Below are 226,773 nucleotides of genomic sequence, written 5' to 3' on the forward strand. Positions count from 1 at the left end.
GGCGAAGGCGCCGCCGCCCTCACTGGCCGCGTAGTACTCCTCCACACAGGTGCCCCACCACTCGATCATCGCCCGCTTGACGTGGTCGGGGCAGGGCGCGGCGCCGTGGATGGCGTGCCGCATCGAGGAGACGTCGTAGGCCTCCCGGGTCTCCTGCGGGAGCGCGAGGAGGCGGTGGAACTGGGTCGGGACCATGTGGGTGTGCGTGCACCCGTGGGTGTCGATCAGGCGCAGCATCTCCGCCGGGGTCCACTTGTCCATCAGGACCAGCGGATGCCCGATGTGCAGGGAAGCGCCCGCGAACTGGAGCACGGCGGTGTGGTACAGCGGCGAGCAGACCAGGTGGACGTTGCCCTCGAAGGGGCGGATGCCGAAGATGCCGAGGAACCCGCCGAGGTAGGTCTCCTCCGGGAGCTTGCCGGGCAGCGGGCGGCGGATGCCGCGCGGGCGGCCGGTGGTGCCGGAGGTGTAGTTCATGACCCAGCCGAGGGTCCGGTCCGCGGGGACGGTAGCGGGCTGACCGTCGAGGAGTTCGCCGTACGGACGGAAACCCGCGACCGCCCCGACGGCGTAGCGGTGGCTCGCGGGGAGCCCGGCCTCGTCGGCCGCGGCGCCGGCGGCGCCCGCGAAGCGCTCGTGGGCGAGGAGGACCTTGGCGCCGGAGTCGGAGACGATCCAGGCGATCTCGGGCCCGACGAGGTGGTGGTTGACCGGGACCAGGTAGAAACCGGCCTGGGAGGCGGCGAGGTAGGCGATGAGGAACTCGACGCCGTTGGGGAGGACGACGGCGAGGGCGTCGCCCCGCTCCATCCCGGCGGCGCGCAGCCCGTGCACGAGGCGGTTGACGTCGGCGTGCAGATGGCCGGCGCTCCACTCCTCGCCGTCGGGCGCGATCAGTACGGTGCGGCCGGGGTCGGCGGTGGCCTGCGCCCAGAAGCCGTTGGGGGTCCGCTGGTTGTCGGACCGCACGCTCGCGTTCTCGCTCACACTCACTCCTCAGGCCCGGCCGGCGATGCGGTTGACGCGGTCGATGGCGCGCTCGAAGCCGCCGGTGAGGTCGTCGAAGACGGCCTGGACGCTGCGTTCGGAGTTCATCCGGCCGACGATCTGGCCGACGGGGGTGCCGAGCAGCGGCTGGACCTCGTACTTCTGGATCCGGGAGACGGCTTCGGCGACGAGCAGCCCCTGGAGCGGCATGGGCAGTGCGCCGGGGCCGTCCGGGTCGTCCCAGGCGTCGGTCCACTCGGTGCGCAGCTGGCGGGCGGGCTTGCCGGTGAGGGCGCGGGAGCGGACGGTGTCGCCGGATCCGGCGGCGAGGAGCTTCTCGGTGAGGGCGCGGGAGTGCAGGTCGGCTTCGGTGGTGGTGAGCCAGAGGGAGCCGAGCCAGGCGCCCTGGGCGCCGAGGGCGAGCCCGGCGGCGATCTGCTCGCCGCTGCCGATGCCGCCGGCGGCGAGGACGGGGAGCGGGGCGACGGCCTCGGCGATCTCGGGGACCAGGACCATGGTGGCGATGTCGCCGGTGTGGCCGCCTGCCTCGTAGCCCTGGGCGACGACGATGTCGATGCCGGCCTCGGCGTGGCGGCGGGCGTGCTTGGCGCTGCCGGCGAGGGCGGCGACGAGGACGCCGTGGTCGTGGGCGCGCGCGATGACATCGGCGGGCGGGGAACCGAGGGCGTTCGCCAGGAGTTTGATGGGGTAGTCGAAGGCGACGTCGAGCTGGCCGCGGGCGACCTGCTCCATCCAGCCGGTGATCCGCCAGCCGGAGGCCTCGCCGTCGGCCAGTTCGGGTACGTGGTGCTTGGCGAGGGTGTCGCGGACGAACTCGCGGTGCCCGGCCGGGATCATCGCCTCGATGTCGGCCTCGCTGACGCCGTCGACGGCCTTCTTGGCGGGCATGACCACGTCGAGGCCGTACGGCTTGCCGTCGGTGTGCTCCTGCATCCAGTCGAGGTCGCGTTTGAGGTCGTCGGGGGCGGTGTAGCGGACCGCGCCGAGCACTCCGAAGCCACCCGCGCGGGTGATGGCGGCGGCGACCGCCGGGAAGGGCGTGAAGCCGAAGATGGCGTGCTCGACTCCCAGTTTCTTGCTCAGCTCCGTCTCCATGGGGCGCAGGATGCCGCAGCGCGGCGGCCGAGGGAAGAGATTTTCTGATGCTGTGTCAGATTCTTTGACGGCCGGTCGGTGCGGAGGGTGCGGAGCGGGCGGGCAGATACTTCGAGAGGGCGCGACAGCGGACGGGAGACCGGTATGGACGGGGTCACGGGGGCAGTCGGGAACGGTGCGGCATCCGCCGGTACGGGCACGCGCGGCGCGGCATCCGCCGGTGCGGCATCCGCCGGTACGGGCACGCGCGGCGCGGCATCCGCCGGTGCGGGGACGGGCGCGGGCGCTGCCGGTTCGCGCGGGGGCGGGTTGAGCCGGCGCTGGCTCGGGGCGCGGCTGCTCGCGCTCGGCGGGGTGCTCGTCCTGCACGCCGCGCTACCCGGCTCGGCCGGGGCCGCCGGGGGTCCCGCCGAGCGGCGCGCCCTCCAGGGCCTGCGGCTGCGCTACGGCTCCGCCCGCCAGGCGGGGCTGCTCGACGCCCACCTGGAAGGAGCGGCGGAGGAGGCGCGGCGGTTCCTCGGCCCCTCCCCCGAACATCCTTACTACGCGGGGGCCGTGGTGCTCGCCGGGCGGGGCCGTACCATCGCGCTGCACCGGGCCATGGGGCACGCGGTCCGCTACGCGGAGTACGACGGGCGGACCGACCGGGTCCGGGAGTTCCCGGAGTCGGAGCGCATCGCGATGGCCGAGGACACGGTGTTCGACCTGGCCTCGCTGACCAAGCTGTTCACCTCGATCCTGGCGGTGCAGCAGATGGAGCGGGGCAGGCTGGAGCTGGAGGCTCCGGTGTTCCGGTACCTGCCGGAGTTCACCGGCGGCGGCAAGGAGGCGGTCACGGTCCGCCAGCTGCTGACGCACACCTCGGGGCTGCGCTCCTGGGCGCCCTTCTACCAGCAGCCGACCCGGGAGGGTCAGCTGAGACTGTTGTGGTCGGTGCGGCCGCAGGACACTCCCGGGACGGTGTACCGGTACTCGGACCTGAACCTGATCTCGCTCCAGCTGCTCCTGGAACGGATCACCGGCCGCACTTTGGATGTACTGCTCCACGACGAGATCACCGCTCCGCTCGGGATGCACCGCACTCGTTACAACCCACCGCTCTCCTGGCGCCGGGTCACCGCCGCCACCGAGGTGCAGCGGCCGCCCTGGTCAGGCCTGGACCGCGGGCTGGTCTGGGGCGAGGTCCACGACGAGAACGCGTACGCCCTCGGCGGCGTCGCCGGGCACGCGGGCGTCTTCGGCACCGCCTGGGACCTGGCCGTCCTCGCGCGCGCCCTGCTCGACGGCGGCGTCTACGCCGGCCGGCGCATCCTGCGCCCCGCCTCCGTGGAACTGCTCTTCACCGACTACAACACCGCGTTCCCGGGCGACGACCACGGTCTCGGCTTCGAGCTCTACCAGCACTGGTACATGGGCGCGATGGCCACCCCGCACTCCGCCGGCCACACCGGGTTCACCGGGACCTCGATCGTCCTGGACCCCTCCACCGACACCTTCCTGATCCTGCTGGGCAATTCCGTCCACCCCGTACGGACCTGGCGCGCCGGCAGCGCCCCCCGGGTGGCGGTCGGCAACCGGTTCGCCCGCGCCGTCCCGGTCCGTACCCGGCACGGCGGCCCGGCCTGGTTCTCCGGGATCGCCCCGGGCGGCTCGGGGACCCTCACCCTGCCGCCGCTCACCCCGGCCACGGGCACGGCACGGCTGCGCTGCGCCGTGTGGTGGGACACCGTCCCCGGCGAGGGCGCCTTCCACCTGGAGGCCTCCGCCGACGGCGAGACCTGGGAGCCGCTGCCGTTCAGCACGCTGCGGTCCACCGGCGGAACCCCCGAGCAGTGGCCGGCCGGCTCCGCGAGCGGCTGGTCGGGCCGCATCTGGCACCGCCTCGAAGCCCCGCTCACCGCCTGGGCGGGGCGCGAGGTGCGGCTGCGCTTCCGGCACTCCGCGACCGGCCGTTACGTCGGGCGGGGGGTCTACGTGGACGTCGTAAGGGTGGCGGAACCGGCACGCCTGCTCTTCGCCGAGGACCGCCCGCGCGACGCGGCCCTCATCGAGGCCGTCGGCTGGACCAGGTCGGCCGACTAGCCGGGAGCCGGCCGAGGACGAGGCACCGGGACGAGGCGCCCGGACGCGGGGTCCGGGCCGGGTCCGAGGAGGTCCGAGACGGCCCGGTCACAGCCCTAGGGCCTGCCTTTCGGATCAGGCCGGATCAGGGAGCGGGCCCTAGCCGCGGCCGCGGGGCTTGCCGCGGCGGGCGCCTGCGCCCTTGCCGCCGCCCTTCGCGCCCTTGGCGCCGCCGGAGCCGCCGCGGGGGTTCTTGCCCGGCGCGGGCTTGCGCCGCGCCCCGCCGCCCGTGTCGGGCCGCTTGGCCTTCGGCTGCGCGGCCGGCGTCGCTGCCGGCGGCTTGCCGCGCCCCCGGGAGCTGTTGACGGTCCGCCCCCGGACGATCCCGATGAACTCCTCCACCAGGTCGGTGGTCTCGTCCTCCGGCCAGGACAGCGCGACGCGCGACTCCGGCGCGTCCGAGACGGTCCGGTAGGTGAGGTCCTTGCGGTGGTGCAGGCGCGCCAGGGACTGCGGGACGACGAGCACGCCGATCCCGGCCGCGACCAGCTCGATGGCGTCCGCCGTCGTCGCGGGGCGCTCGATCGCGGGCTTGCCCGGCAGCCGCTCCCAGTCCAGGGTGTCGTCCATCGGGTGCAGCACGATCTCGTCGGCCAGGTCCTCGACGGAGATCTCCTCGACGGCCGCCACGAGGTGGTCCTTCGGGACCACGACCACCGTCACCTCGGTGTAGAGCGGGATCGCGCTGAGCGCCGTCCGGTCGATCGGCAGCCGTACGAACCCGGCGTCGGCACCGCGGGCCCGCAGGACGTCGGGCGCCCCGACGGGGTCCACCGGGACGAGGGTCAGCGGGACGTCGGGCAGTCGCTCGTTCCAGATCCGCACCCACTTGCTGGGCGTCACCCCGGGAACGTAGGCGAGCCGGAACGAAGGAGGTACTTCCGAGCCTGTCACCCGCCCAGATTACCGGTCGTGGTCGGAGGTATCGCACACGCTCGCTACTCTTGACACCATGACGTCGCACCAGACCTCCCAGACGATGAAGCCCGCGACCGCGGCGAAGAAGCTGGGTGTGTACCTCGAAGCCACACCCGCAGAGTTCCAGGAGGGTGTCGTTTCGCGCACCGAGTTGAGTGCGCTGCAGGCCGATCCGCCCCAGTGGCTGCAGGATCTGCGACGGGGCGGCCCCCACCCCCGGCCCGTGGTCGCGGCCAAGCTCGGCGTCTCCATCGCCGGCCTCGCCCGCGGCGGGATCACCGACCCGCTGACCACGGACGAGATCGACGCCCTGAAGACCGAGAACCCCGAGTGGCTCCAGAAGGAGCGCGCCACCCAGGCCGAGGTCCGCAAGGAGGCCGTCCGCATCAAGGAGAAGCAGGCCGAGAAGGCGGAGCGCGCGCAGAAGCAGCAGCCGAACGCCTGATCTGCTGATCTGCCCGATCCCCGGCCCACCGCGGCCACCCGTCACACCCCGTCACCCCGTGTGACGACCCAGAGGTCCCCGGCGACGTGATCGCCGGGGACCTCTGCGCTGCCCGCCCGTCACCCGCCCGGCCCGCGTGCGCTCCCCCGGACGCGGCATACAACCGTGCCCGCCCGTGTTGGAACTCGTTGTTGAGGTTCGTTGACAGTTCAACACCGAAGGCAGGCACAGCGATATGACAGACATCGACTGGGACCACCCGAACGACCCGAAGACGGGCTGGGCCCTGGACCACGTCAAGCAGTACGTCAGCTCGAACGGCGCCGAGGGCCAGCACTGGAACGGCACCCAGACGCTGCTGCTCACCACGGTGGGACGGGTCTCCGGCAACCCCGTGCGGACCCCGCTCATCTACGGCGAGGACGACGGCCGCTACTTCATCGTCGCCTCGTACGGCGGCGCCCCCGATCACCCGCTCTGGTACAAGAACCTCACGGCCCACCCCGAGGTCCGCATCCAGGTCGGCCCGAAGGTCATGCAGGGGACGGCCCGTACGGCCACGCCCGAGGAGCGCACCGCGTACTGGCCGCTGATGGTGAAGCACTGGCCCTCGTACGACGAGTACCAGGCCAAGACCGACCGGGTGATCCCGATCGTGGTGATCGAGCCGAAGGACGCCTAGCCGGGCCGTCCCGGGCCCGTTCCAGGCCCGGCCTAGGTCCGTTCCAGGACCGCCATGGCCGCGTTGTGGCCGGGGACCCCGCTGACCCCGCCGCCGCGGACCGCGCCCGCCCCGCACAGCAGCACGTTCGGGTGGGTCGTCTCCACTCCCCACCGGGACCCGTCCGTCCCGTCCCCGTACGGCCAGGACAGGTCCCGGTGGAAGATGTGGCCGCCGGGCAGCCGCAGTTCGCGCTCCAGGTCCAGCGGGGTCTTGGCCTCGATGCAGGGCCGGCCGTCGGCGTCGAGCGCGAGGCATTCGGTGATGGGCTCGGCGAGGTGGGCGTCGAGCTGCGCGAGGGTGCCGGTGAGCAGGACCTCGCGCACCCCCTGGTTGTCCTTCTCGAACAGCCGGGCCGGGGTGTGCAGGCCGAACAGCGTGAGGGTCTGGTAGCCCCGCTCCACCAGATCCGGCCCGAGGATCGACGGGTCGGTCAGCGAGTGGCAGTAGATCTCCGAGGGCGGTACGGAGGGCAGCTCGCCGGAGGCCGCCTCGGCGTGGGCCCGGCGCAGTTCCTCGTACCCCTCGGCGATGTGGAAGGTGCCGCCGAAGGCCTCGCGCGGGTCCACCGAGGTGTCCCGCAGCCGGGGCAGCCGCCGCAGCAGCATGTTGACCTTGAGCTGCGCGCCCTCGGCGGGGGCCGGGGCGCTCTCGCCGAGCAGTCCGGCCAGGGCCTGCGGCGAGGCGTTGACCAGTACGTTCCGTCCGACGACCCGGCCCTCCCCGGTGGCGGTGCGGAAGGTCACCTCGGCCGGAGCCGTCCCGTCCGTGTCGATCCGGAGCGCCTCGTGCCCGGTGGCGATCTCCGCTCCGGCGGCCCGCGCGGCCGTGGCCAGGGCGTCGGTGAGGGCGCCCATCCCGCCGACCGGGACGTCCCAGTCGCCGGTGCCGCCGCCGATGACGTGGTAGAGGAAGCAGCGGTTCTGCGCGAGCGAGGGGTCGTGGGCGTCCGCGAAGGTGCCGATCAGGCCGTCCGTGAGGACCACGCCGCGGACCAGGTCGTCGGCGAAGTTCCGCTCCACGGCCTGCCCGAGCGGCTCCTCGAAGAGCATCCGCCAGGCGGCCTCGTCGTCGACGCGGGCCCGCAGCTCCGCCCGTGTCGGCAGCGGTTCGGTCAGCGTCGGGAACACCTTCCGGGCGACCTGCCCGGTCGTCCCGTAGAAGGCGCGCCAGTTCTCGTACTCCCGGTCCGAGCCGGTCAGCCGGGCGAAGGACTCCCTGGTGCGGGCCTCGTCGCCGCCGACGAGCAGCCCGCCGGGCCGTCCGTCGCGCTCGGCGGGGGTGTACGAGGAGACCGAGCGCCGCCGCACCTCGAAGCGGAGTCCGAGCTCGCGGACGATCTTCGGCGGGAGCAGCGAGACCAGGTAGGAGTAGCGCGACAGCCGGGCGTCCAGGCCGGCGAACGGGCGGGTGGAGATCGCGGCCCCGCCGGTGTGCCCGAGGCGCTCCAGGACCAGGACGGACTTCCCCGCCCGGGCCAGGTAGGCGGCGGCGACCAGGCCGTTGTGCCCGCCCCCCACGATCACCGCGTCGTATACGTCAGATCCGAACACGTCCGTCGTCATGGCTCTTGGTAACACACCTGGCCCAGCCGCTCCAGACAGTGTGCCTCGTCGGCGTGGGCCGCGACGGTCTCGGGATGTTCGTCGCCGAGGGATCGTTCGCGGATGCCGGAGAGTTCCCGGTACACGGGGAGCGCCTCGTGCCAGCGGCCGAGCCGGCCGAGCCCGACGGCCAGTTCACGGCGGCTGACCAGGGTGTCCGGGTGCTCTGCGCCGAGCTCCGCCGCGCGCGCCGCGGCGACCTGGCGGGCCTCGGTCACGGCTTCCTCCCAGCGCTCCAGGCGGCCCAGGTTGACGCCGAGGACGTGCCGGGCGCGGAGCGTCTCGGGGTCGGTGGCGCCGTAGGCCCGGGTGCGGTCGCGGACCAGGCCCCGGAACAGGTCGAGGGCCTCGGCGGCGCGGCCGGTGCGGCCGAGGGCGATGCCGATCTCGTAGCGGGCGGCGAGGGCGTCGGGGTGGTCCCGGCCGAGCACCCGGTCGCGTACGGCGGCCACCTCGCGGAACGCGGCCAGTGCCTCGTCCCAGCGGCCGAGCCGGCCCAGGGCGTAGGCCACCTCGTACCGGGTCAGCAGGGTGTCGGCGTGCTCGGGGCCCAGGACGGCGGCCCGGTCGGCGGCCACGTCGGCGGCGGTGCGCAGGGCGTCCTCGTACCGGCCGAGGGCGCCCATGGCGCAGGCCAGGTTGTGGCGGCAGCGCAGGGTGTCGGGGTGGCGCGGGCCCATGGTCCGGGCGCGGGCGGCCAGTACCGCCCCGTAGATCTCGTACGCCTCGCGGTGGCGGCCGAGCCGGCCCTGCTCGTACGCCTCCTCCTGGCGGGCGGCGAGGGTGTCCGGGTGGTCGGGGCCGAGCACCCGGGCGCGCCCGGCGGCCACCGTCGCGTACACGGCGAGGGCTTCCTCGGGGCGGCCGGCGCGGCTGAGGGTGAACGCGCGGGTGTGCCCGGCGGCGAGCGCGTCGGGGTGGTCGGGGTCGGCCGGTCCGGGGCCGGCGGGCCGCGGCAGCCCGTAGGCGGCGGTCAGCCGCGGGTCCTCGGCGGCCGCGGGCCGCAGGATCCGCTGGGCACCGCTGACGCGCGGCGCGCCATCGGCCGGGGCGGCGGTGCGGGCGGCGGTCCAGGAGCCGGTGAGGACGGCCCATTCGCCGCTGGCGGGGCGGGCGTCGATGCCCGCCTTGCGGCCCGCGGTCATGCCCTGGGCCCACACGGGCAGCGGGGCGTGATGAGCGGTGTGCGGGCCGCCGGGCAGGCCGCCGGGGCCGAGGCGGGCCTCGACGAGCGTGCGGTGCAGGTGGCGGGCGTCGCCGGGGCGGTCCTCGGGGCGCTTGGCGAGCAGGTCCAGGACGGCCCGCTCGATGTACTCGGGCAGTTCGGGGCGGTGTTCGCGCAGCGGTACGGGGATGTTGTCGCGGTGCCCGACCAGCACGGACCAGGAGTCGCCGAGGTCGAAGGGCGGGGCGCCGGTGGCGATCTCGTACAGCACGCAGCCGAGGGAGTAGAGGTCGCTGCGGTGGTCGACCTCGCCGCCGGCGATCTGCTCGGGCGACATGTAGTGCGGGGTGCCCATGGCCATGCCGCCGCCGGTGAGCTTGGCGGTGAAGCCGATGTCGTGGGCGAGGCGGGCGATGCCGAAGTCGCAGATCTTCACGGTGCCGTCGGTGAGCCGCATGATGTTGGCGGGCTTCAGGTCGCGGTGGACCACGCCCTGGTCATGGGTGTAGCCGAGGGCGGCGGCCAGCTGCTCGGCGATGTCGACGACGACGTCCACGGGCAGCGGGCGCGCCTCGTTCTCCTCCATGAGCTGGCTGAGGTTGCGGCCTTCGAGGAGTTCCATGACGAGGTAGAGGGGGCCGCCCGCGGCGCTGTCGTCGCCGAAGTCGTGGACGACGGTCACGCCCCGGTGCTGGAGGGACGCGGCGACGCGCGCCTCACGGCGGAACCGCTCGCGCAGCACCTGGGTGAAGTGGGCGTCCTGCTCGGGCCCGATCGGCTTGAGGCACTTCACGGCGACCTGCCGGCCCAGCGATTCGTCCCGGGCCCGCCACACCTCGCCCATGCCGCCGCGCCCGATCAGATCGAGCGACCGGTACCGGCCCTGGATCAGTCTGGACTCCGCCATGTCTTGAAGCCGCCCCCGTCGTCTGCCGCGTCCTGTGCGCCCTGTGCGTCCTGTGCCCTCCCCGGCCGGTCCAGTATGGAGGCTGATGTACGCAGTGTGTACGGGGAGGGGCGACTGCCGGGGCCCATGCGGCGCATCGCCTTCAAGATGTGACCTGGAGGCAGCTGCCAGCGCAGACCTGCGGGAACGGAGCGCAGCAGGTGGCCCGTGAGGCGCAGGCGCCGGGTGATGGTGCGCGGGGGCGGCGCGGGTCTCCCGTACAGCTCGTGCGCCCAGCCGGGGAGGGATCCGTACGCGAGGCCGGCGAGCGGCCGCCACAACAGGTTTCGGCCAGGGACGAGCAGCGGGTGGACGGGCGGGGCGCTCAGGAATTCGTCCACCTCGCGGGCGTCGGCGCCGGCGGCGAGCTCGGGCCGGACCTTCTCGAAGTAGGCGGCCAACTGGGCGGTGTCGGCGGGGACCCCGCCCGGGTCGAGCCCGACGAGGCGGGCGTTGACCCGGTTCTCGTCCACGTAGCGGTCGGCCTGGGCGGGGGTGAGGGGCACGCCGGAGCGGCGCAGGACGTGGAGGAAGCTGTCGATCTGCGCGCAGTGCACCCAGAGCAGCAGCGCGGGATCGTCGACGGGGAAGCGCTCCTTGGTGACGGGGTCGGTGGCGGACAGCGTCCGGTGGATCCGCCGGACGCGGGCCCCGGCCCGCTCGGCGGCGTCGGTGGTGCCGTAGGTGAGCGTGCCGACGAAGTCGGCGGTCCGCAGCAGCCGCCCCCAGGCGTCCGCCCGGAAGTCGGAGTTCTCCATGACCCCCCGGACGGCGCGCGGATGCAGGGCTTGCAGGTACAGCGCCCGCACGCCGGCGATCCACATCACCGGATCCCCGTGGCACTGCCAGGTCACGGACCCCGGCCCGTACAGCCCGGGATCGCCCCCGGCATCCGGTCGCACCGCAGCCGTGCTGTGCCGCATGACGCACCTCCCGCGACGAGGGATCACCCGTTGCGACGCGATCGTTCGCGACCTCGGCCGGCTGTCGGTGGCCGCCCGTATTCTCACCGCCATGATGTCTCCTTCCCCGGACGCGGGTGATCCGATCCTCCGGGCGTTACGCACGCTGCCGCGGGACCGCAGGAACACCGCGCCCGAGACGCGAGCCCGCTTCGAGTACCAGGACGAGTGCATCGCCCTTCTGCTGCTGGAGCATCTGGCCGACGATCTCCACGGGGTGCTGGTGGAGCATTCGACGGACGTCATCCTGATCCCTCGCGAGGGACTTCCGGAGTTGGTGTCCGTCAAACACCGCGAGCCCCATCACCGGGCGGAGCCGGGGTGGACCTGGGCGGCTCTGCAGAAGGACCGCGTCCTCGCCGACCTGCACGCCGCGTGGGTGGCGGCGGGGAGGGCGTGCACGGTGGCCTTCCACAGCAACGCGGGCTTCAGCGGTCCCGCGGGCGTCCTGCGCAACGCGACCGCACCGGGTGACCCGTCCGCCGTGCGGGAAGCGGTCGCCGCACTGTCCCGGCGCCTGGGAGTGACGGCCGAGGAGGCCACGGCCTTCCTCGCCGCGCTCAGCTTCCCGCGGCACCCCCTGCCCCGGCGGAACGAGATCACCGACGTCGGCGTGGGGCGCACGGCGGACTGGCTGGTGGCCCGGGGCCGTTCCGCCGTCCACGCCCCGGCGTGCTGGGAAGCGCTGCTGACGCGCATCGCCGCGGCGAGCACCGACCGGCCCGTGTCACGCCGGCCCGGTGCGGCGCATGTCGCGGCCACGATCCGCGAGTCCCTGGACGCCGCGGCCCTGCGCACCGTCGCACAGCGGTTCGTCTCGGCGGAAGAGACCCGAGACCTGCTGCTCGCCCAGGCCGACCAGCCGGACGCAGCCGCCGCCCCCGCACCCGCCCCCGCACCCGCACCCGCCCGGCAGCAGCAGCAGCAGTGGGAGCCCGACCCCTTGTTCGTCGGCAGAGAGGCCGAACTCCGCCGGCTGACAGCGCTCTTGGAACCGGGAGCGGAGCAACCCGTCACCCCGGTCGTCATCCACGGACTGACCGGCACCGGAAAGACCAGCCTCGCCCTTCAGTTCGCCGCGCTGCACTCGGGCAGGCTGCACCCGGTGCTCGTCGACGGCAGCAACCGGGCCGCTCTGCGCTTCGATCTGAGCGAACTGGCCGACGAGGCGGACCGGCCCGGCCGGCCCCGCCGGTCCATCGACCTGTCCGGACCGGTCGCGGCGTCCCTCCCCGGGGGCTTCGACACGCTCCTCATCGTGGACGGCGTCACCGATCCGGCCACGGTCCAGGGGCTCGTCCCGCGCCGGTCCGCGTGCCGGGTCATCATCACCACGACCACGGGGCACATCGACGAGTACCAGCACGTCGCGCTCGGCTCCTGGTCCACCGACGAGACGCTCGCGTTCGTGTCGCAGGTGCTGCCCGCCACCCCTCCCGCCGAAGCCGAGCGCCTGGCCGTCCACCTCGGTGGCCTCCCGCTGGCCGTCAACCAGGCGGTGAACTACTGCCGAACCGTGGAACTCGACGTCCCCCGCTACCTCGACCGCCTCCACAAGGCGGCGACGAGCGTGCTGAGCAAGGGGGCCGCGAGCGGCCACCCCGTAACGGTGGCGGCCGCGGTGCAGCTGGCCTTGCAGGCCGTGGAAGAACGGAATCCGCTCGCGCGCCGGCTGCTCGTCCTGCTGTCCCATCTGGGCGTCGAGGCGGTCGACACGGCTCTGTTCGACGAAGAGCCGGTCCGGCCGTTCGTCATCGCGGCGCCCTCCGTCCCCCCTGCCCGGCGCGGCTGGCGCCGTCTGCTCCGCAGCGGCTCGCCCCCGCCGCTCCGGGGCGACTGCCTCACACTGAGCGACGAGGGCTGGCAGGCCAGATCCGACCTCCACGACGACGTCCAGCGGGACGAGGCCCTCGCCTGTCTGCGCGCGTTCTCACTCGTCGCCCTGGACGGCGGCCGGGTCTCCGTTCACCCGCTGATCAGCCTGCTGATCGCCGAGGGCACGGAGGACTCGGCCACCTGGACCGAGACCGCCTTCGGTCTGTTCACCTCTCAGCTCCAGGCCGCCACGGCAGGCAGCCCTCATGTCCTCGATCGTCACGTCGGCCACATCACCAAGATCGTGGATGTCGCCCTCCGGCACGACATGCACGGACCCGCGGTCCTGGCCGTGGGACACGCACTCGTCGGACGGCTCTGCGCGCTGGGGGACGAGGAGCTCGCGGTGCGGCTCGGCGGCGAACTCCTCAAGGTGGCCGAACGCCTTCCCCACGACTATCCGGCCCGCCACCACATGGTGTTCGGGATGCGCACCGCCCTTGTGCAGGCGTACGTACACAGCGGGAACCCGCAGACGGCTCTGGAACTGGCGATGTCCAACCTCACGTTCGCCCAGACCGTCCGCGACGCGCACGCCGTCACCCGGGCCTACCTCCAGCTGGGCTCCGCGGCGGTGTACCTCGGCCGCCGCGATGTCGCCGAATCCGTACTCGGCCACATCCCCGGCATGGCGGAGATCGAGCGACTGAAGGACTCTGGCCAGCCGGCGAGAGCGCTGACCGTGGCCCATGTGCGCTGGCGGCTGCTCGATCTGACGAACCGGCTGGAAGAGGGCGCCGAGGCGGTGGCCTGGTCGCTCGCCTGCGTACGGGAGCTCGGCGACCGGCTCCCGGGCGATCTCGTGCGCGTCGTCCACGCGGACGCCGCCATGGTGGGCCGGCTCAGCCGTGATCCCGACCTCCCTCCCGCCTACCGCTACGGCGACCTGCGCGAGGAGCCGGGGCACCAGGCCGAACGCACCGACCGGATGCACTTCAAGATGCGGCTCGACCGAGCGGATGTGGCGATCGGGCAGGACGACTTGCGGCTGGCCCGGGAGCTCCTGGAAGCCGTCGAAGCCCCGCTGACCGCACAGTTCGGCGTCCCGAGCATGATGTACGCGACCTTCCTCGGCATCCGCGGACGCCTGCGGCTGCACGAGGCGATGGCGGGCCGCGTCCCGCCGGATGCCGCGGTCCTCGACCTCACCGCGGCCGTCGAAGAGCTCCGGGGCACCACGGGCCCCGAACGCCGCGGCAACCTGCCCGCGGCCCTGATCAACCTGGCGCAGGCGTACGCGCTCCGGGGCGCCCTCGACGAGGCGGAAACCGCCGCGCGCGAGGCGTACGAAGAAGACCTCCGCACCTACGGCCCCGACCACCCGGAGACCCAGACCGACCTGGACATGCTGACCGCACTGCGCACCCCACCGCACCGCCCCACACCCCCCTGACCCGGACGGGCGCGGTGTGACCACAGCCGGTAGGTGTCACTGGCGCATTGCACTGACCTGCAGTTTTGCCAACTGGCTTCAGCGCCCTGCTGGGTCATCTACCGAGTTTTCTTGGCACATTGGTACAGGGAACTCCCGCGAAACCGGCCCTGTGGCCCCATCCAGGGGATGATCAGTGAGGGCTCGGCAGGGTGTCGCGGCGTCTGCCGCAGGCCGCACCACTGGGTTCCCCGCGCCTTGAGACGCCTTACGGACAGCCGGAAGACCCGTGCGATGATCTTCGAAATCCCACCGCACTCTTGGCATGTAAGGCGAAAACGTGGCTCCCCAGCCCCTGCTGCTCAATCACGCCCCCGTTGACGCAGCGAGCGCCGCCGACCCCTGGTCAGACACATCGACCCTGCACGACCTCGCCCGAATGCATTCCATCTCGGCTGATGCCGTCGGCCAACTCGTCACGACGCCGGGTTGGACCGCTCGTTGGACCACAGCGTGGCGTTTCGGACGTACGTTGGTCGGCTGCGCCGTTAGGGACCTGGGCGAGATCGACTTGCTCTCGACTGTTCCAGTGCGCCGTTTCACTTGGCGTACTGATCAGTGGCATCGTCCCGGCCTTGGATATTTGGTCAGTACCGAACGCCACCATGGCTTCGAGAGCTTCGAGGAGGAACTCCTCCTTCTGGCAGCGGACTTCTCAGGATCACTTGTGGAGGCTCTGGCTCAGCCGTTCCGTCTGCGCTTCCAGACCGTCAACGGGAGTGTCGAGCACACGCCTGACTATCTCCTGCTGACCGACGGCACACCGTGGCTCATCGACGTGCGGCCAGCGAAGCGGGTCGCGCCCGAGGACGAGGTCAAATTCGCCGCGGCGGCCGAGGTTGCCCTGGCTGCCGGGTGGAACTACGCGGTGGTTTCCGGCTGGCACGACCAGGCAGTAGGTCTCATCGACACCTTCTCGGCGGGGCGAAGGCACTTGACCGATCCACTGCAACTACAGGAACAGTTGCTTCTGGCCGCCGAAGACGGACCGCAGCCATTCGGTGCCCTCGTGGGACGCTGCAGCCTGGAAGCCGTTGCCCGGGCGCACGCAGTCCATCTGCTGTGGCATCGCCGGTTGGGCGTGCGGATCTCAGGCCCTCTGACTGATGCCAGCACGATCCGGTTGTCCCCCGTTCTCAGCGCCGTGACCGGGGGGTGGTGACGGTGACCGCTGCAGTTGCCTGGGACCTGTCGCCCGGGAACGAGTTCGTCGTGAACGGCGCGCCGTGGACCGTAGAGGCGTTCGAGCCCCAAGTGGGGAAAGTGGTGCTGGTCCGGCCCGAGCATGAGCCGTGGAAGACGTCGGTGCGGCAGCTGATGCATCACCCGAGCATCCGGCCGTCGACACGGACGAGGAAGGACCTTCCGGCCGCCAGCCGCGGAAGGCAGCCAAAGGGCGTTCTCGACCTGCCGCCGGGAAAGCGTGCTCTGGTGATGCTGCGAGTGGACCACCTGCGGGAGGTGGAGACCGGGTTCCGCAGCGGTGACCCACTTCACGCCCTGCCCGGAGAGCCGAAGCCGCGCTACGACCCGCAGTCCACCACGTTGACAGAGCGCCGTCATGCCAAGGTGAGGGAGCTGCGACAGGAGTCGGTGCGCAACCCGGATCTGGCCGCCGCCCACTGCCTGGACAAGGTCAGCTACCGAACTCTGATCCGTTGGGATCTGGGCCGCCGCCGCTTCGGTCCTGTGGGGTGTGCTGACGACCGGTGGCTGCGAGAGGCGACCGGCCGTCACATCTCAACCGCGGTACGTGAGGCCATTTTTGCCGTACGTCATGAGACTTTGCACCGCTCCAAGTTGACGGCGAAGGACCGTGAACGGCTGATCCATCAGTACGTGCGCGAGGAGTTCGGGGAGGACGAACCCGTACCCAGTTACGAGACTCTCCGGGTGGTGTGGAAGGAGTGGTTCGGACCGTCCGGAGCGCGTCAGCGCTATGCCGTTTCAGCCGCTCGCGCTCAGGCAGTGGCGACGGGGCGTCACGTGGTGGTGAGCCGGCCCGGCCAAGTGGTGGCACTCGATACGACGGTGCTCCCTGTCAAGGTCCGTGAGCAGGTCTTCGGCGATCCGGTCTCAGTGCATCTCACGCTGGCTCTGGACGTATATACGCATTCGATCGTCGCTTTCCGGCTCACGCTGGTGTCGGACACCTCGATCGACGTCGCCATGATCTTGCGGGACGTCATGATGCCGTTGCCCATGCGGCCGGACTGGGGCGAGGAGATGGAGTGGGCCTATCCCGGAGTTCCCGGCACCGTGATCGCGGGGTTCAGCGGCGGCAAGGTCGCCGGGCTGCCGTTCTTTGCTCCCGAGACCGTCACCACCGACCATGGGTCGGTTTACAAGAATCACCACCTGATCGAGGTGCAGCGGGTGATCGGCGCGACGATCCGGCCAAGTCGGGTGCTGCGGCCGACCGACAAGCAGGCGGTGGAGCGGGCTTTCGGCGCGGTCCAGTCACTGCTGTTCCGGATTCTTCCCGGATATCAGGGCATCGACAGCTCGGATCGCGGCATCGATCCAGAGGGTGACGCGTGCCTCACGGTGGCGGAGATGGAGCACTTGATTGCCACCTGGGTTGTCAAGATCTGGCAGAACCGCAGGTTCGGTTCTTACGCGCCCAGTTGGGATCCTGCTGGCGATCACAGTCCGAATACTCTGTTCGCCGCATCCATGGCGCAGGGCGGTTTCGCGCTGCAGATTCCACCGGCGGAGTTGTACTACCAACTGCTTCCTACCCATCGGGTGATGATTCACGGTCGGCGCGGCGTGAAGATCAAGAACCTCTGGTACGACGGGGAGGCGCTGGACGAGTGGCGTTTCCGTCTTTCAGGCCGTGGCGGGGAGGCGAAGGACAAGTATGTGTTTCACCGGGATCCGCGCGACCCGTGTTTCGTCTTCTTTCAGGACCCGCTCACCCATGAATGGCATCAGTTGCGTTGGGTGGGGCTTCCGGACGAGGGCAGGATGCCCGCGTTCAGTGACGCCCGTGTGCGGCAGGTGATGCGTGAGCTGCGCAACCGGGGCCTGAAGCCGAAGTCCGACAAGGATCTGTTGCCGATCTTGCTGGACCTCATCGGAGGCAGTGTCCCCGTGGATCAGTGGCCGACTCGCCTGACGAAGGCACAGCGGACGGAGCACGCCCGCGAAGAGGCCCGGGTCTCGGCAGCGGCAGCCGACCGGCCAAAGCCGCCTCCTGCCGCCGCCTGCTCCGACGAGGTGGCATCGTCTGTGCCCCGCCTGGGCGGTGACGTGGACAATGTCGTCGCGCTGCGGTGGCGCGAGCGGGCTGAGCAGGGCCAGGCCGCGATTGATGGTGAGCGCCGGCGCCGGCGTGAGGCGGTTGTCGAGGAAGCGGCCGCGCCGTCCGCCCTCGGCCAGCGGTTGCGGAGGCCCAGCCTGATGGACTTGCTCGACGATGAGCAGGAATGCGCCGATGAGCCTGGAGGCCACCTGTGAGCAAGCCGACGCAGCCTGCCGGCGGTGCAGTTCCTTCGTTCCTGCCCGGGCCGCCCATCGACCGGACTCGGGTGGAGGGCTGGCAGCGTTGGGTCCGAACCCGCAAGCTTTTCGTGCCGGCGCCCGTATTGAGCCTTGAGAACTACTTGCAGTTGGCGCCTCGTCGGCGCCGGATTCACGACCTGCATCGTCTGGCCACCCACAGCAGTCTGCCGGTGCAGTCCACGCCGATGGGCGAGGCCGTGGTGTGGCTGGTGAACGCACGCATCGAGGACGGTGCCTACAGCCACAAGGCCGGGATCCGTACCGGGGTCATGGTCAACGGCGGGGGTGCCCAGGGGAAGACCGAGACGGTCTGCGCGGCGCTGGCGGAGTTCGAGGAGGAGTGGCTGGAGGTGAACGAGTACATGAATCCGGAGGCCATGGCCGGCACCAGGGACCTCCTGGCTCCCGTCGCGTATGTGCGCTGCCCGGTCAAGGCGACTCCTGTCTCCACCTGCCAGCGCATCCTCGACTTCTATGGCGAGGACTACAAGAACATGCGCCAGGAAGATCTGATCCGGACGGTGAACGCCGCCATCACCGCACACGCCACTAAAGCACTCGTGATTGACGACATCACCCGTCTCAAACTCCACCGCGAGAGCGACCAGGACGTCTTGGACCTTCTCTTGGAGGTGATGAGTATGTCCGTCACGCTCATTCTGGTCGGGGTCGGCATCCCCACTTCAGGGCTGTTGCGCCGCGGTCAGTTCGATCCAGTCGCCAAGCAGTGGGTCGTCCCTCCGGTCAAGGACCGGGGGCGCAGTCCCAATCCGGATGCTGCGGCCCAGCATGAGCGACGCTTCGAGATGATCGATCTACAGCCGTTCGGCTACGACACTCCCGGGCAGATCAGGGCCTGGGTTGACCACCTGGCGAATCTGGAGAAGAGCTTGCGGCTCCTGCACGACACCGACGGCATGCTCACGTCCGGATCCATGCCGGAGTATCTGTTCCAGCGGACCAACGGGGTGGTTGGACTCCTCGAAAAGTTGGTCCAGCGGGGCTGTCGGGTGGCGATCGAGGGAGGCAGTGAGCGTCTGAGCAAGGAGTTGCTGAACCGTTGTGCCGTCAGCCTGACTGATCTTCCCGGCCTGGACGCCGATTCCGGGGAACAGCCGCTGATCCCGCCGGTCGATTCGCGTCCGAGGAAGAAGTCGAAGAGCAGGAACACCGTCTACGACGACGCGGGTCCGGCAGCAGAGTCCGCCGGATGAACCAACCTGCTCTCCGTCCGCTCGCGCGCAGCCTTGATCCGCTGCCCGGCGAATCCCTGGCCGGATTCCTCTTGCGCCTGGCCTATCGAATGGGATCCACTCCCCACCGCGTGGCGTCCCTGTGCGGTCTGACCTGCCGCAGCGACAGCATCCCCCAGGAGCAGCTTCGCGGGCTGAGCCCGGATGCCATCGAACATCTGGCCCGGGCCGCGCACCTGACCGTGCCCGAGGTTCAGGCTCTGACCCTGCAAAGTCTCACTAGAACCTACCCACCACTCGCCAGGCTTCGTGCTGGTCAGGCAAACATCGGGTCCAAGCTCAACATCAACTGGGCCGTGAATCCCGACAGCCGTTACTGCCCCCACTGCCTGCGCGGGAACGGCAGTCCCGTGCAGGAAGCCTTCGGTGGTGCCTGGCAACTGCGCTGGCATCTGCCCGTCGTATTCGCTTGCACGCAGCACTTGTGCCTCCTGGAAAACACCTGTCCCCGGTGCACCCAGCCGCTCAGCGGACGCGTCATCAGGCGATACAGTCTTGTCCAGATTCCCCACGTCTCCGGACTACACCCGGGCCAGTGCCGCAACCGTGCTCCCGGACCACCGCCCAAGCCGTGGGCCCGCGCCGTGCCATGCGGCGCACGATTGGACGCCCCGAGGGACGTTGCTGCTGCACTGTCGCCACTGGACATGCAGCACGTCCTTGACCTCCAGCACAACCTGAACCTGCGGCTGGCCCCAGGCCGACTGGGCGGTACTGCCGACGGTCAGACACCGCACACCTACTTTCCCGACCTGATCACAACCGCGCGCCTGATCACGCTCAGTTGGCCACAGGGCGCCTCGCTCCTGCCCTCCACCACGCTGGCAGACCTCGTGGACGAGTACGCCACGGCTTACGTGCATAACCCATCCCAACGCAGACCGCAGATCCGGCGCAGCGCCCCCGGTAGCACGGCGCAGACCTCGGCTCTGCTGCTCGCAGCCGCGACTGCACTCGGCGATCGGGATCTTGTCCCCCTGCGCGAGCGGATCGAGCCGCTTGCGCGCGAGCTGTACCGCCGGTCCACCTCCAGCGGCAGTAAGCTCTTCAAGGACAGCGATGTCTCATCCACCTTGTTGCGCGCCACCGCACAGCGCATCTACGGGTTCCAGAACCGCTCCACGTTGCGCATCGTCCCGAATTCGTATCGATTCGTCACCGACGAAATCCCTCCCCTCCTTCCAAGAGAGTGGTTCGACGCCTACTTCCAGCCTCTCCTACACCGCCTGCCCCAGCTGACCCCGATCTTGGAACGCCACCTGCGCTGGGCCGGCTCATTGAGGCTCGCCGAATTGGTCTGCGGTCAGAAATGGCAGGCTTGTGCAGAATCCCTCGGGATTCCTGAGAACAGCGCCCTCCGGACGATGAATGTACTGGGCAAGCAGTTGACTGATCCTGGTCTTTGGCCCATGTTCGAGGATGCGGTCGACCTGGTCGCACATAATTTGCATGGACAGGACCATCGCGTTGACTACGCCCACCGTCGCCGCTCAACAGCAGAGTGGCGTCTTTCACTCGCGGATTGGAAGGCGTTGTGCGACGGGATCCCCGGCCTTGAGCAGCGTCAGGCGACTGGAGACCCTCGAGTCGGCGAGGCCGTCATCTGGAGCATGGTCAACCAGGCAAGCTACCTTCACAGCCCGACCTTGACGCACCGCCGCTCCACCGCAGATTCTCCCCGCCGGGTAACCGAACAGACCGCGTTGTTCGCGAACAGCAGGCAACGCAGGCCGTCTTACGTGATTCTGAGAACTCGGCTCGCGGCCGGCGCTGCCCATCTCGCCCGAGCCTGCGACGAAGGATCTGACCTGCGAATCGAAGTGCCGAACTGGGCCTCCACCACTGCCGTGCAGCAAAAGGATCACGTCCGTTGACGACACGCCCGCTGGCGCGAAGCCTCGCCCCGCTGCCGGAAGAGTCCCTGCCAGGTCTTCTCCTGCGGCTGGCCTACCGGCTGGATCGCTCACCGGCGAGGATCGCCGCGCTGTGCGGGCTGAGCAGTCATCAACACCGGTTGCCTGTTGAATACTTGCTCAGCCTGCCTGCGGAGTTCACGGTGGCTCTTGAGGTCGCTGCTTCCCTACGCAAGGGTGAAGCCGATGCGCTCACTCTGTCAGCCATGGCCGCCTCCTATCCGCCGCTGGCCACCATGCGTCTGGCCGGCAGCCGCAACATGGCCTCCGCCCGGCGCACCTGGGCTCTCAACCTTTCCAGCCGCTACTGCCCCAACTGCCTCGCCGGGGACGGAAGCGACATCCAGAACTCATATGGCGGGCCGTGGAGACTGCGCTGGCACATCCCGGTCTCCTTCGCGTGCACAGCCCACGGCCGCCTCCTGGAGCTTGGATGTCCGCAGTGCGGAGGCCTCCCGAACCAGCCCTCGAACACCGAGCGCCAAGGGCTCATCACACAGCGCACCATCGGTGGACTACACCCAGCCCAGTGCCGGCACCACCTCACTGACGGCACTGTCAGCACCGACATCCGAACACCTTTGTGTGCAGCGCGACTCGACCGGAAGACCTGTGTAGCCGAGCAGCCAGACAGCGAACTTGTCAAAATGCTCGCCCTACAGAGGCGCATCGACCGGCATCTGACGCCCACCGAGCAATCGCCCGCGACCAGCGACAAACACTCAAACCCAGAACAGCACTTCTTCTCCGATCTGATCGCCGCCGCGCAACTCATCCGGCTCAGCTGGCCTGACAGTGCACGTTTCGCCTCCTCCACCGCCGTCTCCGACCTGATCGCCCGCCACGTCACCGCTTGGAACGGCTTCCATAACAACCGCAACCCGGGCAGGCGCGTCCGGGATGCATGGGCCGCCCCCCAAGACCCCGCCGAGTGCGGAGCACTATTGTTGGCCGCCGATGCCCTGCTCGGCGACCGCGGCCAGGACGGTCCGGCCCTCCGCGAGCGGATCCAGCCGCTCGCCGCCGCCGCGTTCATGCGCAACGACGCCAACACCGGTGCCGCCTTCCGACGGATGAAAGTATCGTCAGACCTGGCGCAAGCCCTGATCCAGCGGCCCCTTGGCTTCACCCGTGCTGGTGGCCATCACCACGTCAGGCAGCACATTCCCGCACGCCGGTGCCGTTTCGGGGTCGACCATGTCCCCGCGCTCTTGCCGGAGGCTTGGAGCGCCGCGCACTTTGGCGACTTGACGTCCCGATGGAGCCCCGGGGATACCTGGAAACCACGCCATCTACGCCGAGTAGCTTCCCTCAGGCTCGTCGAAATGGCCGGCGGTGGAACCTGGCCACAAAGCGCTGCGATCCTGGGAATACCGTGGACCACCGCCCAACGCAGCCTGACCGTACTCAAGCGAAGCCTGCTGCCCGACGGCCTGTGGCCGCTGTTCGACACCGCCGTCGAGATGGTCGCACGGGGGTTGGACCATGACACACGGCATGTGGATTTCGCCGCACGCCGTCGATCGCTGAGTACGTGGCAGATCCCTGCCGACGACCTTGCTGCCCTCACAGCGGACCTGGTCCGTCTTGCCAACGCAGAGTCCCCCCTGACCCGGGCTGCGGTGACCGCGCTCGTATGGGCTCGAGTCACCCAGGGCGACCACCTTCACAGCCCGGCGGTCGAAGCTCTTCGCACAACTCAGCAAGGTACCAAGCCCTTGGTCGCTGCGATCGGGCAGTTGCAGACCCCCGGCAACCGCAAAGGGGCCAGACTCCGCTTCCTACAGCGCATCAACGACTACGCCGACGACCTCGCCCGGGTCTGCAATGAAGCTCCGCCACCTCTACGGTAGCCGCCAGCCACTCCCCGCGAGCAGCCTCCAGCCGATCGGACGCCGGCCATCCTGGCCCACCGCACGGTCGAGGCTGCGACGGGGGCTTACCGTGGACGTGAGGTACTCCTCGGCACCTGGGCACAGTCATGGCACGGCCACCCGGACTGGCTGTGACCAGCTCACGTCCTGCATGTCCAATGTGACCGACCACGACGTGGCCACTCCCTTCCTGTGCAGTGCGCGCAGCACGTGCGGGAACGACACTGCCGGCATCGCGCAACAGCGGGCCAGCTTCTCGAGCTCGGCATCCCCCGCCTTCGCCCCGGGCGGCACATGAGCCGCCAGTACGAGCAGGAGGAGCTCTTCCGATGCGGACGCACCCAGATGCCGTGCTCTCGCCGTCGTTCGCAAAGCCCAGTCGGCGGAGCGCGCACGGTCGGCCCTCCCCGGACTCTGCAGGAGTGCCACGCCATCGAGTACTTGCGCCTCCACCGCAGAGCTGCAGCTGCTCGCAGGCTGGTACCCGGCCCGTCGCAGCCACCCCTCGAATTCGAGCTCCCGCCACGGGCTCACGCGGTGCACACCCATTCCGCGCAGGAGACCTGCGGGAAGTCGGACGCCGCCCGCCCGCGAAGCACGCAACGCGCATTGAACCGCCAGTAGTCGCGCATGGGCTCCCACAGCTGGATCAAGCGCCGATGCAAGGTAGTTGAGTAGGTAGGCCACCCGCCTCCGCTGGGCGTCACCGTGGCGGTAGCCGAGCGGAGGCGAGACGCCGGGGGCGAGCGTGCGCCGGTCCGCCTGAACGGTCGAGGGGATGACCGCAGCCTGTTCCGTCGCCCGGGCACACGCCAGGCATGCCTCCACCAGCGTCCAGCGGCGCCCGCCCTCGCTCCTGACGAGGACGAGTTCGAGCGTTCCGTGGCACCGACCGCGGCCACGGTGCCAGCGGCAACCCTGCTCGGAGCATCGGCAGACCCGCAGATGCTGCGGCAGGGCCTCGCGCCGGGCGTGCTCCGCCAGATGCCCGAAGGCCGCGGACCGCACATCCCGGCTACTGCCGCTCACGCGACCGCAGCTCTGGCAGCTGACGACCGGACCGTAGTCGCCGGGCCGGATGGCCACGGACCAAACCTGCTTCATCACACTTCTCCTCGTCCCAGAGCCGCACACCGGCGTCCACGCCGGCAGAGCGGCCCGCAGCGACATCACGGTTGCGCGGATACTGCCAAATAGGGCAGAGGTCTGCACTGACAGAAGTGGGGTCGGAACCGTGCGATAGCCAAGTGACGATCTTTCCGCCGGACCCGAACCTCGAGGCCCTCCGCTTGGAGCTGTCTCGCCTCCGGGCAGCGCGCGGATGGACCTACGACCAGTTGGCCGAGCGCAGCGGTCTGGCGCGCCGCACCCTGATCGAGATCGAGCAGGGACGGACCGTCGGCAGTCTGGGCACCTGGCATGCCATCGCACACGCGCTCGGCACACCCCTCGGCGACATCCTGGGTTTGATGTGCCAGGGGCACGCGCCACCTCTCCCCCCGACCCCGTAGCAGGCCGACCGGCACTCTGGTTTCCGCTTCAACCCTGACGGGTGAACAGATGCGTACACGCTTTCGCATGCCGCATCACAGCTCGACTCTGGTCGGCCATGCGGGGGTACACCTCAAGCACTGCTGCGGCACTTCTTGCGCAGGGTGCCAAGGTCGCGGCATGCGCACGCATATCTCTCCGCAATCCCGGCCGACGGCTCAGCCGACCTGGCACCTCTCGTCCACCGACGTCCGCTCAGTCGACTGCCCCACCTGCGACGCGTCCAAGGGCCAGCCCTGCCTGAGCTTGCGCGGCCATCCCTTGAACGTTCTCCACCGCGGCCGTTCGTCCCGCTACCTCAATGTTCGCTTCGGCCTCCGCGCAACGCGGCCCAAAAGGGGCGGACCCGAGGCAACTGCGCCGTCGTTCACCGGCCCGGGGCTGCGAGCCGTTCCAGTGCCGCACAACGAACCCTGGCGACTTCCTCGGAACGAGCTCGCCGACCTCATCACCTTCAGCTTCCTGGACCACGCCAAGGTGGTGGTCGCAGAGGCATGTGGAGTCGAGCGCTCAGGGCTGACCGAACTCCTCTACGACGCCGATCGGCTGTCCGCTTCCATCGACGCCTTGACATATGCACAGCACGACCTGCAGATCCGGCGCGAGGAACGATGCCTCGTTATCGGCCGGTGGGACGAAGAAGCGCAACACCTCGACTGGCAGTACACGGCCGTCGCGCAGCGCGCGCAGGAGGCCCGGCGGGAGTTTCAGCGACGTCGTACGGAGGAGCTCACTGCCGCAGGGGTTCTTCCCGGTTCGCCGGGCACGGATGATCCGCGAGAGCAGACGCTCCTGTGGCTCGCTCAGCACCTCGAACCGCACTTCCATGCCCTGTTCACCGAGTACGCGGCGGCCGCCGGCCTGCCGCCGGAGGCATCAGCGCCCGTCCGGACCAGACATGGCGCCATCGAGCGGGCCACAACACGCGGCCTACTGCACGCTCCCCTTCGTGGGGACGCCCTGCACGTCCACGGCATGAACGAGAACGAGTTCCGGCTCCGGGTGCTTCAAGACGCCAGTACGCAAGCCGATCGCGCTGACGCGCTATCCCATCCGCTCCTCCTGCACCGCTGGCGCCAGCACCTGAAGCAGCTCCAGACCGAGGTGGCACCGGGAGCTCTCAGCCCCTCCGCCCAAAGCCTCGTCCCCCTGGCCTGGGAGGACCTGCGCCCACAGTCGCTCCGCGAAGTCAGGGAACTGACGGGACGACGGCGCCTGCTCGGGAATCTGCTCCAGCGGTACGGCGAGAACCGGCGTCTGCGGTACGCCGTGCACGATGCCATCAGCATCGCCGAGCACGCACATCCTGACAAACCTCTGCTCACCGCGGCGGCTCGGAAGGCCCGGGAGGAACTCGGCCGTCGCCACCCCGACCTCTACAGACGTATGCGGGATGTGCTCGAACCACACCTGACGCGGTACGGACGGCTGCGACTACGGTCCGCTCAGGACAGGCAGAAGGTTCGCGATGAGGTCATGCTGGCCCTCCAAGAGCCGGGCACAGCGACAGCTCCGCCTCGGCAGATGCGACGCTGAGTGTCCGGCGGTCGGCGTCCGGCAACTCCGGCCGGCCATTGGTGGCCGCACTCAGGATGACGCCCCCACGCTCCTACTGGCTGCCGCCTGCGCAGCCTCAAAAGTCTTTGAGGCTGCGGCGCTCGAGCAGGATGACGTCGCGCCAGCGGCCGTGGTGGCGGCCGATGCGTTCGCGGGTGCCGAGGATGCGGAAGCCTGCGCGCTGGTGGAGGGCGAGGCTGGCGGTGTTCTCAGGGAAGACGCCGGACTGGATGGTCCAGATGCCGGCGGCTTCGGTCGAGGTGATCAGGGCGTCGAGGAGGGCGCGGGCGACTCCTCGGCCGCGGGCGGCTGGGTGGACGTACACCGAGTGCTCGACCACGCCGGCGTACGCGCAGCGGTCGGAGACCCCGCTCGCCGCGACCCAGCCGAGGACCTTCTCGTCGCCGTCGTCGGTGGCGACGAACCGGTGCGAGGGGAGCTTGGCCGAGTCGAAGGTCCGCCAGTCCGGTGCTTCGGTTTCGAAGGTGGCGTTCCCCTCGCCGATGCCCGCCCGGTAGATGACCAGGACCTGCTCGCCGTGGTCGGCGGTCATCGGGATGATCCTCATGGGCGCCCCAGGATCGCGCGTACGGCGGCGGGGAAGCAGTCCAGGCACGCCGTGTTGACCTCGTAGCGGGTGCTGGTGCCGTGCCGCTCGGCGAGGACGAAGCGGACCTCCGCCAGGGTTTTCAGGTGGTGGGAGACGGTCGACTGCCCGATGGGCAGGTGCTCGGTGATCTCGCCGACGGTCATGGGGCGCAGTTCGCCGGCGAGGAGGTGCAGCAGCCGGACGCGCATCGGATCGGCCAGGGCCTTGAACCAGCCCGCGTACGTGGCAGCGTCTTCGTCGGTCAGGCGGGCAGCGGTCAAAGGAACTCCCTTTCATCGACTATCGACGATAGTCGATGAAAGGGAGAAGTGAAAGAGCCTTGTTTTGATCGATCTCTATGTTGACGTTTGTCGATGTGAGGTCCATCGTTGACTCCATAAGCCTCGAAGTGGTGGATAAAGGAGCGCGCCATGAGTGATCAGGCTGATCTTCGCGAAGCGGTCCGTGTCGGCTACGCGGCGGCAGCGCTCCAGGTCTCCGGGGGCGGTACGGCCTGTTGCGGGTCCGGAAGCGTCGAGATCGACGAAAAATTCGGGTCCGGGCTGTACGAGGAGACGGAGCGCGACGCCTTGCCGGCCGAGGCGGTGGCCGCGTCGCTCGGCTGTGGGAACCCCCTGGCCGTCGCCGAGCTGCGCGAGGGCGAGCGAGTGCTGGACCTGGGGTCCGGCGGAGGCATCGACGTACTGCTGTCGGCCCGGCGGGTCGGGGTGAGCGGCAAGGCGTACGGGCTGGACATGACCGAGGAGATGCTCGCGCTGGCCCTGGCGAACCAGAGGAAGGCGGGCACGACCAACGTGGAGTTCCTCAAGGGCACGATCGAGGCGATCCCCCTTCCCGCGCAGACCATCGACGTGGTCATCTCCAACTGCGTGATCAACCTGTCCGTCGACAAGCCGGCCGTCTTCGCGGAGATGTACCGGGTCCTCGTGTCGGGCGGGCGTATCGGGATCTCGGACGTTGTCGCCGAGGACCGCCTCACGCCCGCCGAGCGGGCGGAGCGCGGAGATTACGTCGGATGCATCGCCGGAGCGTTGTCCTTCGGCGAGTACCGCGAAGGGCTGAAGGCCGCCGGCTTTGCCGACGTGGAGATCACGCCGACCCACGCGGTGGCCGACGGCATGCACTCCGCCATTGTCCGCGCAGTCAAGCCGACGACGGTGAGCGGCGAGTTGCCGCTGGTCGGCCAGGAGGGGGCAGTACCGAGTGGGACATCCTGCTGCGGCTGACCGGCGGGTGGCTGTGCTTCTGGGAGCAGATGGGCGTCGGCGGGACCGCCGACGCCCCCGGGCTGGTCAGCCGAACTGGGCGGTGATGCGCTGGAGCGGGACGAACTTGAAGTTCTGGTTGCCGCTGGCGCCGGGGGCACCGTTGGAGCCGTCCTGGCAGATGAACACGCCTTGTGGGAAGGCGGGTCCGAGGTTGGCGGCGGTGGCGTCGATGCCGTCGGTGTCCTCGCAGTCGTCGGCCGCGGTGCCGTTCGCGACGGAGAAGCGGCCGAGGTAGGCGCGGGTGGTGCGGTCGTAGACGGTGAAGTCGTTGCTGCCCTGGGAGGAGACGTAAATCCGGTTGCCGGCGGCGGTGATGCCCTCGGTGTCGGCGGTGATGTGGCCGCCGGAGCCGGTGGAGTCGAGCTTGGTGCGGCTGGCGCCGGCGGTGGGCTCGGCGCCGTAGATCCAGACGCCGACGTCCTCCTCGCCGAGGTAGAGCTTGCCGGTGGTCTCGTCGGCGTAGCAGCCCTCGACGGCGGAGCCCGCGTCCCACAGGCGGACGGAGGTCGCGGTCACCGAGTCGCCGTTGACGGCGAGCTCCCACTGCTCGACGCGGCCGGAGGTGGAGTTGGGGAAGGCGTACAGCTTCCCGGAGGCCGGTGAGGTGTAGAGGCAGATTCCGTGTGCGGTGACCTCGGTGGGGACGTCCTTCAGCCACGTGAGCTTCCGGGTCGCGGGGTCGATGCGGTAGATGTGCATGGCACCGTTGCCGCTGGCGGCCTCGTCGTCCGCCGAGACCACGATGTTGCCGCGCAGGTCGACGTTGTTGCCGTAGTCGCCGCTGATCCGCTGGATCCGGGCGCCGGTCATATCGTAGACCTCCAGCGCGCCCTTCTTGTCCGTACCGACGACCACCGACTTCGCGGGATCCGTCGGGTGGACCCAGATCGCGGGGTCGTCTGCGGCGTCGCCACTGTGCGAGACCGGAGCGGTCTCCACGGTCGCGGTGACGGATACGGCCGCCGCGTGTGCGGGGGCGGCCGGCAGGGCCAGGACTGCCAGGACGGCGGCGGGCAGTGCGGCGGCGCGGACTGAGACGGTGAAGGACACCGGGTTCCCCTCGGTCGGTTGATGGACAGGAGGAGGCTAGGGAGGCCCGGCGAGCGCGGCGTGAACGGCAGTTGAACCGGTTGAGGCCCTCTGCCCCGGGCTGCGCGGGTGCAGCCCGGGACAGGGATTTCAGTGCCGGTTCTTCCAGACCGAGACGACGGACGGGCGCGGGATGCTGCCCGGGCCGTCCGGCCAGACCGAGGCCGGGTTCTCGGTGGTGGAGCCGTCGGCCTCGCCCGGGTGCTGGGCGGCGATGAGGATGCGGTCCTCGGTGATGATCGGACCGCAGGTCTCCGCCGCCTTCGGGACGGTGAGGAACTGCTTGACGTGGCCGCGCTCGGGGCCCTTGACCGGTACGGCGAAGAGGCCGTCGTTGGAGCCGAGGGCGCTGCCGTCGGTGGCGAGCCAGAGGTTGCCGTGCTCGTCGAAGGCGATGTTGTCCGGGCAGGAGATGGGGCTGACCTTCGACTTGTCGTAGCCCGCGAAGTAGGTGGAGGGGTCGGCGGGGTCGCCGCAGACCAGCATCAGGCGCCACTGGAAGGTGCGGGCGGCGGCGTCGGAGCGGTGCTCGTCGAGCTCCAGGATGTGGCCGTGCTTGTTGCCCTTGCGGGGGTTGGCCTCGTCGACGCCGGGCTTGCCGGTGGCGCCGCGGTCCTTGTTGTTGGTCAGCGCGACGTACAGGCGGCCGGTCTGGGGGTGCGGCTCGACGTCCTCGGGGCGGTCCATCTTGGTGGCGCCGGCCTTGTCGGCGGCCAAGCGCGTGAAGACGTACACCTCAGCGGCGGTCATGCCTTCGATGTGGGAGACGTTGCCGGTGGCGAGTGGGATCCACTCGCCGGAGCCGTCGAAGGCGCCGTCGGCGGGGAGCTTGCCGGTGCCGTCGATCTCGGCGGCCGGGCTGTCGCCGGTGAAGCGGGCGACGTAGAGGGTGCCTTCGTCGAGCAGGCGCAGGTTGTGCTCGCGGGCCGAGCGGCTGTCGCCCTTCCGGAAGGCGTTCGTCGAGACGTACTTGTAGAGGTAGTCGAAGCGCTCGTCGTCGCCCATGTAAAGGGCGACGCGGCCGTCGCGGGTCAGGCGGGGCTCGGCGGCCTCGTGCTTGAAGCGGCCCAGCGCGGTGCGCTTGCGCGGGGTGGACGTCGGGTCGTACGGGTCGATCTCGACGATCCAGCCGTGCCGGTTCGGCTCATCGGGGGCCTTGGCGATGTCGAAACGGTCGTCGAACCGCTCCCAGCCGCGCTGGCTGGCGCCGGCGGGCAGGCCGTAGCGGGCCAGGCGCTGCTTGGCGAGCGGGTCGGTGACGGCCGCGGCGTTGGCGAAGTACTGGTTGAAGTTCTCCTCGCCGGACAGGACGGTGCCCCAGGGGGTGATGCCGCCGCCGCAGTTGTTGAGGGTGCCCAGGACCGTGCGGCCGGTGGGGTCGGCGGCGGTCTTGAGGAGGTCGCTGCCGGCGGCCGGGCCGGTGAAGCGGAACGGGGTGGTGGCGGTGATGCGGCGGTTGATGCTGTCGCCGGGGACCGGCCACAGGCGGCCCGATCGTCGGTCGGCCCGGACCAGGAGGACGGTCAGGCCGTGGGCGGCCCAGGCGGTCTCCACCTGTTCCCGGGTGGGGTTGGCCGGGTCGTAGCCGAAGAACATGATCTCTTCGTTGGTGTACTCGTGGTTGACCACGAGCAGCTTGTGGTCGCGGCCGCGCGGGGCGTCGAGCAGGGCCATGTAGTCGCAGTTGTAGCCGAACTGGAGGGCTTGGGCCTTCGCGCTCTGGTTGCGGGCGTCGAAGCGCGGGGCGCGGGCCAGGACCGGGTCGCCCCAGCGGATGACGACCTGCTGGGCGTAGCCCTCGGGGACGGTCACGGCGTCGGCGGTGTTCGGCAGGACGGGCTCGAAGTCCAGGCCGCGGGGCGGGCGGCCCGACCGGGCGGGCACTGTGGCTGCGGCGGGCGTGGCGACCAGCCCGGCCGCGCTCGCGCCGACCGCGAGGACCGTGGCTCCCTTGAGGATGCCTCTGCGGGAGAGGGCGCGCTGTACCACGTCACCGAAGTACGCGTTCAAGGAGCGGTTGGGGGCCTCGTGGGAACAGGCGTTGCCGCACCGGTACTGGCAGGTCAGGGCCGACCTGGCCGTGTTGTGGCTGGCGAGCAGGGGAAGTTCGGCACCTCTGTGCTCGCCGGGCTGATCGGACACGCTATTCCTCCACACAGTCGGTTGACTTCTGCAGCCACCTTGCATAGGTGACTTTCGATCCACGACGCTAGGCGGATTCCGGCCGCGCCCAGCCAGCCGGACGGTGAACAGCGGTCGAACTCTGGCGCCGATCGGGAGGCGCACGACCCGTGAGGCGCGACCCTGCGCCGGGTGCGCGAGGCCGACGTCACGAAGATCATCGAACCGAACGCAGGCGGTCACATTTGATCAAGATCCATCTATATAGATGACCGGCTATCGTTCATTCATGTAGACCCCGTCGTACACCCGCCGTTCATATAGGCGAGCTTCGATCCAAGTGTCCGAAACGGAGCGCCCAGGCGCCCTGATCCAGATCGCCGGCACGCCCGGCAGACACGAGGGTCGAGAGTCGTGAACATTTCCTCTTCGCTGCGCAGGGCCACGGTGCCCGCAGCCCTGACGGCCGCCGTCATGCTGGTTGCTACCGCGTGCGGCGGGGCCGACGCGGGTTCCAGCGGGGCCGGTGGCGACACCAAGGACAAGCTGGCCGGAACGGTCAAGGTCGACGGCTCCAGCACGGTGGCGCCGCTGTCCACGGTGGCGGCGCAGCTCTTCCAGGGCAAGAACCCCGGGGTCAAGGTCACGGTCGGCACGTCCGGTACCGGTGGCGGCTTCGAGAAGTTCTGCCGCGGTGACATCGACATCTCCGACGCCTCCCGTCCGATCAAGGACGCCGAGAAGGCGGCCTGCGACGCCAAGGGCATCAAGTTCGAGGAGTTCATGGTCGCCAACGACGGTCTGTCCGTCGTGGTCAACAAGGACAACGACTTCGTCGAGTGCCTGACCGTCGAGCAGTTGAAGAAGATCTGGGAGCCCGGCTCCAAGGTCAACAACTGGAACCAGGTCGACCCGAAGTTCCCGGACGAGAAGCTCGTCCTCTTCGGCGCCGGCACCGACTCGGGCACCTTCGACTACTTCACCGAGGCAGTCAACGGCAAGAGCAAGGCCTCGCGTACCGACTACAGCCCGAGCGAGGACGACAACGTCACCGTGCAGGGCGTCTCGGGCTCCAAGGGTGGCATGGGCTACTTCGGCCTGTCCTACTTCGAGGAGAACAAGGACAAGCTCAAGGCCCTGAAGATCGACGGCGGCAAGGGCTGCGTCGAGCCGTCGGTGAAGACGGTCCAGGACGGCACCTACGCGCCGCTCGGCCGCCCGCTGTTCATCTACCCCAACGCCGCCTCCCTCGCCAAGAAGGAGGTCGAAGGGTTCGTCGAGTACTACGTCGAGAACCACGCGGAGATCGCCAAGAAGGCCCAGTTCGTGCCGCTCAACGCGGAGCAGGAGACCAAGCTGAAGGCCGCCCTCGACAAGCTGAAGGCCGCCCACAAGTGAGTTCCTCCCTCTCCGGGCAGCGGTCCGCTTCAGGAAGCCCCGGCTTCCTGAAGCGGTCCCAGCCCCGCTACGGCGAGAAGGCCATCAAGGTCCTCCTGGTGGCCGCCTCCCTGGTCTCGGTGCTGACCACGGTCGGCATCGTCGTCGCCCTGATCCCGCCCGCCGGCGAGTTCTTCGGCGAGGTCGGATTCGGTGAGTTCATCACCGGCACCAACTGGGCGCCGCTCTTCGAGCCGCCCTCGTTCGGTGTGCTGCCGCTGGTCGGCGGCACCCTCATGGTCACGGCGATCGCCCTGCTGGTCGCCGTACCGCTCGGGCTGGGCTCGGCCGTCTACCTGAGCGAGTACGCCAACCGCCGGGTCCGCAACATCCTCAAGCCGGTGCTGGAGGTCCTCGCGGGCATCCCCACGGTCGTCTACGGCTTCTTCGCCCTCAAGGCGATCACCCCGCTGCTCCAGGACATCTGGCCGGCGGGCGACGGGCCGCAGGTCTTCAACGCGCTCGCGGCCGGGTTCGTCATGGGCATCATGATCATCCCGACGATCGCCTCCATGGCCGAGGACTCCATGTCCGCGGTGCCCCGCGCGCTCCGCGACGGGGCCTTCGGCCTGGGCTCCTCCCGGATGCAGGTCTCCACACGGGTCGTGTTCCCCGCCGCCCTCTCCGGGATCGTCGCGGCCGTCGTCCTGGGAATCTCCCGGGCCCTGGGCGAGACGATGATCGTCGCCCTCGCCGCGGGCGGACAGCCCAACCTGTCCTTCAACCCGCTCGAAGGCATGCAGACCATGACCGCCTTCATCGCGGCCGCCGGCATCGGTGACCAGCCCACCGGCTCCACCGGCTACCAGACCATCTTCGCCGTGGGCTCGCTGCTGTTCGTCATGACCCTCGTGATGAACCTGGTCAGCATCCGTCTGGTGCGCAAGTACCGCGAGGTGTACGAATGAGTTCCAACGTCCTCGACCGCGGCACGTCCGTCTCGGACCACCCGGGCGCACCCCGCTTCAAGGGGCGCGGCACCCCGTGGCGGGAGCGGTTCTTCCACCTGAGCCTGCTGGCCTCGCTGGCCGTAGGCGTCGTCTTCCTCATCGGGCTCCTCGCCTACGTCGTCGCCGAGGGCTGGCCGCGGCTGGACTCGCGGCTGTGGACGAACTTTCCCGACATGATCGACCCCACCCAGGGCGGCGCGCAGTCGGCGATCATGGGCACCCTGTGGGTCATCGGCTTCACTGCCGTGTACTGCCTGCCCACAGGCGTCCTGACCGCGATCTACCTGGAGGAGTACGCCGATCCGGACCGCTGGTGGAACAGGGCGATCGAGATCAACATCCAGAACCTCGCCGCCGTCCCCTCCATCGTCTACGGCATCCTCGGCCTCGGCGTCATCTCCCGCGGCCTGGGCTTCGGCCAGACCGTCCTGACCGCGTCGCTCACGCTGTCGCTCCTGGTTCTGCCCGTCGTGATCATCTCCTCCCGCGAGGCGATCCGCGCGGTCCCGCAGTCCATCCGCCAGGCGTCGTTGGCGCTGGGTGCCACGCAGTGGCAGACCATCCGCCGCCAGGTCCTGCCCGCTGCCGTGCCCGGAATGGCGACCGGTGCGATCCTCGCCCTGTCCCGCGCGATCGGCGAGGCGGCCCCGCTGCTGCTGCTCGGCGGGCTGACGTTCATCACGTTCAACCCGACCGGCGTGCAGAGCCCGTTCACGGTCCTGCCCATCCAGATCTTCAACTGGATCAGCCAGTCCCGGGCCGAGTTCGTCGCCCTCGCCTCGGCCGCGATCGTGATCCTCCTGGTGATCCTGCTGGCCATGAACTCCGTGGCCATCTGGCTCCGCAACCGCTACTCCCGCACCTGGTGACGCCATGACCGCACAGCTCGATCCGCCCGTCGACTCTCCGCAGGAGACCGCCATGACCCCTCCGCCCGACGCCCCCGGCGGCACCAGGACTCCCCGCGTCGCCTTCCGCGAGGCACCCTCGCTCGCCAGCCCGGTCTTCGAGGTCGGCAGCCTGTCCGTCTTCTACGGCGACCACGAGGCAGTGCGCGATGTGAACCTGAACATCGGGCACCGCCAGATCACCGCGATGATCGGCCCCTCGGGCTGCGGCAAGTCCACCGTGCTGCGCTGCTTCAACCGCATGAACGACCTCGTGCCCTCCGCCCGCGTGGCCGGCAAGGTCCTGTATCACAACGAGGACCTCTACGGCCGCGACGTCGACCCCATCGAGGTCCGCCGCCGTATCGGCATGGTCTTCCAGAAGCCCAACCCCTTCCCGAAGTCGATCTACGACAACATCGCCTACGGACCCCGGGTCGGCGGCTTCAAGGGCAACCTCGACGACCTCGTCGAGGAAACCCTCACCCACGCCGCGCTGTGGGACGAGGTCAAGGACAAGCTCAAGACCTCGGCGCTCGCCCTGTCCGGCGGCCAGCAGCAGCGCCTGTGCATCGCCCGCACCATCGCGGTCAAGCCCGAGGTGATCCTGATGGACGAGCCCTGCTCGGCCCTCGACCCGATCGCCACGGCCAAGATCGAGGACCTCATGGAGCACCTGGCCCAGGAGTTCACGATCATCGTCGTCACGCACAACATGCAGCAGGCCGCTCGCGTTTCGCACCGCACGGCCTTCTTCACGGCCGACGTCGACGACAAGGGCGTACGCCACGGCCGGCTCGTCGAGTACGACGAGACGGCTCGTCTCTTCTCCAACCCCTCCGACCAGCGCACCGAGGACTACATCTCCGGCCGCTTCGGCTGAGCGATCCAGCTCCGCCGGCCTTTGCGCGCATCACGTGAAGGAGTACCCGGGTGACACCCGACGCACGGCGGTCACCGGCATCCAAAGCCGGCGCCCGTAACGACAGCAACGCCCCCGACCTGCTGCTGGCCGAGCCCGACGAAGCGCTGGCCGCTACGGCAGAAGCCCGCTTCGCGAAGTCGGGGGTGCAGACCGTCGTCTGTCACGACGGCGCGGAAGCCCTCCTCCAGCTGGGAGTGCACCACCCGCGCGCCGTGCTGCTCGGTGCCCCGCTGCCCGTGGTGGGGGCTGCGGCGGTCACCGAACTGATCGCCCGGCTCCATCCGGTTCCCGTCATCGTCGGTGCGGGAGCGGAGGGAGCCGACGAGGCCACGGCGGCGGTGGCCGCAGGCGCGGTCGCCTTCGTCGCCCGCCCCTACCGGGCCGAGGAGATCCTGCCGCTGCTGATGTTCCCCCGGCTGGGGCGGCAGTCCGAGGAAACTCTGGTTGTCGGTGACATCGAGCTTGATCCCGCCGGGTTTCACGTCTACGTACGCGGGCGCTCGCTCCAGTTGCCGGTACGTGAATTCATGCTGCTGCGCTACCTGATGGAGAACGCGAACCGGCTGGTCACCCGTGCCGAGCTGACGCGGGCGCTGTGGGGTGTGGAGGCGTTGGACAGCAACAGCCTCACGGTCCACGTGCGCCGGGTCCGCAACCGGCTCAAGGAAGGCTCCGGCACCTGCTGCACGATCGACGCGATCCGCGGCATGGGCTACCGGCTCGAGTGCAAGCCGACGCCGTCAACGGGCTCGTCCCTGTCTCTGCCCTTGCAGCCGAGCCCGACCGTGTAGAGCCGCAAAGTCAGGCGCCTCCTCGTGAGGTGGCGCCCCACAAACACCGGCCGGCGGGCTGCTTGGCGGTGCCCCGCCGGCCGGCTCGCGTTGCGCCACCCCTGGGCACCGCCATCTCGACTCAAGCCTGTAGTCAGCCGTGGCGTGCGACCTTGACCGCCGAGATCAGCAGGATGACCGCGAGTGCGGGGATGAGGACGAGGTCGGGGATCACTCCGAGCAGGAGGCCGCCGAGGAGCGCGCCGACGATCGAACCCGTTGCCATGAGAGCGGCGAAGCGCAGGTTGGCGCCGAGGACGGCGAAGCTGCCGTCGCGGCTGTAGCGGGCGAACGCGACGAGCATGGTGGGCAGGGACACCAGCAGGGACAGGCTTCCCGCCAGCTTGATGTCGGCGCCGTACAGCAGCACGATTGTGGGGATCAGCAGCTCTCCACCCGCGACTCCCATGATCGCGGCGACCACACCGATCCCGAAGCCGGCGATCACTCCGGCCACCAACTGCACGGGAACCGGCAGTTCGAGCGAGCCGACCGCGGTGGTGTGGGTGAGGACGAGGGCGGCGGCCATGCCGACCATGAGGACCGCGAGGACCTTGTAGAGGGTGGCGGAGCGCATCTTCACCGCCCACGATGCCCCCGCCCACGCTCCCAGGAGGCTTCCTGCGAGCAGGTTGACGGCGATCGCCCAGTGGGCGCCGAGTTCGCCGAATGACACGGCTGCCAGGCGGGCGGGCAGGGCGGTGATCACGACGACCAGGCTCATCGCCTTGTTCAGGATGACCGCCGACAGCGCCGCAAACCCGAACATGCCGATCAGCATCGGGAGGCGGAACTCGGCGCCGCCCAGGCCGATCATCCCGCCCAGCACGCCGACCGAGGCGCCGGCGGCCAACACCAGCGGCACCGATTGCACCCGTGCGGCTCTGGCCAGACTCTTGTCCGGTGCCACGTCGATCACGCCGTTCCCCCGCGCACGCGGCCCGTGACCGACTGTTCTCGCAGCTCGGTGGGGATCCCGTGGCCGAAGCCAACGGAGTCGATGCGGTTCACGCGTTCACCTCTTGTCCGGCGCCACTGAGCGTGTATCCGCCCAGCCGGCGCAACTGGGCACTCACCCGAGGCGAGCACCACACCTGCAACAACGTCGACATGCCCGGGTGTTCGACATACCGCCGGTCGACCCACAGCTGCACGACGTGCTCCTCCCAGGGGGAGAAGTCCAAACCGACCGAGGCCGCGGCGGCTGCCGTGGTCACCCCGGCCGCAACCTGCCCAGCCAGGGTCATCCGCGCCGACGCCAGATGCCCCGAGACCACCGGTCCCGCGACCCGGTCCAATGCCCCGGCCTCCGCGAGGGCGCGACGGAAGGCCTGCTCGGATCCGGCCCCGGCATCGCGGTGGGCCACCGGGACACGCCCGGCACCGACATCTGCCAGCCCCGGCGCACTCCCGCCAAAGGCCAGGCCGACGGGCCAGCGGGCCAGCTCCCACCGCGCCACGCTCTCCGGCACCGGTGGCAGAGAGTCCGCCGGGCCGTGAACGACAGCGGCGTGCGCCCGCCCGGCCGCGAGCGCGGTCAGCGACCGGCCCGAGGAGGCATGCACCACCACCAGCCGACCGGCGCCACGGCCCGGAGCAGCTGCGGCGGCCATGCCGAGGGCGGGCTCACACCCGGCTACAACGAACCCATCCACCGACGCACCGTCCAGCAGCTGCGGGCCCCGTTCCGACCAGACCGCGTCCGCCAACGCGAAACCGTGCCCGTCCGCCTCACCCAGAGGCGCCCACACCTGAGTGTCACCGACCCGGGCCACGGCGAGGGGCGTGCCCACCGCGGGCCGGCCCTCATCGGCCAGCACGGAAGCGAACACATCCCCGCCGGCAGGGGCGAACAGCTCCTCAACCGTGCAGCCAAGAGCCGCTGCAAGCCCGATCGCGGCCGTCACCGAAGGAACCTGCCGCCCGGACTCCACCGCAGCGACCGACTGCCGCGACACACCGGCAGCATCCGCCAGCTCCTCCTGCGACCAGCGCAGCGCCCGCCGCCGCTCCCGTACTCGTTCAGTCATGCCAGGAAGGTAGAGGCATGCCACTATCCGGGCGCAAGAGGACGGCCCGATGTTCATTCACACCCACGGAACCACCACGGGTGCGGGGCGAAAGATTGGGAGAAAGCCACAGAGGCAGGCGGACAGGGCCGTTCCGAGCAGGGCGGATAGCTCTGGGCGATGCACCCGGCAATGCCTGAGACGGCCAGAAGCATCCGCCGACTACCTGTTGCAGGCAATGGCGAACACCGGCCCCGCAGGGAATCAGGTCTTCCAGTCGGCCTGGGTGAGCTCGAGGGCCAGCGTGTGGATGCGTCCAACGAGCGCGTCGCGTACCGACCGGGCGCTCTCGATGTCCAGGCCGGCGAGCTCGGGCAGGTCCCAGTCCAGATAGCGGCGGCCGGGCAGCACGGGACAGGCGTCGCCGCAGCCCAGCGTCACCACGACGTCCGCGGCGTCGACGATCTCGTCGGTCAGCGGCTTGGGGAATTCCTCGCCCGCGTCGAGGTCCAGTTCGGCCAGCAGCCGCAGGACGATGGGCGAGATGTCCGCAGCCGGCTCCGAGCCGGCGGTCAGCACCCGCACCGCCTCACCTGCGCGATGCCGTAGGAGTGCGGCTGCCAGCTGCGAGCGGCCTGCGTTCTCGGTACAGACGAAGAGCACCTCGGGCACCGGTTTGGGGGTGAGACCCGCGCCCCGCGCCAGAGCGGACAGCCGCTGGTCGGCGAAGCGCTCGACGAGGACGGGCAGGTGCTGGGGCAGGCGGGCCCGCCTGGCGAGGAGGACGGCGCACTCCTCGACGTACCGCTCGACCGTCGGGCGGGAGAAGCTCCGGGCGTGGCGGACGGCCAGCCGACGGGTGATGCGTCCCAGCACGGAACGGAGGTCCCGCAGCGGGGGCGTGGAGGGGCCGAGGCCGTTCTGATTGTTCATGGGCAGCTCTCTCGACACGGGGCGCCGACCACCCCCTGCCATTAAGAATAGGCGTCCGTCTATGTTCTGGATAGGCTGCAGAAAAAGTGAACTGTAGGTGAACACGTGTTCCAGCGGGCCTTATGGGCCCGGGAAGCGGCAGGGGTCCCGCTTATGGTGGATAGATGAGTATCACTGCATACGGCACCCCGAACGCGGTGGGGGAAGAGGCCGAGGCGGACACCTGCAGCCCGGGCCTGGCCTGCCTCCTCATCGACCGTGAAGAGGCCGAACGTCTGGCGGGGATGCTCAAGGCCATCGCCGACCCGACCCGGCTGCAGATCTTCCGCCTGATCGAGCGGGCGCCGACGGGTGAGGCGTGTGTGTGCGACCTCGCCGAGTGCCTCGGCTTCCGGCAGCCGACTGTGAGTCATCACCTCAAGCTCATGACGGACGCTGGTCTGCTCAACAAAGAACGCCGCGGTACCTGGTCCTGGTACTCGGTGAACCACAGCGGGCTTCGCAAGCTGCGGGACATACTCGAGCCGTCGGCTCACTGAACCACCACGCCGTACGGCTCCGCTCTGGCCACCGACGCCGCGCGCGGAGCGGGCCCCGGGTCAGGACAGTGTCTCGATGGCCTGCCGGACCTTGGTGAGGATGACCGGAGGCAGCCGGGAGTAATGGGCATCGGCGAGGACGGCCTGCCCCTTCTCGCTGGCGGTGTAGGTGAGGAAGGACTTCAGGGCAGGCAGGGTCTCGGGCTTGTTCCCCTTGTTGCACACGATCTCGTAGGTGATCAGGACGATCGGGTACGCCCCATCGTTCTTGGTCGCGTAGTCGAGCTTCAGGGTCAGGTCCCCGGCTTCACCGACCAGCTCTGCTGTGGCGATGCCGGCCGTTGCGGTCTCCACGCTGGCCGGGACGGGCTGCGGTGCGCCCGTGGCGATCTTGACCGTGTGCATCTTGCGCGCTGTGGCGAACGAGAGCTCGAAGTAGCCGATCGCGCCGTCCGTCGACTGGACCTGGTTGGCGAGGTTCTCCGAACCGCTCGCCCCGCTCCCGCCCTGACCCTTCCACTCGTTCTCCGGGGTGTACGGCCACTGTTTCGGGGCGGCCCCGGCCAGGTATGCGGCGAAGTTCTTGGTGGTGCCGGAGCCGTCGGTCCGGTGAACCGCGTTGATCGGAAGGGCCGGCAGTGCCGCCCCCGGGTTCAGGGCCTGGATGGCCGGGTCGTTCCACGTGGTGATCTTCGCGTCGAAGATCTTGGCGAGCGTCGGGGCGTCCAGAACGAGGTCGGGCACGTTCGACAGGTTGTAGCCGATCGCGATCGGCCCGCCCAGCATCGGCAGGTCGATGGCACGACCCCCGGGGCAGACCTGCTGGGACTGCTCGACGTGCGAAGGCTTGAGCGGGCTGTCCGAGCCGCCGAACGCGGTGTTCCCGAGAAGGAACTTGGACACGCCTGCGGTGGATCCCTGGGCCCAGTAGGCGACTTGTACCGGCTTGCACGCGTCCTGGTACGTCTTGGTCCAGAGCTTCATCGCGTTCTGCTGCGCGGTCGAACCCGCGCCCAGCACCTTGCCCTTTTCCGCGCACTCGATGTTCGCCCGGACGGCACCCGTCTCCTGGGCCGAGCCGGTGCCGTCGTCGCCGCCGAGGAGCGAGCAGGCGCTGAGCAGGAGGGTGCCAGCGGCGAGGGTGGCCGCCATGGCCAGGGAACGCTGTCTGAGTCGGCGTCGGAATTCCACGTTCGTTTCGTCCTTCCATGCACACCGGGGGAATGGATAGATGCTTGCCGATGAAGGCGGCCGTGCAGGGGAATGGAAGGAGAACAACAGCTGTCTTGCGGGGGTTCAACGGCGATGCCCCCTACGGCCGGTTGGGGCGCAGGGGGCATCGTGGAAAGCCCGTCAGACGGTGAGGAACTCGCCGAGTTCGCGTTCGAGGGCCGCCTTGGGCTTGGCGCCGACGATGGTCTTGGTGACCTTGCCGCCCACGTAGACGTTCATCGTCGGGATGGACATGACGCCGTACGCGGCGGCCGTCTCCGGGTTCTCGTCGATGTTCAGCTTGACGATCTCGATCTTCTCGCCGTGCTCGGCGGCGATGGCCTCGAGCGAGGGGGTCAGCTGGCGGCACGGGCCGCACCAGGCCGCCCAGAAGTCGACGAGCACGGGCTTGCCGCTCTGGAGGACGTCCTCCAGGAAGGATGCGTCGGTCACGCTCTTGAGGGCCATGATGCGGCCTCCTCTCAGGTGGTCGGGATTACCGGGCGTCGGCGAGTGCCGCGAGGTAGCGCTCGGCGTCGAGGGCTGCCTGGCAGCCGCTGCCGGCAGCGGTGATCGCCTGGCGGTAGGTGTGGTCGACGACGTCGCCGGCGGCGAAGACGCCGGGGATGTTCGTCCGGGTGGAGGGGGACTGCACCTTCAGGTAGCCCTCGCCGTCCAGGTCGAGCTGGCCGGTGAAGAGCTCGCTGCGCGGGTCGTGGCCGATCGCGATGAACAGGCCGGTCACGTCGAGGTGACGGACCTCTTCGGTGAGTACGTTGCGGAGGGAGAGGCCGGCGAGCTTGCCGTCCTTCTCCTCCAGCTCGGTGATCTCGCTGTCGAAGAGGAAGGAGATCTTGTCGTCGGTGAACGCGCGGTTCTGCATGACCTGGGAGGCCCGCAGCGTGGAGCGCCGGTGGACGATGGTGACCGAGCGGGCGAAGCGGGTGAGGAACGTGGCCTCTTCCATGGCGGTGTCGCCACCACCGACCACGACGATGTCGCGGTCGCGGAAGAAGAAGCCGTCACAGGTCGCGCACCAGGACACGCCCCGGCCGGAGAGTTCCTCCTCCTTGGGCAGGCCCAGCTTGCGGTAGCCGGAGCCGGTGGCGATGATCACGGACTTGGCCCGGTGGACAGTGCCCTCGGAGTCGGTGACGGTCTTGATCTCGCCGGTCAGGTCGACGGCGACGATGTCGTCGTCGATCATTTCGGCGCCGAAGCGCTCGGCCTGGGCCCGCATGTTCTCCATCAGGACCGGGCCGTCGACGCCCTCCGGGAAGCCGGGGAAGTTTTCGACTTCGGTGGTCGTCGTCAGCGAGCCGCCGACGAAGATCGCACCGCCGAAGACGAGCGGCTGGAGGTTCGCGCGCGCCGTGTAGAGGGCGGCGGTGTATCCGGCGGGGCCGGATCCGATGACGATGACGTTGCGTATCCCCGCGGTGTCGGTGGGCTCGCTCACGCCGCCGGCTCCGGGGCGATCTCCGCGATCAGGCCCTCGATGAGCTTCTTGATCTCGTCGCGGATCGGGCGGACGGACTCGACGCCCTGGCCGGCCGGGTCTTCGAGCTTCCAGTCGAGGTAGCGCTTGCCCGGGAAGACGGGGCAGGTGTCGCCGCAGCCCATGGTGATGCACACGTCCGACGCCTTGACCGCGTCGATCGTGAGGATCTTGGGGGTCTCGGCGGACATGTCGATGCCGACCTCACGCATCGCCTCGACGGCGGCCGGGTTGACCGAGTCGGCGGGGGCGGAACCGGCCGAGCGGACCTCGACGCGGTCGCCTGCCAGGTGGGACAGCCAGGCTGCAGCCATCTGGGAGCGGCCGGCGTTGTGGACGCATACGAACAGGACAGAGGGCTTGCCGGACTGCTCGGACATCAGACGTCTCTCTCGATCTCAAAAAGGTAGGAGCCGCAAAAGATCAGCACCTGGTGGTGTCAGCCACCACTGATGTGAGAGTATCAGCCCATGATGACGTCAGTCGACAATGAACTGATCCGGGTACTGGCCGACCCGCTCAGGCTCCAGATCGTGACCCTCCTCGCCAAGGAGACGCTCTGCACCACCCATCTCGTGGAGGAGACGGGTGCCAAACAGACGAACCTCTCCAACCACCTGAAGGTGCTGCGCGAGGCCGGGGTCGTGGAAACGGAGCCATGCGGACGGTTCATCTACTACCGCCTGCGCCCGGATGTCATCGCTCAGCTCGCCGGTCAGTTCGCCGACCTCGCCGAGACCGCGCGCGTCACCGCCGAAGCGAACCTCAAGCGGTCCTGCCCATAACCCGCTTTTCCCCGCACCTGCCCGAGGAGAACCTGCCTTGACCGCCACCGAGCCCGTCGGCACCGCACCCGCAGCGGAGTCCGTCATAGCCGCCGACGTGCCCCAGCCCGCACCTGGCGCCACCCCGCCCCGCACCCCGCTGATCGCCCGTGCCGCTGCCGAGTTGGTCGGCACCGCCGCCCTGGTCGCGGTCGTGGTCGGCTCCGGCATCCAGGCCACCGAGCTGACCCAGGACGTGGGGCTCCAGCTGCTGGCGAACTCCACGGCCACCGTCTTCGGCCTCGGCGTCCTCATCGCCCTCCTCGGCCCGGTCTCGGGCGCCCACTTCAACCCGGCGGTCACCCTGGCCGAGTGGTGGACGGCCCGCCGCGGTGGTGCGGGCGTCAACGCGCGTGAGCTGGCGGTGTACGTCCCCTCGCAGATCGTGGGCGCGATCGCGGGCGCGATCCTGGCGGACGCGATGTTCGGCGAGCCCCTGGTGAAGTGGTCCACGCACGATCGCTCCGCCGGGAACCTGCTGCTGGCCGAGGTCGTCGCCACCGCCGGTCTGATCATGCTGATCTTCGGCCTGGCGAAGACCGACCGCCTCCGCTTCGCCCCCGTCGCAGTGGCCTCGTACATCGGCGCCGCGTACTGGTTCACCTCCTCCACCTCCTTCGCCAACCCGGCCGTGACCATCGGCCGCGCCTTCACCGACACCTTTGCGGGCATCGCCCCCGCCTCGGTACCCGGTTTCATCGGTGCGCAGCTGGCCGGCGTGGTGGTCGGTCTGGCCTTGGTGGCGGTCATCTTCATGCAGGGCAAGAAGGACAGCGGGCAGCCTTCCGCATGACGCGACGTACGGATGTGGTGGTGATCGGCGGCGGCCAGTCCGGGCTCGCCGCCGGTTACCACCTGCGCCGCCTGGGCATCGAATTCGTAATCCTCGACGCCCAGGAGGCGCCCGGCGGTGCCTGGCAGCACACCTGGGACTCCCTGCGCCTGTTCTCCCCGGCCGCATACTCCTCGTTGCCCGGTCGGCTCATGCCGCCGCAGCCCGGCGAGGTCTACCCCGACGCGCAGCACGTCGTCTCGTACCTCGCCGACTACGAGAAGCGGTACGAGCTGCCGGTCGAGCGTGGCGTGTCGGTCGGTGCGGTCCAGTGTGACGGCTCGTTCTTGCAGGTCGAGACCGACTGCGGAGCCTGGCAGGCCCGCGCGGTCATCAGCGCGACCGGCACCTGGACCCGCCCGTTCCTGCCCGCCGTACCCGGACGGCGCGAGTTCCAAGGGCGTCAGCTCCACACCGTTCAGTACCGCAACCCCGAAGAACTTGCCGGACAGCGCGTCGTCGTGGTGGGCGGAGGCAACTCCGGGGCTCAGATCGCGGCAGACCTCGCCGGAAACGTGGACCTGACCTGGGTCACCCAGCGCCCGCCCCGCTACCTCGCCGACGACATCGACGGTCGCGCCCTCTTCGACGCCGCGACCGCCCGCCGTCGCGCCCTCGACGCCGGCCGTACCGACAACGGCGGCGTCGCCTCGCTCGGCGACATCGTCGCCGTACCGCCCGTGCGCGAAGCCCGGGACGTCGGACTTCTCACCGCGAGGCCGATGTTCGACCGCCTCACCGAGGACGGCGTCGCCTGGCCCGACGGCACGAGCGCTCCGGCCGACACGATCATCTGGTGCACCGGCTTCCGCCCGGCACTGGCCCACTTCGCCGGCCTGCGCCTGCGTGGTACCCGCGGCCACATCGCCACGATCGGCACCCGCTCCATCGACGAGCCGAGGCTCCACCTGCTGGGCTACGGCGACTGGACCGGCCCGGCCTCGGCCACCCTCATCGGCGTCGGCCGCCCTGCCCGGGAAGCCGCCCGCGAGATCGCCGGCCTCATCAGGTCCTGACGCCACCGGGTGAGGCCGTGCGCCCTGCCGTCGTCGGCCGCACGGCCCCCGGTGAGAGCGAGTGGTCAGCCGGTGTGTACTGCGGCGCACGTGAAGCAGTGCACTGTCCGGGCGGCGGTCTCCACCGGCGGCGCCAGCAGCGGCCTGCGCCGGACCTCACGTTGGATCACACGCGCGTGGTTGGCGCAGACAGCGGCGCCGCAGCCGCGGCAGACACCGACAGCAGGGCTCGTGGTTCCAGCCGTGTTGCAGTCGAGGCAGAGCATCAGCGGGCCTCTCCGGAGGTGGCCAGTTCGGTCGCCGTGAACTTCCCGCGCCAGGCCAGCGACACGTAGACCAGGGCGATCAGGACCGGTACCTCGATCAGCGGGCCGACGACGCCGGAGAGGGCCTGGCCACTGGTGACGCCGAAGGTCGCGATGGCGACCGCGATCGCCAGCTCGAAGTTGTTGCCCGCAGCGGTGAAGGCGAGGGTGGCCGTGCGGTCGTAGGCAAAGCCGATGACCTTGCCGAGAGCGAAGGTGCCGAACCACATCACCGCGAAATACACGAGGAGCGGCACCGCGATGCGGGCCACGTCCAGCGGTTGCGAGGTGATCGTCTTCCCCTGGAGGGCGAAGAGGATGACGATGGTGAAGAGCAGCCCGTAGAGCGCCCACGGGCCGATCTTCGGCAGGAACTTCGCCTCGTAGTCGGCACGCCCGAGCTTCTTCTCGCCGATGCGGCGGGTGAGGTAGCCCGCGAGGAGCGGGATACCGAGGAAGACGATCACGTTCAAGGCAATGTGCCAGACGGGTACGTCCAGCCCTTGCCCGTCGCCGAGGCCGAGCCAGCGGGGCAGCAGGTCGAGGTAGAACCATCCCAGGACGCCGAAGGCGAAAACCTGGAAGACGGAGTTGAGTGCGACCAGGACGGCGGCGGCTTCGCGGTCGCCGCAGGCGAGGTCGTTCCAGATGATCACCATGGCGATGCATCGGGCGAGACCCACGATGATCAGCCCGGTGCGGTACTCGGGAAGGTCGGGCAGGAAGATCCAGGCCAGCGCGAACATCAGTGCCGGACCGACGATCCAGTTGATGAACAGCGACGACAACATCAGCTTCCGGTCACCGGTCACCGAGTCGAGTCGGTCGTAACGGACCTTGGCGAGCACCGGGTACATCATCACCAGCAGGCCGATGCCGATGGGCAGGGAAATCCCGCCGACCTCGACCTTGGCCAGGGCGTCGTTCATTCCTGGCACGAGGCGGCCGAGACTGAGACCGAGTCCCATCGCCAGGAGGATCCACACCGCCAGGAAGCGGTCGAGGGTGGACAGCCTGGCGACGATCGAAGCGTCTCCGGTGGCTGGCGGCTGCGAGCTGGGACCGGGTTTGGTCGCGGTCATCAACAGACTCTCTTTCGTCCAAATCGGGGCGAGCTTGGCTCAGGGTGTTGCCTCGTGAGCAGGCCGTACACAGCGATCACATCAGGGAATGCTGACGTCAGCCATCACTGATGTTCCCACATCAGTTCACCCTGATGCCATTTGAAGCTGACATCAGCCTCGAATGGCCTAATGTTGGGGTTGCCGGCTTTCGCGGCTGAGCCTGGGTCGCCTGCGCGCGGGCCAAGCCGCAGGCGGCTGAACGCGACCTCGGTCGATGGGAGGGCGTGCCTGAGCGGGCATCATGGTGACGAGCCGAGTGGGAGCGATGAAGGTCGGCGCTCCATGGCAAACCTGGATCCGACGGACCGGCAGGCCGTCTATGACGAGCACGAGGGCGCCCGCCAGACCTTTCACGGTTCCTCAGCGCCGCCTCGAAGGATGACCTTGAACGACCTTCCCGCGGCACGAAATGAACCAACGAGCAGCTGCTGTGGCACATGCTCTTCGGCTACATGGTCGTCTGGGCGCTGCGCGTCCTGGCGCTCACCTTCGGGCGGCTCCCGCGTCGGCCGAGCAAGATTTTCGCGCGGTTTTGAATGCCGACACGGCGGCTTTCAACCTGGTCAATTACCTGGAGCCGCGCGGGGCGGTGAACATGTACGGGCCGCACCGTATGGGTGCCGCACTCGACGGCGTTGTCGACTCGCTACGCCGCCACCTGGCCCGCGACCGCTACCCGACCCAGCACTTCGACTTCCACCGCCTCGGCTCACTCTCGACGGCGGCGGGAAGAGGCTCGGTCACCTCTGAGGCATCGGGGGGGGGCCGCGCTCGGATCAGGCTCCCTTTGCGGCACCAGTCAGCAGGGCGCCCATGGCGGCGATGACCGAGGGTTCCACCCGGTAGTACACCCAGGTGCCGCGCCGCTCGGAGGAGAGCAGCCCGGCCTCCTTGAGCTTCTTCAGGTGGTGGGAGACGGTCGGCTGGGAGACCCCGACGTCGGAGATGTCGCAGACGCACGCCTCGCCGCCCTCGTGCGAGGCGACGGCCGAGAAGAGCCGCAGCCGCACCGGGTCGCCCAGGGCCTTGAACATCACGGCTGTGCGCTCGGCCTCGTCCGCGGTCAGCGGGCGCTCGGTCAGTGGCGGGCAGCACGGCACGACGGCATCCGGCTCCAGCAGCGGCAGCACGCTCACGTTCGACATACGTCTATGTTGACACATGTCGAACCAGTCGGGCCAGGGTGCGTTCAGCGGCGGAGGGCGCGGGCCAGCCGGCCGGCTATCCGCCGGGCGTCGCGGCCGACCCCCCGTAGGGAGTTCGACGACAGGCTTCGCTGGCCTTCCAGTCCGACGAAGGCCAGCCGGTCGTGCGCAAGCGACATGCCCTCCCTGTGCTGAGGCCGCCCGTGGTCGCCCATGACGCTCAGGCGCTCCAGGTAGGGCAGGTTCGGTCGGTAGCCGGTCGCCAGCACGATCGCGTCCACCTCTTCCGTCGCGCCGTCCGACCAGGTAACCTTCCGGCCGTCCATGCGGTCGAACAAAGGGCGCCAGTTCGGCTCCCCGGACCGGACTGCGGTCCGGTAGCGGCCGAGGTCGAAGACCGGCTGGGTGGGCGGGGTGCGCAGGAAGCGCCCGACCGGGGCGGCGTCCACGCCGGAATGAACCAGCCAGAAGTGCATGTCGCGGCCGAGAATGCGCTGGGGGGCGAATCTCACGGGCTGTCGACTGGTGAGCGACACCGTCGCTACGTCGGCCAGCTCGACGGCGATCTGCACCGCGGAGTTGCCGGCCCCGACCACGACCACCCGTCGCCCGGTGAACTGCTCGGGGCTGCGATAGTCGGCGGCGTGCAGCACCGTCCCCTCGAAGCAGTCCATGCCCGGCAGGGCGGGGAGGTGAGGGTGCCCGAAGGTGCCGGAGGCGGCTACCACCGCCCGCGCCGAGAACCGTTCGCCGCCCGTGAGGCTGACGGTGAAGCCCTTCCCCTTGGTATCGGCATCGACGGTGGCTGCATGCGCGCCGGTGCGGATCTCGGCATCCAGGCGCCCTGCGTAACGGGTCAGGTAGGCGACGACTTCATCCCGGTGCGGGTACCGCTCGGGGTCGCCTCCGAACGGCAGTCCGGGCAGTGAGCTGTACCGGGCGGGCGAGAACAGCGTGAGGCTGTCGTAGTACCGCGGCCAGGATCCCGCCGTCCGGTCCGAAGCCTCCAGTACCACCGGCCGCAGGCCCTGCTGCGTCAGGGCGTGGGCCGTTGCCAGACCGGCCTGACCGCCCCCGATCACCGCCACGTCGATGCGTTCCATGAAAATCCCTCCGATTCGACGAATGTCTATGTTGACGCTCATCGAATCAGGTGTCATGCTGACAACGCAAGCCATCGACAGATATCGAAACACCGAGGAGTCGACCGTGAACGCGCCTGCCACCACCGATCTGCCCGTCGTCGTCATCGGAGCCGGCCCCGCGGGCCTGGCCGCCGCCGCGCACCTCGTCGAGCGCGGCATCGAACCGCTGGTCCTGGAGGCCGGCCCGGCTGCCGGAGCCGCGGTGCGCGAGTGGGCGCACGTACGCCTCTTCTCCACCTGGGGCGAGGTCACCGACCCGGCCGCCGAGAAGCTCCTGGCCCCCACCGGCTGGACCAAGCCCGATGCCGCCACCTACCCGTCCGGCGGCGACTGGGCCGAGCAGTACCTCCAGCCGCTCGCGGACGCCCTCGGAGACCGCGTCCGCTACGGCGCCAAGGTCACCGGCGTCTCCCGCACCGGCCGCGACCGCATCGTCGACGCCGACCGCGACACCCAGCCCTTCGTCCTGCACCTGACCACCGCCGACGGCGGCGAGGAACGCCTCTTCGCCCGCGCCGTCATCGACGCCTCGGGCACCTGGACCACCCCCAGCCCGGCCGGAGCCAGCGGACTGCCCGCGCTCGGCGAGAAGAGTGCGGCCGACCGCGTCACCTACCGCGTCCCCGACTTCAAGGACCCGGCCGTCCGCGCCCGCTACGCCGGCAAGCGCACCGCCGTCATCGGCTCCGGAGCCTCGGCCTTCACCGCCCTCGCCTACCTGGCCGACCTCGCCAAGGCCGAGGACGGCAGCGGCACGCACGCCCTGTGGATCCTGCGCCGCGGCATCTCCGGCTCCACCTTCGGTGGCGGAAACGCCGACCAGCTCCCCGCCCGCGGCGCCCTCGGCCTCGCCGCCAAGGCCGCCGTCGACAGCGGCCACGCGGACGCCGTCACCGGCTTCCGTACCGAAGCCATCGAGCGCGACTCCGACAGCCGTCTGGTTCTCGTCGGCGAGGACGGCCGCCGCCTCGACCCGGTGGACGAGGTCATCGTCCTCACCGGCTTCCGCCCCGACCTGGCATTCCTGTCCGAGATCCGGCTCGGCCTCGACGAGCGCCTCCAGGCCCCGCTCGAGCTCGCACCGCTGATCGACCCCAACCAGCACTCCTGCGGCACCGTCTACCCCCACGGCCACCGCGAACTGTCCCACCCCGAACAGGGCGTCTACCTCGCGGGCATGAAGTCCTACGGCCGTGCCCCCACCTTCCTCGCCCTGACCGGCTACGAGCAGGTCCGCTCCATCGCCGCCGCCCTCGCCGGTGACACCGACTCCGCCGACCGCGTCGAGCTCACGCTCCCCGAGACCGGAGTCTGCGGCGGCGCCGGCCTCTTCGACCAGCCCGAGGCCGCCGAGGAGACCGGTGGCGGCTGCTGCGCCGCCCCGGCCACCCTCACCATCGGCGCTCCCGCCTCCTCCGGCGGCTGCTAACCGAGGTGACCAACACCCAGGCCAGCGTGGCCGCGACCGGAACGGGGGCCCGGTCGCGGCCACGCGCCGTACTGCCCGCCCTCTGCGCCACGCAGATCACCGGCTGGGGCATCGTCTACTACGCCTTCCCGGTCCTGCTCCCGCGCCTGACGGCCGACACCGGCTGGTCCACGAACGCGGCCACGGCCGCCTTCTCCCTCGCCCTGCTCGTCTCCGCCGTCGCCGGAATCCCGCTCGGCCGCATCCTCGACCGCCGAGGCCCCAGAGCCGTGATGACCGCAGGCTCCGTCCTCGGAGTACTCGCGATCCTGCTCATCGCCGCCGCCCCCAACCTGGCCGTCTTCACCCTCGGCTGGCTGCTCGCCGGAGTCACGATGGCAGCCACCTTCTACCCGCCCGCGTTCGCCGCCATCACCCGCTGGTGGGGACCCGACCGCGTCCGCGCCCTGACGATCGTCACCCTCGCCGGGGGCCTCGCGTCCACCGTCTTCGCCCCGCTCACCGCCGCCCTCGCCGAACACCTCACCTGGCGCCAGACGTACGCCGTCCTGGCCGTGATCCTGGCCGCCGTCACCATTCCCGCCCACGCGCTCGCCCTACGGGCCCCCTGGCCGACGGCCCCACCCACCGCACCGACCAACGACCGCACCCCGATCGCCCGCAGCCGCCCCTTCCTCCTGCTGGCCGCCTCCTTCACCCTCTCCAGCTTCGCCATGTACGCCGTCGTCATGGGCCTGATCCCGCTCCTCACCGAACGCGGCGCCAGTCCGTCCACGGCAGCCTGGGCTCTGGGGCTCGGTGGGGCGGGTCAGACCCTTGGCCGCACTCTGTATGCAAGCCTGTCCGCCCGTACATCCGTCACGAGGCGCACGGCCACGCTCATCGCCCTCGGCGGTGCTACGACAGCAGCCCTGGCCCTCATTCCGGGACCCATTCCGCTCCTTGTCATCGTCGCGGTCCTGGCGGGAGTCGTTCGAGGAAACCTCACACTCCTTCAGGCCACCGCAGTCACCGACCGTTGGGGCACCACCCACTACGGACGCCTCTCCGGACTCCTCGGCGCCCCCGGTCACATCGCCGCAGCACTCGCCCCTTGGGCCGGAGCCGCCCTCGCTGGACCGCTTGGCGGCTACGGGCATCTCTTCGCCGGCCTGGCCGCGCTCTCCCTCATCGCGACGATTCTTGCGGTCATATGCCCAATGAAGGTGCAGACAGCGCGTAACTGGGGATAACCAGGGCGAGACGAAGGGAGTACTGATGAATGAGAAGTCTCTGAAACAACTCCTCGAAGAGGCCCGCCATCAGATCCAGGTCAACGACGACGAGCTCGCCGAAGCGAAACGACGAAGACAGCTCCTGGCCAACGCACTTGGACGTGCCTTCCCCGGATCGACCATCTACTTCAACGGCAGCGTCGCCCACGGTGACGCCAACACGCCTCTGACCGATGTCGACCTCGGCGCCAAGCTGAGCCCGGACGACGCTGAGGGATTCGGCCCCGACGGCGACGATGCGCTCCCTCTGATGGAGCGCGCCCGCGATGCGATCCGGGAGGATCTGGCCGACGAGTTCCCCAAGCTCACGGTAGAGGTAGCCGGGCGCCGGCGTGCCGTCCTCGTACGGTTCGGCGACCCGGTGACCGCAAGCCAGCCGGACTTCACAGCCGACGTGATGACGGCGATCCCGCACCCTTCTGGCAATGGCCTGTTCATCCCCAACATGGAGGTCGCCGACAAGTGGGACCGGGCTGACCCGATCACACACACCGAGATGGTGCTGGACGCCATCGACAAGACGGAGAACACGTTCGCCCGGACGGTGCGGCTGCTGAAGCACTGGAACTGCACCCACAGCAAGCCTCTGTGCTCGTGGAACATCAAAGCTCTCGCGCTGCAGTGCATCACGACGCCCATGCCGCTGGCCGAGGCCATCCAAGCCTTCTTCGCGCACGCGGCCCAGGAGTTCGAATCTGGGCAAACGGACGACCCGGCCGGTGTCGCCGGCCTCATCCCCCTCAACCTGCCGATCGGCGAAGTGCGCAAACGCCTCGATACAGCACGGGCCTACATCGACCTCGCAATCGAGCACGAGGCGGAGGGCCGCCCGCTGAGTGCTCAGCACGTCCTCAACAAGGTCCTTCCCGAGATCGTGCCCGACGCGGACGCCAGTGCAGAGGAGGCCGCCCGGCTCCGCAGGGCCGCCATCCTCTCCGGGAGCGCAGCGTCCGGACTGGGGCTCGTGGGTCCCGGCGTCACCCGAACCCGGGCTTGGACCCCGTAGGAATGGGAATCTGGTACGGGGTTCAGCCAGTCTGGTGGGCCCCACTCGAACGGGAAGCACGGCATCGCTTCGGCGAAGACCTGTGGCATTCCTACGGCGAAGGCCGATTGACGTATCGGCTGAGCGGGCTCGACGTGATCGGCGAGCCAGTTCCAGTACCGGTCACCGTCTGCTTCTACGACGAGCCGCGCTATCCCACCTTCGGGCAACGCCCCCGCGACTGCCCGCGCGTCTACGCGAAGCCCGGCGCCGCGTCAAAGCACCGGTACAGCACGGACGGCGCCTTGTGCATCTGGCAGCCGTACGATCCTGAGGAACACCGGTGGACGAGTTCGAAGGGCCTCCTCGACCTGTTCGAGATCGTCCGGACGCACCTGTTCATGGAGCACTGGTGGCGCCTCACCGGCGGGGACGCCGGCGGCGAATGGCTCATCGAGGACGCACCACACGGCCTGCCGGGGAGTAGCACGTGGGCACCGTCGTCATCATCTCGGCCGCGCCGCAGGCGAGCGGCTGGACATGGGCCCAGACCACCGCTCTGATCGTTCCTGTCATCGCGCTCGTCGGCGTCTACGTCACCTACACCCTCAATCAGCGTGCAGTACGGCGTGAACGCCGCTCCAGGACGTTCGCCGAAGCCCTGACAGCGGTCGAGGAGTATCTGGAGATGCCGTACCGCATCCGCCGACGGCCGCCCTCCCCGGATGTCCGACGGGAGCTCACCGACGAGGCCAGCTCCCTTCTCGCCCGCATGGCCTTTCACCACGCTTGGCTCCAGATCGAAGCCTCCGCCGTCGCCGAACCGTACGCCGCGCTCGTCGCTGCGGCGCGGTCCGAAGCGGGCGTCCACATGAGCGAGGCATGGCAGCAGCCCCCGATCGACACGGACAGCGGCATGAGCCTCGGCACCGCCTACCCCCGCGACCGCTCGAACACGGCACGCGCTGCCTGCATCCAGGCGATGCGCCGGCACCTCTGACACTGAGTCCGCATCAGTCCTCACCGCACGGGAATTCGGTGCCAACTAGCCTCGGTATGTGCCAACTATCGTCTGTCGTCACACGCGGTCAGCGGCGGACGCGGGGCATGCCCAGGCCGATCCAGGAGATGATCTCGCGCTGGATCTCGTTGTTGCCGCCGCCGAAGGTGAAGATGACCGCGCTGCGGTAGCCGCGTTCGAGTTCGCCGTGCAGGACCGCGCCGGCGGAGCCGTCCTTGAGGGAGCCGGCCGCGCCGACCACTTCCATGAGCCAGGCGTACGCGTCGCGGCGGGCCTCCGAGCCGTAGACCTTGACCGCGGAGGCGTCCTGCGGGGTGAGGGAGCCGGCCTGGACGGCGCCCACCATCTGCCAGTTGAGGAGCTTCATCGCGTCGAGGCGGGCGTGGGTGCGGGCGAGGCGGCCGCGGACCCAGGAGAGGTCGATGACGCGGCGGCCGTCGGCGAGCTTGGTGTCGGCGGCCCAGCGCTGGACGTCGTGCAGGGCGCGGATGGCCATGGTGCCGTGGGCGGCGAGGGTGACGCGCTCGTGGTTGAGCTGGTTGGTGATCAGGCGCCAGCCCTTGTTCTCCTGGCCCACGCGGCGGTTCGCCGGGACGCGGATGTTCTCGTAGTGGCTGGCGGTGGTGTCGTGCGAGGCGAGGGTGTTGATGAGGGTGCAGGAGTAGCCGGGGTCCGAGGTCGGGACCAGGAGCATGGTGATGCCCTTGTGGGCGGGGGCGTCCGGGTCGGTGCGGACGGCGAGCCAGACCCAGTCGGCGGTGTCGCCGTTGGTGGTCCAGATCTTCTGCCCGTTGACGACGTAGGTGCCGCTCTCCTCGTCGCCCTCGCGGACGGCCTTGCACTTGAGCGCGGCGAGGTCGGTGCCGGCGTCGGGCTCGCTGTAGCCGATGGCGAAGTCGATCTCGCCGGCGAGGATGCGCGGGAGGAAGTACGCCTTCTGCTCGTCGGTGCCGAACTGCATGATCGTCGGGCCGACGGTGTTCAGGGCCATCAGCGGCAGCGGGACGACGGCCTGCGCGGCCTCGTCGAAGAAGATGAACTGGTCCATGGGCGACATGCCGCGCCCGCCGTACTCCTCGGGCCAGCCGACCCCGAGCCAGCCGTCGGCGCCGAGGCGGCGGATGGTCTCGCGGTAGAAGCGCTTCTGGGCGGCCGGGTCCTCGTAGCGGGCGTAGACGTCCTCGGGCACCAGCTCGGCGAAGTAGGCGCGCAGCTCGGTGCGCAACCGCTGCTGCTCAGGCGTGTATTCGAGGTGCACGGCCCCTCCGGGAGTCTCGCGGTCCGTCGTCGCTGGCGGAGGGCAGAGTAGAACCTGTTACAAGAATCCGGAAGGGTCGGCGGCCCGGGATCTTCCCGGCCGGGCCCGAGGTCCCGGCCGGGCCCGAGGTCCCGGCCGGGCCGGGCCGGGCCGGGCAGGTCCGGCCGGTGACCGCGGTCAGCGCAGGAAGACCGCCGAGTACTCGAACTCCCCCACCGCCGCGTGCGCGGAGCCGGGGACGGCGACGAGGAGGGCGAGGGCGCCGGCGGTGGCGAACGCGGCGCCGATCGGAGGGGGCGCCGCGTCCGGATCGTGGACGCGGCGCGCCCGGCGGTCAGTTCAGGGCTCTGATCATCGCCTCGGCCGTCGCCGCCATGGCCGTGCGGGCCGCGGTCAGGTACGGGCGCGGGTCCGCCGGGGTGAGGTGGGCGCGGATGGCGCCGGTCATGGCCACGTTCAAGGCCGTGCCGATGTTGACCTTGCGGATGCCTCCCGCGACGGCCGCCGCGAGTTCCTTGTCCGGCAGTCCCGACGAGCCGTGCAGGACCAGCGGGACGTCCACGGCCTTGGCCAGCCGGGCCAGCAGGGCGTGGTCCAGCGAGGCCGTGCGGCTGGTCATGGCGTGGCTGCTGCCGACGGCCACGGCCAGCGCGTCCACGCCGGAGTCGGCGACGAACCGCCGCGCCTCGTCCGGATCGGTACGGGCGCCGGGCGCGTGCGGGTCCAGCGGCGCGGCGCCGCCCTTGCCGCCGACCTCCCCCAACTCGGCCTCGATCCAGAGCCCGTTGGCGTGTGCCCAGTCGGCCGCGGAGCGGGTCGCCTCCAGGTTCTCCGCGTAGGGAAGCTGCGCGGCGTCGTACATCACCGAGCCGAATCCCGCGTCGACCGCCTGCCGGAGCAGTTCGGAGCTCTTGACGTGGTCCAGGTGCAGCCCGACCGGGACGGCGGCCGCCTCGGCGCAGGCGGCGGCCGCGCGGGAGATGGGCAGCAGCTGCCCGCCCCTGAACTTCACGGCGTTCTCGCTCAGTTGCAGGATGACGGGCAGCCCGGCGGCCTCCGCTCCCGCGACGACGGCCTCGGCGTGCTCCAAGGTGATGATGTTGAACGCGGCGACGGCGCGGCCCGCGACGGCCGCCTCCAGGACGAGCGCTCCGGCGGGGGCGATGCTCATCGGACCGCCTCCTCGCCCGAGTTGAGGATCACCGACCGGGTCAGATGGCGCGGCGCGTCCGGGTCCAGCCCCTGGTGGGCGGCGACGGCGACGGCCAGCCGGTGCACCCGTACCAGCTCGGCGAGCGGGTCGAGCCGCCCGGCCACCCACTGGGCGCCGGTCCCGAGCACCTGCTCGGCGATCCCCTCGGGCGCCTCGCCGAGGGACCAGGTGACGGTGCCGGGCCCGGTGACGCTGACGGGCCCGTGCCGGTACTCCATCGCCGGGTAGGACTCGGCCCACGACAGCGAGGCCTCCCGCATCTTCAGCGCGGCCTCGTGCGCGAGCCCCACGCTCCAGCCGCGCCCCAGGAAGGTGAACTGCCCCCGGCTGACGAGCTCTTCGGGCACGGGCGCCGCGAGGGCCGTCCGGGCGTCGGCGACCGCGCCCGGGGTGTGGCGGCCGACGTGGGCGCGCAGCAGGGTCAGCGCGGTGGTGGCGAACCGGGTCTGGACGACGGACCGCTCGTCGGCGAAGTCCAGTACGACGAACCCGTCCGCGAGCGTCATCACCGGGGTCGCCGGGTCGCCGGTGACGGCCGTGGTGGGCACGCCCGACTCCCGCAGCGCGGCCAGCAGGTCCAGCACCTCGGTGGTGGTCCCCGACCGGGTGAGCGCGACGACCCGGTCGTAGCGGCGGTGGCGCGGGAACTCGGAGGCGGGGAAGGCGTCGGTCTCGCCCTGGCCGGCCTCCTCGCGCAGCGCGGCGGCCGCCTGCGCCATGTAGTACGAGGTCCCGCACCCGACGATCGCGGTCCGCTCCCCCGGCCTCGGCAGCACCGTCCGGTGGGACGGGGCCAGTTCGGCGGCCCGTTCCCAGCACTCGGGTTGTGTGCCCAACTCGTACGCGACGTGGCTCATGGCGGCTCCCTAGCGCGTTGGCTGCGATGCCTGCGTTTTCCTGCAAGGTATCGGCCTGTTTCGCGCAACTTCAAGCATTTGCCCCTTGAGTGCCTGGGTTAGTGTCGGCGGGTAGGCCGAGAGAGCACCCGGAGCAGCCGGGAAGACACCGAAGGGGGCGGGCCCGGATGACCCGCAAGGAGCGCTGGCAGACGCTGCTGGATCTGCTGGTGGAGCGGGGCGAGCTGGAGGTGGAGCCCGCCGCGGAGGCCCTCGGGGTGTCGGCGGCGACCGTGCGCCGCGACCTCGACCAGCTGGCCGAGCAGCAACTGCTGGTCCGCACGCGCGGCGGGGCGGTGCCGCACGGGGTCTCGTACGAACTCCCCCTGCGCTACCGGACCTCGCGCCGGGCCGCCGAGAAGCGGCGGATCAGCGAGGCGGTGGCGGCGCTGATCGTGCCGGGCGAGGTGATCGGCCTGACGGGCGGCACCACCACGACGGAGGTCGCGCGCACCCTCGCCGGCCGGGCCGACCTGGCGGCCCCGGCCGGACCGGCCGCCGGCTCGCCCGCGCTGACGGTGGTCACCAACGCCCTCAACATCGCGGGCGAGCTCGTCATCAGACCGCAGTTCAAGATCGTGCTGACGGGTGGGGTGGCCCGCCCCCAGTCGTACGAGCTGACCGGCCCGCTGGCCCAGGGCCTCCTCGGGCAGCTCACCGTGGACACGGCGGTGGTCGGCGTCGACGCCTTCGACCCGGCCGACGGGGCGGCCACCCGCCACGAGGACGAGGCGGCGATGAACCGCCTGCTCTGCGAGCGCGCCCGCCGCGTGATCATCGCGGCCGACTCCAGCAAGCTCGGCGTCCGCGCCTTCGCCCGGATCTGCGCGACCTCCGCGGTGGACGTCCTGGTCACGGACACGGGGCTCTCGGACGCGGGCGCGGAGCCGTTCGAGTCGGCGGGCGTGGAGGTCGTACGGGTGTAGCCGCGGCCGCCGTCAGTGCTCCGGCAGGCGTTCCGCCTCGCGGGACAGGGCGGCCAGGACCGGGGCGATCAGCGGGTGGGACTCGGCGCCGCGGCGGGTCGCGGCGAAGACGCGGCGGGTGGCCGCCGGGCCGGCGACGGGGCGCACCTGGACCTCCTTGAGGTCCATGCCGCGCAGCGCGGACCGCGGTACCAGGGCCACCCCGGCCCCCGCGCCCACCAGCGCCGTCACGGCCCGGAAGTCATCGGAGGAGTGCGCGAACCGGGGCTGGAACCCTGCGAGTTCGCACGCCAGCAGGGTCACGTCGTGGCACGGGTTCCCCGGGTACTGGCCCACCCAGTCGGAGTCCGACAGGTCCCCCAGCGCCACCGCCGGGAGGTCGGCGAGCGGGTGCCCCGAGGGCAGCACCGCGTCGAAGGGCTCCGCGTACAGCGGCAGGACGGACAGCCGGCCGTCGTCGGCGCCCGGGGCGCCCCGGTACTCGACCGCGAGCGCGACGTCGGCCTCGCCGTCCAGCAGCAGCGGCAGGCTCTGGTCGCCCTCCGCGTCGCGCACGCGCAGCCGGATCCCCGGGTGCTCCCGGCCGAGCCGGGAGATGGCCGGGGCGAGCACCTCGGCGATACCGGTCGCGAAGGCGGCCACCGTCACCTCGCCCGCCGAGCCGCCCGCGTACGCCGCGAGTTCCGCCTCCGCGCGCTCCAGCTGGGCCAGCACCTCGTGGGCGTGCCCGAGCAGGATCTCGCCGGCCGCGGTGAGCCGTACCCCGCGGCCGCTGCGGGTCAGCAGCGCGTGCCCCGTCTCCTGCTCCAGCGCGGCGAGCTGCTGGGAGACGGCGGAGGGGGTGAGGTACAGGGCTGCGGCCGCGGCGGTCACCGTACGGTGATCCGCCACGGCCCGCAGGATGCGCAGCCGGCGGGGGTCGATCACACCGCCATTGTCTCAGGGCTCAGGGGTCTCCCCGGTCCCTCAGGCCCCAGCGGTCGCGAGCGCCGCGCGGGCGTCCACGAAGGCCGCCACGGCGCGCTCCACGTCGGCCGTGGAGTGGGCCGCCGAGAGCTGGACGCGGATCCGGGCCGCGCCCATCGGAACCACCGGGTACGAGAACCCGATCACGTACACGCCGCGCTCCAGCAGCAGCTCGGCCATCCGGGCCGCCTCGGCCGCGTCGCCGATCATCACCGGGGCGATGGCGTGGTCGCCGGGCAGGATCTCGAAGCCGGCCCCGGTCATCTTCGAGCGGAACAGCGCCGTGTTCGCGGCGAGCTGCTCGCGCAGGTCACCGGCGGACTCCAGCAGGTCGAGGACCTTCAGCGAGGCCGCCGCGATCACCGGGGCGAGCGAGTTCGAGAAGAGGTACGGGCGCGAGCGCTGGCGCAGCAGCGCCACGATCTCGGCGCGGGCGGCGACGTAGCCGCCGGAGGCGCCGCCGAGCGCCTTGCCGAGGGTGCCGGTGATGATGTCGACGCGGTCCATGACCCCGTGCAGCTCCGGGGTGCCGCGGCCGCCGGGGCCGACGAAGCCGACGGCGTGGGAGTCGTCGACCATGACCATCGCGTCGTAGCGGTCGGCGAGGTCGCAGATCTCCTGGAGGGGGGCGACGTAGCCGTCCATGGAGAAGACGCCGTCGGTGACGATCAGCTTGCGGCGGGCGCCGCCTGCGGCCGCCTCCTTGAGCTGGTGCTCCAGGTCGGCCATGTCGCGGTTGGCGTAGCGGAAGCGGCGGGCCTTCGACAGGCGGATGCCGTCGATGATCGAGGCGTGGTTGAGGGCGTCGGAGATCACCGCGTCCTCGGCGCCGAGGAGGGTCTCGAAGACACCGCCGTTGGCGTCGAAGCAGGAGGAGTAGAGGATCGTGTCCTCCTGGCCGAGGAACGCCGAGAGCCGCGCCTCCAGCTCCTTGTGCACCTCCTGCGTGCCGCAGATGAAGCGGACCGAGGCCATGCCGTAGCCCCAGCGGTCCAGGGCGTCCTTGGCGGCGGCGACCACCTCGGGGTGGTCGGCCAGGCCCAGGTAGTTGTTGGCGCAGAAGTTGAGGACCTCGCCGGGGGCGCCGCCGGAGGTGACGGCGACGGAGGCGCTCTGCGGGGTGCCGATGACGCGCTCGGGCTTGTGCAGTCCGGCGGAACGGATCTCGTCGAGGGTGGTACGGAGGTCCTCGCGGACGGTCTCGAACATGTGCGGTGCTCTCTTTCTCCTGTGTGCGGCGGCGGAGGGAGGGGGCCGGGCCCCGCCGGAGGGGGGAGGGTGGGCGGGGCCCGGCCGGAGGGAAATGGTCTGTGGGAGCGGCTGGTACCGGAACCGGGCGGAGCCGGTGGGCACGGAACGGAACGCCGGGAGCGCCACCGCCCGCGCGGGGCTGTGAACGACCAGGCACCCGCGAGCGCCCCAGGGCCGTTGCCGCCTCGACGCTACCGGCAGCCGGGGCAGCCTCGGCGACCCCAGCCACCGACGGCGCGGGGCCACTGCCGGCCTGACGCCACCGACGGCCCGGGGCAGTCTCGGTGACCCCGGCCATCGGCTGCCCCGGCGCCACCGGCGGCCCGGGGCTGTTGCCGGCCCGGCGGCGCCGACGGGCTCGGGGCCCCGCGCACGGGGGCGTGAGTACCCCCGGCCCCATCGGCAGCCGGGGCGGTCCCCGGCGGCCCGGTGCCATCGGCCCCGTCCGGCCGTTACCGACGGGCCCGTGCCCTGGGCGCGGGGCAACTTGCCCGGGGCACCGGCGGCCCGGTGCCATCGCCGTGCCGCCCGGGGCGGGCCGGGCTGCGCCGGGCCGGCCCGTACGGCCCGTACGGCGCGGCCGGCGCGTCGGCGGTCCGGTTATGCGGTCCAGTCGAGGATGATCTTGCCGCTGCGGGCGGTCGACGCCTCGTCGAACGCGGCCTCGAACTCCGTGTGCGCGTACCGGCCGGTGATGACGGGGCTGAGGTCCAGCCCGCCCTCCAGCAGCACCGTCATCGCGTACCAGGTCTCGAACATCTCGCGGCCGTAGATGCCCTTGATGGTGAGCATCGAGGTGACGACCTTGGCCCAGTCGACCGGGAAGCCCTGCGCGGGCAGGCCCAGCATCGCGATCCGGCCGCCGTGCGTCATGTTCGCGATCATGTCCTGCATCGCCTCGGCGCGGCCCGACATCTCCAGGCCGATGTCGAAGCCCTCGCGCAGCCCCAGCCGCGCCTGCGCGTCGGCGATCGTGGTGTTGCGGACGTCCACCGCGAGCGTGGCGCCCGCCTTGCGGGCGATCTCCAGCCGCTCGGGGCTGACGTCGGTGATGACGACGTTGCGCGCACCGGCGTGCTTGGCCACGGCCGCCGCCATGATCCCGATCGGGCCCGCGCCGGTGATCAGCACGTCCTCGCCGACCAGCGGGAACGACAGCGCGGTGTGCACGGCGTTGCCGAACGGGTCGAAGATCGCCGCCACGTCCAGGTCCACGGCGGTCCGGTGCACCCACACGTTCTGCGCGGGCAGGACCACGTACTCGGCGAAGGCGCCGTCGCGCCCGACGCCGAGCCCGATCGTGCTGCGGCACAGGTGACGGCGTCCGGCCAGGCAGTTGCGGCACTTGCCGCACACCAGGTGCCCCTCGCCGCTGACCAGCGCGCCGATCTCGATGTCCTGGACGTCCGCGCCGAGCGCCGCGACCTCGCCGACGAACTCGTGGCCGAGGACGAGCGGGGTCTTGACCGCGCCCTGCGCCCAGCCGTCCCAGGCGCGGATGTGGAGGTCGGTTCCGCAGATGCCGGTGCGGAGCACCTTGATCAGCACGTCGCCGGCGCCGTACTCGGGCTCGGGGACGTCCATGAGCCACAGCCCGGGCTCGGCCTTGTGCTTGACGAGTGCCTTCATGGGGGTGGCTCCAGGCATGCGGAAGGGTGCACCGCGGGCGTCGTGCGCGAGCGGTACGGGTGACGGGCACCAATCTGCCGACCGGGCCCTTGATCAGTCCATCGAGACTTTCTTAAGCGGGTCGACAGCGCAGCTTCACGCCTATGCTCCTCAGGTGACGGGGCGGGGGTCCCGGCAGTGTCCGGGGCAGGGGAACGGGGAGGTGGGGGGCGTGCCGAGTCTGCGCGGAAGGGCGCTTTCGGCCGCGCTGACGGCGGCGGGACGGCGAAGACGGTTCGCGAGCGCGGAGGCGGTCCGGACCCGGGTGGCGCGGGCGGCGCGCCGGCCCGCGTCGCACCTGCCGCCGCGCTCGCTGGGCCGGGTCGCCGAGGTGTCGCGGACCTTCGTGGGGGCCTGGCCGGTGTACGACTTCTCCCCGCTCGGGGGCGAACCCGCCGCGCAGGTGCTGTACGTGCACGGCGGCGGGTACGTCAACGAGCTGGTCCGGCCGCACTGGGCGCTGGTGCGGACCCTGGTGACCCGGGCCCGGGCGCAGGTCGTCGTACCGGCGTACATCCTGGCCCCGCGCGGCAGCGCCGACCGGACGGTGCCGGTCGCCGCCGATCTGCTGAGCGGCATGATCGCGAGCGCCGGCGCGGGCGGGACGGTGCTCGTCGGGGACTGCGCCGGGGCCGGGCTGGCGCTGGCCGCCGCGCAGCGGCTGCGGGAGCGCACCGTGGCGCAGCCGTCCCGGATCGTGCTGATCTCGCCCTGGCTGGACGTGAGCATGAGCCATCCGGACCAGCCGGCGATCGAGGCGGCGGATCCGGTACTGGCCCGGCCGGGACTGCTGGAGGCCGGCCGGCTGTACGCGGGCAACCTCGCCGCCGACGACCCCCGGGTGAGTCCGCTGCACGGGTCGTTCGCGGGTCTGGCGCCCCTGACCGTGTTCACGGGCACCCGGGACGTGCTGATCACCGACAGCCGGGAGCTGCTGCGCCGGGCCAGGGCGGTCGGCACCGAGGTGGAGTTCCACGAGGAGCCGGGGATGCCGCACGGCTACCCGCTGCTGCCGGTGCCGGAGGGGCGGGCGGCCCGCGACCGGATCGTGGAGCTGGTCAGGACGGCGGCCGGCCCGTGACGGCTCGCCCTCCGTCCCGCTCCGCCCGCCCTCCGTCCCGCTCCGCCCCCGCACCGGCCTGAACACCCGCCCGGGCCCCGGCCCGTGGCCCCGCCGCGCTACGCCGTGCACGTCATCAGCGAGCTGACCGGCCAGGCGCGGTACGCCGTCCAGTACGCCTCGTCCCGCACCGCGTCGGCCGGCGGGGGCCGGCCCGGCTGCCAGCCGACGGTGGAGAAGCCCGCCTCCACGGCCGCTTCGGCGAAGTCGGAGTGCGTCCACTCCCGGTACTCGAAGTGCTGCGGCGGTTCGGTGAGGAACTGCGCCTTCAGCAGCGGTGCGTCCCCGTCCGCGACCCGGTCCAGGATCCGCACCCCGTACGGCGACCAGTCCACCTCCGGGAACGCCCCGGCGTTGGGGACGATGGCCAGCAGCCGGCCGCCGGCCCGCAGGTTGGCGCGGATGGAGCGGAACATGGCGTGCAGCGCCGTCCGGTCGGGCGCGTGGTTGAAGAGGTACACGGCGGTGGCGAGGTCGAAGGGGCCGAGCTGTGGCATGCCGACCGCGTCGGCGACGACGTACTCGACGGCGGAGGACCCCTCGGGGTGCTCCGCCCGCGCCCGGCGGATGCGTTCGGGGCAGCTGTCGACGCCGACGGTGCGCCGGGCGCCGCCGCTCGCCAGCAGCCGGACGATGCCGCCGTGGCCGCAGGCCAGGTCGAGGGTGTCGAGGCCGTGGACCCCGCCGAGGGCGTCGAGCGCGGTGCACAGGGTGAAACCGTCCGCCACCGAGAAAGCCGTCGGGATCGTTGACGTGTCATACGGCTGTTGCATGTCCGCAAGCCTCCCCGGCCCGGCGAGGGGGACCGCCCCCGCACCGGGACCGTCCCCCGGACGGGGGAGGCGTTCGGGTCAGTGCGTACGGCGTACGGGGCGCCGCGCGCCCGGCGTCAGTGCGCGGCCGGGCGCGCGGTGAGCAGCTCCCGGGCGCAGCCGCGCAGCCAGGCGTGCGCCGGGTCGGCGTCGTGGCGGGGGTGCCAGGCCATGCCGAAGGGCAGGGCCGGCAGATCGAGCGGGATCCGGAAGGTCTCCAGTCCGAGGCCGGCGGCGAGCGGCGCGGCCTGGGTGGTGAGCAGCCCGACGAGGTCGCTCTCGCGCAGGACGAACAGGGAGGCGGGGAAGGTTCCGACGCTGCCGACCACCCGCCGGGTCAGGCCGAGTTCGGCGAGCGCGGTGTCGACGGGGCCTTCGAGGCGGCCGCGCCGGGAGGCGATCAGGTGGTCGGCGGCGGCGAACCGGCGGGCGGTGAGCCGTCCCCCCAGCAGCGGGTGCCCGGGGCGTACGACGCCCACCATGAGCTCGTCGGAGAGGTGCTCGACGCGTACCTCGGGGGAGCGGGTGTCGACGACGCCGAGTTCGAGGTCGGCCATGCCCTCGCGCAGGGCGGGCACGTCGACGTGGCTCTCCGACAGGAAGCGCAGCCGCACCCCGGGGGCCTCGCGCGCGATCCGGGTGAACAGGGTGGCCCCGGACACGGCGGTGAAGGCCTCGTTGGCCAGCACGGTGAAGGTGCGGGTCAGGGTGGCCAGGTCCACCTGGCCGCCGGTCAGGAAGAGCGCGCGGGCCCGCTCGACGACGGCCTTGACCTCGCACTGGACGGCGAGGGCGTGCGGGGTGGGGACCATGGTCCGGCCGGCGCGGACCAGCACGGGGTCACCGAGGGCCTTGCGGATGCGGCCGAGGGTGCGGCTCATGGCGGGCTCGGACAGGTGCAGGCGGGCCGCCGCCCTGGAGACGCTCGACTCCTCCAGGAGGACGTCCAGGGCGACCAGCAGGTTCAGGTCCATCCCGGATTGCGTCACGCGCATTCATCCCTTGCAGAACTTGCACTGGAAAGCAGGTCAGCCCAACCCTACGGTGAGCGGCGGGACATGAGTCCCCCGCCCGAGCCCGATCCTGACTCCGAGGAGGAGCCTTGCTCCGCCATGCCGACATACAGGACCGGGCCGTGCCCGGGCCGGCTCCCACGCTGACCCGCGCCACCCTGCTGGTGCTGTGCGCCTGCGTCCTCGTCGCGCAGGCGATGGTGGCGGCCGTCAACCTGCTGATCCCGCAGCTCGCCGCCTCCACCCTGCACCCCACGCCCGGCCAGCTGCTCTGGGCCGTCGACGCGTACGTCATCGTCTTCGCCGCGCTGCTGATCCCGGCCGGGGCGCTCGGCGACCGCTACGGCCGCAAGGGCGCCCTGATGTCCGGGCTCGGCCTGTTCGCGGCGGGCGGCGCGGTCAGCGCGCTCGCCACCACCCCGGCCGTGCTGATCGCCGGGCGCGGCCTGTGCGGGGCCGGGGCGGCGCTGATCATGCCGGCCACGATGTCCGTCCTGGTCCACCTGAGCCCGCCCGAGCGGCGCGCCCAGGCCCTGGCCACCTGGACGCTGACCATCGGCCTCGGGGGCCTGACGGGCAACATCGGCGGCGGCCTGGCCGGCCAGTACCTGACCTGGCGGGCGCTGTTCTGGGCCGTCGTCCCGCTCGGCGGGCTGCTCGCACTGATCGTGGCCCGCGCGGTCCCCCGTACTCCCTCGCGGCCCGACGCGTCCGTCGACCCCCTGGGCGCGGCGCTGCTCGCGGGCGCGCTGCTCGCCGTGGTCTACGGGATCATCGAGGGCCCGGGCTTCGGCTGGGGTTCGGTGCGCGTGCTGAGCGCCTTCGGCGCCGGTGCGGCGCTGCTCGCCGCCTTCACCCTGTACGCGCTGCGCGCCGCGGCCCCGCTGCTGGACCCGCGGATCTTCCGGTCCCCGAAGCTGCGGGCCGGGACGCTCGGCATCGGTACGGGCTTCTTCGGGCTGTTCGCGCTCTTCTACGTGAACCCCCAGTACCTCCAGTACGCCAAGGGCTTCTCCCCCGCGATGGCCGGGCTGGCGATCATCCCGGTGACCACGGGCCTGGCCGTGATGCCCAAGCTGGGCGCCCGGCTGGCGCAGCGGACCGGGCCGAGGCTGCCGATCGGCGTAGGTCTCGCCATGGTCGGCGCGGGGCTGCTGCTGCTCTCCACGGTCGACAAGGACACCCCGTACCTCGTGTACGCCGTCTACCTGCTGGTGATGTCCGCCGGGGCCGGGCTGAGCGCGCCCTCGCTGACCCTGACCGTGGTCGCCGAGCTGCCGGCCCACCAGGCGGGCCTGGGCTCCGGGCTGAACACCGCCGCCCGCGAGATCGGCGCCGCGCTGGGCGTGGCGGTGTTCGGCACCGTGCTGGCCTCCCGCTTCCACGGGGACCCTCGGGACCCGGCGCAGGTCACCGCGTTCACCGATGCCATGGGGGTGGCGCTGGGCACGGTGGGCGTGGTGGCGCTGCTGGCCGCGGCCACCGTGACGATGGGCTACCGGGAGCGGGCCGCCGCGAGCTGACCCCCCGGGGCCCCGGGGCCTCCCGGGGCCTCGCAGGGGCCCGGGGCCTCGCAGGGGCCCGGGGCCTCGCCTGGGCCTCCCGGACCTCCCGGGGCCTCCCGGACCTCCCGGGGCCTCGCAGGGCCTCCCGGGCCTCCCGGTGGCCGCGCCGCCGGCTCCCGGCGTGCGGGTGCGCCGCGCGGGCCCCAGGGCGCATCCTGGCTGTGTGACGGCGAGACCGGACAGCGGCGGCGGCCCCGCCCCCGACCCCACGACCCAGGTGCTCGCACGGGCCGTGGTGGATGCGGTGGAAGCCGTCGGCGGGTACGCGGGCGGGGTGTACCTGCGCTCCGGCACCCAGGGCCTGCTGCGGATCGCTGTGATCGCGGGGCTGCCCGGGCGGCTGTTCCGGCCGTGGTGGCGGCTCCACGTGAACCGCCCGTACCCGGCCGGCGAGGCGTACCGGTCGGGCCAGTCGGTGCTGCTGCCCGACGCGGAGACGTCCATGCGGAGGTTCCCGCAGCTGGTGGCCGGGCTGCCGTTCCCGTTCGCCTCGCTGTACGAGCCGGTCGTCGCCGGGCCGGAGCGGCTGGGCGTGCTGTTCGTCCTGCGCGACGCGACCCCGGGCATCGCCATCTCGGCCCACGACCGGGAGGCGTTGCGGGCCATCTCCGAGCGCCTGGCCGGGGAGCTTTCGGCGCTCGCCGCGGACGGGGCGCCGCTGGTGTGGGAAGGCGACCCGGTGTACGCCCCGTCGCCGCCCCGGGACAACGACGCCCGCGAGGCCGTGGACCGGCTCACGCAGGCGGTGCTGTCGCTGGACCGGCAGGGCAGGATCCGCTACGTCAGCGCCCCCGCGCGGGAGCTGCTCGGCCCCGATGGGGCGGGGCTGAGCGGGCGGCTCCTGTGGGAGGCGCTCCCCTGGCTCGGCCACCCCGCGTACGAGGACCACTTCCGGGCCGTGTTCCTGGCCCACGCGCCCGTGCTCTTCCCGGCCCGGCGCGGCCGGCTGCCCTCCGGGGAGTGGCTCTCGATCGGCCTGTACCCCGGGCGGGACGGGGTGACCGTGACCATCGCGTCCACCGATCCGCCCGCCTACGCGCCCTCGTCGATGGTCCGGCCGGGCGCCGGGCTGGGTTCGCCGGCCGACCGGGCGTCCGCCATGTACCGGCCGGTGGCCCTCGCCATCGCGCTCACCGAGGCGGTGACGGCCCGCCAGGTCTCGGCGGTGGTCACGGAGGAGCTGCTGCCGGCCTTCGGCGGCCGCCAGTTGGCGATCTACCTGCTCAACGAGCGCCATCTGTACCTGGCGTGGGAGACCGGGTTCCCGCAGGGCTTCCTCGACCGGTTCGACGGGGTGGCGCTCGACGTGCGGCTGCCGGGGGTGGAGACCCTCACCACCGGCCGGCCGATGTTCTTCGAGTCGATGCAGCACCTGGCCGCGGCCTATCCGGGGATCCCGCTGGACTCCCACGTCGGGGCGCGCGCCTTCCTTCCGCTGATCGCCTCGGGCCGGCCGGTCGGTTCGTGCATCCTCGGGTTCGACTCCCCGCGCGGCTTCAGCCCCGAGGAGCGTACGGTGCTGACCGCGCTGGCCGGCCTGATCGCGCAGGCCCTGGAGCGGGCCCAGCGCTACGACACCGAGGCCGCGCTGGCCCGGGGGCTCCAGGCGGCGCTGCTGCCGAACCGGCTGCCGGTATTCGAGGACGTGGTCACGGTGGGCCGGTACCTGCCCGGCACCGTCGGCATGGACGTGGGCGGCGACTGGTACGACGTCATCGAGACGGGCCCGGGCATGCTGGCCCTGGTCATCGGGGACGTCCAGGGACACGGGGTGGCGGCCGCCGCGACCATGGGCCAACTGCGCAGCGCGGTACGGGCCTTCGCGCTCAGCGGCAACACCCCGGAGCAGATCGTGCGCGGCACCAACCGGCTGCTGATCGACTTGGACCCCGGCCAGTTCGCGAGTTGCTGCTACGTGTCGCTCGACCGGGAGTCGGGCCGCGCGTGCGCCGTCCGGGCCGGGCACCCCCAGCCGCTGCTGCGGCACCCCGACGGGCGGACGCGGGTGCTGGACCTGCCGGGCGGGGTGGTGCTCGGCGTCGACGCGGACGCCGCGTACCCGGTGACGGAGCTGATGCTGGAGCCGGGTGCGGTGCTCGCCCTGTACACCGACGGGCTGGTGGAGATGCCGGGCACGGACATCGACGACGGGGTGGAGCGGCTGCGGGCCTCGCTGGCCGCGGCCGCTCCCGTCCCGCTCACGGAGACGGCCGACCGGCTGATCAGCGAAGCGGGAGACTCCGCCGACCGGCCGGACGACATCGCGCTGCTGCTGGCCGCCCGCATCCCCGATCCGGCGTAGGCACCGGCGGCGCGGGGACCAACGCCTCGGGGTCCGGCGTCGCAGGGGCTAACGCGGGGCCGTCAGCCGCGCGTCCAGTGACCCGGGCAGTCCCCGCGGGGCGGCCTGGCGGCCGGTCGCCGGCGCGCTCGTACCGCACAGGGCCTGTTCGCGCAGGCGGTCGATGGCCGCGTCGATCGGGTGCGGCACCGGTGCGCCGTTCGCGTCGGCGCGCTGGTACCCCGACAGGTTGTACCCGGCGGCGAACTGCCGCTCGCCGTCCGCGCTGGACATGGCCTGGGTGCTCGCCCCGAAGACACCGCCGTCATGGCCCCAGGCGGGGCCGCACGGCGTGTCCGTGCTGTAGATGCCGAGGCCGTAGCGGATCACCACGGCTCCGTCGGGGCCCTTGACCGGCACCGTGGTGCGCATCTCGCGCAGCTGGGCGGCGGGCAGCAGGTCTCCCTGGAGCAGCGCCCGGTAGAAGGCGTTGAGGTCCTGGGTGGTCGAGATCAGGGCCCCGGCGGTGCCGGCCATGGTCATGTTGTACTCGCTGTAGTCGCGCGGCGGGTCGATCAGCCCGCGCAGGTTCTCGTACATCCGGGAGTGCGGTCCCCTGATGACCGGGTCCGTCCCCGGGAAGTAGGTGTGGCGCAGCCCCGCCGCGCGGATCACGTCGCGGGTGATGACGCGCTCGGGGTCCTCGCCGGTGACCTTCCGCAGCAGCTCGCCGAGCAGCAGGTAGTTGGTGTTCGAGTAGGACCAGTCCGTGCCGGGTTCGAAGAGCTGCGGCAGGTTCACCCCGTACCCGATCAGGGTGGCGGGCCGCAGGGTGCGGTAGCGGAAGTCGTCCAGGCTCTTCGGGGAGTTCTCCTTCAGCGACGGGAACGCCTCGATGACGTAGTCGTCGATGCCGCTGGTGTGGTTCAGCAGCATCCGCACGGTGATCTTGCGGCCGCGCTCCCCCGGGACGAGGCCGGGCAGGTAGTCGCCGACCGGCCGGTCGAGCCCGATGCGGCCGCGGGCGCTCTGCTGGAGCACGGCCGTGGCGGTGAAGGTCTTGGTGATGCTGCCGACCCGGTGCCGCATGTCGGGGGTGGCGGGCCGCCGCGTATCGACGTCGGCGAAGCCGGTGGCCCCGGTCCACCGGGCGCGGCCGTCGCGGACGCTGCCGTACGCCCCGTACATGCCGGCCTCGTGGACGGCGTCCAGCCGCCGCTGGAGGGCCTCGCGGTCCAGCCCCCCGGCCGTCGGGGACGGGGAGGCGGTGGCCGTCCCGGCCCCGGAGCCGGTGGCGGCGCTCGCGGCCGGGGCGACCCCGGCCAGCAGGGACAGTACGACGGCGGCGGCCGCCCCGGTGGTGCGTAACGCGGGTCCTCGGCCTCGGCGCGTGAGGCGCATGGGTGTCTCCCCCCGGTCGACGCCCCGTGCGGGGCGTCCGGACGATCTTCGGTCGCCTCCGATTCTTGTCCCCGGCGGCCGCGCCCCCATCGGCCGCCGGGACGATCCCGGCGCGCGCCGCGTAAGACCCGGGTAGCAGACGCGCCTCCCCCGTTCGGGTCTCTTGACACCATCGAGTCGGCAAAGCGGAGGGAAATTTACCCGCGGGCAGCTGCGGTTCCCGCACCCCGCGTCGGTGCAGCGTTTACACGGCCTTAACACCGAGAACAGGGGTCTCACGGGGGGCAGAGCGATGGAATCCGCACATGAACAGCTATTGACCTGCGGATCTCGCGGAGATTCCATATCGGCCCGGGAGCCGCTCACACACTTGCTCACCACCGCCTCGGAGGCGATACCGCTCCCGCGCTCATTCACCGCATCTGCCGATCGGAACCACGTACCGATGTCTGACACGATCAGCGCACCACAGGCCCTCGCTCCCGCCACCGGGCCCACCCCGCAGAAGCTCAAGCGTTCCATCGGGGTCGTCGGCGGGACACTGCTCACGCTCTCGTGCGTGACGCCCGCCTCCACCCTCTTCGTCGTCGTGCCCGACCTGTTCGCCAGTCTCGGCACGTGGACCGCCCTCACCATCGCGATCGGCTCGCTGCTCTGCGTCGGCGTGGCGTTCTGCTACTCCGAGCTCGGCACGCTGATCCCCAGCGCGGGCGGCGAGTACGCGATCGTCTCCACCCTGGCGGGCCGGCTCGCCGGCTGGCTGGTGTTCGTGCTGTCCCTGCTGGTCGTGATGATCGTGCCGCCCGTGATCGCCATGGGTACGGCCGACTACCTGGCCCCGATCATCGAGATACCGGCTCCGGTCGCGGGCGGCGGCGTGATGCTGCTCGCCACCCTCGCCGGCCTGCTGGACCTGCGGGCCAACGCCTGGATCACCGGCATCTTCCTGGTGCTGGAAGTGGTCGCGGCCGCGCTCGTCGCCGTCCTCGGGTTCGCGCACGGCGAGCGCGGGGCCGACGCCCTCGTGCACGGCACGGCCGCGGCGGAGGGCGGGGGCACCTCCACCGTCACCGCGATGATGGTCGTCTCCGGCCTGGCGATCGCCCTGTTCATCACCCAGGGGTTCTCCACCGCCGTCTACCTCTCCGAGGAACTGGAGAACCCCCGGCGCAACGTGGCCCGGACGGTGCTCGCCACCCTCGCCATCTCCACCGCCGTCATCCTGGTCCCGGTCATCGCCATCACGGTCGGCGCCCCCGACCTGGACGCGCTGGCCGCGGGCGACCTCGGCGGGATGGTCACCGCCTGGTCCAACTCGGCCGTCGGCACCTTCGTCAGCCTCTGCGTCGCCCTCGCCATCGTCAACGCCGGCATCGTCATGGTGATCCAGAACTCGCGCGTGCTGTTCGCCTCCGCCCGCGACAAGGCCTGGCCCGAGCCCGTCAACAACGCGCTGTCGCGGCTCGGCCGGTTCGGCTCGCCGTGGGTGGCCACGCTGCTCGTCGGCGTGCCGGGCGCGGCGCTGTGCTTCGTCAACCTCGACACCCTGTACGGGGTCACCGGTGTCTCGGTGACCGGCATGTACCTGCTGGTCGCGGTGGCCGCGCTGTTCAGCCGGCGCGGGGCGCACCGCGAGGCGGCCGCCTGGCGGATGCCGCTGTGGCCGGCCGTGCCGGTGGTGCTGATCGCCGTACTCGCGTACATCCTGACGCAGCAGGAGACCCAGTACCTGCTGTGGACGGGCGGGATCACCGCCGTGGCCACCCTGTACTGGGCCCTGTACCTGCGGCCGCGGCAGGACAGCCGCTGGCTGGTCAGCATCCCGGAGGACGGCCAGGACACCGCCTCGGCGTGAGCGGCGGCACCGGCGGCACCGGCGGGGCCGGCGGGCCCGCCGGTGCCGCCCATCCGGACGGCGGGCTCGACACCCTGGCCGCGGAGCTCGCCGGATACCTGCCGGCCGGGGCGCCGCCCGGCCCGGACCACCTCGGCCTCTGGCGGCGCGGGGGTCAGCCGGCGGCCGGGTGGCCGGGGACCTCCGCGCTCAGGGTGAGCGCCGTGTTCACCAGGCCGATGTGGCTGAACGCCTGCGGGAAGTTGCCCAGTTGGCGTCCGGCGACGGCGTCGTACTCCTCGGCGAGCAGCCCGACGTCGTTGCGTACCGACAGGAGGCGCTCGAACAGTTCCCGCGCCTCCTTCTGGCGGCCGGTCAGGTGCAGCGCGTCGGCCAGCCAGAACGAGCAGGCGAGGAAGGCCCCTTCGTCACCGGGCAGCCCGTCCACGGACGGGCCCTCGGTGCTGTAGCGGCGGAGCAGACCGCTGCGGCCGAGTTCCAGGCGCACCGCGTCGACCGTGCCGATGACGCGCGGGTCGTCGGGCGGCAGGAATCCGACCCGCGGGATGAGCAGGGTGGCCGCGTCGAGCTCGCTGGAGCCGTAGTACTGGGTGAAGGTGTTGCGCTCGGGGTCGAAGCCGTTCTCGCAGACGTCGCGGTGCACCTCCTCCCGCATGGTCCGCCAGCGCTCGGCATCGCCCGGGAGCGTGGGGTCGCCCTCCAGGGTCCGCACCGCCCGGTCGGCGGCGACCCAGGCCATCACCTTGGAGTGCACGAAGTGGCGGCGCGGGCCGCGTACTTCCCACAGCCCCTCGTCGGGCCGGCGCCAGTTGTCCCCGAGGAAGTCCAGGAGCGCGAGCTGGATCCGCCAGGCGTGCCTCTCCATCGGGATCCCGGCGCACCTGGCCAGGTACAGCGAGTCGAGGACCTCCCCGTACACGTCGAGCTGGAGCTGGTCCACGGCGGCGTTGCCGACCCGGACGGGCGCGGAGGAGGCGTACCCGCGCAGCCACGGCAGTTCGGCCTCGGGGATCCGCCGCTCGCCCGCGATCCCGTACATGATCTGCAGGTCGGCGGGGTCTCCGGCGATCGCCCGCAGCAGCCACCGGCGCCAGGCGCGGGCCTCGTCCTGGAAGCCGGTCGCGAGGAGCGAGCCGAGGGTGAGGGTGGAGTCGCGCAGCCAGCAGTAGCGGTAGTCCCAGTTCCGGACGCCGCCGAGTTCCTCGGGCAGGGAGGTGGTCGCGGCCGCGGCGATCCCGCCGGTCGGGGCGTAGGTGAGGGCCTTGAGGGTGATCAGGGAGCGGGTCACGGCCTCCCGGTAGGGGCCCTCGTAGGTGCACTGGGCGCTCCACTCGCTCCAGTCGGCGACGGTCTGCTCCAGCGCCGCGTACGGGTCGACGGGCTCGGGGCGCGGTTCGTGCGAGGGGTGCCAGGTGAGGACGAAGGCGACGCGCTCCCCGGCGGTGACGGTGAACTCGGAGCGGGTGCTGTTGGCCTCGCCCCAGGTGCGCACGGGCGGCTCGCTGCGGAACCAGGCGGAGTCCGGGCCGGCGACGGCGACCCGGTCGTCGCCGGAGCGGCGGACCCAGGGCACGACGTGCCCGTAGTCGAAGCGCAGGCGCAGCACGCTCAGTACGGTGACCTCGCCCGAGATCCCCTCGACGATCCGCATCACATCGGGTGCGCTGTCGCGCTGCGGCATGAAATCGATGACCTTGAACGCGCCTCCGTCAGGGGTCTCCCAGTACGACTCCAGGACCAGCGAGCCGTCCACGTAGGACCGCCGGGTGCACCGCTCGCCCTCGGCGGCCCCGGCCGGGGCGATGCGCCAGTGGCCGTTCTCCTTGTCGCCGAGGAGCGCGGCGAAGCAGGCGGACGAGTCGAAGCGCGGCAGGCACAGCCAGTCGACGGACCCGTCGCAGCCGACGAGTCCGCTGGTCATGAGGTCGCCGATGAGTGCGTAGTCTTCGATGGGTTGGGTCATCTGTGCGCTTTTCCCGCGAATGCCCGGGCCCAATCAGCGCGGGACCCGGGCACCTTCTGACGCGGAGGCGCACTAGCTCCGGACGAGGACCATGACGAAGCCGAGGACGATGCCGAGGGCGAGGGCGGCGGCTCCGTGGGCGAGACGGTGGCCGCGCAGTACGGGCAGGAAGCGGTCGACCGCGTACCGGCCGGGGCCGGTGAGGGTGAGGGCCGCGGCGCCGGTGGTGAGCAGCAGCTCGTACTCGATGCCCTCCGGCGCGAAGAACGAGCCGGTGCCGTGGACGGCGATGGCGTTGATCATGGTGCCGACGATCGCGGCGCCGGCGAGCGGGGTGAGCAGCCCGAGGGCGAGGCCGAGGCCGCCCAGGGTTTCGGTGAGCCCGGCGACGGCCGCCATGGCCTCGCCTGCGGGGTAGCCGGAGGCTTCGAAGAATTTGCCGGTGCCGCTGATGCCGCCGCCGCCGAACCAGCCGAAGAGCTTCTGGCTGCCGTGGGCGGCCATGGTGAGGCCGAGGACGAGGCGGAGGAGGAGCAGGCCGACGTCGTGGCCGGGGGTGGACAGGGTGGTCAGGGCGGATACGGCCGGTGCGTTGGCCTGCGACTTCGTCGGGGTGACGGAGGGGCTGGTCATGGTGGGGGCCTTCCGGACGGGGTGGGAGTTGTTCAAATTCAAACCGTTGGGGCGACCCTAACCAGTCGGGCCGAGTGATTCAAATTGGAACAACCCATGTAGTCTGGGTCCATGGCTGAGACGAGATGGCTGAACGAGCGCGAGATGCGCGCCTGGAGCGGATTCCTGGCCGCGTCCGCGCTGGTGAACCGCCGCCTCGACCAGCAGCTCAAGGATGACTCAGGACTCTCGCACCCGCAGTACGAGATCCTCGTCCGGCTGGCCGCCGCCCCGGAGCGCGAGCTGCGGATGACCGAGCTGGCCAACGGGCTGATCAACTCCAAGAGCGGGCTGACCTACCAGATCACCCAGATGGAGAAGGCGGGCCTGGTCCGCCGCCGCAGCTGCCCCTCCGACGTCCGCGGGGTGTTCGCCGTCCTCACCGAGGCCGGCCGCGCCCGCCTGGACGAGGCCGCGCCCGGGCACGTGGCGACGGTGCGGGAGATCCTCGTGGACGTGCTCACGCCGGAGCAGCTGGACGCGCTGGCGGACGGGCTGGGCGAGGTCGGCCGGCGCCTGCGGGAACAGGGCGCCTGAGGACGGACGGGTCGCCCGTGGGGGCAGCGGCCCCCGAAGGGGTATAGGGACGTCATGGATGGCAAGGCCTGGTTCACCGTCGCCGCGATCGTCGCCCTCGGGCTGGCGGTCGCGGCGGCCGTACTGTTCGTACGGGTCCTCAAGACGCGCCGGCTGCTGGTGGACTCGGGGATCCCGCTGCGGGACAAGGCGCTGTTCTGGGTGGCGGTGATCTACACGGTCTCGCCTGCGGACCTGATCCCCGACCCGGTGTACCTCGACGACATCGGGGTCCTGCTACTGGCCCTGCGCTCCCTCCAGGCGGCCGCGGCGGCGGCCCGGCCCGCGAAGGGGCCGGACGGGGTCTGACACGCGGATCGGGCGGCCGGAGGGTCGGCCGCGGAACACCGGACCGGGGCCCTTGGGCCGATCAGGTGACCGCGGCCGGACGGGGCCCGCCGGTGTGCCGGGCGGCGCGCTGGGACGCCCGGCACACCGGCCCGCCAGGCGCCCTAGGGACGGGGGGCGGGGCACACCTGCCAGGCGAGGTGGTAGAGGGTGCTGACACTGGCGTCCGTGGAGTCCATCGCCATGAAGCTCGTGACGGCCTGCGGGTTCGAGGTGCCGGCATTCACCCGCAGCTCGGTATTGATGTTGAAGTTTCGTTTCTCACCGCACGGCGCCCAGACCAGATCGGCGTATTCCGTCTTGTCGGAGGTCTGCCAGTTGTCGTTGAGCGGTCCGCTGAACTGATGCGTCCGCTGCGAGGTCTGCGGCATTCCCTGGAAGTAGTAGTTCGCCCTTTCCTGGCCCCAGGCCCCCGGCTGGAGAAATGCGAATCCCCGGTAGTCCGCCTGGACGATCGCGTAGGTGAATCCCGAGGGGACGTGCACGCGGAGATTGAGCTGGCAGTTCTTGCGGAAGGCCGTGGGCGGGGCGCCGGGACCGACCTGCGCGAGGTACTCGCTGTACGTGACGGTGAAGGCGGTGTTGTCCGGCGCGACGGCGACCTCGGCGGTGCCCTCACGGCAGCCGGAGCCGTTCACCGTGGCGAGTTCGATCACGATCTTGTCCGGCGGGACCGTGATGGGCGGCCGGTGGCCGGCGGCTCCGGCCGGCGCCGCGGCCGTGGCGGCCAGCACGGCCGCCGCCGCGGCGGCGAGGAGGGTGCGGGACAGGGAATGGGACATCGTGTCGCTCCTGACCATGAGTCGGGTTCCGTGCGCTCGCACCGCGTCAGACCGCGGGGCATTCCTTCCACGCGAAGTGGTAGACCGTGCTGACGCTGCCGTCCGTCGAGTCCATGCTCATGAAGCTCAGGGCCTGCGGGTTCGAGGTCCCCGCGTAGACGCGGAGTTCGGTGTTGACGTTGAGGTTGCGCTCCTCGCCACAGGGGGCCCAGACCAGGTCCGCGTACTCCGTCTGGTCGCTCGCCTGCCAGTTGTCGGTGTACGGGCCGGTGAACTGGTGGGTGGCGCGGGCCGACTGCGCCATCCCCTGGAAGTAGTAGTTGGCGCGCTCCTGACCGAAGGCCCCGCGCTGGAGGTGCGCGAAGCCGCGGTAGTCGGCGCGGGCGATGGCGTACGTGAACCCCTGGGGCACGTGGACCTGGAGGGCGAGCTGGCAGTTCTTGCGGAACTCCGTGCCGCCGGAGCCGGCGCCCGCCTGGGCCAGGTAGTCGCTGTACGTGACGGTGAACGCGGTGTTGTCGGAGGCCGTGGCCACGCTCGCGGTCCCCTGCGGGCACCCCGATCCGTTGACCCCGACCACGTCGACGGTGATTCTTCCGGGCGGGTTGTAGGCCGTTTCGGCCTGGGCGGGCAGGGCGACGGCGGAAAGCACCGCGACCGCCGCGCCGATGGTGATCCTGCGCAGCAACATCGCTGTTTCTCCATTTCATCCGGACCGGCCTAAATTGGCGTGGTCATGCCACCACGGATGAAGTCCGGCCGGGAAGGGCCCGAAATGGACAACACCTTCCCGGCCGCGACCCCTGGCCGGATTCCGCGACCCACCGAAAACCGCCGGACCCGGCCGTTATCGGCCCGGGCCTCGGCGGCGAAGCGAGACCCGGCGTCCGCCCGGCCCGCCGGCGGTCCGCGCCGGGGCCGGAGCGAAGGCGCGATCGCGCCGCCGCCCGCCCTCCGGCCGGGGCCGTCCCGCTGACCGTAGGGTGGGGTGGGACCGGCCAGGCGATGTGAGGCGAGGAGATCCGGTGCGTGACACAGACTTCTTCCGACGCTGGATGACGGCCACGGCGGCCGCCGTGGAACGGGAAGCGGACCGGCTGACCGAACTCGACTCCCCCATCGGCGACGCCGACCACGGGAGCAACCTGATGCGCGGGTTCACCGCGGTACGGGCGGCCCTGGGGGCGGAACCGCCGCAGACACCGGGCTCGGTGCTCCAGCTGGCGGGGCGGACCCTGATCTCCACGGTCGGCGGGGCGTCCGGCCCGCTGTACGGGACGCTGCTGCGGCGGACCGGCAAGGAACTCGGCGAGGCCGCGGAGGTCTCCGACGAGGCGGTGCGGCAGGCGCTGTACGCGGGCGTGGGAGCGGTGGCCCAGCTGGGCGGCGCGGCGCCGGGCGACAAGACGATGCTGGACGCGCTGGTGCCGGGGGTGGCGGCGCTCGGCACCTCGTACCGGGCGGCCGCGGACGCGGCGGAGAACGGCGCGCTGGCGACGGTGCCGATGCTGGCCCGCAAGGGCCGTGCCAGCTACCTGGGCGAACGGAGCATCGGGCACCAGGACCCGGGGGCGACCTCGTCGGCGCTGCTGCTGGGCGCGCTGGCGGAGGTGGCCGGATGACGGCGGCGGCAGCGGTGGTCGGGGTCGTGCTGGTGTCGCACAGCGCGGCGGTGGCGGAGTCGGTGGCCGCGCTGGCCGCCGGCCTGGCGGCGGGGGGCGCGGTGGCCCCGATCGCGGCGGCGGGCGGCACCGCCGACGGCGGTCTCGGCACGAACGCGGACCGCGTCGTGGCGGCGGCGCGGGAGGTAGACCGGGGAGCCGGGGTCGTACTACTGGTGGACCTGGGCAGTTCGGTGCTGACGGTGAAGGCGCTGCTGGCGGAGGGCGACCTGCCGGAAGGCGCCCGCCTGGTGGACGCGCCGTTCCTGGAGGGCGCGGTGGCCGCGGTCGTCGCGGCCTCCACGGGCGCCCCCCTGGACGCGGTCGCCGCCGCGGCCACGGAAGCCTACGACTACCGCAAAGCCTGACCCCGCCCCGGGCGCCCGCGAAGCCCGGCCCGCCGCGCCCCGGCGCCCGCAAGGCCTGACCCGGCCCCGGGGGTCCGCAAAGCCCGGCCCGCCGGGGCCCGGCGCCCGCGAAGCCGGGTCCGCCCTCCGGGCGAGCCACCCCGCGACGGGCCGGGCTGCGCCCCGGCGCGCGGCGGGCGGGGCGAAGCCCGCGCACGGCCGCCGCCACCGGCGCCATCAAGCCGTAGCCGACCCGACCCGGCCACGCCGGCGCAAACCAGCCCCGCCGGCGTTTGAGGCGCGGCGGTTCGGGGGCCGGCCCCCGACGACGGCGCCGCGGGCGAGGACCGGTTCCGCCCCGCCGGGGCCCGGCCTAGCGGGCTCGCAGGGAGTCGATTTCGCGGCGTTCGCGCTTGGTCGGGCGCCCGGCCCCACGGTCGCGCGTACCGACCACCGCGGCCTCGACGGGAGTCGGCGGCGGCGGGCTGTTGTCGATCAGGCATTCGGCCGCCACCGGCGGACCCACCCGCTTCGACACCGGCCGCTTCACGACCACGATCCGCTCGCGCCCCGCGTGGTACAGCCGGACCTCGTCCCCGGCCCGCACCGACTGCGCCGGCTTCGCGCGTTCCCCGTTGACCCTCACATGGCCCGCCCGGCAGGCGGTCGCCGCGATCGCGCGCGTCTTCGTCAGGCGCACCGACCAGATCCACGCGTCCACCCGCGCCGAACCGGATTCCGATCCCGTCCCTGTTGATTCGTCAGCCATGCCTCGACTTTAGCGAGCCGGACCCCCAGAACCGGAACGAGTTTTGGCGGATTCGACAATCCGCATCGCATCTGCCATGTGGATTATCCCAATCGAATTGCAAATGCGGCACGCGTGCCCCTACCTTGTCGCACATGCAGTCCTACACCATCGGACAGGCGGCGCGCCTGCTTGGAGTCAGCCCGGACACCGCCCGCCGCTGGGCCGACGCCGGCCGGGTCGTGACCCATCGCGACGACGCCGGCCGGCGCTTGATCAACGGCCGCGACCTGGCCGCTTTCTCCGTCGAGGTGGGCCAGGGCGCCCACAACGACGACGGCGAGCCGTACACCTCGGCCCGCAACGCCTTCCCCGGCATCGTCACCGCCGTCAAGCTCGGTGACGTCGCCGCCCAGGTCGAGATCCAGGCCGGTCCCCACCGTCTGGTCTCCCTGCTCACCCGTGAGGCCGTCGAGGAGCTCGGGCTGGAGGTCGGCATGCGGGCCACCGCCCGCGTGAAGTCCACCAGCGTGCACATCGACCGCACCTGACCCGAAATCCGAATTCAGATTTCCGGATACCGGATCCGCGCCCGCGGGCCCTCGGCCCGCAAGCCCGCGATACCGCTCGGCACCACCCCGCGTCTCCACCCGCTCCGCCCGTCACCGGCGCGGGTCACCACCGCGCGACCCGGCATCCGGCCGGCCGCCGACCCCCGACCGAGGAGCACCAGCCCATGTCCCCGACCCTGACCGGCCGCCGCGCCGCCGCCGCCCTCTCCGCCGCCCTGCTCGTCCCCGTCCTCGCCGCGTGCGGCGGCGAGGACAAGAAGACCGACGCCGCCGCCTCCCCGAGCGCCGCCGCGTCCGCCTCCGGCGGGGCCAAGGCCGCGAACCTCACCGTCCTCGCCGCCTCCTCCCTCACCGACGTCTTCAAGACGGCGGGCGCCGCCTACGAGAAGGCGCACCCGGGCACGAAGGTCACCTTCTCCTTCGCCGGTTCGCAGGAGCTCGCCGCCCAGGTCAAGCAGGGCGCCCCCGCCGACGCGCTGGTCACCGCCGACACCAAGACGATGGACGGCCTGAAGACCGAGGTGAACGACCCGACGGTCATCGCCAAGAACCGCCTGGTCATCGCCACCGCCAAGGGCAACCCGTTCAAGGTCGACGAGCTGAAGGACCTGGCCGACAGCAAGATCAAGGTCGTGCTCGCCGCGCCCGAGGTGCCGGTCGGCCGCTACAGCAAGCAGGTCCTCGACGCCCAGAAGATCGAGGTGAAGCCGGTCTCCCAGGAGCCCAACGTGCGCGCCGTGCTGAGCAAGGTCGAGCTGGGTGAGGCCGACGCCGGTCTCGTCTACAAGACCGACTCCGCCAAGTCCGGCGACAAGGTCGTCACGGTCGACATCCCGGACGACCAGAACGCCGTGGCCTCCTATCCGGCCGCCACGCTCAAGCAGTCCAAGAACACCGAGGCCGCGGCCGCGTTCGTGGCGTGGCTGAGCACCCCGGAGGCGCAGAAGATCCTCGCCGACGCCGGTTTCCAGAAGCCGTAACCGCCACGACCGGCACCGCGATCCGGTCAGCGTGCGGAGGGGGGCCGCCCGGTCCGGGGGGACGGGCGGTCCCCCCGCGCATGTACCGTCCGGCTGTCGCCGCAGGTTTCCCCGCCAGGAACGCACCCCCAGCCAGGAACCCCACATGAGCAGATTCCGTACCCGTACCCGGCCCCCCGTGGCCCTCGCGCTCCCCGCGCTGCTCGCCGTCGCGTTCCTGCTGCTGCCGCTGATCGGGATCCTGAGCCGGACCCAGTGGAGCGAGCTCGGCGAGCACCTGACCAGCCCCGGTGTGGTCGAGGCGCTGCGGCTCTCGACGGTCGTCTCGCTGTGGGCCCTCGGCCTCTCCCTCGTCCTCGGTGTGCCGCTCGCCTGGCTGCTGGCCCGTGTCCCGTTCAAGGGCAAGGCGCTGGTCCGCTCGCTCGTCCTGCTGCCGATGGTGCTGCCGCCGACCGTCGGCGGTGTGGCGCTGCTGCTCGGCTTCGGGCGGCGCGGGCTGCTCGGGCCCTGGCTGGAGGACACGTTCGGGATCACACTGCCCTTCCACACGTCAGGGGCCGTCCTGGCGGCGACCTTCGTGGCGATGCCCTTCCTCGTCATCAGCCTGGAGGGCGCGCTCGGCGGTCTCAAGCAGAGCTACGAGGAGACCGCGGCCTCCCTCGGTGCCTCGCCGGTCCGCGTGTTCTTCACCGTGACGCTGCCGATGGTGGCCCCCGGCCTCATCGCCGGCGCGGCGCTCACCTGGGCCCGCGCGCTCGGGGAGTTCGGGGCGACCATCACCTTCGCCGGGAACCTGCCCGGCACCACCCAGACGCTCCCGCTCCAGGTCTACCTGCTGCTCCAGGACCAGCCCGAGGCCGCGACCTCCGTATCGCTGCTGCTGCTCGCGATCGCGATGGGCGTACTGATCGCCCTGCGCGGCCGCTGGACCGGAACTCCCGCCGACCGCAAGGCCGCCGAGGCCCCGCCGGTGGCGGAGGAACCCGCGCCGACCGCCTCGGCCGCACCCGCCGAGCCGGCCAAGCTGGCCGAGCCCGCCGAGCCGACGGCGCCCGACGCGTCCGGGGCGGCGCCGCGCGACGGCGGCCGCTGGCCGCTGCACGCCGCCGTCACCGGCTTCAACCGGCTCACCCTCGACGCCGAGCCGGGCACGACGATCGCCGTCGTCGGGGAGAACGGCGCCGGGAAGACCACCCTGCTGCGGGCCCTGCTCGGCCTCACCCCGCGCGCCCACGCCGAACTGCGGCTCGGCGACACCGACGTCACCGCGCTGCCCCCGCACAAGCGGCAGGTGGCCTGGGTCCCGCAGGACGGCGCCCTGTTCCCGCACCTGAGCGCGCTCGCCAACACCGCGTACGGGCTGCGCGCCCGCCGGGTCCCGCGCGCCGAGGCCCGCGCGCAGGCCCGGGCCTGGCTGGACCGGCTCGGCGTCGGCCACCTCGCCCACCGCAAGCCCGCCCAGCTCTCCGGAGGCCAGGCCCAGCGCGTCGCCCTGGCCCGCGCCCTCGCCGCCCGGCCCCGGCTGCTGCTCCTGGACGAGCCCCTCGCCGCCCTCGACCAGACCACCCGGGCCCGCGTGCGGCACACCCTGCGCACCCACCTCGCCGAGTTCGGCGGCGTCTGCCTCATCGTCACCCACGACCCCGTCGAGGCCGTTTCACTCGCCGACCGGGTCCTCGTACTGGCCGACGGGCAGACCCTCCAGGACGCCCCGCCCGTCGAGGTAGCCCGCCACCCGCGCTCCCCCTGGGTCGCCCGGATGCTGGGCCGCAACGCCTGGCAGGGCACCGCCTCGGACGGCGGGCTCGCGCTGGCCGCCGGGGGCCGCCTGGTGCTCGCCGAAGAACTGCCCGACGGGGTACCGGCCCTCGCGATCATCGCGCCCGAGGCGGTCTCCGTACACCGCGAGCGCCCGGCGGGCAGCCCGCGCAACGTCTGGCCCGGCACCGTACGGGAGATCACGGCGCTCGGCAGCAGGCTGCGGGTGCTGATCGGCTCGGCCGAGGCGCCCGACCTGGTCGCGGAGATCACCCCGGACGCCGCCGCCGAACTGGGCCTGGCGGACGGGGTGCGCGTGTGGACCAGCGTGAAGGCGACCGAGATCACCCTCGTACGCCTCTAGTGACCTGAGTCGGAGGTTTCTCGTTGGTTCGGTATGAGTCGTCCTGGTCCGAAGATTCCGCCGTTGTCGGTGACCGATGCCCAGCGTGTTGTGCTGGAGGGCTGGTTACGTCGTCGTTCGACGGCCCAGGCTCTGGCTCAGCGGTCGCGGATCGTGCTGGAGTGCTCAGACGGCCGCTCGATCATGGAGGTGTCCCGTCGGCTGCGGATCGCTCCGGACACGGTCCGCACCTGGCGGCGGCGTTTCCTGGAGCACGGCTTGGACGGTCTGTGCGACGAGCCCCGGCCGGGTGTACCGCGGAAGATCACCGATGCCGATGTGGAGCGAGTGATCGTCAAGACCCTCGAGGAAACGCCGAAGAACGCCACCCACTGGTCCACCCGCTCGATGGCCGCGGCGACGGGGATGTCACAGTCGAGCATTTCACGGATCTGGCGGGCCTTCGCGCTGGCCCCGCACCGGTCGCAGACGTTCAAGCTGTCCACGGACCCGCTGTTCATCGACAAGGTCCGCGATGTCATCGGTCTTTATCTCGACCCGCCTGAGAAGGCCCTGGTTCTCTGCGTGGACGAGAAGTCGCAGATCCAGGCCTTGGACCGGTCCCAGCCGGTCCTGCCGATGATGCCCGGTGTTCCAGAGCGCCGCAGCCACGACTACATCCGGCACCACCACCCTCTTCGCAGCCCTCGAAGTCGCGACCGGCAAGGTGATCGGATCACTGCACCGACGGCACCGGGCCGTCGAGTTCAAGAAGTTTCTGGCCAAGCTCGACAACGAAGTCCCGGCCGGTCTCCAGGTCCATCTGATCCTGGACAACTACGCGACCCACAAGACGCCGGACGTGAAGAAGTGGCTGCTGGCGCACCCGCGCTTTCACCTGCACTTCACGCCCACGAGCGCGTCCTGGCTGAACCTGGTCGAGCGGTGGTTCGCCGAGCTCACCCAGAAGAAACTCAAGCGTGGAGTCCACCGCTCCGTCCAGGCACTCGAACGCGACATCCGGGCCTGGCTGACCGACTGGAACGACCAACCCAAGCCCTTCGTCTGGACGAAGACCGCCGACGAGATCCTCGACAAAGTCGCCGCCTACTGCCAACGAATCTCTGACTCAGGTCAATAGGGCCTGTCTTTCGGATCAGCCCCCGCGAGCCCGGCATGATCCGAAAGACAGGCCTTAGGGCCGTACGGAGAGCCAGTCGCCAGCGGCGAAGGCGTCGGCTCCGAAGAGGGTCCGGCCGCCGCGCCGGGCCGAGACCTCCAGCACGCCCTCGGAGCGGCCGGCCGTGAACCGGGGGGCGCCGACGGTGATGACGGCGGCCCGTTTCCCGGTGGTACGCCGGAACTCCCCGAGGTACCGCGTCAGCAGGGCCGCCTCCTTGCGGTCCACGGCGCGCGGCGCGTACTGCCGTACGACGGCCAGCGCGCCCGTGCCCGGCTCCCGGGCGGCGGCCGCGAGGGCCGCGCGCAGGGTCCGCATCCGGCCGAGGCCGCCGCCGTCCAGGGTGGCGCGGCCGGTATCGAGCGGGAGGAACCGTACGCCCCGGTGCGTGAACGCCGGACGCTCCACGGCACCGGTGAGTACGAAGTCGGCGTCCGGGTTCCGGGCGGACGCCGGCCCGGCCGGGCCGACCGCGAACCTCCAGGGCCGGGCCCGCACCCCGGCGGCGCCGGCCACGACCGGGTCTGGGCGGGTCCGGTACGCGGGGGCCGGGCCGGTGGGCGGGGTCTCGGCGGCGACGCCGTCCAGCACCAGCCGGCCGCGCGCGCCGGAGGCCGAGAGCCCGGTCAGGGTCAACGGCCGCTCCGGCAGGGGCGGCAGCGGGAGGGTGATCCGGCGCCAGCCGGTCCAGTCCGCGGCGGGGCCGCGCAGGGTGAGGGCGGCTCCGCCGGCATCGGCCAGCCGCACGTCGGGCCGGGCGCCGGAGCCGTCCCCGGCCACCCAGAGCGAGATCGACCGGGCCAGTTCCGGCAGCGGAACCGGCCGGGGCGGCGCGGCGGAGGCGGCGGGGGCGGGCACGGGGGCGGGTACGGAGAGGGCCAGTCCCCGGCCGGAACGGCCCGGCGCGGCGGCCGCGCCCGGGCCGGTCCACCGCGCGGCGTCCTCCAGACCGGCCACCGGCAGCGCCTCCAGGCCGACCCCGAGGGCCAGTTCGGCGGTGGCGCCGGTGGCGTTGACGGTGGCGTGCAGCATCCCGGTGGCCCGTGCCGTTCGGGCGGAGACGGTGAAGCCGCCCCGGCCGTCGCCGGTGACGTTCCAGCGGGAGCGGTCGAACCGCAGGGTCACGTCGCGGGGTTCGACGGCCGCGGCCGCGCCCTGGGCGTCGTATCCGACGAGCCCGAACCCGGCGCTCTCGCCCCGCTCCGCGAGGCCGATCCGGTCGCGCGTCGGCCGGAGCCGGGCCGGCGGGCCGAGTACATCGAGGGGGAGCGCGCCCTCCGCTCCCGCGCGCCGGGCGTACGCCGTTGCGCTGCCCGGGCGCAGGGCGTGGAACACCCCGGCCGGGTCGACCCTTCCGCCTCCCGCCGCGGACCAGGAGGGCGCCCCCGGGGCCGGGCCCAGCGCGGCGTCGTGGCCGGTGGCGGTGAGGGTACGGGTGAGACCGCGCAGCACCCGGCCGAAGTCCGGGCCGGCGCCGCCCAAGGGCTCGACCCGGTAGCCCGCGAGCCGCCCGGATCCGGCCGGGGCGGTGAGGACCAGGCCGTTCGGCACCGGCCGGGGCGTCCCGTCCGACGGGGTGTTCTCCAGCGCCGGGGCCGTCGCCCCGGCGGCTCCGGCGAGCAGGGTCGTGGAGCCGCCGCCGTCCAGGTTGAGGGCCTCGTACGCGCCGAGCCGGCGCATCATCCGGCCGAGCCCGGTCAGGGTGAGGCCGCCGCTGTCGCGCTGGCGGCCGTCCACGGCGACGAGCCGGACCTGCCGCCCGTCGCGGGAGAAACCGACGGCGGTGCGGGGCGCGGCGGTGTTGTTCGGTTCGCCGTCGTGGCCCTGCGGGACCCCGGCCACGACGAGGGCCTCGCGACCGCCGACGGCCGCCCACGGGACCGGCCCGCCCCCGGTGACCGGGCGGGCCGCGACGGCCACGGCGTCCCCGGGCCGCAGCGCGGCGAGTTCGGCGGTGGCGGTGGCGCCGCGCGCGAGCAGCAGGGTGGTGCCGGGCGCGGGGCGAGCGCGCCGCGCGGGCGCCCGTACCGGCCCGGCGGCGACCCGGCCGTTGCGCAGCTCGACGGCCGGGCCGCCCGGGTCCGGGAGCGCGGCGCCCGGCCAGTCCACCGTGTACGCGGCGAAGCCCTTCGCGGGCGGCCGGGCGGCGTTGAACCCGGCCAGCGGGCGGACCCCGCCGCCGGGCAGGGTGACGCTCCCGGCGAGGCCGAGGCGCAGGATCCGGCCCCTGCCGTCGGGGCCGAAGCCGACGGCCGGGGCGGAGGCGGTCCCGGGGGCCGGGGAGTGCAGCAGCCGGCCGTCGCGCAGGCCGGGGCCGAGGGGGGCGCCGCTGCCCCGGACGTCGAAGAAGTCCCCGTTCACGGCGCCGATCACGCGCCGCCCGGGCCCGGCGCGGTGGCGGGCGGCGGCCTCGGCGACGGTCTCGGGGCCGTCGCCGCCCAGGTATTCGACCCGTACGCCTCCGGTGCCGCCGGTGCCGCCGGCGGTGTCGACGACGAGTTCGTCGATGCGGAGCCAGCGGTCGCTCTCCAGCCGGTCGTACGACTCCAGGCGGACCCCGGGGGCGATCTGCCGGGCGGTGCGGGCGGTTTCGATGCCGGTGTCATCGGCGGCGGCCGCGGGGGACGAGAGGGCCAGGGCCCAGGCGAGCAGGACGGGCAGCAGCGGACGCGGAGTCGGCACCCCGGCAGGATCCCCCGGCCCGTCCGGCGCCCGGGCCGCGAACCGGCCGGCGACCTGGGGGTTCAGCCATTCGCCCCCGCCACGGCGGGGACGCGGATCTGTTTGGACGCCGGGTGACGGGCTGACATATGTTCAGCGGGACCCGCACGTCGGCGGGATCCGCTCGCATGTCACATGTTCCCGTGGGGGGTACCGTCATGTCCTTCAGCGCGCCCGGCTCACCGCCGCCCAAGACCCCGGACCAGCCGCCGTCCGCCGTGCCGCCGATACCCCCGCTGCCTCCGGTACCGCCGCAGGCGCAGCCGTACCCCCAGCAGGCGTACCCGGCGCAGCCGCCGTACCCGGGCCAGCCGGCGTACCCGTACCCGCACCCGTACCCGTATCCGGCGCCGCAGCCCCCGGGCGTCATGCTCCGCTCGCCGCACGGCCTGGCGACGGCCCTGACCGTACTGCTCTCGATAGCCGGCGTGGCCGCCCTGCTCCTGACCGGCATCCGGGTCTACCTGTGGTCGCTCATGGACGGCCTGGTCAAGGACCCGCTCAAGGTCAAGGACATCGCGCTCGCCCGCGTCGACAACGTGACGGCCGTCGCCGACGGCCTCCAGGGCATGCTCTGGCTCGCCACGTCGATCGTCTTCGTCATCTGGTTCCACCGCGTCCGCCAGAACGGCCAGGTCTTCCGCCCCGACGCCTTCACCCTCGCCCCGGGCTGGGCCATCGGTGCCTGGTTCGTCCCGCTGGCCAACCTCGCGATGCCGTTCACGATCGCTCGGCAGACCTGGACCGCCAGCACCCAGCTCGCCCCGGACGGCTCGTTCCGCAAGGTCTCCACGGCGCCCGTGACGGCCTGGTGGCTGGTGTTCGCCGGCTCGCAGATCACCGACAGCGTTTTCGCCGTCCTGTACTCGGCGGCCGATACGCCGGAACAGCTGCGCGGCGGCGCCGTGGTGGGCGCCGTCAGCGACCTGCTCACCGTCGCCGCCGCCGTACTCGCCGTCCTCTTCGTCCGCAGGCTGACGTCCATGCAGAGCGCCAAGGCCGCGCACGGCCCGTACGCCGCCGCCTGACGCCGACACGCCGCGCCGCCCCGGACGGCCCCGGCGGTGAGCCCCGGCGCCGTGCGGCGGGGGGTCGGTCAGGCCGGGGGCGCGGGGACGGTGAACTCGCACCAGACGGACTTGCCGCCGCCGCGGGGCTCCACGCCCCAGGCGACCGCGAGCCGGTCCACGAGCAGCAGGCCGCGCCCCGAGACCGCCCAGTCCCCCGCCTCCCGACGCTGCGGCAGCGCGCTGCTCCCGTCCTCCACCTCGATCCGGATCCGGCCGTCCGCGGTCAGCCGCAGGCTGATCTGGGCCCCGCCGTCGGTGTGCACGAGGGCGTTGGTCATCAGCTCGTCCGCCGCCAGCACCACCTCGTCCGACTGCTCCCGCGCTCCCCACGCGGCCACCGCCGCCCGGATCAGGTGGCGGGCCATCGCGGGGCCGTCCGGATCCCCTGGGCTGAGCCGCACGCGCAGCGGGCCGCCGCCGCGCGGGGCGGGGGTGCCGCGACGGCGCAGCAGGAGCAGGGCCATGTCGTCGCCGCCGCCGACGTCCCCGACCATGTCGCAGAGCAGGTCGGCGAGTTCCTCGACGTCGACCGGCCCGGTCCGTACCGACTCCATGAGCTCGCGCATGCCCGTCTCGGGGTCGCCGCCGGGGCGTTCGATGAGGCCGTCCGTGCAGAGCACCAGGGTGTCGCCGGGGTGCATTTCGAGGCTGGTGACGGGGTATCCGGAGCCGTCCACCGACTGGTCGCCCTGCGGCAGCCCGAGCGGCAGTCCGCCCGCCACCTGGATGCGGTGGCAGCTGCCGTCGCCACGGCGGACCACCGGGTCGAGATGGCCCGCGCGGACGATGTGCAGCATGCCGGTGCCCAGGTCGATCTCCGCGTAGGTGCAGGTGGCGAACCGTTCCGTCTCCAGCTCGCGCAGGAAGCCGGCGGCCCGCGCCATGGCCGTCCCGGGGGTGTGGCCCTCCGCGACGTACGCGCGCAGGGCGATGCGGAGCTGTCCCATGACGGCGGTCGCGTCCGTGTCGTGGCCCTCCACGTCGCCGATCATCACCCCGACGCGGCTGTCGCCGAGCGGGATCACGTCGTACCAGTCGCCGCCGATGTCCCGCCCCATCCGGGCGGCCCGGTACCGGACGGCGATCAGCGCGCCCGGGATCTCCGGGATCCGGCGGGGCAGCATCGCCCGCTGGAGGCCCTCGGCGAGGTCGTGCTCCTGCTCGAACAGCATGGCCCGCTGGAGGCTCTGCGCGATGCCGCTGCCGAGCGCCACCAGCAGGTTCCGTTCCTCGGCGGTGAAGTCGCCCTCGCGGGCGTAGAGCAGCCCGAGCGCGCCGACGGGCCGGCCCTGGGCGATCAGGGGCAGGTAGACGCCGCTGCGTACGGAGAGCGGCTCGATGTACGGCCACAGCTGCGGGTAGCGCAGCTGGAACTCCTCGCGCGAGGAGAGGTAGACGGCCTGCATGGTCCGTACGGCCTCGCTCATCGGGAAGGCCGCGTCGATCCGGGTGTACTCGATCTCCGGGACGTACGAGCCGAGCTGGCCCTCGGCGACCAGGTGGACCCGGGCTCCGTCGACGATGCCGAGCATGACGCTGATGGCACCGAGGTGGCCGAGGGCCCCGGGGTCCTTGAGGGTGTCGGTCACGTCGCTGACGGTGCGGGCGTGGGCGAGGATCGCGGCGGTCCGCTCGACGACCCCGGTCATCCGGCGCCGCCCCTCCGCCTCCTCGCCGCCGGCGCCGGGCTCGGCGGGGTCGTGGGCGGCGTCGCGGACGATCCCGATGATCCGGTACGGGCGGCCGTTCGGGCCCCGCAGGATGTGGCCCTGGATGTGGGTCCAGGTGGGGGTGCCGTCGCGGAGGCGGCTGCGGAAGTACGCCCCGTAGTGGCTGCGGCCGTCCTTGAGCGCCTGTGCGACGCGGGCGTCGAGCCGGGCGCCTTCGCCGGGCGCGATCCGGGGACCGAGGCCGGAGGCGGTCCCGGAGAACTCGTCCGGGCGCAGGTCGAGGACCTCAAGAGCGGTGTCGTCCAGATGCATCTGCCCGCTGTCGAGGTCCCAGTCGAAGGTGCCGAGGCGGTTGAGCGCGAGGCTCGTATCGGGCCTCGCGGGCCAGTCGACCTCGGGGGTTTCTCCCCAGTCGGCCATGCAGCAAGGGTCTCACCGAACCCCCACCCCCGGCACGCCGATCCCCCCGGGCCGGGCACGGGCCCCTGGCCACAGCGGGGCCGCGGCCCCGCCCCGCCCCCGGGTGCGAGGGGCGTACGCGTTCCCCCGTACGGGGCCCCGCGAGCCCGGCATGACCCGAAAGACAGGCCCTAGTCGGTCGGGCCGGCCTCCGGAAGGGGCGGGGGGTCCTCCTGCGCGGCCGCGCTCTTCGGCGGGGTCTGCGGCTGCGAGGTCGCCGGGCTCACCGGGCTCACCGGACTCGCCGGACTCACCGGGGCGGATGCGCTGCTCGGCGGAGGCGGAGGCGGAGCTGCGGGCGAGGACGGGGCCGAGGACGGGGGCGGAGGCGAGGACGGGGGCGGGGGCAGAGGCGGAGGCGAGGACGGCGGCGGGGGCGGCTCGGAGCGGGGCCCGCCGTCCGGCGAGCGGCTCGGCGTTCCCTCGGAGGAGGTCTTCCCCGACGGCGGTTCCCCGGTGCGCGGGGCCTTCGTCGGCGGGCTCGTCCGCGGCTGCGGCGGGGGCGGCTGCGAGGTCTTGTCCCCCGGGTTCCAGGTACGGGTCGGCGTACCGGCCGGCCACGGCGGCTTCGACACCACCGGCGGCGGTGGCACCGGCTTGTCGTGCTGGGCGTTCTCGCGGAAGCCGCGGCCGCGCTCGTACCACCGCTTCGTGCGGTGGTCGTAGATCACGAACTTGTCCACGGTCTTCGCGGCCGGCGCGATGGCGACCGCCTTCGCCGGCTGGTACGAGCTCCACGGCCGGCCGTGCCGCTCCGGGTTCGCCGTCAGCGGCACCGGCGGCCCGAGCGGGTTCCCGCACGCGCAGCGCACCCGCGGCACGCCCCGGTCGTCCACCATGACGGCGGTGCCGGCCTGGAGGACGGCCTGGTACTCGGTGCCCTTGCCGTCGCGGTAGCCGTGGTTCGTGACCCGGGTGTCGAGCGCCAGCTGGACCGGGGTGAGGGAGCGCAGGTAGCCCGGTACGGTCTCCGGCCGGATGCCGAGGGCCTGCGCGAACGTGCCGTTCTTGGGGGGCTGGGCGGACAGCACGGTGATCTGCTTCTCCACGTCGCAGCTGGCGATGTCCCTGGTGCCCCCGTACACCCCGGCCGCGTCCCCGCTGACGCTGCGGGTGACCGTCGCCCCGGTCTCGCGCGCGGCCGTCGGCGTGCCCGAGCCCTCCGGCGACGGGGACTGCGGCGGCGGTGCGACGCCCTTGGCCGCCGTGGACTCGGTGAACGGGTCGGGGCCGGTCGCGGCGGCGGGCTGGAGGAACACCTCGCCGCGCGCGGTGTCGCCGCCGTCGCCCTTGCCGCTCGGCCTGGTCAGGACCACGACGAGGGCCACGACGGCGGCCAGCGCGACGAGCACGGTCGCGAGCCGGGGTGCGGACCGCCACCAGGGCCTGCCGCCCGGCTCCTCCGGAGTCCCGGACGGCCCCGAAGAACCGGACGGCCCCCTTGGAGGCGCGGGCGGCGGCGGAGGCGGGGCTCCCTGACCGGCTCCCTGACCAGCCGAGAGCGGGCCGGAGGGAGGGCCCGTGGGGGCCGTGGTGGGCCGTTCGGACCGCGGCTGTGACGAGTGCGACGGCGATGTCCGCCGTGGCGGCTCCTGGCCGGAGGGTTCCATGGTCACGGGCCCTTCTTCCCGGGCGGAGGGGTTCCGGTCCCCGCGGGGACCGGAACCCCTCACCCGATGGGCGGGAATATCGGATTCCTGACACTCCTGCGGACCATTGTGTGCGTCGTTCCGGTGGTGCCCGCAAGCCGGGGGTGCCTACGGTGGCGGGGTGAGCACGGCACGGTCCGGGCGGCGCCCGGAGACTTCCGGGGGCTCCGCGAGGGCTTGGCGGGACGCCCTCGTCGCGGTCGTCGCGGGCTTCGTGGTGATGATCGCCCTCGCCGCGGCGGGACTGGCGTACGCGGGTGCGGCCGGGCTCCCCGACGGCGCGTTCCCACGGGTGGTGGCGGCCGTCGTGGTGATGGCGGCGGGCGGCTCGATGGAGGTGTCCGGCGGGGCCGGGTTCCTGGCCGGGGCCGACGCGAGCCTGTCCGTACTGCCGCTGTCGGTGAGCCTGGGCGGCGCCCTCACGGCCGGGTCCCTCTTCCTGCGGCCGCTGCACAACCGGGCGGTGGCCGGGCCGCGCGAACTGCTGGCCCGGGCCGGGCCGCTGGTGCTGCTGTGGCTGCTCGCGCTGACCGGGGCCGCGCTCGTCGCCCGCAAGACGTTCGGCGTCTCGACCGGCGACTCCCCGCTCGGCCAGATCGGCGAACTCCTCGATGCCGGGCCGACGGTGGGTTTCCGGGCCGCGCTGCCCGCCACGGTGTTCTTCGGACTGCTCTGGATCCTGGGGCTGTTGGTGATCTCCCTGCTGGTCTCCCGCCGCGCGCCGCTGCCGGCGCGGCTGGTCCGCTTCCACGCGGCGCTGCGGCCGGTCGCGCACGCCACCGTCGTCCTGCTCCTCGCGTACGTGGTCCTCGGCGTCGCGGTCGGCCTGGTGGTGGCCGCCACCCAGGGGCACACGGCGCGGACGTTGGCGGTGATCCTGCTCGGCCTGCCGAACCTGGCCTGGCTCGCGTTCACGCTGGGCCTCGGCGGGGCGTGGCAGGGCAAGGTCGATGGGCCGTTCGGGCTGCCGATGCCGCAGCTGCTGGACGAGGTGCTGCGGGGCCCGGAGCTGTCCACGGTGGACGTGGGCTCCCTCGCGGAGCAGGACGCCCGGGCGTGGTGGCTGGTGGTGATCGCGGCCGTCCTGCTGCTGGGCACCGGCTTCCTGGCGGCCGCCCGGTCCCCCGCCGCCGTCCGTCCGTGGCAGCACGCCGTCCACTTGGGCGCGGCACTGGCCGTGGCGACCCTGACCGTGTGCCTGCTGGGGCGGGTCCAGGCCCAGTTCGGGCTGTCCGTGCTGGGCCTGGGTGACGTGAGCGGCCTGGGCGGCGAGGTCCGGCTGACGGCGGTGCTCTGGCGCACGGTGGGCCTGGCCCTGCTCTGGGGCGCCCTCGCGGGCTTCCTCGGTGCGCTCCTGGCCCGCCCGGTCCACCGGCGGGGCCGCGTGGGCTGACCCACCGGTGGACCGGGCGGGCCGGGAGCGCGCGGCGCGGCCCGCGTTGCGCCTGCGGCGGCTGCCGCGACGACGGTGCGCCGGGGGCGGGCTGTTCTCCGTACCGTCAGTGGAGTTGGCGGCGGGCCCGCCAGGCCGTGAGGGACTGGGCGATCAGGGCGGGCTGGTCCTCCGGGGTGTGGTGACCGGCCGGTACGGGGTGGTGATCGATCTCCAGGGCGGCCATGTTCCCCGCGCACCAGTCGACCAGTTCCGGGCCCATCATCACGCCGGGGCCGGGGGCGAAGGTCAGCAGCAGCTTCGGCACGTCGGCGCTCGCCGCCAGCCAGGCGCCGTACGCCTCCACGCGGGCCACCACCTCGGCGGGTTCCCCGCCCAGCGGCATGGACCGGGCCCACCGCAGCATCGGGCGGCGGCTGTCCCGGGTCGGGTACGGGGCGCGGTAGGCGGCCAGGTCCGCCGGGGCGAGCGGGGTGGCGACGGTCCCGGGGAGCGCCTCCTCGATGAAGGCGTTCCCGTCGAGGACCATCGCCTCGCCCACCCCCTCCGCCTTGAGGGCCCGGAACAGCTCCTGTCCGCCGGGCGGGAACTCCTCCCATTCCATGGGCTTGACGATGGTCTCGGTGAAGGCGATGCCCCGCACCCGCCCGGGGTGGCGCGCGGCCCAGTCGAAGGCGAGGGCGCCGCCCCAGTCGTGCCCGACCAGGACCACCTCGTCGAGGCCGACCGCGTCGAACCAGGCGTCCAGGTAGCGGGCTTGGTCGGCGAAGGTGTAGTGGATGTCCGGCTTGCCCGAGCGGCCCATGCCGATCAGGTCGGGGGCCAGTCGGCGGCCCCCGCCGCCGACCGCGGGGAGGACGTCGCGCCACAGGTGCGAGGAGGTCGGGTTGCCGTGCAGGAACACCATCGGCGTGCCGGCATCGGCCCCGGAGCCGAGGTCGAGGTGGTGCATCGTCGAGTCGAGGACGGGGTGGACGGGCACGGTGGCGCCTTTCCGTTCGGGGAGGGTCGGGGAGGAACGTCGGGGTCAGGTCAGGTCAGGTCAGGTCAGGTCAGGTCAGGTCAGCGGAACGCGACGGCCGCGCCCGCGGCCCACTCGGCGAAGGTCCGGGGCGCCCGGCCCAGGACGTACTCGACGTCGGGGCTGACCCTCCGCTCGGCGGGCAGCGGCGCGCCGAGGATGCCGAGGGTGCCCTCCACCACGGGTTCGGGCATGAACCGCAGCATCCGCTCCCGGGCCTGTGCGCGCGTCAGCTCCGTGAACCGCACCGGGGTCCCGGTCGCCGCGCCGATCGCCTGGGCCTGCTCCCTCGGGGTCACCAGGGCGGGGCCGGTGAGTTCGTACGTACGGCCCGTGTGGCCGCCCTCGGTCAGCACCGCCGCCGCCACGGCCGCGACGTCCGCCGGGTCGACGACCGGCAGCCCGACATCGCCGAACGGCGCCTGCGCCTCGCCCCCCGTACGGACCGACTCGGCCCACGCGTAGGCGTTGGAGTCCAGGCCCCCGGACCGCAGGACGGTCCAGTCGAGGCCGGACGCCCGGACGGCCTCCTCGAACGCCGCCGGGTGGGCGTAGACCTCCGGGCGGGTCCCGGCGCCCTGGGAGGAGAGCAGGACGACGCGCCGGACCCCGCCGGCCGCCGCGTGGGCGAGGACGGCCCCCGGGGCCTCGCCCGCCACCAGCAGGAACAGCGCGTCGGCCCCGTCGAGGGCGGTGCGCAGGGTCTCCGGCTCGGCGAGGTCGGCCCGTACGTGCCGCACCCCGTCGGGCAGTTCGCCCGGCTGCCGGGAGACGGCCGTCACCGACTCCCCCGCGGCGACCAGCAGGCGTACGAGTTCCCGGCCGACGTTCCCGGTCGCACCCGTCACAACGATCATGAGAAATCCCCCGGTTAGAAGTTAGTCAGTCGGCTGACTGACTTGCTCGTGACATGAACATAGCCCCCGTCGCCGCCGCGCGTCTATAGTCAGTCAGGTGACTCACTCAAAAACTTCCGGGAAGGCCGCGAGCAAGCGCGAGCGGCTCGCGAACGCCGCGGCCCAGGTGCTCCACGAACAGGGCGTCGCCACGACCACGCTCGCCGACATCGCCCGCGCGGCCGACGTCCCGGTGGGCAACGTGTACTACTACTTCAAGACCAAGGACCAGCTGGTCGAGGCCGCGATCGACGCCCACGCGCAGCACCTCCGGCAGCTGATCACCGTCCTGGACGCGCTCCCCACCCCCCAGGACCGGCTGAAGGCCCTCCTCGGCGGCTGGGTCGAGCAGCGCGAGGTCACGGCCCGGTACGGCTGCCCCACCGGCACCCTCGCCTCCGAGCTGGACAAGCGCGCCGACGGCCTCGACGCGAACATCGCCGAGGTGATGCGGGTGCTGCTCGACTGGGCCGAGGGGCAGTTCCGGGCCATGGGCCGCGCGGACGCCCGGGACCTCGCGGTCGCCCTGATCGCCGCCTACCAGGGGATCTCCCTGCTCACCAACACCTTCCGCGACCCCGGGCTGATGGCTTCCGAGGGGCGCCGCCTGGAGCGCTGGATCGACTCCCTGGGCTCCGCGGCCTCCCCCGCCTGAGGCGGCGCCAGGCCCTGTCGTCAAAGTGGCGCCTCAGGCCCGCGGCGTCCGGCGCCGTGCATCGCAAGGCGGAGGGACGCCCGTGTACTGGACGTACTCGGGCGCCTGGACAACGCGGCGAGGTGCGGTGCCGGGCGTCGCGGGCCGGGCGCCACTTTGACGACAGGGCCTACGGCTCCCGGAACACCGGCGCCGCCCAGCGCGGCGGCGGGGACGGGGGACCCGGGTCGGCGGCCGGCACCGGCCCGGGCCGCGGTGCGACGGGCGGCCCGGCCTCCGCCGCCCCGCCGGGCGACCCCGCCCCCGCCGCCGACCCCGTCCCTGACCCCGTCCCCGCCCGGCGCAGCGCCGAGGTGAACTCCAGGCAGCTCCCCCACCGGTCGTCCGGTGACTTGGCCAGCGCCTTCGCCAGTACCTCGTCCACCGCCGCCGGCACCTCCGGCCGCCGCGAGCTCAGCGGGGGCGCCGGGTCGTACTGGTGCGCCCACAGCAGGGCCATGTCGTCCTCGCGCTCGAAGGGCGGCCCGCCGGCCAGCATCTCGTAGACGACGCACCCGAGGCTGTAGACGTCGCACCGCCCGTCCACCGGCTTCCCGGCGATCTGCTCCGGCGCGACGTAGTCGAGCGTCCCGACGAACTGCCCGACGCTCGTGAACCCGGTCAGTGACAGGGACTTCTTCGTCAGCCCGAAGTCCGTCAGGTACACGTGCTCGGGGTGCTCGCTGTCGGTCCCCCGCGCGACCAGGATGTTGCCCGGCTTCACGTCGCGGTGCACGAGGTCGTGGTCGTGGGCCGCGTCCAGCGCCGAGGCCACCTGCCCGGCGATCCGCACCGCCGCCGGGGCCGGCATCGGCCCCGTCCGGTCCAGCAGCGCCCGCAGGTCCTGCCCGGGCACGTACCGCATCGCGATGTACAGCAGCCCCTCCGCCTCCCCGGCCTCGAACACCGGGACGATGTGCGGGTGGTCGATGGCGGCCGCGACCTTCGACTCGAACGCGAAGCGCTTTCGGAAGGTGTCGTTCCGCGCCAGCTCGGGCGCCAGCAGCTTCAGCGCCACCGTCCGGTCCAGCTTCAGGTCCCGCGCCCGGTAGACGACTGCCATCCCGCCGCGCCCGATCTCGCTCTCCACCTGGTACCCGGCGATCCGTTTCCCCCGCAGATCGCGGGGGCGGCCGCCCGCCGACTCGTACGGCCCGGAAGGCCCGGTGGCCCCGTCGGACGTCACGGCTCCCCCTCCCCGGCCGGCTCCGCCGCCACCGCGTACGTCGTCAGGCGGATCCCGTCGCCGAACAGCCAGCGCCCGGAGGCCTCGTCGTACAGCCAGACCGCCTCCCCGTCGAGCACCATCCCGGCCCGCACCCCCCGCGTCGCGCTCCGGAAGCCCTCCGCGTCCAGCTGCCCGGAGCCGAGGGCCTCGGCGGCCCTCCGGTAGCGGTCCAGGGCCTCGGCGGTGCGGGAGAGCAGCGGTCGCGGGTCCTCGGTGCGCGCGAGCGGCCGTCCGCCGGTGGGCGGCGGCTGCGGTACGGCTACCAGGAGCCGGCCGTCCACCCAGGCGGACCACCCGTTGGCGCACAGGATCTCGGCCCATTCCCCGCGCCGGGACAGCAGTTGTACGGGCAGGAACGCGTCGAGCGGGGTGGTCGGGCGGGAGGTGTCGGGCGCCTCCCAGGCGGGCAGCCCCTCCTGGGGGACGACGTGCGTGGGCCGGAAGTCCGCGAACTCTCCGGGGTTCGTCATCTGGCCTACTTCCGCATGACCGCGGGCTCGTGCCGCCGCAGCAGCCGGGCGACCAGCACCCCGAACAGGACGGACAGGACCACCAGCATCCCCGTGTTCAGCAGCCACACCCCGCCCTGGTGGGCGAACAGCGGGTCGTCCGTGAGGGTCCCGGGCACGATCGCGCCGAGGTCGATGGTGCCCGCCATCGCCCCGAGCGCCCAGCGCGAGGGCACCAGCCAGGCCAGCTGCTCGATCACCGGGACCCCGTCGAGCTGGAGGAGCGCCCCGCAGAACACCACCTGCACGATGGCGAGGAGGACCAGCAGCGGCATGGTGACCTCCTCCTTCTTGACCAGGGCGGAGACCAGCAGGCCCAGCATCATCGCGGTGAAGGACAGCAGGGCGACGGCGAGGGTGATCTCGACGAGCGGCGGGAGGAACACCCCCTCGCCGTCCGGGGCGTTCAGCTGTACGCCGAGCAGCGCGACCAGGGTGAGGACGACGGCCTGGGCGACGGTGACGGCGCCGAGCACCGCCACCTTCGACATCAGATAGGCCGATCTCGACAGCCCGACCGCTCGTTCGCGCTGGTAGATGACGCGTTCCTTGACCAGTTCGCGCACCGCGTTGGCGGCGCCGGTCAGCACGCCTCCGACGCACAGGATGAGCAGGGCGTTGATCGCCGTCTCCTGCGTCAGGGCGCTGCCGGCGAGGGCGCGCGCCATGGCGCCCATCACGAACGGCAGCGCGATCATGATGGCGAGGAAGGTGCGGTCGGCGCCGAGCGCGGCCGCGTACCGCCGGATCAGGGTGCCCAGCTGGGAGCCCCAGCTCTGGGCGGTGGGCGGCGGCGCCACGGCGGCCTGCCCGGCGGGCCGGCCGGGGGCGGCGCCGCCGGGGCGGGGCTGGTGGGCGGTGATGTCCACGTACTTGCGGTGCGGCGGCGAGCTCCGGTACTCGGCGGCCCAGTCCCGGCCCCGGTCGTTCTCGAAGGCCTCGAAGGCCTCGGGCCACTGCGCGTAGCCGAAGAACCCGAGGGTCTCCTCGGGCGGCCCGTAGTACGCGACGCGCCCGCCCGGCGCGAGGACCAGCAGCCGGTCGCAGACGTCGAGGCTGAGGACGCTGTGGGTGACCACGATGACGGTGCGGCCGTCGTCGGCGAGGCCGCGCAGCATGTGCATCACCGAGCGGTCCATGCCGGGGTCGAGCCCGGAGGTGGGCTCGTCGAGGAAGAGCAGGGAGGGCTTGGTCAGCAGTTCCAGGGCGACGGAGACGCGTTTGCGCTGGCCGCCGGAGAGGCTGTGGATGGGCTGGCCGGCCCGCTGCTCCAGGCCGAGTTCTCCGATCACCTCGTCCACCCGGGCCCGGCGTTCCGCCTTGGCGGTGTCCTGCGGGAAACGGAGTTCGGCGGCGTATCCGAGGGCGCGGCGGACGGTGAGCTGGGCGTGCAGGATGTCGTCCTGCGGGACCAGGCCGATGCGGCTGCGGAGTTCGGCGTAGTCGCGGTAGAGGTCGCGGCCGTCGTAGAGGACGGTGCCCTGGTCGGCGGGGCGCAGCCCGGTCAGCGCGCCGAGGAGGGTGGACTTGCCGGCTCCGCTGGGGCCGACGACGGCGAGCAGGCATTTGGCGCCGACGGGGAAGGAGACGTGGTCGATGAGGGTCTTGCGGTCCCGGCCGCGGCCCACGGCGACCGAGAGGTCCTGTACGTCGAGGGAGACCTCGCCGGTGTCCACGTACTCCTGGAGCTGGTCGCCGGCGAGGCAGAAGGCCGAGTGGCCGATGCCGATGATGTCGCCCTCGGTGATGCGGGCGGCCCCTTCGACGGGGGCGCCGCCCAGGTAGGTGCCGTTGTGGCTGCCGAGGTCGGCGATCTCGTACGTGCCGTCGTCGAGGGCGCGCAGTTCGGCATGCCGGCGGGAGACGGCGAGGTCGTCGATGACGAGGTCGTTGTCGAGGGCGCGTCCGATGCGGACGGTGGTGCGGGCGGCGGTCCGGTCGGGCAGCGGGCGGACGCCGCTGGGCTGGCGGAAGGTGTGGCTCAGGGCGGGCCGCGCGACCGATACGGGCCGGTCACGGGCGGGCGCGCGGGGCGGCTCGGGGCCGAGGAGCAGGACGCGGGGGGCGTCGCGCTCGCCGCCGCCGAAGCGGAGTTCGCTGCCGGCGCCGACGGCCCACTCGTGGACGCGGTGGCCGTCGGCCCAGGTGCCGTTGGTGCTGTCCTCGTCCTCCACGGTCCAGTGGTCGCCGTCGGGGCGCAGGAGCGCGTGGTGCCAGGAGACGCGGGCGTCGTCGAGGCAGATCTCGCACAGGGGGTCCCGGCCGACGTGGTACGTCCGGCCCGGGCTCATCGGCGTGGAGCCCGTGTCGGTTCGCAGGACGAGCTCGGGCGCGGTCGGCACACCGGGGCGCTGGACCATGAGCAGATTTTCCCACGATCCGACCGGCGCAGCATAACCGCAGGTCAGAGGCCTCTTATGGGTAATGACAACGGTCCCCGTTGCAGCCTTTGCCCATCGCGTCACAGTGCGCTTCACTTCACGCGTCGGAACCGATTCAACGGGGGATCCCATGACTGGGCACGACCACGCGCACGATCGTCACGAGGGCCACGACGGCCACGCCGGCCATGGCCACGGCCACGGCGGCCCCGGCGGTCACAGCCACGGCGTCGACCCGAACGCCGACCGCCGCTGGCTGGCGATCGCGCTCGGCCTGATCGGCACGTTCATGGCGGTCGAGGTGACCATCGGCTTCATGGCCCACTCCCTGGCCCTGATCTCGGACGCGGCGCACATGCTGACCGACGCCGTCTCGATCGTCCTCGCGCTGATCGCGATGCGGCTCGCGGCCCGCCCGGCGCGCGGCGGTTTCACGTACGGCCTCAAGCGCGCGGAGATACTCTCCGCCCAGGCCAACGGGCTCACCCTGCTGCTGCTCGCGGTCTGGCTCGCGTACGAGGCGGTGCGCCGGCTGCTCGATCCGCCGCCGGTGGCGGGTGGGCTGGTCCTGGTGACGGCTCTCGCGGGCATCGTCGTCAATGTCGCGGCGGCCTGGTGCATCTCCCGGGCGAACCGTTCCTCCCTGGCCGTCGAGGGCGCCTACCAGCACATCCTGAACGACCTGTTCGCCTTCATCGGGACCGCGGTGGCCGGTCTGATCGTGCTCACCACCGGCTTCGTGCAGGCCGACGCCATCGCCACGCTCGTGGTGGTGGTGCTGATGGTCAGGGCGGGCTACGGGCTGGTCCGCGAGTCCGGCCGGATCTTCCTGGAGGCCGCCCCGGCCCACATGGACCCGGACGCGGTCGGCGACCGGCTGGTGGGGCACCCGCCGGTCACCGAGGTGCACGACCTGCACATCTGGACCATCACCTCCGGGCAGGCGGCGCTGTCGGCGCACGTGCTGGTGGAGCCGGAGGGCGACTGCCACGCCGTGCGGCGCGACCTGGAGCGGCTGCTCGCCAAGGAGTACGGCGTCACCCACACCACGCTCCAGGTGGACCACGTCCAGGAAGAGCTGCTCTCGGTCGGCCGGGCGGGCGACCCCCCGGCGGACCCGCACTGCGCCGACGCCCACGGCCCGGTGCACCGCGAGGGCCCGCACGCCCACTGAGGCCGCCGGTGCCAGACTGGCTGTGTGTACGAAGGGCGCCGGGTCCTGCTGACCGTCGCGGCGTGCTGCGCGCTCGCCGCCGGTGGCGGCCCGGCCCTGGCCGCGGCCGCCGCGGGGGGCGGGAGCGGTGGACCGACCCCCGATCCGGCCGGTTCCGCCGGGCGCGTGGTGGACGTCGGTGACGGCCGCGGCGTCCGCCTGGAGTGCCGGGGCTCCGGGTCCCCCACGGTGGTCCTCGTGTCCGGTACGGGCGGAGCCGCCGACGAGTGGACGTCGGTCGCGGACCCCGCCCGTCCCACGGCCGCGCCGAAGCCCGGCGCCGGGGCGGTGCTGCCGGCGGTCGCCTCCTTCACCCGGGTCTGTGCCTACGACCGCCCCGGCACCACCCGCTTCGACGGCGGGCCCGCCTCCTCGACCCCGGTCGCGCAGCCCACGACGGCGGCGGCCGGCGTCCGGGACCTGCGGGCGGCGCTCGCGGCGGGCGGCGAGCGGCCCCCGTACGTCCTGGTCGGCGCCTCCTGGGGCGCGATGATCGCCGAGCTGTTCGCCCGTACGGACTTCCCCAAGGTGGCCGCTCTGGTCACGGTCGACGGCGCCTCCCCGTACCTGCGGGACACGCTGACCGCGGCCCAGTGGTCGGACTGGATGAAGAAGATCGCGGCGACGGACACCGGGAAGGGCGCGGAAGTGCCCGATTACGAGGCCTCCGTCGCGGAGATCCGGCGCGCGCCCGCGCTGCCGCGCCCGCTGCCCGCCGTCGTCCTCACCTCCGACCGGCCGTGGGACCTGGGGGTCGGTACCAGCGGATCGACCTGGCCGGCGTGGCTGGCCGCGCAGGACCGGCTGGCCCGTGGACTCCACGCCCGGCACGTCACCGAGACCGGCAGCGGGCACGGCATCGCGGTCGAGCGGCCCCGGCTGGTCGCGGACGCCGTGCGCGAGGTCGTCGAACGGGCGCGCGACGGTGGCTGACCGGCGCCGGGGCGGGGCATGGATGGAACCATGACGAAGAAGGCGAAGAAGCGGAGTGCCGGGCTGCTCCTGTTCCGCGGGGCCGGCGACGAGAACGGGGCCGCCCAGGGCGTCGAGGTGCTGCTCGGTCACATGGGCGGCCCGCTGTGGGAGCGCCGCGACGAGGGCGGGTGGGCGATCCCCAAGGGCGAGTACGGTCCCGAGGAGGCCCCGATGGCCGCGGCCCGCCGGGAGTTCACCGAGGAGATCGGGCTGCCGCCGCCGCAGGGCCCGTACCTTCCGCTCGGCGACGTCCTTCTTTCGAGTGGAAAGCTGGTGACGATCTGGGCGGTACGGGCGGATCTGGACCCTGCGTTGATGGTGCCCGGGACCTTCACTATGGAGTGGCCGCCGGGCTCGGGCCGGGTCGGGGAGTTCCCGGAACTGGACCGGGTGGCCTGGTTCACTCCAGAGGTGGCCGGAACCAAACTGGTGAAGGGTCAAATCCCTTTTCTGGAGCGGCTGTTGGGGCTGCTGAAGGGTTGACCGCACCTTGACTTGCCAGCCGGCCGCATCTGCATTGACATTACACATATGACGAGCGTCGTGCTGTTGGGAACCCTGGACACCAAGGGTGTGGAATACGGCTGGTTACGCGAGCGGCTGCTGCGTGCCGGCGTCGAGGTGGTACTGGTCGACACGGGGATCATGGACGAGCCCCGGGTACCCGCGGACATACCGCGCGAAGCGGTCGCCCGGGCCGCGGGAACGGAACTGGCGGATCTGCGGGCGGCCGCCGACCGGGGCGCGGCCGTCACCACGATGGCGCGGGGGGCCGAGGCGACCCTGCTGCGGCTGCACGCCGAGGGCCGGCTGCACGGGGTCCTCGCGATAGGCGGCAGCTGCGGAACCTCCATCGCCAGCCGGGCGATGCGCGCACTCCCGCTGGGCGTGCCGAAGCTGATGGTCTCGTCCATGGCGTCCGGGAACGTGGCCCCGTACGTCGGATCCTCGGACATCACGATGATGTACAGCGTGGTGGAGATCGCGGGCATCAACAGCGTCTCGGCGCCGGTCCTGACGAACGCGGTGGCGGCGATCGCGGGGATGGCGAAGGCCTTCGCCCGCTCCTCGTCGGCGCACGGCCCGGCCCGGCTGGGCGCGGGCGGCCGGCCGCTGATCGCCGCGAGCATGGCGGGGGTGACCACGGCCGGCGTGGACGCCGCCCGCGAGCGGCTGACCGAACTCGGCTACGAGGTGCTGGTGTTCCACGTCAGCGGCACGGGCGGCCGGACCCTGGAGGCCCTGGCCGGTCAGGGGATCTTCGCGGGGGTCCTGGACCTCACCCTCAGCGAGCTCGCCGACGACCTGTGCGGGGGCGTCCTCAGCGCCGGTCCCGACCGGCTCAGCGCGGCCGGACGGGCCGGGATACCGCAGGTGGTGAGCCTGGGGGCGCTGGACATGGTGAAGTTCGGCCCGCTGGAGACCCTGCCGGAACACGCCCGCTACCGGCGGGTCCGCGTCCACAACCCCTCGATCACGGTCATCCGTACGACCGAGTCCGAATGCGCGGAACTCGGCCGCCGGGTCGCCGCCAAACTCCGGGCGGCGACGGGGCCGACGGCGGTCTGCCTCCCGCTGCGCGGGCTGTCCACGCTCGGCGAGCCGGGCGGCCCGTACCACGACCGGCGCGCGGACCAGGCCCTGTTCTCGGCGCTCCGCGAAGGCCTGCGGGGCAGCGCCGCCCGGCTCTACGACTACGACACCCACATCAACGACCCGGCCTTCGGGCGGGCGGCGGCCGACCGGCTGCACGACATGATCGGGGCGCTGCGCGCCGCCGCCTGATCACGGTCCCACCACGGCCCGGCCACGGTTCGGGACACCCCGGCGTGGTCGGGAACCGGCCGTGGCGGATTCCGTGTCCCAGGGGGTGGCCGGTCGGATCGGGACCGGTACCTTGGGCGCGGCGTCGCCACGGCGGGGGGCAGATCGATGAGCAGCACCTGGGCGGTGCCCGGATACACCGAGGTCCGGGATCTCGGTTCGGGCGGGAGCGGTCGCGTCGTGCTCGCCGTCCACGACGGCACGGGCACGGCGGTCGCGGTCAAGTACCTCAGCGACCGGCTCCGGGAGGACCCGGCGTTCGTCCGGGAGTTCCGGGCGGAGGCCCGGCTGCTGGGCGGGCTCCGGTCGCCGTACGTGGTGGGGCTCTACGAGTACGTGGAGTCGCCGTCCGGCGCCGCCATCGTGATGGAACTCGTGGACGGCATCTCGCTGCGCGCGCTGCTGAAGCGGTCCGGGCGGGCCGACGCCGAGGCCGCGCTGGTGGTGCTGAAGGGCTCGCTGCTGGGGCTGGCGGCGGCGCACCGGGCGGGTGTGGTGCACCGGGACTACAAGCCGGAGAACGTACTGGTCGCGGCGGACGGCTCGTCGAAGCTGGTGGACTTCGGGATCGCGGCGGGCCGCGGCACCACCCCGGGGGTGGCGGGCACGCCGGCGTACATGGCTCCCGAGCAGTGGCAGGGGCAGCCGGCCTCGCCCGCCGCGGACGTGTACGCGGCGACGGCCACGTTCTTCGAGTGCCTGACGGGGCGCAAGCCGTTCGACGGGGAGAACTTCGCGGAGCTCGCGGTCCAGCACATCGAGGCCCCGGTGCCGGAGACGGAGGCGCCGGAGCCGGTACGTCCGCTGATCCGGCGCGGGCTGGCCAAGCGGCCGGAGCAGCGGCCGGAGAACGCCGAGGCGTTCGTGGCGGAGCTGGAGGGCGTGGCCCTGGCCGCGTACGGGCCGGAGTGGGAGGAGCGCGGACAGCGCAAGCTGGCGGCGCTGGCCGCGCTGCTGCCGCTGCTGTTCCCGTCGGCGGGCGGCTCGGCCTCGGGGACGACGGCGGTGGCCACGACGGTGCTGAAACCGCCGCCGCCGAGCTGGGCGCCGGGGCGGCGCGGGCTGACCGCCGCCGGGGTGGCGCTGGTGGTGGGGGCCGTCCTGGTGCTGACGTACAACGCGGCCGGCAGTGAGCCGGGGGGCGCGGCGGCGCTGAGCGCCTTCGCGACGACGAGCCCGTCCGCCGGGAGCGGCGGCCCGGGCCCCGGCGCCGGGACGGGCCCGAGCGCGAGCGGGAGCCCGAGTACGGGCGCGAGCCCGAGCGCGAGCCCCTCGGGGTCCGCGTCACCGTCCGGGACGCCGACGGCGAGCCCGTCGCCGACGCCCACGGTGTCGGTGACCAAGCCGACCCAGACCCCGACACCGACACCGACACCGACCCTGACCCCGACGCCGACACCGACGCCGACCCCCACCCCGACGACGGTGGTGGGCGGTGTGAAGGTCTCCCTGCTGACCAGCCCCAGCGCCGGGCAGGCGACCGTGTCGCTCGACGTCAAGGGCGGCCCGGCGACGGTGGTGCTCGAATGGTTCCTCGGCGACAGCCCGAACGACCTGCGCTACGCCGACGGTTCGGACTCCGCGCAGGTCCGGTCCGGCTCCTCCACGCTGGGGCCGGTCCGGCACGCCTTGACGCGCCGCGGCGGCTGCTACCTGAGCGTGCGCGTCACCACCAAGCCGGCCGCAAAGGCGCCCGCGATCGCCTCGCGGTTCATCCCCCGGTGCCAGACGCAGGAGGTTCCGCGATGAGCGATTCCCGCGCCCCGGAGGACGACGACTACAGCGCCACCGTGCTCGGCAGCCACTGGATCAGCGGCCCGCCGGAGCAGCCCGCGCGGACGAAACGGTTCGACACGCCCCGGGACGCGTCCGGGGCGGTACCCGACCGGGTCGAGGGGTCGCTGCTGCGGTTCGGGCCCGGGGTGACGGCGCGGCCGCCGGGCACGCCGTTCCCGGTCGCCGTCGCGCCCGCCCCGCGCCGGCGGCGGGGTGCGGCGCTGCGCCGGTACGCCCTGGCGGCCGTGGTGCTGGCGGCGGTCCTCGCGTACCTGGGCTGGCAGCGCCTCGGCCCGGCGCTGGAGGTCACCGAGGTCTCGGTGAGCACCGACCCGAAGGGTCCCGCCTGCGATTCGGCGGCCGACGTGGTGGCCCTCGTACGGACGAACGGGCGCCCGGGGACCCTCACGTACCGGTGGGTGCGCAGTGACGGCACGCGCTCGGATCCGCTCACGGAGCGGGTGCCGAGCGGGCGCAAGGAGGCCACGCTGCACCTGCTGTGGACCTTCCAGGGCAAGGGAACCTACCCCGCCGAGGCCGAGCTCGAACTGATCTCGCCCGTGCACCGCACGGCGGCGGTGGGGTTCACCTACGGCTGCCGCGCCTAGGGCGGGGCTGCTGCGTGGCTTCGACCGGGCCTCCCCCGCCGGGATGACGATGATCGACCCGCTCCACGGCTGAATCCACGGCGGACGCGGCCGGGGCGGCGGGCGTGGCGTAGGGATTTGTGCGGGTTGTCGGGTGATGATGGCGCGGTGCGACTTGATCACGTGTCCTATGCGGTGGCCCGCGACAGCTTCGTCTCGACCGTCCAGTGGATCGGATCGGCCCTCGGCGCCGGGTTCGTCGACGGGGGCGTGCACCCGCGGTTCGGCACCCGCAATTTCATTCTCCCGCTGAGCGGCGGCACCTACGTCGAGGTCGTCACCACACTGGACCACCCCGCCGCCGACCGCGCACCCTTCGGCCGGGCGGTCGCGCGCCGCGCCGCCGAGGGCGGCGGCTGGCTCGGTTGGGTGGTCTCCGTCGACGACATCGCCCCGGTCGAGGCCCGCCTCGGCCGCACCTCGGCCGAGGGCCACCGGGTCCGCCCCGACGGGTTCGACCTGAGGTGGAAGCAGATCGGCCTGCTGGAACTGCTGGAGGACCCGCAACTGCCCTACTTCCTCCAGTGGCTGGTCCCCATCGAGGAGCGCCCGAGCGCCGACCCGCGCACCTCCAGCACCATCCACGGGGTCTCCATCGCCGGCGACGCCGCCTCCATCGCCGAATTCCTCGGCGAACCGGCCGACCACCCCCTCGACCAGATCGACGTCACCTGGGTCGAGGACGAGGAACCGGGCCTGGTCTCGGTCGAGTTCGCCACCGCCCACGGCCCGGTCACGATCTGACCGGGGCCCGACCGCCCAGGCCCCGCCGTCGCGCGTGGCCGGCCGTGGCCTGCGCTCAGGAGCGGGCGTGCGCCGTGATGTCCGCCGCGAACTCCCCCGTCATCGCAGGGGTCACCGTCGGCCGGCACTGCGCCACCGCCGCCAGGTAGTCCGCGGTGTTCGCGCCCGGCGGCGCGGCCGCCGCTCCCCGCGCGCCGACCGCCTCCAGGTCCCGTTCGAACGACACCTGCGCCGCGATCCGCGCCGCGTGCTCGATGTCGGCCGGGGTGAACAGCTCGCTCGCCTCCACCAGCGCCGCCACGTCGACATCGGCCCGCCCCGCCGTGTAGCGGCCCCAGATCGCGGCGCGGGCCCCGGCGTCCGGGGTGCCGATCGGGATCAGGTAGTCGAAGCGCCCGGGCCGCAGGAAGGCCGGGTCCAGCGAGCGGATGGAGTTGGTGGCGCAGACCAGCAGCCGCTCGCCGCCCTCCCGGAAGCCGGGTATCAGCTTGAGCAGCTCGTTGGTGACGCCGTGGATCCCGCCGGGCTGCGCGGGCTCGGTGCGCACGGGCGCGATCTCCTCGACCTCGTCGATGAAGACGAGCACCCGCTCCAGCTCGGCTATCCGGGCGAACGCGGTGCGCAGCGCGGCGGCCAGGTTGCCCTCGTCGGCGAGCCGGGACGGCAGCAGTTCCACGAAGGGCCAGCCCAGCCGGGAGGCGATGGCGCGGGCGAAGGTGGTCTTCCCGGTTCCGGGCGGTCCGAAGAGGGTGATGGCGCGCGGCGGCCGCACACCGTGCGCGGCGGCCCGTTCGGGCTCGGCGAGCGGCAGCACCACGCGCCGTTCGATGAGGTCCTTCTCGGTCTCCATGCCGGCGACCTTGGTCCAGAGGTCGTTCGCGAGGAAGCGTCCGCCGAGGTCGTCGAGGAGTCCGGCGGCCGGCCCGTGGAGCGGTTCGGTCTTCTCGAAGTAGGCGACGGCGGGCTGCCGGGTGTACCCGGCGTTGAGGAGGCCCTCGCCGAGCAGGTCCTCCTCGGGCAGCACGTAGGCGATCCGCCCGACGCGGGCTGCGATCAGCCGTCGCTCCAGCTCGACGAGCAGGGCGCTGGCCAGGCCGCGGCCGCGCCAGCCGGCGGCGATCGCGATGCGCATGACCCAGGCCCGTTCGCCGGTGACGCAGGCGAGCGCCGCGCCGATCGGGACGCCCTGGTGGACGGCGACCACACAGGGCTGCCGGCCGGTCAGCGCGCTGATGCACTCGGCGAGCGAGAACACGGATTCCTGGCCGAGTTCGGCCGTGGTGTCGATCAGGTGGACCACCGCGGCGAGATCGCTCTCGCGGTAGTCGTGGATGAGCCAGTTCACCGGGTACCGCCCCTCGTTCGTGCTCCTGCGGCGAGGCTAGGGCGGGCGGGCCGGGCACTCACGCGCCGCGGCGCACAACACCTGTTCCGTCAACCTTCCGCGGCGTCCATAGACCGCTCTCCGGCAGGGTCCACGAAACGCCACTAGACTTTCAATTTCGTAAGACTTCCGGCTTTTTCAGACCTTTCCAGTCAGCCGCGAAACGGTTCCCAGGATTCACAGCGGATTCATATGGAATATCGTGCTCCGGACACAGATTCGGGGGGAAGGCTCGGGTGCATGATCCAGCACCTGCTCCCCCGTGCCTGTGACTTCGCCCGCGCCCGTACGCGGCGGGCGCTGCGGATCCTGCCCGCGCTCGTGGCGGTGTCCACGCTGCTCAGCGTGCCCGACGCGGCCGCGGCGTCGGGCTTCGGCGTGACCTCGCGGGCCGTGCCCGACGCGGTCGCCGCCCGGGTGGGCCCGCTGTTCGAGGGGAGTCTCGACGACGGTCACTTCTGCACCGCCTCCGTGGTGCGCAGCGACTACGGTGATGTGATCGCGACGGCCGCGCACTGCCTGGACGGCCTCGACGGCGAGGACGCGGTCTTCGCCCCGGGCTACCGCGACGGCGTGGCCCCGTACGGGCTGTGGAGGCTCACCGGCAGCTACATCGCCCCGGAGTGGACCGACTCCGAGGACCCGGACGACGACATCGCCTTCGCCACGGTCGCCCCGCTGGGCGGCGCCGAGGGCCAGAACGTCCAGGACGTGGTGGGCGGCTTCCGCGTCGCCGTCGCCCGCCCGGACCGCCCCACCGTCACGGTGCTCGGCTACCCGAGCAACCGGGAGGCCCCGCTGCGCTGCGCCAACGTCACGACCCTGCTGTCCGGCACGCAGCGCCGGATCGACTGCCCGGACCTCAGCGGCGGCACCAGCGGCAGCCCGTGGCTGGTGGACGGCGCGCTGGCCGGGGTGCTCGGCGGATACGAGGCCGGCGGCACGGACCCGGACGTCTCGTACAGCGCGGTGCTGGGCGAGCAGGCCCTGGAGCTCTACCGCCAGGCGGCCGTCTCGACGGACTGACCCCTGCCGGGCCGGCCCCTGCCGGACTGACCCCTGCCGGGCCGGACGGCCGGGGCCCTACTCCGCGATCTCGGCCGGCACCTCGAACCAGGTCGGTTCGTCGCGCAGGGCCCGGTGGATGCGGTCCAGGGCGAACGGGTCCAGCGCCGGCAGCGCGTCCGGCTCGAACCAGCCCACCTCCAGCGACTCGTGGTCGTTGACCCGGGCCTCGCCGCCCGTCGCCCGGCAGCGGAAGGTGATGTCCTGGAACTGGCAGCGGTCCCCGTTGGCGTAGGTGACCGGCTGGAGCATCTGTACGAGGACCACCCGCTCGGGGACGCAGCGCACCGCCGTCTCCTCGTACACCTCGCGCACCGCGGTCCGCGCGGGCTGCTCCCCCGGCTCGGCGATGCCGCCGACCACCGACCAGCGCCCGGTGTCGGAGCGTCGGCCGAGCAGCACGCGGCCCCGGTCGTCGAAGACGACGGCGGTGACGCCGGGCAGCAGGAGCAGCCGGTGCCCGGCGGAGGCCCGGATCGCGCGGATGTATTCGGGGGTGCTCATGCCCCGAACCCTACGAGGCCGCCGGCGTCCCCGGACCGGCCGCCCGGCGGGCCCGGATCCGCCGGGTCAGGACCCAGCCGAAGCCACCGGCGGCGATCGCGAGCAGGACGTACTCGGGCAGCGGTCCGAAGCGCGTGGCCGGGGTCTCGGTGGAGCGCAGCGGGATCTCGGCGACCAGGGCGTCCGCGGTGAACATCCGTGTCTGCTGGACGATCGTGCCGTCCGGGCGGATGACGGCGCTGACCCCGCTGGTGACGGGGACGAGGACGGACCGGCTGTGCTCGACGGCCCGGATCCGGTCCATGGCGAGCTGCTGGTAGGTCATCTGGGACCGGCCGAAGGTGGCGTTGTTGCTGGGGACGGCGATGACCTGGGCGCCCGCCCGGACGGTGGAGCGGACGGCGTCGTCGAAGGCGGCCTCGTAGCAGGTGACCATGCCGACGCCGCTGCCGGCCATGTCGAAGACACCGGGCTCCTTGCCGGGGCCGAAGTCGCGGCGCACCCGGTCCACGTCGGCGCTGAAGATCCGGACGAAGGAGCGCATCGGCATGCGCTCGCCGAAGGGCTGGATCTTGCGCTTGTCGTAGGTGTCCGTGGGGCCCTTGACCGGGTCCCACAGGATCATCGTGTTGCGCAGCGGGCCGCTCTCCGGGACGAGGACGGAGCCGATCGCGACGGGCGCGCCGATCGCCTTGACCGCCTTGTCGATGACGTCGTAGGCGTCGGGCTGGGTGAAGGGGTCGATGTCGGAGGAGTTCTCCGGCCAGACCACGAAGTCGGGCTTGGGGACGCGGCCGGCCTTCACGTCCTCGGCGAGCTGGACCGTGCGCTTGGCGTGGTTGTCGAGCACGGCGCGGCGCTGGGCATTGAAGTCGAAGCCGGCGCGCGGGACGTTGCCCTGGATGACGGCGGCCACGGCGGTGCCGTCCTCGGCGGCGTCCGACACCAGCGGCCGGGCGGCGAGGGCCGCGCCGATGGGGGCGGCGACGGTGAGGGCGGCGAGGGCGGCGGCCGTCCGGCGGGGGTGGGCGCGGGCGACGCGCAGGGCCTCGTACAGCCCGAAGCCGCACAGGGCGACGGCGAAGGACAGCAGCGGGGTGCCGCCGAGGGCGGCGAGCGGCAGGAAGAGGCCGTCGGCCTGGCCGAAGGCGAGCTTGCCCCAGGGGAAGCCGCCGAAGGGCGCGCGGGCGCGCAGGGCCTCGCCCGCGACCCAGACGGCGGCGGCCCACAGCGGCCAGGCGGGGAGCCGGCTGACGAGGGCGATGCCGAGGCCGGTGAGGCCGATCAGGAGCGCTTCGAGGGTGGCGAGGGCCAGCCACGGGACGGGGCCTACGCCCTCGCTGGTCCAGACGAGCAGCGGCAGCAGGTAGCCGAGGCCGAAGAGGAAGCCGAGGCCGAATCCGGAGCGGGCGCGGCGGCCGTGGAGGCAGCCGGCGAGCAGGGCGAGGGCGAAGGGGGCCAGCCACCACAGCGGGCGGGGCGGGAAGCTGGCGTACAGCAGCGCGCCGGCGAGTACGGCGAGGACGGGCCGCGCGAACCGGGCGACGCCGCGGCGCCGGGGGGTCGCGGGGGCTCCGTCGGCTCCGGCGGCGGCCGGGGTTCCGGCGGCGGGGGTTCCGGCCCCGGACCCGGCCCCGGGCACGCGGTCGGACACCTGGTCGGGCGCGTTGCCGGGCGCGTCGCCGGGCGCCCGGTCGGTGCCGGTCGCGGCGGTCCCGGCGCTGGTCACGGCCTCGTTCGCGGTCCCGTTCGCGGCTTCGGTACTGGCTGCCGCGGAGGGCTGCGGGGGCTCGTTCCCGGCCGCGCGGGTGACACTGCTGCTCATCTGGCGGAGTGTACGTCCCCACGCGCCGGAGACCGGTAAACGCCTCAGCGGGCGAGGGCGCGCAGATGGGTACGGATGACGCGGACCCCGTTCTCCGCGTCGTCGACGGTGACCGTGAACAGCTTCCCGTCGCCGAGCCGCAGCTCCAGCCCCTCGCCGCGCCGGACGATGACGGCGGTGCCCTTCTCGGGGCGCCAGCGGTAGCCCCAGCCGCCCCACTGCTGGGGGGTGATCCGGGGCAGGAACTCGGCGGAGGTCACCTCGGTCAGCGAGATCCGCCGGCGCGGCAGCCCCATGTGGCCGCAGCGCACCACCAGGGCCTCCGCGTCGACGGTGACGGCGACGTGGACGAAGGCGAGGGTCCCGTAGAGGATCAGCAGTCCCGCGGCGAGGCAGCCGATCACGGACATCAGCAGCGGGACGACGCCCGAGGTCCACGGGGAGTCGACGGCCAGCTCGATGCCGAGCGCCAGACAGGCGGCACCGGCTGCGGCGAGCAGCCACTGCGCGCGGTTGGAGGCCCGGCCCGTCCACAGCGGACCCGGGGGGTGCACCGTCATGTGTAGCAGCGTACTCACGTTCCGCAGGGGCGCCACCGCCCCTCCGCCAGTCGGATCAGCGCGTGTTCCGGGCCGTGTCCGCCGCCCTTGACCTCAAGCAAGCTTGAGGTCCTACGGTCGCGGACATGACCACTCACGACGCAGTACGGACGACCTTCCCCGAGCGCTACCGCACCTCCGTGGTGCCGCACATCATGGTGTCCGACGCGGCCGCCGCGATCTCCTTCTACACCGAGGCCTTCGGCGCGGTCGAGGAATTCCGGCTCGGCCACCCGGCGGGCGGCGTCCTGCACGCCGAGATCCGGATCGGCGGGGCCGTCATGATGCTCGGCGACGTCTCCGAGGGACCGTTCACCGCACCCCCGTCGCTGGGCGGCACCTCAGTGGCCCTGCACGTGTTCGTCCCTGACGTGGACGCGCTCACCCGCACCGCCGCGGCGGCGGGCGCCGAGGTGGTGCGCGAGCCCGAGGACCAGTTCCACGGCGACCGCAACGTCATCCTCCGCGACCCGTTCGGGCACCTGTGGGTGTTCCTGACCCACCTGGAGGACGTCTCCTCCGAGGAACTGGCGCGCCGGCTCGCCGAGGCGTAGCCCGCGAACTCCGGGGCACACTGACCTGGGCGGACCGGACGGCCCCGGCGAAGCGGCGACCGGCGACTCCGTACGGTGGGTACCGGCCGCCGTACGCCCGCAACCGCCCCCGGAGGCACCGTGATTCCCCGACTCGACCGCGCCGTGGGCGCCGTACTGGGCTCGGCCGTCGGTGACGCGCTGGGCGCGCCCTACGAGTTCGGCCCGGCCGGGGAGTTGACGGCGCGCGGCGCCGAGATGCGCGGGGGCGGCGGCTGGGATCCGGGCGAGGCCACGGACGACACGCAGATGGCGGTGCTGCTCGGCGAGTCCCTGCTGGAGTGCGGCGACCTCGAACTCCCCGATGTCTTCGAGCGGTTCCGGCGCTGGGCGGCCGGTGCGCCCAAGGACATCGGGCTCCAGACCGAGGACGTGCTGACCGGCGGGCAGCCCTGGGACCTCGCCGCCGCACTCCACTTCCAGGTCAACGCCCGGGCGGCGGGCAACGGTTCGCTGATGCGGGCCTCCACCTCGGCGGTGTACTTCGCCGCCGCCGGGCGCGAGGAGTCGATGGACGCCGCCCGGCGGATCGCGGCGCTGACCCACGGCGACCGGGCCGCCTGGGAAGGGACCGCGATCCTGCACGAGCTGGTGCGGGTCTGCCTGGACGGAGCCGATCCGCTGGCCGCCCTCCCCGCGACGCTCGCCGCGGTCCACCCGGACCATCGCGAACGGTACGGCCAGGTGCTGGGCCCCGACTGGCACCCGGGCCTGGCCACCGAGTTCAACGGGGCGGTGTGGCCCTGCCTCGGCTCGGCGGTGTGGGCGCTGCGGACCACCTCCGGGTTCGCGGAGGCGGTCCGGGCCGCCGTGGACCTGGGCGGGGACACCGACACGGTGGCGGCGGTCACCGGCACCCTGGCCGGCGCCCGGTACGGCCAGGACGCGGTCCCGGCGCAGTGGACGGGCCCGCTGCACGTGCCGCTGCCGGGGTTCGGGGACCGCGTGCTGGACGCGGCGGCGCTGCGGGACCTGGCTCGGCGCCTGGCGACCGCCGGCGTACCGGCCGCGGGCTGACGAGAGCCGGCTCCGGCCGCAGGCCGGTGGGCGCGGGGCGCCGGCCGGTGGGCGCGCGCACCACAAGCCGTTTCGTCCCGTCAGCGCGTACGGATCACGCGACGGGCGCGTTCTCCCCGACGAGCATCCGGCCCTCGGCGTATCCGAGCGCGGTGGCCGGGAGCTGCGACGGGCGCCCGCTGAGCAGCACGGTCAGGCCGCCGGTCCGCGGCAGGCCGGGCTCCGGCCGGGCGCCGATGCGGCGCAGCGCCTGGACGGCGACGGGTTCGGCGGAACCGTGGAAGACCGGCTCGGCGCCGCCGGTCCGCTCGGCCAGGGCGGCCCGGATGGCCTCATCGACCAGCTCGTAGTGCGTGCAGCCGAGCACCACGTCCGTGACGTCCGGCGGGGTCAGCGCGGCGGCCGCGGCGACGGCCCGTACGACCTCTTCCTCGTTCCCGTGCTCGACGGCGTCCGCGAGACCGGGGCACGGCACCTCGGTCACCCGGACCCCGGCGGCGAAGTCCCGGATCAGCCCGCGCTGGTAGGGGCTGCCGGTGGTGGCGGGGGTGGCCCAGATGGCCACCCGGCCGCCGGAGGCCGCTGCGGGCTTGATCGCCGGCACGGTCCCGATGACGGGGATCGCGGGCTCCAGCTCGGCGCGCAGGTTCGGCAGGCTGTGCACGGAGGCGGTGTTGCAGGCCACGATCAGCGCGTCGGGACGGTGCGCGGCGGCGGCCCGGGCGACGGCGACGGCCCGCTCGGTGAGGTCGGCGGGGGTGCGGGGCCCCCACGGCATGCCGTCGGGGTCGGAGGAGATGACCAGATCGGCGTCCGGCCGCAGCCGCCGCATTGCGGCGGCCGCCGCGAGGAGGCCGATCCCGGAGTCCATGAGCGCGATCTTCACCTGGTCACCTTAATCGACCGCACCCGAAACCCCGGCCTTCCCCGCCCCCGGGCGCCCGTCCGCGAGGCCCGGCGGGGATTCGCCGGAGGGACACCCCCGAGGAGCGAGACACGCGCCCTCCGCTTCGACACACTGCCGCAATGGGCCTCCTCACCGCCGCCGCCTACGCCTCCCTCGCCGCCTGGCTCTGGCTCACCCTCGCCCAGGGCATGTTCTGGCGCACCGACGTCCGCCTCCCCCCTCGCACCGCCCCCGCCCGCTGGCCCTCCGTCGCCATCGTCGTCCCGGCCAGGGACGAGGCCGGGGTGCTGGCCCGCAGCCTGCCGTCGCTCCTCGTCCAGGACTATCCCGGCGCCGCCGAGGTCATCCTGGTCGACGACGGCAGTACGGACGGCACCGCCGACCTCGCCCTGAGCCTCGCCGCCGCGCACCCGGGCCTCCCCCTCACCGTCGTGTCCCCCGGCGACCCCGGACCCGGCTGGACCGGCAAGCTCTGGGCCCTGCGGCACGGCATCGCGCACGCCCGCGACACCGGCGCCGCCGGCACCGCCGCCGGGACCGGCCCCGAGTTCCTCCTCCTCACCGACGCCGACATCGCCCACGAACCCGACAGCCTCCGCGAGCTCGTCGCCGCCGCGACGTCCGCCGGCCTCGACCTCGTCTCGCAGATGGCCCGGCTGCGCGTCGTGACGTTCTGGGAGCGCCTCGTCGTCCCCGCCTTCGTCTACTTCTTCGCCCAGCTCTACCCCTTCCGCCGGATCAACCGCCCCGCCGGCCGCACCGCCGCGGCCGCGGGCGGCTGCGTCCTGCTGCGCACCGAGGCCGCCGTCCGGGCCGGCGTACCCGACTCCATCCGGCAGGCCGTCATCGACGACGTCTCCCTCGCCCGCGCGGTCCGCCGCTCCGGCGGGCGGATCTGGCTGGGGCTCGCGGAGCGGGTGGACAGCGTGCGCCCGTACCCCGCCCTGGGGGACCTGTGGCGGATGGTCTCGCGCAGCGCCTACGCGCAACTGCGACACCACCCGCTGCTGCTGGCCGCGGCGGTGGCCGGCCTGGTCCTGGTCTACCTCGTCCCCCCGGCCGCCCTCCTCGCCGGGCTGGCGACCGGCCGCCCGGCGGCCGCCTGGGCCGGGGGCCTGGCGTGGCTGCTGATGTCCGGGACGTACCTGCCGATGCTGCGCTACTACCGGCAGCCCGCCGCGCTCGCGCCGCTGCTGCCGTTCACCGCGCTGCTCTACCTGCTGATGACCCTCGACTCCGCTTCGCTCCACTACCGCGGTCGCGGGGCCGCCTGGAAGGGGCGAACCTATGCCCGGCCCAGCGATGCCTGAAACCGTGTCACAGCCCCTGAAACACCGTCATTCGAGGTCATCGGATTGTGACGTTCCGTCAACAGCAAGTCGGTGCAACACACAACCGGTGAGCACGAGAAGTATCAAGACGGGACGCACGTGACGAATCGTGCACGTGAACGTGAAGTGAAAGCTGAGGCCCTGACCTGCGAATATGCAGGTCAGGGCGGTGTTGACGAACCCTCGCTATGGACCCCGTGAAGTCGTGGGCTTAACTTAGGTCCCATGACCTCCCCCCGCTCCACTTATGGCGGCGGTTACTACTCCGCGCCCTCCTTCACGGACACCCCCATCTACGACTCCCTCGTCGCCGAACGCGGCACGCCGCAGATCGCCCCGATCCGCGTCCCCGCCGCCTACGACTCCCCGAGCGCCGGATATTCGAGCGGTGGTTACCTGCCGGCCCTCGCCTCCGCCCTGCCGGCGCTGCCCCCGGCGACGCCGCAGCAGCAGGCTCCCGCCTACGGCTACCCCCAGTACCAGCAGCAGGCCGCGCCGCAGCCGATGCCGCTGCAGAGCGCACCGGCCCCGTACATCCCGCAGCAGCAGCCGGTGGCGGCCCGCGCGGGCTACGCCCAGCAGCCGCAGCAGCCCCGGCCGGTCGCGACCGGCACCGGGTACGAGGCCATGCGCCCGGCCGCCCCGCGCCCGATGCAGCAGGCACCGGTCCAGGGCTCGTACGAGGATCCGTACGGCCGCCCCTACCAGGGGCGCGGCTACTGACGGGCGGGGCGATACTCCCTCGGCCCGCACGGCGGTCGCCTGGCAAGATGCCTACATGGCGAACTTGTATGTCCAGGCCCTCCACGTCCACCCCGTCAAGTCGGTAGCGGGGACTGCTCCCGACGAGGTGGCCGTGGAGCCCTGGGGGCTGTCCGGGGACCGCCGCTGGGCGGTGGTTGACAGCGAGGGCGCGGTGATCACCCAACGCCAGCAGGCGCGGCTGGCCTTGGCCTCGGCCCGTCCGCTGGAGGGCGGCCGGGTCGCGCTGTCCGGTCCGGGGATGGCGGAGCTGGTCGTGGAGGTGCCGGAGCCCGGGCCGCTGGAGCCCGTGATGCTGTTCGGCAAGAAGATCGAGACCGTCGTGGCGGCGACCACCGCCGCCGACTGGTTCTCCGCGTACCTCGGGGTCCCGGCGCGGCTGGTGCACATGGACGAACCCGCCGTCCGCCGCCCCGTCGACCCGGACTACGCCCTGCCCGGCGAGACCGTGAGCCTGGCCGACGGCTACCCGCTGCTCCTCACCACCCTCGCCTCGCTGGACGCGCTCAACGGCCTGATCGCCGAGGGGGACCATCCCGAGGAGGGCCCGCTGCCGATGAACCGTTTCCGCCCGAACCTGGTGGTCTCGGGCGCCGAGGCGTGGGCCGAGGACGGCTGGCGGCGGATCGCGATCGGCGACGCCGTCTTCCGCGGCGTGCGCGAGTGCGGGCGGTGCATCGTCACCACCACCGACCAGACGACGGCGGAGCGCGGCAAGGAGCCGCTGAAGACGCTGGCGCGGCACCGGCGCATCGGGAAGTCCCTGGCCTTCGGTCGGATGCTGGTCCCGGTCCGGCTGGGCACCGTACGCGTGGGCGACGAGGTCCGCGTGCTGGAATAACACCTTCGAGGGGCTCCGCACGCCTTCTGGAACCAACGTGCCCGACCACGCCGTTGGAGCTTTCAGGACGTGTGGACACTCGCGTGGAATCTCACGGGAGCCGGTGCGGGGGAACGTGCACCGGATCGGGTGACACATGTCCCGCGCGTCCCGGAATGCGCGTCCGCCGGGCGTGCGGGAGGCTGGGACGCGCAGGCAGGCGGAGACTGGCGGAGTAGGGGGAGCCGGACCGTGCGAACAGCAATGGGTGTCTGGCGTTGGCGGCGCAATCCGCTGCGCCGGCCGACCGATCTCTTCGAGGCGTGGGTGGCGTTCACCGCGCTGGTGTGCTTCCTGGTGGTGGCTCCGGCCATCGGCTGGGTGGCGGGCTCGCAGGTGGACGGGACCCTTCAGCGGGCCGCGCGCGAACAGCGGCAGGAGCGGTACCTCGTCCCGGCGGTGGTGGTCCGGCCGGGCCCGGCGCCGCTCGCCGAGGCGTCCGCCGAACCGGCGGCGCCACGGCAGAACCCGCAGCGGACCCGGATCGTGGCCGCGTGGACCGCGCCCGACGGCAGCAGCCACCAGGGCACGGTGCCGGCCGCGGAGGAGCCGCCACAGGCGGGCGACCGGTTCCGGATATGGACCGATACGCGGGGCGAGGTGGTGGGGCGGCCGCTCGACCCGTCCTCCGCCTCGTTCCACGCGGGCACGGCGGGCCTGGCCGCCGCCCTCGCGGCGGCCGCGCTGGCGGAGACGGTCCGTCGGATCGTCGTACGAAGGCTCATGCATCGGCGGTACATACGGCTGGACCGCGCCTGGGCCGCGACCGGGCCGGACTGGGGCCGGGCGGGTGCGGGCAGCTGACCTGGCAACTCCCGGGCCCGACGCGCGCTACGGTGGAGAGCCAGTTCGGTCGCTTCAGTCGCTTCGGCAGCTTTGAGCTGCTTCCGACGCTTCGGCAGCGCGAGTACGAGGGCGGGGGCACGACAGCACCATGGCTCAGGGCACGGTCCAGGTGACGCACGGCGGGGCTTCTCGGTGGCGGCGCCGCTCCGGTGAGTATCCGACTCTGGCGGCCGCGCTCGCCGTCGCGGGCGACGGGGACGTCCTGTCGATCGCCCCCGGCACCTACCGGGAGAACCTGGTGCTGGAGCACGCCGTCACCCTGCGCGGGCCCGAGGGCTCGGTGGGCTCGGTGCGGATCGCCCCGCTGGACGGGGTCGCGCTGACGCTGCGCGCCTCGGCCGTGGTCCAGGACCTGCACGTGGAGGGCCAGGACCGGGCGGCGCCCGCCGTGCTCGTGGAGGACGGCTCCCCCGAGCTCACGGACCTGCGGGTGAGCACCCGGTCGGCGGCCGGCATCGAGGTCCGCGGCGGCGCCCGGCCCCTGGTGCGGCGGTGCACCGTCGAGAACCCGACGGGCGTCGGGATCTCCGTCCTGGACGGCGGTGGCGGGGTGTTCGAGGAGTGCGAGGTCGTGGCCGCCGGGCAGACCGGGGTCTCGGTGCGCGGCGGCGGCCATCCGCGTCTGGAGCGCTGCCGCATCCACCACGCGACCGGCGCGGGCATCGGCGTGACCGGCGAGGGCTCCGGCCTGGAGGCGCTGGGCTGCGAGGTGTACGAGATCAAGGGCGCCGGGGTGCAGATCGCCGCGCGCGCCGCCGCCCGGCTCACGGACTGCTCGGTGCACCGCACCTCCGCCGACGGGGTCACCCTCGACACGGACGCGGTGCTCACGCTCGCGGGGTGCGACATCCACGACATCCCGGAGAACGCGGTGGACCTGCGCTCCCGTTCGGTGCTCACGCTCAGCCGCACCACCGTCCGCCGGTTCGGCCGCAACGGGCTGTCCGTGTGGGACCCGGGCACCCGGGTGGATGCCGAGTCCTGCGAGATCCACGACAGCACGGGCGACTATCCGGCGGTGTGGATCAGCGACGGGGCCACCGCCTCGCTGGACTCCTGCCGGGTGCACGACGTGCCGGACGCGGTGTTCGTGCTCGACCGGGGCTCGCGGATCGACGTCGTGGACAGCGACCTGTCCCAGGTGCGGAACACGGCCGTCTCCGTGACCGACGGGGCCACCGCCCGGCTGGACGACTGCCGGATCCGGGAGGCTGCGACCGGGGCGTGGTTCCGCGACCACGGCAGCGGCGGCACCCTCGCCGACTGCACCATCGACGCGGTGCAGACGGGCGTGATCGTCACCAAGGGCGCCGATCCGGCCCTGGAGCGGTGCACGGTCAGCTCCCCCGCCGAGGCCGGGTTCTACGTCTCGGCGCGCGGCCGCGGCACCTTCACCGCCTGCCGGGTGACGGGCAGCTCCGGCTTCGGTTTCCACGTCCTCGACGGCTGCCGCACCACGCTGACCGGCTGCCACACCGAGCGCTGCGCGCGCGGGGGTTACGAGTTCGCTGAGGACGGGCCCGTAGCCGAGGAGTGCACCAGCGACGAGTCCGGGCCGAGGCTCGCCGCCCAGTCGGCGCTCCCCGGCGGGCCCGGCGGGGAGCGCGCGGGCATCCGTACGGTCACGGCGGCGCCGGGCGGCACCGGACCCGCGGCGGACGTCCCCGCGCCGCGTCCCACCCTCCGCCCGGACCCTTCGGCGGCCGCCGCCGGGGCGGCAGCCGCCGCGCGGGACTCCGGGGCCGCCCTGGGGCAGCTGGACGGGCTCGTCGGGCTGGACAGCGTCAAGCGCGAGGTCCGCGCCCTCACGGACATGATCGAGGTAGGCCGGCGGCGGCAGCAGGCGGGCCTCAAGGCGGCCTCGGTGCGCCGGCACCTGGTCTTCACCGGCTCCCCCGGCACCGGCAAGACCACGGTGGCCCGGCTGTACGGGGAGATCCTCGCCTCCCTCGGGGTGCTGGAGCACGGCCACCTGGTCGAGGTGTCCCGGGTGGACCTGGTCGGCGAGCACATCGGCTCCACCGCGATCCGCACGCAGGAGGCCTTCGACCGGGCGCGCGGCGGTGTGCTGTTCATCGACGAGGCGTACGCGCTGGCCCCGGAGGACTCGGGCCGGGACTTCGGGCGCGAGGCGATCGACACCCTGGTGAAGCTGATGGAGGACCACCGGGACGCGGTGGTGGTGATCGTCGCCGGGTACACGGCGGAGATGGACCGGTTCCTGACCGTCAACCCGGGGGTGGCCTCGCGGTTCTCCCGGACCATCACCTTCGGCGACTACGGGCCGCAGGACCTGCTGCGGATCGTGGAGCAGCAGGCGGAGGAGCACGAGTACCGGCTGGGCGAGGGCACCTCCGAGGCGCTGCTGACGTACTTCACGGAGCTGCCCAAGGGGCCGGCCTTCGGCAACGGCCGCACCGCGCGCCAGACCTTCGAGTCGATGGTCGAGCGGCACGCGGGGCGGGTGGCGCAGCTGTCGGAGCCGACCACGGACGAGCTCACCCTGCTGTTCCCGGCGGACCTTCCGGTGCCGGCGGCCGGGGTGCGCTGACGCCGGGGCGCGGGTGCTCCGCGGCGTGGTCCGCGGCGTGGTCCGCGGCGTGGTCCGCGGCGTGGTCCGCGGCGTGGTCCGCGGCGCCGGGTGAGCCCCCGCGCTGGTGCGGTACGTCGGCCCGCGCGGCGGCGGCGAGCCGTACGAGCAGCCGGTCGCGTTCGGCGGCGAAGGCCGGGTCCGCCTGGTAGGCGGAGTGGCCCAGGATCGGCGCGGGCAGCGGGTGGCGGGCGCTGCGCCCGTAGGCGACGGGATCGGCGAGCGGCCCCCGGTCCACTTCCCCGGCGCCGCCGGCAGCGGTGCCCGTGGCCGGGGCGAGCCGTACCGGGCCGCCGATCGGGTCGGTGGCCCGCCAGAGGTTGCGCCAGCAGTCGACCTCGCCGTGCAGGGCGGTCAGCGGGCCGGGCCCGAAGTACGCCGGGAACCAGCGGCCGTAGAGCCGGCCGAGCGGCGAGCCGTACGTCAGCAGCGCGACCCGGCGGCGGGCCCCCGGCGGCAGCTGCCAGACGGCGGCGGCCGCGAGCACGCTGCCCTGGGAGTGGCCGGAGATCACCAGGCGGCCGCCGGTGCGCCCGGTCCAGCCGGTCATCCGCCAGGTCAGGTCGGGGACGGCCCGCTCGGCGTAGCAGGGCGGGGCGAACGGGTGGGCGGCGCGCGGCCAGAAGGTGCCGACGTCCCACAGGATGCCGATGGTGCGGCGGGCGGCCGGGTCCCGGTAGGCGCGGCGGCCCCAGGTGACGAAGAGGAGGAAGCCGAACCCTATGAGCCAGGACCCGGTGTCCTGCGCGGCGCGGGCGGCGCTCTCCAGCAGCGGGTGCGCGCCCCGGGCGGCCTCGCCCGGGACCTGCCCGCTGAACCAGGCTCCGGCGAGGGCGCCCGCGCCGAGCAGCAGGGTGACCCCGGAGACGGCGCCCACGAACCAGGGCGCGGAGTCGGTCAGCGCGGCGGCGGCCCGGGCCCCGGCGATCTGCCGGCTGCGCGCGCGGTCCGGCGGCTCGCCGGGGTACTCGGCGGCGACGGTCGCGGCGAGCCGGCGCCGCTCGCGGGCTCCGCGAACGGCGAACCAGGCGGCGAGCAGGGCCAGTACGAGGAGCAGCGGGGGCAGTACGGCCGCCTGCCAGGACAGCAGCACGGGCGGCCCGGGCAGCGGGGCGTCGGCCATCCCGGGGGTGGCCCCGCCGTCGAGCCAGTCGGCCACGCTCCGCGCGACCCCGCCGGACATCACCCCGCCGAGCGCGCATCCGAGCATGGCGACGGCCGGCCCGCCGAGGCCGTGCAGGGCGGCGGCCGGATCGGGCGCCCCCCGGTGGAGGCGCCGGGCGACGACGGCCAGGGCCAGTACGCCGCAGCCCTGGGCCAGCATGAGCGCGCCGAAGGCGAAGTCACCCGGGAGCCGCCCGGTGGAGTGCCAGCCGGGCCGCGACCAGCAGGCGTAGCCGAGGACGGCGACGAACAGGGCGAGGGCGCCGCCCGGCAGCAGGGTGATCGCGGCCCGGTCGAGGCGGTGGTCGGGCCGGGCCTCGGTGCGGCCGCGCCGGCAGACGACCCAGGCCACCGTGACGGCCCCGGCGACGAGCAGCGCTTCGACGGCCCAGCCGAACGCCGCCGGCCCGGGGGCGCCGGCCCGGCGGTCGTGGCGGGCGACGGGTGCGGCGACGGCCGCCGCGACGGTGAGCAGCCCGGCGGCGGTGTGCGCCGCGCGCAGCCTGGCCACGAGGCGGCGTCCGTACCAGAACCCGGGCCGGCCGAGGGCGGGCGCGGTGTCGTCCAGGGCGTCCGGGTCGCCGGTGCCGGCGGGCGGCGACTGGGATTCGTAGGCGCTCCAGGTGCGGTTCGACAGGTACCAGAGCAGCCCGGTCAGGGCGGCGGGGACCAGCGCGCACAGGGCGAGCCGCCGTCCGGGCTGGCCCCACCAGCCGCCGTCGGCGGAGAGGAACGCGAGCCGGGAGCGGGAGCCGGTGCAGCCGGCGGTGCCGGCGCACTGCCAGGCGAGGAGGTCGAGCGCGACCTCGCAGGCGGCGGCGATCAGCAGGACGGTGAGGCTGAGCGCGAGTATCCGGACGAGCAGGCCGTACGTGCTGACCGTGCGCGGGGATTTCGTGGTGGCGGGCGCGGCCGGGCGGGCCCAGTGGGCGAGGTTGGCCACCATGAACGGCAGGAGCAGCAGCCACAGGGCGCGGGTGCCGTTGCCGGAGGTCAGGCGGGACCAGCAGTAGGCCTCGGGCACGGGCCGGCCCGCGTAGCGCTCGGGGTGGTCCTCGGCGTCGGCGTCCTCGGTGCGGCGGAAGACGGCGGCGGTGGAGTCGCCGGTGACCCGGACGGTACGGGGATCGCCGAGCAACTCGTCGGGCGCGGCTCCGGCGACCCCGTGGACGAGGAGCTCCAGAGCGAGCGGAGCCGCCCCCGGGGGCGTGGGGGCATCGAGTGAGGGGGCATCGGGTGAAGGGGCGTCAGATGAGGCGGCCTCAGGTGAGGGGATGTCGGGCGTGGGGATGTCGGGCGTGGGGGTGTCCGGCACTGCGGCCTCCGCTCGCGGGGCGTTGTCCAGCATCCCGTCCGCCGGCCGTCCGGCCGAGGAACCGGAGTCGTCTCCAGGGCCCTGGCCGGTACGGACTTCTGACGGGAGCTCGGCTATGGTGCCCGCGCACCCGGCGCGCCACACTCGGCACACCGCACCCGGCGCGCCACACTCGGCGTGCCACACCCGCCGTGCCACACCTCAGGGGGTACCTCCATGGCTCGCCGACTCCGCCCCGTGGGGCTCGACTTCGCCGAGGTCGCCCCGGTCCGGCACGTCTTCACGGCCGAGGCCGCCGCCGCGCCGGACGCCGTGTACCGGGCCTTGGCGGAGCAGGTCGAGGGCTGGCCGCGGTGGTTCAAGGCGATCACCCTGGCCCGGCCGACCGACGGGGGCGCGGGCCGCGAGATCAGGCTGGCGGGCGGGGTCCGCTTCCACGAGACGGTCATGGCCAAGGACCCGGGGCAGCGCTACGCCTACCGGGTCGACGAGACCAACGCCCCCGGGATGCGGGCCCTGCTGGAGGAGTGGCTGCTCACCCCGTCGGGCACCGGAACGCGGGTCCGCTGGACCTTCGCGACGGACGGCCCGGCCCCCTTCCGCCTCGCCCTGGCCGCCGCCCGCCCGGCTCTCGGCCGCTCGTTCCGCTCGGCGGTCCACGCCCTCGACGCCCGCCTCACCACCGACCGCGCGACGGGGGACGGTTAGGCCCTGTCGACCCGCGTACGGGACTCCGGCGTCGGCGGGCTCAGGCGGTCGGCTCGCGCCAGACGCCCGTGGTCAGGAGGGTGTCGAGCGTCTTCGTGTACGGGGCGATGTCGAGGCCCTGCGCCGCCAGCCAGTCGTCGGAGTAGTACTTGTCGAGGTAGCGGTCGCCCGGGTCGCACAGCAGGGTGACCACACTGCCGGTGCGGCCCTCCGCCACCATCTCCGAGATGATCTTCAGGGCGCTCCACACTCCGGTGCCGGTCGAGCCGCCCGCCTTGCGGCCTATGGCGTGTTCCAGCGCGCGGCACGCGGCCACGCTCGCCGCGTCCGGCACCTTCATCATCCGGTCGATGGCGCCCGGCACGAAGCTCGGCTCCATGCGCGGCCGGCCGATGCCCTCGATGCGCGAGCCGCAATCGCTGCTCGCGTGCGGGTCGCCCAGCGTCCAGCCGTCGAAGAAGCAGGAGTTCTCGGGGTCCGGGACACAGATGCGGGTGTCGTGCTGCATGTAGTGCACGTACCGCGCGATGGTCGCGGAGGTGCCGCCGGTGCCGGCCGTCGCCACGATCCAGGCGGGTTCGGGGTACCGCTCCAGGCGCAGTTGCTGGTACATGGATTCCGCGATGTTGTTGTTCCCGCGCCAGTCCGTCGCGCGCTCCGCGTACGTGAACTGGTCCATGTAGTGGCCGCCGGTCCGGGCCGCGAGTTCCGCCGACGCCTCGTACATCTTCATCGGGTCGTCGACGAAGTGGCATTCGCCGCCGTGGAATTCGATGAGGCGGCACTTCTCCGGGCTGGTCGTCCTCGGCATGACCGCGATGAACGGCACGCCGATCAGCTTGGCGAAGTACGCCTCGGAGACGGCGGTCGAGCCGCTGGACGCCTCGATGACGGGGCGTCCGGGGCGGACCCAGCCGTTGCAGAGGGCGTAGAGGAAGAGCGACCGGGCGAGGCGGTGCTTGAGGGAGCCCGTGGGGTGCGTGGACTCGTCCTTGAGGTAGAGGTCGATGCCCCAGGCCTCGGGGAGCGGGAAGCGCAGCAGGTGGGTGTCGGCGGAGCGGTTGGCGTCGGCCTGGACCTTGCGGACGGCTTCCTTCAGCCAGGCGCGGTAGTCCGCGTCGCTGCGGTCGACGTCGACGGTGGTGACCGTCGCGCCGGTTCTGCCGGTGTTGCCGGTGGTGCTCATTCGCCGTGCTCCTTCGTGCGTGCGTTCGCCCCCTGCTTTCGCAATGTACCCCCCTCACCTGCACAAACGGTCACTTTGGGTCTCTATGCGAATCGCTTTAGGGCTTCGCGAACGCGGTTGTCCCGCGCGTTCGGTTGCACACCGGGGCACCGTGGGTGACCCTGGTGGAGCATTACTGAGGGTGCAGCACCCGTAACACTCATGTCGGGGAGTCGCAGCCGTGATCAGTCATTCCCGCAGGCACTGCGTCGTCGAACTGCAAGCCTTGCCGTCGCGGATCGGCCAGATCCGAAGAATCGTTTCTGCGCAGCTGCGCCACTGGCAGCTCGATCCGCTCATAGACCGGGCTGCGCTCGGCGTGACGGAGCTGCTCAGCAACGTCCACCGCCACGCGCAGCCGAACAAGGTGTGCACCGTCGAGATCGAGTTCCGCCTGGGCCGCCTCACGGTGTCGGTGTACGACAGCGATCCGCGGCTGCCGGTCCTGCGCGAGACGCGGGCGGACGCCCTGGACGCGCCGGACGCCCTCGGCGCGCTGGAGACCTGCGGGCGCGGCCTCGCGCTCGTCGAGGCGGTGAGCGAGGCCTGGGGGGCGCGGCCGCACGGCGACGGTCCGGGCAAGATCGTGTGGTTCTCGCTCCGCGCCACCCCGGCCCACGTCGCACCGAAGGGCACGGTCATCATCGACACGGCCATGCCCGTACGAGAGCCCGCCCCGGCGGCGTTCGTGGCCGTGGACGCGGAGGCCGTCGCGGTCAGCGTGCCGGTGACGGTGTCGGTCGCCGCCCGGCCCGGGTAGCTCGGGGCCGGCCGGGCCCGCCGGACCCGCCGGACCGGTTCAGGCCGCCGCCCCCAGGGCCCCCAGCGGGTCGTCCAGCACCGGCTGCCACGCCAGCTCCGCCGCGCCGACCAGGCTGTTGTGGTCCAGGGTGCACGGCAGGATCGGCACTCCCCCGCTGCGCCCCCACAGGCTCCGGTCCGCGACGACCGCGCGCAGCCGCTCCGGGTCCGCGTGCAGCAGCTCCCGGTGCAGCCCGCCCAGGATGATCCGGTCCGGGTTGAGGATGTTCACCAGGCCCGCGAGGCCGAGGCCCAGCCGGTCGATGAGCTCCTCCGCCGCCGCCCGTACGGCGGGCTCGGCGTACTCCTCGCGCACCAGGTCACGGGCCTGCTGGAGCAGCGACACCTCCGGGCCGGGGGTGCGGCCCGCCGCCGTCAGGAAGGCCAGCGGGTCCGCCTCGACGTCGAGGCAGCCCCGGCTGCCGCAGTGGCAGGGGCGCCCCTCCGGGTTCACGGTGAGGTGGCCGACCTCCAGGGCCAGCCCGGAACTCCCGCTGTGCAGCCGGCCGTCGAGCACCAGCGCGCCGCCGACCCCGCGGTGGCCGGTGGCCACGCAGAGCAGGTGCTGCGCGCTGCGCCCCGCCCCGTGGCGGTGCTCGGCGAGCGCGGCCAAGTTGACGTCGTTGCCGGTCAGGGCGGGGCCGTCGATCCCGGCGGCCTTCACGCACTGGGCGAAGATGGCCCGTACGGGGGCGCCGGCCGGCCAGGCCAGGTGCAGCGGGTTCAGCGCCGTACCCTCCGGCTCGGCGACGGCCGACGGGACGGCGAGGCCCGCGCCGACGCAGCGGCGGCCGCTGCGCGCGAGCAGTTCGGCGCCCGCCGAAACCACCGCGCCGAGCACCTGCGCCGGGTCCGCGGAGACGGTGACCTTGCCGGGGGAGGTCGCCACGATCCGGCCGCCGAGGCCGACGAGCGCGGCCCGGAAGCCGTCCGGGTGCACCTGCGCGGCGAGCGCCACGGGGCCGTTCTCGTCCACGGAGAGCCGGTGCGAGGGCCGGCCCTGGGCGCCGCCGGCGCCGCCGGGGCGGGAGTCGACGCGGATCAGGCCGAGGGCCTCCAGCTCGGCGGCGACGGCTCCCGCGGTGGCCCGGGTGACACCGAGCTCGGCCGTCAGCACCGCCCGGGTCGGGGCCCGGCCGGTGTGGACGAGTTCCAGCGCCGGACCGAGCGCGCCGCGGCCCCGCTCCAGCTTGGTCCTCGCGGATGCCGTGGACACCGTGGTCGCGTCCCCCACCCCCGGCGGGGCCCCGTTGCCGTTCATGACAGCGATCCTCGCATGATCGGCGCCCCTCCCGCTCCGCCAGTGCTGTGGCCGGAAAGGTTTGCCGGGGCGCGGTGTCCGGTGCGGTGCATCGCAAGGCGGAGTGCCGAGGCTCGTACTGGACGTACCTGCCCGGTCCGACAACGCGGCGAGGTGCCGTGCCGGGCGTCGCGACCCGGTGAACCTTTCGGTTCGGTCACAGCGCTAGGTAAAGACAGGCCCGAGGCCGCCTACGCGGAGGGTGATGTTCAGCCGGCCGGTGAGGCCCAGCGCCGGCGGGGCGGTGCCGGGCCACACCCTCGGCACCCCGTGATAGGCCCGCCGGCTCGGGCCGCCGAAGACGAACAGGTCCCCGCTGCGCAGCTCGACGTCCCGGTACGGGCGCCCGCGCGAGGCGGTGTTGCCGAACCGGAAGACGCAGGCGTCGCCGAGGCTGAGGGAGACCACCGGCGCCGCGGACTTCTCCTCGGCGTCGCGGTGCATGCCCATGCGGGCATCGCCGTCGTAGAAGTTGATCAGCGCGATGTCGTAGGCCGCGGAGGGGCCCGCGGGCGCCCCGGCGTCCCCCGTACCGGCGTACGCGGCGGCCACGGCGTCCCGGCCCAGCTCCGCGAGCCATCCCGGCATCGGTTTCACCGGCGCCCCGTCGCCGTCCACGGCAGTGCGGGCGTAGGCGTACGGATACCAGTGCAGCCCCAGGCACACCTGGCGGGCGGTCATCGTCCCGCCCCCGGGGGTGCTCACGGTGCGCAGCCCGGCGGGCGGGCGCGCCCACTCCCGGCAGGCGGCGAGCAGCTCCCGCTGCCGCTGCGGTCCGAGCCAGTCGGGGACGTGCACGGCGCCGGGCGCGATCAGGGTCCGCTCGCGCGGGAAGAGTTCCCCGTCCATGTGTCCATTGTCGGCGGTGGGCTGCGAGACTCCCGCCATGACCATCAAGACGGATGAGTTCGTGGAGATCCTGGTACGGGAGGGCGAGCTGCTCGCCGAGGCGGCCGGGCGGGCGGGCACGGAGGCTCCGGTGCCCACCTGCCCGCAGTGGCGGGTCGCGGATCTGCTGCGGCACACGGGGGCGGTGCACCGCTGGGCGGCCGGGTTCGTCGCCGAGGCGATCGTGGATCCGGTGCCGTTCCCGGACGCTCCCGAACTGGTCGGCCCGGAGCTGCTGGCCTGGTTCCGCGAGGGGCACGCGGACCTGGTCCGCACCTTGACCGAGGCGCCGGCCGATGTGCAGTGCTGGACCTTCCTGCCGACGGCGGCGCCCTCGCCGCTGGCCTTCTGGGCACGGCGGCAGGCGCACGAGACGGCCATCCACCGGCTGGACGCCGAGGCGGCGCTCGGCGTCGAGTTCGGCGCGGTGGCGCCGGAGTTCGCGGAGGACGGGGTGGAGGAGCTGCTCACCGGCTTCCACGCCCGCCCGCGCAGCCGGGTGCGGACCCCGGAGCCCCGCGTGCTGCGGGTCCGGGCGGCCGACACCGGCGCGGTGTGGACCGTACACCTGTCCCCGGAGCCGCCGCGCACGGTGGTGGGCGACCTGGGCGAGCCGGTGGACTGCGAGGTGACCGGGACGGCGGCGTGGCTGTACGCGGCGCTGTGGAACCGCCTCCCGCTGGCCGGGCCGGGGGTGTCGGGCGACGGGGAACTGGCGCGCCTGTGGATCGATACGGGCCGCATCTGACCGAAGGCGGCCTTGTGACAGAGCGCCGCGCACTGTGACACTGCGTATATGGGGCAACGTACGCAGGCGGACCGGGACGCGATCACCATCGAGATCGGCTACGCCGTGTTCAGCGGGGGTTTCGCGGCCGCCCTCGTCTTCGGGGCGGTCTACGGGCCGGCGCTGGCCTTCACCTTTCCCGGCTCGGCGCGCATGGCCCTGGAGCTGACGGGCGCGGTCCTGGCGGCGACGGTCTTCCTGCTCCGCACCGCCCACGTCCTGTGGCGCTTCGCCCGCCCGGAGCACGACGGCCGCTAGAGCGGTACCTCCATGTGGGGCCCGCGTTCCAGGGGTTGGGCACGACCGCGCTGGTGGCGTAGGCGTAGCCGGCGCCGCGTTCGAAGGCGGCCTCCGGGCCGGCCGTCGGACAGGTACGCCGCACAGGTGCCCTTGAACCACCCGCACGGGTATGAGGAACAGAAGAGCGGACTGTCACCTCATCACGTATACCTCCGTCAGGCCCGTGCCACCCGTGTCACCCACGTCATACGGAGGGCAGCCCGACGGCGTGCGCCAGCTGCCCGGCGGCGTGCGCGAAGAAGGCGTCGCGGTCCTCGACCACCCGGTTGAACTGGCCGAAGACCTCGCAGGAGACGAGCCCGACCAGCTGGGCCCAGGCGGCGACCAGGGCGGCGGTCACCTCCGGGGGCAGGCCCTCCGCGAAGTCCGCCGTCATCCGCTCGGCCTCGGCGCGCAGGGCGGCGGGCAGCGGCGGCAGCGCGATCCCGCGGCCCTGGTGGGCGGCGCGGACGATGCCGATCAGCGTGTTCGCGGCACGGGCGGCGGGGCCGACGGTGTCGAGCGGGGCGCTGTAGCCGGGGACCGGGGAGCCGTAGATGAGGGAGTACTCGTGCGGGTGCGCCAGGGCCCAGGCGCGGAAGGCCCCGCAGACATCGGCCCAGCGGACGCGGGGCGGGGCTCCGGCGGCGCGGGCGCGGGCGTCGGCTCCCTCGGCGGCGGCGCCGACGCTGTCATAGGCGTCGACGATGAGCGCGGTGAGCAGCTCGTCGCGGCTGGGGAAGTAGCGGTACAGGGCCGAGGAGACCATGCCGAGCTCGCGGGCGACGGCGCGCAGCGAGAGCTTGGCGGCGCCTTCGGCCGCGAGCATGCGGCGCGCCTCGTCCTTGATGGCGGCGGTGACCTCGATGCGGGCCCGTTCCCTGGCCCCTCGCACGGTGCTCATACGGGTCAGTCTGCCATGTGGGTGGAGCACTGCCCATAAACAAGAGCACCGACCCGATCAGAGAGCAGTGCTCTTGTTTTGGTGCGCCGCTCCGGGCACACTGGGCAGTGCACCAAGACGAGAGCACCGCTCTCCTCGCCCGTGACCCCGGAGGCCACCATGAACGCGCCCACCCCGCACTACGTCCAGGCCGGCCCGCTCGCCGTCCGCCTCAACGCGTTCCTCGGCAAGCTCGCCCGCCACGGGATCAGCCTGGCCGGCACCGCCGAGCTGTCGGTGCGCGGCCGCACGTCTGGCCGGATGCAGCGGATCCCGGTCAACCCGCACACCCACGAGGGCGAGCAGTACCTGGTGTCGGCCCGCGGGCACTCGCAGTGGGTGCGCAACATGCGCGTCGCCGGGGGCGGGGAACTGCGCGTGGGGCGCAAGGTGCGCGCCTTCACGGTCACCGAGATCACCGACCCCGTGGTGCGGGCGGCGGTGCTGCGCACGTACCTGGAGAAGTGGGGCTGGGAGGTCAACCGGTTCTTCAACGGCGTCACCGCCCGCTCCTCCGAGGCGGAACTCCAGGCCGCGGCCGCCGACCACCCGGTCTTCCGCCTCACGATCACCCCCTGACGCACCGACACCCCAAGCCACCGCAGCCCCCCGGCCCCGGCCCACCCTCGACCGCACCGGCCACCCTGGCCCGCCCTCGACCGCACCGGCAACCCCCGGCACCGACCCACCGCCGACCACACCGGCCACACCGGCCTTGGCTCTGGCTCTGGCCCCGGCCTTGACCCCGGCCCACCCTCGACCACACCGGCCACCCCCGGGTTCGACCTCGGTCCTGACCCCCCGGTCCTGACCCCGACCCCGACCCCGGCCCACCCTCGTCCGCACCGACCGCACCGACCGCACCGACCCTGGCCCACCCTCGACCGCACCGGCCACACCGGCAACCCCCGGCACCGGCCACACCGGCAACCCCCGGCACCGACCCGCCGCCGGCCGCACCGGCCACCCCCGGCCTCGACCTCGGTTCTGGCCCCGACACCAGCCCACCCTCCTCCGCACCGGTCACACCGGCCGCCCCGCCGCCGGCCGCGCCAGCCGCCCCCGGCCCCAGCGCCGCCGGCTCGGGCCGCCTTCGACCGAACCGAGCCGGCAGTCCGACGGGCCCCGCCCACCGCCCGATCCGGCGCGGCAGCCCGACCGGCTCCGCTTCGACCGTGCGGGCGATCCGCGGTGGACCGGCCGTATGGGCGGCCCACCCCTGACGCTCCGTCATGTTTGGCTGGACCTTCGCCCGCCTGGCTCCGTGCCCGGTCGAGAAGGAGAGTCCCGTGCCCCGAATGGTCCGCCTGCCGCGCGTCGCCGGTGCCGGCGCCGTAGCCGTCGCGCTCGCCGTGCTCGCGTCCGCCCCCACCGCCGGCGCGGCGGCCGTCGCCGAGCCGCCGCCGCCGCCGTCGACGCTGCCGGCCCCGACCCCCGCCGCGCCGCTGTCACTGGTGGACCCCCACATCGTGGGGCACTTCGACCTCGCCAGGGGCCAGACCCCCGAGAACATCGCGCTGGAGCCCGACGGCTCCGCCGACCTGACCTTCGCCTTCGCCCGCCAGGTCGCCCACGTCGACAAGCGCGGACACGTCCGGACCATCGCCACGCTGCCCGCCGTCGCGGACCCGCAGACCCCCGAGATCGGCGCCGCCGTCACGACCGGCCTCGCCCGGGCCCACGACGGGACGCTCTACGTCGGCTACGCCACCGGCACCGACGCCGGTGGCGTCTGGCGGATCACCCCGAACGGCGAGGTCAGCCAGTTCACCGACGAGGACCTGCCGGCCGGCTCCTTCATCAACGGCCTCGCGCTCGACGAGCACCACGGGGTGCTCTACGCAGCCGACTCTTACCCCGGCAAGGTGTGGCGCGTCTCCCTGGACGACGGCTCGGCGACCGCCTGGGCCACCGGCCCCGATCTCGAACGCGTCGGCTTCTTCGGGGCGAACGGCATCAAGGTGCGCGAGGGCTCGGTCTGGGTCTCCAACTTCGACCGGGGCACGCTGCTGCGCATCCCGATCGAAGCGGACGGCTCCGCCGGCCCCGTCGAAACCCGCGCCACCGATCTGGACGGCATCGACGACTTCGCCTTCGCCGGGAACGGCGATACGGTCCTCGCCGCCCTCAACTCCACCAGAGAGGTCGCCGTGGTCCGGCGCGACGGCTCGCACACCGTCCTGCTGACGGCGGCCGACGGGCTCTCCAACCCCACCTCCGTCGCCGTGAACCGGCAGAAGGTGTACGTCCCGAGCGCCGCCCACGGCACCCAGAACGACCCGAACCTGCTGCTCGCCCGCCTGGAGAAGCACCGCCCGAAGCCCTGAGGCCCCCCCGGACCGCCCCCAGGACCGGCCCCCGAACCGCCCCTGCGGCCGACGCCCGACCCGGCCCCCGGCCCGACCCCCGAACCGACCCCCGAACCGACCCCGGGCCAGCCGGCGGGACCCGGCAGTACACCGGGCCCCGCCGCGCCCCGTCAGTCGCGGGCGCTCCGCGCCTGCCGCTCGTCGAGGGCGTGCAGCCCCTTGCGGACCAGCGGGTACGTCCGTACCAGATCGGCCAGCGTCGTCGAGCCGCGCACGATCCGGGCGAAGGACGTCCACGCCGGCCGGAAGCCGGTGATGGCGGCGTGCAGCAGTCCCGGCCGGGCCTCGAACAGGGTCAGCATCCGCTTGCCGACGCCCATCTCCGCACCCAGTCCCGCCTTCACCGCGAAGGAGTAGTTCAGGGCCTGGCGCCGCGCGTCCACCGCGTCCTGCGCCTCGGAGATCTTCGCGGCCCACTCCCCCGCGAGCCGCCCCGACCGCAGCGCGAAGGAGATGCCCTCCCGCGTCCACGGCTCCAGCAGCCCGGCCGCGTCGCCCGCGACCAGCACCCGGCCGCGCGAGAGCGGCGATTCGGGCTTGCGGCAGCGCGTCAGGTGCCCGGAGGAGACGGCCGGCTCGAAACCGGCGAGGCCCAGGCGGGCGATGAAGTCGTCCAGGTACCGCTTGGTCGCGGCGCCTTCGCCCTTCGCCGAGATGACCCCGACGGTGAGGGTGTCGCCCTTGGGGAAGACCCATCCGTAACTGCCGGGCAGCGGACCCCAGTCGATGAGCACCCGCCCCTTCCAGTCCTCTGCGACGGTCTGCGGGACCGGGATCTCCGCCTCCAGGCCGAGGTCCACGGTGTCCATCTCGACGCCGACGTGCGCGCCGATCCGGCTCGCGCTGCCGTCCGCGCCGACCACCGCCCGGGCCAGGACGGTCTCGCCGTCGGCGAGGACGACGGCCACGGTGCGCCGGTCGGGCACCGCCGCGCCGTGCTGCTCGACCCGCGCCACCGCCGTACCCGTACGGACCGTCGCGCCCGCCTTCTCCGCGACGGCGACCAGGCCCGCGTCGAACTCCGGCCGGTTGATGAGCCCGAACAGCATCTGCTTCGAGCGCCGGGTCCGCGTCAGTCTGCCGTTGTGGGAGAAGGTGACCGCGTGGATGCGGTCCTTCAGGGGCAGGACGAAGCCCGGCGGAAGGGCGTCGCGCGAAGGACCGATGATGCCGCCGCCGCAGGTCTTGTAGCGGGGCAGCTCGGCCTTCTCCAACAGCAGGACCCTCCGCCCCGCCGTCGCCGCCGCGTGCGCGGCCGAGGCTCCGGCCGGGCCGGCCCCGACCACGACCACGTCCCACACCTCCCCGGTTGCCCCGGAGCCCTCCTCGCCCGTCCCCCGAGCGGCCTGCCCCGCGCCCCCGCCGTGTACGTCGTCTGCGCCGTGTACGTCGTCGTCGCTGCTCACGATGTGCTGCTGCTCCTGATCACGCTGTTGCTCGGATGCCGGGGAAATCCTACGGCGAGAGATCGCCCCGCCCGGCTGTGCGAGGATCGGAGCTGACTTTCGCCGTGCCGCATACGCCCACCCCGCGGATGCGGGCGGCGTACACCGAGTACAACGTCGCACCCAAAAGGAGCGTGCCCATGACCCGGAATCCGATCGCCGAGACCATCGCCTCACTGATGCCCCGCGCCAAGCGGGAGCTGACCGAGCTGGTGGCCTTCCAGTCGGTGGCGGACTGGGCGCAGTTCCCCAAGAGCGAGAGCGAGGCCGCCGCCAACTGGGTGGCCGACGCCCTGCGCGTCGAGGGCTTCCAGGACGTGGCGCTCCTCGACACCCCTGACGGCACCCAGTCGGTGTACGGCTTCCTGCCGGGCCCCGAGGGCGCTCCGACGGTCCTTCTGTACGCGCACTACGACGTGCAGCCGCCGCTCGACGACGCCGCCTGGGTCTCCCCCGCCTTCGAGCTGACCGAGCGCGACGGCCGCTGGTACGGGCGCGGCGCGGCGGACTGCAAGGGCGGGTTCATCATGCACCTGCTGGCGCTGCGCGCGCTGAAGGCCAACGGCGGTGTGCCGGTGAGCGTGAAGGTCATCGTCGAGGGCTCGGAGGAGCAGGGCACGGGCGGCCTCCAGCAGTACGCGGAGGCGCACCCGGAGCTGCTCGCCGCCGACACGATCCTCATCGGTGACGCGGGCAACTTCCGCCTCGGCCTGCCGACGGTGACGGCCACGCTGCGCGGGATGACCCTCGTCAAGGTCAAGATCGACACGCTGGGCGGCAACCTGCACTCCGGCATGTTCGGCGGGGTCGCCCCCGACGCGCTGGCGGCGCTGATCCAGCTGCTGGCCTCGCTGCGGGCGCCCGACGGTTCGACCACCGTGGACGGGCTGGCCTCGGACGCGGTGTGGGAGGGGTTGCAGTACCCGGAGGCGGACTTCCGCTCGGACGCGAAGGTACTGGACGGGGTCTCCCTGATCGGCGAGGGCACCATCGCGGACCGGCTGTGGGCGCGGCCCGCGGTCACCGTCCTCGGCATCGACTGCCCGCCGGTCGTCGGCGCCACCCCGTCGGTGCACGCCGGCGCGGGCGCGCTGATCAGCCTGCGCGTGCCGCCGGGTGTGGACACCGCGGACGCCATCAAGCGGCTGGAGGCGCACCTGGTGGCGCACACGCCGTGGCAGGCGCGGCTGGAGCTGGAAGTGGTCGGCCAGGGCCAGCCGTTCCAGGCCGACACGACCAGCCCGGCGTACGCGTCGATGGCCGCCGCCATGGAGGTGGCGTACCCGGGCCAGGAGATGCAGATCGCGGGCATGGGCGGTTCGATCCCGCTGTGCAACACGCTGACGTCGCTGTACCCGGAGGCGGAGATGCTGCTGATCGGGCTGAGCGAGCCGGAGGCGCAGATCCACGCGGTGAACGAGAGCGTGTCCCCGGAGGAGCTGGAGCGGCTGTCGGTCGCCGAGGCCCACTTCCTGCTGAACTACGCGGAATCCAAGCGCGGCTGACGCCTCGCGGGCGCAGGCGCGGGCACCTGAGCCTGCGCCTGCCCTGCGCGTGCCCTGCGCCTGCGCCTGCGCCTGCGCCACGAGCGAACTCCGCCCCCGGCGAAAGGAACCCCGGGGGCGGAGTCCTCTCGCGTACGGTCGGCCCATGAATCCGGATCTTGTCGAGGTACTCCCCGGGCGCCTGTACATGCTCCGCTTCCCCATCGGCCAGGCCTACTTGTGGTGCGACGGGGACGCGCTGACCCTGATCGACGCCGGGCACGCGGGGGCGGCGGACGCGATCGAGGGCGCGATCCGCTCGCTCGGGCTGCGCCCGGAACGGCTGGAGCGGATCGTGCTGACCCACTGCCATCGCGACCACATCGGCGCCGCCGGTGAACTCGCCGACCGCTGGGGCGCGCAGGTGCTCGCGCACGCCCTGGACGCCCCGGTGATCCGGGGGGAGCGGCCGGTACCGGAGCCGGTGCTGCTGGACTGGGAAGTCCCCCTGTACGCGCGCGGCCTGACGGTGCCCGAGGCTCCGCCGGTACGGGTGGACCTCGAGCCGGCGGACGGCGAGAGCCTCCCCTTCGGCGACGGGGCGGTGGTGGTGCACGCCCCGGGTCACACGCCGGGCAGCATCGGCGTCCATCTGCCGCGGCACGGCGTGCTGTTCACCGGCGACTGCGTGGCGGGGGTGGGCCAGGTGATGCTGGGCGTGTTCAACGTGGACCGCGCCCAGGCCGAAGCCTCCTTCCGCCGCCTGGCCGCCCTCGCCCCCTCCGTGGCCTGCTTCGGCCACGGCGACCCCCTGACCACCGACACGGCCGCGGCCCTCCGTGCGGCCGCCCATCCCGCCCCCCGCCTCCCGGCAACCCCGTAGCCCCGCCCCGAAGGGCTCGGCGGGGCCGCGGAGGGGCCACTGGGGGACGGCGGCCCGGTCACGGGGTGGGGTGGCCCGCCTCCAGGTAGTGGGGGTGGCCGCGGTCCCGGGCGCGCAGCGCCCAGCGCAGGCGTTCGTAGCGCTGTGGCGGCAGCAGGTCCGCCGCCTCCACCTCCGTGACGAACCGCCACTGCCGCAGTTCCGGCCCGGGCAGCCGGAGGGCGGCGATGCCGGACTCCCCGAGGCGGCCCCCGTCGAACAGCAGCCGCAGCCCCCCGAACGCGGGGTGCCTCGGCGGTTCCCAGTCGACGACCAGCAGCCCCGGCACCCGGTCGAGGGTGAGGCCGAGCTCCTCCTCCACCTCCCGGATCCCGGCGCGGGCCGGCGCCTCGCCCGATTCGACGACCCCGCCCGGGAACTCCCAGCCCGCCTTGTACGTCGGGTCCACCAGCAGCACCCGGTCCCGCTCGTCGAACAACAGCACCCCGGCCGCCACGGTCTCCCGCGTCGGCTCCGGGGTCTGCACGATGTCGCAGACCCGCGCCGCGTCGGACCGTACGGCCTTCGCGATCCGCTCCGCCGTCTCCCGCGGGCTGATCGCGCCGTTGTCGATGACGTGCGCGTCGCCGGTGAGCCAGCCCAGTGCCTGCTGGTACGTGGGGAGGTGCTCGTACGCCCATTCCTCGTCCCGCGGATCGGCCGGCTGCTTCTGCCGCCCCGCTATCCGCTCCCGAAGGATCGTTTCCTCCGGGGCCAGCAGCACGTGCCGTACCGGAATCCGGCGCGCCGCCAGGCCGCCGAAGATCTCGTCCCGGTACTCCTGCCGCAGCAGCGTCATCGGCACCACCAGCACCCCGCCCAGCTCCCCGAGCATCGCCGCCGCCGTCTCCACGACGAGCCGCCGCCAGCTCGGCAGGTCCTGGTAGTCGGTGACCTCGTCGATCCGCTTGCGCGGCAGCAGCACCCGCAGCGCGTCGCCGATGAACTCCGGGTCGAACAGGGTGCTGTCCGGAAGGAGTCCGACCAGTTCGCGGGCCGTGCTGGTCTTCCCGGCACCGAACGTGCCGTTGATCCAGACAACAGTCACTGGTACTCCCAGATGAGAAGGCCGCTGAACAGCGGCGGAGCCGGATTCGCAGGGCCATCTGGGAGAGGTATGGGAATTGAGAGTGTCCACAGCCCGGCCCCCACCACTTCCTTCTCCCACACTCTCTGGAGATACCCAACTTCCGCTCCTCCATCGCGATCGTCACCTCGCTGTACGTACCCTCCGCACCGGGCAGCTCGGGACTGACACGATGAGCGCACACGCTGCGGCCCCCAGCCTGCCTGGTCGGAGACCGCAGCGTGTGGCCTGGCAACGAGCGAAAGGCGTCAGGCAACTTCAGTGCGGGCGACATCGAGGATCCGGCACGCCTGGGCGCGGCTGATGCCGAACACCGAGTCGGCGTACGACTCCCAGCTGCTGCGCCCGAGGGGGAGCCGGGACGCGGGCGGCGTGCGCGTCGCAGACCCGGCGGCAAACATCTCCACGGAGCGCCGGACGTCGTCCATTGCCTCGCGCAGCCCGGCTGTCACCTCGTGGGCGCGGGCTGCGGTGATCGGCGGCCGCACCGGTTCGACGATGTGCTCCTGGTCCTCGTGGCGCTCGCCCATGACTCCGTCGTCCTGCGCGCCGGCAGAGCCGGCCAAGGCGTACGGAATGTCGGCCCGAGGCCCGCTCGATCTCTTCTCCTGAGCGCGAACGGAGGCCGGCAGCCACGCGGATGTGGCAGGCGAAGGACCAGCTCGGCGCGCACGACAGGAGCACCGCCGTACTGCGGACGCCGTCGTCGCCTGACTGCGGGCCCTGCCCGCCCACCCCGCTCCGCCACGTGAGTCACCTGAACCTGAAGCTGCCTGGACCGCTGCCGTATCCCGGCCCGCGCGGGCCTACGCCCGGGCCGGGTGGTGTTCGCGCGGACGAACTTGTCGTGAAGGGCGAGAATGGGAGGGTGCCCGCGCACCTCGCACACGACTGAGGTGGTTTGGAATGGACGAGGGACCGGCGCTGTCGCCTCACGAACGCAAAGTCCTGGCGGACATCGAGCAGACCCTGGACGCCGACGTCGAGCTCCAGCGCACACTGCGCTCCCGGTCCCGGCTCCACGCCATCGCGCGGCGTCCCCTCGCGGCGGGAATCGTCTGCGTCCTTGCCGCGCTCTGCCTCGGCCTGCTGGTGGCTGCCGCCGCGACCTCGTCCCCCGTGCTGATCTGGTGCTTCGCCCTCGCCTGGGTGTCACTGCTCGTCACCACGGCCCTGTACCTGCGGGACTGGTACCGCAACCGGAGAACACGTGCGGGCGGCACGCCTCCCGATCGGCCATAGCGGCACGCCTGCCGGTACGGCGCCGCTGTGTTCGGCGAATCGACGGTGGCTACGGCGCAAGGAGCACGTCAGAGCGCCTGCCGCAGCGCCGTCAGCGGCCGGCAGCCGAAAGGCGCTGCGTCATGACCCGGTAAGGGGCAGAACTCCGGACCGGACCGCCGCCGCTTCTTGCGCTGCTGCCTGGATCCGAGCGCCGCTCCCTCGCCGAGATCCTGCGCGCGGAGACGTTCGGCGGGCTCGTCCTGCTGTCCGCGGCCTCATCGCGCTGGTGTGGGCCAACAGCCTGCTCGCCGACAGCTACGAACACGTCAAAGAATTCGAGTTCGGCCCGTCCGCCCTCGGTCTCCACCTGTCCGTCGCCCACTGGACCGCCGACGGCCTGCTCGCCATCTTCTTCCTCGTCGCGGGCATAGAACTCAAGCGCGAACTCGTCCGCGGCGAGCTGAGCACCCCGGCCACGGCCGCCCTGCCCATGGTGGCCGCGCTCTGCGGCATGGCCGTCCCGCCGGCCTGTACGTGCTCGTCGCCGCAGCGGGTGGGGGAAGCCTGGCCGGCAGGGCCGTACCCATGGCGACCGACATCTCCTTCGCGCTCGCAGTCCTCGCCGTGATCTCCACCCACCTGCCCGCCTTCCCCCTCACCCTGGCCTCCGTCGACGACCTCGGCGCCATCGTGATCATCGCCCTGTTCTTCACGGACCACCTCAACCTTGCCTTCCTCGGCTGCGCGCTCGCCGGCCTCGCCGTCTTCTTACGACCTTGGGAGTAATTGACGTTGGGGCGTGCTGGCCTGGCGGGTCGGCCGGTGGGTGATCAGCAGGCGACCTGCCGGGCGAGCACCAGTTCGGTGCTCAGCTTGCGGCGGGTCGCCTACCGGGCGGAGCGGTCGGAGACCAGGGCGGCGATCGCGAGGTGGGTCTCGGGGTAGGTCTCGCGGCGACCCATGAACCGCTGGAGCGGGCGCTACTGCTTGTAATCAGCGTTGGTGTGTTCCACACAGATCCGGGCGGAGGACTGGCGTCGTCGCTGTTCGCGCCAGGCATGGTGCTCGCCGAGTGGAGCGTCGCCCTTCGGCTTCTTCGGCGGGGCGCTGACCTGGTCGGGGAACTCGTTGGCCAGTCCCCCGTAGCCCTCGTCGACCTCGGCCTCGACCTTCGGATGGTGGCGGAACTGCTCGGCGATGCCCTCAGTACGCACGGCGGTCTGGTCGTGCATCCGGCCCGGCCGTACGACCCCGCTGAACAGGGTGCGGCCTTGGCCGTCACTGAAGGTGGTGGTCTTGATGGTGTTCTGCCTCTTCTTGCCGGACACGAACGCCTTGCGGCCGGGGCGGCCCGTGCGCGGGCGCCGGACCTGCACCTCCGTGCCGTCGATCCGCAGCCTGACGCCCTCCGCGGCGGTATAGGCGAACAGGTCCTCCAGCGTGTGCAGCCGCAGCCCCGGCTGGCCGGGCACCGCGAAGCCCCGGGCCGCCAGCAGCGGCCGGAGCTCTCGGATCGCGCCGGAGACGGTCGAGCGGTCCACCCGGTACAGCTCGGCCAGTGCCGCGTGCGGCAGGCCCAGCCGCAGGTGGACCAGCGTGACCAGGAGCCGGTCGGTGAACACCAGCCGCTGCTTGCGCCCCGCCCCGGCGGCCCGCCGCCGTTCCCCGCCCCGCCGCTCGCGCAGTGCGGACTCACGGCGGGCCTGCCACTTCGGGGCGAGTTCTTCGAGCAACCGCCGAAGTGTGCGCGAGAGCCCCTGACAGGGCAGGATGGGAACAGGCCGCACGGGCCCAAGTAAGCGTCACAACTTACCCAACCCGCACGGCCCTTCTCATGTCACGGTCAGGCCCGGCCGGTACTGCCCCGAAACCCGCCAGGGCCGCCCGGACCTGGCGAGACGCCCGTCATCCTCCCTGCGCCTTGACGTGCTCGATGACCTCGTTGAGGTCCTTGGTCGGCGAGAAATCGATGTACTCGCAGTCTTCGAGCGCCACCGGGGCGTGGCCGGACGGCCAGTAGAAGGCCTCACCCGCTTCGTAGAACTCGTCACCGTCCGGCGTCCGCATCTTCAGCCGCCCCTTGAAGAGGTAGCCCCAGTGCGGGCACGGACACAGATCACCGACCAGACCCTTAAGAGCCGGCCCCATGTCGGTGCCCTCGGGAAACGTCACAAAGGCAACGGACATGTCTCCACCGACGTCCTGCATACGAAACTCCACCCCGCCACCTTCGATGGCGACAGGAGTGTCCTTCCGCGTCGTTGCTGTCATAGCTCCTCCCTGCTCACCTACTAAGGGAAACAGCAGAACCCCTCCCCTCCAGCCTCGACCCTGGAGCTACGCACCGCGATGCGGATTTGGGGTCGAGATCAGAAACCGAGACTGGTCCTCGCCCGCATGACGACCCGCTGAACACCCACCAGCCGACCCGCCAGGCCAGCACGCCCCAACGTCAATTACTCCCTAAGTCGTTACTCCTTCAGCACTTCCGGGTCAGGGGCTGGTGGTGGTACGTGCCGCTCGGGCTCACCATCTGGACCCTGACGTACAACAGCGGCGTGCACGCCACCGTCGCCGGCGTCGCCATGGGACGGCTCCTGCGCGCCACACCGGGCGCGGGCGAGGAGTCCTCGGTCGGCGGCCGCAGTGCCCGTCTGCTGCGCCCGGTCTCGGCAGCGGTCGCCGTACCGCTCTTCGCCCTGTTCGCCGCGGGCGTGCCACTGTGGGGCGAGGCGCTCACCCGGGTGTTCACGACGCCCGAGCCGCTCGGAGTCGTCGCCGGCCTCGTCGCGGGAAAGGTCATCGGCGTGTTCGGCGGCGCCTGGCTCGCCGCCCGCTTCACCCACGCCCAGCTCAACCCCGAACTCTCCTGGGCCGACGTCCTCGGGCTCGCCGGCATCAGCTTCACCATCGCCCTGCTCTTCGGCGAACTCGCCTTCCCCGGCGGGGCCAACGCTGCATCCGTCAAGGCCGCGGTGCTGATCGCCTCACTCATCTCCGCAGCGACCGCCGACGCCGTGCTCCGGCGCCGCAACGCCATCTGCCGCTACCTGTCCGACGAAGAGGAGCACGCCTCAGACAACGGCCGCGACAGAACGGCCCGTCCGCTACGGGACGGCAACGGTGTTCGACGTGATCGCCCAGCCGTACCTGGGCCGGGCGGTACGGGAGAAGGTGCAGGTGCTGGAGCGCGGCTCGGATCTGGTGCTCGGCTCCGATCACACCCATGTCGCCGGCGGCAGGCTGACCGCGACGACGGTGGAGACGGTCCGGTTCACCCCGCCCGAGAGGGTCGACTTCCGCCTGGTGCGCGGCCCGGTCCCGCACATGGCCGAAGCTTTCGTCCTGACTGAGCAGGCGGGCGGCACCCGGCTGGTGTACGAGGGCGAACTCTGCACGGACCTGTGGCGGGCCGGAGCCTGGTGGGGCACAACGGTGGCCGGCCGCTGGGAGGCGACGGTCGCCGCATCGCTCGCCGCGGTCAAGAAGGAAGCCGAACGCCGGGCAGCACACCGGTAGCCACGCCTTCAGGCAGGCACGGTGCCCACGCGACGGCGCCGCACCGGTCAAGGGCTGAACCCTGCGGCCCCTTGGTGTCGCTCGGCAGGGCGAGATACCGCAGACTCCTATATGAGGGTCGGCGCATGTCGCGCGGGCCGTGGCGAGGGTGTTCGGCGTGCTTGAGGTTCCGCTCTGGCTGTGGGGGGCGTTCGCCGCGACGGTGGTGGTGTCGCTGGTGGTGGACCTGCTGGCCCACCGCACGGCGCACGTCATCGGCTTCAAGGAGGCCGCTGCCTGGAGTGGCCTGTGGGTGAGCCTCGCCCTGATCTTCGGCGCGGTCATTTTCCTCGTCCTCGGCGCGACGGCGGGCACGGAATACACCACCGCGTGGCTGCTTGAGAAGAGCCTGTCGGTCGACAACCTCTTCGTCTTCGCCGTGATCTTCGCGTACTTCAAGGTGCCCCGCGCCTACCAGCACCGGGTGCTGTTCTTCGGCGTCATCGGCGCGCTCGTCTTCCGAGGGATCTTCCTCTCCCTCGGCGTGGCCATAGTCAGCCGCTTCACCGCGGTGCTGTTCGCCTTCGCGGCGGTCCTCTTCTACAGCACCTACAAGCTCCTCAAGGACGAGGAGGACAGCTTCGACCCGGACAAGAGCTTCGCCGTGCGGATGCTCCGCAAGCTCATCCCCGTGCGGGACGAGTACGCCGGTGCGAAGTTCTTCATCAAGGAGGCCGGCAAACGGGTGGCGACCCCGCTGCTCGCGGTGGTCGCCGCGATCGAGGCCGCCGACCTGATCTTCGCTGTCGACAGCGTCCCCGCCGTCCTCGCGGTCAGCGACGACGCCTTCATCGTCTACACCAGCAACGCGTTCGCCATCCTCGGCCTGCGGGCCCTCTACTTCCTGCTCGCCGACCTCCTCGACAGGTTCCACTACCTGAACAAAGGCCTGGCTATCATCCTCGCCTTCATCGGCGTCAAACTCATCCTCCAGGCCTCCCACAAGCTCATCAGCACCGGCATTCCCGAGATCTCCTCGCCCCTCAGCCTGGCCGTCATAACCACCGTCCTCGCCGGTGCCGTAGCCCTCAGCCTGCGCCGACCCGCCACCGCCGCCGGGAGCGAGCAGGCACCCTCCTCGCCGGATGCCTCAGCTGGGCTCCCTGAACCCGACGGCGGGGCACGCACCGAGCGGGATCAGCAGCCGGACGATCCGTCCCGGCCGTCGAGCTGAGCCCCAGCAGCGGGGCAACTATCCCCTATGCGACCGCGCGGTCTATGGTTAAAGAGTGAGCAAAATTGAGCATGAGACCGGCCCTCAGGGGGCGCTCGTGTGCCCGGTCTGCGAGCAGCCCGTGACGACGACGATCAAGAGAAGGCACAAGACTCTCGGGGTCTTCGTACCAGTGTGGACCCCTGGTCCCTGCCGCAACCCCGACTGCCCCGAGTACCTGGACGACCCACGGCACACCGGCCCCCAGGAGCACTGAGCAGCGTCCCAGCCCGGACGTCCGAGCCTCAACCCGCTTCCCTCGGAACCTGGCTCACCGCGCAGACCGAGGTGCGCTGACGGGCGAGGGCATAGGGGCCTACGGGCGTCTGTTCCAGAGGAGGCGGGTGACATGATCCAAGAGCTATTGACGGCAGTGGCACTGGCGGGCACAGCGGGCGTGCTGTATGTGGCTGCGGCGGCCCGGGTGGTCAGGCAGTACGAGCGGGGTGTGGTCCTGCGCTTCGGGCGGCTGCGAGGCAATGTGCGGGGGCCCGGGTTCGCGATGGTGATCCCAGGAGTCGACCGGATGCACAAGGTGAACATGCAGATCGTGACGATGCCGGTGCCGGCGCAGGATGGCATCACCCGGGACAATGTGACGGTCCGCGTCGACGCGGTCATCTACTTCAAGGTCGTGGATCCGGTGGACGCGATCATCCGCGTCGAGGACTACCGTTTCGCCGTCTCCCAGATGGCGCAGACCTCGCTCAGGTCGATCCTGGGCAAGAGCGATCTCGACGAACTGCTCTCCAACCGGGAGAAACTCAATCAGGGCCTCGAGCTGATGATGGACAGCCCTGCCGTCGAGTGGGGCGTGACCATCGACCGCGTCGAGATCAAGGACGTTTCCCTGCCGGAGACAATGAAGCGCTCGATGGCACGGCAGGCGGAGGCCGACCGCGAGCGCAGGGCCCGGATCATCAACGCCGACGCCGAACTGCAAGCGTCCAAGAAGCTGGCGGAGGCCGCCGCCGTGATGTCCGAACAGCCCGCAGCCCTCCAGCTCAGGCTGCTGCAGACGGTCGTCGCCGTCGCCGCCGAGAAGAACTCCACCCTCGTCCTGCCGTTCCCCGTCGAACTGCTGCGCTTCCTGGAGCGCGCAGCTCCGGCGCGGCACGTGCCCGGGGGGCATGGGCTGTGACTCTCCCCTCGAACGGAACGGCTGGTCATGGCAGCAGCCGGCCCGCCGGGCGATCGAGCGCGGCGATGGGGCCGTCGAACTGTGGAAGAAGGAGGTCTGGCCGCGAGTATAAGCGCGGCGGTTCGCGGAGCCTGGATCGTCTGCGAGGACGAGGCCGGACAGTTCCTGAGACCGCCGCGCGCCAGGACTTGGGGCCGGATAGGCCGGACCCCCGTGGCCCGTGTTCGCGGCCGGGGCCCCGGCCGGGTCTCGATGCCCTTGATTGCAGGGGAAGTTGGGATTCATGGGGTCCAAGAAGAAGCCGCAGTGCGACGCCGGGTTCCGTGAGGGCGCCGTGGGGAGTGTCAGTTTCACGTGTACGCCGACAGCTGTGCGCACGTGTGGGTCCTGACCAGCGAGATGCGCCGCATTCCCCTGCGAGTTCGGACTGACTACGAAACCCCCATATGCCCTCTTCGTGTAGAGGCAGGAGGTTTTCGCGCGAAGTGATGATTGGCGGCATGGACGTCAACGAGGTACTGCTGCCTGGGGTGGGGATGCGCTACGAGTTCGCCATCCACGCGGGGGACCGGATGAGTGTCATCGCCCTCCGATCGGGTGATTTCGAGCTGATGACCTATGAGGGCCTGGATCCGGACGAGGCGCGGGTCGTGTTCCGGCTGACCCGTGAGGAGGCTGACACTCTCGCCGAGATTCTGGGGGCCCCACGGATCGCAGAGCGGTTCGCGGATCTGACCAGGGAGGTGCCGGGGCTGAGTGCCGGGCAGGTCGAGGTACGTGCGGGCGGGCTCTTCGTCGACCGTGCGCTCGGCGAGACCAGGGCCCGGACGCGGACCGGCGCGTCGATCGTGGCGATCGTGCGCGGCGGGGAGGTGATCCCCTCCCCGGGGCCGGGGCAGGTGCTGCGCGCCGGGGATGTGCTGGTGGTGATCGGAACCCATGACGGGATCGCTCAGGCGGTACAGATCATCCAGGCTGACCAGTGAAGGTCTCGGTCGCCCTGCTGTTGGAGCTGGGGATCATCCTGGCAGCGCTGAGCCTGCTCGGGACGCTGGCCCGGCGTTTCGCACTCTCGCCCATCCCGCTCTACCTCCTGACAGGTCTGGCTCTGGGTGAGGGAGGCATCGCCCCGGTTCCGGCCGCCGGCCCGTTCGTGGAGACCGGCGCAGGCATCGGGGTGGTCCTCCTCCTGCTGGTGCTCGGTCTGGAGTTCACCGTGCCGGAGTTCACCGCCAGCCTCCGCCACCATCTGCCGTCCGGGGCCGTCGATCTCGTGCTGAACGCGACACCCGGCGCCGTGGCGGGATGGATGCTGGGCCTGGACACCACCGGGGTCTTGACCCTGGCGGGCGTGACCTACATCTCCTCCTCGGGCATCATCGCCCGGCTTCTGAGCGACCTGAAGCGCCTGGGCAACCGGGAAACGCCGGCCGTGCTGTCCGTGCTGGTGCTGGAAGACTTCGCGATGGCCGCGTTCCTCCCGCTGCTCGCGGTCGTCGCCGCCGGCGGCACCTGGCAGCAGGCACTGCTGGGAGTCCTGCTCGCCCTCGGCGCGGTCCTGGCCGCGCTCGCCGTCTCGTACTGGTGGGGACACCATTTCGGACGGCTGCTGCTGCATCTGCGTCCGGACGCCGAGCTGCTGCTGCTACGGGTACTCGGCGTGACACTGATCGTCGCCGCGCTCGCCGAGGCCGCGCACGTCTCCGCCGCGGTCGGAGCCTTCATCGTGGGACTGTCACTCACCGGTGAGGCGGCCGACCAGGCACGGCAGGTACTGAGCCCGCTGCGGGACCTGTTCGCCGCCGTCTTCTTCGTCTCCATCGGCCTGTCCATCAGACCGGAGACGCTACTGCCGGTGCTTCCCGCCGCCCTGCTGCTGGGGGTGGTCACGGCGCTGACGAAACTGGCGGCAGGCTGGTACGCCGCAAGACGGGAGGGTGCGGGGCACCGGGGCCGGCTGAGGGCCGGTACCGCGCTCATCGCACGCGGCGAGTTCTCCCTCATCATGATCGGCCTGGTCGGCGTGCGGCAGGACCGGCTCGGCGCCCTGGTGGCCGCCTACGTCCTACTGCTCGCGGTGACCGGTCCGGTCCTCACCCGATTCGCCGGGACCCGCCAGGCGCCCAGCGGGGGGACGGGAAGAGTGGTCCACACCGGGGGGTGAGGGCCCAGCCAGAGCAGCCGGCGTTGCAGGTGTTTGAAGGTGGAGGGAGCGATCTGGCCGAGCAGGTCGGCGGTGTCGGCGACGGTGGACAGGACGATGTTGCAGGACAAATGCGGCGATCCGCTGTGGGGGGCCAGCGGGCGCCGACCTCGGTCCCCAGGATCAACCTGTCACAGCGTAAGGAGACACGCCCGTCGGCCGGCGGTCCTTTGCTACGCCGAACGCAGGGACGCCCCGCGCCGTCACAGTGCGGACCGGGACACCCTCCCGCATCGTGGAGCCACCAGAAGTATCACCCTCCGTGCACGCAACGGACCCGCTCGTGAACTCTGCCTCCCTCCACCCCCAGCAGTCGGCCGCGCCCGCTACACACTCCCCGCCCGGCGCCCTGTCCGAGGCCCTCACCCGCGGCGCGATCGCCGGACTCTTCGCGGGAACCGCGTTCATCCTGGCCAACATGTGGTACGCCGTCAGCCAGGACAAACCGGCCGTCGGACCGTTCCTGGCCATCTCCACCGTCTTCCACGGCTCCGACCTGCCCGTCCCCTCCCCGGAGAACGTGGTCATCGGACTCGTCACCCACCTGGCCCTCTCCCTCACCTTCGGCATGGGCTTCGCCCTGCTCCTGTGGCTCGTACCCATGCTGCGCGGCACACCCATGCTCCTCGGGGCCGCCCTCGCCAACGGCCTCGCCCTGTACGTGCTGAACTTCCAGATCCTGGGCCGCACCGCCTTCCCCTTCTTCACCAACCCCAAGGGACCCAACCAGGTCCTGGAACTACTCATCCACCCGCTGATCTTCGGACTCCTCCTCACCCCCTTCTTCCTCGGCTGGACACGCACATCCCACTCCCGCTGACCCGCCCGGCCGACACCGTGCGCGCCCCGCCAACACGCCCCGCAAGGCCCGCAAACAGCCGACTTCCCGCTGGTCACCCACCTGGCCTGCTCCGACCGGGGACGGACCATCCGATCCCCTCTGCACGGCCAGGACCGCCCGCAGGCGCATCGCACCCAATCTCGCGTCGGAGGACACCGGCCCCTGGGTCCGGCCGCGGACCGCCGCCGCGCAACAGGCGCACAGTCCACTTCTTCACCAGGGAACACAGGCTGCGAGTCACACAGGTCGGCGGGCCGATCGGCGGCCGGTAAGGTTTGGGCGGCCTGCCCCGGGGCACTCTGGGCACCAGACCTTCACACGCGCACGCCACATCGTCGCCGGCCGGCGTCGGCCCTGGCCGGGCCGGTCGGCACCCGCACCGGTCGAGGAGCACGGCTCGTGTGACTGGTCCTGACGCCTGAGACCGACGCCGCCGCTCGCGGCGCCATCCGTCCCCCGCGGGCGGGCCCGGCAGGGACGGAGTGTGTCAGGCGTCAGGACCCGGGGCCGCCCCGGGCAGACCCGGGGGAACGGATGAGCCCCCGGGGCGGTGTGGATCCCCGGCTCTTCAACGACCGGGCACGCCACCGGTTCCGGGACCCGGGGTGCGAACCTTGCGCTCCATAGCGGCGGGACGAAGTACCGCGACCTCAACTGACCAACAGGCTCCCGGGCGCGGTAGCGGGGACGTCACACGCATACCGGTCCGTGAGCTGACGGGCCGGCGGGCACGTGTCGCCGCGATCGACGCCCTGTGCCGGCCGGCGTTGCGCCGGTTGGGCCGATTTAGGTGTGCAGGAGGCTGTTGGGGCCGCCCTGGTCGCCGGCGCTCTCGTCGTTGAACCAGTAGTCCCCGGCGGCCAGGTACCGGAAGGAGTGGGTGCTCTCGGAGGGCAGGGCGACGGTGACGGCACGCTTTCCGTCCTTGCGGGGCGTCAGGGTGTGGACGCCGGGCTGCCAGTCGTTGAAGTCGCCCACGACGCTGACCGGTCCGGGCGGCGTGTCGGCGGGAAGGATGAAGGTGACCTCGGTGCGGTCCTTGCGCAGCGTGCGCTCCAGCATGGCGGGCTCCTTACGGCGGCAGTGGTGGGGGTGCGAGGCCCATCGTCGGCGGTGGGTGCCCCGGCCGCATGTCGACGCCGCCGCTCCCGCCCCGGCGTCACCCGCCAGCCACGGCCGGTGACGCAAATGGCGCGTTACGTCACTTTGCATGTGAGTGTGGCGGGGAGGAATTCATCCGTCATAGACGCAGAGGAGTCGCCGTCATGGGCGGTATGCAGGGCAGGCGCCAGGAACCGGGCAAGGGCCGTGAGGAGTCGGACAGCATGCGCGGCCAGGGCCAGGATCCCGTCCACCCCGATGCCGGCCGGGAAGGCGCCCGGGGACAGAGCCCCGAGAAGCTCAAGCGCCACCGCGAGGAGGAGATGAGGCGCGGTCACGCCGAGGACGAGATGGGCGACGACGAGCCCTGAGCTCTCCGCAGCCGTATACCCCACACACACGCAGGACCCGGCCGGGTTCCGTAGTCACCATCACCTGGCCGGGTCCTGTCATGTGCGTGCGCGGCTGCGCCCGATGTGCCGGCCGCGGCCGGCACATCGGGCGGGGACCGTACCTGAGGGCGGGCCTGCGCCCCGATCGCCAACCGGGTCGAAACGCCGGCTCCCGAGGCCCCGGCCGCCGACGAGCCGACTGCCGAGAAGCCGGCTGGCAAGCCCGTTGCCGAGACCCCCGCGGTCCCGCCGACCCCGGTCGTCCCGGTGACGCCCACGCTCGCGGACAAGGCGCCCGCCCTCGGTCAGGAGGAATTCGACGAGGGCGACTTCTCCGAGCTCGCCACCGGCCCGAAGCTCGGCTTGAACGGGGTCCCGAACTCCTTCAAGGCCGGCGGCGCGTGGACGGACTTCACCGTCACCGTCGACAACTCCGACGGGAAGGCCCGGGAGAGCTACGCACTGGTCCTGGCCGTCGGAGACGAGCGCGCCAAGCTGAAGTCCGGCGTTGTCACGCTCCAGGGCCGCTTCGCGGGCACCTGGCACGACGTCGAGATCGTCGCCGACGAGGGCGCGGTGATCGGCCTTCTGACCAGGCCATGGGCCCACGTTAGGAACCCACGGCAGCACGCGCACCAGCCGACTCCCCAAATCACCTGTGCTCGTGTGAACGGCTCACCCCGCATAGCCGACCACACCGGGTCAGCCGGCGGCCTTCTCTTCGGCGAGCGTCTTCTTGGCCTGCTGGTAGTCCTCGTACGTCACGGCGTTCAGCGCCTGAATCCGGGCGAGCGCTTCCACCATGTCGGCCTGCTTCATCGCGCTGTCGGTGAACTTCAGCAGCAGTTTCACCATCGCGAGTCTCTTCCAGTGGCGCAGTTCCGCCTCGTTCACCAGCTCCGGGTCGCCGTCCATCATCAGGTCGACCAGCCGGTCCCGGGCCCGCCACTCCCGGCGCCGACGCCACCAGCCCCCGCCCGGCCGGTTCAGATGCCGCACCTTGCGGATCTGCTCCACCAGGACCCGGATCTGCGTCTCCTGCTCGGGCGTCCACTCCTGCCCAGCGCCCTCTTGGAGCGCTTGGACGGCTTCCAGGGCGGCCTTGCTGCCGTCGCACGCCCCATCGCCGCTCAGCTGCTCCACGGCCTTTCTGAGCGACGCCAGCGCCGCAGTCGTGTCGTCGTGTTCGGACACGCTCGCCCCCTTCTCCGGAACGCGCAGCATGCCCGGCGCGGCGCCCCGGGCAATCGAGGCAGGAACTCGCATGTGGAGGAATCGGCTGACACCGACCTGCCGCGGTGACGATGAGGCCGGCATGCGCGCACCGACTCCGGATTTGGACGCCTGGGCCTCCGCTCCCGACCCACTGCTGGTACTGGCCGAGCAGGAGTCGGGATTTTATCAGCGCAGAGAGGATGCCGCGCGGCGGACGCACCGCGAAAACGAACTCGGCGAACAGGGCGCAGGGCAGGCACTCCGACAGCTCACCGCACTGCACAGTGGGCTCCAGTGTTCTGTTCGCCGCCGCCTGTGTATCCGGGCGAAGTCGGCTCCGGCCTGGATTGCTGTGGCCCGGTCCTTCAGCAGGGTGTTCCGTCCGGAGCCGTCGCAGAAGGTCACGTGGGTGAAATCGGCTTCGAGGTGATGAGGGCAACTGACCAGGGCTTCTTCGAGGGCGGCAGGAAGGATCGGGCTGGTCGTCAGGTCTACCTCGCCGGTGACGGTGACCACCATCGTCCGTCATCCTCGCGCCGGTCGCGGAACCAGTGGTCGCCACCACCCGCAGGCCCGGCACGCGACCTTCCCCCGCAGCAGCTCGACGCTCCGGTCCGAGTCGGAGTGCAAGGACGGCCTGTCGGCGACGCGCCAGCCGACACCCGCCGTACCGTCAACGGCGCTACGGGCCCTGAGGACGGAAGCTCAGCACGTGCCGGACGGTCCGTCGACGGGTGTGGTCGCATCCCGCCGCTCCTTTACGACTTCAGCCGTGTGAGGCGAACCAGTGGGCAGGTGGAGCAGTCCCGCTGCACATGGCGGGTGGGCATGGTGGGGTCGGTGGGGTGAAGGATCCCTTTGGCTGTGACGACCCGGCTCTCCTGGCGTGTTCCGGGACTGCGGACCGGGCGGCGGCGCGCCGCGCTGTCGCCTCACGTGCTGCCGACGCACGAGATCTGGCGCTGCTGCTGGACATGCTCGGCCTGCTGCCTGAGCCCGACCGCACACCGGCGCGGTCCGGGCCTCTCGATGGCCAGAGCTGATGCGGGCGCGCAGCCTCAAGGGGTACGGTCCGCTGCGTGAGCCGAAGGCCGACCCGACAGGGCCACTGGTCAGGTGCGCTCGGCGCCGCGGGTGTCGCCGGGCTGCTTGTAAAGGAGCCCCTTCGCGGCGGCTTCGGCCTGGAGGGGGTTCAGCCGGCCTGTCGGCTTCTCGGAAGGCTGCCTGCTGCCCTTCCCCCTGAGTGGACGCGGAAGGTCAGCACCGTGTTCCTGCGGGACGCTGTGCGCTCTGCGTCCGGCCACGCCTCCCGGAGCGGGCCAGACTTGCAAGGCGAAGGCGGGAGGAATGCCCGGGCGGCCATCGGGGACGGCCCCGGATAGTGTGTGAAGCACGCGTCAAGGGATACGGGGTGTGCCGGGAAGTCTGGTCGGCGTCCGAGGGGGCCGCTGTGCGCGATGTCCCGGAGGTTGGGTATGGCTGCTGCCCCGCGTGAGCGTTCCGTCTTCCTCGACCTGCTGCCCTGGCCGGAGCGGGTGCAGGTGGCCCGGGCCCTGCGCACCGAGACGGTCGGCGGGCTGGTGCTGCTGGCGGCGGCCGTGGTGGCGCTGGTGTGGGCGAACACCCCGTTCAGCGGAACCTACGAGCAGATCCGCGAATTCCACTTCGGTATCCCCGCGCTCGGCCTGGACCTGTCGGTGGAGCACTGGACCGCCGACGGGCTGCTGAGCGTGTTCTTCCTGGTCGCCGGGATCGAACTGAAACGCGAGCTGGTGGTGGGCGAGCTGCGCACCCCGGCCACGGCGGCGCTGCCGGTGGTCGCCGCCGTGTGCGGCATGGCCGTGCCCGCCGCTCTCTACCTGGCCACCACCGGGGTCGGCGGGGGAAGCGCTCAGGGCTGGGCGGTGCCGATGGCCACCGACATCGCGTTCGCCCTGGCCGTTCTCGCGGTGCTCTCCACCCACCTGCCCTCCGCCCTGCGGGCCTTCCTGCTGACCCTGGCCGTCGTCGACGACTTGGGCGCGATCTTGGTGATCGCCTTCTTCTTCACCGCAGACCTCAATCTGCTCGCGCTCGGCGGCGCTCTGGCCGGGCTGGTCGTCTTCTACCTGCTCCAGCGCTACCGGGTACGCGGCTGGTGGTGGTATGTGCCCCTCGGGCTGGCGATCTGGGCCCTGACGTACAACGGGGGCGTGCACGCCACGGTGGCCGGCGTGGCGATGGGCCTGATCCTGCGCACCACCCGCGACCCCGGCGAGAAGGCGTCGCCCGCGGGGCGGACCGAGCATCTGCTGCGGCCCGTCTCGGCCGGTGTGGCGGTACCGCTGTTCGCCCTGTTCGCCGCCGGGGTCAGCATCTCGGGGGCGGTGCTGGGCGAGGTGTTCGCCCGCCCCGAGCCGCTGGGCGTGATCCTGGGCCTGGTCGTCGGCAAGACGGTGGGAATCTTCGCCGGCACCTACCTGGCGGCCCGGTTCACGCGGGCCCGCCTCAACCCGGACCTGGCCTGGGCGGACGTCCTCGCCCTGGCGGTACTGGCCGGGATCGGCTTCACCGTGGCCCTGCTGATCGGCGAGCTCGCCTTCCCCTCCCCGGCCGACAGCGAGCACATCAAGGCCGCTGTCCTGATCGCCTCCCTCCTTGCCGCGGCCGTGGCCGCGCTGCTCGTCAAACGCCGCAACGGAATCTACCGCCGCCTGTGGGAGGCCGAGTCGCGCGACGAAGACGCCGACGGCCTTCCCGACATCTACCAGCAGCCCGACCGTGGCAGCGCCGCGGGCGAAACCTGAAGGAGGACGGTCATGCGCGCACGGGATCTCGCCGAACCCTTTCCCTTCGTGACCACCGACGACGACGCGATCGACGCGGCCCGGCTGCTGGCCGAGCAGTCGCTGCCGGCCCTGCTGGTCCTCGACTCCGACGGGCAGCCGCACGCCATCGTGCCCGGCTCCCAGCTCATCCGGCAGCTCATCCCCGCCTACATCGCCGAAGACCCGCAGCTCGCCGGCGTCGTCGCCGAGCAGCACGATGGAGATCTCACCGAACAGCTCGCCGGGCTCACCGCGGCCGAATGGGCGCCACGCTGCCTGTATCCGCCGCCCGTCGTCGGGCCCGACGCACGCCCGATGGTGGTCGCGGCCCTGATGGCCCGCACCCACAGCCCCCTGGTCGCCGTCATCGAACGCGACGGCGACACCGTGACACTGATCGGCACGGTCACCGCCGCCCGCCTCATGCAGCACTTCATCACAGCGGCAGCGTGAACATCATCCCCGCCGCAGTTACCGCAGGTCGTCCTGGCCCGGCGCGGCCCCTCACGGTGAACAGCGGTCGTCCCGCGGTGTCTGGCTGCCTCATCCGGGTGGAATCTATCCCCCTGTCGGGGATCTACGCTGGTCACATGGGGTGAATAGGCTGCGTGGCTCGTATCCCGCAACGGGGCGGGAGGCGTTGATGGGGATGTGAGTACCTCAAGCATCGCCCCGATACTGCCCCCCGCCCTCGCGGCCGAGGGGCCTCCCGCCGTGCACGACTCGGGTGCGGACACCGCGCCCGGCGTCATAGTCCTCCACTCATCCGCCAGCCTCGGCACCACCCTGGTCGTCCACCTCGCCGGGGAGATCGACCACTTCAGCGCCGCCCCGCTGCGGGCGCTCCTGGCCTCGGCCGCCGCCGACGGCTGCACCGGCCTCGTGCTGGACACCTCCCGGGTCACGTTCTGCGATTCCGGCTTCCTGGCCGTCCTCGGCCGGTGGCCCCGCAGCGGACGCCGCCTCAGACTCGCGAACCGCTCCAGATCCGTTCAGCACCTCCTGGACGTGGCCGCCGCGGCGGCACGGAAACGGGCCCGGGCCGGCTCACTGATGGCAGCCACGTCATGACGTTCATACTCCTGACCTGCGCCCCGATGCTCGCGCCGGTCCTGCTCGCGCACCGGGAACCCCACACGCCACGGCACCGCCGGCCCGGTCAGGCTCCCCGGATCACACCCCGCAAGACCCTGATCCACTGCTGCCTGATGCCCCCGCAGACGGGGGCCACGGCATAGACCATGACAGGGGGCCCGCGTCGGCCGCGGGCCCCGCCCCCGCACCACCGGAGCGTCCACCGCGACCCCTGGCCCCGCCGCTGAGACTTCCTGGTGCGGGCCGCCGCCCGACACCGGCCACCACGCCCTGGGGAGCCCTCACACCCCGGCGCACGCCCTGCCGGAGCCGCACACCGTGTTCGGGCCACCGCTCCGGCAGGACCCGAAAGACCGTTCAGTCCTGGCGCTCCTCGAAGAGCCTCTCGCGCAGGTACAACAGCGTGGCCGTGTCGGCCACCTGGGCCAGCTCCGCCACCAGGACCCGGATCCGGCGGTCATCACCTGCACCGACCGCCGCAACAATCCGTTCGACCGTCACCCTGGCCCGCGCAGCACCGCCCGCCGAATCGTCCCGCTCGTGCGTCGTCATCCGCTCCCCCGTCCCTGCCCTGCCCCCGGTCACCGGCCAGCAGAACACGACCCCACCACCCCGGGCCACCGTCGGCGACAACGCAGCCCCTTGCACCCGGGAGCGGAATCAAGAGGCCGCCCGCAGCGCCTGCCCGTGGGGCCAGGGTCGCCGCCGCGTGCTGCCGGGTTCAACGGCACAGGCAGCGGCGGGTCACGCTGCTTCGGCCGGATCATGTGTGCATGCGGCTGTCGGGGTCCTCCTGGCCACCGGCACTCTCGTCGTATACCGACGGCTCGTCGGGCCAGGCAATCCGAGGCGTACGGATCAACAAGATCACGCACACACAGTGTGCCCCCTTGGGGTATGAGGCCGGGAGTCCGCCGCCCTCTCCGTTTCCGGGCCGTCTCCGGGAACGGCGACCATGCCGATGAACCTGCACGGACACGGCCGCAGCGAGGCCGACCGGACGTACCGGCTTCTCCTCGGACGGTGGCGGTTTCGCGAGTAGCGCCGTGAGGATCAGGCCCAGCAGGGCCACGATGACCAGCACCACAACGGCGGCCTTTCGCCGGCTCCATCGCGGACGACTGTGTACGCATGCCTGGGGGAACTGCTCGTTGAGCGTGGTGATCCGGGTGGCGAGTTCGGGGTCGTCGCGGGCGAGGCATCGCTCGATCTCTGCGAGGGCGCGTTCTTCGTCCTTCTCGGGGCTCCCTGTCGCCACCTGCCCGTGCTTCGGCCGCGCCGCCCGTGACCCGGCCCAGCAGAGTGACCGCCGGACGTTCACGCCCCTCGTCTCAACGACCACCGGCACGCGCTTCAGCTGGTCCGAGACAGCCTTCGCGAACGGCCCGAGGCCCACCCGGCCCGCCGCCCCACCGGCAGGTCCTGGACGGGCTCACGGCGTGTGCGAGTCCAGGCGGCGGAGCACGCCCCGGCCCCTACGGGGCGGCGATGATGATGGCGTAGGTGCCGGCGCCCAGGAGGCGTTCGCCGGGGATTTCCTGACCGGCCATGATCAGGCGTTGGATGTGGCCGGTGGTTTCGTCGAAGTCGATGTCGTCGAGGGTGCCCAGGTCCTGTCCGGTTTCAGTCAGGACGCGTTTGCCGATGGGGTCGTGATACTTGCCGGTGGGGGCGGTGGTGTCCTGGTCGCCCTGGATCTTGTCGGGTGTGCGGACGGTGACCGCGTCGGGGCCGAAGGAGTGCACATTGCTCCAGGTCACCTGGGTGCCGGGGCCGCGGGCCTTGACCCGCAGCGCGGCGACGCGGGCGGGTGCGGAGGCGAGCGCGAGCCCGGTGACGGTGGCCAGGGTCTCGGCGGTGCTCACGGCGACGACGTTGCGGCCTTTGGCCTGGCTGAACAGCATCACTTCTCCTGTTCCAGGCGGGTGCGCAGGCCGTGGGCGGCTTCGGGGAACCCGGCCAGGTCACCGGCGGTGAACTCACCCGTCGCGTCCGGCACGATGACCATCTCGCCGGAGATGGTCACGGGTTTGATCACCGGCAGCAGAAGGTGCTGGCGGCCCTGAGCGGGGGATTCGACTTCGTAGCCGGCCACGGCCGGTTTCCGGCCCGTCTCGATGACGACGTCGATGATCTTGCCGAGGTCGGTGCCGCCCTCGGTCATCACGCGGGAGCCGATGACGTTGCCGCCGCCGGAGGCTTTGGCGTCCTTGGCCGCCTCATCGTCGTCGGCGAGGGCGTTCTCGTCGCGGATCATCACCGCGTCCGACCCCAGGGCGTGCACCTTGTTCCACAGCAGGTCCCGCTTGAGCGGACCGGAGAACAAACCGCGCCCGCTGAGGGTGAAGCTGCGCACGCTGCCGCGGGCCGCGTCGAAGACGATGTCCTTGACCTGTGCGATGTCGTCGCCGCCGAGGGTGACCACGGGCAGTTTGGCGATCTCGCCGGCCCGCACGTAGCCGGTCATGACCCCGGCCTCTTCCCGCCGCGCGCGTGACGCCTGCCGCCCGCGATGACCCCACCGCCGCGACGACGAACCTGCACCCGCAGCAGAGTCACGGCACACATGGCCACGATCGCCAACGCGATCACAACCCATATCCACCAGTCCATGTGCGGCACCTCCCGGGCCCAGGGCCTGGCCTCGCCGACCCTGCTTTCAGTATGCGGCGGCCCTGTGGGGCTGTCGACGCCACGGAGGTCTGCTCGTACGTGGAGCCCGTGTGGCCGATCGCCGCGACGACACCGTGCTCGGCGAGCAGCCGTATCCCCTACCGGGCCGTGCGTACAGTCGTGGCGGACCACGAAGAAGCTGTCGGCGGTGACACTCAGCGCCGCGGAGGGGGCGTGGCGCGTGCCGTCCACAGTCGTGGTGAGTGGGCGATCGCATCGACGTTGGACGGCAGCGACGGCCTGCGGGCGTCCTGGCCTGGCGAGGGAGGACGACGCTTGTCTGGCCGTGAAGGTGCCCACCGCCCCGCGATGGCGGTGGGCACCTGCCGGAAGCCACAACAGACCGCGGGGGCCATGCGTGTCGGCTCGACCGCTGCCCGGAGGTGTGGTCCGGTGGGGTTGACACTCGGTGCGATGAAGGGACGGTCAATGACTCGTGCGGGCCGAGGAGCGGGCGGCTCGGGCCGTGACAGCCTCCGCACGCAGCTCTGGCCGCTGCCGGCGCTGGGAGTCGTGCTAGCCGTCATCACCGGGGTGACGCTGCCGCGCCTGGACTCCATGCTTCAGCGGGACCTTCCGGCGTGGCTGGCCGAGTACCTGTTCAGCGGGGGCGCGGGAGCGGCCCGTACCGTCCTGGACGCCATCGCCGGATCCCTGATCACCGTCACCGCGCTCACCTTCTCCCTCACCGTCGTCACGCTGCAGCTCGCCAGCAGCCAGTTCTCACCCCGGCTCCTGCGCACCTTCACCTCCGACCGCTTCGTGCAAGGCACCCTGGCCGTTTTCCTCGCGACCTTCACCTACGCCCTCACCGTGCTCCGCACCGTCCGCACCGCCGACAGCGACCAGGCCACGTTCGTTCCCCAACTCTCGGTGACACTCGCCTTCGTGCTCGCTCTCGCCAGCGTCCTGACCCTGGTGCTGTTCCTCTCCCACCTGGCCGACAAGATCCGTGTCGAGACGATGCTGGCCAACGTCCACGCCGACGCCACCCGGAACCTGCATCGCCTCCTGCCCGACGTGTCGCCGCGTGGACGCGCGGGAGCGCCACCACAGCTTCCCTCCCCGCCCAGCGACGCCCTGCTCCTGACAATCGACAGCTCCGGCTTCCTGACCTCCGTCGACGAGAAGGCACTCCTGGCAGCCGCCGTGGACGCCGACGCGGTCCTGGTCGTCGGCCAGCAGCCGGGCGCCTCCCTCATCGCCGGCACCCCCATCGGGGCCGCCTGGCCACGCGCCTCCGCCGCCTTCCGGCCCGACACGGAGACTGAGCTCCGAGAGCAGGTCCGCCGGGCGATCTCCACCGGCCCCGAACGGACCGGCGCCCAGGACATCGCCTTCGGACTGCGGCAGCTCACCGATGTCGCCGCCAAAGCGCTCTCCCCCGGAATCAACGACCCCACCACCGCGATCCACGCCATGTCGCACTCCAGTGCCCTGCTGTGCGACATGGCCGGACGCGACCTCGGCCCCCGCCTCCTGCACGACGACGACCACCACCTCCGGGTCATCCTCATCCGTCCCGACCTGGACGAACTCCTGGATCTCGCCCTCGCCCAGCCATGTCTCTACGGTGCCGCGGACCCTGCCGTCCTCACCCACCTGCTGACACTGCTGCGCGAACTCGCCTGGCACACCGCCCCCTCCCAACACCAGCAGATCACCTACCAGCTCGCACGCCTGCGCGCCACCGCCGAGGCGCAGGATTTCCACCCCGGCGAACACGCACGTCTCGCCAAACTCGCCGATTACGTCGAACAGGCCATGACCGGGGTGTGGACAACCGCGACCAACACCGACGATTAGGGATTCTGCACCTCCAAGTGCCACATCCCCACGACCAGCACTTCGGGGCCAGCCCACTCACACCTTTGTCATGGCGGCGGGAAGTCAAGGGGCACTGCTGCCGCGACTGTGTCGATCGTCCGATACCTCAGCAAACGCCCCGGTCCAAGCCGTTCGCCCCGGACCCAGTGACGGCCGTACAGCGTGCTCGTCGAAGCCAAGGATCCCGCAGCAGCCTCGTGCGCGGTCTCACCCAGCCGGTCCCGCCGGGGGCGTAGCCGGGGTCGCGGGCGCCTCCTGGAGTCGCTCGATTCCGAGCACGGGGTTGCGGCCTTCAGGGTCCAGGTCGAAGGTCTAGATGCGCTCGTCGTGGACCGGGCCCGCCACGGCCATCGGCAGAGCGTTCGAGGCCCAGGACGCGCCCTGCCATGACCGGCCGCCCGACCCACGGACAGGGGTACGGCATCATCGTGGGCGACGTGGCCATCCGCAGCGCGCCAGCGCCACCACCCCGGCCGGACACCAGCCACCCGCCACAGCCGGTTGTCAAATGATGCGGTCTGTCGCTTTGCGTGTCAGCTTGGCGGAGGAATCTTCCATCCCGCGTCACAGAGGAGTCGCAGTCATGGGCGGTCAGCAGGACAAGCACCACGAGCCGGGCAAGAACCGCGAGGAGCAGGAGCGCATGGGCTCCGGCCAGGACCCCGTTCACCCCGGCGTTCACCCCGGCGCCGGCCAGGAAGGCGCCCGGGGCAAGAGCCCCGAGGAGCTCAAGCGGCGCGGTCAGGACGAGATGAAGCGCGAGCGCGACGAGGACGAGACGCGCGACGAAGAGCACTGACCACAGAGCTGGCGCGACCACGCACGCAGGACCCGGCCGGGGACCGTAGTAGTCCACCATCACCCCGGCCGGGTCCTGTCATGCCCCCGTATGGCGCGGCCGCACCGTCCCCTCAACAGTTCGGCTGTGGTCAGAAGATGATCCCCTGCCCGGTGCAGACGTGAGGCGTTGATCCGTACCTGGACAGGTTGATGCCGGAGCTTCAGCGAGCCTCATACCCATTCGGGGGCACCCCGGGCCAGGATGGGGTGCCTCGAGGGCCCAAGCGCCTCCGGGCGGGAGGAGAACGCGTTGATCACCGTGGAAGTTCAGTACTGCGGCGGTTCGGTCCTGGTCGGCCTCGGCGGGGAACTCGAGGGGGACTCGGGCGCGGTGCTCCGGCAGGCGCTGGCCGAGGTAACCGGCGGCGAGCGGGACCTCATGGTCGATCTGCACGGCGTGGTGTCCATGGACTCCGATGGGCTGCTGCACCTCCTGGACCTGCACCGGCGCGCGGAGTGTCTGGGCCTGCGGGTCGTGGTCGTCGGCTGGCAGCCCCAGCCCCAGCAGCTCATGGCCGAGGTCGCCGGCATCCGCGGGCCCGGATCGGCCACCGGGGAACGGTACGCGCTGGCGGGCTTCCGGCGGCTGCTCGAGGAGCGGGCGCAGCGCGCACGGGACCTTTCGGATTTCGAGGCCGGATGGCTGTCCGGCGTCTAGCCCGACGGTGCCGGTGGCGGTGTCACACGGAGGGTTCCCACTCCCCGGGGCCGGGGCCTCTCCACTCCACCAAGTCGGTGTCGGCGAGGTCGACGTCCTCGGCGTTCTCCAGCCCGGCCGCGGCAAGGAAGATGTGGACCTCCGACGGGCGGTGCGCGAGGCAGATGGCGACGCCTTTGTCCCACCCGGCGCCAGCCCTGGTTCATCGGGCGGGTAGACGATCAGCTTGGCGGCCAAGCGCACAGCCTCCGCCCTTCCTTCTCCGGCAGTACCCAAGGGTCAGAGGCAGTACCGGGCGGGTCTTGATATTCGTTGGTCTCGTCTACGCCCTGTGAGGGTCAGCCGTGGTGGTTCCCGGGGTGGGTTTGCCTCTGCAGCGTCCAGAACTCGCCCGAGCAGTCGCTGGGCAGCGGCGGGAATCGGTGTCCTTTCACGTCGGTACTCCAGTGGTGCTCAGCGCCGCAGTCACATGCGTAGATTCCGCTGTCGGGCACGATCTCACCTGGGTGCCACGATGTCTTGTTCTCGTTCATGACCTCTGTCTACGGTGCAGCGCGCCGGGCCGCTACTCAGGTGGTGCTCCGCGTCCTCGTTCATATGGGTGACCGTGGAAGCCTGTATCTGTGGAGCCTCCACCTTTCAGGCGGACCACTCGTAGGTGCACATCCGCGGAAGGCCCACGAACCGACGACTGGCCGGAGCCCTCCGCAGGCGTTTGAACAGCCATACGACGAGCCGCCCCCGATCGCCGATAGCGGCCTTCACCAGTGCTCATTTCAAAAGCGAACGGCTCCCGCATGTCCGATGGTGGAACCATGACGGAAAGTGGCCGGATGCCTCGCACAGTGAGTGTCGACCGTTCAGAGGGGTTCGGTGAGCGGCTGCTGGGTGTGCTGCTTGACCGGGCGCACCAGATGCCGCCCCAGCTGATCGCTCCGCTGATCGCGGAGGAGGTGGCCAGCGTCGGTGGCCGGGACGTATCGATCCTCCTGCAGGACTACGAGCAGATGGTGATGGTGCCGCTGCCGGGCCGGCTGCTCGTGGTCGGCGAGCCGGAGCCCATCGACGACTCCCCCGCAGGGACGGCGTTCCTGCGCGCGAGGACGGTCGAGGTGCCGCAGGCCGACGGGGTGCGGATGTATCTGCCGCTGCTGGACGGCAGCGACCAGGTGGGCGTGCTGGCCCTGACACTGGAGACCGTGGACGACAACGACCGGCGACTGCTGCGACGCCTCGCCGGCCTGGTCGCCGACATGATCGTCACCAAGAACGCCTACACCGACCAGTTCTTCCTGGCCCGGCGCCGCGCATCGATGGGCGTGGCAGCGGAGATCCAGTGGTCCTTGTTGCCTCCCCTGACGATGTCGTGCCCGCAGGTTGAGGTGGCCGGGATCCTGGAGCCCGCCTACCAGGTCGCGGGCGACAGCTTCGACTACGCGCTGAACGACGACATCCTGCACGTGGCGATGATCGACGCGATGGGCCACGACCTGGACGCCGCCACCATGGCGACGGTCGCTATCGGCGCCTACCGTCACGCCCGGCGCGCCGACATCGGCCTCGCCGAGATCTACGCGTTCATGGACGGGGCCATCGCTGACCAGTTCGGCCCCGACCACTTCGTCACCGCGCAGATGATGCGCCTGAACGTCGCGACGGGCCACCTCCAGTGGGTCAACGCCGGCCACCCGGCACCGCTGCTGATCCGCGATCACACCGTCGTCCAGCAACTGGAGAGTCCGACGACGCTGCCGGTCGGCTTCGGCGGTGACGATCCCCAGGTCAGTGAGCAGATGCTCCAGCGCGGTGACCGCGTGCTGTGCTTCACCGACGGTCTGATCGAGGAGCACGAAACCGGCGCGGAACAGTTCGGCGAGAAGCAACTCATCGACTCCGTCAACCGCGTCGAACGCACCGCGCCAGGTGTCCGGGCCGCCGCGCGCGCTTTCTCCCACACTTTGAAGGAAGAACGCGGCGGGAACACCAGCGACGACGCGACCCTGTTCCTCATCGAATGGCGCGGAGGAACCTCGGACCACCTCGCCACCCTCGACTGAACAGCCCAGAGAAGCCCGTTGTCGGCGTACTCCTCTGGGTGCTCCACCAAGTACAGAGGTATGTGCACCAGTCTCAGGCTGCATTGTCCCCGTCTCGCTCGATGGCGGCGAGTCGGTTCTTGAGCCCGCAGCTGGGGCCGTTGATGTCCACCAACGGAACGCAAAGCTGTACTTGACGGTCATACTGGCGTCCGACGGGCTGGTGGAAGGGCTGTATGAAGCCGCTACCCCCAAAGTGGCGACAGGGCCACTTTCCGTGCCAGGGCCACGGAGGGTGATCCAGAACTAACATTCAGGAAGCGTTGGCAGGTGAGCGGCGGTGTGGGCACTGGTGCGTGAGGCGCTGTGCTGCTCAGGTCTGGAACCAGGCGTGGGTGGAGAGTTCGGGCCGGATGCCGCGTTGGGTGCGGGCCAGGACGACGGCGCTGGAGATGAGGCCGACGTGGCTGAGCCCTTGGGGGAAGTTGCCGAGGAAGGAGCCGTCCGCGGGGTCGATCTGTTCGGGGAGGAGGCCGAGCGGGCTGGCGTGGGAGCAGAGCCGTTCGAACAGTTCCCATGCCTCGTCGGTGCGGCCTTGGCCGGCGAGGTTGTCGACCAGCCAGAAGCTGCACAGGAGGAAGGCGCCCTCGGGTTCGTCGATGCCGTCGGGGGTGGCGGTGGGCAGGTAGCGGTAGAGCAGGCCGCCGCCGGCGTCGAGGCGGTCCGCGACGGCCCGGGCGGTGGCCGCCATGCGCGGGTGGTCCGCGGGCAGTACGCGCCGCAGCGGGAGCGCGAGAAGCGAGGCGTCCAGATCGCCTGCGCCGCCGAGATCGGCCGTCAGAGTGCCGGCCCGGGCATCCCACGCGTCGGTAGGGATCCGCTCCGTGAGGGCGTGTGCTTCCCGGTTCCACGTGTCGGCGTCGCCTGGCAGGCCGAGCCGCCGGCACAGGCGGGCGGCACGGTCGAGGGCGACCTGGCACATGGCGGCGGAGTAGGTGAAGGGTCGCCCTGGGGTGCGTACTTCCCAGATGCCGTGGTCCGGGCGCTTCCAGGCGGTCCTCGCCGTCTCGGCCAGCATGGTGAGCTGCTTCCACAGCCCCTCGTCGAAGCGGCCGCCTGTCGCGGCCCACTGGAAGGCGCAGTCGAGGATCTCCCCGTAGACGTCGTGCTGGACCTGGTCCGCGGCGGCGTTGCCCCAGCGCACCGGTGCGGAGCCGCGGTACCCCTCCAGGCCCGTGTCAATGGATTCGGCGGGGGGAGGGCGGCCGTCGAGGTCGTACATCACCAGGGGCCGGCCGTTGCGGGCGACGGCGTCCAGGACCCAGCCGAGGAACCCTTCGGCCTCCATCGGCAGTCCGATGCGCCGCAGTGCGAAGACCGTGTAGGCGGCATCGCGCACCCAGGCGTAGCGGTAGTCCCAGTTGCGTGTTCCGTGGATCCGCTCGGGCAGCGAAGAGGTGGGTGCCGCGATGATGGCGCCGTTCTCGACGTGGTCGAGGAGTTTGAGGGTGATGGCCGAGCGGCGCACCAGGTCCGGGCGGGGGACGTCGTGCGTGACCTGTGCCGCCCAGCGGTGCCAGGCCCGTGCCGTTTCCTCCAGCGCCTGGCCGGGGGGCTGCCCGGGCGTGGCCGGCCCGGTGTCCCAGTGCAGCGAGAGGGTGAACTCCTCGCCCTTGGTCAGTTCCAGTTCGGTGTCCAGCGCGGGCAGCGGGTGGCTGGTCTGCGCCCGCAGGACGATGTCCGGGCCGGGGCAGGTGAGCAGCCACGTGCAGGGGTCCTCCCGGGAGGTGGTGGCGTGCCGGGGCCGTATGAGGACCCGCAGGGTGACCTGTCCGTGGGTGACCCTGGCCCGGCGGACCATCCGGCTGGTGCCGGCGGGCGCGTCCTGCTCCAGCCGGGCGTCCGGCCGCAGGATCAGCGCGTCGGTGAGTTCCACCGTTCCCTGCGGTGATTTCAGCTCGGTGATCAGGACCGCGGTGTCGGGCACGTACCGCTGGCGGCTGGAGCGCACGTCGTCTGGGACGATCAGGCATGTGCCGCCGTGGTTCCGGTCGAGGAGGCCGGCGAAGACGGGTGGCGAGTCGAAGCGGGGCACGCACATGAAACTCACGGCGCCGTCGCGTCCGACCAGCGCGCAGCTCCGGCCATCGCCCACCAGCCCGTGATCGGCGATGGGCAGGTATCCCTGCCGGTGGACCAACGGACGCCAGGTGCCCATGCCCGCCATGCTCCCACGGCCGGCCGCTCAGTGGGCTGTCAACCGAGCGCCGCCCACGGACTGGCCCGGCTGTCGGGCACACGTGTGCCCGCGCTAGTCGCTGTGCTCCGCCCGCTCGCAGAGGGGGCAGACGATGCGCCGTGCGGGCAGCCGGTTGGTGCTCTTGCCCAGTCCGGCCGGGTGGTGCAGTTCCTGCGACTCGATCCGCAGGTGCTCCCGGCACAAGCCCACTCCGCACTGGCAGCAGACCGCTTCCGCGGTCCTGGCCGTACGCGAGAGGCTTCGGCACTCGAAGCAGTTCATCGGGACCTCCAACCCCATCCAGCGTATAGGGACGCCGGTCTGATGCGCCCGTCCCGGACTTGCCCGGACACGGATGTATGCGGCTCGCTCGGGGTGTGTACGTGAGCGTGCTCACCGATCGCGGGACTGACCGGCCGTAGTGTCGCTTTCGTCGCGGCAGCAACGGTGAGGAAGGGACGTGGGCTATGGCATGGCTGGGGCGGTTGGCCGTCGTGGCAGCGGCAGGCGGGGGTGTGGTGGCCGGATATCTGGGGCTGGTCAGCGGGGCGGTGCCGGTGGATATGGGCGTAGGCCGGCGCACACGCCGGCTGGCGCCCCAGACCGTGGACATCGGGGCGCCTCGGGATGTGGTCTTCGAGGTGATCGCCCAGCCGTATCTGGGGCGGAGCACCCGGGCGATGCGGGAGAAGGTGCGGGTGCTGGAGCGGGGCAGCGACATGGTCCTGGCCTCCCACTTCACGCCGGTGGCGGGCGGTCGGCTGATGGCGACGACGGTGGAGACGGTCCGGTTCACTCCGCCCGAGAGGGTCGACTTCCGCCTGGTGCGCGGTCCGGTCCCGCACGTGGCCGAAGCTTTCGTCCTGACTGAGCGGGCGGGCGGCACCCGGCTGGTGTACGAGGGAGAACTCGGCACGGACCTGTGGCGGGCCGGAGCCTGGTGGGGCGCGAAGGTGGCCTGCCGCTGGGAGGCGACGGTCGCCGCATCGCTCGCCGCGGTCAAGAAGGAAGCCGAACGCCGGGCAGCACACCGGTAGCCACGCCCTCGGGCAGGCACTGTGCCCACGCGCCGGGAGGCGCCGGGAATGCTGGGCGGCTGGTCTACTGCACCCGTCCTTCGGTGTCCTCGTGGTCGCCCTCTTCGTCCGGCAGGTGGACGTCGTTGACGGCGATGTTGACCTCCACGACTTCGAGTTCGGTCATCCGTTCCACGGCGGCGATGACGTTCTCGCGGACACCGGCGGCGACATCGGTGATGGCGTACCCGTATTCCACGACGAGGGAGAGGTCGATGGCGCTCTGGCGCTCACCGACTTCGACCTTCACACCGCGAGTGACGCTGGTACCGCCGCCGGGGACCATGTCACGTACCGCGCCCATGGTGCGGGCCATTCCGCCGCCCAGGGCATGGATGCCGGGGACTTCACGGGCGGCCATTCCGGCGATCTTCGCCACGACACCATCGGCGATCGTGGTCCTGCCGCGGGCAGCCGCTGCCGCGTCCGGCCCGGATTCCGGCTCCTGGAGCCGGGTGGCCTTGGACGGGCGGGAGGCGTCGGGCGTGGTCTTGGGTGTACTGCCGGTCGACTCCGTCACCAGGAGCCACCTCCCTACCTCAGGGCCAACCCTGGGGGCCGGCCGGCTTCGGAACACGGTCAGTGCAGGGAGCGCCGCCCTCGCTGCCGGGACCAGCGCCAGGCGGCGAAGACCAGATCGGCGGCGAACAGCACAATTGCGATGATCTGCAGGTAACCCAGCCCGGCGACCGTGGCGCCGATGGTCCCCAGAACGAACGCGACGATGACCAGAAGCAGGAAAACAACCATGCCGCGAACCTCCCAGCGGACTGAGCAGCGGACCGCCGATCACGCGTGGCACGCACCAACCGCGACTGCCGCGCGGTCCGACGCTGTTGCGCACACGTTTGATTCTGCCTCGCACGGCGCGAGTACGCCGCCCGGAGCCGGCACGGCCCCTCCGCGGTTCGTGGCCTGCCCTCTCGCGACGGGGCCCGCAGCACGGGTACCCGGGCGAGCGAGGACCGGCCCGTCCGGGCAGGATTCGGCAGCTGCCCGGCTTCGGTGAGCGCCGTTACATAACTGGGGTCGCCCTCGCCCGTAGCGTGGTGGGCATGGTGCTGCGACTGGTGCTGGGAACGCTCTACGCGGCGATGGCGGCCGGGCAGATCGCTTCCTTCCACGCCATGCCCGGCATGCTCGGCGCATACGGGCTGGTGGACGGCCCTGCTGCGACCGTATTCGCCGTGGTGCTGATCGCGGGAGAGCTGGTGTGCGCAGCGTGGTTCCTGGCCCGGCCGCGCTCGACGGCCATCGCCCCGGTGTGAGTGTTCACCGGTGTGTCCGTGATCTGGAGCACGCTGGCGGTACAGGCGTTCGCCCGCGGGCTGATGGTCGAGAACTGCGGCCGCTTCGGCGGCTACCTGCCCCAGGGGCTCTCCTGGTTCGTGCTGGCGCAGGACGCGCTGCTCCTGCTGTACGCGACCCTGCTGCTGCACGGTGTCCGCCGCGCCCGGCCGGCTCCGGCGATCACCGCTCACCACAGTGGCGACGCAGAACACCACGAAAGAAGGGGACCCACCCGATGACGGCGGAAGAGGGAACACAACCCGTGCGGGAAGAAGCGGTCCCACATGCGGGGCCCCGGGCCAAGCAGGACCGGGACGAGATGTTCGTGGAATTCACCAAGTCGATCTGCCCACTGTGCAAAACACCCGTCGACGCACAGGTCAACATCCGCGAGAACAAGGTCTATCTGCGTAAACGCTGCCGCGAGCACGGCGAATTCGAGGCGCTCGTCTACGGAGACGCGGAGGAGTACCTGTCCTCGGCCCGGTTCAACAAACCCGGCACCATCCCGCTCACCTTCCAGACCGAGGTGAAGGACGGCTGCCCGCTCGGCTGCGGGCTGTGCCCGGAGCACAAGCAGCACGCCTGCCTGGGGATCATCGAGGTCAACACCGGCTGCAACCTGGACTGCCCGATCTGCTTCGCCGACTCCGGACACCAGAGCGACGGCTACTCCATCACCCACGAGCAGTGCGAGCGGATGCTGGACGCCTTCGTCGCCTCCGAGGGGGAGGCGGAAGTGGTGATGTTCTCCGGCGGCGAGCCGACCATCCACAAGCACATCCTGGACTTCATCGACCTTGCCCAGGGCCGGCCGATCAAGAACGTCAACCTCAACACCAACGGCATCCGCCTTGCCACCGACAAGACCTTCGTCGCCGAGCTCGGCAAGCGCAACCAGACCCCGGGCAAGTCGGTGAACGTCTACCTCCAGTTCGACGGCTTCGACGAGCGCACGCACATGGAAATCCGGGGCAGGGACCTGCGTACGTTCAAGCAGCGGGCCCTGGACAACTGCGCCGAGGCCGGCCTGACCGTCACCCTCGTCGCCGCCGTCGAGCGCGGCTTGAACGAACACGAACTCGGCGACATCGTCGAGTACGGCATCGATCACCCGGCCGTCCGGTCGGTGGCCTTCCAGCCCGTCACCCACTCCGGCCGCCACGTGGCCTTCGACCCTCTGCATCGGCTCACCAACCCCGACGTCATCAAGCTCATCAACGCCCAGCGCCCGCAGTGGTTCCAGAAGGGCGACTTCTTCCCCGTCCCGTGCTGCTTCCCCACCTGCCGTTCCATCACCTATCTCCTGGTCGACGGCGAGCCCGGCAATCGCACTGTCGTGCCGATCCCGAGGCTGCTGAACGTCGAGGACTACCTCGACTACGTCACCAACCGCGTCATGCCCGACGCCGGGATCCGCGAGGTCCTGGAGAAGCTGTGGTCCGCCTCCGCGTTCATGGGCACCGACACGACCCAGGAGAGGCTGCGGGCCACCGCCGAGGCCCTTGACTGCGCGGACGCCTGCGGCATCGACCTTCCCGAGACCGTGAAGCAGCTGAACGACAAGACGTTCATGATCGTCGTGCAGGACTTCCAGGACCCCTACACCCTCAACGTCAAACAGCTGATGAAGTGCTGCGTCGAGGAGATCACCCCCGACGGCCGGCTCATCCCCTTCTGCGCCTACAACTCCGTCGGCTACCGCGAACAGGTCCGCGCCCAGATGTCCGGCGTACCCATCGCCCCGGTCGCACCGAACGCACTGCCCCTCGCCGACCGGCTCACCACCACCCCCTACGGCTCGAAGACCACCCGCACCGGGAGTCAGGAGGTCCGGCCGTGAACCGTGAGGAGATCAAAGCGTGCTGCGCGGACGCCTACGCCAAGGACATCGTCGCGATGCTACTCGGCGACTCCGACCACCCCGGCGGCACCACCCTGACCCGCCGCCTCGCCGACCGCCTCGCGCTGGCCCCCGGCACGCGGGTACTGGACGTGGCCTCCGGCCGCGGCACCACCGCCCTCCTGCTCGCCGACGCCTACACGGTGAGGGCAGACGGTGTCGACTACTCCCCCGCCAACACCTCGCTCGCCCAGGGCGCCGCCGAGGCGGCCGGGCTCGCCGAGAGAGCCGTGTTCACCACCGGCGACGCCGAGCAGCTGCCCTACGACGAGGGGATCTTCGACGCGGTGGTGTGCGAGTGCGCCCTGTGCACCTGGGCCGCAGCCGAGTTCACCCGCGTCCTTCGGCCCGGCGGACGCCTCGGCGTCACCGACGTCACCGCCGACCCCAGCCGCCTCCCGCCCGAACTCCGCGGGCTCAGTGCCCGCATCGCCTGCATCGCCGACGCCCGCCGCCTGGAGACGTACGCCGAGATCCTGGCCGCCGCCAAACTGCGGATCCTCACCGTTGAGCGGCATGACCAGGCAATACTCCGCATGATCGACCAGATCCAGGCCCGCCTCAGCCTGCTGCGCATCACCGCCCCGAACCGACTCGCCGACGCCGGCGTGGACCCGGACGCCGCACCGGCCCTGCTGGACGCGGCCCGCACAGCCGTCACCAACGGCATCCTCGGCTACGCCCTGCTGACCGCCGAGAAACCACCCGGCGATCTACCCGCTGGTACGTAACCGCGCTCACATACCCGCACATGCCACGGCTTCTAGCATCAGCGATGAGAGAGACGTGTTACCGATCGAGGAGGACGATCATCATGGCCACCACCGTGCAGGCATCGTCGAAGATGGCCGCGATCCCCGTGTACGCGATGTGGGGTGGCGCGGCCGGACTGGTCGGCGGGGTGGGGATGGGCATCTGGATGTCGGTGTCCCGGCCGATGATGGACACCGCGATGATCACCATGGTCGCGGGTCTCCTCGGCTCCACCAACGCCTTCGCCGGCTGGCTGATCCACCTGGCCATCGCCACCTTCGCGGGCATCACCTTCGGCGCAGTGCTGGGACAGTTCGCCCAGCGCCCGGCCCCCGCCGTCGTCCTGGGCCTCGTCTACGGCGCCGTGTGGTGGGTGCTGGGCGCGCTGTGGATCATGCCCGCCAACATGGGCATGCCGGTATTCCAGTGGAACGACGTCACCGCCTCCAGCCTCGGCGCCCACCTCGTCTTCGGCCTGCTCGCCGGAGCGACGTTCGCGGGCATCGCCCAGGCCATGGGCAAGCGCACCGGCCCGGCCCGATGAGTAGCGAGGCTCCCGCGTCAAGCCCCGGCTGTGCGGTCCCTGCGCCGGGCGCGGCACCGCGCCGCATGCCTGGCGACAGCGGTGCGGTGCCCTACTGTCTGCTCAGCAGCGCCGAGGCGCTGGCCGAACCGGCGTGGGGTGCCGCGCCTCCGCCGTGGGCCCCGGGACGACGCGAGGAGACACACCACATGGACCACGCCGCAACCGGCGACGAGGGAGCGGAGCGGACCTGGTGCCTGGCCGAGGTCGACATCTTCTGCGACCTGTCCGAGTCGGAGATGGAAGCCATCGCCGCCGCGGCACCGATGAAGACCTACCAGGCCGGCGAGATCCTGTACTCGCCCACCCAGCCCTCCGAGGTGCTGTTCATCCTCAAGAAGGGCCAGGTCCGCGTCTTCAGGGTCTCCGCCGACGGCCGGGCCCTGACGACCGCGGTCATCTCCCCGGGCACCATCTTCGGCGAGATGGTCCTGCTCGGACAGCACATGTACGACAACTACGCCGAAGCCCTCGAGGACACGATCGTGTGCGTGATGAGCCGCGCGGACGTGAACCGGCTGCTGCTGACCGACGCCCGCATCACCACGATCCTCGGCCGGCGCCTCGCCGAACTGGAGCAACGGCTGTCCGACAGCGTGTTCAAGACCGTCGCCCAGCGCATCGCCACCACCCTGACCACCCTGACCAGCGCCCAGCCTCCCGCCGGACCGCTGCGGCCGGTCGGACGCCATCCTCAGATCGCCCTCACCCACGAACAACTCGCCGCCCTCGCCGGCACCTCCCGCGAAACCTGCACCAAGGTCCTGCACGACTACGCCGACCGCGGCCTGCTGCGCCTCGCCCGCGGCCGCATCACCGTCCTCGACCTCAACCAGCTCAAGGACGCCGCGGGCTGACGTCACCGAACCGTAAGCCCCCCACCCCCCACAAGGCAGGCACGCTGGATCTACAGTCACACTCATCCCGAGCACACAGGAGCCTTCATGCGCACCCGCACCGTCCTCCCAACAGCCCTCGCCGCCGCCCTCATCACCCTGACGGGATGCGGATCCGGCAGCGGCTCCGACGACGCGGCAGCAGGCACCTCACCCTCGAACACCTCCTCCCCAGCTCAGCCGCCGGCCTCCCCTGACGGGGGCGACAGCGCAACCACCGAGCCCGCGGTGCCGCAGGCGCTGCAGTTCACCGCGACCACGGTGGATGGCAAGCCCTTCGACGCCGCAACGCTGGCGGGCAAGCCGACCGTGCTGTGGTTCTGGGCGCCCTGGTGCCCCAAGTGCAAGGCGCAGGCAGCTGAGACGGCCAAGGTCGCGGCCGACTACGAGGGCCGGGTCAACGTCGTCGGCGTCGCGGGGCTGGACAAGAACGCCGCCATGAAGGACTTCGTCGCCGACACCACGACCGGCGGATTCCCGCAGCTGTCGGACGAGAAGGGCGAGGTCTGGAAGCGGTTCGAGGTCACCGAGCAGAGCCGCTACGTCATCCTCGACAAGGACGGCAAGACCGTCTACGAGGGAGTCCTGCCCGCAGGCAAGGGGCTGGCCGAGAAGGTCGCCGGACTGACCGGCTGAACCACGATGTCCGACCTCCCCCTCGCGCTCGCGCTCACCGCGGGCATCCTCGCCGCCGTCAACCCGTGCGGCTTCGCCCTGCTCCCCGCCTACCTCTCCCTGCTCGTCCTCGGCGACGACAGCCCCACCCGCGCCATCGCCGTCGGCCGGGCCCTGACCGCGACCGCCTCGATCACCGCCGGCTTCGCCGCCCTCTTCGGGATATTCGGCCTGGCGATCCAGCCCATCGCCGGACAGGTCCAGGAACACCTGCCCTGGTTCACCATCACCTTCGGTATCCTCATCGCCCTGGCCGGAGCCTGGCTGCTGGCCGGACGCCAGCTGCCCGCCCTGATGCCGAAAGTCCGACGGGCACCCAAGGTGACCCGCACCGTCCCCTCGATGGCCCTGTTCGGCATGGCCTACGCCACCGCCTCACTCGGCTGCACCATCGCCCCGTTCCTCGCCATCGTCGTCTCCGCCTTCCGCAGCGGCTCCGCCGGCGAGGGAATCATCCTGTTCGCCGCGTACGCGGCCGGCATGGGACTGATCGTCGGCGTCACCTCGGTGACCGTCGCCCTCACCCGCAGCACCGCCGTCGGCCACCTGCGCCGCGCCGGCGCACTCGCGCCCAGGATCGGCGGCGGACTCCTCCTCCTCGTCGGCGCGTACGTCGCCTACTACGGCTGGTACGAGATCCGGGTCCAGCGTGACCCCGCCACCACCGACCCCGTCATCGACGGAGCCGGCGCCGTCCAGCGCGTCCTGGCCGACACCCTCGACAGTGCCGGGCCCGCCGTCATCGCCGCGCTCCTCGCCGTTCTCCTCATGGCGGCCTGGGCGATCCGCCGCAGGCGAGCACGCACAGAGAACCGGCCGACGCCCGCACCCGGTCACAACGGCCGCAGTACGCAGTGACCGCCGATACGCATACGGAGGGCCGAGCGTCGGCAGCGGCCACTGTCCTGCCCGATGGCCCGGCACCGACCACGCGGCGGCAGGCCGCCATCGGCGCTGGGGCCACGTAGGGCACGCAGGGGGGGCCGCGGCAGCCGGTACGGATCAAGAGGGCGCAGGAACCCACTGGGATCCTCGGTCACTGAGATGTCGCCGCCGTCCAGGTAGACCTTGTGATCGCGCCGCCCGCCGGGTCGAGCGATGCCCTTGACGGTGTCCGCCGGTTCGCCTCCGGCCGGTGGGGACGCGCCTGCCGGGCACGTCGGGCGAGAGGGCTGCCAGCCGGGCCCTGTTCCCGTCGCCGGAGCACAGGCCCATGTTGCCGCGGGCCATCACGACCTCGTGGCCGACCGTGCGCAAGCGCCGCCGTACGCGCCTTCCACCTGGCCAATTGGCCTCTCACACAGGGGCCTTCAGCCTGGAACCCGAGGGCCGAAGCCGTAGTTCCTACGTGCTACACCTCCAGGAGGCACGCTCGCCCTCCTTACATACCCCGAGGAGCGCCTATCCTGAGTGCTGTGTCACGAGCGCCGCTCGTAGGGCACCGTCACGACGTCCTTCCAGCCCCTCTTTCCTGACGCTCTCTCAGCCCCCTGGTCCAGCGGCGCAGAGCGTCGCGGAAAGTACGTGCCGTGTTCCGTACGTATCTGCTGCCCGTCGAGGCGGCGGTGACGTGGTTCCCTCTGCTGGTCGCGGTCATCATGGTGCCGGTCGCGGTCCACGGATACCGTCGCCGCGGCCGGGCCGGCGGCTGGCCGGTTCTCGTCCTCTACAGCTTCGTCTTCTACCTGCTCGCCGCGCTGCTGCAGACCGTGATGCCCCTGCCCGCCGACACCGACGCGCACTGCGCCACCGTCCGCTACGCCGAGAGCCCTCAGCTCGAACCCTTCGCCTTCCAGGCCACGATCTCCACCGCGGCGGCCGGCGACTGGTCCCCGACCGCCCTGGCCATCGTGCGCCCGGCTTGGACCACGCTCCTCAACTTCGTGCTGCTCCTGCCCCTGGGCGTCTATCTGCGCTACTACCTGCGCCGCGGCATCGTCCCCTCCACCGTCCTGGCCTTCGCGACCTCCCTGTTCTTCGAGACCACTCAATACACCGGACTCTGGTTCGTCTATGCCTGCCCCTACCGCCAGTTCAACGTGGACGACCTCACCCTCAACACGGCCGGAGCCCTGTGCGGCTGGCTGCTCGCCGGCCCCCTCGTCCCCCTGCTCCCCGTCAACGACCCCGACCGCGAACGCACCCGCTACGGCACCCGCGTCACCCTCACCCGCCGCGCCCTGGCCTTCCTCACCGACCTCACCGGCTGGCTCATCACCTGGACGCAGGCCACCGGCCTGCTCGCCCTGGCCACCGACTGGGCCACCGGCCGCCGTTACGCCCTGCCCGCCGGTGCCGCCCTCGGCCTGCTCTGGTTCTGGCTGCTGCCCGCACTCCTCGCCACCACCCCGGGCAAACACCTCCTCCTGCTCCGCCTCGCCCACAGGGACGGCGCTGATCCCGGCCCGCTGCGCCTGACGGCGCGCTCCTTCCTCCTGTACTCGCCCCTGGCCCTGACTTGGCTCGCCCTGGCCCACCACACCGCCACGCTGACCCTGCCGCCATCCATCGGCACCGCGCTCCCCCTCCTGGCCGGCTCCGCCGCCCTCGTCATGTGGGGATCACTTCCCCTCGCGCGCCTGCTCCGCAACGACGGGCACGCACCCCACGAACGCTGGTCCGGAGCCGTCAACCTGGCCCAACCCGAACGGGGAGACGATGTCCCCGGACCGCGAACCTCCGCGATCCCGGCAAGAAACGACCCCCTCACGGCGGGCAGCGACGGGCAGAACTCCGGGTGACTGATCCCCGGCCGCGGCGACCGGCTGTCCTGCGGGGCCGCAGCCCCCTTTCCTCAGGTTCCGCCGCGTGGCGAGTGAACGGTAAGAGCACCGTGAGCGCGCAGAACAGCGGCCAGGTCATCCCGCTGGTCGCGCAGCGTGGTGTCGAGGGAGGCGGCGGCGAGGTGCTGGGCAGGATCGGAGTCGCTGCATAAGCCGTAGCCCACACGGGCTGCGTCGCTTTACGCGGGGGCCTCTCCCGTCTGTACGTCTCGTTTTCGCGTGAGTCACCGTGTCTCTTTCAGCGGTGCGGTACATGATGGAGGTCACACCGTTTCAGAGCCTCATGTGGGTTCCCGTCGACGCGTCAGAGGTCGGCGTACGGTCCGTGGACCCGGCCGTGCGCTGAGACGGGGTCGGTCGTAGCCTGCGGCCATGACTGAGATTGCGATGCCGACACCCGATGATGCCTTCGAGATGCTGCTGGCGGGCAACCAGCGGTTCGTCACCGGTTCGCCCGAGCACCCCAACCAGGACGCCGCACGCCGCACCCAGACCGCGCCGGCCCAGAACCCCTTCGCGGTGGTGTTCGGGTGCTCCGACTCCCGGCTGGCCGCCGAGATCGTCTTCGACCGTGGCCTGGGCGATCTGTTCGTAGTCCGTACCGCCGGGGCATGTCGCAGGTACCGAAGTGCTCGGAAGTCTCGAGTTCGGCGTGAGCGTCCTCAACGCGCCGCTGGTCGTCGTCCTCGGCCACGATTCCTGCGGCGCCGTAGCCGCGGCCTGCTCCGCCCTGGAGAACGGGCAGACGCCGGGTGGCTTCGTCCGTGACGTCGTGGAGCGGGTGACCCCCAGTGTTCTCGCGGCGCGCGCCGCCGGACGGGTTGAGCCGGAGGAGATCCTGGCCGAGCACATCGAGCACACGGTGGACCTGCTGCTGGAACGCTCCCGCGTCCTGGCCGAGCGGGTGACCGAAGGCCGCCTCGGCGTGGCGGGGCTGTCCTATCGGCTGGCCGACGGCACCGCCCGAGTGGTCACCACCCGCGGTCTGAGCAGGTCTGACGTCGCAGCCCGGTGAAACCCCGCTGCTGCTCCGGCCGGTGGTCAGTGTTCCTGCAGGCCGGGTACGGAGGAGGGCCTGGGCCCGGCGGCGCGGCGGAGCCGGTTGGCGATCGCGCATCCCAGCCCCTCCTCCGCCGGCAGGGACGCAATGATGAGGTCGCAGCCCTGCTGGTCGAGCTCACGCAGGAACCCGTACAGCCCGCGCGCGTAGGCGGCCAGCGAAACGGGGAGGGCCACCACGGCGTGTGCCTTCACCGAGGCGTCGGTGAACGACGGGGGAAGGAACACGCCGACCTGGTGCCCCAGTTCCTGCGCGAGCTCCGCCTCGGTGAGGACCTTCTCGGGCTCGACGAGGACGACCCTCGCCTGCGGCGCGTAGTGCGACGGGTGCTGGCCCGGCACCCGGACCGGGCTCGTCGAGGGGACCGCGAGCCGGTACCCCAGCACCGCTTCGAGGTCCTCGCGCGTCACCCCGCCGGGCCGAAGGATGCTCGGGGCATCGCCCGTGACGTCGACGATGGTGGACTCGACGCCGACCTCGCAGGGCCCGCCGTCCAGCACGAAGTCGACCGCTTCGCCGAGCTCGACACGGACGTCGTTCGCGGTTGTGGGGCTGACCTGGCCGAAGCGGTTGGCCGAGGGAGCCGTGACACCGCCGCCGAACGCCGACAGCATGGCGAGTGCGACGGGGTGGTCGGGCACGCGCACGGCCACCGTCTCAAGGCCACCCGTCGCTTCCAGCGGCACCCGGCGACCGCGCCGCAGGATCAGCGTGAGCGGCCCCGGCCAAAAGCATTCGGCCAGCAGGCGCGCCGTCGCAGGCACGTCCTGGACCCAGTCGCACAGGTGCTCCGCGCCGGCGATATGGACGATCAGCGGGTGGGAGGGCGGGCGCCCCTTGGCCTGGAAGATACGCGAGACGGCTGTGGGGTCCTCGGCGTTGGCACCGAGACCGTAGACGGTCTCGGTCGGGAAGGCCACCAGACCTCCGGCGCGCAGCGCCCCGGCCGCCTTGTCGATGTCACTGATGCTTGCCATCACCCTCGTCATCCTCTCACCGATCCGGCTTCCCCGTGCCGCGCTCCCGCCGACGCACGACGGCCAACCAAGGCCGGCAGTGCCCGTTCTCAGCTACCTCTCGGCCCCACAACCAAGATCATCTCTGGCCGTGTATCCGGCAACCGACACCCCAGCAGACTCCTCGCAGGCCGCTACACCGGTCCGGGCGCAGGGGTGGCGTCGCGTACGGAGCGGTACACGGCCCGGGCGAGGCGGGCACCCCACAGTGAGCGGGGGCCGGCGAAGGCGTGGACCTCTTCGCCGGGGCACGGGGTGCGGGCGGCGATGCACACAGCGTCGGTGGGTGTGCCGGAGCAGTCGTAGCCGGCCTCCAGCAGCGCCTGCACCTTGGCTTCGGTGGCGGTGGCGACCGCGTTGACCAGCGCGGCATCGCTCAGCGCCACCGGAAGCGCGACGATGACGTTGACCGTGCCGGGCGCGGCCGGATGGAGCGATCCCTCCTGGGGTGAGGCGGCCCACCCGCGGACGCCGATGCCCACCGTGGCGACGGCCTCGACGCCGCCGTCGCGCACATGCCCGTATCGGGTGACGTCGGCGGCCGTCATCAGCCCGACTCCTCGCCCATCGGTGCGGGCGCCGCGGGCCAGCTCCTCAAGATGCCGGTCGGGGTCGGTGCGACGGTAGCCGTGAGAGACCTGCGCGTTGAGGACCCAGGCCCGCTCGCCGATGCCTCCGCCGAGGACCGCGCTGCTGATCATCCTCCAGCCGGCTCCCGCCCGCCACAGCAGGGCGTGCAGCCGTTCACCGTCCTCGACCCGGGGCAGGCGCTCCACCTGGAGAAGACCAGCCGCGGTGCGGGACGGCGGAATGGCGGCGGTCACCGATCGGGGCTCCTTCACAAGGCCGCGGACCGGCCGATCCTACGCCTTCCCCCTCACCGCCCTCCCTGTGTCTCCACTCCCCTTCTCCGGGTGCCGTTCTCGGGTCGCATCATGTCGGGCTGAGGCCGCAGCAGGTCACCACGTCACGATGTGGACATCGCGTCACCAGGGGCGTTCCCTGGAAACAGAAAGGGCGTGTCGAATACATGGGAGAGAGCGCCGTGCTCGAGTCGTTCCGCGTGGAGGTCCGGCCCCGGACTGCCGGCCGCTGTGACGTGTCCGTGGCCGGAGAACTGGATGTGGTCACGGTCGAGGAACTGCGCCACGTCCTCCAGCAGGCCGTGATGACCTACCCGTGCACGGTCGTCGACCTGGGCGGCGTCCGGTTCTGCGACTGCACCGGCCTCAGTGCCCTGCTGGCCGCCCGTCACCGCGCGAAGGAACACGGCACCGAGTTGCGGCTGCGGACGGTGCCAATCGCCGTGGCCCGGCTGCTGCGGCTGACCCACACCAGCGACGCGTTCACCATCGAGCCCGCCGGCCGTCCCGGCAGCCCGCCATCGCAGCGGGGAGCAACCGCGTACACCGCAGCAGCCGCAGGGCCGGGGCATCTCAGATCACGGTCACGGCCGTCACCAGGGGGCCCTTCGGGCCCTGCGTGACCTCGTTTTCGACACGCTGATTGTCTTCCAGGCTGCGGTAGCCGCTGCCCTGAATCTCGGAGTTGACGAAAAGGTCCGGACCGGGGTCCTGCTCGATGAAGCCGAACCCCTTCTCCGCGTTGAAGCACTTCACGGTGCCCGGTGCCACGTCTCGCTCCTGTCCCAGACCGGTGTCAGCGACGCCATCGTTACCGCGCGGCTGAATCCGGACGACGGGCGAAGTCGGTCCAGACGCTTGTCCCCTTCCAGGGCGATCCGGACACCGGGGCGGGCAATGCCAGCCGCACATCCATCGACGGAGTTGACGACCACCAACGTCGCGCCAGTGTGGGCGTCCCTCATCGCGCGCTCGACGTCGTCGGCGGTCAGCAGTTCGACGAAGCCGATCTGGGTCAGCTCTTCCCGGAAGGGCTTGACCATGAGCTCTGGGTACGGCATGACAGATCCTCACGTTGGGTAGTGCCGGTGCTGCGAAGGGTACTGCCCTGTTGTGTCCGGCTCACCCGGCTCGCCGGTTGTTCAGCCCTGTTCGGAGACCGGGGACGACGGGGGGAGCCCGGTCGAAGCGCACGTTTCTCATCCCGGTGCTCGTTGTCCCTGTGTGGCTGCCGGGAGCAGTCGGCCGGCCTGCACCGACGGCTTCCGGGCCGGCCACGTGGCCTGCCCGGAAGCCGTATCGTCGGTGTTGTCAGGGGACAAGGAGCCAGAATGCCTGGTCGGCGTACTGGCCGTTGATACCGACGGCGACGGTGAGGGTGTCGTCGCGGTCCCCGCACTGCGGGGTCTTCGTGTACGACGGGTAGGCGTCGGTGCCGAAGGGCACACCGGCGACTGGCACGGTCTGCGGCGTGATGTTTATACGGGCTCCCGCGTCGCCGGCTTCCTGCGTACGCCCGGTGAGACCGGCCGCTCCGCGAAACCGGAAGGACCTCGGCTGCCTTTCCGGGCAGGACGCGGATGCGACGCTCAGCCGCCGACCCTTCCGGCGTCGACGCGCCGACCGCGCGAGGTATCCACCACCACGGGGATGCCGTCCGGAATCCGACCCTCGAGCCGGTCGAGCAAGGACTTCACCGGCGGGAGTTCTCCTGGGGTGCGAACGTGGATGTACATCGTCCGGGAGGCCATGTCGACACTCGTGACGCTCGCGTCCGGCTCCTCCCCGAGCCACTGTTCCGCAGCGTCCTTGGTGCGGCCGGTCCAGACGTTGAGCAGCAACGTGGCCGTGGTGTTGGCCGCCAGCGGAACGAGTACGACAACGAACAGCAGGACCATGGCGACAGCCGCCCCCCGGGCGGGGCGCCCGGCTGCCTTGTCCGCCTCCGCGGCGTAACCGAGCGACGCGAACACCACCATGCCGGCGAAGACCAGGGCGAAGAGGTTCGACACGAACAGGGCAATCGCGCCCAGTGCCAGCCACCCCGACCGCTGTCCCAGGCACACTCCAGCCACCACCAGGGGCGGGACGAGGGAGATGGCGATCGCGACGCCGGGCAACACGGCGGCGACGTCGCGGCGGGCCAACGCCACCGCTCCGGCGAAGCCGGTCGCCAGGGCGGCGATCAGGTCTATCAGGCCCGGCGATGTCCGCGAGGAGATCTGACTGTTCGACAGTAGGTCGTAGTTGCTCGGCAGGGCCACCGACATGACCACCCCTGTCGCGATCACCAGCAGGCACGCCAGGAAGACGATCGCGGCCGATCCGGTGCGACGGCGCTGCACCGAGCCCAGAGCGATGCCCATGATCGGAGTGGACAGCGGCGCGATGATCATGGCGCCGATCACCGTCGCCGTCGAGTCGGTGAGCACCCCGCCGGCAGCGATGACCGAGGACAGCGTCAACATCGTCCAGAAGGCCGAACGCTTGGATGTCGTGTCCCCGGTCGACAGCACGAGGTCCTGCGTCAGTTCGTCCAGGGAACGGCGCTGTGAGGCCGGCAGGACACGGGCGCGAACCTTGCCTGTCATGCTCCAAAACAATCATGGCCAGGACGGTTCCGGCGGTCAGGACACGCGAGCAGCTGGTTCCGGCTTGGGCGTGCGGCTGAGTGGAGATCCTCTCCTTGGAATTCGGCGTCGGCACCGGCGCCGCACGAAGACGAGCCATCCCGTCCTGACCGCCCCGCCGAGCTCGTCGCCCCGAGAGATGTCGCCGGCGCCCGGGAGGAGCAAACGTTTCAGAGGACCCACAGAAGATCCAGGTCATCATCCAGAACGCTCCGAGGACCGGGGTAGCCGTAGGCCGGATTCATGCTGTCACCACACGGGTGCTGCCGACGACGGGGGCAATGGCCACGAGGGCGCCCTGGATGCCCTGCAAGGGCACACCGACGCCGTCGGCTGCACCGAAGCCGAGCCCCTTCTCGGGCAGTGGAGCCCGTACGGCCCTGACAAACAGCTCGGCGGCCAGCGCTCCAACCATTTCAGGACGCCTCCGACCACACAGCTGACGGCTCCCCCGACAGTCGCCGATCAGGCATGACGATCCATCAGGAACTCCACCGTCCGCGCGTCAAACTGTCCTGTGCCATCGAACCTTGAGCGATTGCCATCCAAGTTTGAGCGACTACGCCAGCGGGCGAGTACCGTGTCGGCCCGTGACATTGAGCAGCAGCAAGGAACTGATGGCCTGGCAGCCGCCAGCTGGTTGGCGGGAGCTGAGCGGCGACCAGCGGAGCACCTACCTGCAACAGCACGGCATACGGTTCCCGCTGAGGCCGTCTGACTGGGAGGCCATGGAGCACGAGCAGCGGATGACCTACCTGAACTGGGTGTCCAAGGTCATGCACGACACCCCCGAGTCCCGGGCGGCCAAGCAGAGCGAGTACCGCAAAGACCTGCTGGCCTGGAGGGTTCTCATGGGCTGGTGGGTCCTGTGCCTCCTGACCGCGCTAGGCATCGTGTGGGGAACCGACGCGTTCCCGGAGGGCGTGGGCCTCCGAATCGGCATGACCGTCTTCGCCCTCGCCGCGTACACCGTCACGTTCTTCGTGCCTATGGGTGCCACCAGACCTTCGCCTCCGCGCACCTGACCATCCCAGGCATCGGCCGTGGCCACGGTTGTCCTTGATCGCTCGCGGCCGAATCCAGGGCATGCCCGCCCCACGCTGTCGCTTCCCACAGCTCCCGGGGGCACACTTCGGCCCTGAGGCTGCTCCGAGACGCCTCTGACGCGCAAATAGATCGGTTCCAAGGTCACCAAGGCACTGACGCCTTCGATTTGCCCGTCCCACGGCGGGCGGCGAAGCCGCCCTGGGTCGCTGACCAGGCGTGATCAAACTGCGATGACACAAACTCACGTCGATCAAAGTTCGATGGCACACGATCAAGGTTCGCTGGCACAGGACACAAACGTGTGTCACATGCGTCGAACATGCGTCGAGGTATCACACCTAACGCACGTAGCACCCATAGCGCACACCTGGAGAAATAGCAGGTCAGCGGCCCTTCTCGGCAGGTTCAAGGATGGCGACACACTCGACATGGTGCTGGACAAGATGCGGTTCAGGAGTTCACACATCGCTTCCTCGTTCCTGCCGGGGGTGGGGCCACTGGGGTGGGAAAGTGACGGGCCGGCCAACTGAGGGCGCGTTACGATCCCCGTCAACCGCAGCCGGGTTGGCGCAGCCCCTTGCCCGCCTATTGCGGGCCAGTTCTCCAAGTTCTTCCCGCAGATCTGCTTCGTTCCCGATGTCGGGATGCAGCGGGTGGCCGGCGGCCAGCTGACGAGCGTGACCGCTGTTGGAGGAGGATGTTCCGGATTGTTCGATGTTCGGAGAGACGCGCGGAAAGTTGTCACCTTCCGATAGATCCCTGAAGGTGCTGTATTTCCCCACGATCCTTTTCTCTCCCAGCTCGGCGATGCCGACGGACCTGGCAGAACCAGGAGCAGCCGGCGGAGCCGCTTCTGGGTGTCGGAGTGTCTGCTCGCCCGGCGGATCAGTGGAGCGAAGAAGATCCGCTCGCTGGTTCTGGTGCCGTTGTGCCGGACGCTCGACCCAACTGCTCAGCGCCCGAGCAGTGGGGGCTTGGACGAGGTCGCAGGCGGCCGGGTCGTCGACGGCAAACGGCATCGCCTCGACCTTGCGCTGCAGGCAGGTCCGGTGCTGGAAGCGCGCCGAGGGTTTGCGGGCGTTGTCCGCGCCCGTGCCAAGGCTGCTGAGCTGCCGGGTGGGGACGCCCGCCGGGCTGGAACAACGCGCGAATCCGGCTGGCGGTCGAGCCCACAAATTTCTGCGGACGCGAGGCCCCTTTGACGTGGGCCGGCCCGCCTTTCCAACGGCTCCCCGAACGTGTGCCAGGGCCCGCTTGAGCCCTCTGCGCTACTGGCGAGGGCAGCGGCCGCCCTCTTGAGCGGGGATAGTCTGACTACTTGACCCGTTTCGGGTGCGCTGTCGAGGGAGGTGGTCCCATGCGGGTGGCGCGTCTGCTCGTGGCCGCGCTCGTCTTGGTGCTGCTGCCCATCGCGTGCTCGGACAGTGATGTGCCGGATCGTCCGTCCGGCCAGATTGCCGTGGCCACCGGCAATCCGGGCGGCGTGTACGCGGAGTACGGAGCGGGCTACGCCGATGTCATCGGGCGCCGGTTGCCCGACGCGTCAGCGCGGGTTCTGCACACCGGCGGGAGCGTGGAGAATCTGCGCAAGGTCGAGTCTGGTCAGGCGCAGGCGGGTTTCGCCCTCGCCGACGCCGCCGCTGACGCCGTCGCCGGGCGCCCGCCTTTCTCCCGGCCGCTGCCGGTGGTGGCGCTCGCCGCGTTGTACGACAACTATGTGCAGCTGGTTGTCCGTGCGGACAGCCCGGTGCGCAGTGCGAAGGCGCTGCGGGGGCTGCGGGTGTCTGTGGGTTCCGACGGGTCGGGTACGGCGCTGATCGCTGAACGCATTCTGAAGGTTGCCGGGCTTTCGCCGGAGACGGATGTGACGTCGCTGCGGCTGAATGTGCGCGAGTCCGCGGCCGCCCTCGCGGCCGGGCGGATCGATGCCTTCTTCTGGAGTGGTGGTCTGCCGACCGGGGCGATCACCGAGCTGCGCCGGGGGACGGAGATCCGTCTGGTGGACCTTGGTGACGTGGTCGGGGAGCTGACGCGGGCCTATGGCGAGCTGTATACCGAGACCACGGTGCCTGCCGTGGTCTACGGTGCGCAGAGCGCGGTGACGACGGTGAGCGTGCCAAATTTCCTGGTGGTGCGGCGTGACATGGCGGAGTCGGAGGCGTACTGGCTGACCCGGTTGCTGTTCGACGGGCAGGCGCAGCTGATTCGGGCGCATCCGGAGGCCCGGCGTCTGGACCGGCGGTCGGCGATCGCCACTCATCCGTTGGAGCTGCACCCGGGGGCTGCCCGCTGGTACCGCGAGGCCCATCCCTGAGGTGAGGGTCAGGGGGTGACCGCGGGGGTCGCGGGCGCAGGGGGTGCGGCGGGTAGTCGTACGGTCGCGATGAGTCCGTGGGGTTGTGCCGCTGCCAGGTGGAGTTCGCCGCCTCCGGCTTCCACGAGTATCCGTGTGAGGGCGAGGCCGAGGCCTGTGCCGGGGACGTTCTGGTGACGTGTGCTGCGCCAGAATCTGCCGCCCGCCTGGGCGAGTTCTTCCGTCGTCAGTCCGGAGCCCTGATCCTGGACGGTCACCTCCACCATGCCGTGTTCCGTGTCCGCTGTACGTCCGTGTGGCGGGCCGGCGGTGTCGTGGCTGTGGGTGTCCGGTGCGTGTTTCACGCAGATGTCCACGGGTGAGCCGTCGCCGAACTTGAGGGCGTTGTCGAGGAGGGTGTCCAGGGTCTGGTCGAGGCACTCGGGCAGGGACAGTGCGCTGATGCCGTCGGGGATCCGGGTGGTGAGGGTGACGCCTTCGGCGTCGAAGGCGGCCCGCCAGGCGTCGGCGCGGTGGGCGACCACGGCTGATACGTCGACGGGTGTCCGTTCCGCTTCGGATGCCTCCGCTCTGGCCATGCGCAGCAGTCCGTCGAGCATCTGGCCGAACCGGTCGGCTTCTTCTACCGCGCTATGGAGTTCGTGTAGGCCTTGGGGGTCGTTGACGAAGTCTTCCAGGTTCTCCACCCTCAGCCGGAGGGCGGTCAGTGGGTTGCGTAGCTGGTGGGAGGCTTGTGCGACGAAGGCGCGCTGCTGTTCCTGGGAGGCGTGCATGCTGTCGGCCATGGCGTTGAAGCTGTTGGCGAGGCGGCGTAGTTCCGGGGCGCCGGCCCGGTCGGAGACGTGGGTCTTCAGGCGCCCGAGGGCGACTTCGTGGGTGGCACGGTCGAGTTCGTGGACGGGGCGCAGTACCCAGCGCACGACGGGGGCGGCGACGGCGATCAGGACGATGGCGAGGGCGGTGAGGCTGCCGAGTATGACGAGGGTCAGGTAGTCGGCGACTTCGGAGCGGGCCCGGTCGGTGGGGGAGACGATCAGTACGGCGCCGAGGATGTGGCCGTCTCGTTTGATGGCGTCGGCGTGGATGAACGGGCGGTCGTCCCAAGGCCATACGACGCTGGGCCGTTCGGGGGGCCGGTCGGCCAGGGCCTGGAGGAGTGCGGAGCGTACGTGAGGTTCTTCGAGGTCGATGGGGTGCGGGGCAACGACGGTCGTCTTGCGGTCGGCGTCGACGACGGCGACCTGGGAGTCGTACAGGCCGGTGTAGCGGTCGGCGGCGGCTTGGAGGCGGGCTGTTCGTCCTGTTTCCAGGGCGGTGGCGGCCATGTCGGCGAACCAGGCGCTGTCCTGGACGCGTCCGGTGAAGGACGTCTGGATGGTGCGGTCGGCGGTGGCCCGTACCAAGGGCACGCTGAGGGCAACGATGAGGCCGGCGACGAGGGCGCAGACGATGACGAGGAGCCGGCGGTGCATCGGGGGCTCAGCAGCCGGCCGCCGCGGGCGGCGGGGCGGAGTCCAGGGTGGCGGGGTTTGTGGTGAGGCGGTAACCGAAGCCGCGGACGGTCCGCACGAGGCTTCCGGTGCGCCCGAGCTTGCCGCGCAGGGTGGCCACGTGGACGTCGAGGGTGCGTGACATTCCGTCGTAGGCCGTTTGCCATACCTCGACCAGGATCCGATCCCGGGATACGGCGGCGCCGCCGGCGCGGACCAGGACGGCCAGGATGTCGTACTCCTTGCGGGTCAGGGGTACGGGCCGTCCGTCGAGGGTGACCGTGCGTTGTGCGAGGTCTATCGCGAGGCCGTCGTCGAGGGTGAGGAGGGGTTCTTGGCGGGGTTGGTGGTTCATGCTGCGCCGCAGGACCGCTTCGATGCGGGCGAGCAGTTCTGCGGTTCCGAAGGGTTTCACTACGTAGTCGTCCGCGCCGCTGCGTAGTCCGCGGACGCGGTCGGGTTCGCTTCCGCGGGCGGTGACGGCGATGACGGGGACTCCGCCGCGGGCCCGTAGTTCCCGGCAGACCTCGATTCCGTCCCGGTCCGGAAGGCCCAGGTCGAGGAGGACGAGGTCGACGGGGGGTGCGGCCAGGGCCTGGGCGGCGCTGGCGGCGCGCTGCACGTCGTAGCCGTTGCGGCGCAGGGCGCCCGCGAGGGCTTCGGCTACTCGGTTGTCGTCTTCGACGACGAGTATGCGCAACGCGTCCTCCCGGTGCTTCCCTGGCTGGTCCTGCGCCCCGGGGCCCGCCCCGAGGTGTGTGGGTGGCGCGGCGCAGGGTGGTGCCGTTGGGACCAGCGTAGGAGTGATCCAGGTCACTGAATCCTAAACCTTCGTTAAGAGGGCGGGACTTTTCTGTCGCCGGCTTGTTACGGCTGCCACGGTCTGAGGAATCGCAGCGTTCATTCCGAGGAGGCCGTCATGGGCATGGTGGAAGCGCCGTCGGTACCGGGGCAGCGGACAGCGGACGAGCTGGTGGCCGAGTTCGACCAGGAGCGGCCGGCCCGAAAGTTGTCCCCCGTGGTGTCCGCGGCTGTGTCCGCGGTATGTGCCGTGCTGTCGGTCTTCGTGCTGTACGCGATCTTCTTCCCGGTCGCCAAGGGCGGCCAGTACTACCTCACTCTCTTCCTCGCCGCGACGCTTCCGCTGATCTTCCTTACCCATCGCGGAACGGTGCGGGTGCCCGCCTTGGCGCTCTCGTGGCGCCGGGGCTATGCCGCGGGGGCAGCCGGGGAGGCAGTGAAGGGGGCGGGCGGAGCGGCACGGCGCGACGACCCGGGCTGGTTCGACTGGATGCTGGCCGCCTGCGCCCTGGCGGTGTGCCTCTACCCGCTGCTGGAGTTCGACGCTTTCATCGAGCGCCGGCAGCTGCCCACCCCGCTCGACGTGGCCATGGGAATCGCCGTGATCATTCTGGTGCTGGAGGCATGCCGGCGGACCACCGGCTGGGTACTCCCGGCGTTCTGTACGGCGTTCCTGCTGTACGCGTACTACGGCGGGCTGCTTCCCTACCAGTGGTCGCTGGCGCACGGCGGCTTCGACATCGACGCGATCTCCGCCCACTTCTTCATGAGCACCGACGGCGTCTACGGCGTACCACTGAACGTGGCCGCCACTTACATCGTGCTGTTCACCATCTTCGGCGCCGTGCTCGACATCTCCGGGGCCGGCAAGTTCTTCATCGACCTGTCGTTCGCAGCGTTCCGCGGCTCCCGCAGCGCCCCCGGACGCACCGTGACGGCCGCGGGATTCCTCCTCGGCACCGTCTCGGGTTCCGGTACCGCCACCGCCGTCAGTCTGGGATCGGTCGCCTGGCCCGTACTGCGCAGGGCCGGCTACAGCAAGGAGGCGGGCGGCGGCGTACTGGCCGCTGCGGGGATCGGCGCGATCCTCTCCCCTCCGACGCTGGGTGCCGCCGCGTTCATCATCGCCGAGTACCTCAAAACGAGCTATCTCACCGTCCTGCTGTACGCCCTGGTGCCCACGCTGCTGTACTACCTGGGCATTCTCCTGGCCGTGGAGATCGACGCCCGTAAACACCAGGCCCGGCCCGTGATCGATGAGGAAGCCGTCTCGGCGTGGAGGCTGCTGGGTCGGTTCGGCTACCACTTCCTGTCCCTCTTCATGATCATCGGTTTCATGGCGATGGGGCTGCCCCCCTTCCGGGCCGTGGTCTACGCCACCGCACTGCAGTTCCTGCTGTCCTTCCTCGACGCCCGGCACCGGATGACTCCGCGCCGGCTGTACACGGCACTCGCCGAGGGCAGCAGGTCCGTGCTGCCGGTGGTCGCCACCTGCGCCGCGGCGGGCATCATCGTCGCCGTCGTAACCCAGACCGGACTCGGCCTGAACCTGGCCTCCGTCATCGTCGACGCCGCCGGCCTGTTCGGTGACAACGCGACCGTGGAACTGGTCGTGACCGTCATCTTCGCGGCCCTCGCGGTGTCGGTCCTGGGACTCGCCGTCCCGGTCACCGCCTCGTTCATCATCTCCGCGGTCATCATCGCGCCCGCGCTGCTCTCTCTCGGGGTGAGCACCCCCGAGGCGTACATGTTCATCTTCTACTACGCCGTACTGTCCGAGGTCAGCCCGCCCACGGCGCTTGCCGCGGCCGCCGCGGCCGCCATCACCGGCGGCAACCCGATGCGCACCATGGTGGCGACCTGGAAATACTCGCTGCCCGCGTTCCTCGTACCGTTCGCGTTCGTCCTCACCGACAACGGCTCCCGACTCCTGGGCACCGGAAGCCTGACAGGCGTCCTGTGGACGACCGCGGTCTCCGCCCTCGCCGTCGCCGCGCTCGCCGTCGCCACCGGAGGCCGCCTGCTCGGCCCGGCAGGCCCCTTGGAGCGTGGGCTGTGCGTCATCGCCGCCCTGTGCCTGCTCTACCTCGAACCCGCCGCGATCACCACCGGCCTCATCGCCCTGGCTCTCGCGGTCGGTATCCGCCTGGTACGCCGCGGGCAGCGCTCCCCCGCACCCCGCACCACAGATCCCACAGGTCCCGGCCTTCAAGCCGAAGCCGTCACGGAAGGACACCTCCCCTCATGAATCACCCCACGCGAACCACACGCCTGGCCGTCCCCGCCCTGGCCTTCGCGCTCGCGCTCGCCGCGACCGCCTGCGCGGGAGGCAAACAGGACGACAAGGGGGCCGCGAACAGTGGAAAGGGAGGGCGGCTCACCATCGCCACCGGACCCACCACCGGCGTCTACTACCAGATCGGCGGCGGACTGGCCGAACTGATCTCCGACAACCTCGACGGCTACCGAGCCACCGCCGCCACCACCGGCGCGTCCGTGCAGAACATCCAAGGCCTCCAGGCCGGAAGCTACGACATCGCCTTCTCCCTGCTCGACACCGCGCAAGACGCCGTCGAAGGCAAGGGAAGCTTCGACACACCACAAAACGTCGAAGCCCTCACCCGCCTGTACCCCAACTACACCCAGATCCTGGTCCGAGCAGACTCCAAGATCGCCTCCCTCCAGGACATGAGAGGCAAACGAATCTCCACCGGGGCACCCAACTCCGGCACCGAGGTCATCGCCAGACGGCTGCTGAGCGCCGCAGGCCTGGACCCCGTCAAGGACGTCTCGGCGCAACGACTGGCCCTGCCCGAATCGGTGGACGCCATGAAGGACAACACGATCGACGCGCTCATCTGGTCCGGCGGCCTGCCCACCGGCGGCATCACCGACCTCGTCACCAGCCTCAAGGACAAGGTCCGCTTCCTCGACGTCACCGCGCAGCTCCCGGCACTGAGCAACACCCACGGCGGCGTCTACCAAAAGGGGACCATCCCCGCGGCCGTGTACCACCAGCCGGCGGACGTGCCCACGATCGTGGTACCCAACGTCCTGCTCGTCAAAAAGGGCTTCGACCCCCGACTCGCGGGAAAGATCGCCGACCTCGTCTACGACAAGAAGAACGCCCTTGAGAAAGTCAACGCCGCCGCCACCGAAATCGACCCCGCCCAAGCCGGCAACACCGCCCCCGTCCCCCTCAATCCCGGCGCCGCAAACGCGCTCAAGGCCCTCACCCAAAGGCCCTGAAAACCCACACCCCCGCCCACGACCCAGACCCCGACCGGCGGCCGCAAGCGATCCGTCCGACCACTCCCCCGGCAAGTCCCCCCCACTCCCCCGCGATCCACTGCCCAGGGCGCCCGCGCTCCCCGGCCGACGTGCCGGACCGCCGCCCTCCCCCAAGGGTGATCACGATGTGCGCCACCAGACCGTCACACTCCCGCAGCTTCCCAATAGCCGCGGACATGCAGGCAGTACCGAAAACCCGCCGGCTCGTACTCGCCGTCGTCCACGGATGGAACCTGCGACTGACCGGCGAAACACTCGACGAACTCGCCCTGCTGTGCAGCGAGATCATCACCAACGCCGTACGCCACACCACCGGACCATCCACCCTCACCGTCCTGTGGACCGGCACACGACTACGCGTCGAGGTCACCGACACCGCACCCGAGTTGCCCTCCCCACGAGGATGCACACACCACGCCGAGAGCGGCCGCGGCCTCATGCTGATCGCGGCCATCGCCACCGACTGGGGCACCACACCCACCCCGACGGGCAAAGCCGTCTGGTTCGAGATGGCACCACCGCCCCCCACCACCCACGGAAACAGCCACGACCTCTTCCGGACAAGCCCCAACAAACCGACGACGCCCACACCCGAACTGCCATATCCCGCCCGCGACGCCGCCCTTGAAACACACGGGGCGGCATGACCGCCTCGACACGCTCCGCCTCCCGGCGGACGCGGAGGAAGAGGCGGGCGACGGAATCCCGCGCAGCGTTTCCTTTGGGGCCGGCTGCGGAGAAGAGTGTGCCCTGCGCGGTGTGCAACGTGCCGTCCTCCAGCCGGACGAGGTCCCCGTCCCGTACGGTCGCCGCGCCGCGTGGAGTGCCGGCGCTCAGGGAAGGCATGGAACTCAGGCAGGACGGCCGCCGCCGTGTTCAGGGTTTCGGCCAACCGAGTGGCCAGCCCCGCGTTGCAGCCTCCCAGCTCGACCCTTGCGGTGCCGTTGACCGGGTATCCGGCCCCGGGGCTTGGGACGATAATGCCTACGCGGGCGAGCGCCTCCTTCAGGCCTGCCAGCGGCGGCGCCCCGGCGCGCATCGCGTCGGCCTGCCGCGCGGATCGCTCCGCACGGTCCTTGGACGTCATCGTCATCGGTCTACCTCCGCCGTCTCGTGCAGGGCGGCCAGTGGGATCTCGCGCTCTCGGCTGCCGCTGGCATCCACGCGACGCGGGTACGCCATCCGCTTGAGTTCCTTGCCCGACTCGGGGTGGCGGTGCACCACCAACGCCGTCGCCCGCCACCGTTGCCAAGACAGGTCATTGACATCCTCCCCGCCCTAAGAACTCCTAACGAAATGATCTTCGAGGTGGCTGGATCGCTCCGGGAGCGTTGATCCGGGGGTGTGAGGTGGCTAGTGCCGGATCAGGCGACGTTTGCCCTGTTGTGATGTGACGCGCCGTCCGGGTGCTGTGCCGGGCGGCGCGTGAGGGTCACCCTGTCGGGGTGGCAGAACGAGTACGTGTGCACGAGATCGATGACGACGAGGGAAGGCGGCTGCTGCGGATCATCCGCAGGGGCACCGGGTCGGTGGTGACCTGGCGGCGGGCCCAGATGGTGTTGCTATCCGCGCAGGGCATGCCGGTGGCGAAGATCGCCGAGGTGTCGTTCACCAGCGATGACCGGGTCCGGGATGTGATCCACAACTTCAATACGGACGGCTTCGACTCGCTGTATCCGAAGTACTCCGGCGGCCGGCCCAAGACGTTCACGCTGCCTGAACGCCGCGAGATCAAGAAGATCGCGAAGTCCAAGCCGACTGAGCACGACCTGCCGTTCTCGACCTGGAGCCTGACCAAGCTGGCGGACTTCCTGGTCGCCGAGGGGGTGGTCGACGACATCAGCCACGAGGGCCTGCGCATCCTGCTCCGCGAGGAAGGCGTCTCCAACGCCTGAAGACCTGGAAGACCTCCCGCGACCCCGACTACGCGGCCAAGAAGGCCCGCGTCGAGCACCTGTATGCGATCGCCGACGGCGAGGTCATCCCCGAGGACGGCGAGCCCGAAGTCATCTTCTGCATGGACGAGTTCGGCCCGCTCAACCTGATGCCCCACCCCGGACGGCAATGGGCCGAGCGCGGCGGCAAGCACAAGGACCCCGACCGCGAACCACGCCGACGGCGCCGGGCCACCTACAACCGCTACGGCGGAGTGCGACACCTGTTCGCCGCACTCGACCTGGCCAAAGACAAGCTCTACGGCCACATCAAACCGATCAAGAGGCGCACCCAGTTCCTGGAGTTCTGCCGCTACCTGCGCAGCCGAGGTCCGGATCGCGATCGTGAGTGACAACTTCTCCCCGCACCTGACCACGAAGAGGTGCCAGCGCGTCGGCACCTGGGCCGCGGCGAACAACGTCGAGATGGCCTACACCCCGACCAACAGCTCCTGGCTCAACCGCATCGAGGCCCAGTTCACGGCCCTGCGCTACTTCACCCTCGACGGCACGGACCACGCCGATCACAAAGAGCAGGGCAGCATGATCCGCCGCTACATCATCTGGCGAAACCGCCACGCCGATGACCGGCGCCTACGCGCCGTCGTCGACAGGGCAAACGTTGCCTGATCCGGCACTAGTGTCCTGAGTCGGTAATTCGTCGGCAGTATGAGGCGAGGGATTCGAGAATCTGGTCGGCGGTCTTGGTCCATACGAAAGGCTTAGGGTCTTCGTTCCAAGTGGCGATCCAGGTGCGGATGTCCTTCTCCAGCGCCTGGACCGACTTGTGGACTCCTCGCCGTATCCGCTTGTTCGTCAGCTCGGCGAACCACCGCTCGACCAGGTTCAGCCAGGACGAGCTGGTGGGCGTGAAGTGCATGTGGAACCTGGGATGGGCCAGCAGCCACTTCTTGACCGCCGCGGTCTTGTGGGTCGCGTAGTTGTCGCAGATCAAGTGGACCTGGAGTCCGGCAGGGATCTCCTTGTCGAGCTTGTTCAGGAACTTCCTGAACTCCTCGGCCCGGTGCCGGCGATGAAGGGACCCGATCACCTTGCCGGTGGCCGCGTCGAAGGCCGCGAACAGCGTGGTGGTGCCGGCGCGGACGTAGTCGTGACTGGCCCGCTCGGGCACCCCGGGCATCATCGGCAGCACCGGCTGGGACCGGTCCAGTGCCTGGATCTGCGACTTCTCGTCCACACACAGCACCAGCGCCCGCTCAGGCGGATCGAGATACAGCCCCACCACGTCATGGACCTTGTCGACGAAGAACGGGTCCGTGGACAGCTTGAACGTCTCGGACCGGTGCGGCTGCAAGCCGAAAGCCCGCCACACCCGGGAAACGGTCGACTGCGACAACCCGGTCTTCTTCGCCATCGACCGGGTCGACCAGTGCGTGGCGTTCTCCGGCTTCGACTCCAGCGTCCGGGCGATCAGATCGGCGACCTGCTCGTCCATCACCGTGCGGGGCCGGCCCGGACGCGGCTCGTCCGACAACCCGTCGAGACGGTCCGCCAGGAAACGCTTACGCCACTTCGAGACGGTGTCGCGGGACACGCCGACCCGTTCCATCACCACACGCGTCGACACGGGAAAGCCGTCCTCCCCGACATCGTCACAGGCCAGAATCACACGGGCCCGCATCGCCATGTCCTGCGCGGACTTACGCCGCCGCACCCAACCCTCCAACACCGATCGCTCAGCATCAGTCAGATCCAGCGGCGCAAGCTTCGGTCCCGGGCGCGTCATGACTCAACTATATGGAAATTTAAGACTCAGGACACTAGCTGAGGCTAGCTATAGCTAAGTAGGGCTAGGTTTCGGAGCGAATAGAAGCAGGCAGGACGCCGACCTGGCCTTATGTCGACACAGTCGTTGATCCAGACAACAGTCACTGGTACTCCCAGATGAGAAGGCCGCTGAACAGCGGCGGAGCCGGATTCGCAGGGTCACCTGGGAGAGGTATGGGAATTGAGAGTGTCCACAGCCCGGCCCCCACCACTTCCTTCTCCCACACTCTCTGGAGATACCCAACTTCCGCTCCTCCATCGCGATCGTCACCTCGCTGTACGTACCCTCCACACCGGGCAGCTCGGGACTGACACGATGAGCGCACACCGCCAGATGTGCGGATCGACGGCCAGGCCGCGGGCCTGCGGGGCCACCCCGATCGCCTCCAGGACCAGCCCGCTCAGATCGGGTCGGGGCCGGTGCGACAGGCAGACGCTCGACGCTGAGATCCTCCCCGCCTTCCAGGGCGAGGGTGAACGTCTCGTCGACCATCAAGATCCAGGTCTCTTTGGTGTCCAGGTTCCGGCGGCAGGGCCTGTTGCCACTTCAACCAATGCTTACCGGTGTATGACGTCGACCCGATTCCTCTGGTGTGCGGCGGGCTGAGGCTGTGGAGTCGGTGTAGCGGACGTGGCGCATGTGGCGTATGTGCGCCCCGGGCCGTCTTGTCCGTTTCCCGATGGAGAGGGTCACCGGTGGATCAGCGAGTACTCAAGGGTGCAGTGGGCTTGGCAGAGCCTGGTGGTTGTGGTGCTGGAGGGCAGGTGTCCCACGGTGAGGCCGGTCAGGAGGAGTTGTTCCGCAGGTTTGGCTGGGGTTCGGCCGCCGAGGTTCCTTACGATTGCGTTCACCATGCCGTCGAGGTCCAGGCGGCCGGTCGGCCGATGGCGGTTGCGGCTGAGTTCCTGGGTGAGTCGATCACCTATGGCGAACTGGACCGTCAGGCCGACCGGCTGGCGTCGGTGCTGGAGGCCACAGGTGTGGGTCCCGGTGACTGCGTGCCGCTGTTCACGCGGCGAGGAATTCCGCTGCTGGTGGGTCTGCTCGCGGTGCTAAAGGCGGGGGCGGCGTACGTGCCCCAGGATGCGCTCGCCGCGCCGGCCGAGCAGCTGCGGCACATCGTCGCAGCGACCAGGGCCCGAGTGGTGCTGACGGCGGGCGAGCACGCGCATCTGATCCCGGCCGTTGAGGGAGTGGCGCTGATTGCCGTCGATGCGGTGATGGCGGAGCCTCTGTCCGAGCAGCAGGCGCGGTTCGTTCCGGCCCGGCCCGCCAGGGGTGATGACGGCTGCTACGTACTGTTCACCTCCGGCACCACCGGATCCCCGAACGGGGTCGTGGTCACCCACCGGAATGTGTGCAACCTGCTGTTCAACGAGCCGGGTGGACTGGGCATCGGTCCGGGACAGCGCGTGGCTCAGATACTCAACATCGCTTTCGACATGGCCGCCTGGGAGATCCTAGGGGCGCTCAGCCATGGGGCGACTCTCATCATCCGGGGCAAGGACATCGCGGAAGCGGTTCGTCGGGCCGATGTGGTGATCTCCACGCCCACCATCCTCAGCGGCATCGACCCCGCGTCGTGCCATCGGGTGAAGGTCGTCGCCGTCGCGGGGGAACCGTGCCCCCGGCAGCTGGCCGACCGGTGGGCGGCGCACTGCACGTTCTACAACTCCTGCGGGCCCACCGAGACGACCATCGTCAACACGATGCAGCGCCACACCCCCTCCGCGGGCCGGCTCACCATCGGCCGTCCCACCCCGAACAACACCGTCTACATCCTCGATGAGCAGCGTCGCCCGCTGCCGGTCGGCGAGGTCGGCGAGATGTGGGCCGGTGGTGAGGGGATATCCGCCGGTTATCTCGGTGATCCCGTACTCACCGCCGAGCGGTACGTGGCCGATCCCTTTCTCGGCGGCGGGCGGCTGATGTTCCGCACCCGCGACCTGGGCCGCTGGACTGCCGACGGCGAGCTGGAAATCCTCGGCCGTACCGACGACCAGGTGAAGGTCCGTGGCTTCCGGGTCGAGCTGAACGCTGTCTCCGCCGTGCTGGAGGGCCTGCCCGGCTGTGTGCGTGCCGCAACGCTGAAGCTGGACGAGCGGACCCTGGTCTCCTTCGCTTCGCCGGCCGGACTGGATTCCGCGGCCGCCCGGCAGGCCGTGGCCGATGCCCTTCCCTACTACTGCGTCCCGGAGACGGTGCACATCCTGCCCGAACTGCCCCGCACCAGCCGCGGCAAGATCGACAAAGAGGCCCTTCGACGCCTGGCCGAGCGCCACGGGGCTCAGGAGACCGTGCGATGAGGACGCCTCCCGGGACACTTCCGGACCGTCCGCAGGACATCACACTGCCCCGGCCCATTTCACGTGTGCGACGTGTGTGGAAACACCCGCGGCTGATGCACCACAACCGGCTGATCGCCCTCGTGCTGACGGCCAACCTCATCGTTCTCGCTGTCCGGCTCGCCGGCGACGGGCTGAACGCACATACGACGGGCCGCCTGGTGCTGGCGAATTTCGCCCTGACGGTCCTGATCCGCCAGCAGTACGTGATCAACGCGCTCTTCCGGATCGCCACGGCCGCCCCGCTGCACTGGCCGCTGCGGATCCGCTGGATGCTCGCGAAGGTCTACCACTTCGGCGGCCTCCACGTCGGCGGCGCACTCGCCGGCACCTGCTGGTTCCTCGCCCAGACTGCGATGCTGACCGTGGAGCGGGCCCCTGCACAGGTGCTGGCCGTCTCCTACCTGCTGCTGGCGCTGCTGATCGCCGTGGTCGTCATCGCGCTGCCCCCTCTGCGTTCCCGGCACCATGACCTGTTCGAACGTACCCACCGGTTCGGTGGCTGGGCAGCTCTTGCCCTGTTCTGGGCCCAGACCCTGCTGTCACTGCAGGCACAGGCGGCGGCACCGCTCACCGACCCCGGCATATGGGTCCTGGCCGTGCTGACCTTCAGCATCGCGCTGCCCTGGCTCCGGCTGCGCAAGGTACCCGTCCATATCGAGCGCCCCTCACCCCACGTGGCCATCGCCCGCTTCGACCACGGCGAGACCCCGTTCGCCGGCTCCTCGACCGCCATCAGCCGCAGCCCACTGACCGAATGGCACTCCTTCGCCAACGTGCCCGCACCCGGGCAGAGCGGATTCCGCCTCACCATCTCCCGGGCCGGAGACTGGACCGGCGCCTTCATCGACGACCTGCCCTCCCACGTCTGGGTCAAAGGCATCACCACGGCAGGCGTTGCCAACATCGAAACCCTTTTTCACAAGGTCGTCTACGTCGCCACCGGCAGTGGCATCGGCCCCTGCCTGCCCCACCTGCTGGCCGCCCAGGTCCCCTCCCGCCTGGTGTGGGCCACCCGCACCCCCCGCGCAACCTACGGCGACACCCTCGTCGAGGAAATCCTCACCGTCCAGCCAGGCGCAGTGATCTGGGACACCAACGAGCACGGCAAACCCGACATGGTGCGCCTCGCCTACGCCGCATACCAAGACTTCGGCGCCGAGGCCGTCATCTGCATCTCCAACAAGAAACTCACCTGGCAGGTCGTCCACGGCCTGGAACGCCTCGGCATCCCCGCCTACGGCGCCATCTGGGACTCCTGAGAAGGACCACACGACATGACCGACACGCAGTACCGCACCATCCATGTCAACCGGGCCGACCGGGTCGTCACCGTCACCCTTAACCGCCCGGACGTCCTCAACGCACTCAGCAGCGAACTGATGAGCGAACTCAACCACGCGCTGCTCCCACTGGACCGCGACCCCGGCATCGGCTGCTTCGTGATCACCGGGTCCGAACGAGCCTTCGCCGCAGGTGCCGACATCACCGAGATGGCACCCAAGACCGCCACCCAGATGGCAGCCGAGGACCACTTCGCCGGCTGGGAGACGTTCGCCGGCCTTCGCACCCCCAAGATCGCCGCCGTGGCCGGCTACGCACTCGGAGGTGGTTGCGAACTCGCCATGATGTGCGACCTCGTCATCGCCGCCGACAACGCCGTCTTCGGCCAGCCCGAAATCAGACTCGGCGTCATCCCCGGCATCGGAGGCACCCAGCGCCTGACCCGCCTCATCGGCAAAGCCCGGGCCATGGACATGATCCTCACCGGCCGCACCATGAACGCTGCCGAGGCCGAACACGCCGGTCTCATCTCCCGGCAGGTTCCCGCCGACCGACTGGCCGAAGAAGCAGCCGCCGCGGCCCGCACCATCGCCTCCCACAGCAAACCGGCCGTCCTCGCCGCCCGCGAAGCCGTCAACCGCGCCCTGGAAACCGGCCTCCAGGACGGCCTGCTGTTCGAACGCCGCACCTTCCACGCGCTCTTCGCCACCCAGGACCAGAAGGAAGGCATGCAGGCCTTCCTGCACAAGCGAGAACCCACCTTCACCGGACAGTGACCGTGGCTGCGAGGCTCCATTCCGGCACCGCGGCGGAGCCGGCGCACTGAGAGGAATCCGCCGTACGTGCCATAGGAAGTCCCGCACCTCGTCCTTGATGAGCTCGCGCGTCTTGTCCATGGCCTGATGACGCCGACCCGGCCGGACTCGTTCAGGCGGCCTGGCCGAAGCCAGTGGCGGCCGGGTCCTGCTCACGGAGCAAAGTGAGGTCCACATCCAGCTTCGTCTCGTACGCCTCGGGCTGGATGCCGAGCTCGTGCGTGCTGTACTCGCCGAATCGCGAAGATGGCGTCCCGTCATGTGGTGTAGCCGATCAAGGACGATGTGTGCGCGGGCTTGCTCGCCGGGTGTACACCCACGGAGGGCTCACGCTCTCTGCGCATGAGAGAAGCCACCGCGCAACTACTCGTAGCGAACGGCCAGTTCAACAACGGAGGTGTCCGGTGGCCCTGTCTCAGCATGACCTATTACGCCTGCTGGAGTCACTACGCTCGATGGACGGGCTCGAACTCGTCCGCAGGGTAGCCGAGCGGATGCTCCAGGAACTGATCGAGGCCGAGGCCACCGCGAGGATCGGCGCGGAGTGGAACGAGCACACCGACACGCGCACCGCGTTACGCAACGGCCACCGGGACAAGACGCCGACCACCCAGGCCGGCGACCTGGACCTCGCGATCCCCAAGCTCCGGTCGGGGAGCTTCTTCCCCGCCCTGCTGGAGCGGCGGCGCCGGATCGACCAGGCCCTCTACGCGGTGATCATGGAGGCTTACTTCCACGGCGTGTCCACCCGGTCGGTCGACGACCGGGCTCGCCGTCACCCCTCGCCGCGCACCGCGGCCACTATGCCGACCCCGCCGCCCGCGAGGAGGCCACCGCCCTGCTGCCTGCGCGGGTCCTCGCCCAGGCCGCCCTGCTCTCCGAACTCACCCGCCTTGTACCCGGAGCCGACGTCGCCGAGCTGAGCTTCGTGGCCGGCCTCACCGCCGCCCCCGCACTTTGACCGTCCGTCATCAAGTTTGAGCGGTCAGTCAGCTCCGCGGGCGTAGCTGCAGATGCCGGACCTGGTGGAGGGAATAGCGAGGGGCACAAGGCACACTTCACGTGTAACAGCCCATCGATCGACAAGAGGATCGAGCATGATCACGCTCAAGAAGGAAGACGGCCCGGCGGATCTGGACGGGGTGACGCATCTGTCCATCGGAGTGTCCTGGGACCCCACCGTCGGAAGTAGCGGCGGGCTTCTGGGGAAGATCCGCCAGAAGACCGGCACAGACCTCGACCTGATCGCCATCGCGATGTCGGGGGCGGAGCCGGTGCGACTGGCCGGCCTTGACTCTCTGGACCCGCTGGGCAACGGCTCGTTGGTGCACAGCGGAGACAACCAGACCGGGCACGGCGATGGCGACGACGAGACGGTGACCGTCGCGCTCGACCAGGTGCCGTCCACCATCACCTCCATCGTGTTCATCGCCGCCGCGTACAAGAAGCGCAGCGCCTTCCAGAACGCCCGGAACATCAGCTTCAAGGTGTACGACGCCACGGGCGGCAGCACCCATCAGGTCGCCGACATCTGGCCGAGCCTGCTCACCACCGATAACGGCTGCGCCGTGGCCAAGGCGACCAGGGATGGCGCGGGATGGAAACTCCAGGTGATCAATGAGACCGGGAAGATCAAGCAGGGGGACGAGCACGCCCTGATGCGCTTCGCCATGAGCAAGTAGCGGAGGTCGGTGGTTGGCGGATTTGAACCTCCGACTCGCCAACTACCGTGCAAGGAAGCCGCCGTCCAGAGATCAAAACGGCCCTCTGACGCAGCGCCGTACGCGCGGTCCGCCAGGCAGCGCTCGAAGTCACACCTGGAGACGTCGATCTGCGGTCACGTTGATGCCGATGCTTCAGCGAGCCTCGTACCCGGTTGGGGGAACGCCGCGCCAGGATGGGGCGCCCCAAGGCACCTCCGCCTGCCAGCGGAAGGAGGACTTCGCTGCCGGGTGGCTGCCCCGCAACTAGACACCAGTAGTCCCCCGCTGAGGGTGGTGTCGGTGGCGAGGGCGTGGAGAGATCCCCGGACGCTGCGCAGGGCGACAGGTCCGGGCACCGATTGCGGGACGTCTTCAGTCGACGGGTTCCACGGTCGGGAAGGTCCAGGTGCCGTCGAGGATCTCGGGGCGTGGTCGGTAGAGCCGGACGGTGTAGTTCCAGCCGTCCATGAGGTGAAGGCAGTGGGGCCGGCCGTCGGCGCATCCTCCGAGGTTGATGACGATCGAGCCGTCCGCCTCCTTCTGGGCGTTGTACTGGTTGAGGACGCAGCCGCCCTCACGGCTGTCTTCGAAGTAGCCCTCGGCGTTGTAGAGGGAGATCGACCAGAAGCCGTCGACGGGCACGTCTCCGACCACGATGCGGTACTTCCCGACGGGCAGGCCGGGTTCGACCGTCAGGTAGATGGCCTCGGCCTCGGGGAGGCCGGCCCAACCCGTCGCAGTGCCGATGAGGTGCCGCACGGGGTCGACCTCTTCGCGGCGGCCCCACATGCCCTCGGTTGTGGGCAGGGTCCGGCCAAGCGCGGCCAGCGCGTCCCGCACGGCGCTGAGGGAATCCTCGTCGTATTCCGGCACGACGAGCGGCTCAGCCGACCCCGCGGACAGCCGCAGACCGTCCTGCAGAGCATTGGCCTCAGCGACATCGGCGGGGTTGCCCGGGTCGGCTAGGACGCGCATCAAGAGGAGTACGTGGCGGGTGCCGTGGTCCTCGATGGTGAGCCGGTGCTCGCCGGGCGTGTGGATGACCTGGTTGACGTAGTGGTCCTGGTTGAGAACCATGAGCGAGGCGTAGCGTGCGCCGCTGTCCGGCATCGTGACGGTGGCGCCTTCGGCCAGGTCGACCACGGTGTAGCTGTAGAGCGTGTCGCGGTTGCTCCGGACGGATGTCTGCTGGTCGAGCGGTGTCGGCATCCGGTTGTGATGCCACCGGTTGACGCCACCGCAGATCGTCATCAGCTTTGCCATCGCGCGGTTGGATTCGGCCCGGACGAAGGTTTCGACCGTCACCTTGACCTTGTCGCTCATGGCCGGTGCTCAGTCCCAGGGGTCGAAGTTGTTCACGCCGTCGACGCAGCCCTGGTACATGTTGGCCAGGTCGTCGGGGACGATGTTCGCCAGACCGCTTGTGGTGATCGTCAGGTCCCGGTCCAGGGTCCGCGCCTTGTACGTCCAGCCGTCGGGCAGTGTGAGGCGCTCGGCCATGGCGGGGAGCGCTGATTCGGTGAGGCCGTGGTCCACGTGATCGGTGAAGGTCTGCATCACCCAGGTGATCCCGTCGGGCGAGCGCAGCATGAAGACCGGACGCCCGCTCAGGAACTTGTACGTACTGTTGCGGTGGATCTTCATCGGCCGGTAGGCCATCGACGACTGGTCCCGCTGCGGGTCGAAATCGGCCGGCATCTTCATGTCGGCCAGGCAGTTGAACATCAGGCCCCCCAGCTTGCGGGGCTCGCCGGCGATGGCGACGGTCAGCGCGTCCATCATCCAGAACCGCCTCGGGTTCTTCCACACCCGATCGGACCCGGTGTCCTGCGCCAGTTGCTCGGTGTCGATCGCCGCGAATTCCTCCGCCGGGCAAGGGCCGAACCCCGTGGTGTTGTAGACGAGCGCGTCGAAGCCGTCACCTGCCTGGCGCAGCAGGAAGATCTCGCCCTGGGCATAGGCCCGGGCATTCTCCAGATCCAGTTGCTTGTCGGTCATGTGGCCAACCCTGGTACCCCGGCCTGACCACCGCACCTTCTGACTTGCGAACGGGTGAGGCAGGCAACGCCGGCAATCCGGAGATACGAAGGACCACGTGGCGGAGGTCGGGGGTCCGGCCGAGCTGCCGGCCCGGCCGGACCGAGAGAGCTACGCGGATGCCGCAGACCGGTGCCGATCGGGGAGAAGCGCCCGGTCAGTCTTCACGCTGGTAGTTGTTCTCGAACTCGTCGAGAACGATGTGCGCGTCGCCGCGGGCGCCCACCAGCAGGTCTTCCTCGAGTGTGCGGACGCGGTACTCCCAGCCGGCGGGAGGGCTCAGTCGCGCGCCCAGGGTGGCCAGCCGGTCGGGGTCCAGGTTCGGGTCGACGCGCCTGGAGAGGCTCTGCATGACGAACACGTGCCCGTCGGGGGAGATCAGTTCGTGGACCTGGCGGCCCTTCCTGAAGGTCCACATCGTCGTCCGGTTCACCAGGAGCTGGGTGTAGGGCGGCCGCTGGGAGCTGAGGAACGCCTCCAGGTCGGGCACGTGGACATCGGCGATGGTCTGCATCGCGATGCCGTCCACAGAGGTCACCCGGCCTTCGTCGAACAGCTCGACGCTGACACTGTCCGCCAGCACGCGGCGGGGCCCGTTCATCCACACCGCGTCCCCGCGGAACTCCGTGGCCAAAGCTTCGGGGTCCAGGGCACGGAACTGATCGTCGGTGAAGTCCAACGGCAGGCCCAGAGTATTGTACACGATGCCCTTGGCCCCGGGCCCTTCGTCGTCCTTGGTGAAGACGACGATCTCGGCGTGAGGCACGCCGTGGATACCCTCGAACAGCTTGGTCACGGTACCTTCGGCTGGCGTTGCTGACATGCGCTGGCTCTCCGTCTCTGAACGGGGTCGTCGTGGCCCCGTTGGCCGGGCCTTTGGACGGGCTCCGGCTCTCCGAGGCAGCCTGTCGGGCCGTCTCTCCTCTTGGAAGATATCCGGGCAAACGGTATACAGCTTCTCGGCCTGCACTCGGGTGCCACGCCGTGCGGCCCGCCGTACCGAGAAGCGCCACGGCGAAGGGCCGCGCGACTATCAGAAACGGTTGTTTCTGCGACGAAGCTTGGAGGTCGCTTACAACGGAGTCGTGTTCACCGGCGCATCCAGCGTCGCAGTGACCCGCTACCGCTACCGCGGGAACACCATCGCGACCCCGTGGACTCCGAGTCAGACGTTCGCCGTGGGCGGCTGCCGAGTAGCCGGAGGGACTTTCACCCTCCGGCTCTCACAGAACCGTGCGTAACAGTCTCCCGTTACACGGCTCTTGTCGTCCTGATCATCAGATCACCACGGCGTTCGCGGTGGGAGTGAGGCGCCAGTGCGCGAACATGCGGGGATATCGCCGGGCGATCTCCTGCATCTTCGCGATGGCCTTCCGTTTGGCCGCGAGCCGTTCGTATTTCTGGCGGATCCAGCGCACCAGGTAGGCGTTGACACGCATCACGAAGGGGATCAGCTCCCATGGCCTGAAGCGGCCGTAGTAGTTGATCCAACCCGCCACGACAGGGTTGATCCTGCGGGCGAGCTCTTGGAAGGACAGGTCCGAGCGGGTGTGCAGGTGCCAGGACCGCAGCTCCCGTCCGTTCTGCCCACCCGGGCCCCCTGGGCGATCAGGCCTTCCAGCAGGGCCGTGAAGACACCGGCGTCCCGCCAGACACGAAAGCGGCCGTAGACGGTGGCCCAGGGACCGAACTCGGCAGGCATCTCCCGCCACTGACCACTGGAACGGAACCGCCAGATCACACCCTCGAACTGCTCCCGCAACCGCTCCGGATACGGACCGTACCTACCGATCGGCAGATACGGCTCGATGAACTTCCACTGGCATGGGTGAGTTGCCTGCGCGTCACAACCCCAGGCCTACCGGATTCCACCCCGCGAAGAGGACAGAACCCAGCAGCTGATCACGACATCACACAGGCCCTAGCTAGGCCCCGCGACCTTGTAGCGGGTGACGACGACCAGGGCGAACAGGACGAGGAGTACGACGACTCCCACGACCGCGGTGACGACTGGACTCATGAGGGATCCCCTCCTGCCCCTGTGGCAGATCGATGGTGGATGGGCAGACGGATGTCGTCAGCAGATCTGTGGGGTGTTCTGTCAGTGCTGCACGGCACGAACAGCGACGGAGGTTGACGAGAGGATGGCGGTGACCCATACCTCGGCGCCACGCTCCAGTAGAGTGTCGGTTGTGGCCGTGTACTTCACGGGTTGGCCGGCCAGCCGCAGCAGGACCTCGCCGTATCCGTCCGCGGGGATGGCGGTCACGACGCTGCCCGAAGATCCGATGAGCTCCTCGCCACGTGGGGCGTCCCCGCCGTGGTCCCGCATCAGGGCTCGGCTCAGCCGCCACGTGACCCAGCCGGCGCCCGCCCCAGCGACGGCTCCGACGGCAGCGGCCGGCCCCGGCCCGAGCCCCGTGGACCCGAGCATGATCGCTCCCGTGAAACCGAGCATCGAGACGAAGCCCGCGATCACCGGAAGCGACAGCCATCCGTCGAACAGGCCGCCGACAGCACCGTCGAAGAGACCCTCCAGGACTCCGTCGAACACCAATGAGGCAGCCAGCAGCACGAGGCCGGCAATGCCGAGACCCAGAAACAAGCCCATGCGCGCCTCCTGGCCGACTGTGCGATATCGATGGACGATGCGATCGTCGCACTCGTGTCGGGTTCTTTCATTGCCTGCCACCGGCAATCTTTATGCAGTTTTGACGCAGGGTGCGACGCGGTGTCCGCCGCAGCCGGGCCCCGATGGCATGGAGGTGCGGTGGCCGGGTGGGTTCGCGTACGCCGGACTACGCCTTCTCGTACGGTGAGGCAACCGGAAAATACGCCTCCAGGAAGGTCGTGACGACCTGCTGCTGCTCCCGTGCGGACAAGGTGGTGCTCTCGTCGTCGGCCAGGCAGAAAGCGTCCGGCCATCGGTCACGGACCAGGTCGGGCAGCCGTTCGATCTCGTCCCTGCTGCCGGTGGAGACGTAGGCGTGGGCGAGTTCACCCGTCACAGCGCGGCCGTCGGCGAGGCCCAGGTGGGCTGCGAGTGTGACCGGGGCGATGTCGGCGGCACTGCGGAAGACCGAGCGGCTGGTGGCGGAGAGCAGACCGGGCAGGGTGTCCTCGACGTGGGCGAAGAGGGACCGCCTGAGGGGGTAGGGGGTGTGGGCCAGGATATGCGGGTACGTGCGGCCGACGGCTTCCTCGACTACCTGCCGGGTGGTCTTCTGCGAGGCGGTGAACACGTCGTCCGTGCTGTCCGGCGTGCCGGGCGGCACAGCCCTTGAGTCGTGGAACACCTTGGGCAGGCCGGAGGGCAGGAAGTAGTTCTGAGGCTGCTGCGGGCGCCCGAGGAAGATGTCGTCGTTGAAGTAGAGGAAGTGCTCGGACAGGCCGGGGACGCGATGCAGCCGGCTCTCGATGGCGTGCGAGTTGAACACCGGCAGGTGATCGGTGCCGGAGAAGAGCTCACGGTGTTGTACGACGGTGATCCGAGGGTTCTCGGTGGCCAGCCAGGACGGCAGCTGGTCGTCGGTGATCAGGAAGATGCGGCGGATCCAGGGTGCGTAGGCGGCGATGGAGCGCAGGCAGTAGCGGAGCTCGCCGCGGTCGCGGTAGCGGTGATCGGCATGGTCGACACCGGATCGCGTGTCGTTGTCCATGTCGGCCGCGGCGAGATCGCGGCGGCGGCGCCATGCGGGATCGGAGGCGTCCACCCAGGTGATCACTGCGTCGACGGGGAAGTCGATGTCGTTTGGAAACCGCCGGGCGAGCACGTCGATCACCGGGTAGTCGCGGGGGCCCACCCGCGGTGCGGTGGTGGCTGTCAGGGAAGGGAGCCACCATCCGTACGGGGTTTCACGCAGGGTGGCGACACCGCCGGCCCCCGAGTCGGAAGGCTCCCAGAACTCCAGGTCGCATCCGTGGTCGGGGCCGTAGTACAGGGTGTGGCCCGAGGTCACGGCAGGCTCGTACAGCCGGATTCCCTTCACCTTGTGGTACGGGTCCTCGTCGGCCGGACCGGCGTCCGGCCGGCGCTCGGCTTCCTTGGCCGCGACCGCGTCGGGCAGCGTCTCGACCAGTACCTCGCCGAGATTCCCGCCGTCGCCCAGCAGCTGCGCGTACACCGGCAGGCCCGCGCACGCATGGGCCCAGGCCTTGAGCGCGGCATCGCGGTCCCCCGGGGCGATCGCGAGCCGGTGGGCCAAGCCGCCGTCGGGAACGAGGCCGTACGCGATGCCGCCCGCCTCCAGCGCCTCGGCCGCCGTGCGCAGACTGGCCTCCCGTACATCGGGCGGCAGGAGGTCGTCACGGACGCGGGCCAGCCGCCCGCGATAACGGATCACTCCCGGCAGAGCCTCCACCAGTTCGTCCTCGCGCGACCTGGACGGTTCTCGGGGACCCGTCGCCGCTATTTGCTCCCGTTGCGGCGCGGCGGGCTGCCGGGCCACCAACGAAGGCTTGCCCAGGGCGGCGCGGGCGACACGGCGAAGGCCGACCGGCAGCGGGATGCGGGAAAGGCCACCCATCCTGTCGTCACCTCACGAGACCCCGTCGCTTCCCCGACCGTGCGCCGGGTTCACCTGAGCTTTCACGGTCGTTTCCCATCGCGCAAGCCCAGCACACCACCGTCACGCTCAGCGATGCCTCGACTACCCGGCCGCGGTACCTGCGTTCCGGCGCCGGGTGGATTGCCAGGCCCTGATGGCTAGCAGCCTCGGCGCTCTGAGGCTGGGAGATGTCACTGCACCTGGAGTCGGTGCGCCTACGGCTCGCGGGTCGCCTTGCGGCTGAGGGAGCAGGTCATGCACCGGTCCGATGCCCATGGGCAATAGCGCCGCACCCGTTTGCCTATAGTGCACGCGAATCACGGTGGGAAGCGCCATAGGACCCGGCTGCTCCGTCCGCCCCGACGCCGCCCGGCATTCCGGTCGGCTCCGATCGCGCCCCGCGCCCACCGCACCTTGACACCAGAGGACGACCACGACATGACCGAAGCCAACGCACCCCGCCGCACGCACGGCAGACCCACGCGCCGTGCCAGCCGTGGCAAGCGAGCGTTCCGCATCATCTCCGCGAGCCTGCTGGTTCTGCTGCTGCTCGCGGGCGGGGCCGCCTGGTGGGGATACAGCCACCTCAACGGCAACATCGACAGCGTCGACCTGGACCAGGCGATCGGCGACAACCGGCCGCAAAAAGTCGTCACCGGCGCGCAGAACGTCCTGGTCCTCGGCTCGGACTCCCGCGGCGGTGCCAACGGGGAGCTCGATCACGGGGATGTGAGCGGCGCCCGTTCCGACACCGCGATGCTGATGCACATACCCGAGGGCCGGTCCAGGGCGACCGCGGTCAGCATCCCCCGCGACACTCTGGTCGACAGGCCCCAATGCAGGGAGAAGGACGGCGGCACCATCCCGCCCGCAAAGCGCGTGATGTTCAACTCCATCTACACGGCGGCCGGTCCGGCGTGTGTGGTGAACACCGTCGAGCAGATGTCGGGCATTCGTATCGACCACTTCGTCGAGGTCGACTTCGCCGGCTTCAAGGAGCTCGTCGACGCTCTCGGCGGCGTCACGGTCACCATCGACAAGCCGATCCACGACACCAAGGGCGGCTTCACCCTCGAACCCGGCACACACAAGCTCAACGGCACCGACTCGCTCAAGTTCGTCCGCACCCGATACGGCTACGGCGACGGCAGCGACCTGGGCCGCATCGGCCTCCAGCAGCAGTTCCTCCTCGCGATGCTCACCGACATCAAGAACCAGGACGCAACTGGCAACCCGGCCCGCCTCTACAAGCTCGCCGACGCCGGGACCCGGTCGCTCACCACCGATTCCGACCTCGCTTCCCTCGCCGCACTGGCCGACTTCGCCAAGAGCATGAAGGGCGTCGACCCCGCCACCATGGAGACGATCATGCTCCCGGTCGCTTACGACAAGGTCGACCCCAACCGCGTCGTCGTCGCCCAGCCCCAAGCCGGCCAGCTCTGGGAAGCCCTCCGCGCCGACCAGAAGATCCCCGCATCCGCGAAGAAGTCACCGGCCACAGGCAACTGACACACCCGCGAATCCGCCCTCCTCCCTGCTGGACTGGACGGCTGTGCCGGATGGAACACGGGGGCGGACCTGCTGATCGGCCGCCCCCGCCAACCATCAGGGCTGTGGCATCGTCACTTTCTCGGTGCCGCAGCCGATGCGTTCGGATTCCGCCTCGATGTAGGCGGGGAGCAGTGTGCGCAGGAACGCGAAGTCGGTCTTCCCGATTCTGTCCTTCTGCTCCAGCATGAAGATCACGTATCCGCTCTGGCAGCGCGCGCGGTACACGGCCCGGGTTACGTTGAACGATCCGTATCCGTTGGGGCCCTTGAAGGACGTCCCTCCCTTGAGGACGTCCTGGGAGAAGACGTCCGCCAGTGTCGGTTCCACGACGGTCGTCAGCCGTACCGAGGCCTTGGGGTAGTCGCGAGCCGACTCGCAGATCCGGGCGGGGGCGCCGTCTCCGCTGATCCGGATGCGCGCCAGGCTCTCGCGGTACTCCGCCGGGAGGGTGAGCCCCTTGATGCCGCAGAAGGCGTCCGGCTGCGAGTTCTGCCAGGTGACGACGTCCTTCGGCAGGTCGGGCGACGGGTAGACCCCGGAGCAGCCGAAGTCGCGTATGACGCCGTTGGCCGCGTCCACTACGGCGTGGGCCAGCGCGGCGCGGTCCTCCCGGTCGTATTCGGATTCGATGTCGAGGCCCGCTTGGCCCATGCCGACATCGACCACGACCGGGCCCTCGAACTCGCCGGGCCTGCCGATGCACGACTGGGGAACCGGCAGCCAGGCACGGGACGAGGACGCCATACCGGGCAGTCCCTCGCCCAGGGCCACCATGCCGGCCGCGAGGAACTCCTCGGGCCACTGCCGCGCGTCGCTTCCGTACAGCCCGTCCAGCTTGTGTACCCGTATGGTCAGCTGCCTCCTGACCTGGTCGCCCTTGTAACTGGTGATGCGGCACTGGCCGTAGACCAAGCCGCGACCGCGTGAGTCGGGTTGCAGCCTCTGCTCCTCGACCTCCGTCCGGCGCTCCCCGAAGAGGGCGGACATCGTCGAGTCGCTCAGGGAATCCCAGCAGGGTGCCGGGCCGAGCAGCGGAAGGGTGCCGGTCTGCCAGGCCACCGTGCCGGCTCCAAGCAGGGCACCGGCCAAGGTGGCCGCGACCGTGGCGCGCGCCGACCGGTTCCGCAGCAGCCGGCGCACCCACGAGGGCCGGGCGGGAACCGGCTCGGGGAGCTGATCCGGGCCGCTTTCCACCGCCGGGGGCACGCTGTCCTCGTCGCTCGCCACGGTGTTCTCTTCCGCTTCGGGTCCGTTTCCGTCCGCGCTCACGCGTTCTCCCCTGCCTTGCATCCGATGCGCTCGCCGACGGACTTCACGAAGTTCGCGAACACCTGCCGCTCGTCGGGCCGGCTCCGGGCCTTGAGTCCGGGCTCGACGTTCCCGTAGAACACCGTGGTCCGCCCGTCACAGGTGGCCCGTACGAGGCCTTGGCCGACGCCCTCGGGAAGCCCGTCGAACAGGGCCGCCATGCGGGGCTCGGCCGCCATCACGAACTGTGCGGCCGGCTCGTCGGGCACCCCGCGTGCGCGCCACACGGCGGAACACGTCTGGAGACGCTCAGCGACCATGCCCACCCGCTGTTGGTGGGCGGGGTCCTTCGGGAATTCGAAAGTCACCCCCGGAATCCGACACAGAGGGGTGGCGGCCCTGTCCTCCTTCTCGGCGGTGACCGCGATCGGTGACGTCGAGCGCAGCGGCTTGCCGGGGCTGCACCCTGCTTTCGACATGGTGGTGTTGGCCGCGTCCAGCAGCATCCGGGCGACATCTATGCGGCTGCCGATGGCGAAGGACATGGCCTTCTTTCCCAGATGGCCGTCGCCCCAGCCCTCGCTGCGGATCGTGACCACCGATGGCCTGCCGGACACGTCGCAGGCCTCGGGAAGCACCAGCATGGCTCGATCGCCGGCGACCAGCCCGTTCAGTCCGTCGGGCAACGGCGAGGCCGACCCGTCGAAGAAGTGGGCTATCCACGCACGGTGTTCCTCGGCCGCCGCCGGAACCGGACCGTACGCGAGAGTCACGCGCTCGTCGAAGGTGAGCGGGTCGTCGGAGTCGTCGTCGGGAACCGACGAGGCGATGGTGACCGTGCACGTGGCGTTCGGCCTGGCGGCCGAGGGCGCGGCCGACTCCTTGGCCCGCCGCTCGGAGCCGGACTTGCCGAGCGCCTTCTCGCCGAGGAAGTCCGGACCGCTGTCCTCCTGCCAGGCCCCCCAGCAGTAGCTCGCCTTGAAGGGCCAACTGCCGGTCTCGCTGAGTCCGTAGAGGCCGGCTCCCGAAGCGAGTACCGCCGCACCTGCCGCAACGGCGAGCGTCCTCATTCGTCGCCGGTTACCGGCGCCCATCTCATTCCCCCTTGTGAATCGCGTGGATCAGCGCGAACGCGCCGATGGTAGTTCGATGTGGCAAGGCCGTTGGAGGCGCCTCCCTTTGGTATGTGCGGCCTCAGCGGAGTCGTGTGCCGCTGCTGTTGCCCTGGCGACACGCTGTCCACCGTCGGCGTATCCAGTCGCCGGTCTCTCCCACCGCGGTCAGCAGGGCCGCCGAGGCCGCGCACCCAGGGAGGCCCGTGGGCCGGCCCAAGCCCTTGCCCAGCAGCCAGAGGCCGAGGGTGAGCGCCGCCCACCATGTGATGACGGACGCGCACTCGCGCAGTCTGCGGTGGCGCGGGGAGGGGGAAGGGCGCATCGTCACGCGCTTCGCGCAGGCTTGGGCGGGCGGTGACGGGGCCGGTGAGTGGCGAAGCCGAGTACAAGGGCGCCGGCGATGCCCAAGGCGCCACCGATGGCCGTGCACATCAGCGTCGTGTCCGGCGAGGCCCCCGCCAGGCGCGGTATCGCGTTGACGGGTGCGGTGGCATAGATCAGCAGGACGGCCAGGCCACGGGGCCGTATCGGTGCGAGCCTGCCGCGCAGGCGCCGCGGTACCCGGTCGGAGGCCATGGCCAGACCTGCGGGCAGCAGGGTGAGGGAGAACAGGACCAGGCCGATCCACTGCCACTTCATGGCCGGTGTTCCTTCCGGATCGCGTTCAGCCGCGTCGAACGCGGTCGGAGGCGGTCATGACGAGGCCGGTGATCAGGAGGGCCAACCCGGTGACCAGCAGGTGGAAGCCAGGTCCGGGCAGTACGTAGCAGACGGCTCCAGCCAGGATGACGGGCGCGCCCAAGGCGCTCAGGACTATGCCGATCCGTCGTTCGGGCAGCGGTCTGCAGCTGAGGGTCATCGCGGGGCGCCTTCTGGATCTCGATGGGTCGCGGGCACACGGCCCCTGGGACGGCGACCAGACTTCCCGGCACACCATGCGTCGGATCTTGACGCGTTCCCTACACGCTATCGGTGGCGAGGTGGCTTGACCAGGGCCGTGCTCCGTAGGCAGCCCGCGAGAACGTTGCCGGATACCGGCAATGCCGGGCCCCGTCGGGAGAGGGTGTGACCGTCAGGACCGGTTCGCATCCCGACTGGCCCGCTGCGTCTTCGAGCGCTGCGCGCGCGATGGTGGTCGTGAGAGAGGACCGGTGCGCGGGTACGGACGGCCGCCCGTCGGGACGGTGCGATCGTGCGCCGAGCGGGCCTGGAGACTGCCGACATCTGGCATGTTGGCCGGAATGTATCGCGGCTTAGCGTGTGCCGTGCGTACAGGCTGACGGCAAGGCGAGGGGGCAAGGGTGTCGGGCAATGGCGGGGGCGGAGCGCTGTTCTCGGTGGCGTGGGGGGTGTGGGCGACCGGCTTCGGCTGGATCGTCGTGACGGACTTCAGGGGGGCGGCTCAGCGCTTCCACCGGATGTCTGTCGGATCCGTACCGTTCGGGCGGGCCCGGGAGTCATTCGTGGGTGTCGGCTTCTTCCGGATCGTGGCCGGAGCGTTCGCCCTGATCGGGCCGATCGTCCTGGTCAACGGGCTGCTCGGCTCACCCTCACGGGCATCGGCACCCCACGCGACATCAGGGCGATTTCGCCGGACGGGCAGCTGTACGTCGGCGACAGCGGCGACAACCGCAGCGGAAGCTGGGACCACGTCTGGATCTATCGCTTCCCCGAGCCGACTGCCTCACACGGTGCTCTCCTCCCCAGCCGTCGTCTCCATGGTCCTGGCGAGTGGCAGGATGTACGGGATGGACTCCGGCGACGGCGCAGCACCCGCCCGTGCCAGTTCCAATACGGCGCGCGCCACCCGCGCTGCCGCGTCGGGCACCTGGCGGAAGCTGGGGAAGTCGTTCACGTCGACGACCACTGGCCCCTCCGGGCCCAGCAGCACGTCCACCCCGTACAGGTCGAGCCCGTAGACAGCCCCTACCTGTGCGGCGATCGCCGCCACTTCCACCGACAACGGCACCTGCCGTTCCCGCACCGACGGATCGAGGTGCAGCGGGGAGCATCGTTCGGTAGCGAAGAGCTCGCCTCCGACCGCGTACACCTTGAGGTCGGTACCGGAGTTGGGGACGTACGGCTGGGCTACGAGCAGGCCCTCATCCACGAGCAGTGGCAGCAGCTGCTCCAGCCCCGCCGGCGAGGACACCAGGTGTACCGCTCGCCCGGAACTCCCGTCCGCGGGTTTGACGACGAGCGGGTATTCAGCCGCCGGTATCTCCCTCAGGAGTTCGGCGCGCGCCACCGCGTACGTAGGCGGCAGCGGCAGCCCTCGGTTCCGCCCGATGGCGGCGGCCAGCGCCTTGTCCCGTACCCCGCGGATCGACCGGGCGTCGTTCACCGTGGTCGTCCCGAGCCCCGCTGCTGCCTCGAGCAGGGTCAACCCCGGGCCGCCGGAGACGGTCTTGAGGACCCAGGCGTCGTACGCCCCGGTGTCCATCAGGCCGGACATGCGAAGCAGCGATCCCCCCGGCCTCACGACATCCACACGGTGCCCCCACGCGCGCAGTCGGCGGATCACCTCGTTCGGCATGCCGTCGTGGCGGTACTGCTCCTCCACCAGGAAGCAGAGCCTCATCGGGCTATTCCTCATGTTCCCCGGACATTCGTTGGTCCTGTCTCCCGAGCCGTGCGGCCCACGAGGCCTTGTGGTCACTCGGCAGCGTAGTCAGTCTGACTGTCAGTCGAACTGCGCCCGGGGGCCGGCGTCCCGCGAGGCGCGGTCGAGCAGGACCATGGAGGTAAGGCCGTCCGGCGCTGCCAGGCCGCTGCCTTCGACTGCGGAGAGCATTCTCGCCATGCCTCTCTGGTGGGTGGCGAAGACTCGGCGTGAGGTCAGACGTCGTCGGGCGCGCTGCCCGGAGAGCGCCTCGTGGGACCCGACGTCGAGCAGGACCATGTGGAGGGGGCGCCGGGCTCGATCCGCGTTTCGGGCCAGCCACATGCGCATCCAGGCCCTGCTTCCGCAGTCGTGGACGAACAGCGGGTGCGCCCGGCGTATTTCGGCGCGTATCCAGCGCATGTGCTTCAGTCGCGCCCAGGGCTGATGCGCCGCGTAAGGAAGCCAGTCGGGCATCAGTGCCTGATACGTGGTGCGGGTGGCGCGCGGGTCGACCACGGTGGCGGCGGATTGCCAGGCATGCAGCAGGGTGCTTTTCCCACTGCCGGGAAGCCCGGCCACGATGACGACCGCGTTGTGCGGGTAAGACAGGAACACGTCCGAGTGCCCTCGCCCTCGCAGATCGACAATTCCCTGCGGGTGGATGGGCTCTGGGGCTGCTCGCTCTCGGTGTACCGGACTTTTCTTCCCCTTCGCACGGGGCGGACATGCGGTTCCGGCTGGCTGCTGCGGCCCGCCGGAACCGGTTCGGTTCGGGGCCCGCCGAGTGTCCGACTGCAGTTCTATCGGGTGATTGGTGGTGATGGGTGGCTCACTTTTCGCAACTGATGGGGCGGGATCCGTAACCGGCTTTCGGTTGATCAGCCGTGCCGGATGTGGGTGGGGTGACCAGGCGCAAGGCTCCTGCTGCCGCTTTAGGACGGTGAGCAGTCGCTCGGCGTGGACGTATGAGGGCCACACGCTCCTGTCGTTCGGATCCGGGCACCATACGGCTTCTACCGCGATGCCCCCACCCGTCCAAGGGGCTGCGTCTGACCGTGGGTGACGTTACGGCGGATTCCAGCTCAAGAAGAAGCTGCGCAAGTCCAAGAGTTCCGTGGAGGTGCGACTGCCCGAGCAGCACTGGGTGCTACGGCGGGAGAACGCGGTGAGTTCGTGGCTGCTGGCCGCGAACGGCGTGTCGCGCTGCTGACGCGTCCTCCGCGCCGACCGGTGCTCGAGTCAGGCACGGTGCTGCTGCCGCTGACCCTGTGCGGTACGAGAGCCCCGACTCGCTGGACGCCGTCATGGCACATGTCTTCGCCGTCGCCTTCGGGCTTGGGGACACTACGGGTTTGGCGCGGTTCCGCTCTGAGCGGCGCCCGGTGAACGGGGGTGAGCCCATGGCTGCCGACGAAGGGTGAGACCGCCCCTGGCCAGCAACCTCGGAGAGGACGGTTGCGAAGACGACGAGCCTGGCGGCCGCGACGGCTGGGGTGCGGACGGCGGGGACACCGGTGCGGGCGCTGGCGTGGCGATTAGGTATCGGTCCCGGGCCGTCGGGCATGCACGGCGGCCTCATCGTGGCTACAGGCAGTGGCGGGGCGTGGACAGTTCGGTGATCATGGTGGCGCTCTGTCACGTCACTCTGGCACCCTCCGTATCCCGAACTGGCCCCGTCGAGCGTCGCCTGCCCAGAGGCCGGGACACGCCGATCATGCCAGGCGGTAAGGGCGTTCTGCTGGCAGTCTGACGGGTATGCGCCCGTTCCCGCTGGCTGCCGTCGCCCTCGCAGCCGTGACGTTGGCCCTGTTCCCGGCGGCCTGCCTGGCCACCGCTGCGGACGGGAGCCCGGGAGGCGGCGCCTCATCGTTCACGATCAGCGACCGGCGAATCACGGAGTCCAGCGGCCTGGCCGCCAGCCGCAGGCACCCCGGCCTGTACTGGACGCACAACGACAGCGGCGACGGCCCGTACGTCTACGGCGTGGACGCGGCCACCGGGCGAACGGTCGCTCGGCTCACCCTCACCGGCATCGGCACCCCGCGCGACGTCGAGGCGATTTCGCTCGGCCCGGACGGTCGGCTGTACGTCGGCGACATCGGCGACAACCGCAACGGAAGGTGGGACCAGGTCTGGATCTATCGCTTCCCCGAGCCGGCGCGGCTGGGTGACCAGTCGGTCAAGGCGACGACGTTCACGGTGCGGTACGAGGACGGGCCGCGGGACGCGGAGTCGCTGATGGTGCACCCGGTGACCGGCCGTGTCTATATCGCCAGCAAGAACCAGAGCGGGGGCGGGCTGTACGAGGGACCGGAAAGGTTGCAGACCGGTGCCACGAACGTCTTCCGCCGGATCGCGCCGGTGCCGTGGGTGACCGACGGCGCGTTCTCCCCCGACGGAACCCGCGTTACCCTGCGCGGATACCTGATGGCGCGCACGTACCCGTGGCGGGACGGACGCCCGGTGGGCGAGGGCGCGCGGGTGGAGGCACCCTGGCAGGGACAGGCGGAATCCGTGACGTACTCGGCGGACGGCTCGATGCTGCTGTTCGGGTCGGAGGGCAAGGACAGTCAGGTCATGGCCTTGCCTGCTACCCCGTCGGGGTCCCTGGGCGTGGCCTTGCCGAACCCCGGCGCCGGCGGCCCGACTCTTTCAGATGGCCACGCGCCGGTGGCGCACGGCGGGGGCAATTTCACGCTGAGTGCGCTGGTCCTGTCGAGCGTGGCGGCTGCGGTGATCGGGCTCCGGCGGCTTACCCGGCGGGGCGGGAGCAGCCGGCGGTGATGCCAGCTTGGCTGCCGTACGGCGTCTACCGCCCCTGGGCCGCTGCAAGCACTACCGTGGCTGCGCCGTGCCGTACGCATTGGTGGTCGCAGCCGCCCCCGGATACGCCGGCGGCCGGCACGAGCCACCCTGAGGCGCAGCCGCGAGCCAACCTGATTGTCCTCGCGTGTGCCTCACCAGCGCCCGTCCGGCTCTCGGCGAGGCAATCCGCCCGGGCTGCTGAGCGGCGGGCTCGAGGGGCCGTCCGCTGGCGGCGGCGTGCGATGATCTGCCAACTGCCCGGGTAGGGCTGGATTCTAGGGGGAAGCGTTGACGGGGTTTGAGATCGCGCTGGTCATTCTGGCGAGCGGCTACGTGGCCGGGGGCGCGTACGACCGGTTGAGGAAGGCTGTGAGTGAGCGGCGCATGGCCAGGGCGCGGGCTCTGAGCGGGCCGGAGCCTGTCTGCGGCTGTGGCCATCATCTGGCGTACCACGATGCGCGCGATGCTCTGTGCTATGCCTCGGTGGCGGACGACGGGGCTGATGAGGCCAGGCGGTGTTCTTGCCGTCGGTACGCGGGCCCGGAGCCGTTGGCGACCCTCTACGCCCCTGAGCTGACCGCGCCCGTCGGCGAGCACCGGGCCGTCGAGTCAGCCGGCTAGTCAGGGTCGGTTGTGTGGCTGGAACGCTCGCGGGCGGACGCGATGCCGCCGGGGTCGTGGGCGGCGCCGACGAGCTCTTCGAGCAGGTCTTCCATGGTGAGGAAGCCGATGACGGTGCCCTGGGCGTCGGTGACGGCTGCCAGGTGGGTGCCGGCCGTGCGCGTCATGGTGTCGTCCAGCGGTGTGTCGTGGCTGACCTTGGTGATGGGGTGCAACGACGTGCGCGGGAAGGGCTCGTCGCGCTCGGACGCGCCGAGGGCGTCCTTGATGTGGAGGTAGCCCCAGATCTCCCCGCCGGGTCCGGTGACAGGCAGGCGGGAGTACCCGTGATCGGCTGCCGCCCGCTCCAGCCTACGTGGGGTGATGTCGTGGGAGACGGTCACCACCTGGTCCAGCGGGACCGTGTCCTCGCCGACCGGGCGGGTGCCGAGCTCCAAAGCGTCCTGGAGGCGTTCGCTGTCCTCGGAGCCCAGCAGTCCGGCGGCGGAGGAGTCCCTGACCAGGCGGGCGAGTTCGTCGTCGGTGAAGACTGAGGCGACCTCGTCCTTCGGCTCGACCTTCAGGAGCCGCAGCAGGGCGTTGGCGAAGGCGTTGATGCCGAAGACGAAGGGGCGCAGGGCGCGGGTGAGGGCGACCAGCGGCGGGCCCAGGAGCAGCGCGGTCGGCGCCGGGGCGGCGAGCGCGAGCGACGACCTTCGCGACGGCCAGCGGGTGGGAGATCGCCCAGTTCTTCGGGACCAGCTCGCCCACGACCATCAGCACGACGGTGGAGAACGCTACACCCAGCAGCGTCGCGGTGGTGGAGACAGCCCCGGCGGGCAGGCCGATGGCCTCGAGGGGGCCGCGCAGCAGCGCGGAGACGGACGGCTCGGCCAGCATGCCGATGACCAGCGAGGTCACCGTGATGCCGAGCTGGGCACCCGAGAGCTGGAAGGTCAGGCGCTTGGCTGCCTTCAGGACGCTCTCGGCGCCCCGCTCACCGGCGGCGGCAGCGCGCTCGAGCTCACTGCCGCTGCGCTCGACGGTGGTCAGCGAGAACTCGGCGGCGACGAACACCGCGCACGCCAGCGTCAGCGCCAGAACGAGAAACAGGAGCAGGACTTCGGTCACCGTGCCACCTCCGCTCGCCGGCTCTGTATCTGCGGGCTGGGCATGGCACGGCTGGGTCTGGGAGGTTCACCGATTTGCGGGTCTACTGCTCCTTCTTCACTCGGTGGGCCGCGCGTGAGTGGCCCGGCTTCGGGTTGCCTGGTGGGGAAGCGGGTCCCCGGAACAATCGTAAAGGGTCAGCAAAGGCAGCACCTCGGATGGCCTACATCCCCGGACGGAGCACTTTCCGGACTTTCTCCCGCAATCAGCCGGGATGCGGCCCTGTCACACCCCTCCTGCCCCTATGCTTCTACAGCTGTGTAGAAAATGCGAGGGGGGCCGGATTTCTGGCCGGCCGCACGTTGTGCCTGGGGGCTTGGTGTGCCTTTGCTCACTCGTCTGTCCGTAATGACCTGGAGGGACTGCTGTGGCTTCGATCGATCTGGACAAGGTGCTGGACAAGGCGTGGGCGGACAAGAGCCTGCCGGAGATTCTCGCCGCGCCGGTCTCCGCGCTCAAGGGGGTCTCCGACCGGCAGGGTGACCTGCTCCAGGAGGCGTTCGGCATCAAGACCGTCGCAGACCTGGCCGACCTGAAGTTCGCTCGCTGGGCACAGGCCCTGGCCGCGCTGGACACCTCCGCCAAGTAGGCATGGTGCGCGGGGCGGCACGGCTGCCTGAGCGACTGTGCCGCCCCGCCTTTTTTGGGAACGACACGCACAATCATGAAGGAGAACGCCACGATGGTGTTCAAGCGTCTGCTCGGCTCGCTCGGCGTGGGCGGCCCCGCCGTGGACACGGTCCTGGACCCCCTCTCCGCCGTGCCCGGCGGAACCTTGTCCGGACAGGTCAACCTGAAGGGCGGCAACGCCGACTTCACGATCGACCACATCAGCCTGGAACTGATCGCCCGCGTCGAGGCCGAGCACGACCACGGAGAGTCCGAGGGCACGGTCGTCTTCCACCGGATCGCGGTCGGCGGGAACTTCCGCCTCGCCGAGGGCGAGTACCGCAGCATCCCCTTCGCCTTCCCGCTGCCGTGGGAGACCCCGATCACCGAGCTGTACGGCCAGCAGCTCGGCATCGTCCTGGGCGTGCGCACCGAGCTCGGCGTGGCCGGCGCCAAGGACAAGGGCGACCTCGACCCCCTCACCGTCCGCCCGCTCCCGGCGCAGGAGGCGATCCTCGAAGCCCTCGGCCAGCTCGGCTTCGGCTTCAAGTCCGCCGACCTCGAATACGGGCGGATCCGCGGCACCGGCCAGCAGCTGCCCTTCTACCAGGAGATCGAGCTCACCCCCGCGCCCGCTTACGCGCACCAGGTCAACGAGATCGAGGTGACCTTCCTCGCCGGGCCTGCGGGGCTGGAGGTCGTCATCGAGGCGGACAAGCGCGGGGGCTTCTTCTCCGAGGGCCACGACGCCCTCTCCCGCCACACCGTCCCCCATGGCGATGTGCACAGCCGGAACTGGAACGCCGAGGTCGAGGCCTGGATCCGGCAGATGGTCGAGCACCGCACGTCCTACGGCTCCCAGAACCCGCATGCCTCCAACGGCGCGCATGGCTCCCATGGCTTGTTCGGGCATGGCGCCCCGCACGTGGACAAGGGCCACGGTCATGGCGATCACCACCACGGCGACGGCCACGGTCACCGCTCCGGGCCCGGCATGGGCACCGTCGTAGCCGCCGGAGCCGCCGGCGTGGCAGTCGGCGTCGTCGGCGGACTCGTGGCCGCCGAGGTCGTCGATGAGGTCGGCGACTTCTTCGAGGGCGACGACGAGGACGAGGGAGACGACGACGAGTCCTGACCGGCCGGGCGCATCGAGCCGGCGCCCCCTTCCCGGACCGATGCGCCAACCGGACGAACGACGGGGCTGAAACCGCGTCTCATACCATCCGATCTTCTGCATGGGCGTAGATTCCTGACGTCCGGGAATCCGGTGCCGAAGGAGTAGCCGCTCCCCCGCTTCTTCGGCCGCGGCCGCCGGTGTCACGGACCGGCTGTCGACCGGGAGGCTGTCATGCGTTCTGGCGTTACCGCCGCCACCCTGTTTGCCGCCCTGGCCCTGGCTTTGACCGGCTGCGGGCCGGGTGAAGGCGTCTCGGCCCCCTACGGGGCGCCCGGCCTGCAGGGTCAAGTCCAGCGCGTCCCGTACGCCCTGCGCCTCACGGCGAAGACCGTGGACGGCGCGGCCTTCGACGCCGGGGCGCTTGCGGGCAAGCCGGCCCTTCTGCGGTTCTACGGGTCCGCGTGTGCGCACTGCCCGGCGCAGGCGTTCGAGACTACCGCTCGGGCCGACCGCTACGCCGGGCTCGGCCACGTCGTCGCCGTGGCCGAGCCCGGCGCCGGCCGGGGCCTGCAGGGCTTCACCTCACCCACCGGCGGAGGCGTACTGCCTCACCTGGCCGATGGCCGGCACGCCCTGCGGGAGCCCTTCCACGCCGAGGGCATCAACACCTACATCCTGCTCGACGAACTCGGCGAGACCGTGTACTGGGGCAGCGGCGTGGACACCGGCATCCTCGACCGCCATCTGGCAGCACTCGCCGCAAAGACCTGACTGGGCCAGGCGGCGGACCTGGCCTCAACTCCCCGACTGCCAGCGGTCATCAGGCCGACCGGAAGCCGCCGCCCGGCCGTCACCGCGGCAGGGGGTGAGAAGCAGGCGGTGAGGGCAGACTGCGGGAGGGCGCCGCTGCTGGTAACTTCTACAACATTGTAGAAGTGTGGTGGTTCGGGGTCGGGTTCGTGCGCCCTCCTTCCAGACCGCCTGCCCGATGGATACGGAGTTGGAATGGCCCTGTGGGACCGCATCAAGGAGTCCGCATCGACGATGCAGACCCAGCTCGTGGCGAAGAAGAACGACCTCAAGTCCGGCGCGTTCCGCGACGCGTCCATGGCGATGTGCGCGCTGGTCGCCGCCGCCGACGGCACGATTGACCCCTCCGAGCGGCAGCGTGTGGCCCAGCTGATCGCCACCAACGAGGCGCTGCAGAACTTCGACGCCGCTGACCTCCAGCGGCGCTTCGAGGACAACCTAAACAAGCTGACCGCCGACTTCGCCTTCGGCAAGGTCAGCGTGATGCAGGAGATCGCCAAGGCGAAGAAGAAGCCCGCCGAGGCCCGCGCCGTCATCCAGATCGGCATCGTCATCGGCGGCGCCGACGGCGACTTCGACAAGACCGAACAGGCCGTCGTCCGTGAGGCCTGCTACACCCTCGACCTGCCGCCCCACGAGTTCGACCTGTAGCAGCCCGCGCCGCCGACGCGTGCCCGCGGCCCTTGCCGCTGGCGCGGGCGACGAGTCAGAAAGGATCAGGCATGGAAGTTTCCGGGATCATCAGCGCGGTCGTGATCGGAATCATCGTCGGTGTGCTGGGCCGGCTTGCGCTGCCGGGCCGTCAGAACATCGGATTCCTCTGGACCATCGGCATCGGAATCGTTGCGGCGCTGGTAGGCACCGCCATCGCGGCCATCCTTGGTGTCGCGGACACCAAGGGCATCGACTGGATCGAATGGGCGATCCAGATCGGCCTCGCCGCTGTGGGAGTCGCCGCCTTCGAGCGGGTCAAGGCCCGCGCCTGAACTCCGCCCACCCCTCCTCTCCTGGCCCGTGGGAGGGCGCGCCCTGGGCTGAAGACTCGATCCGAGGCCGCCATTGCCGCGGGGCCCCTCTCCTTTATAGGGGGGTTGCCGCTTTGAGGATGAAGAACAAGGTGACCGCGGAGTTCGCCGACGACAGGGTGGAGACGGCAGCTCCGGCGGTGGCTCCCCAAGCAGCCAGGCCGGCCGCAGTGAACACCGGCGGCCAGGCCAGGGCGGCGGGGGCGGGGGTCAGGAGGGCCGCCACCCGGCGCGGTACCGGGCCCGCTGCCGCGAAATGCGCGAGGGTGGCCGCAGGTGCGCCGCGGGTGATCAGGGCGGCTCGGGCGACTGCCCTGGCGACGGTGCGGCGGCTGCCGGTGGCGGCCGCCGCTTCCTCGTCCGCCCACCGCTCGGTGGTGTACGTCACCGAGGTACGCAAAGGCCGCAGGAACGGGTTCGCGCACGCGGCGAGCTGTACGGCGAGCAGGAACCGGTGGTGGCGCAGGGCGAGGTGGGAGCGTTCATGGGCGAACAGCGCCCGCCGCTCAGCTCCGGTGAGCGCGGCGAGCATCGCGGTCGTCACCACGATGCGGTCCGGGCTGCCGGGCAGCGCGTACGCGTACGGCGCGGCATCAGGCAAAACCGCCACACTCCGGTGCGGCAGTCCCTTCAAAGCCCGTACGGCGTGACGGCGCACCCGCAGGTGGCGCCAGGTGGTGCTCGCGCAGGCGGCCATGACGGCGAGCAGCATGGGGATGGCCGCCTTGCCGGCCACCTCGTCGTACGGGACGGCGTCGCGTACCTCGGGATCGGACCAGCCGTCCGGCAGCGGGTTTCCGGGCAGTTGGGCGGTGCCGACCACCATCAGCAACGCCAGGCATACCGTGCTGCAGACCGCGAGCACGCCGGCGATGATGGACAGCAGCCAGGTGGCGGTCCGCGGGTGGAGATGGTGCTCGGCCAGGCGCGCGATGGGCCAGGCGCTTAAAGGCAGGACCAGCGGCAGGAAGACGAAGACCCCCATGGGAGTTCAGTCTGTCCCTTCTTCGTCCGCCTGGGCGAGCAGGCCGCGCAGCAGCTGCTCGTCCCGGGGGGAGAGGGAGGTGACGAAGCTGGCCAGCACCGCCTCCCGGTCCGCTTCCGCGTCCAGCATCTTCCGCATCCGCAGCGCGGCCAGCCCCGCTTCGTCGGCGACCGGGACCCACTCGAAGGACCGGCCGGCACGCTCGCGGGCGACCGCGCCCTTGGCGTGCAGCCGGGTCAGGATCGTCATCACGGTGGTGTAGGCGAGCGAGCCGGTCAGACGTTCCTGTACCCAGCCCGCGGTCACTGGCCCCGGAGCGCCGCCGAGGGCGGCGAGGACCTGGGCCTCCAGCTCGCCCTGACCGCGTCTGCGGGACAGTGCGTCACCGGTGCTGGGCCTAGCCGTCATCCTGGGGCCTCCTGTCCGTGGATCGTGCGGCCGTTACGGCGCGGTTCATCGTACTGACTGCTCGCCGCGACCCGCGGTTCGGCCGCGCTGCCCCGGTGGCCGAGGCGGTCGCGCAGGGCCTGCTCGTCGCGGGCGGGCAGGCCAGCCACGAAGCGGCCGAGGACCGCCTCCCGGTCGCTCTCCCCGTCCAGTACCTGGCGCATCCGCAAGGCCGCGAGCCCCGTCTCGTCCACCAGGGCCCGCCAGAGGTAGAGCCGGCCCACTCTGCGCCGGGCCACAGCCGCCTTGGCCTCCAGGCGTGCCAATGCGGTGACCACTGTGGTGTAGGCGAGGGCGGGATCGACCTCGCGGCGGACCCAGGTGGCCGGCACCGGCTCCGGCGCCCGGCCCAGCGCGGCCAGCACACTCGCCTCCAACCTGCCGGGCTCCCGGCGTGCAGGCGACCGTGCCCCGCCACTGCGCTCTCCCGTCACTGCCCTGTCCTTCCCGTCACACGACCCTGCCGCATCCGGAGGCGACCGCTCCACAGGGGGCCTCTTCCAGGATGCCCCCGAAACCCAGCATGTTCTACGCCGTTGTAGATTCTTGACTCCGGCGCCACCGCCGGGCGAGATCGGGAGAGCAGTCAGTGGGGCAGTTGCGCAGTGAGAGACGATACGCAGCGGGCAACCACACGGGCGTACCCAGGCCCCGGGCCGGATCCGGTACACGCCGTGGGGGAGCGCGGAAGCGCATGACCCGGCGTGGGCGGATCGCCGTGTGGAGCGCCTCCATCGTGGCCCTGCTCGTCCTGGCCGCGGGCGGTGCGGGCGGATGGGTGTATCAACGGCTGGACGGCAACATCAACGCCTCCGACATCGACGACAAGCTCGGCGGGGGCCACCTCGTCAACCTCAGCCCCGGGGCCAAGAACATCCTCATGGTCGGATCCGACAGCCGGGATGGGGCCAATGGCAAACATGGCAAGGACCTGACCACCATGCAGTCGGACACGCTGATGGTCCTGCGCATCGCAGCCAACCGGAAATGGGCCGCCGTCGTCTCCCTGCTCCGCGACTCCTGGGTCCAGATACCCGCGTGCGACCGCGGCGATGGCACCCAGTCCGCCCCCCACCCCTTCAAAATCAACGCCGCTTACGCCATCGGCAGTGCAGGCGGCGACGCCAGATCCGCGGCCGCCTGCACCATCAAGACCATCGAACACAACACGGGCCTGCGCATCGACCACTTCATCACCCTCGACTTCCAGGGGTTCAAGGGCATGGTCAACGCGCTTGGCGGCATCGAGATCTGCCCCAAGCAGGCCATCCACGACAAGAAGGCCCGCCTCGACCTCGAAGCCGGCTGCCAGACGGTCCGCGACGAACACGCCCTGGGCTATGTCCGCACCCGCTACAGCGTCGGCGACGGCTCCGACATCGGACGCATCGGCCGCCGGCAGGAATTCATGCAGGCCCTGGCCACCAGAGCCCAGGAGAAGCTGACCAGCCCCGGCGACGTGTACGCCTTCCTCGACGCCGCCACGAAATCCATCACCATCGACACGGGACTCGCCGGCATCCCACCCCTGTACGGCCTCGCCTCCAAACTCCAGGACATCCCCAAGGACCGGCTGGCCTTCCTCACCGTCCCCAACTACCCGCGCGAGGTCGACATCCCCACCGACAAAGCGAACATCTCCTGGCAGTACCCACAGGCCCACACACTGTTCGACGCCCTGGCCAAAGACCAGGAGATCACCAAGGAACAGCTGACGTCCGCGCCGTCCGTCACTGCCGGAAGCATCCCCGCCCCCCAGCGCGTCGCCGGCACAACGCTCGCCCATCCGTCCGGGCTCGAAATCCATGCCCAGGCCCTGGCCTCCCGCCTCAAGTGGCCCGTTGGCCCCGACCTCGACGACCGTGCTGCACCGAGGGTGATCACCCTGACCGTTGGCCCCGACTACACCGGCCTCCTCGGATGAGCCCCACCACACCAGCAGGGGCCGACGGACACGGGGACCCCTCCCACAGGGTGCTCGACCACGCCGCGGCCACCTTCGCCCTCCTGGCCTCCTCCACGCGCCTGCACATCATGTGGGTCCTTGCCGAAAGCGACAGCGATGTCTCCTCCCTCGGCGCCCGAGTCGGACGTGCCCTGCCAACGATCAGCCAGCACCTGACACAGCTGAAGATGGGGGGCCTCGTACACGCCAGACGAGAGGGGCGCCGCCACGTCTACTCGATCAGGGACCCACGAGTGCTGACCATCGTGAAGCTGATGATCGGCCAGCTCTCCGAAGGCCCACGCCCCGAAACCGCCCCAGCGCAGTACTGAACCAGCGATCCCTTGCGTGCGGGGTGGAGGGCACCGTCAGGGGCTGGCCTGGTCGAACCCGTACCGCACGACGCCGTCCTCCGCGGGAGGATAGATGTCGCGCCGGTAGACGTAGAGGGCCTCCACCCTGACAGTGCCGGCCGAGTCGTCTGTCGCGCAAGGAACTGTCACCTGCAACACCAGCGGCCAGCCCGGCACTCGCACGCGCATCCCCTCGGCAGGCCCGCCGACCAGGACTGCTGTCTCCCAGCTCCTCGAGCTGTCGTCCGGCATGAGTCACCCCCCACTTGCTTCGTCGCGTCCGGCTGTTCAACACGCCTCCGCAGCAGCGTGTTTCACCAGAACACCCTACTTCTACAATCATGTAGATTTCGGGTCTACGTCACGAGTATGCCCGGGCGGCCGGTCCGGGATCCGGAAGGAAGAGAGATCTCCACATGGGTGTGAGCCTGTCCAAGGGCGGCAATGTCTCGCTGAGCAAGGAGGCCCCCGGGCTGACCGCCGTACTGGTCGGTCTGGGCTGGGATGTACGCACGACCACCGGCACCGACTACGACCTCGACGCCAGCGCCATCCTGGTGGGTGCGGACGGAAAGGTCCCCTCCGACCAGCACTTCGTCTTCTACAACAACCTCAAGAGTCCCGATGGATCGGTCGAGCACACTGGCGACAACCTCACCGGTGAGGGCGAGGGTGACGATGAGACCGTCAAGGTCAACCTCACCGCCGTGCCCGCCGGCGTCGACAAGATCGTCTTTCCGGTCTCCATCCACGAGGCAGATGGCCGCGGCCAGAGCTTCGGGCAGGTGAGGGGCGCCTACATCCGTGTCGTCAACCAGGCCGGCGGAGCGGAGATCGCCCGCTACGACCTCTCCGAGGACGCTTCGACCGAGACCGCGATGGTCTTCGGCGAGCTCTACCGCAGCGGTGCCGAGTGGAAGTTCCGCGCCGTAGGCCAGGGCTACGCCTCCGGCCTGGCCGGTATCGCTGCCGACTTCGGCGTAGGTGTCTAACCACCGTCACACGTATGCGGGGCCGGCGCTTGTTCAGGCCGGCCCGCAGTGAGTGGCACCGCCCGCCGCGGGCCCACCGCACGCACGGGATCGTGAGCGCCAAGGACCCGCGCGACAGGGGATCTTTGTGCACGAAGCCGTCCGCCCGAACCCGCAGGCCGCGCCGGCTTCGAGGGCGGGCTGCGGCAGGTACTCGCTTCCCCCGATGTGCGCTCGGCCCTGCCTCACCCGCCCGCCGACCACGGCCAGGTGCAGGATCAGGCTCTGGCCGCGGCGGATGCCATCGCCGCCGAGGCCGCGGTCGTCAGCGCCGTCAGGCGCGAACACCCGCCTCCGTGCCACCTCATGCCTCCGCTGACCCCCTATCGCTCCCTCGGCGGCAACCGCGCTTCGGTTACAGCAGCCTCGACTTCGCCGCCCCGCACTTCAGAGGCGCCACTTCCCCCTCACGGGACTGAACCCGCCAGCAAGGACACGGGTACCACCGGCCGATGGCTCCGCGGGCTGTCCAGGCGGCGCGAGCCCACTGCCAGCCACTTCTACATTGCTGTAGATTCGGGCCCGCCATGCCGCAGCGTCACCAAACCGCCGCGCGTCCACATCGAGCACCAGGAGAAAACCGTGGGAGTCGATCTCAGCAAGGGCCAGCAGATCAGCCTCGAGAAGGCCAGCTCCGGTCCGCTCCGCGTCGTACGCATGGGTTTGGGCTGGAAGGCGGCACAGCGCAAGGGCTTCCTGGCCAGGATGACCGCCCGTGAAGTCGACCTCGACGCCTCCGCCGTGCTCTTCGCCGGCACTGAGGCGGTCGACGTGGCGTTCTTCCAGCACCTCGTCAGCAACGACGGCTCGGTCCGCCACACCGGCGACAATCTCACCGGCGGCGCCGGGCAGGGAGGCGACGACGAGTCGATCCTCGTCGACCTCCAGCGGCTGCCCGTACACGTGGACCAGATCATCTTCACTGTCAACTCCTTCACCGGGCAGACGTTCGCCGAGGTCGAGAATGCCTTCTGCCGGCTCATCGACGAGAACACCGGCCAGGAGCTGGCCCGCTACACCCTCTCCGGCGGCGGCAAACACACCGCCCAGATCATGGCCAAGGTCGACCGCACCAGCGGCACCTGGAACATGTCCGCCATCGGGGAGCCCGCCAACGGCCGAACCTTCCAGGACCTCCTTCCCGCCATCGCCTCACACCTGTAGAAGGTCACCAACACGTCCGCAAGGGCAGCCCGTCAGACCTACGCCCTGACGGACACTGCCCGACACTGCCCTCACCCACCACTGCCCGCCTCGCCGCCCGCCACCAGGGAGACAGCCACATGTTCGGCATAAGCGAGATCGCCATCATCCTGATCATCGTCGTGCTGGTCTTCGGGGCCAAGAAGCTGCCCGAACTCGCACGCTCCATGGGCAAATCGGCACGCATCCTCAAAAGTGAAGCCCGCGCGATGAAACACGACGGAGACTCCTCTTCCACCCCCGACGAGCGGCCGCCCACGGACAGCCCCCGGATCGTGGAAGGCACGGTCGTCGACACACCCAGCCCACACCCCGCCGCCCAGCCCACCGCGGAGACCAGGCGTCCGTGACCCCGTCCGGCACATGCTCAGTCGCCAATCCGAAGATTCCTACAGCAGAAAGCAGCACCCGTCTCATGGGCTTCATCGCCTGGATCACCCTTGGACTCATGGCCGGAGCCCTCGCCAAACTCCTCATGCCCGGCCGCGACCCCGGCGGCATCATCGGCACCACGATCATCGGCATCGCCGGTGCACTCATCGGTGGCTGGTTCTGCGAGAAGCTCCTCGACAAACCCATCGAGCAGCACTTCTTCGACCTCGCCACTTGGGGCGCGGCCATCGGCGGCTCGCTCGTCCTGCTGATCGCCTACCGCATCGTCTTCGGTAACTCCCGCGACTGACCTGCCAACAGCAGCCACATCCCTGCGAGGGACCCCCCCCATGAGTGAGAGCGGAACATCCAGGGTAAGAGGCCACCCCGACGC

General features: G+C 71.3%; 210 protein-coding genes and 8 pseudogenes (1 of these 218 only partly in view). 120 read left to right on the plus strand and 98 right to left on the minus strand.

The features are described 5' to 3' along the window. Together EES41_RS05615 and EES41_RS05620 are read right to left on the minus strand one after the other, a co-directional pair. A protein-coding gene (locus EES41_RS05615; RefSeq protein ID WP_254211324.1) for an acyl-CoA synthetase crosses the window boundary here: on the minus strand, positions 1–987 show its 5' portion. The gene continues 594 nt to the left of window position 1, outside the view; only the first 987 of its 1,581 coding nucleotides appear in the window; it begins with the start codon at positions 985–987; its stop codon lies off the left edge, out of view. Positions 988–996: 9 nt separating this feature from the next. Then, on the minus strand, positions 997–2,103 hold the full coding sequence (locus EES41_RS05620; RefSeq protein ID WP_123076175.1) for a nitronate monooxygenase: 1,107 nt from the start codon (positions 2,101–2,103) through the stop codon (positions 997–999). A 144-nt stretch (positions 2,104–2,247) separates the two neighbouring features. Here EES41_RS05620 and EES41_RS05625 point away from each other — a divergent pair, with 144 nt between their 5' ends. Further along, on the plus strand, positions 2,248–4,185 hold the full coding sequence (locus tag EES41_RS05625; protein WP_123076177.1) for a serine hydrolase domain-containing protein: 1,938 nt from the start codon (positions 2,248–2,250) through the stop codon (positions 4,183–4,185). A 138-nt stretch (positions 4,186–4,323) separates the two neighbouring features. Here EES41_RS05625 and EES41_RS05630 read toward each other — a convergent pair whose 3' ends face one another. After that, positions 4,324–5,118 carry a LysR family substrate-binding domain-containing protein gene (locus tag EES41_RS05630; RefSeq protein ID WP_123076179.1) on the minus strand — a complete coding sequence of 265 codons (795 nt, stop codon included), beginning with the start codon at positions 5,116–5,118 and terminating at the stop codon, positions 4,324–4,326. Positions 5,119–5,176: 58 nt separating this feature from the next. On the opposite strand from EES41_RS05630, the gene EES41_RS05635 reads away from it, so the two are divergent. After that, entirely contained in the window at positions 5,177–5,587 is a 411-nt protein-coding gene (locus EES41_RS05635) for a DUF5997 family protein (protein WP_123076181.1), read from the plus strand. A 235-nt stretch (positions 5,588–5,822) separates the two neighbouring features. After that, entirely contained in the window at positions 5,823–6,269 is a 447-nt protein-coding gene (locus tag EES41_RS05640; protein WP_123076183.1) for a nitroreductase family deazaflavin-dependent oxidoreductase, read from the plus strand. Between the two features lie 32 nt (positions 6,270–6,301). Here EES41_RS05640 and EES41_RS05645 read toward each other — a convergent pair whose 3' ends face one another. Genes EES41_RS05645 through EES41_RS05655 form a run of 3 tightly spaced genes read right to left on the minus strand, consistent with a single transcriptional unit; the run spans position 6,302 to position 10,946 of the window. Further along, positions 6,302–7,873, minus strand: coding sequence for an NAD(P)/FAD-dependent oxidoreductase (locus tag EES41_RS05645; protein ID WP_123076185.1), 1,572 nt, complete (start codon positions 7,871–7,873; stop codon positions 6,302–6,304). Next, positions 7,870–9,984, minus strand: coding sequence for a serine/threonine-protein kinase (locus tag EES41_RS05650; protein ID WP_123076187.1), 2,115 nt, complete (start codon positions 9,982–9,984; stop codon positions 7,870–7,872). Before EES41_RS05650 ends, EES41_RS05645 begins: the two co-directional genes overlap by 4 nt. After that, the gene (locus tag EES41_RS05655) at positions 9,966–10,946 is read right to left on the minus strand and encodes an oxygenase MpaB family protein (RefSeq protein WP_123076189.1); all 981 of its coding nucleotides are present in this window, start codon (positions 10,944–10,946) and stop codon (positions 9,966–9,968) included. Before EES41_RS05655 ends, EES41_RS05650 begins: the two co-directional genes overlap by 19 nt. Before the next feature lie 91 nt (positions 10,947–11,037). Here EES41_RS05655 and EES41_RS05660 point away from each other — a divergent pair, with 91 nt between their 5' ends. The 8 genes from EES41_RS05660 to EES41_RS05700 all read left to right on the plus strand — a co-directional run bounded on the left by EES41_RS05660 (position 11,038) and on the right by EES41_RS05700 (position 25,926). Next, positions 11,038–14,253 (plus strand): AAA family ATPase, encoded by a 3,216-nt coding sequence (locus tag EES41_RS05660; RefSeq protein WP_164495754.1) that lies wholly within the window; start codon positions 11,038–11,040, stop codon positions 14,251–14,253. A 319-nt stretch (positions 14,254–14,572) separates the two neighbouring features. Beyond that, entirely contained in the window at positions 14,573–15,454 is an 882-nt protein-coding gene (locus tag EES41_RS05665; RefSeq protein ID WP_164495755.1) for a TnsA-like heteromeric transposase endonuclease subunit, read from the plus strand. A 2-nt stretch (positions 15,455–15,456) separates the two neighbouring features. Then, positions 15,457–17,754 carry a DDE-type integrase/transposase/recombinase gene (locus EES41_RS05670; RefSeq protein ID WP_123082288.1) on the plus strand — a complete coding sequence of 766 codons (2,298 nt, stop codon included), beginning with the start codon at positions 15,457–15,459 and terminating at the stop codon, positions 17,752–17,754. Next, positions 17,751–19,013 (plus strand): AAA family ATPase, encoded by a 1,263-nt coding sequence (locus EES41_RS05675; RefSeq protein WP_123076195.1) that lies wholly within the window; start codon positions 17,751–17,753, stop codon positions 19,011–19,013. Before EES41_RS05670 ends, EES41_RS05675 begins: the two co-directional genes overlap by 4 nt. Continuing rightward, on the plus strand, positions 19,010–20,926 hold the full coding sequence (locus EES41_RS05680; RefSeq protein WP_123076197.1) for a TniQ family protein: 1,917 nt from the start codon (positions 19,010–19,012) through the stop codon (positions 20,924–20,926). The genes EES41_RS05675 and EES41_RS05680 overlap by 4 nt, the downstream gene beginning before the upstream one ends. Beyond that, positions 20,923–22,818, plus strand: coding sequence for a TniQ family protein (locus tag EES41_RS05685; RefSeq protein ID WP_164495756.1), 1,896 nt, complete (start codon positions 20,923–20,925; stop codon positions 22,816–22,818). The genes EES41_RS05680 and EES41_RS05685 overlap by 4 nt, the downstream gene beginning before the upstream one ends. Positions 22,819–24,086: 1,268 nt before the next feature. Beyond that, on the plus strand, positions 24,087–24,350 hold the full coding sequence (locus EES41_RS05695; protein ID WP_123076204.1) for a helix-turn-helix transcriptional regulator: 264 nt from the start codon (positions 24,087–24,089) through the stop codon (positions 24,348–24,350). 160 nt (positions 24,351–24,510) lie between these two features. Continuing rightward, entirely contained in the window at positions 24,511–25,926 is a 1,416-nt protein-coding gene (locus EES41_RS05700; RefSeq protein ID WP_164495757.1) for a hypothetical protein, read from the plus strand. 97 nt (positions 25,927–26,023) lie between these two features. Here EES41_RS05700 and EES41_RS05705 read toward each other — a convergent pair whose 3' ends face one another. Continuing rightward, entirely contained in the window at positions 26,024–26,500 is a 477-nt protein-coding gene (locus EES41_RS05705; RefSeq protein WP_254211325.1) for a GNAT family N-acetyltransferase, read from the minus strand. Between the two features lie 11 nt (positions 26,501–26,511). Next, on the minus strand, positions 26,512–26,817 hold the full coding sequence (locus EES41_RS05710) for a helix-turn-helix transcriptional regulator (RefSeq protein ID WP_254211326.1): 306 nt from the start codon (positions 26,815–26,817) through the stop codon (positions 26,512–26,514). A 150-nt stretch (positions 26,818–26,967) separates the two neighbouring features. Here EES41_RS05710 and arsM point away from each other — a divergent pair, with 150 nt between their 5' ends. Further along, positions 26,968–27,783: an arsenite methyltransferase gene (gene arsM, locus EES41_RS05715; RefSeq protein ID WP_123076210.1), complete on the plus strand. Its 816-nt coding sequence runs from the start codon at positions 26,968–26,970 to the stop codon at positions 27,781–27,783. A gap of 66 nt (positions 27,784–27,849) precedes the next feature. Here arsM and EES41_RS05720 read toward each other — a convergent pair whose 3' ends face one another. Both EES41_RS05720 and EES41_RS05725 read right to left on the minus strand, forming a co-directional pair. Beyond that, positions 27,850–28,875, minus strand: coding sequence for a phytase (locus EES41_RS05720; protein ID WP_123076212.1), 1,026 nt, complete (start codon positions 28,873–28,875; stop codon positions 27,850–27,852). 129 nt (positions 28,876–29,004) lie between these two features. Continuing rightward, positions 29,005–31,056, minus strand: coding sequence for a PhoX family phosphatase (locus EES41_RS05725; RefSeq protein ID WP_254211327.1), 2,052 nt, complete (start codon positions 31,054–31,056; stop codon positions 29,005–29,007). 393 nt (positions 31,057–31,449) lie between these two features. Here EES41_RS05725 and EES41_RS05730 point away from each other — a divergent pair, with 393 nt between their 5' ends. From EES41_RS05730 to EES41_RS05750, 5 genes are read left to right on the plus strand one after another with little or no spacing between them, the layout of a single operon-like run. After that, entirely contained in the window at positions 31,450–32,433 is a 984-nt protein-coding gene (locus EES41_RS05730; protein WP_123076217.1) for a PstS family phosphate ABC transporter substrate-binding protein, read from the plus strand. Further along, on the plus strand, positions 32,430–33,380 hold the full coding sequence (gene pstC, locus EES41_RS05735; protein WP_123076219.1) for a phosphate ABC transporter permease subunit PstC: 951 nt from the start codon (positions 32,430–32,432) through the stop codon (positions 33,378–33,380). The genes EES41_RS05730 and pstC overlap by 4 nt, the downstream gene beginning before the upstream one ends. Next, positions 33,377–34,291, plus strand: a complete 915-nt coding sequence (pstA, locus tag EES41_RS05740) for a phosphate ABC transporter permease PstA (protein WP_123076221.1) — start codon at positions 33,377–33,379, stop codon at positions 34,289–34,291. Before pstC ends, pstA begins: the two co-directional genes overlap by 4 nt. A 52-nt stretch (positions 34,292–34,343) precedes the next feature. Next, positions 34,344–35,192 carry a phosphate ABC transporter ATP-binding protein PstB gene (pstB, locus tag EES41_RS05745; protein ID WP_123082290.1) on the plus strand — a complete coding sequence of 283 codons (849 nt, stop codon included), beginning with the start codon at positions 34,344–34,346 and terminating at the stop codon, positions 35,190–35,192. Positions 35,193–35,242: 50 nt separating this feature from the next. Continuing rightward, positions 35,243–36,025, plus strand: a complete 783-nt coding sequence (locus tag EES41_RS05750) for a response regulator transcription factor (protein WP_123076223.1) — start codon at positions 35,243–35,245, stop codon at positions 36,023–36,025. Positions 36,026–36,158: 133 nt separating this feature from the next. On the opposite strand, the gene EES41_RS05755 is transcribed toward EES41_RS05750, so the two are convergent. The 3 genes from EES41_RS05755 to EES41_RS05765 form a co-directional block, all read right to left on the minus strand. Then, positions 36,159–36,929 (minus strand): sulfite exporter TauE/SafE family protein, encoded by a 771-nt coding sequence (locus tag EES41_RS05755; RefSeq protein ID WP_254211328.1) that lies wholly within the window; start codon positions 36,927–36,929, stop codon positions 36,159–36,161. Between the two features lie 142 nt (positions 36,930–37,071). Then, a complete protein-coding gene (locus EES41_RS05760) occupies positions 37,072–38,094 on the minus strand; it encodes a substrate-binding domain-containing protein (RefSeq protein ID WP_164495758.1) in 1,023 nt (340 codons plus the stop codon). Positions 38,095–38,337: 243 nt separating this feature from the next. Beyond that, entirely contained in the window at positions 38,338–39,006 is a 669-nt protein-coding gene (locus EES41_RS05765) for a three-helix bundle dimerization domain-containing protein (RefSeq protein WP_123076227.1), read from the minus strand. A 164-nt stretch (positions 39,007–39,170) separates the two neighbouring features. Between EES41_RS05765 and EES41_RS05770 the strand changes: the two genes are divergently transcribed. Next, a complete protein-coding gene (locus tag EES41_RS05770; RefSeq protein WP_123076229.1) occupies positions 39,171–39,545 on the plus strand; it encodes a helix-turn-helix transcriptional regulator in 375 nt (124 codons plus the stop codon). 60 nt (positions 39,546–39,605) lie between these two features. On the opposite strand, the gene pstS is transcribed toward EES41_RS05770, so the two are convergent. The 4 genes from pstS to EES41_RS05790 all read right to left on the minus strand — a co-directional run bounded on the left by pstS (position 39,606) and on the right by EES41_RS05790 (position 42,635). Next, positions 39,606–40,736, minus strand: a complete 1,131-nt coding sequence (gene pstS / locus EES41_RS05775) for a phosphate ABC transporter substrate-binding protein PstS (RefSeq protein ID WP_123076231.1) — start codon at positions 40,734–40,736, stop codon at positions 39,606–39,608. 162 nt (positions 40,737–40,898) lie between these two features. Beyond that, positions 40,899–41,225, minus strand: a complete 327-nt coding sequence (gene trxA / locus EES41_RS05780) for a thioredoxin (RefSeq protein WP_123076233.1) — start codon at positions 41,223–41,225, stop codon at positions 40,899–40,901. A gap of 28 nt (positions 41,226–41,253) precedes the next feature. Continuing rightward, the gene (trxB, locus tag EES41_RS05785) at positions 41,254–42,216 is read right to left on the minus strand and encodes a thioredoxin-disulfide reductase (RefSeq protein ID WP_254211329.1); all 963 of its coding nucleotides are present in this window, start codon (positions 42,214–42,216) and stop codon (positions 41,254–41,256) included. Then, entirely contained in the window at positions 42,213–42,635 is a 423-nt protein-coding gene (locus EES41_RS05790) for an arsenate reductase ArsC (protein ID WP_123076235.1), read from the minus strand. Before EES41_RS05790 ends, trxB begins: the two co-directional genes overlap by 4 nt. 90 nt (positions 42,636–42,725) lie before the next feature. Between EES41_RS05790 and EES41_RS05795 the strand changes: the two genes are divergently transcribed. The 3 genes from EES41_RS05795 to EES41_RS05805 are packed head-to-tail and all read left to right on the plus strand — an operon-like array spanning position 42,726 to position 44,927. Next, positions 42,726–43,040 (plus strand): helix-turn-helix transcriptional regulator, encoded by a 315-nt coding sequence (locus EES41_RS05795; protein WP_123076237.1) that lies wholly within the window; start codon positions 42,726–42,728, stop codon positions 43,038–43,040. A 37-nt stretch (positions 43,041–43,077) separates the two neighbouring features. Next, positions 43,078–43,872 (plus strand): MIP/aquaporin family protein, encoded by a 795-nt coding sequence (locus EES41_RS05800; protein ID WP_123076239.1) that lies wholly within the window; start codon positions 43,078–43,080, stop codon positions 43,870–43,872. Next, positions 43,869–44,927: an ArsO family NAD(P)H-dependent flavin-containing monooxygenase gene (locus tag EES41_RS05805; RefSeq protein WP_123076241.1), complete on the plus strand. Its 1,059-nt coding sequence runs from the start codon at positions 43,869–43,871 to the stop codon at positions 44,925–44,927. Before EES41_RS05800 ends, EES41_RS05805 begins: the two co-directional genes overlap by 4 nt. Before the next feature lie 65 nt (positions 44,928–44,992). On the opposite strand, the gene EES41_RS44130 is transcribed toward EES41_RS05805, so the two are convergent. The 4 genes from EES41_RS44130 to EES41_RS05825 all read right to left on the minus strand — a co-directional run bounded on the left by EES41_RS44130 (position 44,993) and on the right by EES41_RS05825 (position 48,646). Further along, positions 44,993–45,193 carry a DUF2180 family protein gene (locus EES41_RS44130; protein WP_123076243.1) on the minus strand — a complete coding sequence of 67 codons (201 nt, stop codon included), beginning with the start codon at positions 45,191–45,193 and terminating at the stop codon, positions 44,993–44,995. Beyond that, positions 45,193–46,314 (minus strand): ACR3 family arsenite efflux transporter, encoded by a 1,122-nt coding sequence (gene arsB / locus EES41_RS05815; protein WP_123076245.1) that lies wholly within the window; start codon positions 46,312–46,314, stop codon positions 45,193–45,195. Before arsB ends, EES41_RS44130 begins: the two co-directional genes overlap by 1 nt. 818 nt (positions 46,315–47,132) lie before the next feature. Then, positions 47,133–47,501 carry a helix-turn-helix transcriptional regulator gene (locus EES41_RS05820; protein ID WP_123076247.1) on the minus strand — a complete coding sequence of 123 codons (369 nt, stop codon included), beginning with the start codon at positions 47,499–47,501 and terminating at the stop codon, positions 47,133–47,135. 44 nt (positions 47,502–47,545) lie between these two features. Further along, complete coding sequence (locus EES41_RS05825; protein WP_367995764.1) at positions 47,546–48,646, minus strand: flavin-containing monooxygenase; 1,101 nt, start codon at positions 48,644–48,646, stop codon at positions 47,546–47,548. A 64-nt stretch (positions 48,647–48,710) separates the two neighbouring features. Between EES41_RS05825 and EES41_RS05830 the strand changes: the two genes are divergently transcribed. From EES41_RS05830 to EES41_RS05850, 4 genes are all read left to right on the plus strand, one after another. After that, a complete protein-coding gene (locus EES41_RS05830; protein WP_123076251.1) occupies positions 48,711–50,075 on the plus strand; it encodes an NAD(P)-binding domain-containing protein in 1,365 nt (454 codons plus the stop codon). Positions 50,076–50,080: 5 nt separating this feature from the next. After that, complete coding sequence (locus tag EES41_RS05835) at positions 50,081–51,307, plus strand: MFS transporter (RefSeq protein ID WP_123076253.1); 1,227 nt, start codon at positions 50,081–50,083, stop codon at positions 51,305–51,307. Positions 51,308–51,332: 25 nt separating this feature from the next. Continuing rightward, a complete protein-coding gene (locus EES41_RS05840; RefSeq protein WP_123076255.1) occupies positions 51,333–52,355 on the plus strand; it encodes a nucleotidyltransferase in 1,023 nt (340 codons plus the stop codon). A 469-nt stretch (positions 52,356–52,824) separates the two neighbouring features. Further along, positions 52,825–53,334 carry a hypothetical protein gene (locus tag EES41_RS05850; protein ID WP_254211330.1) on the plus strand — a complete coding sequence of 170 codons (510 nt, stop codon included), beginning with the start codon at positions 52,825–52,827 and terminating at the stop codon, positions 53,332–53,334. Between the two features lie 88 nt (positions 53,335–53,422). Here EES41_RS05850 and EES41_RS05855 read toward each other — a convergent pair whose 3' ends face one another. The 3 genes from EES41_RS05855 to EES41_RS05865 all read right to left on the minus strand — a co-directional run bounded on the left by EES41_RS05855 (position 53,423) and on the right by EES41_RS05865 (position 56,683). After that, positions 53,423–54,613 (minus strand): acyl-CoA dehydrogenase family protein, encoded by a 1,191-nt coding sequence (locus tag EES41_RS05855; RefSeq protein WP_073781037.1) that lies wholly within the window; start codon positions 54,611–54,613, stop codon positions 53,423–53,425. A gap of 334 nt (positions 54,614–54,947) precedes the next feature. Beyond that, positions 54,948–55,784: a class II fructose-bisphosphate aldolase gene (locus EES41_RS05860; RefSeq protein WP_123076259.1), complete on the minus strand. Its 837-nt coding sequence runs from the start codon at positions 55,782–55,784 to the stop codon at positions 54,948–54,950. Beyond that, the gene (locus EES41_RS05865) at positions 55,781–56,683 is read right to left on the minus strand and encodes an SIS domain-containing protein (RefSeq protein ID WP_123076261.1); all 903 of its coding nucleotides are present in this window, start codon (positions 56,681–56,683) and stop codon (positions 55,781–55,783) included. The genes EES41_RS05860 and EES41_RS05865 overlap by 4 nt, the downstream gene beginning before the upstream one ends. Positions 56,684–56,850: 167 nt before the next feature. Here EES41_RS05865 and EES41_RS05870 point away from each other — a divergent pair, with 167 nt between their 5' ends. Beyond that, positions 56,851–57,648 (plus strand): DeoR/GlpR family DNA-binding transcription regulator, encoded by a 798-nt coding sequence (locus tag EES41_RS05870; RefSeq protein WP_123076263.1) that lies wholly within the window; start codon positions 56,851–56,853, stop codon positions 57,646–57,648. A 12-nt stretch (positions 57,649–57,660) separates the two neighbouring features. On the opposite strand, the gene EES41_RS05875 is transcribed toward EES41_RS05870, so the two are convergent. From EES41_RS05875 to tdh, 3 genes are all read right to left on the minus strand, one after another. After that, complete coding sequence (locus tag EES41_RS05875; protein WP_123076265.1) at positions 57,661–58,575, minus strand: LysR family transcriptional regulator; 915 nt, start codon at positions 58,573–58,575, stop codon at positions 57,661–57,663. Positions 58,576–58,614: 39 nt separating this feature from the next. Beyond that, entirely contained in the window at positions 58,615–59,823 is a 1,209-nt protein-coding gene (locus tag EES41_RS05880; RefSeq protein WP_123076267.1) for a glycine C-acetyltransferase, read from the minus strand. A gap of 642 nt (positions 59,824–60,465) precedes the next feature. After that, on the minus strand, positions 60,466–61,494 hold the full coding sequence (gene tdh / locus EES41_RS05885; RefSeq protein ID WP_123076269.1) for an L-threonine 3-dehydrogenase: 1,029 nt from the start codon (positions 61,492–61,494) through the stop codon (positions 60,466–60,468). Positions 61,495–61,705: 211 nt separating this feature from the next. Between tdh and EES41_RS05890 the strand changes: the two genes are divergently transcribed. Next, complete coding sequence (locus EES41_RS05890; RefSeq protein WP_254211331.1) at positions 61,706–62,614, plus strand: alpha/beta hydrolase fold domain-containing protein; 909 nt, start codon at positions 61,706–61,708, stop codon at positions 62,612–62,614. 98 nt (positions 62,615–62,712) lie between these two features. Here EES41_RS05890 and EES41_RS05895 read toward each other — a convergent pair whose 3' ends face one another. After that, positions 62,713–63,426, minus strand: a complete 714-nt coding sequence (locus tag EES41_RS05895; protein WP_123076273.1) for a class I SAM-dependent methyltransferase — start codon at positions 63,424–63,426, stop codon at positions 62,713–62,715. A gap of 116 nt (positions 63,427–63,542) precedes the next feature. Then, positions 63,543–64,460, minus strand: a complete 918-nt coding sequence (locus EES41_RS05900; RefSeq protein WP_123076275.1) for a LysR family transcriptional regulator — start codon at positions 64,458–64,460, stop codon at positions 63,543–63,545. A gap of 140 nt (positions 64,461–64,600) precedes the next feature. On the opposite strand from EES41_RS05900, the gene EES41_RS05905 reads away from it, so the two are divergent. Together EES41_RS05905 and EES41_RS05910 are read left to right on the plus strand one after the other, a co-directional pair. Next, the gene (locus EES41_RS05905) at positions 64,601–66,001 is read left to right on the plus strand and encodes an MFS transporter (protein WP_254211730.1); all 1,401 of its coding nucleotides are present in this window, start codon (positions 64,601–64,603) and stop codon (positions 65,999–66,001) included. Positions 66,002–66,206: 205 nt separating this feature from the next. Then, the gene (locus EES41_RS05910; protein ID WP_254211332.1) at positions 66,207–68,345 is read left to right on the plus strand and encodes a SpoIIE family protein phosphatase; all 2,139 of its coding nucleotides are present in this window, start codon (positions 66,207–66,209) and stop codon (positions 68,343–68,345) included. Between the two features lie 48 nt (positions 68,346–68,393). Here the strand turns inward: EES41_RS05910 and EES41_RS05915 are convergent, their stop codons facing one another. After that, positions 68,394–69,725, minus strand: coding sequence for a serine hydrolase (locus tag EES41_RS05915; protein WP_254211333.1), 1,332 nt, complete (start codon positions 69,723–69,725; stop codon positions 68,394–68,396). A 445-nt stretch (positions 69,726–70,170) separates the two neighbouring features. Here EES41_RS05915 and EES41_RS05920 point away from each other — a divergent pair, with 445 nt between their 5' ends. Next, a complete protein-coding gene (locus EES41_RS05920) occupies positions 70,171–71,580 on the plus strand; it encodes an APC family permease (RefSeq protein ID WP_123076279.1) in 1,410 nt (469 codons plus the stop codon). A gap of 154 nt (positions 71,581–71,734) precedes the next feature. On the opposite strand, the gene EES41_RS05925 is transcribed toward EES41_RS05920, so the two are convergent. Together EES41_RS05925 and EES41_RS05930 are read right to left on the minus strand one after the other, a co-directional pair. Beyond that, complete coding sequence (locus EES41_RS05925) at positions 71,735–73,543, minus strand: glycoside hydrolase family 15 protein (protein ID WP_123076281.1); 1,809 nt, start codon at positions 73,541–73,543, stop codon at positions 71,735–71,737. A gap of 72 nt (positions 73,544–73,615) precedes the next feature. Then, positions 73,616–74,176, minus strand: a complete 561-nt coding sequence (locus tag EES41_RS05930) for a DoxX family protein (RefSeq protein ID WP_250569463.1) — start codon at positions 74,174–74,176, stop codon at positions 73,616–73,618. A 111-nt stretch (positions 74,177–74,287) separates the two neighbouring features. On the opposite strand from EES41_RS05930, the gene EES41_RS05935 reads away from it, so the two are divergent. Continuing rightward, the gene (locus EES41_RS05935; RefSeq protein ID WP_008742277.1) at positions 74,288–74,752 is read left to right on the plus strand and encodes a MarR family winged helix-turn-helix transcriptional regulator; all 465 of its coding nucleotides are present in this window, start codon (positions 74,288–74,290) and stop codon (positions 74,750–74,752) included. A gap of 54 nt (positions 74,753–74,806) precedes the next feature. Then, the gene (locus EES41_RS05940) at positions 74,807–75,100 is read left to right on the plus strand and encodes a DUF1232 domain-containing protein (RefSeq protein WP_123076283.1); all 294 of its coding nucleotides are present in this window, start codon (positions 74,807–74,809) and stop codon (positions 75,098–75,100) included. 143 nt (positions 75,101–75,243) lie between these two features. Here EES41_RS05940 and EES41_RS05945 read toward each other — a convergent pair whose 3' ends face one another. Together EES41_RS05945 and EES41_RS05950 are read right to left on the minus strand one after the other, a co-directional pair. Further along, on the minus strand, positions 75,244–75,921 hold the full coding sequence (locus tag EES41_RS05945; protein ID WP_254211334.1) for a DUF4360 domain-containing protein: 678 nt from the start codon (positions 75,919–75,921) through the stop codon (positions 75,244–75,246). Positions 75,922–75,967: 46 nt separating this feature from the next. Then, positions 75,968–76,612, minus strand: a complete 645-nt coding sequence (locus EES41_RS05950; protein ID WP_174261651.1) for a DUF4360 domain-containing protein — start codon at positions 76,610–76,612, stop codon at positions 75,968–75,970. Between the two features lie 334 nt (positions 76,613–76,946). On the opposite strand from EES41_RS05950, the gene dhaL reads away from it, so the two are divergent. Together dhaL and EES41_RS05960 are read left to right on the plus strand one after the other, a co-directional pair. Further along, positions 76,947–77,543 (plus strand): dihydroxyacetone kinase subunit DhaL, encoded by a 597-nt coding sequence (gene dhaL / locus EES41_RS05955; protein ID WP_123076285.1) that lies wholly within the window; start codon positions 76,947–76,949, stop codon positions 77,541–77,543. Next, positions 77,540–77,950, plus strand: a complete 411-nt coding sequence (locus EES41_RS05960) for a PTS fructose transporter subunit IIA (protein WP_123076287.1) — start codon at positions 77,540–77,542, stop codon at positions 77,948–77,950. The genes dhaL and EES41_RS05960 overlap by 4 nt, the downstream gene beginning before the upstream one ends. 352 nt (positions 77,951–78,302) lie before the next feature. Here EES41_RS05960 and EES41_RS05965 read toward each other — a convergent pair whose 3' ends face one another. Next, on the minus strand, positions 78,303–78,698 hold the full coding sequence (locus EES41_RS05965) for an RNA-binding S4 domain-containing protein (RefSeq protein WP_008742270.1): 396 nt from the start codon (positions 78,696–78,698) through the stop codon (positions 78,303–78,305). Between the two features lie 134 nt (positions 78,699–78,832). Between EES41_RS05965 and EES41_RS05970 the strand changes: the two genes are divergently transcribed. The 4 genes and pseudogenes from EES41_RS05970 (at position 78,833) to EES41_RS05985 (ending at position 83,471) form a co-directional block, all read left to right on the plus strand. Beyond that, on the plus strand, positions 78,833–79,228 hold the full coding sequence (locus EES41_RS05970; protein ID WP_008742269.1) for a molybdopterin-binding protein: 396 nt from the start codon (positions 78,833–78,835) through the stop codon (positions 79,226–79,228). 185 nt (positions 79,229–79,413) lie between these two features. Further along, entirely contained in the window at positions 79,414–80,229 is an 816-nt protein-coding gene (modA, locus tag EES41_RS05975; RefSeq protein ID WP_123076289.1) for a molybdate ABC transporter substrate-binding protein, read from the plus strand. 145 nt (positions 80,230–80,374) lie between these two features. Next, positions 80,375–82,351, plus strand: coding sequence for an ABC transporter permease (locus tag EES41_RS05980; protein ID WP_123076291.1), 1,977 nt, complete (start codon positions 80,375–80,377; stop codon positions 82,349–82,351). Positions 82,352–82,384: 33 nt separating this feature from the next. Then, positions 82,385–83,471, plus strand: a pseudogene (locus tag EES41_RS05985) (IS630 family transposase). A 54-nt stretch (positions 83,472–83,525) separates the two neighbouring features. Here EES41_RS05985 and EES41_RS05990 read toward each other — a convergent pair. Next, positions 83,526–86,192 carry a phosphodiester glycosidase family protein gene (locus EES41_RS05990; RefSeq protein WP_123076293.1) on the minus strand — a complete coding sequence of 889 codons (2,667 nt, stop codon included), beginning with the start codon at positions 86,190–86,192 and terminating at the stop codon, positions 83,526–83,528. A 197-nt stretch (positions 86,193–86,389) separates the two neighbouring features. Here EES41_RS05990 and EES41_RS05995 point away from each other — a divergent pair, with 197 nt between their 5' ends. Continuing rightward, positions 86,390–87,259, plus strand: a complete 870-nt coding sequence (locus tag EES41_RS05995) for a DUF4328 domain-containing protein (RefSeq protein WP_164495759.1) — start codon at positions 86,390–86,392, stop codon at positions 87,257–87,259. Positions 87,260–87,327: 68 nt separating this feature from the next. On the opposite strand, the gene EES41_RS06000 is transcribed toward EES41_RS05995, so the two are convergent. After that, positions 87,328–89,391, minus strand: coding sequence for a SpoIIE family protein phosphatase (locus EES41_RS06000; RefSeq protein ID WP_123076297.1), 2,064 nt, complete (start codon positions 89,389–89,391; stop codon positions 87,328–87,330). Positions 89,392–89,561: 170 nt separating this feature from the next. Next, entirely contained in the window at positions 89,562–90,782 is a 1,221-nt protein-coding gene (locus EES41_RS06005; RefSeq protein WP_216827242.1) for a DUF6777 domain-containing protein, read from the minus strand. 418 nt (positions 90,783–91,200) lie between these two features. Here EES41_RS06005 and EES41_RS06010 point away from each other — a divergent pair, with 418 nt between their 5' ends. Further along, positions 91,201–92,472, plus strand: coding sequence for a streptophobe family protein (locus EES41_RS06010; protein WP_123076299.1), 1,272 nt, complete (start codon positions 91,201–91,203; stop codon positions 92,470–92,472). 106 nt (positions 92,473–92,578) lie between these two features. On the opposite strand, the gene EES41_RS06015 is transcribed toward EES41_RS06010, so the two are convergent. Together EES41_RS06015 and EES41_RS06020 are read right to left on the minus strand one after the other, a co-directional pair. After that, a complete protein-coding gene (locus EES41_RS06015) occupies positions 92,579–93,454 on the minus strand; it encodes a haloalkane dehalogenase (protein ID WP_123076301.1) in 876 nt (291 codons plus the stop codon). Positions 93,455–93,534: 80 nt separating this feature from the next. Beyond that, entirely contained in the window at positions 93,535–94,350 is an 816-nt protein-coding gene (locus EES41_RS06020; RefSeq protein ID WP_123076303.1) for an NAD(P)H-binding protein, read from the minus strand. Between the two features lie 97 nt (positions 94,351–94,447). Here EES41_RS06020 and EES41_RS06025 point away from each other — a divergent pair, with 97 nt between their 5' ends. Beyond that, entirely contained in the window at positions 94,448–95,044 is a 597-nt protein-coding gene (locus tag EES41_RS06025) for a TetR/AcrR family transcriptional regulator (protein WP_216827243.1), read from the plus strand. Positions 95,045–95,213: 169 nt separating this feature from the next. On the opposite strand, the gene EES41_RS06030 is transcribed toward EES41_RS06025, so the two are convergent. The 3 genes from EES41_RS06030 to EES41_RS06040 all read right to left on the minus strand — a co-directional run bounded on the left by EES41_RS06030 (position 95,214) and on the right by EES41_RS06040 (position 99,180). Beyond that, entirely contained in the window at positions 95,214–96,203 is a 990-nt protein-coding gene (locus EES41_RS06030; RefSeq protein WP_254211731.1) for a serine/threonine-protein kinase, read from the minus strand. Positions 96,204–96,265: 62 nt separating this feature from the next. Next, positions 96,266–96,781, minus strand: coding sequence for a hypothetical protein (locus EES41_RS06035; protein WP_123076309.1), 516 nt, complete (start codon positions 96,779–96,781; stop codon positions 96,266–96,268). A 5-nt stretch (positions 96,782–96,786) separates the two neighbouring features. After that, positions 96,787–99,180, minus strand: a complete 2,394-nt coding sequence (locus EES41_RS06040) for an FHA domain-containing protein (protein WP_123076311.1) — start codon at positions 99,178–99,180, stop codon at positions 96,787–96,789. Between the two features lie 151 nt (positions 99,181–99,331). On the opposite strand from EES41_RS06040, the gene EES41_RS06045 reads away from it, so the two are divergent. The 7 genes from EES41_RS06045 (at position 99,332) to EES41_RS06075 (ending at position 106,380) form a co-directional block, all read left to right on the plus strand. After that, complete coding sequence (locus EES41_RS06045; RefSeq protein WP_123076313.1) at positions 99,332–100,375, plus strand: cation diffusion facilitator family transporter; 1,044 nt, start codon at positions 99,332–99,334, stop codon at positions 100,373–100,375. Positions 100,376–100,399: 24 nt separating this feature from the next. Further along, a complete protein-coding gene (locus EES41_RS06050; protein ID WP_123076315.1) occupies positions 100,400–101,347 on the plus strand; it encodes an alpha/beta fold hydrolase in 948 nt (315 codons plus the stop codon). A 30-nt stretch (positions 101,348–101,377) separates the two neighbouring features. Beyond that, positions 101,378–101,872 (plus strand): NUDIX domain-containing protein, encoded by a 495-nt coding sequence (locus EES41_RS06055; protein WP_123076317.1) that lies wholly within the window; start codon positions 101,378–101,380, stop codon positions 101,870–101,872. 48 nt (positions 101,873–101,920) lie between these two features. Beyond that, complete coding sequence (locus EES41_RS06060) at positions 101,921–103,174, plus strand: Tm-1-like ATP-binding domain-containing protein (protein ID WP_123076319.1); 1,254 nt, start codon at positions 101,921–101,923, stop codon at positions 103,172–103,174. A 147-nt stretch (positions 103,175–103,321) separates the two neighbouring features. Further along, on the plus strand, positions 103,322–104,962 hold the full coding sequence (locus EES41_RS06065) for a serine/threonine-protein kinase (protein WP_123076321.1): 1,641 nt from the start codon (positions 103,322–103,324) through the stop codon (positions 104,960–104,962). After that, complete coding sequence (locus EES41_RS06070; protein ID WP_123076323.1) at positions 104,959–105,597, plus strand: hypothetical protein; 639 nt, start codon at positions 104,959–104,961, stop codon at positions 105,595–105,597. The genes EES41_RS06065 and EES41_RS06070 overlap by 4 nt, the downstream gene beginning before the upstream one ends. A 147-nt stretch (positions 105,598–105,744) precedes the next feature. Then, complete coding sequence (locus tag EES41_RS06075) at positions 105,745–106,380, plus strand: VOC family protein (RefSeq protein ID WP_123076325.1); 636 nt, start codon at positions 105,745–105,747, stop codon at positions 106,378–106,380. A 55-nt stretch (positions 106,381–106,435) separates the two neighbouring features. Here the strand turns inward: EES41_RS06075 and EES41_RS06080 are convergent, their stop codons facing one another. After that, positions 106,436–107,725 (minus strand): ATP-binding protein, encoded by a 1,290-nt coding sequence (locus EES41_RS06080; protein WP_123076327.1) that lies wholly within the window; start codon positions 107,723–107,725, stop codon positions 106,436–106,438. Between the two features lie 279 nt (positions 107,726–108,004). On the opposite strand from EES41_RS06080, the gene EES41_RS06085 reads away from it, so the two are divergent. Next, on the plus strand, positions 108,005–108,790 hold the full coding sequence (locus EES41_RS06085; protein ID WP_123076329.1) for a serine protease: 786 nt from the start codon (positions 108,005–108,007) through the stop codon (positions 108,788–108,790). Positions 108,791–108,847: 57 nt separating this feature from the next. Here the strand turns inward: EES41_RS06085 and EES41_RS06090 are convergent, their stop codons facing one another. Genes EES41_RS06090 through EES41_RS06100 form a run of 3 tightly spaced genes read right to left on the minus strand, consistent with a single transcriptional unit; the run spans position 108,848 to position 111,718 of the window. Beyond that, positions 108,848–109,333 (minus strand): NUDIX domain-containing protein, encoded by a 486-nt coding sequence (locus tag EES41_RS06090; RefSeq protein WP_123076331.1) that lies wholly within the window; start codon positions 109,331–109,333, stop codon positions 108,848–108,850. A gap of 10 nt (positions 109,334–109,343) precedes the next feature. Beyond that, complete coding sequence (lnt, locus tag EES41_RS06095) at positions 109,344–111,158, minus strand: apolipoprotein N-acyltransferase (protein WP_254211335.1); 1,815 nt, start codon at positions 111,156–111,158, stop codon at positions 109,344–109,346. 44 nt (positions 111,159–111,202) lie between these two features. After that, positions 111,203–111,718: a hypothetical protein gene (locus EES41_RS06100; protein ID WP_123076333.1), complete on the minus strand. Its 516-nt coding sequence runs from the start codon at positions 111,716–111,718 to the stop codon at positions 111,203–111,205. Positions 111,719–111,843: 125 nt separating this feature from the next. Between EES41_RS06100 and EES41_RS06105 the strand changes: the two genes are divergently transcribed. After that, positions 111,844–112,311 carry a VOC family protein gene (locus tag EES41_RS06105; RefSeq protein ID WP_123076335.1) on the plus strand — a complete coding sequence of 156 codons (468 nt, stop codon included), beginning with the start codon at positions 111,844–111,846 and terminating at the stop codon, positions 112,309–112,311. A 123-nt stretch (positions 112,312–112,434) separates the two neighbouring features. Then, positions 112,435–113,367: an ADP-ribosylglycohydrolase family protein gene (locus tag EES41_RS06110; RefSeq protein ID WP_123082300.1), complete on the plus strand. Its 933-nt coding sequence runs from the start codon at positions 112,435–112,437 to the stop codon at positions 113,365–113,367. Between the two features lie 94 nt (positions 113,368–113,461). Here the strand turns inward: EES41_RS06110 and EES41_RS06115 are convergent, their stop codons facing one another. Further along, the gene (locus EES41_RS06115; protein WP_123076337.1) at positions 113,462–114,253 is read right to left on the minus strand and encodes a glutamate racemase; all 792 of its coding nucleotides are present in this window, start codon (positions 114,251–114,253) and stop codon (positions 113,462–113,464) included. A gap of 140 nt (positions 114,254–114,393) precedes the next feature. Between EES41_RS06115 and EES41_RS06120 the strand changes: the two genes are divergently transcribed. The 5 genes from EES41_RS06120 to EES41_RS06140 all read left to right on the plus strand — a co-directional run bounded on the left by EES41_RS06120 (position 114,394) and on the right by EES41_RS06140 (position 120,644). Then, on the plus strand, positions 114,394–115,584 hold the full coding sequence (locus EES41_RS06120) for a glycosyltransferase (protein ID WP_123076339.1): 1,191 nt from the start codon (positions 114,394–114,396) through the stop codon (positions 115,582–115,584). 246 nt (positions 115,585–115,830) lie between these two features. Continuing rightward, positions 115,831–116,328, plus strand: coding sequence for a DUF6643 family protein (locus tag EES41_RS06125; protein ID WP_123076341.1), 498 nt, complete (start codon positions 115,831–115,833; stop codon positions 116,326–116,328). A 55-nt stretch (positions 116,329–116,383) separates the two neighbouring features. After that, on the plus strand, positions 116,384–117,208 hold the full coding sequence (locus EES41_RS06130) for an MOSC domain-containing protein (RefSeq protein ID WP_123076343.1): 825 nt from the start codon (positions 116,384–116,386) through the stop codon (positions 117,206–117,208). Positions 117,209–117,451: 243 nt separating this feature from the next. Beyond that, entirely contained in the window at positions 117,452–118,051 is a 600-nt protein-coding gene (locus EES41_RS06135) for a hypothetical protein (RefSeq protein ID WP_250568884.1), read from the plus strand. A 130-nt stretch (positions 118,052–118,181) separates the two neighbouring features. After that, complete coding sequence (locus EES41_RS06140; RefSeq protein WP_123076347.1) at positions 118,182–120,644, plus strand: right-handed parallel beta-helix repeat-containing protein; 2,463 nt, start codon at positions 118,182–118,184, stop codon at positions 120,642–120,644. Here the strand turns inward: EES41_RS06140 and EES41_RS06145 are convergent. Next, positions 120,592–123,030: a hypothetical protein gene (locus EES41_RS06145; RefSeq protein ID WP_254211732.1), complete on the minus strand. Its 2,439-nt coding sequence runs from the start codon at positions 123,028–123,030 to the stop codon at positions 120,592–120,594. The genes EES41_RS06140 and EES41_RS06145 overlap by 53 nt on opposite strands. A 348-nt stretch (positions 123,031–123,378) precedes the next feature. Here EES41_RS06145 and EES41_RS06150 point away from each other — a divergent pair, with 348 nt between their 5' ends. Next, entirely contained in the window at positions 123,379–123,870 is a 492-nt protein-coding gene (locus EES41_RS06150; protein WP_123076349.1) for an SRPBCC family protein, read from the plus strand. A 40-nt stretch (positions 123,871–123,910) separates the two neighbouring features. Here EES41_RS06150 and EES41_RS06155 read toward each other — a convergent pair whose 3' ends face one another. Next, positions 123,911–125,056: a PLP-dependent cysteine synthase family protein gene (locus EES41_RS06155; RefSeq protein ID WP_123076351.1), complete on the minus strand. Its 1,146-nt coding sequence runs from the start codon at positions 125,054–125,056 to the stop codon at positions 123,911–123,913. A gap of 220 nt (positions 125,057–125,276) precedes the next feature. Between EES41_RS06155 and EES41_RS06160 the strand changes: the two genes are divergently transcribed. After that, positions 125,277–125,855, plus strand: a complete 579-nt coding sequence (locus EES41_RS06160) for an ATP-binding protein (protein WP_123076353.1) — start codon at positions 125,277–125,279, stop codon at positions 125,853–125,855. Positions 125,856–125,894: 39 nt separating this feature from the next. Here the strand turns inward: EES41_RS06160 and EES41_RS06165 are convergent, their stop codons facing one another. Both EES41_RS06165 and EES41_RS06170 read right to left on the minus strand, forming a co-directional pair. Beyond that, positions 125,895–127,157 carry an ROK family protein gene (locus EES41_RS06165; RefSeq protein WP_123076355.1) on the minus strand — a complete coding sequence of 421 codons (1,263 nt, stop codon included), beginning with the start codon at positions 127,155–127,157 and terminating at the stop codon, positions 125,895–125,897. Positions 127,158–127,361: 204 nt separating this feature from the next. Then, positions 127,362–128,045, minus strand: coding sequence for an alpha-ketoglutarate-dependent dioxygenase AlkB (locus tag EES41_RS06170; RefSeq protein WP_123076357.1), 684 nt, complete (start codon positions 128,043–128,045; stop codon positions 127,362–127,364). A 43-nt stretch (positions 128,046–128,088) separates the two neighbouring features. Here EES41_RS06170 and EES41_RS06175 point away from each other — a divergent pair, with 43 nt between their 5' ends. Together EES41_RS06175 and EES41_RS06180 are read left to right on the plus strand one after the other, a co-directional pair. Further along, a complete protein-coding gene (locus tag EES41_RS06175) occupies positions 128,089–128,832 on the plus strand; it encodes a maleylpyruvate isomerase family mycothiol-dependent enzyme (RefSeq protein ID WP_123082301.1) in 744 nt (247 codons plus the stop codon). 48 nt (positions 128,833–128,880) lie between these two features. Continuing rightward, complete coding sequence (locus tag EES41_RS06180) at positions 128,881–129,129, plus strand: DUF6332 family protein (protein ID WP_123076359.1); 249 nt, start codon at positions 128,881–128,883, stop codon at positions 129,127–129,129. A gap of 226 nt (positions 129,130–129,355) precedes the next feature. Here the strand turns inward: EES41_RS06180 and EES41_RS06185 are convergent, their stop codons facing one another. After that, positions 129,356–130,054, minus strand: a complete 699-nt coding sequence (locus tag EES41_RS06185; RefSeq protein WP_123076361.1) for a TetR/AcrR family transcriptional regulator — start codon at positions 130,052–130,054, stop codon at positions 129,356–129,358. A gap of 159 nt (positions 130,055–130,213) precedes the next feature. Between EES41_RS06185 and EES41_RS06190 the strand changes: the two genes are divergently transcribed. Beyond that, complete coding sequence (locus EES41_RS06190; RefSeq protein WP_123082302.1) at positions 130,214–130,672, plus strand: nitroreductase/quinone reductase family protein; 459 nt, start codon at positions 130,214–130,216, stop codon at positions 130,670–130,672. A gap of 719 nt (positions 130,673–131,391) precedes the next feature. Further along, positions 131,392–132,420 (plus strand): SMP-30/gluconolactonase/LRE family protein, encoded by a 1,029-nt coding sequence (locus EES41_RS06195; protein ID WP_123076363.1) that lies wholly within the window; start codon positions 131,392–131,394, stop codon positions 132,418–132,420. A 152-nt stretch (positions 132,421–132,572) separates the two neighbouring features. Here EES41_RS06195 and EES41_RS06200 read toward each other — a convergent pair whose 3' ends face one another. Beyond that, positions 132,573–133,763: a geranylgeranyl reductase family protein gene (locus EES41_RS06200; protein WP_254211733.1), complete on the minus strand. Its 1,191-nt coding sequence runs from the start codon at positions 133,761–133,763 to the stop codon at positions 132,573–132,575. A gap of 284 nt (positions 133,764–134,047) precedes the next feature. Here EES41_RS06200 and EES41_RS06205 point away from each other — a divergent pair, with 284 nt between their 5' ends. Beyond that, positions 134,048–135,412 carry a dipeptidase gene (locus EES41_RS06205; protein WP_073780515.1) on the plus strand — a complete coding sequence of 455 codons (1,365 nt, stop codon included), beginning with the start codon at positions 134,048–134,050 and terminating at the stop codon, positions 135,410–135,412. Between the two features lie 145 nt (positions 135,413–135,557). After that, a complete protein-coding gene (locus EES41_RS06210; RefSeq protein ID WP_123076367.1) occupies positions 135,558–136,274 on the plus strand; it encodes an MBL fold metallo-hydrolase in 717 nt (238 codons plus the stop codon). A 58-nt stretch (positions 136,275–136,332) separates the two neighbouring features. Here EES41_RS06210 and EES41_RS06215 read toward each other — a convergent pair whose 3' ends face one another. Further along, positions 136,333–137,361 (minus strand): NUDIX hydrolase, encoded by a 1,029-nt coding sequence (locus EES41_RS06215; protein WP_123076369.1) that lies wholly within the window; start codon positions 137,359–137,361, stop codon positions 136,333–136,335. Positions 137,362–137,648: 287 nt separating this feature from the next. Then, positions 137,649–137,966: a hypothetical protein gene (locus EES41_RS41290; protein WP_164495760.1), complete on the minus strand. Its 318-nt coding sequence runs from the start codon at positions 137,964–137,966 to the stop codon at positions 137,649–137,651. 340 nt (positions 137,967–138,306) lie between these two features. Here EES41_RS41290 and EES41_RS06225 point away from each other — a divergent pair, with 340 nt between their 5' ends. Then, positions 138,307–138,642 (plus strand): DUF3040 domain-containing protein, encoded by a 336-nt coding sequence (locus EES41_RS06225; RefSeq protein WP_123076371.1) that lies wholly within the window; start codon positions 138,307–138,309, stop codon positions 138,640–138,642. A 173-nt stretch (positions 138,643–138,815) separates the two neighbouring features. Beyond that, positions 138,816–139,392: pseudogene (locus EES41_RS06230) on the plus strand (Na+/H+ antiporter NhaA); the annotation flags it as partial. 212 nt (positions 139,393–139,604) lie between these two features. Here EES41_RS06230 and EES41_RS06235 read toward each other — a convergent pair. Continuing rightward, positions 139,605–140,357, minus strand: coding sequence for a transposase family protein (locus EES41_RS06235; protein ID WP_367995765.1), 753 nt, complete (start codon positions 140,355–140,357; stop codon positions 139,605–139,607). Between the two features lie 172 nt (positions 140,358–140,529). Continuing rightward, positions 140,530–140,895 carry a hypothetical protein gene (locus EES41_RS06240; RefSeq protein WP_123076373.1) on the minus strand — a complete coding sequence of 122 codons (366 nt, stop codon included), beginning with the start codon at positions 140,893–140,895 and terminating at the stop codon, positions 140,530–140,532. A gap of 86 nt (positions 140,896–140,981) precedes the next feature. Between EES41_RS06240 and EES41_RS06245 the strand changes: the two genes are divergently transcribed. The 8 genes from EES41_RS06245 (at position 140,982) to EES41_RS06285 (ending at position 147,559) form a co-directional block, all read left to right on the plus strand. Further along, a complete protein-coding gene (locus EES41_RS06245; RefSeq protein WP_367995766.1) occupies positions 140,982–141,977 on the plus strand; it encodes a Na+/H+ antiporter NhaA in 996 nt (331 codons plus the stop codon). After that, positions 141,952–142,143 carry a hypothetical protein gene (locus EES41_RS42770; protein WP_254211336.1) on the plus strand — a complete coding sequence of 64 codons (192 nt, stop codon included), beginning with the start codon at positions 141,952–141,954 and terminating at the stop codon, positions 142,141–142,143. The genes EES41_RS06245 and EES41_RS42770 overlap by 26 nt, the downstream gene beginning before the upstream one ends. A gap of 157 nt (positions 142,144–142,300) precedes the next feature. Further along, complete coding sequence (locus EES41_RS06255) at positions 142,301–143,356, plus strand: TerC family protein (RefSeq protein ID WP_123082303.1); 1,056 nt, start codon at positions 142,301–142,303, stop codon at positions 143,354–143,356. A gap of 388 nt (positions 143,357–143,744) precedes the next feature. Then, complete coding sequence (locus EES41_RS06260) at positions 143,745–144,536, plus strand: slipin family protein (RefSeq protein WP_123076375.1); 792 nt, start codon at positions 143,745–143,747, stop codon at positions 144,534–144,536. Next, the gene (locus EES41_RS06265) at positions 144,526–144,648 is read left to right on the plus strand and encodes a winged helix-turn-helix domain-containing protein (protein WP_254211337.1); all 123 of its coding nucleotides are present in this window, start codon (positions 144,526–144,528) and stop codon (positions 144,646–144,648) included. The genes EES41_RS06260 and EES41_RS06265 overlap by 11 nt, the downstream gene beginning before the upstream one ends. Before the next feature lie 388 nt (positions 144,649–145,036). Then, the gene (locus tag EES41_RS06275) at positions 145,037–145,522 is read left to right on the plus strand and encodes a cation:proton antiporter regulatory subunit (RefSeq protein ID WP_123082304.1); all 486 of its coding nucleotides are present in this window, start codon (positions 145,037–145,039) and stop codon (positions 145,520–145,522) included. Further along, the gene (locus EES41_RS06280) at positions 145,519–146,700 is read left to right on the plus strand and encodes a cation:proton antiporter (protein WP_123076377.1); all 1,182 of its coding nucleotides are present in this window, start codon (positions 145,519–145,521) and stop codon (positions 146,698–146,700) included. Before EES41_RS06275 ends, EES41_RS06280 begins: the two co-directional genes overlap by 4 nt. 322 nt (positions 146,701–147,022) lie before the next feature. Then, the gene (locus EES41_RS06285; protein WP_123076379.1) at positions 147,023–147,559 is read left to right on the plus strand and encodes a hypothetical protein; all 537 of its coding nucleotides are present in this window, start codon (positions 147,023–147,025) and stop codon (positions 147,557–147,559) included. 807 nt (positions 147,560–148,366) lie between these two features. Here the strand turns inward: EES41_RS06285 and EES41_RS06295 are convergent. Then, a complete protein-coding gene (locus tag EES41_RS06295; RefSeq protein ID WP_123076383.1) occupies positions 148,367–148,642 on the minus strand; it encodes an isoamylase early set domain-containing protein in 276 nt (91 codons plus the stop codon). Between the two features lie 203 nt (positions 148,643–148,845). On the opposite strand from EES41_RS06295, the gene EES41_RS06300 reads away from it, so the two are divergent. Beyond that, on the plus strand, positions 148,846–149,052 hold the full coding sequence (locus EES41_RS06300; RefSeq protein WP_123076385.1) for a hypothetical protein: 207 nt from the start codon (positions 148,846–148,848) through the stop codon (positions 149,050–149,052). A gap of 723 nt (positions 149,053–149,775) precedes the next feature. Here EES41_RS06300 and EES41_RS06305 read toward each other — a convergent pair. Further along, on the minus strand, positions 149,776–150,267 hold the full coding sequence (locus EES41_RS06305; protein ID WP_123076387.1) for a hypothetical protein: 492 nt from the start codon (positions 150,265–150,267) through the stop codon (positions 149,776–149,778). Positions 150,268–151,763: 1,496 nt separating this feature from the next. On the opposite strand from EES41_RS06305, the gene nhaA reads away from it, so the two are divergent. The 4 genes from nhaA (at position 151,764) to EES41_RS41295 (ending at position 154,333) form a co-directional block, all read left to right on the plus strand. After that, a complete protein-coding gene (gene nhaA / locus EES41_RS06315; protein WP_123076391.1) occupies positions 151,764–153,074 on the plus strand; it encodes a Na+/H+ antiporter NhaA in 1,311 nt (436 codons plus the stop codon). A gap of 12 nt (positions 153,075–153,086) precedes the next feature. Continuing rightward, a complete protein-coding gene (locus EES41_RS06320; RefSeq protein WP_123076393.1) occupies positions 153,087–153,548 on the plus strand; it encodes a CBS domain-containing protein in 462 nt (153 codons plus the stop codon). Between the two features lie 198 nt (positions 153,549–153,746). Continuing rightward, positions 153,747–154,166 (plus strand): STAS domain-containing protein, encoded by a 420-nt coding sequence (locus EES41_RS06325; RefSeq protein WP_123076395.1) that lies wholly within the window; start codon positions 153,747–153,749, stop codon positions 154,164–154,166. After that, positions 154,163–154,333, plus strand: coding sequence for a hypothetical protein (locus tag EES41_RS41295; protein ID WP_164495761.1), 171 nt, complete (start codon positions 154,163–154,165; stop codon positions 154,331–154,333). Before EES41_RS06325 ends, EES41_RS41295 begins: the two co-directional genes overlap by 4 nt. A gap of 214 nt (positions 154,334–154,547) precedes the next feature. Here the strand turns inward: EES41_RS41295 and EES41_RS06330 are convergent, their stop codons facing one another. The 4 genes from EES41_RS06330 to EES41_RS06345 form a co-directional block, all read right to left on the minus strand. Beyond that, positions 154,548–154,742, minus strand: a complete 195-nt coding sequence (locus EES41_RS06330) for a hypothetical protein (RefSeq protein WP_123076397.1) — start codon at positions 154,740–154,742, stop codon at positions 154,548–154,550. A gap of 211 nt (positions 154,743–154,953) precedes the next feature. Then, positions 154,954–155,586 (minus strand): DUF3040 domain-containing protein, encoded by a 633-nt coding sequence (locus EES41_RS44135; RefSeq protein ID WP_123076399.1) that lies wholly within the window; start codon positions 155,584–155,586, stop codon positions 154,954–154,956. A 79-nt stretch (positions 155,587–155,665) separates the two neighbouring features. Beyond that, entirely contained in the window at positions 155,666–156,094 is a 429-nt protein-coding gene (locus EES41_RS06340; protein ID WP_123076401.1) for a PRC-barrel domain-containing protein, read from the minus strand. Beyond that, complete coding sequence (locus EES41_RS06345; RefSeq protein ID WP_123076403.1) at positions 156,094–156,657, minus strand: PRC-barrel domain-containing protein; 564 nt, start codon at positions 156,655–156,657, stop codon at positions 156,094–156,096. Before EES41_RS06345 ends, EES41_RS06340 begins: the two co-directional genes overlap by 1 nt. Before the next feature lie 635 nt (positions 156,658–157,292). Between EES41_RS06345 and EES41_RS06350 the strand changes: the two genes are divergently transcribed. From EES41_RS06350 to EES41_RS06365, 3 genes are all read left to right on the plus strand, one after another. Further along, on the plus strand, positions 157,293–158,669 hold the full coding sequence (locus EES41_RS06350) for a DUF2254 domain-containing protein (RefSeq protein ID WP_123076405.1): 1,377 nt from the start codon (positions 157,293–157,295) through the stop codon (positions 158,667–158,669). A gap of 604 nt (positions 158,670–159,273) precedes the next feature. After that, complete coding sequence (locus tag EES41_RS06360; RefSeq protein ID WP_123076407.1) at positions 159,274–159,489, plus strand: hypothetical protein; 216 nt, start codon at positions 159,274–159,276, stop codon at positions 159,487–159,489. Between the two features lie 300 nt (positions 159,490–159,789). Then, the gene (locus EES41_RS06365; RefSeq protein ID WP_254211734.1) at positions 159,790–160,188 is read left to right on the plus strand and encodes an STAS domain-containing protein; all 399 of its coding nucleotides are present in this window, start codon (positions 159,790–159,792) and stop codon (positions 160,186–160,188) included. 338 nt (positions 160,189–160,526) lie between these two features. On the opposite strand, the gene EES41_RS06370 is transcribed toward EES41_RS06365, so the two are convergent. Further along, a complete protein-coding gene (locus EES41_RS06370; RefSeq protein WP_123076411.1) occupies positions 160,527–160,721 on the minus strand; it encodes a hypothetical protein in 195 nt (64 codons plus the stop codon). Between the two features lie 300 nt (positions 160,722–161,021). On the opposite strand from EES41_RS06370, the gene EES41_RS06375 reads away from it, so the two are divergent. Continuing rightward, positions 161,022–162,245 carry a PP2C family protein-serine/threonine phosphatase gene (locus EES41_RS06375; protein ID WP_254211338.1) on the plus strand — a complete coding sequence of 408 codons (1,224 nt, stop codon included), beginning with the start codon at positions 161,022–161,024 and terminating at the stop codon, positions 162,243–162,245. Positions 162,246–162,597: 352 nt separating this feature from the next. Here EES41_RS06375 and EES41_RS06380 read toward each other — a convergent pair whose 3' ends face one another. Together EES41_RS06380 and EES41_RS06385 are read right to left on the minus strand one after the other, a co-directional pair. Then, on the minus strand, positions 162,598–164,442 hold the full coding sequence (locus EES41_RS06380; RefSeq protein WP_123082305.1) for a glycoside hydrolase family 15 protein: 1,845 nt from the start codon (positions 164,440–164,442) through the stop codon (positions 162,598–162,600). Between the two features lie 93 nt (positions 164,443–164,535). Then, positions 164,536–164,745, minus strand: coding sequence for a DUF2180 family protein (locus EES41_RS06385; RefSeq protein ID WP_123076415.1), 210 nt, complete (start codon positions 164,743–164,745; stop codon positions 164,536–164,538). Positions 164,746–164,930: 185 nt separating this feature from the next. Between EES41_RS06385 and EES41_RS06390 the strand changes: the two genes are divergently transcribed. Next, positions 164,931–165,500, plus strand: a complete 570-nt coding sequence (locus tag EES41_RS06390) for an SRPBCC family protein (protein ID WP_123076417.1) — start codon at positions 164,931–164,933, stop codon at positions 165,498–165,500. Positions 165,501–165,564: 64 nt separating this feature from the next. Here the strand turns inward: EES41_RS06390 and EES41_RS06395 are convergent, their stop codons facing one another. Beyond that, complete coding sequence (locus tag EES41_RS06395; RefSeq protein ID WP_123082306.1) at positions 165,565–166,062, minus strand: Asp23/Gls24 family envelope stress response protein; 498 nt, start codon at positions 166,060–166,062, stop codon at positions 165,565–165,567. 56 nt (positions 166,063–166,118) lie between these two features. After that, on the minus strand, positions 166,119–166,289 hold the full coding sequence (locus EES41_RS41300; protein ID WP_164495763.1) for a hypothetical protein: 171 nt from the start codon (positions 166,287–166,289) through the stop codon (positions 166,119–166,121). Between the two features lie 305 nt (positions 166,290–166,594). Here EES41_RS41300 and EES41_RS42775 point away from each other — a divergent pair, with 305 nt between their 5' ends. The 10 genes and pseudogenes from EES41_RS42775 to EES41_RS06440 all read left to right on the plus strand — a co-directional run bounded on the left by EES41_RS42775 (position 166,595) and on the right by EES41_RS06440 (position 175,437). Further along, positions 166,595–166,807, plus strand: a complete 213-nt coding sequence (locus EES41_RS42775; RefSeq protein WP_254211339.1) for a MauE/DoxX family redox-associated membrane protein — start codon at positions 166,595–166,597, stop codon at positions 166,805–166,807. 18 nt (positions 166,808–166,825) lie between these two features. Beyond that, positions 166,826–167,068, plus strand: a complete 243-nt coding sequence (locus tag EES41_RS42780; RefSeq protein WP_254211340.1) for a hypothetical protein — start codon at positions 166,826–166,828, stop codon at positions 167,066–167,068. A 23-nt stretch (positions 167,069–167,091) separates the two neighbouring features. Beyond that, positions 167,092–168,672: a radical SAM protein gene (locus tag EES41_RS06405; RefSeq protein ID WP_254211341.1), complete on the plus strand. Its 1,581-nt coding sequence runs from the start codon at positions 167,092–167,094 to the stop codon at positions 168,670–168,672. Further along, entirely contained in the window at positions 168,669–169,463 is a 795-nt protein-coding gene (locus tag EES41_RS06410; protein WP_123076421.1) for a class I SAM-dependent methyltransferase, read from the plus strand. Before EES41_RS06405 ends, EES41_RS06410 begins: the two co-directional genes overlap by 4 nt. An 83-nt stretch (positions 169,464–169,546) precedes the next feature. Further along, the gene (locus EES41_RS06415; protein WP_123076423.1) at positions 169,547–170,029 is read left to right on the plus strand and encodes a hypothetical protein; all 483 of its coding nucleotides are present in this window, start codon (positions 169,547–169,549) and stop codon (positions 170,027–170,029) included. Positions 170,030–170,217: 188 nt separating this feature from the next. Further along, positions 170,218–170,925 (plus strand): Crp/Fnr family transcriptional regulator, encoded by a 708-nt coding sequence (locus tag EES41_RS06420; RefSeq protein WP_254211342.1) that lies wholly within the window; start codon positions 170,218–170,220, stop codon positions 170,923–170,925. An 87-nt stretch (positions 170,926–171,012) separates the two neighbouring features. Further along, complete coding sequence (locus tag EES41_RS06425; RefSeq protein ID WP_123076427.1) at positions 171,013–171,600, plus strand: redoxin domain-containing protein; 588 nt, start codon at positions 171,013–171,015, stop codon at positions 171,598–171,600. A 6-nt stretch (positions 171,601–171,606) separates the two neighbouring features. After that, positions 171,607–172,497 (plus strand): cytochrome c biogenesis CcdA family protein, encoded by an 891-nt coding sequence (locus tag EES41_RS06430; RefSeq protein ID WP_123076429.1) that lies wholly within the window; start codon positions 171,607–171,609, stop codon positions 172,495–172,497. Positions 172,498–173,168: 671 nt separating this feature from the next. Further along, entirely contained in the window at positions 173,169–174,380 is a 1,212-nt protein-coding gene (locus EES41_RS06435) for a VanZ family protein (RefSeq protein WP_123076431.1), read from the plus strand. 414 nt (positions 174,381–174,794) lie between these two features. Beyond that, positions 174,795–175,437 (plus strand): annotated as a pseudogene (locus EES41_RS06440) (carbonic anhydrase). A gap of 26 nt (positions 175,438–175,463) precedes the next feature. On the opposite strand, the gene EES41_RS06445 reads toward EES41_RS06440, so the two are convergent. Together EES41_RS06445 and EES41_RS06450 are read right to left on the minus strand one after the other, a co-directional pair. Further along, on the minus strand, positions 175,464–176,459 hold the full coding sequence (locus EES41_RS06445) for an L-threonylcarbamoyladenylate synthase (RefSeq protein WP_254211343.1): 996 nt from the start codon (positions 176,457–176,459) through the stop codon (positions 175,464–175,466). Between the two features lie 173 nt (positions 176,460–176,632). Continuing rightward, positions 176,633–177,322, minus strand: coding sequence for an adenosylcobinamide amidohydrolase (locus EES41_RS06450; RefSeq protein WP_123076435.1), 690 nt, complete (start codon positions 177,320–177,322; stop codon positions 176,633–176,635). 206 nt (positions 177,323–177,528) lie between these two features. Between EES41_RS06450 and EES41_RS06455 the strand changes: the two genes are divergently transcribed. After that, complete coding sequence (locus tag EES41_RS06455; RefSeq protein WP_123076437.1) at positions 177,529–177,984, plus strand: STAS domain-containing protein; 456 nt, start codon at positions 177,529–177,531, stop codon at positions 177,982–177,984. Here the strand turns inward: EES41_RS06455 and EES41_RS06460 are convergent. The 5 genes from EES41_RS06460 to EES41_RS42275 form a co-directional block, all read right to left on the minus strand. Continuing rightward, positions 177,935–178,132, minus strand: coding sequence for a cold-shock protein (locus EES41_RS06460; RefSeq protein ID WP_123076439.1), 198 nt, complete (start codon positions 178,130–178,132; stop codon positions 177,935–177,937). The two genes, EES41_RS06455 and EES41_RS06460, sit on opposite strands and share 50 nt — an antisense overlap. Continuing rightward, entirely contained in the window at positions 178,114–178,404 is a 291-nt protein-coding gene (locus EES41_RS43785; RefSeq protein WP_302186149.1) for a BrxA/BrxB family bacilliredoxin, read from the minus strand. The genes EES41_RS06460 and EES41_RS43785 overlap by 19 nt, the downstream gene beginning before the upstream one ends. Before the next feature lie 268 nt (positions 178,405–178,672). Beyond that, positions 178,673–178,822 (minus strand): hypothetical protein, encoded by a 150-nt coding sequence (locus tag EES41_RS41305; RefSeq protein WP_164495765.1) that lies wholly within the window; start codon positions 178,820–178,822, stop codon positions 178,673–178,675. 128 nt (positions 178,823–178,950) lie between these two features. After that, positions 178,951–179,952 carry a DUF389 domain-containing protein gene (locus EES41_RS06470; protein ID WP_123076443.1) on the minus strand — a complete coding sequence of 334 codons (1,002 nt, stop codon included), beginning with the start codon at positions 179,950–179,952 and terminating at the stop codon, positions 178,951–178,953. Positions 179,953–180,232: 280 nt separating this feature from the next. Next, on the minus strand, positions 180,233–180,406 hold the full coding sequence (locus tag EES41_RS42275) for a hypothetical protein (protein ID WP_216827244.1): 174 nt from the start codon (positions 180,404–180,406) through the stop codon (positions 180,233–180,235). 175 nt (positions 180,407–180,581) lie between these two features. On the opposite strand from EES41_RS42275, the gene EES41_RS06480 reads away from it, so the two are divergent. Then, a complete protein-coding gene (locus EES41_RS06480) occupies positions 180,582–181,016 on the plus strand; it encodes a hypothetical protein (RefSeq protein ID WP_164495638.1) in 435 nt (144 codons plus the stop codon). Between the two features lie 1,379 nt (positions 181,017–182,395). Further along, positions 182,396–183,352 carry a TAXI family TRAP transporter solute-binding subunit gene (locus EES41_RS06485; RefSeq protein ID WP_123076447.1) on the plus strand — a complete coding sequence of 319 codons (957 nt, stop codon included), beginning with the start codon at positions 182,396–182,398 and terminating at the stop codon, positions 183,350–183,352. Positions 183,353–183,360: 8 nt separating this feature from the next. On the opposite strand, the gene EES41_RS06490 is transcribed toward EES41_RS06485, so the two are convergent. Together EES41_RS06490 and EES41_RS06495 are read right to left on the minus strand one after the other, a co-directional pair. Then, positions 183,361–184,824, minus strand: a complete 1,464-nt coding sequence (locus EES41_RS06490) for a HAMP domain-containing sensor histidine kinase (RefSeq protein WP_123076449.1) — start codon at positions 184,822–184,824, stop codon at positions 183,361–183,363. Between the two features lie 7 nt (positions 184,825–184,831). Then, on the minus strand, positions 184,832–185,542 hold the full coding sequence (locus EES41_RS06495; RefSeq protein ID WP_123076451.1) for a response regulator transcription factor: 711 nt from the start codon (positions 185,540–185,542) through the stop codon (positions 184,832–184,834). 219 nt (positions 185,543–185,761) lie between these two features. On the opposite strand from EES41_RS06495, the gene EES41_RS06500 reads away from it, so the two are divergent. The 4 genes and pseudogenes from EES41_RS06500 to EES41_RS44140 all read left to right on the plus strand — a co-directional run bounded on the left by EES41_RS06500 (position 185,762) and on the right by EES41_RS44140 (position 191,498). Beyond that, positions 185,762–187,891, plus strand: a complete 2,130-nt coding sequence (locus EES41_RS06500; RefSeq protein WP_254211344.1) for a TRAP transporter fused permease subunit — start codon at positions 185,762–185,764, stop codon at positions 187,889–187,891. Next, on the plus strand, positions 187,888–188,892 hold the full coding sequence (locus tag EES41_RS06505) for a TAXI family TRAP transporter solute-binding subunit (RefSeq protein ID WP_123076453.1): 1,005 nt from the start codon (positions 187,888–187,890) through the stop codon (positions 188,890–188,892). Before EES41_RS06500 ends, EES41_RS06505 begins: the two co-directional genes overlap by 4 nt. Before the next feature lie 218 nt (positions 188,893–189,110). Next, complete coding sequence (locus EES41_RS06510; protein ID WP_164495766.1) at positions 189,111–189,581, plus strand: ATP-binding protein; 471 nt, start codon at positions 189,111–189,113, stop codon at positions 189,579–189,581. A 798-nt stretch (positions 189,582–190,379) separates the two neighbouring features. Next, a pseudogene (locus tag EES41_RS44140) lies at positions 190,380–191,498 on the plus strand (IS630 family transposase). A 7-nt stretch (positions 191,499–191,505) separates the two neighbouring features. On the opposite strand, the gene EES41_RS06520 reads toward EES41_RS44140, so the two are convergent. Next, the gene (locus EES41_RS06520) at positions 191,506–192,615 is read right to left on the minus strand and encodes an IS630 family transposase (RefSeq protein WP_123076457.1); all 1,110 of its coding nucleotides are present in this window, start codon (positions 192,613–192,615) and stop codon (positions 191,506–191,508) included. Positions 192,616–193,421: 806 nt separating this feature from the next. On the opposite strand from EES41_RS06520, the gene EES41_RS06525 reads away from it, so the two are divergent. The 5 genes and pseudogenes from EES41_RS06525 to EES41_RS06550 all read left to right on the plus strand — a co-directional run bounded on the left by EES41_RS06525 (position 193,422) and on the right by EES41_RS06550 (position 198,783). Further along, entirely contained in the window at positions 193,422–194,963 is a 1,542-nt protein-coding gene (locus EES41_RS06525; RefSeq protein ID WP_174261652.1) for an amino acid adenylation domain-containing protein, read from the plus strand. Further along, positions 194,960–196,264: a hypothetical protein gene (locus EES41_RS06530; protein WP_254211292.1), complete on the plus strand. Its 1,305-nt coding sequence runs from the start codon at positions 194,960–194,962 to the stop codon at positions 196,262–196,264. Before EES41_RS06525 ends, EES41_RS06530 begins: the two co-directional genes overlap by 4 nt. Before the next feature lie 15 nt (positions 196,265–196,279). Further along, positions 196,280–197,062 carry an enoyl-CoA hydratase-related protein gene (locus EES41_RS06535; protein WP_123076461.1) on the plus strand — a complete coding sequence of 261 codons (783 nt, stop codon included), beginning with the start codon at positions 196,280–196,282 and terminating at the stop codon, positions 197,060–197,062. Positions 197,063–197,556: 494 nt separating this feature from the next. After that, positions 197,557–197,865: pseudogene (locus EES41_RS06540) on the plus strand (transposase); the annotation flags it as partial. Between the two features lie 333 nt (positions 197,866–198,198). Then, positions 198,199–198,783 carry a TerD family protein gene (locus EES41_RS06550; RefSeq protein ID WP_123076463.1) on the plus strand — a complete coding sequence of 195 codons (585 nt, stop codon included), beginning with the start codon at positions 198,199–198,201 and terminating at the stop codon, positions 198,781–198,783. A gap of 393 nt (positions 198,784–199,176) precedes the next feature. Here EES41_RS06550 and EES41_RS06555 read toward each other — a convergent pair whose 3' ends face one another. The 7 genes and pseudogenes from EES41_RS06555 to EES41_RS06585 form a co-directional block, all read right to left on the minus strand. After that, positions 199,177–200,127, minus strand: coding sequence for a DUF1254 domain-containing protein (locus EES41_RS06555; protein ID WP_123076465.1), 951 nt, complete (start codon positions 200,125–200,127; stop codon positions 199,177–199,179). A gap of 9 nt (positions 200,128–200,136) precedes the next feature. Next, positions 200,137–200,802 (minus strand): hypothetical protein, encoded by a 666-nt coding sequence (locus tag EES41_RS06560; protein WP_123076467.1) that lies wholly within the window; start codon positions 200,800–200,802, stop codon positions 200,137–200,139. A gap of 196 nt (positions 200,803–200,998) precedes the next feature. After that, positions 200,999–201,637 carry a hypothetical protein gene (locus EES41_RS06565; protein WP_123076469.1) on the minus strand — a complete coding sequence of 213 codons (639 nt, stop codon included), beginning with the start codon at positions 201,635–201,637 and terminating at the stop codon, positions 200,999–201,001. 481 nt (positions 201,638–202,118) lie between these two features. After that, the gene (locus EES41_RS06570) at positions 202,119–202,523 is read right to left on the minus strand and encodes a group II intron maturase-specific domain-containing protein (protein ID WP_254211735.1); all 405 of its coding nucleotides are present in this window, start codon (positions 202,521–202,523) and stop codon (positions 202,119–202,121) included. Next, a pseudogene (locus EES41_RS06575) lies at positions 202,418–202,689 on the minus strand (transposase); the annotation flags it as partial. The pseudogene EES41_RS06575 and the gene EES41_RS06570, both read right to left, overlap by 106 nt. A 253-nt stretch (positions 202,690–202,942) precedes the next feature. Beyond that, positions 202,943–203,452 carry a hypothetical protein gene (locus EES41_RS06580; protein ID WP_123076471.1) on the minus strand — a complete coding sequence of 170 codons (510 nt, stop codon included), beginning with the start codon at positions 203,450–203,452 and terminating at the stop codon, positions 202,943–202,945. A gap of 187 nt (positions 203,453–203,639) precedes the next feature. Beyond that, positions 203,640–205,367 (minus strand): stealth family protein, encoded by a 1,728-nt coding sequence (locus EES41_RS06585; RefSeq protein ID WP_123076473.1) that lies wholly within the window; start codon positions 205,365–205,367, stop codon positions 203,640–203,642. A gap of 459 nt (positions 205,368–205,826) precedes the next feature. Between EES41_RS06585 and EES41_RS06590 the strand changes: the two genes are divergently transcribed. Then, a complete protein-coding gene (locus EES41_RS06590; protein ID WP_123076475.1) occupies positions 205,827–206,897 on the plus strand; it encodes an LCP family protein in 1,071 nt (356 codons plus the stop codon). A 96-nt stretch (positions 206,898–206,993) separates the two neighbouring features. Here the strand turns inward: EES41_RS06590 and EES41_RS06595 are convergent, their stop codons facing one another. The 4 genes from EES41_RS06595 to EES41_RS06615 form a co-directional block, all read right to left on the minus strand. Then, complete coding sequence (locus EES41_RS06595; RefSeq protein ID WP_254211348.1) at positions 206,994–208,208, minus strand: hypothetical protein; 1,215 nt, start codon at positions 208,206–208,208, stop codon at positions 206,994–206,996. Further along, entirely contained in the window at positions 208,205–209,257 is a 1,053-nt protein-coding gene (locus EES41_RS06600) for a hypothetical protein (RefSeq protein ID WP_254211349.1), read from the minus strand. The genes EES41_RS06595 and EES41_RS06600 overlap by 4 nt, the downstream gene beginning before the upstream one ends. 369 nt (positions 209,258–209,626) lie before the next feature. Then, positions 209,627–209,941: a hypothetical protein gene (locus EES41_RS06610; RefSeq protein ID WP_123076483.1), complete on the minus strand. Its 315-nt coding sequence runs from the start codon at positions 209,939–209,941 to the stop codon at positions 209,627–209,629. A gap of 25 nt (positions 209,942–209,966) precedes the next feature. Next, the gene (locus tag EES41_RS06615; protein ID WP_164495639.1) at positions 209,967–210,161 is read right to left on the minus strand and encodes a PGPGW domain-containing protein; all 195 of its coding nucleotides are present in this window, start codon (positions 210,159–210,161) and stop codon (positions 209,967–209,969) included. A 660-nt stretch (positions 210,162–210,821) separates the two neighbouring features. Here EES41_RS06615 and EES41_RS42805 point away from each other — a divergent pair. Continuing rightward, positions 210,822–210,980 (plus strand): annotated as a pseudogene (locus EES41_RS42805) (WD40 repeat domain-containing protein); the annotation flags it as partial. 6 nt (positions 210,981–210,986) lie between these two features. On the opposite strand, the gene EES41_RS06630 reads toward EES41_RS42805, so the two are convergent. After that, a complete protein-coding gene (locus EES41_RS06630; protein WP_123076485.1) occupies positions 210,987–211,883 on the minus strand; it encodes a RimK family alpha-L-glutamate ligase in 897 nt (298 codons plus the stop codon). Between the two features lie 102 nt (positions 211,884–211,985). Beyond that, positions 211,986–212,522, minus strand: coding sequence for an ATP-binding protein (locus EES41_RS06635; RefSeq protein WP_254211350.1), 537 nt, complete (start codon positions 212,520–212,522; stop codon positions 211,986–211,988). 1,140 nt (positions 212,523–213,662) lie between these two features. Here EES41_RS06635 and EES41_RS06645 point away from each other — a divergent pair. After that, positions 213,663–214,691 carry a WD40 repeat domain-containing protein gene (locus tag EES41_RS06645; protein WP_123076487.1) on the plus strand — a complete coding sequence of 343 codons (1,029 nt, stop codon included), beginning with the start codon at positions 213,663–213,665 and terminating at the stop codon, positions 214,689–214,691. Positions 214,692–215,329: 638 nt separating this feature from the next. Here EES41_RS06645 and EES41_RS44145 read toward each other — a convergent pair. Then, the gene (locus tag EES41_RS44145) at positions 215,330–215,500 is read right to left on the minus strand and encodes a hypothetical protein (protein WP_367995809.1); all 171 of its coding nucleotides are present in this window, start codon (positions 215,498–215,500) and stop codon (positions 215,330–215,332) included. Between the two features lie 93 nt (positions 215,501–215,593). After that, positions 215,594–216,443, minus strand: a pseudogene (locus EES41_RS42810) (CNNM domain-containing protein); the annotation flags it as partial. A gap of 406 nt (positions 216,444–216,849) precedes the next feature. On the opposite strand from EES41_RS42810, the gene EES41_RS06665 reads away from it, so the two are divergent. From EES41_RS06665 to EES41_RS06685, 5 genes are all read left to right on the plus strand, one after another. Then, the gene (locus EES41_RS06665) at positions 216,850–217,071 is read left to right on the plus strand and encodes a hypothetical protein (RefSeq protein ID WP_123076493.1); all 222 of its coding nucleotides are present in this window, start codon (positions 216,850–216,852) and stop codon (positions 217,069–217,071) included. Positions 217,072–217,164: 93 nt separating this feature from the next. Further along, positions 217,165–218,226: a sporulation protein gene (locus tag EES41_RS06670; RefSeq protein WP_123082311.1), complete on the plus strand. Its 1,062-nt coding sequence runs from the start codon at positions 217,165–217,167 to the stop codon at positions 218,224–218,226. Between the two features lie 213 nt (positions 218,227–218,439). Next, on the plus strand, positions 218,440–218,979 hold the full coding sequence (locus tag EES41_RS06675; protein ID WP_123076495.1) for a hypothetical protein: 540 nt from the start codon (positions 218,440–218,442) through the stop codon (positions 218,977–218,979). A 234-nt stretch (positions 218,980–219,213) separates the two neighbouring features. Continuing rightward, a complete protein-coding gene (locus EES41_RS06680) occupies positions 219,214–219,669 on the plus strand; it encodes a tellurite resistance TerB family protein (RefSeq protein WP_123076497.1) in 456 nt (151 codons plus the stop codon). A 71-nt stretch (positions 219,670–219,740) separates the two neighbouring features. Further along, positions 219,741–220,004 carry a GlsB/YeaQ/YmgE family stress response membrane protein gene (locus EES41_RS06685; protein WP_123076499.1) on the plus strand — a complete coding sequence of 88 codons (264 nt, stop codon included), beginning with the start codon at positions 219,741–219,743 and terminating at the stop codon, positions 220,002–220,004. Between the two features lie 94 nt (positions 220,005–220,098). Here the strand turns inward: EES41_RS06685 and EES41_RS06690 are convergent, their stop codons facing one another. The 3 genes from EES41_RS06690 to EES41_RS06700 are packed head-to-tail and all read right to left on the minus strand — an operon-like array spanning position 220,099 to position 221,852. Beyond that, complete coding sequence (locus EES41_RS06690) at positions 220,099–221,028, minus strand: M56 family metallopeptidase (RefSeq protein WP_123076501.1); 930 nt, start codon at positions 221,026–221,028, stop codon at positions 220,099–220,101. A 6-nt stretch (positions 221,029–221,034) separates the two neighbouring features. Then, positions 221,035–221,436, minus strand: coding sequence for a BlaI/MecI/CopY family transcriptional regulator (locus EES41_RS06695; RefSeq protein ID WP_123076503.1), 402 nt, complete (start codon positions 221,434–221,436; stop codon positions 221,035–221,037). Next, complete coding sequence (locus EES41_RS06700) at positions 221,433–221,852, minus strand: BlaI/MecI/CopY family transcriptional regulator (RefSeq protein WP_367995767.1); 420 nt, start codon at positions 221,850–221,852, stop codon at positions 221,433–221,435. The genes EES41_RS06695 and EES41_RS06700 overlap by 4 nt, the downstream gene beginning before the upstream one ends. Positions 221,853–222,169: 317 nt before the next feature. Between EES41_RS06700 and EES41_RS06705 the strand changes: the two genes are divergently transcribed. Next, positions 222,170–223,399 carry an LCP family protein gene (locus tag EES41_RS06705; protein ID WP_123076507.1) on the plus strand — a complete coding sequence of 410 codons (1,230 nt, stop codon included), beginning with the start codon at positions 222,170–222,172 and terminating at the stop codon, positions 223,397–223,399. A gap of 50 nt (positions 223,400–223,449) precedes the next feature. Continuing rightward, positions 223,450–223,752 (plus strand): ArsR/SmtB family transcription factor, encoded by a 303-nt coding sequence (locus EES41_RS06710; RefSeq protein ID WP_367995768.1) that lies wholly within the window; start codon positions 223,450–223,452, stop codon positions 223,750–223,752. A gap of 36 nt (positions 223,753–223,788) precedes the next feature. Here the strand turns inward: EES41_RS06710 and EES41_RS44150 are convergent, their stop codons facing one another. Further along, a complete protein-coding gene (locus EES41_RS44150; protein ID WP_367995769.1) occupies positions 223,789–223,923 on the minus strand; it encodes a hypothetical protein in 135 nt (44 codons plus the stop codon). Positions 223,924–224,189: 266 nt separating this feature from the next. Here EES41_RS44150 and EES41_RS06720 point away from each other — a divergent pair, with 266 nt between their 5' ends. The 4 genes from EES41_RS06720 to EES41_RS06735 all read left to right on the plus strand — a co-directional run bounded on the left by EES41_RS06720 (position 224,190) and on the right by EES41_RS06735 (position 226,689). Continuing rightward, complete coding sequence (locus EES41_RS06720; protein ID WP_123076513.1) at positions 224,190–224,765, plus strand: TerD family protein; 576 nt, start codon at positions 224,190–224,192, stop codon at positions 224,763–224,765. 621 nt (positions 224,766–225,386) lie between these two features. Continuing rightward, the gene (locus EES41_RS06725; RefSeq protein WP_123076515.1) at positions 225,387–225,968 is read left to right on the plus strand and encodes a TerD family protein; all 582 of its coding nucleotides are present in this window, start codon (positions 225,387–225,389) and stop codon (positions 225,966–225,968) included. 119 nt (positions 225,969–226,087) lie between these two features. Next, entirely contained in the window at positions 226,088–226,357 is a 270-nt protein-coding gene (gene tatA, locus EES41_RS06730; RefSeq protein WP_123076517.1) for a Sec-independent protein translocase subunit TatA, read from the plus strand. Positions 226,358–226,422: 65 nt separating this feature from the next. Then, the gene (locus tag EES41_RS06735; RefSeq protein WP_123076519.1) at positions 226,423–226,689 is read left to right on the plus strand and encodes a GlsB/YeaQ/YmgE family stress response membrane protein; all 267 of its coding nucleotides are present in this window, start codon (positions 226,423–226,425) and stop codon (positions 226,687–226,689) included. Positions 226,690–226,773 lie beyond the last annotated feature (84 nt).

Source organism: Streptomyces sp. ADI95-16 (assembly GCF_003721495.1).
GTDB classification, from domain to species: domain Bacteria; phylum Actinomycetota; class Actinomycetes; order Streptomycetales; family Streptomycetaceae; genus Streptomyces; species Streptomyces goshikiensis.

Excerpts from the sequence above, each read along its gene's own strand:
- EES41_RS05620 (WP_123076175.1), bottom strand. The coding sequence starts at position 2,103 with ATGGAGACGGAGCTGAGCAAGAAACTGGGAGTCGAGCACGCCATCTTC.
- EES41_RS05625 (WP_123076177.1), top strand. The coding sequence starts at position 2,248 with ATGGACGGGGTCACGGGGGCAGTCGGGAACGGTGCGGCATCCGCCGGT.
- EES41_RS05635 (WP_123076181.1), top strand. The coding sequence starts at position 5,177 with ATGACGTCGCACCAGACCTCCCAGACGATGAAGCCCGCGACCGCGGCG.
- EES41_RS05640 (WP_123076183.1), top strand. The coding sequence starts at position 5,823 with ATGACAGACATCGACTGGGACCACCCGAACGACCCGAAGACGGGCTGG.
- EES41_RS05645 (WP_123076185.1), bottom strand. The coding sequence starts at position 7,873 with ATGACGACGGACGTGTTCGGATCTGACGTATACGACGCGGTGATCGTG.
- EES41_RS05650 (WP_123076187.1), bottom strand. The coding sequence starts at position 9,984 with ATGGCGGAGTCCAGACTGATCCAGGGCCGGTACCGGTCGCTCGATCTG.
- EES41_RS05655 (WP_123076189.1), bottom strand. The coding sequence starts at position 10,946 with ATGCGGCACAGCACGGCTGCGGTGCGACCGGATGCCGGGGGCGATCCC.
- EES41_RS05660 (WP_164495754.1), top strand. The coding sequence starts at position 11,038 with ATGATGTCTCCTTCCCCGGACGCGGGTGATCCGATCCTCCGGGCGTTA.
- EES41_RS05680 (WP_123076197.1), top strand. The coding sequence starts at position 19,010 with ATGAACCAACCTGCTCTCCGTCCGCTCGCGCGCAGCCTTGATCCGCTG.
- EES41_RS05700 (WP_164495757.1), top strand. The coding sequence starts at position 24,511 with ATGCGCACGCATATCTCTCCGCAATCCCGGCCGACGGCTCAGCCGACC.
- EES41_RS05705 (WP_254211325.1), bottom strand. The coding sequence starts at position 26,500 with ATGACCGCCGACCACGGCGAGCAGGTCCTGGTCATCTACCGGGCGGGC.
- arsM (WP_123076210.1), top strand. The coding sequence starts at position 26,968 with ATGAGTGATCAGGCTGATCTTCGCGAAGCGGTCCGTGTCGGCTACGCG.
- pstA (WP_123076221.1), top strand. The coding sequence starts at position 33,377 with ATGAGTTCCAACGTCCTCGACCGCGGCACGTCCGTCTCGGACCACCCG.
- pstB (WP_123082290.1), top strand. The coding sequence starts at position 34,344 with ATGACCCCTCCGCCCGACGCCCCCGGCGGCACCAGGACTCCCCGCGTC.
- EES41_RS05760 (WP_164495758.1), bottom strand. The coding sequence starts at position 38,094 with ATGACTGAACGAGTACGGGAGCGGCGGCGGGCGCTGCGCTGGTCGCAG.
- EES41_RS05765 (WP_123076227.1), bottom strand. The coding sequence starts at position 39,006 with ATGAACAATCAGAACGGCCTCGGCCCCTCCACGCCCCCGCTGCGGGAC.
- EES41_RS05770 (WP_123076229.1), top strand. The coding sequence starts at position 39,171 with ATGAGTATCACTGCATACGGCACCCCGAACGCGGTGGGGGAAGAGGCC.
- trxA (WP_123076233.1), bottom strand. The coding sequence starts at position 41,225 with ATGGCCCTCAAGAGCGTGACCGACGCATCCTTCCTGGAGGACGTCCTC.
- EES41_RS05790 (WP_123076235.1), bottom strand. The coding sequence starts at position 42,635 with ATGTCCGAGCAGTCCGGCAAGCCCTCTGTCCTGTTCGTATGCGTCCAC.
- EES41_RS05795 (WP_123076237.1), top strand. The coding sequence starts at position 42,726 with ATGATGACGTCAGTCGACAATGAACTGATCCGGGTACTGGCCGACCCG.
- EES41_RS05805 (WP_123076241.1), top strand. The coding sequence starts at position 43,869 with ATGACGCGACGTACGGATGTGGTGGTGATCGGCGGCGGCCAGTCCGGG.
- EES41_RS44130 (WP_123076243.1), bottom strand. The coding sequence starts at position 45,193 with ATGCTCTGCCTCGACTGCAACACGGCTGGAACCACGAGCCCTGCTGTC.
- arsB (WP_123076245.1), bottom strand. The coding sequence starts at position 46,314 with ATGACCGCGACCAAACCCGGTCCCAGCTCGCAGCCGCCAGCCACCGGA.
- EES41_RS05820 (WP_123076247.1), bottom strand. The coding sequence starts at position 47,501 with ATGTCGAACGTGAGCGTGCTGCCGCTGCTGGAGCCGGATGCCGTCGTG.
- EES41_RS05825 (WP_367995764.1), bottom strand. The coding sequence starts at position 48,646 with ATGAGCGTCAACATAGACATTCGTCGAATCGGAGGGATTTTCATGGAA.
- EES41_RS05840 (WP_123076255.1), top strand. The coding sequence starts at position 51,333 with ATGAATGAGAAGTCTCTGAAACAACTCCTCGAAGAGGCCCGCCATCAG.
- EES41_RS05860 (WP_123076259.1), bottom strand. The coding sequence starts at position 55,784 with ATGAGCATCGCCCCCGCCGGAGCGCTCGTCCTGGAGGCGGCCGTCGCG.
- EES41_RS05865 (WP_123076261.1), bottom strand. The coding sequence starts at position 56,683 with ATGAGCCACGTCGCGTACGAGTTGGGCACACAACCCGAGTGCTGGGAA.
- EES41_RS05870 (WP_123076263.1), top strand. The coding sequence starts at position 56,851 with ATGACCCGCAAGGAGCGCTGGCAGACGCTGCTGGATCTGCTGGTGGAG.
- EES41_RS05880 (WP_123076267.1), bottom strand. The coding sequence starts at position 59,823 with ATGTTCGAGACCGTCCGCGAGGACCTCCGTACCACCCTCGACGAGATC.
- tdh (WP_123076269.1), bottom strand. The coding sequence starts at position 61,494 with ATGAAGGCACTCGTCAAGCACAAGGCCGAGCCCGGGCTGTGGCTCATG.
- EES41_RS05895 (WP_123076273.1), bottom strand. The coding sequence starts at position 63,426 with ATGCAACAGCCGTATGACACGTCAACGATCCCGACGGCTTTCTCGGTG.
- EES41_RS05900 (WP_123076275.1), bottom strand. The coding sequence starts at position 64,460 with ATGCGCGTGACGCAATCCGGGATGGACCTGAACCTGCTGGTCGCCCTG.
- EES41_RS05915 (WP_254211333.1), bottom strand. The coding sequence starts at position 69,725 with ATGCGCCTCACGCGCCGAGGCCGAGGACCCGCGTTACGCACCACCGGG.
- EES41_RS05920 (WP_123076279.1), top strand. The coding sequence starts at position 70,171 with ATGTCTGACACGATCAGCGCACCACAGGCCCTCGCTCCCGCCACCGGG.
- EES41_RS05925 (WP_123076281.1), bottom strand. The coding sequence starts at position 73,543 with ATGACCCAACCCATCGAAGACTACGCACTCATCGGCGACCTCATGACC.
- EES41_RS05930 (WP_250569463.1), bottom strand. The coding sequence starts at position 74,176 with ATGACCAGCCCCTCCGTCACCCCGACGAAGTCGCAGGCCAACGCACCG.
- EES41_RS05935 (WP_008742277.1), top strand. The coding sequence starts at position 74,288 with ATGGCTGAGACGAGATGGCTGAACGAGCGCGAGATGCGCGCCTGGAGC.
- EES41_RS05940 (WP_123076283.1), top strand. The coding sequence starts at position 74,807 with ATGGATGGCAAGGCCTGGTTCACCGTCGCCGCGATCGTCGCCCTCGGG.
- EES41_RS05945 (WP_254211334.1), bottom strand. The coding sequence starts at position 75,921 with ATGTCCCATTCCCTGTCCCGCACCCTCCTCGCCGCCGCGGCGGCGGCC.
- EES41_RS05950 (WP_174261651.1), bottom strand. The coding sequence starts at position 76,612 with ATGTTGCTGCGCAGGATCACCATCGGCGCGGCGGTCGCGGTGCTTTCC.
- EES41_RS05960 (WP_123076287.1), top strand. The coding sequence starts at position 77,540 with ATGACGGCGGCGGCAGCGGTGGTCGGGGTCGTGCTGGTGTCGCACAGC.
- EES41_RS05965 (WP_008742270.1), bottom strand. The coding sequence starts at position 78,698 with ATGGCTGACGAATCAACAGGGACGGGATCGGAATCCGGTTCGGCGCGG.
- EES41_RS05970 (WP_008742269.1), top strand. The coding sequence starts at position 78,833 with ATGCAGTCCTACACCATCGGACAGGCGGCGCGCCTGCTTGGAGTCAGC.
- modA (WP_123076289.1), top strand. The coding sequence starts at position 79,414 with ATGTCCCCGACCCTGACCGGCCGCCGCGCCGCCGCCGCCCTCTCCGCC.
- EES41_RS05980 (WP_123076291.1), top strand. The coding sequence starts at position 80,375 with ATGAGCAGATTCCGTACCCGTACCCGGCCCCCCGTGGCCCTCGCGCTC.
- EES41_RS05995 (WP_164495759.1), top strand. The coding sequence starts at position 86,390 with ATGTCCTTCAGCGCGCCCGGCTCACCGCCGCCCAAGACCCCGGACCAG.
- EES41_RS06000 (WP_123076297.1), bottom strand. The coding sequence starts at position 89,391 with ATGGCCGACTGGGGAGAAACCCCCGAGGTCGACTGGCCCGCGAGGCCC.
- EES41_RS06020 (WP_123076303.1), bottom strand. The coding sequence starts at position 94,350 with ATGATCGTTGTGACGGGTGCGACCGGGAACGTCGGCCGGGAACTCGTA.
- EES41_RS06035 (WP_123076309.1), bottom strand. The coding sequence starts at position 96,781 with ATGACGAACCCCGGAGAGTTCGCGGACTTCCGGCCCACGCACGTCGTC.
- EES41_RS06040 (WP_123076311.1), bottom strand. The coding sequence starts at position 99,180 with ATGGTCCAGCGCCCCGGTGTGCCGACCGCGCCCGAGCTCGTCCTGCGA.
- EES41_RS06045 (WP_123076313.1), top strand. The coding sequence starts at position 99,332 with ATGACTGGGCACGACCACGCGCACGATCGTCACGAGGGCCACGACGGC.
- EES41_RS06055 (WP_123076317.1), top strand. The coding sequence starts at position 101,378 with ATGACGAAGAAGGCGAAGAAGCGGAGTGCCGGGCTGCTCCTGTTCCGC.
- EES41_RS06060 (WP_123076319.1), top strand. The coding sequence starts at position 101,921 with ATGACGAGCGTCGTGCTGTTGGGAACCCTGGACACCAAGGGTGTGGAA.
- EES41_RS06065 (WP_123076321.1), top strand. The coding sequence starts at position 103,322 with ATGAGCAGCACCTGGGCGGTGCCCGGATACACCGAGGTCCGGGATCTC.
- EES41_RS06070 (WP_123076323.1), top strand. The coding sequence starts at position 104,959 with ATGAGCGATTCCCGCGCCCCGGAGGACGACGACTACAGCGCCACCGTG.
- EES41_RS06085 (WP_123076329.1), top strand. The coding sequence starts at position 108,005 with ATGATCCAGCACCTGCTCCCCCGTGCCTGTGACTTCGCCCGCGCCCGT.
- EES41_RS06090 (WP_123076331.1), bottom strand. The coding sequence starts at position 109,333 with ATGAGCACCCCCGAATACATCCGCGCGATCCGGGCCTCCGCCGGGCAC.
- lnt (WP_254211335.1), bottom strand. The coding sequence starts at position 111,158 with ATGAGCAGCAGTGTCACCCGCGCGGCCGGGAACGAGCCCCCGCAGCCC.
- EES41_RS06100 (WP_123076333.1), bottom strand. The coding sequence starts at position 111,718 with ATGACGGTGCACCCCCCGGGTCCGCTGTGGACGGGCCGGGCCTCCAAC.
- EES41_RS06105 (WP_123076335.1), top strand. The coding sequence starts at position 111,844 with ATGACCACTCACGACGCAGTACGGACGACCTTCCCCGAGCGCTACCGC.
- EES41_RS06120 (WP_123076339.1), top strand. The coding sequence starts at position 114,394 with ATGGGCCTCCTCACCGCCGCCGCCTACGCCTCCCTCGCCGCCTGGCTC.
- EES41_RS06125 (WP_123076341.1), top strand. The coding sequence starts at position 115,831 with ATGACCTCCCCCCGCTCCACTTATGGCGGCGGTTACTACTCCGCGCCC.
- EES41_RS06130 (WP_123076343.1), top strand. The coding sequence starts at position 116,384 with ATGGCGAACTTGTATGTCCAGGCCCTCCACGTCCACCCCGTCAAGTCG.
- EES41_RS06135 (WP_250568884.1), top strand. The coding sequence starts at position 117,452 with ATGGGTGTCTGGCGTTGGCGGCGCAATCCGCTGCGCCGGCCGACCGAT.
- EES41_RS06140 (WP_123076347.1), top strand. The coding sequence starts at position 118,182 with ATGGCTCAGGGCACGGTCCAGGTGACGCACGGCGGGGCTTCTCGGTGG.
- EES41_RS06150 (WP_123076349.1), top strand. The coding sequence starts at position 123,379 with ATGGCTCGCCGACTCCGCCCCGTGGGGCTCGACTTCGCCGAGGTCGCC.
- EES41_RS06155 (WP_123076351.1), bottom strand. The coding sequence starts at position 125,056 with ATGAGCACCACCGGCAACACCGGCAGAACCGGCGCGACGGTCACCACC.
- EES41_RS06165 (WP_123076355.1), bottom strand. The coding sequence starts at position 127,157 with ATGAACGGCAACGGGGCCCCGCCGGGGGTGGGGGACGCGACCACGGTG.
- EES41_RS06170 (WP_123076357.1), bottom strand. The coding sequence starts at position 128,045 with ATGGACGGGGAACTCTTCCCGCGCGAGCGGACCCTGATCGCGCCCGGC.
- EES41_RS06180 (WP_123076359.1), top strand. The coding sequence starts at position 128,881 with ATGGGGCAACGTACGCAGGCGGACCGGGACGCGATCACCATCGAGATC.
- EES41_RS06185 (WP_123076361.1), bottom strand. The coding sequence starts at position 130,054 with ATGAGCACCGTGCGAGGGGCCAGGGAACGGGCCCGCATCGAGGTCACC.
- EES41_RS06190 (WP_123082302.1), top strand. The coding sequence starts at position 130,214 with ATGAACGCGCCCACCCCGCACTACGTCCAGGCCGGCCCGCTCGCCGTC.
- EES41_RS06195 (WP_123076363.1), top strand. The coding sequence starts at position 131,392 with ATGGTCCGCCTGCCGCGCGTCGCCGGTGCCGGCGCCGTAGCCGTCGCG.
- EES41_RS06205 (WP_073780515.1), top strand. The coding sequence starts at position 134,048 with ATGACCCGGAATCCGATCGCCGAGACCATCGCCTCACTGATGCCCCGC.
- EES41_RS06210 (WP_123076367.1), top strand. The coding sequence starts at position 135,558 with ATGAATCCGGATCTTGTCGAGGTACTCCCCGGGCGCCTGTACATGCTC.
- EES41_RS06225 (WP_123076371.1), top strand. The coding sequence starts at position 138,307 with ATGGACGAGGGACCGGCGCTGTCGCCTCACGAACGCAAAGTCCTGGCG.
- EES41_RS06240 (WP_123076373.1), bottom strand. The coding sequence starts at position 140,895 with ATGACAGCAACGACGCGGAAGGACACTCCTGTCGCCATCGAAGGTGGC.
- EES41_RS42770 (WP_254211336.1), top strand. The coding sequence starts at position 141,952 with ATGGCCGAAGCTTTCGTCCTGACTGAGCAGGCGGGCGGCACCCGGCTG.
- EES41_RS06260 (WP_123076375.1), top strand. The coding sequence starts at position 143,745 with ATGATCCAAGAGCTATTGACGGCAGTGGCACTGGCGGGCACAGCGGGC.
- EES41_RS06265 (WP_254211337.1), top strand. The coding sequence starts at position 144,526 with ATGGGCTGTGACTCTCCCCTCGAACGGAACGGCTGGTCATGGCAGCAG.
- EES41_RS06275 (WP_123082304.1), top strand. The coding sequence starts at position 145,037 with ATGGACGTCAACGAGGTACTGCTGCCTGGGGTGGGGATGCGCTACGAG.
- EES41_RS06295 (WP_123076383.1), bottom strand. The coding sequence starts at position 148,642 with ATGCTGGAGCGCACGCTGCGCAAGGACCGCACCGAGGTCACCTTCATC.
- EES41_RS06300 (WP_123076385.1), top strand. The coding sequence starts at position 148,846 with ATGGGCGGTATGCAGGGCAGGCGCCAGGAACCGGGCAAGGGCCGTGAG.
- nhaA (WP_123076391.1), top strand. The coding sequence starts at position 151,764 with ATGGCTGCTGCCCCGCGTGAGCGTTCCGTCTTCCTCGACCTGCTGCCC.
- EES41_RS06320 (WP_123076393.1), top strand. The coding sequence starts at position 153,087 with ATGCGCGCACGGGATCTCGCCGAACCCTTTCCCTTCGTGACCACCGAC.
- EES41_RS41295 (WP_164495761.1), top strand. The coding sequence starts at position 154,163 with ATGACGTTCATACTCCTGACCTGCGCCCCGATGCTCGCGCCGGTCCTG.
- EES41_RS06330 (WP_123076397.1), bottom strand. The coding sequence starts at position 154,742 with ATGACGACGCACGAGCGGGACGATTCGGCGGGCGGTGCTGCGCGGGCC.
- EES41_RS06340 (WP_123076401.1), bottom strand. The coding sequence starts at position 156,094 with ATGCTGTTCAGCCAGGCCAAAGGCCGCAACGTCGTCGCCGTGAGCACC.
- EES41_RS06345 (WP_123076403.1), bottom strand. The coding sequence starts at position 156,657 with ATGACCGGCTACGTGCGGGCCGGCGAGATCGCCAAACTGCCCGTGGTC.
- EES41_RS06350 (WP_123076405.1), top strand. The coding sequence starts at position 157,293 with ATGACTCGTGCGGGCCGAGGAGCGGGCGGCTCGGGCCGTGACAGCCTC.
- EES41_RS06360 (WP_123076407.1), top strand. The coding sequence starts at position 159,274 with ATGGGCGGTCAGCAGGACAAGCACCACGAGCCGGGCAAGAACCGCGAG.
- EES41_RS06370 (WP_123076411.1), bottom strand. The coding sequence starts at position 160,721 with ATGAACGAGAACAAGACATCGTGGCACCCAGGTGAGATCGTGCCCGAC.
- EES41_RS06375 (WP_254211338.1), top strand. The coding sequence starts at position 161,022 with ATGCCTCGCACAGTGAGTGTCGACCGTTCAGAGGGGTTCGGTGAGCGG.
- EES41_RS06380 (WP_123082305.1), bottom strand. The coding sequence starts at position 164,442 with ATGGGCACCTGGCGTCCGTTGGTCCACCGGCAGGGATACCTGCCCATC.
- EES41_RS06385 (WP_123076415.1), bottom strand. The coding sequence starts at position 164,745 with ATGAACTGCTTCGAGTGCCGAAGCCTCTCGCGTACGGCCAGGACCGCG.
- EES41_RS06390 (WP_123076417.1), top strand. The coding sequence starts at position 164,931 with ATGGCATGGCTGGGGCGGTTGGCCGTCGTGGCAGCGGCAGGCGGGGGT.
- EES41_RS41300 (WP_164495763.1), bottom strand. The coding sequence starts at position 166,289 with ATGGTTGTTTTCCTGCTTCTGGTCATCGTCGCGTTCGTTCTGGGGACC.
- EES41_RS42775 (WP_254211339.1), top strand. The coding sequence starts at position 166,595 with ATGGTGCTGCGACTGGTGCTGGGAACGCTCTACGCGGCGATGGCGGCC.
- EES41_RS06415 (WP_123076423.1), top strand. The coding sequence starts at position 169,547 with ATGGCCACCACCGTGCAGGCATCGTCGAAGATGGCCGCGATCCCCGTG.
- EES41_RS06420 (WP_254211342.1), top strand. The coding sequence starts at position 170,218 with ATGGACCACGCCGCAACCGGCGACGAGGGAGCGGAGCGGACCTGGTGC.
- EES41_RS06425 (WP_123076427.1), top strand. The coding sequence starts at position 171,013 with ATGCGCACCCGCACCGTCCTCCCAACAGCCCTCGCCGCCGCCCTCATC.
- EES41_RS06430 (WP_123076429.1), top strand. The coding sequence starts at position 171,607 with ATGTCCGACCTCCCCCTCGCGCTCGCGCTCACCGCGGGCATCCTCGCC.
- EES41_RS06445 (WP_254211343.1), bottom strand. The coding sequence starts at position 176,459 with ATGGCAAGCATCAGTGACATCGACAAGGCGGCCGGGGCGCTGCGCGCC.
- EES41_RS06455 (WP_123076437.1), top strand. The coding sequence starts at position 177,529 with ATGGGAGAGAGCGCCGTGCTCGAGTCGTTCCGCGTGGAGGTCCGGCCC.
- EES41_RS43785 (WP_302186149.1), bottom strand. The coding sequence starts at position 178,404 with ATGGTCAAGCCCTTCCGGGAAGAGCTGACCCAGATCGGCTTCGTCGAA.
- EES41_RS06470 (WP_123076443.1), bottom strand. The coding sequence starts at position 179,952 with ATGACAGGCAAGGTTCGCGCCCGTGTCCTGCCGGCCTCACAGCGCCGT.
- EES41_RS42275 (WP_216827244.1), bottom strand. The coding sequence starts at position 180,406 with ATGGTTGGAGCGCTGGCCGCCGAGCTGTTTGTCAGGGCCGTACGGGCT.
- EES41_RS06485 (WP_123076447.1), top strand. The coding sequence starts at position 182,396 with ATGCGGGTGGCGCGTCTGCTCGTGGCCGCGCTCGTCTTGGTGCTGCTG.
- EES41_RS06490 (WP_123076449.1), bottom strand. The coding sequence starts at position 184,824 with ATGCACCGCCGGCTCCTCGTCATCGTCTGCGCCCTCGTCGCCGGCCTC.
- EES41_RS06500 (WP_254211344.1), top strand. The coding sequence starts at position 185,762 with ATGGGCATGGTGGAAGCGCCGTCGGTACCGGGGCAGCGGACAGCGGAC.
- EES41_RS06505 (WP_123076453.1), top strand. The coding sequence starts at position 187,888 with ATGAATCACCCCACGCGAACCACACGCCTGGCCGTCCCCGCCCTGGCC.
- EES41_RS06510 (WP_164495766.1), top strand. The coding sequence starts at position 189,111 with ATGCAGGCAGTACCGAAAACCCGCCGGCTCGTACTCGCCGTCGTCCAC.
- EES41_RS06520 (WP_123076457.1), bottom strand. The coding sequence starts at position 192,615 with ATGACGCGCCCGGGACCGAAGCTTGCGCCGCTGGATCTGACTGATGCT.
- EES41_RS06530 (WP_254211292.1), top strand. The coding sequence starts at position 194,960 with ATGAGGACGCCTCCCGGGACACTTCCGGACCGTCCGCAGGACATCACA.
- EES41_RS06535 (WP_123076461.1), top strand. The coding sequence starts at position 196,280 with ATGACCGACACGCAGTACCGCACCATCCATGTCAACCGGGCCGACCGG.
- EES41_RS06550 (WP_123076463.1), top strand. The coding sequence starts at position 198,199 with ATGATCACGCTCAAGAAGGAAGACGGCCCGGCGGATCTGGACGGGGTG.
- EES41_RS06555 (WP_123076465.1), bottom strand. The coding sequence starts at position 200,127 with ATGAGCGACAAGGTCAAGGTGACGGTCGAAACCTTCGTCCGGGCCGAA.
- EES41_RS06560 (WP_123076467.1), bottom strand. The coding sequence starts at position 200,802 with ATGACCGACAAGCAACTGGATCTGGAGAATGCCCGGGCCTATGCCCAG.
- EES41_RS06580 (WP_123076471.1), bottom strand. The coding sequence starts at position 203,452 with ATGGGCTTGTTTCTGGGTCTCGGCATTGCCGGCCTCGTGCTGCTGGCT.
- EES41_RS06585 (WP_123076473.1), bottom strand. The coding sequence starts at position 205,367 with ATGGGTGGCCTTTCCCGCATCCCGCTGCCGGTCGGCCTTCGCCGTGTC.
- EES41_RS06590 (WP_123076475.1), top strand. The coding sequence starts at position 205,827 with ATGACCGAAGCCAACGCACCCCGCCGCACGCACGGCAGACCCACGCGC.
- EES41_RS06600 (WP_254211349.1), bottom strand. The coding sequence starts at position 209,257 with ATGAGGACGCTCGCCGTTGCGGCAGGTGCGGCGGTACTCGCTTCGGGA.
- EES41_RS06610 (WP_123076483.1), bottom strand. The coding sequence starts at position 209,941 with ATGAAGTGGCAGTGGATCGGCCTGGTCCTGTTCTCCCTCACCCTGCTG.
- EES41_RS06615 (WP_164495639.1), bottom strand. The coding sequence starts at position 210,161 with ATGACCCTCAGCTGCAGACCGCTGCCCGAACGACGGATCGGCATAGTC.
- EES41_RS06630 (WP_123076485.1), bottom strand. The coding sequence starts at position 211,883 with ATGAGGCTCTGCTTCCTGGTGGAGGAGCAGTACCGCCACGACGGCATG.
- EES41_RS06645 (WP_123076487.1), top strand. The coding sequence starts at position 213,663 with ATGCGCCCGTTCCCGCTGGCTGCCGTCGCCCTCGCAGCCGTGACGTTG.
- EES41_RS44145 (WP_367995809.1), bottom strand. The coding sequence starts at position 215,500 with ATGACGCGCACGGCCGGCACCCACCTGGCAGCCGTCACCGACGCCCAG.
- EES41_RS06670 (WP_123082311.1), top strand. The coding sequence starts at position 217,165 with ATGGTGTTCAAGCGTCTGCTCGGCTCGCTCGGCGTGGGCGGCCCCGCC.
- EES41_RS06675 (WP_123076495.1), top strand. The coding sequence starts at position 218,440 with ATGCGTTCTGGCGTTACCGCCGCCACCCTGTTTGCCGCCCTGGCCCTG.
- EES41_RS06680 (WP_123076497.1), top strand. The coding sequence starts at position 219,214 with ATGGCCCTGTGGGACCGCATCAAGGAGTCCGCATCGACGATGCAGACC.
- EES41_RS06685 (WP_123076499.1), top strand. The coding sequence starts at position 219,741 with ATGGAAGTTTCCGGGATCATCAGCGCGGTCGTGATCGGAATCATCGTC.
- EES41_RS06690 (WP_123076501.1), bottom strand. The coding sequence starts at position 221,028 with ATGGGGGTCTTCGTCTTCCTGCCGCTGGTCCTGCCTTTAAGCGCCTGG.
- EES41_RS06695 (WP_123076503.1), bottom strand. The coding sequence starts at position 221,436 with ATGACGGCTAGGCCCAGCACCGGTGACGCACTGTCCCGCAGACGCGGT.
- EES41_RS06705 (WP_123076507.1), top strand. The coding sequence starts at position 222,170 with ATGACCCGGCGTGGGCGGATCGCCGTGTGGAGCGCCTCCATCGTGGCC.
- EES41_RS06720 (WP_123076513.1), top strand. The coding sequence starts at position 224,190 with ATGGGTGTGAGCCTGTCCAAGGGCGGCAATGTCTCGCTGAGCAAGGAG.
- tatA (WP_123076517.1), top strand. The coding sequence starts at position 226,088 with ATGTTCGGCATAAGCGAGATCGCCATCATCCTGATCATCGTCGTGCTG.
- EES41_RS06735 (WP_123076519.1), top strand. The coding sequence starts at position 226,423 with ATGGGCTTCATCGCCTGGATCACCCTTGGACTCATGGCCGGAGCCCTC.